Raw genomic sequence first — 173208 nt, forward strand, 5'->3', positions numbered from 1 at the left:
GAATGCAATTGTATCACGAAGGTTCGTACGGCCTGCAAGCAACATAACAAGACGGTCTAAACCTAATGCGATACCACCGTGTGGTGGAGTACCGTATTCGAATGCTTCTAATAAGAATCCGAATTGCTCTTGTGCTTCTTCTTGTGAGAATCCAAGTGCTTTGAACATTTTTTCTTGTACGTCACGCTCGTAAATACGAAGTGATCCACCGCCAAGCTCATAACCATTTAATACAAGGTCATATGCTTGTGCACGTGCTTTTTCTGGTGCCGTTTCTAATAACTCAACATCTTCACGGAATGGCATTGTGAATGGGTGGTGAGCTGCGAAGTAACGATCTGCATCTTCATCGTACTCAAGAAGTGGCCAATCCGTTACCCATAGGAAGTTAAATTTACTTTCGTCAATTAACTCAAGCTCTTTACCTAGACGTAAACGAAGTGCACCTAAGCTATCTGCAACAACACTCTTCTTATCTGCTACGAATAGTAATAAGTCGCCAGCAGTAGCTTCTAATGTAGCCATTAACGCGTTTGCTTCTTCTTCACCGAAGAATTTCGCAATCGGTCCTTTTAAGCCGTCCTCTTCCACTTTAAGCCAAGCTAGACCTTTTGCACCGTATACTTTTACGAATTCAGTTAATGCATCGATATCTTTACGAGAGTATTTGCTCGCAGCACCTTTTGCATTAATTGCTTTTACTTGTCCGCCGCTTTCTACAGCACTTGTAAATACTTTAAAACCACAACCTACTGCAAATTCAGATAAGTCTGTTAGTTCCATTTCAAAGCGTGTATCTGGCTTATCAGAACCGTAACGAGCCATTGCATCAGCATATTTCATACGAGGGAATGGTGCACTCACTTCTACACCTTTTGCATCCTTCATAACTTTCGTCATCATGCGCTCCATCATATCTAAAATTTCATCTTGTGTTAAGAATGAAGCTTCGATATCGATTTGCGTGAATTCTGGTTGACGGTCTGCACGTAAATCTTCGTCACGGAAACAACGTGCTACTTGATAGTAACGCTCAAATCCGCCGACCATAAGAAGCTGTTTAAATAATTGTGGAGACTGTGGTAACGCATAGAATTCACCATCATGTACACGACTTGGTACTAAATAGTCACGAGCTCCTTCTGGTGTACTCTTCGTTAAAATTGGTGTTTCCACTTCTAAGAACTCTTCTGTGTCTAAGAAGTTACGAATTGTTTTCGTTACGTCGTGACGCATTTTGAATGTGTTAAACATTGCAGGACGACGTAAGTCTAAATAACGATATTTTAAACGCACATCTTCTGATGCATCTGTATCATCAGCAATAATGATTGGCGTTGTTTTTGCTGCATTTAATACGTTTACTTTCGTTGCTTGTACTTCAATACGACCCGTTGCCATATTGTCATTAATTGCGCCTTCACCACGCTCAACAACTGTACCTTCTACGTGCAATACGTATTCACTACGAATAGTTTCTGCTATTTCTAACGCTTCTTTTGATGTTTCTGGGTTAAATACAACTTGCACGATACCTGTACGGTCACGTAAGTCGATAAAGATTAATCCACCTAAATCACGGCGTTTTTGTACCCAACCTTTTAATTGAACTGTTTGTCCAACTGCTTCTACTGTTACTTTTCCACATGCATGTGTTCTTTCAGCCACTGTAAGTTCCCCCTATATTAATTTCTCTGCTACGTATGAAGCAAATACATCTAATGCTACTTCTTCTTGTTCGCCTGTCGCCATATCTTTTAAGTTAATGATGCCTTTATCTAGCTCATCTTCTCCTAATACAGCTACAAATTTCGCCTTTAGACGATCTGCTGATTTAAATTGTGCTTTCATTTTACGGTCTAAATAATCTTTTTCAACTGATAATCCAGCTTTACGAAGATCAAACGCAATTTTCGCAGCATGGTCTTTCGCTTTTTCACCAAGCGCTACAACATAACAATCAATACTATGTTCAATTGGTAATTCTATGTTTTCAGCTTTTAGCGCCATAATTAAACGTTCGATACTCATCGCAAAACCGATACCTGGCATTTCTGGCCCACCGATTTCTTGTACAAGCCCGTTATAACGGCCACCGCCGCTTAATGTAGTGATAGCACCGAAACCTTCTGCCTCACTCATAATTTCAAAAACAGTGTGTTGGTAGTAGTCTAAACCACGTACTAAGTTCGGATCTTTTTCAAATGGAACATCCATCATCGTTAATAGTTCTTGAACTTTGTCGTAGTATACTGCTGAATCTTCGTTTAAGTATTCTGTAATAGATGGTGCTGTTCCCATTAATTCATGGTTACGGTCCTTCTTACAATCTAAAATACGAAGAGGATTCTTTTCTAAACGAGATTGGCAGTCAGAACAGAACTCACCGATACGTGGCTCGAAGTGTGCGATTAACGCATCACGGTGCGCTTGACGGCTCGCCGCATCACCTAAGCTGTTTAATACAACTTTAATATTTTTTAAGCCCATGCCGCGGTAAAACTCTACAGCAAGTGCAATTACTTCTGCATCAATCGCAGGATCGTTACTACCGATTGCTTCAATACCGAATTGTACGAATTGACGATAGCGACCTGCTTGTGGTCTTTCGTAACGGAACATTTGACCAATATAGTATAATTTCGTTGGTTGTGTTGCATCACCGAACATTTTGTTTTCAACGTAAGAACGTACAACAGGTGCAGTACCTTCTGGACGTAATGTTAAACTGCGCTCTCCACGATCTTGGAATGAGTACATTTCTTTTTGTACGATATCTGTCGTATCACCAACACCACGTAAAAATAGCTCAGTGTGTTCAAAAATTGGTGTACGAATTTCTTTATAGTTGTAACGACGGCAAATTTCGCGTGCTTGCCCTTCGATATACTGCCATAACTCAACGCTACCTGGAAGAATATCTTGCGTTCCGCGTGGGATTTGAATAGACATATTCAGTTCCTCCTCAAATTGTTTTAATCTTAATAAAAATAAAAAAACTCCCGCCTCTACTGTTTGAACAGTAGGGACGAGAGTATTATACCCGTGGTGCCACCCTAATTGAAGCACGTATGCTTCCACTTTTTTAATAACGCTTAAATGTGCGTTCATCCCTACTAAGCATATATGCCGTTCAAGTTGAAACCTCTAGAGTGTCATTCAATCAGTCATCATGCAGAAATGTTTTCAGCCTAAGACATTTCTTCTCTTTCCATGTGTGTCTCATTTACTCTTCTCTATCAACGGTTATATTCATATGTAAATATAAAATTACTATACGTTTGTTGAGTAGGATTGTCAAGTACTCTAAGAGCGTTCAATCTGCTTCTTTAGACGCTTTACATCTTGAAGAGAAATCCCAAACTCAGAAGCAAGTTCCATTGAAGTATTGTTTTGCTCTTTTGAAATAAAATCATGAAAATTTACGTTAAACAGTTGATTTGCACTATTTGTAACAGAATGCCCTTTTTCATTCATACGCATACGTATATCCCTCACATTCAATATAGATGTTTTACTTTTTATTGTTCCATATTGATGAAAGAGTTATACATAACTGAAACAGCTATTGATTCCAAATAAAGTAAAACTTTAATGAATAAGGGTTTTGTCCATCGCCACTCATTATTAACCCTCACTAATCAGGCTTCGACGGGCAGTGGATCTCCCACAAATAGCGAGATAAATGAACAAAACATACAACAATGTATAAAAAAGAGGGGATTATGTAATCCCCTCTTTTTTAAGCAACACTATTTACTATCCACAATTAAGGTCACCGGACCATCATTGATTAAAGAAACATCCATCATTGCTCCGAACTTCCCTGTTTCTACATGCAATCCTTGCTTACGAACTTCCTCATTAAAGAAATCATATAAACGCTCTGCATAATCAGGTTTGGCAGCATCCATAAAGTTGGGACGTCTTCCCTTGCGGCAATCTCCGTATAATGTGAATTGCGAAATTGATAGAACTTGTCCTTCTACATCAAGTACAGAATGGTTCATCTTTCCACTCTCATCTTCAAAAATACGTAAGTTCGCAATTTTTTCTGCAATGTAAGTTGCATCTTTTTCTGTATCTTCATGCGTAATGCCAACTAGTAATGTTAAACCGAACGGAATTTGTCCTACGATCTCACCGTCTACTGTGACAGACGCTTCTTTTGATCGTTGTAAAACAACTCTCATCTTTTCTACACTCCCTATTAATGCATCATGCGTCGTACTGCATAAATTTCTGGAACACGTTTAATGCGTTCTACTACTTTTTTCAAGTGCTGTAAGTTACGAATAGAGATTGACATATTAATTGTCGCCATCTTATTACGGTCACTTCTACCAGAAACTGCCGAAATATACGTTTTCGTCTCTGTAACAGCTTGTAATACTTCATTTAATAAGCCACGGCGATCGTAACCTGAAATTTCAATATCAACGTTATACTCAATTTCTTTTTCAGGACTACCTTCCCACTCTACTTCCAATAAACGTTCTATAGCTTCTTCTGTATGAACATTTACACAATCACGGCGGTGAATCGATACACCTCGGCCTTTCGTAATATACCCAACGATATCATCACCTGGTACTGGGTTACAGCATTTTGATAAACGAATTAATAAATTATCCGCACCACTTACTTTAACGCCAGAATCCCATTTTCGAATTTTCATCGGTTTACGAACTTCTTTAACTTCAACGATTTCTTCTTCTTCACGTTGCTTACGGAATTTGTCCGTTAGTCGCGTAACAATTTGCGACGCTGTAATCCCGCTATATCCAACTGCTGCAAACATATCTTCTTCATTTGCAAAGTTGAATTTTTCAGCAACACGTTTTAAATTGTCAGGAGCTAACACTTCTTTCATCTCATACTCTAGGCTACGCACTTCTTTCTCAACAAGTTCACGGCCTTTTTCAATATTTTCATCTCTACGTTGCTTCTTAAAGAATTGACGTATTTTGTTTTTTGCATGAGATGTTTGAGCAAGTTTCACCCAGTCTTGACTTGGCCCATACGAATGTTTCGATGTTAAAATTTCAATGATGTCACCAGTTTTTAATTTATAATCAAGCGTCACCATTTTCCCGTTTACTTTTGCACCAATTGTTTTATTTCCAATCTCTGAATGTACGCGATACGAAAAGTCAATCGGAACAGATCCAAGTGGCAATTCCATTACGTCGCCTTTCGGTGTAAAGACGAATACCATGTCAGAGAATAAATCAATTTTTAATGACTCCATAAACTCTTCTGCATTAGAAGCTTCATTTTGCCATTCTAATATTTGACGGAACCATGTAAGTTTCTTCTCTAATGTACCTGTTGTTTCTGCTGTTTTTCCTTCTTTATACGCCCAGTGCGCCGCGATCCCGAATTCTGCAATCTCATGCATTTCTTTCGTACGAATTTGCACTTCAAGCGGATCACCTTTCGGCCCAATTACAGTCGTATGAAGAGATTGATATAGATTTGCTTTCGGCATTGCAATATAATCTTTAAAACGACCTGGCATTGGCTTCCAGCACGTATGAATAATTCCAAGCACCGCATAACAATCTTTAATACTATTTACTACGACACGTACAGCTAGTAAATCGTAAATTTCATTGAACTGTTTATTTTGCAGTGCCATTTTACGATAAATACTGTAAATATGTTTTGGTCTTCCAGAAATCTCAGGTTGAATTGAAACCTCTTTTAATTTCTCACGAATACCAGTCATTACTTCATCTAAATACTCTTCACGCTCTGCACGTTTACGCTTCATTAAATTTACAATACGATAATATTGTTGCGGATTTAAATAGCGAAGTGACGTATCCTCTAACTCCCATTTAATAGTACTAATTCCGAGTCTATGTGCTAAAGGTGCAAAGATTTCTAACGTTTCATTCGCAATGCGACGCTGCTTCTCTTGAGGCAAATGTTTCAATGTACGCATGTTATGAAGACGATCAGCTAGTTTAATTAAAATAACTCGAATATCTTGAGCCATTGCGATAAACATTTTACGATGGTTTTCTGCTTGTTGTTGCTCATGAGATTTATATTTAATCTTTCCGAGCTTTGTTACACCATCGACAAGCATAGCAATTTCTTTATTAAATTCCCGTTCGATATCTTCTAATGTAATCTCTGTATCTTCCACTACATCATGTAAGAAACCTGCTGATACTGTAGCTGGATCCATGTGTAAATCAACTAAAATACCTGCAACTTGAATTGGATGAATAATGTACGGTTCACCCGATTTTCTGTATTGTTCGCTATGCGCATCACGTGCATATTCATAGGCACGTGCCACTAGCTCAATATCTTCATCTGCTAAATATTGACTTGCTTTCTCGAGTACCTGTTCAGCTGTTAGTACCTGCTCATTTGCCATCGAATCACCTTTTATTGAAAATTGACTTTATCTTAATTAAGTAGAATAAATTATATTCTATCATTATAACCTAATGATTGTGAATTGTGAAAAGGAAAAGATTTTACTGACATTTCACCTTATTTTTTTGTGCAATTATACAAAAGTACCCGCTCCTCTCCAAGAGATTCACGGGTACTTTTTATCACCGTAGTTTTACCTATATAGTGATTAGTATTTTTCTAATACTAATACATCGTAACCATCTAACATTTTACGACCATCTAAGTAAGTAAGCTCTACTAAGAATGCAATTCCTGCTACAACTCCGCCAAGTTCTTCAACTAGCTTAATTGTCGCTTCAATTGTTCCACCTGTAGCTAATAGATCATCTGTAATTAATACACGTTGACCTGGCTTAATTGCATCTTTATGGATTGTTAAAACATCTTTACCATATTCTTTACCGTAGTCAACTGTAATTACTTCACGTGGTAATTTTCCTAATTTACGAACTGGTGCAAAACCTACTTCTAACGCATAAGAAACTGGGCAACCGATAATAAAGCCACGTGCTTCTGGACCTACTACAACGTCAATGTCTCTTTTCTTTGCATACTCAACGATTGCATCTGTTGCTGCTTTGTATGCTTTACCGTCGTTCATTAACGGTGTAATGTCTTTAAATACAATACCTTCTTTTGGATAATCCGGTACAATTGCGATATGTTGCTTGAAATCCATATTTCTGAATCCTCCTCAGATCTAAAAGGTTTGTAAATACAAATCCTTTACCCTAACTGTTCTACTTCTTTATGATTACGAATCGTTTCAAACCATGTATATAGTTGCTGATATGTGCTATAAACCAATTCTTTTTCTAATTGTAAGTGGTTCATTTTCTCACGATATGTGTTCGATTCAATTAAATCACGCTTTTGTTTTTTGTCTGCCATAAAAATGACGCCATCTTTTATTGTAACAAATTCTAACTCAAAAAACACCTGTGTCATGAAATTTACTGTATCTTTTGACCAACCTTTATGTCGACATAGTTGTTCTCCATATTGTCTTAAAGAAAATGGTGCTTTTTGGCTCAAGAACGAATAGTACCATTTAAAATGTTCCCTCGTTGGAACAGTACTAAATAAATGATTATTCTCTTGATAAAATAGCGTATAAATTCGCGACGGGAACCCAACTTTAAATAAATCTCTTAATTCATCTGTTCCTTTTGGCAAATCAAGTAACACGATGTATTGATCGTCTAAATGAGTTACTTCTGATGCATGCATCATATGCTCTTTATAGTCTTCTAAAGAAAATTTATTCAATACCTCTTCAGAAAAATACACCATCGTTATTTTTTCTTTCGGAAGTTCTGCTACATTTGCTTCTACGTTACGCATACTACGCCAATCAAATAATTGCCACGCCTCTACAGCAATATCTTGTACCATTAATTGCGGCTTCTTAAAATTATTCCATTCATTAATAGATGCTTCCCCTATTACAGATACCTTTGCAACTGGAGAAATTTCTTTCACATACGCACCAAAACCAAATCCGATTGTATCCAGTGTCGCTTGTCCATCGCGAAGAGCCATTTTCAAATGAGAGCCATCTGATCCGATTGCACGAATACTTTCTAACTCTGCATCCTTCACTGCAATACGCGGTTTTGGATTTCCAACACCAAATGGCGCTAACTTTTGCATGTCTTCAATTGCTGCCAGTGTTACATCCTCCACTTTACAAAAGACATCAACAGCTGTAATTGGAATAAAATCTTCTTCTGTTAAAATTACCTCTGCTTGTTCATTTAAGCGGCGGCGTAATTCATCTACATCATTCATATGTAGCGTCATTCCCGCTGCCATCGGATGCCCTCCGAAGTGTGGCAATAACTCTCTACAATCTGACAAATTTGCAAACAAATCAAATCCTGCAATACTACGTGCTGAACCTTTTGCTGTTTCTTTTACAGGATCAATGCATAGTACAATCGTTGGACGATAAAAACGTTCAACTAATTTAGATGCGACAATTCCAATTACACCTGGATTCCAGCCTTCTTTTGCCAGTACTAGTACTTTATTGTCTTCTGGCGGGAAATTATTTTCCACTTCAGCGATAGCTTCTTCTGTAATTTGCTTTACAATATCTTTTCGCAGTTTGTTCAGCTCATCAATTTCTTCAGCTAGCTCTTTCGCTTCTTCTGGATCATCTGATAATAAAAGATGTACAGCCGGCGTAGCATCTTCTAAACGTCCAACTGCATTAATACGCGGTGCGAGTGAGAAGCCAATACTCTCTTCTGTAATTTCACTTTGCGAAACGTTAGCAACTTTAAATAGCGCCTTTAGTCCGATATTTTTCGTCATGCGCATATGCTTTAAACCGCGCTTCACTAGCAATCTATTTTCACCATGAAGTGACACTAAATCGGCTACTGTACCAATTACTGCAATTTCTAATAAATGTTCTGGTACACGGCCTAGTAGTGCATGTGCAACTTTAAACGCAACACCTACACCAGCTAAATAGTGAAACGGATATACACCGCCATCTAATTTCGGATGAATAATCGCAAGTGCTTCTGGCAATTCTGGTGGTGGCTCATGATGATCTGTAATAATAAGATCTATTCCAAGCTCCTTCGCTACCTTCGCTTCATGCACTGCTGCGATACCAGTATCGACAGTAATAATTAGTGAGAATCCTGCGCTATGTGCCCAACGAAACGCTTCTTCGTTTGGTCCATATCCTTCTGTAAAACGGTTTGGAATATAAAATTCTACGTCTGCACCTAATTCTTGCAAGGCAAGATATAACACAGTCGTACTACTTACTCCGTCCGCATCGTAGTCACCAAATATTAATATTTGCTCTCCATTTTGAATCGCCTTATTTACACGTTCTACCGTTCTATCCATTCCTTCTAATAAAAATGGATCATGAAATTCTTGATTTTCTGTATTTAAAAAATCTAAAATCTTATCTTCTGTATCTAGTCCTCTACCGAGGAATAACGAAACGACAAGTGGTGATAATTGTAATTTATTTGCTAATTCACTCACTCGCTCATTATTATATTCTTTTTCTTTCCAACGCGTCTTCGGTTGTAACACGAAATCACCCCTTAACCTGTTCATTATACAAGACAGATTAAGGGGTGACAATATAATGCAAACTACGATGCAATATCTATATACTAAAATGTTAATGATATTTAATTTGGGGAATACGGATTTATATGTACAAACACATTTTGTACGTTATCTTGTTCCATAAGCGTTTCTTTCACATGCTTTCCAATGCGGTGCCCTTCTTCTACAGTAATGTATGGATCTACAGAAACTTTAATATCAACAATAACGTAATGACCATGCTCCCTTGCATATAAAGAACCGATTTTTTTCACACCATCTATTTGAAGTACTGCTTCTCTAAGCGGAACAACATCTTCCTCATGAAGAACATGATCAAGCGTTGCATGAATTGCTTCTGCCCCAATACTCCACGCCATTTTTGCAACAAGAAGTGAAACAAATAATCCTGCAATTGGATCGGCATATACAAGCCAATCTAATCCGAACTTACCTCCCATAATCGCTGCACAAATACCGATTAAAGCTGCAATTGAAGAAAACACATCCGAACGATGTTCATATGCATTTGCAATAATTGCATCACTATTTACCCTCTTCCCTAATCGGAATTTATATTGAAACATTCCTTCTTTCACGATAATTGAAAGAACAACAGCAAAAATCGTAATTCCTTTCGGTGGTTCTAGTTCCTGCGAAAAAGCTTTTATAGACGAAATCGCTATCTCGATTCCCACAATAAATAATAATACTGCAACAATAATTGCTGAAATCGATTCCGCTTTACCATGACCATACGGATGATCTTCATCAGGCGGTTGCTTTGCTGCTCGCAATCCAAAAAGTACAGCGAGCGAACCAATTACATCTGATGCAGAATGCACGGCATCTGCTAATAGTGCTTTACTGTTCCCAATATAACCAATTACCGCCTTTACAATCGCTAATATAATATTACCAACGATTCCGACAATAGCACCAAACTCGGCCTGTTTAAAACGTTCATCTTTTTCCATAATTAAAATCCCTTCTTTTCTTAACCTATCTTTTTATTGTAGCAAAAACAGCGATAATACCACCACTTTCTTCCATATCCCATACTCCTTCTGTTAAAAAGTTGCTATCTTATTGTATCCACAAACGAAAAAAGAGATGCCTCATAAAGAGACATCATCTTTTTTATACTTGTGGTTCAGATTCTACTTTCTCAACCTTTTTCTTGTTTTTGCCCTTTTTCAAACGACGGTTTTCAAGCATTAACCAAATTTGAGAAGCAACGAAAACAGAAGAGTACGTACCTACAACTAATCCAACAAGTAACGCAAACGAGAAGTTACGTAATGACTCACTACCGAAGATAAGTAATGTAATTACCGGGAATAACACTGTTAATACGGTGTTAATTGAACGACCAAGCGTTTGGCGAATACTTGCATTTACGATTTCTTCTAAGTCTTTTATATCGCGAACTCGTTTTTTCTGTTTGTATAATTCACGGTTTCTATCAAATGTAACAATTGAGTCATTAATAGAATAACCGATGATTGTTAACACTGCAGCGATAAATGTTAAGTCTACCTCTAATTGGAAAATACTAAATATAACAACCATAACGAATGCATCATGTAATAATGCAAGTACTGCAGATAATGCGTACGTAAATCTGAATCGAATACTTACGTATAAAATGATAACCGCAGAAGCAATTAATACTGCGATAAATGCATTTCGTGCAATTTCTTTACCAATTGTCGGTGAAACTGTACTTACATTTGGATCTGTACCATATTTATCGTGGAAGAATGTTTTTGTTTTTGCAATTTCATCTTTTGATAGAACACCTAATGTACGAACTGCGAATCCTTTATTGTCATCTCCAGTCGGTACAATATTTTCTTCCTTCACGTCAATTTTCAATTCTTTAAAATCTTTATGAACATCAGACACAGTAAGTGCTTGTTTTGATTGCAAGTCGATACGTGTACCACTCGCAAAATCAATACCAAGATTCAATTTGAAAATCGGTAGTATAATTGCACCTGCAATTACAACTACAATCGAGAAAACAAGGAATTTATGACCGATATTTACGAAGTTAATACGATCAAATCTTGTCGGTGGGTGTACTACACCTTTTGTTAATGGAATAATATCCTTTTGTTTCACACCAAAGTATCCTGGCTTTTTATCGAAGTAACGGCTCTTTACAAGTAAACCTAGTAAGAAACGAGTACCGAATACGTTCGTAACGAAACCAACTAAAATACTTACGATTAAACTTGTTGCGAATCCTTTTACAGAGCTATTACCATAAACAAATAATACACCAGCCGCTGCAAGAGTCGTAACGTTTGCATCTAAAATTGTTGCTAATGAACGATGATTACCAGCACGGAATGCTGACATCATTGACTTACCAATTTTCAACTCTTCTTTCAGTCTCTCGTACGTAATAATATTCGCATCAACTGCGATACCTACCCCGAGCACTAATGCCGCAATACCTGGTAATGTCAGAACCGCATGCATCCAGTTAAATACGAGTAGCGTAACAAAAATGTATAGACCTAACATAATAACCGCTACAATTCCTGGTAAACGGTAGTATACAAGCATAAATAAGAAAATAAGAGCGATACCAATCGCACTAGCGAAAATCGTTTGCTCTAACGCTTGTTGACCAAATTTCGCTCCAACTGATGTTGAATACATTTCTTTTAAATCAACAGGAAGTGCACCTGCATTTAATAAAGATGACAGTTGTTTCGCACTTTCAACTGTGAAGTTTCCACCTACGATAGATACTTCAGCTTGATTAAACACTTGGCTTACTGTTGCTGCTGATAAGAACTTCGGATTCGGTTTTGCAGACTCTGCTTTATACGAATCTTTTCCTTCTTCAAAGTCAAGCCAAATTACCATTAAATTCGTTGGTGGTGGCATTTTTGAAATTTTTTCAGTTACTTCACGGAATCTATCAGCGCTTTTTAGTGTAAGACCTACGCTCGCACGGCCTTGCTCATCAAATGTTTGTTTCGCTCCGCCGCCTTTTAAATCCGTTCCATCCATAAGAAGGTTGTCATCTACATCACGGAATGTTAATTTCGCTTGTGTTGATAACATTTCACGTGCTTTTTGCTGATCTTGTACACCAGCAAGCTGTACGCGAATTCGATCTTGTCCTTCAATTTGAATATTCGGCTCACTTACACCGAGAACATTGACACGATTTTCAAGAGCACCTACTGTACTTACAAGTGCCTCTCGGTCGATTTTATCACCTTTTTTGGCTGGTTTTACTTCATACAGAATTTCAAAACCACCGCGAAGGTCTAGTCCTAGACTAATTCCTTTTGCTATGTCTTTTCCTGCCGCACCAATTACTCCACCGATTAATAAAACGATGAGGAAAAAGGCGGCAATTCTCGTACCACGCTTTGCCATATGTACCCTCTTTCTGCTACTAACACTTTAAATAAATCTCTTACGATTTACTTTTACACGTGTGCATACGCCTAGTTAGTAGACTTCCTTTCTATAATTTTGCTAGTTCATCACTAGCTGTGTCGGTAAGTTTTTCACAATACCTACACTTTCATTATTTATTTTTTCTCTTCACTACCCCCTTTATATATAATCTTAGACATAATTATTTCCTCATTATCAATACCTATCATTATACTGCAAAAGGAAGAACAAACCAATTGCAGTCGGTTATTTATTTTCATATTCATCAAATGACCAAAGTGGTGCTTGATATGCTTCAACAGTTAAATAATTCATATATTCATTAGTACTTACTCTTAATACATCATTTACTAATTCATATAATCTAACATCACCGTTTATTTTTTTCCACTTCTTCACTTTAAGAAACTTCCAAATATCATTATCTGTTACTCGGTCATAACCGAACATGTGAAACTCTTCTACTTTGCTTTCTAAAACGACTTGTAACTGTCCGCGGTATGATTCTACCAAAGCCTCTTTTTCTAACATACATAAACATCTCCTTCTTATTTCAGCACGAAAAGTCGCTTTTAATCCCGCTCTAATGGACAGCAATAACTACTTTCAAGAGCACTCTCATACTTCACTCTCTTAAATGCTTGTCATTCTTGTCTCATACGTGCATATAAATTATTGTAAATCATTCCACTGATTTTGAGAAGGTAGGAGAAGACCATGACGAGACAAAGCTTTTTAAAAGGCGCATTTATTTTAATGATAGCCGGCTTTATTACCAAAATCCTTGGATTTATTAACCGGATTGTAATGGCACGTATTTTAGGGGAAGAAGGTGTTGGCCTTTATATGATGGCCGTTCCTACATTCATTCTAGCAATTACATTAACACAAATCGGCCTTCCTGTCGCAATCGCAAAATTTGTAGCAGAAGCGGAAGCTGTGAACGATAAACAAAGAGTTAAAAAAATATTAACAGTATCATTAGCTGTTACATCCGTTATTAGTATCATTTTAACAATCGGAATTATGCTCCTCACACCTATTTTAGCAAAAACATTATTAACTGATGAACGAACGTACTATCCATTAATGGCCATTTTACCTGTCGTTCCTGTTATTGCTGTTTCTTCTGTTTTACGCGGTTATTTCCAAGGGAAACAAAATATGAAACCTAGCTCTTATGCTCAAGTTATAGAACAAGTTGTCCGCATTACAATTATCGCTATATGCATTCAGTTATTTTTACCTTACGGTGTAGAATATGCTGCAGCTGGCGCTATGTTATCAGCCGTTCTCGGTGAAGTTGCATCGTTATTATTTTTACTCACTTTATTCCAGCGCGAAAAACATTTATCTATACGCTCTGGATTTTTCACTACTGTAAAGGAGAGCAAGGGTACATTTTATTCTCTTATGGATATTGCCCTTCCAACTACAGGAAGTCGTTTAATCGGTTCCGTTTCATATTTTTTTGAACCTATCGTTGTTATGCAAAGCTTAGCGATTGCCGGAGTTGCTGCCTCTGTCGCAACCCAGCAATACGGTATATTAAACGGTTATGCATTCCCACTTCTATCACTGCCAGCCTTTATTACATACGCTCTTTCTACAGCACTCGTTCCATCTATTAGTGAAGCAATGGCTAAAAGACAGCATAAATTAGTGGAACACCGCCTCCAACAAGCTCTTCGGATCTCATTAATTACTGGTGGGTGGTCAGTCGTTATATTATACGTATTCGCTTCTCCTATTTTAACTCTTATGTATGGATCGGATAGTGCAACAGCATTTATCCAGCTTCTTGCACCTTGCTTTTTATTTCATTACTTTCAGAGTCCACTTACCTCTGTTTTACAAGCTTTAAACTTAGCAAGAGCTGCAATGATGAATACATTTATTGGCGCCATCGTGAAATTAATCGTTATTTTTGTACTAGCTTCAAGGCCAGATTTTCAAATGATGGGGGTTGCCCTTGCAATTGCAGCAAATATAGTGACGGTAACATTCCTTCATTACGCTACTGTTTTAAAGAAAATTACATTTACCATTTACGCAAAAGACTACATTTTTGGCGGACTTGCTATCGGCATTGCGGGCTCTTTCGGTTTTTACCTTCATAAATATATAATTTTCTCTCATTCACTCGGCGTACAAACATTATGGGAAATCACTTTAACAACAATCGTTTATATCATCCTCCTCTTCACTTTCAAAATCATTCGAAAAGAAGAGTTAAGTCGACTTCCAATCATTCGAAAACTTTCATTTTTGAAGTAATCGGGCTTACTATTTCATATAGTAAGCTTCTAGTTTTCTTTCAAATCAACAAAAAATTGTCCGTTTTGAAAGCTGCAGTATAAAATTTGTGTGATATCGTTATAACCTAAGTTTTTTAATTTTCCAATGAGCCATTCGTCTGTATGTTCAATCATTTGTAAATGATTCAATTGAATTTCTCCATCAATAATAAGAGGAAGAGTAAACTGCAATGTATCCTGTTTACCTTTTTGTTTTTGAAAGACAGATAACTTCCCAGATGGTTCTAAAATAGCGTATTCTACATCTCGGATATCTCCAACTCCTTGCTCCCTTAATTGCATCAATAAATCATCTATATTATAACGCTGCTTTCTCATCTTCTTTTCATCAATTTTCCCCGCATTTATAATAATCGCCGGTTCACCTTCTATTAAATGCCGAAATCGCTGAAACTTTAGTGAAATGACTGACAAAATGATTTGTATGCACATCAGAAAAGTCATCGGAACTAATTGGTGCCAAAGTGATTTATCGGTATTTTCAATTGCGACTACAGCCATTTCGCCAAGCATAATGAACACGACTAAATCTAATACACTTAGCTCTCCAATTTCACGTTTACCCATAAGACGAAAAATAATTAATATGATGATATACAAAAGCATCGTCCGGCCAATGATTGATACCCATTCCATTTCTACATCTCCTTTTTTACGTATAGACTCCCCTATCAAAAAGAAACTAGTCTAACTTAGGCAAAAGGAAAATATGCTTGTATTAAAAAGGGGGAATGTATAAATGGGTGGAACGAAAAAATTATCAACTGCAATCGGCTTTGGTATTATTACCTTATTAATTCTTGCATCAATTATTAGCATGGTTATGGCTCTTTTATTAAAGTTTACAGATATGAATGAAGGAACATTAGCTATTGCTATTTTTATACTAGCTCTTTTATCTATGCTTATATCCGGATTTTCTGCCGGCAAAAAAGCACAAGGGAAAGGTTGGCTAGTAGGATTCACAACGGGACTTACATTCACCATACTTGTTTTTCTAGTTAACTATTTGGGCTTCTCTCAAACTTTATCGAACTCCCAGTTACTTTATCAATTAGCATTAATGGGTGCGAGTACACTCGGTGGTATTTTCGGGGTAAATATGTCAAAACAAAATAACTAAAAAAGGCCCTGCACATTTCATGCAGGGCCTTCCTCATTAGTTTTTCACAACTTCACGAATCGCATTGCGATCGAAAGTTAAGTGTGAACCACCAGATTTAATAACGATTTTCGTCTCATCTACTGATTCGATTGTACCGTGTAAACCACCGATTGTTACGATAGCATCACCTTTTGCTAACTCATTTTGCATTTGAGCAACTGCTTTTTGACGCTTTTGTTGCGGGCGAATTAATAAGAAATAGAAAATCGCAAACATCGCAACGATCATAACGATATTCATCATACCTGGATTCATCTTTTGTTCCTCCTTTTAAATTATGTATTAGAAGTTTTTAGCATTCGGTTTATTAAAGCCATACTGTTCAAAGAACTCTTCGCGGAAATCGCCAAGACGGTCTTCACGAATAGCTTGTCTCACCTGCTCCATTAAGTTTAACAGAAAATGAAGGTTGTGATAAGACGTTAAACGAATTCCAAACGTTTCATCACATTTCATTAAGTGACGAATGTACGCACGAGAGTAATTTTTACATGTATAGCAATCACAATTTGGATCAAGCGGACCGAAGTCTCTTGCGAATTTCGCATTCTTTACAACAAGGCGACCTTCACTTGTCATACATGTACCATTTCGAGCGATACGAGTTGGAAGTACGCAGTCAAACATATCAACTCCGCGAATTGCACCATCAATTAATGAGTCAGGAGAACCCACTCCCATTAAGTAACGTGGCTTATTATCTGGAAGAAGTGGTGTTGTAAACTCAAGTACACGGTTCATAATATCTTTCGGTTCCCCAACAGATAAACCACCTATAGCATAACCAGGGAAGTCCATTGAAACAAGGTCTTTCGCACTTTGACGACGAAGCTCTTCGAACTCTCCACCCTGTACGATACCGAATAAACCTTGATCTTGTGGACGTTCATGTGCTTTTAAGCAACGTTCTGCCCAGCGGCTTGTACGTTCTACAGATTTCTTCATATATTCAAAAGTAGCTGGGAATGGTGGACACTCATCAAATGCCATCATAATATCTGAACCTAATGCATTTTGAATTTCCATCGCTTTTTCTGGTGATAAGAATAATTTATCTCCATTTAAGTGATTACGGAAGTGAACGCCTTCCTCTTCAATGCGACGGAAGTCACTTAAACTAAATACTTGGAAACCACCAGAATCAGTTAAAATCGCACGGTCCCAGTTCATAAATTTATGCAAACCACCTGCTTCACGAACAATTTCGTGACCTGGACGTAGCCATAAATGATACGTATTACTTAAAATAATACCAGAATCCATTGCTTTTAATTCTTCTGGTGACATTGTCTTAACTGTTGCAAGTGTACCAACTGGCATAAATGTTGGTGTATCAAATGAACCGTGCGGCGTATGTACACGTCCTAAACGGGCACCCGTTTGTTTACAAGTTTTAATAAATTCATAACGAATTGCTGTCATAATTTACTCCTTTTATTTGTTTCCCATTTTAGCGTGAGATGCAACGAACATTGCATCACCGAAGCTAAAGAAACGATATTTTTCTTTTACTGCTTCATTATAAGCATGAAGTACATTATCCCTATTTGCAAATGCACTTACAAGCATAATTAATGTTGATTTCGGTAAATGGAAGTTTGTAATTAAACCATCAATTGCTTTAAATTCATAACCTGGGTACATAAAAATATCTGTCCAGCCAGAAGCAGCACAAAGCTTGCCGTCATGATCTGTCGCAATTGTTTCTAACGTACGAGTTGATGTCGTACCTACAGTAATAATACGTCCACCATTCTCTTTTACACGGTTTAATAATGCCGCTGTCTCTTCAGACATATGGTAATATTCTGCGTGCATATGGTGTTCTTCAATCGTATCGGCAGAAACTGGTCTAAATGTTCCAAGTCCTACATGTAGGGTAATGAACGCTAATTGAACACCTTTTTGTTTTAACTTCTCAAGTAACTCTTCTGTAAAGTGAAGTCCTGCAGTCGGTGCTGCTGCTGAGCCAATTTCTTTCGCATATACCGTTTGATAGCGATCGCGATCTTCTAGCGTCTCTTTAATATATGGAGGAAGTGGCATTTCCCCAAGTTCATCTAAAATTTCATAGAAGATGCCGTCATATGAAAATTCAAGATGACGTCCACCTTGATCTGCAGTTCCTGTGCAAGTTGCTTTTAATTTCCCTTCGCCAAAAGAGATAACAGTTCCTTCTTTTACACGTTTCGCTGGCTTAACAAGTGTTTCCCACTTATCGCCTTCTTCTTGCTTTAGAAGAAGTACTTCAATGTGTGCGCCTGTATCTTCTTTCACACCGTGCAAACGAGCAGGCATTACTTTGGTTTCATTTAAAACTAAGCAATCTCCCTCATGTAAGTAAGAAAGAATGTCCGTAAAATGTTTATGCTCAATATCACCTGTTTCACGGTCTAACACCATTAATCTTGATGTTTCACGATCTTCTAATGGGACTTGTGCAATAAGTTCTTCTGGTAAATGAAAATCAAACAGATTTATATCCATAACTATATCCACCTATTTCTTATTTAAATCGATTTATTATATACATAATAAAAGATAATACAATACTTAACACAATACATGTGATGATAGGAAAATAAAAGGTAACGTTTCCTTTTTTCACAAAAATATCGCCTGGAAGTCTTCCTATGAACTTCCAAGCTAATCCAACAACGATAAGTAAGATACCTGCTGTAATAAGCAATTTTGGCATCTCCGTCATACTTTTGGTATCTCCATTCCGAAATGCTCATAAGCAAGTGGTGTTACAATTCGACCCCTTGGCGTTCGTTGTAAAAAGCCAATTTGTAGTAAATACGGCTCATATACATCTTCAATCGTATGGGATTCTTCTCCAATCGTTGCCGAAACCGTTTCTAACCCGACTGGGCCACCACGGAATTTCTCAATAATACCAAGCAATAATTTATGATCGATATGATCTAGACCTAATTTATCTACTTGCAGTAGTTCTAACGCCATTTGTGTAATTTCCATCGTAACCGTTCCGTTACCACGAACTTGTGCGAAATCTCGTACACGTCGTAATAAACGATTCGCAATACGAGGTGTACCACGAGCACGTCTTGCAATTTCTAGTGCGGCTAACGAATCAATTTCAACTTCGAATACTTCTGCTGTACGTTCAACAATCTCAGAAAGCTGATCTACTGTGTAATACTCTAATCTTGAAAGTACACCGAAACGGTCACGAAGCGGCGCTGATAATGCCCCCGCACGTGTCGTTGCTCCAACTAGTGTAAACGGCGGCAAATCTAGACGTACAGACCGTGCTGACGGTCCTTTTCCAATTACGATATCAAGGCAAAAATCTTCCATCGCAGGATATAATACTTCTTCAATTGATCTATGCAAACGATGAATTTCATCAATAAATAATACATCCCCCGGCTGAAGCGCTGTTAATACAGCTGCTAAATCTCCCGGCCTTTCAATTGCTGGGCCTGAAGTTGTTCTAACATTTACGCCCATTTCATTAGCAATAATATTGGCAAGCGTCGTTTTACCAAGTCCTGGTGGTCCATATAGAAGCACGTGATCTAACGTTTCTTGACGCATTTTCGCTGCTTCAATAAACACCTCTAAATTATGTTTCGCTTTATCTTGGCCAATATACTGACGGAGCGTCTGTGGCCGTAATGAATATTCTAAATCCGAATCTTCATATGCAGATTCCCCTGAAAGGAGACGTTCGTCCATTATACTCACCTCTTACCATTTAGTAAAAGACTAAGTGCCTTTTTAATATACTGATCCGTCGTTAATGATTCTTTTAATAACTCTGGTACAACGCGAGAAACTTCTCGTTCTGCGTATCCAAGTGCGCGCAGAGCTTCCAGCGCCTCATCAAGCTCAGCTGATGAACCTTTCTTCTCATCAAAACGTTCTGTGTCTGAGAATAAATCAACAAATGCATCTGGCACGACATCAGCTAGTTTTCCTTTTAAATCTAAAATCATTTGGCGTGCTGTTTTCTTTCCGACGCCCGGGAACTTCACTAAAAACTTCTCGTCTTCGTGTTCAATCGCTTGAACGACCTGTCCTGTTTGACCAGAAGCTAAAATTGCAAGTGCACCTTTTGGTCCAATGCCAGACACACCTAACAACTTTGTAAATAATAAACGCTCTTCACGTGTTTTAAACCCGTAAAGTGCCATAATATCTTCTCTCACATAATGATATGTATAGACACGGATTTCTTGCTTACTTCTTTGAAATACATACGGATTTGGCGTGAAAATTTGATAACCAATTCCATTATGGTCAATTACGACATATTCCGGTCCTACATACTCCACGTAACCTGTAACATATTCAAACAAAATACGATCTCTCCCTCTTAAATCATGTATTCCATTTTAACATATTTAATGATAGAAAAGCGAGACTACCCCAACAAATGTTCTCCATTTGAAACTTCTGTTATTTTCCATTGACAGAAAGTATGAAGCACCTTAATATACAGAAGTCGATAATGATTATCAATACTAATTAAAGGGGTTACATCAGGATGAAACAGAAGCTATTTATTTTATTTACTATTATGCTAGTTGTTCTTTCTATCGTTGGCTGTTCTTCTCAAAAAGAAGAATCAAAAGCGAAAGAACAACCGAAAACAAAAGTTGTAAAACACGCTAAGGGGGAAGCTACAATTCCAGTAAATCCAAAGAGAATTGTTGACCTATCTGGATCAACAGAAGAATTATTACTTCTTGGACACAAACCTGTTGGTACAGCAAACACATATAAAGATAAAATCCAAAATCATTTAACAGAAAAATTAGACGGAGTAAAAGCAGTAGGGTGGTACTGGGCACCTAAAGTTGATCTAGAAGCTGTTACTGCATTAAAACCAGACTTAATTATTTTAAATAATCGTCAATTGAAGATCTATGATCAATTAGAAAAGGTTGCACCAACAGTTGTTTTAGAAACAAACTTAGAAGACTGGCGCGGTAAGTTTAAAGAAGTAGGTAAACTATTTGACGAAGAAAAGAAAGCAGACAAATGGATTGCAGACTACGATAAAAAAGCAGACTCTTTATCTAAAAAAATTAAAGAAAAAACAAAAGATGAGAACTTTATGTTCGTCGCAGTTACACCACAAAACTTCCGTGTATACGGTAGCTTCGGATACGGTGACATCATCTTTAATGACTTAAAACTTCCAGCAACAAAAGGTACAGATTTAAAACAAACGATGGCACAAGTATCGCTAGAAGGTCTTGTTGCATTCCAGCCTGACCAAATGTTTATTGTAAACTTTGGCGGCGAAGCTGATAAAGTTTACGAAGACTATAAAAACAGTGCCGTTTGGAAGGACAATAAAGCAGTTAAAAACAATCACGTATATGAAGTATCGAATGAAATCTTCAATACAAAAGCTTTCAATCCAATCGGAAAAGATATGTTAATCGATGAAATCGCAAAACAAATTTTAGATAAAAACAAGTAAGAAAAAAAGCAGCTCACCACGAGCTGCTTTTTTTCTTACTTTGCACTGCGTATTGCTTCATTTTTTCAATCGTCTTCACAAAACCTTCTTTTGATTTAATGCGAATACCACGCTTCAATTTCGCACGCTCATAACTCTCAAGCTTTTTCATATCAATTTGAAAGAAGGAATGAATCGCATTATCACTTTTCGGTACACCTTTGAAAATTTGTAATATCCCTTCCTCTGAAACACCGAAATAACCGCTCGTCTTTAATAATGGAGAAATATCATCAACTTTCTTTTGTAATACGATTTGCACATCATCACGATCAACGAGCTGCCATTCTTTATATTGCTGTAAAAACTTTTCTAAGTCCGCTACTTTTTCTGTAAAGATTTCCTCACTTACTTCTCCATCAACATACATTCGCTCTAATAAAATTGTAACTTCAGGCTCTTTTTCTGTTACTTCTGGTACTGGCCCTTCCGCCTTCACATTCGTTTCATAAACGAAACAAAACATCATAACGAAAGCTTGCATCGCAATCAGTATCCATTTCATTTCCGTTCACCTCTTTTAGGCAAGATCAAACTTTCATTAGTAGTTTTTCCGGAAATGGGGGTTTTATCCATATAAATGACCGTATTACATTTCTCTCGAAAATAAAAAAATACAGATAAAGTTTTATCTTTATCTGCATTAGCATTTGTTTTTATATAAAATGAAAGACGCCTGCAAAGCAGGCGTCTTGATGCGTTTACGGCGAGAGACCAGGCGACCACATTCGCGTGTTTAGCACTTAAGCATATCTCTCGTCTTACGTAAATTAGCTCATCGCTTTGCTAATATAACATTAATAAAGTATAAGTGCAACATGTTTATAAAAATATTTTATTTCCTCTTTTACCCAAACGGAATTTATGTAAATTATAAATTGATAAATGCAATATATATGTTACAATTAATATAACAGCGAAATCATAATAAACAGGAGATGGATATTGTGAAAAAAATAAAGGATGAACGTCTCATTCTGAAAACATTAAAAAACGTACGTATTGCCTTTCTTTTTCAATCGCTTGGTATAATTGGCATTTTAAGCTATATCGGATTCACTGAAGGAATGGATCAAATTACGAAATCTCCATTATGGCTATTATTTATGCTTACAAGTATTTTACTTGCTTATTTACAGTTAAGTGTTTCAATCGATGTAGAAGAAGGTGAAAAGGAAATAAACTTAACTCCTTATTACAAGCTTGTCTTACGTTCTCTTATTGTTGGAATTATTATAGCTATTATTTATATCCTTTTCAGTCCAGAGAGACCTTTTTTCCAAGCTATTTTAACAGGTAGTATTTTCTTCATATGCTTTTTAATTTCTTATTCCATTAGTTATTTCATTAAAAAACGTCGTTTACAAGACAACGATGAATAAAGAGGAAGGGCTACCCCTTCCTCTTTTGTTTTGCTATCGCATAGTACCAGTTAAACCGTAACGAATGTCTCGGAACATATTCCCTATATCACGATTAAAATCGTTTGTAACTGTACCATTACGTAGGCGTGTACTCATTGCATCGACACGAGTAAACATGTCATTTCTTACAGAAACATATACATTTCTGTTTCCAACTTCATTTGCAACGGCTTGACGAACTTCGTTTGCAAGTGCCGTTTCATTCGATACTGGATTACGCGGTTTTACCGCAATCGCCACATCGTTTCCATATACAACTGTAGACACGCGGTCTACGTTATTCATACGCTTTACACGATTTGTTATTTTTTCTGCTGTTTTACCATCATTGTTAATGTATGAATTGTTCATTGTAATATTACGTGTTGGATGCGGGTTAGCAATTTGACCGTTGTAATTTACATCGCGGTAATAATTGTTATACCCTGTATCGTTACGACCATTTCTATATGTTACATAATCTGTATAACGATCGTTACGCGTTACATTATCACGGTACTGGTGTGTATCATTATAAGATGTACGCTCGTAATTGTAGTTACGTCCATCCATTGCATTGTTATCTTTTGGTGTACCACATGCAGCTAATGCACTGGTAACTAACAAAGAAGCAGCAATCACTTTTACTTTCGTATTCAATACAAAAACCCCCTCTGTTAGAATGAACTTCTCTTCTGAAAAGCTCCCTCTTATGATGAGTAACAGAGAAGGTTTTTACACTGTTAATATTTCACTGGGGATTTTCTAACATTTGATGTAAATCTTCCATTTTCAGAACGACTCTACATACAAAAAAGGCGGGAATAATCCCGCCTTTTTAAACTTCCTCTTCGTCCTCTTCTTCTGAAACTGGCTCCCCAAATACATTTGGTGGATCTGGTTGATAATACATCGTTCCTGGCTGTGGCGCATATGCCGATTGAGTTGGTTGATAATATAAAGGATTCGCGTATTGTGGCCCTCCAGGTTGCGGACTATATAGCCTACTCTCTCCTCCGCATCCACAATCTTCCTCTCCTTGCACGAGCGGTGGCATATTATTATCCATTGGCATCATATTTGGATTTGGCATAGACGTATATTGCGGTCCAAACGGTGCTCCTTGCTGATATGGCATTTGATATGGATTTTGTTGTTGATAATACGGATTAGGCGGCATCATAGGCTGTTGGTATGGCATTTGATATGGCATCATATTAGGCGGTTGATTATTATCCATTATCGGCATCATATTTGGCATTTGATTATTATCCATTATCGGCATCATATTTGGCATTTGATTATTATCCATGATTGGCATCATATTTGGCATTTGATTGTTATCCATTATTGGCATCATATTTGGTAGTTGATTATTATCCATCATTGGCATGATCTTTGGTATTTGTTTATTATCCATGATTGGCATCATATTTGGTGGTTGATTATTATCCAACATTGGCATGATATTTGGTGGCTGATTGTTATCCAACATTGGCATGATGTTTGGTACTTGAATATTTGGCGGTATTACTTGCGGAATGACTACATTCTCTTTCGATACATTTGGTGACACTATATTTCCTACATTTTCTTTCTTTACTTGTGGTGATACTATGTTTCCTACATTTTCTTTCTTTACTTGTGGTGATACTATGTTTCCTACATTCTCTTTCTTTACTTGCGGTGATATTATATTTCCTATATTTTCTTTCTTCACTTGCGGTGATACTATATTTCCTACGTTCTCTTTCTTCACTTGTGGTGACACTATGTTATCTTTTTTCGTTTGCGGAGAAATGATGTTATTAGGTTTCATTTTAGTAATTTGAGGAGCAATTAACTCGCTTCCTTTTTTAATTACATCTGAAATTTTATATTCTTTTTTTGCTTTTATTGGTGGTTGCGGCGGCTGTGGTAATACATTTACCGAAAACTTTGTGTTTTCTTTTTCTGCTGGTTTTTGTTTTTCTATAACAGTTGGTTTTTGAATAACAGACGGTTTTTCAACTGGTTTTTCCATTTGAATTGGCTTTTCTTTTTGTACTTCTTTTTGCGGTTTCACTTGCATTTCCTTCTGTGGTTTTACCTGTACTTCTTTTTGTGGTTTCACTTGCATTTCCTTCTGCGGTTTTACCTGTACTTCTTTTTGTGGTTTCACTTGCATTTCCTTCTGTGGTTTTACTTGCACTTCTTTTTGTGTTTGTTGCATAGCAGGTTGCTGTGTAATTGGCGCTGATTGATACGTAACTTCTTCCTCATCCTCTATTCCAAGCGGAGTTGGCGTTGCTGCAAATTCTTTTTGTTGTACTTCTTTTACGTATTGTTTTGGAGGTGATGAACCTGCTCCAGCATGTTGTTTCACGTGAACGCTGTTTGATGGTACTTTAATTTTCATACCTGGCATGATTAAATCTGGATTACTAAGTTGTGTATTTGTATTTTTCAACGTATCAAAATCTACTCCGTACTTTTTCGCAATTTTCCAAAGGGTATCCCCTTTTTGCACGATATGAATTTTCAAATTTTCCCCCTCCTGTATAACTTATCTATAAGTAACAAATCTCATGAAGTAACCCTTTCTAAATAACGCTAACTTCTTTTCACTTGTATCACTTCTTCGATTTTCAATATCATTAGAAGTGGAATAAGCATAAGAAAATCGCAATGATTTCTTCAAAACAATGTATGCCCATTTTGTTCTCGTTATGATTATATGCATGAAAAAAAGCAACAGAAATACCGTTGCTTTACACACGCTCTAACATACGATTTAATGCAAGAACCGCTTCTTCAGTCACTTGTTTATCTACGCTAATAACGTTAATTTCTTCTCCTCTTTCTACCGTTTCAAGCACCCATAATAAGTGCGGCAGATCAATTCGGTTCATCGTTAAACACGGACACATAAATGGATTAAGTGAAACAATCTCTTTATCTGGATGTTGCTGAATAATTCGGTTCACTAAATTCATCTCTGTACCAATTGCCCATTTACTTCCAGGTAGCGCTGCCTCAATCATATCAATAATATATTTCGTTGATCCTGCGTAATCCGAAGCATCAACAACCTCATAACAACATTCTGGATGTACAATAATATTCATATCCGGATGATTCTTCCGTACATTCTCAATGTTTTTCACTGTAAAGTTTTGATGAACCGAACAATGCCCTTTCCATAAAATCACTTGAATTCCTTCTATATCTCCATCGTACTCTAATGAATCTGTATGTGGGTCCCATACTGCCATTTTATCTAATGGGATACCTAAATCGTATGCTGTATTTCTTCCTAAATGTTGATCCGGTAAAAAGACAAGACGCTCTTTTTGTGTAAACGCCCAAGACACCATTTGTTTTGCATTAGAAGAAGTTACTGTTGCTCCGCCATTACGACCACAAAACGCTTTAATTGCAGCTGTAGAGTTAACATATGTTAACGGAATCATCGTATCTCCAAATAATTTTGCGAGCTCTTTCCATGCCCTTTCTGTTTGTTCAATATCTGCCATATCTGCCATCGAACAACCTGCACGCATATCTGGCAAAATAACGATTTGATCATCTGTCGTTAACATATCTGCTGTTTCTGCCATAAAGTGTACACCGCAAAATACAATATATTTCGCTTCTTTATTGCTCGCTGCAACTTGTGCAAGCTGAAGTGAATCTCCTGCTGCATCAGAAAATTGTACCACTTCATCTTTTTGGTAATGATGTCCTGGAATAAATAGTGTTTTCCCCATTTTTGCTTTAATTTCACGAACACGCTTTTCCATTTCTTCTGTTGTCATCGTGTAATAACGCTCTGGTAACATCGTTTCAATCGGTTGCACTTTTTCTAAAATACTCATATTCCTTTCTCCCCCCTCTAAGCCACTTTCCTTACGCCTCAATATTGAAACTAATATCAAGTGCTTTCACTGAATGTGTTAACGCTCCAAGTGAAATATAATCGACCCCTGTTTTTCCATATTTCGATAAATCTTCAATTGTAATGCCTCCTGATGCTTCCGTAACGATGGCACTTGGTACAATCTTTGAAAACTCCCGGATCTCATCTGGCGTACGGTTATCAAACATAATAATATCTGCACCAGCAGCTACAGCCTCTCTCACTTGCTCCTCCGTTTCTGTTTCCACTTCTACTTTCACCATATGTCCTAATTTTTCTTTCACCGATGTAACAGCTTTCGTAATAGAACCAGCAAAAGCAATATGATTGTCTTTAATCATGACACCGTCATATAAACCGAAACGGTGATTAAATCCACCTCCGCACACGACTGCATACTTATCAAACATGCGTAGCCCTGGCATCGTTTTTCGCGTATCGCAAATACGTGTATGGCCGCTATCTAAAGCAAGAACAGCTTTATGTGTCATCGTAGCTATCCCGCTCATACGCTGGATAACGTTTAATATAACGCGCTCTGCCGTCAATAACGAAGCAATTGGTCCTTGCGCAGTTGCTATTATTTCGCCCTTTTCTACAAAATCTCCATCTTTTTTATGAAGCTCCACTTCAATTCTTTCATCAATTAATTTAAATCCTTCTTCAATTACTAAACGCCCCGCAAAGACACCTGTATCCTTCGCAAGAAACGTTCCTTTTGAAAGTACATTGTCTGGAAAAATAAGCTGAGATGTTACATCTCTTTCTCCTATATCTTCTAGAAAAAATCGATTTAATGCTTCTTTCACTTTTATCGTGTTCATAGAGCCCCTCTTCCCTTCATCACACAAGTTGTAGTTTTCTTTTCACTCGAACGATCTCTTTTTTTACGCTATTTCTATCTGGATAGTCACTTCGATAATGGCCACCAATACTTTCTTCCCTTTGCAAAGCTGACACGACTATAAGCTCACAGGCTGTTAACATATTAATAAGCGTTATCTCTTCATTTGTAAGAACATCATGTTGTAATATCATATTTCGAACACCGTACTTACTAAGCCATCTCTTTGCATAAGATAAACTTTTCTCTGTTCGCACAATCCCAACATATTTCATCATGCATTCTTGTATTTCTTCTTTCGCCGGCAAATGATTCAGAACGATAAACTTCTTTTCCTTCCCAGCCACGTTGTTCCAGCTTTCTTTTGTCGCTTTCGTTAAAATATGTTGTCCTATTCTTTTTCCAAACACAAGACCTTCTAATAATGAATTACTTGCTAATCTATTTGCTCCATGAACACCATTACAAGCTACTTCACCAACCGCATATAAATTTGGAATGGACGTCTCCCCATCACAGTTCGTTTTCACGCCGCCCATATGAAAATGAGCACCGGGTACGACTGGAATGCGTTTTTCATTTATATCGACACCATTCTTTTCACACAATGATGATACAGTCGGAAAACGTCCTTCGAAATTTTGAATAGACTCGATATTTACATACACTTGTTCACCCGCCAAAAGCTGCTCATGAATCGCTCTTGCTACTACATCACGTGGTGCGAGATCGTGATCAGGGTGTATATTCATCATAAAACGCTGCCCTTTTCCATTCATAAGGACAGCTCCTTCACCACGGACAGCTTCAGAGACGAGGCCGCAGCATCGCCCGTTCGCGTATAACATTGTTGGATGAAACTGTACAAACTCTAAATCTACGAGCTCCCCGCCTGCGCGGTACACCATCGCAAGTCCATCACCCGTAATTGTCTTATCGTTAGAAGTAAAGGCGTATAAACCGCCAATCCCACCTGTTGCTAACACCGTATACTCTGCAACGTAACGCTTCAACTTCCCTTCACTAGTTCTTGTTAAAACTCCAACACATTTATCATTTTCTATAATAAAATCGAGCACCATTTCCTGTTCCACTACCGTAACGTGCGGAGCTACTTCTTGAATGAAATGCTCTAATAAATTCTTTCCTGTTGCATCGCCACCTGCATGTAAAATACGACGCTTTCGATGTGCGCCTTCTTTTCCAAGATGAGGACCCGTTTCATCTCCATCAAATTTCATTCCATTTTCAATGAGATTATTCATTTCTTTCGGTCCTTCCTCGACTAAATAACGGACCACATCTTCATTGTTATAATGACATCCTGCTACTAACGTATCTTCAAAATGATCATTTGGATTGTCATATGTAGCAACCGCTGCGGCAATTCCACCTTGCGCTAAATATGTATTATTATTACGATTTTTTTCCTTTGTGATAATAATCACATTCTTTTCGTGACAAATCTCTTTCGCAACACGAAGTGCCGCAACGCCACTTCCAATAATTAAGACATCTGCACTTGGCATAATTGTTGCCTCCTACTTTACACTTTTCAACTGTCTTGACACCTATATTTACATAGTTTTAAAATAATGACAAGAGTTTTTTTATAATTCTTATTTTCACTACCATTTAAAAAATACAAGAAATGTAACTCTTACTAGGGAGAGGAACTTACATGATGATATATCTTGACTATGCAGCTACTACACCTATGAGTGAAGAAGCATTACACACATATATGAAAGCAGCATCGCAATACTTCGGAAATGAACAAAGTTTACATGATATTGGAGGAACAGCCTCTTCTTTATTACAAGTTTGCCGAAAAACATTTGCTGAAATGATTGGTGGAAAGGAACAAGGGGCATTCTTCACAAGCGGTGGCTCGGAATCCAACTACCTTGCGATTCAATCCCTTCTCAATGCTCGAAATAAGAAGCACATTATTACGACACCTATGGAACACGCATCCATTCGAAATTATTTTCAATCATTACAATCAGAAGGGTATACCATTACTGAAATACCTGTTGATGAAGACGGGCTAATTCATTTAGAAGATTTAGAAACAGCTATTACAGAAAATACTGTTCTAGCAAGCATACAGCATGGAAACTCTGAAATCGGAACCGTTCAAAACATCACAGAGATCGGGGCACTTTTAAAAAAATATAACGTTTTATTTCATTCAGATTGTGTACAAACATTTGGTAAACTTCCTATCAATGTTTTTGAGATGGGAATTGATAGTCTCTCTGTTTCAGCACATAAAATATACGGACCAAAGGGTGTTGGCGCTTGCTATATAAATCCCCAAGTTCGCTGGGCACAAATATTTCCGGGAACTTCTCATGAAAAAGGATTTCGCCCAGGTACGGTAAACGTTCCTGGCATCGCATCTTTTTTAACAGCTGCTGAGAATATATTAAAAAATCAACAAGAAGAGAGCTTACGTTTTAAAGAGTTACGATCCTACTTTTTAAGACATTTACAAGCGCTTCCTCTAGAAATTCAAGTAGAAGGTCATTCTACTTCTTGTTTACCACATATTGTTGGGGTTACAATAAAAGGAATAGAAGGTCAATATACAATGCTAGAATGTAATCGCCATGGTATTGCCATTTCCACTGGAAGTGCTTGCCAAGTCGGTAAACAAGAACCTTCGAAAACAATGCTTGCAATTGGAAAAACGTATGAAGAGGCAAAACAATATGTTCGCTTCTCTTTCGGACAACAAACAACGAAAGATCAAATTGATACTACTATTCATGCACTACACACAATTGGAAATCAATTTTATAGAGGTGTTAAATCATAATGAAACAAAATGAACAAAAAAAGATTTTAGGTGAAGAAAGACGACAACTTATCCTTCAGTGGCTTCTCGCTGCAAATGAACCGTTATCTGGGAATGAACTATCGAAAAAGACAAATGTAAGTAGACAAGTTATCGTGCAAGATATTTCCTTGCTTAAAGCACGAAACGAACCAATTATTGCGACTGCTCAAGGGTATTTATATTTAAAACCACAAGAGAAACAACAAGCTTTCGAACGCGTAATTGTATGCCAACATAAACCAGCGGAAGTACGTCAAGAACTTACAATGCTTGTTGACCACGGCGTTACGATTAAAGATGTAAAAGTTGAGCATCCTGTATACGGTGACTTAACAGCGTCCATCATGGTAAGCAATCGCTTTGATGTAGAGCAATATTTACAAAAAATTGAAAATACGAATGCTTCCTATCTTTCGCAACTAACAGATGGTATTCACTTACATACAATTGAGGCAGATTCAAAAGAAAAGTTAGATGCTGCTTGCGAGGCACTAGATAAAGCAGGATTTCTCGTTTATTAATTCATGTAAAGCACAGAGTTTTTATCATTCTCTGTGCTTTTTTAGTGATATAATATTGTAATCAATTGTAAAGGGGCTCAAACATGGGAATTGAACTCGTTCACTTTAGCATTGGCAAACCAAAACAAATGAAATATAGCGAAGATAAAGAAATGATTACTGGTATATGTAAAGAACTTGCAGAAGAAGCTTTTCTCTCAAAAGATGGATTTCGTGGTGATGATGTAGCGGATTTAAAACACCATGGGGGACCTGACCGCGCAGTTTGTGTGTACCCACACGAACATTACGCACTATGGGAAGAAGAATTTCAAACTACGCTTCCAGCTTCCACATTTGGCGAAAACATTACCGTAACAAATATGTTAGAGCGTGATGTTTGCATCGGAGATACATATCAACTAGGTGAAGCAATCATTCAAGTGACACAAGCGAGAGTACCTTGTAGCACAATTTCAAAACGCCTTGGTATTCCTGGCATACTGCCGCGCATTGTAGCAACTGGATTTACTGGCTACCTATGCCGTGTTCTTCAAGAAGGTAACGTACGTAAAGATTCAAAAATTACATTACTAGAACGTCAACCGAGCAATGTTTCTGTCTTGTTCTCTAACGAAATTTATTTTCATAATAGAAAAAATAAAGATGGCATCGAAAAGATTCTTGCCGTTCCAGAACTAGCCGATATTTGGCGTGGGCAGTTAGAGGATCGTCTTGCGAAGTTAAAATAAATAGAATCCCACCATTTATAGGTGGGATTCTATTTATCTATCACAAAATGTATTATCCGATGAAATTATACCAGCAATTAGAAGGGAAATGTCGACAGTTCATCCACCTCTCTTACAACCAATAAGAAGAATAACTCCCCAGCACAGTAACAGAAAAACCGAGCGCTTCAAGTTCCATCGTTACGCCTGGCAATAATACATCATCGTATGCTTTATCGACATCAATTAAGAAAAAGTAATTTCCTAGTCCTGTTTTCATCGGACGCGATTCGATTTTTGATAGATTTAATTTTCTCCATGCGAAAGCTGATAACACTTGATATAGTGCCCCTGCATAATCAGCAGGTAACGTTATCATAAGCGTCGTTTTCTCTCCGCGGTTTTCTCCGTTATTTGGGAGTATGGTTTTCTTTTTCTTATGGAGCACTAGGAAGCGTGTATGATTGTTTTTGTGCGTATGAATATCACGCCTTACAATTGTTAAACCGTATTTTTCTGCGGCCGCTTCATTTGCAATGGCAGCGATTTTTTCTTCAGGATGTTCTTTCACATATTGCGCAGCAGCACTTGTTGATGTCATATCTCGAACAGTTACTCCTTTTAATTCTTCATTTAAAAACTTGTGGCACTGTGCAATGGCATGCGGATGAGAATGCACCGCATATACTTCATCCCACACTTCTGCATACTGCGGATGTACAAGTAAATGCTGCTGAATTGGTACTGTAATTTCTCCTACAATGGAGAGCGGCTGCTCATGTACAAGATAATCAACCGTTATATTCACTGAACCTTCTATGGCATTTTCTAACGGTACAACTGCGAAGTCTACATTTCCATTTGCAGCTGCATCAATACAGTCTGGAATCGTGCGATACGGTACATGCTCTGCTTCCGGAAAAAAACGACTCACCGCCATATTTGTAAATGTTGCTTCCGGTCCTAAATATCCTACTCGAATCATCGTCTTTTCCCCTCTTTTTCGTTTTCTTACTGTTATACCATACTTTTTTATATTCTTCTATTTAAATTTCGAATATTTAAAAAAGACTAGCGTTTGCTAGTCTAAATGTTTCCTATATTCTCTTTGAGCGAAAAAGAAATAAACGATGCATGCAGCGATATAACACAGAATAAACAAGCCTACTTTTCTTAATGAACCATCCATAAAGATCGTATTATGAAACGTATATAGCGCAACTGCACTATGCATACTTCCTACTATAATTGGCGCAAAAAATAGCATACACAATTGCCAACGGGAAATTTTCCACACTTCTTCTTTCGTCATTCCAAGCTTAGAGAGCACCCCGTACCCTTTACGATCCGATGAAATGTTATGAAACCATTTAAAATATACGATGCTACATGAAGTAAGAAAGAATAATATACTAATAAATGAGCCTAAAAATAGAGTAATATCGCCGCCTTCTTTCATATTTACATATAACTCCATATTGCTTCGAAATGCATTATTATCTTGTTTCATATGTTTCCGTAAATCTTCATTTAATTTCTTCGTCTTTTCGATATTTGGTAATGTGTAGCCTCTATATATCATTTTTTCAGAATCAGGAACCTGATTTGCTATACTGTCAAAATCTTCATCATTCATAACGAAGAACAGACCATTAATGTACGAAGGATGATGGTTAAATTGAACCCCTTCTTTCTGACCGTTAAATACGAATTGATATGGTTGATTCATTACTTGCAATTGAATCTCTTTTTGATCATACATATACGGATGATTGTATTTACTATAATAAACGAGTGTAACTGTTCCTTTTTTAGGATGATACGTTTTCTGTTTTTGTTTTCTTGCCTCTTGATTGTATTCACTTTCTTTAATGAGCGGCGCTACTTCTGTTTCTCCCTTATTGGACTGAAAAGATGCATACACTCCAACAAAACTCATAGTTTGAAAATCATTATACCCATATTGATGCAATAATTGTTCAACCGCACCTTCCGCAAAGACTTCATGAGAAGAAGTACCTTTTTCTATGTAAGAAAATGAGTGTACTCCCCCGCCCCGCCACATATCTTGCATACCAGAAAAATATAAAAATACCGTACCTGTTGCCGTAACTACAAACGTCGTTGCCATTGACATTAGAAAGAAAAAACGACCATTTTCCTTCATTCGATGTGACAATTGATTCACTATAAATAAATACGGGTATGTATACATAATCTTTTTATTTCGTTTTATCATTTCTAATATTTGAGCAGTGCCGTGTGTAAAAGAAAAATACGTTCCGAAAAAGACAAGTATAGACACAGGGAAAAAATAGAATGCTATCGTTGTCACCGTCGCTTGTAACGCTAACGCATATCCTATCCCTAAACAAATAAAGCCGAATATACAAAGCCACATTGATGTTTTCTTCTCTTTTTTATCTGCTCGAAATTCTTTCAATAACCGAATGATTTTTATATTCCATATTCGTAAAGCACTTATAAAAGATAAAACAACAAATACGAACATATACGTAATAAACGTTCCCCCAATTGCTCTCACATCAAATATGACAGGGAGTTCTTTCGGAAGCCCCAGTAACATACTAAACACCATGAAAAAGAGCTTTAAAAAGATTATACCAAGCCCAATACCGAAAATATTAGCAAATACCCCGATCAATATTTGCTCGGTCATAATCACTCCTATTACGTTAGATTTCGTTGCTCCCATTAACATATATAATCCTAATTCTTTCTTACGTGCCTCTATGAAAATAGAAGTAGCGTACAAAATAAATATGACGAAAAAAGAAATAATTATAACATTACATATGATAAGTCCCCAGCGTACGTTTTGATACCACATCGTCTCTTGCATATACGGATGTACAATGACAGACATGTATGCAAAAGACGCAAATATCGCAAAACAACTACTTAAGAAAAACACTTTATAATTACGCCAATTTCCTTTTATATTTTGCAGCGCTAGTTGCCGAATGTTCATCTATCGTCCCCCTATAACTTACTACATAGGCAAAAAGCTAGAGGTTTCTCTAGCTTTGCACGTGTTTCAAATATCCCCTTTGCGCGATCATAAAGTAAATCGCAGAAGCTACAATGTATGCTCCAATTACAATCGCACCTGATTTCCATAAATCAATATAAAGCATTTTCCCTAACGTATGAAGAGCAAATCCACTATGAATTGCACCGATCAAAATTGGGATAAAGAAGATAACGCCCATTTGTCGAATCGCAATTTTACGAATTTCTTTATCTGTCATACCGATTCTCTTTAACGATTTAAATTGAATACGATCTTGTTCTTTATCGTTAAACCATTTAAAGTATGTCATACTACAAGCGAAGAAGAAGAACAGTACAGCTACGAAGAAACCGATAAACATCGTAATTGCTCCTGATTCCCTTATATTTTTATAGGCGAGCACCGAGTTATTTAATTCCCCTTGCTTATCTGGTGCAATTTCCTTTTTCAAATCTAACACAAGGTCTTCCGTACTTTTCCAGTCTTCTATATAATAACCGTAATATTTCGTCTTTTCTTCATCTGGTACGAGCTTTGCGTATTTCTCAAAATCTTGATCATTCACAATGAGATATTCACTATCATTAAAAACAGAAAATGGAGTTGGCTCATTTAATTGAACAGACTGCGTTTGTCCGTTAATTTTAATTTCATACGGTTTCGTACGATCTATCTTCATCATATCGTTCGCCATATCCATTACGACCATCGTTGCACTACCTGGTGCATTATGAACTTCTCTAACTTGTTCTCTCTTTTGTTTACGTACTTCAGCATTATATTCTTTTTCTGAAACAATCGCCATCGGTACTTCATGTTCACTGTTAAACATCGTGATTTTTTGAGTTCCAGGAAGTTTTACGTACATTACTTCTCGCGCTTCTTCAAATCCGTGTTTTTTTATTAATTCTTTTGCCTTTCCTTCTTTGATGACATTATGCGTATTTATTCCCTTTTCCTCATACGAAATAGCATGCGGGGTACTAGTTACTGCCTTATAACTCATATCCTCAAAAAATACGTACAGTGTACCAACTGCTGAAGATACAACGGCCGTAATGATAGAAATTACAAATAGAAAACGAGCATTATCTTTCATTTTATAAATAAGATTGCTAAGTACGAACATATTTGGATATGTATAAAAAGATCTTTTTCTTTTTTGCAATGCTTTTAATACGACTGTACTACCTTGTGTAAACAGTAAATAAGTTCCGCCTATCGTCAGCCCTACAATCGGTAAAAACAGTATGATAAAATTCATAAATGTCACTTGGAAGCTAAGTACATATGCAACAATAATACATCCTATACCAACTACACATAACGATGTAAATGCAAAAGGTTCTACTTTTTGTTTTCTTGCTTCTCTTAATAAATCAATAATTTGCAAGCGCCCTACTGTCCAAACACTAAACAATGATAGGATTAAAAATAGAATAAAGTATATACCTGCTGTAATAAGAATTGCTTTACTATTCCATACGAGTGGAAGTGTTTTATCTATTTTCAATATTACGCTTAATGCTTGGAAAAATAATTTTGAACAAAGCATGCCAAGCCCAATACCTACTACAATTGCAATGCTACCTAACATAAGCTGTTCTAATATAATCATTCGGCCAAGTTGAGATTTTGTTCCGCCTATTAATGTTAATAGACCAAACTCTTTTTTTCTTGCTCGTAAAAATGTTGAATTTGCATATAAAATAAAGAGTGCTGAGAAGATGACTACAATATAATTCATCGATTCTAGCCCTTTTAAGATCATCTCTCTCATACTAATATTACCACTTACGACATCTGGATGATAAATAAAGGAAGCATACATGAAAAATACGACAATCGATAAACAGCTACTAATAAGGAAAGCTTTATAATTACGCCAATTTCCTTTTACGTTATTAAGCGCGAGCTGGCGAAAGTTCATGATATTCCCCTCCTAGCATCGCAAGTACGTCCAGAATTTCTTGGAAAAAGGCTTGTTTCGTTCTTCCTTTATGTATTTCTGAAAAAATTTCTCCGTCGCGAATGAAAAGAATACGTTCGCAATAACTCGCCGCTACTGGATCATGCGTTACCATTGCAATTGTCACTTTCTTTTGTTCATGTAAATCTTGCAACGCGCTCATTAATGATTTTGCTGACTTTGAATCTAAGTTTCCAGTTGGCTCATCCGCTAAAATTAACGTCGGTTCATGAATGATTGCTCTCGCAGCTGCTGCACGTTGTTGCTGTCCGCCTGATACTTCATATACTTTTTTATTTAATATTTCTTCGATATTTAAGAACTTTGCAATCTCAAGCACTTTTGCATCGATTTCATTTACAGATTTCTTCGCCATTACAAGTGGTAAAATGATATTCTCTTTAATCGATAACGTATCAAGTAAGTTAAAATCTTGGAAAATGAACCCTAAATGTGTACGGCGAAACTCTGCTAATTTTGCAGCACGCATTTGATTAATTTCTTCGCCATTTACAAGCACATGACCTGAAGTTTGCTTATCAATTGTTGCTAATAAATTTAAAAGCGTTGTTTTCCCGCTTCCTGAAGGACCCATAATCCCTACAAATTCGCCTTCTTCTATTTTAAAATTTATATCATTTAAAGCAGTCGTCGCTACTGAACCTTTTGATTGGTACACCTTTGTTAATCCTTTTACTTCAAGAACACTCATTTCTAATCCCCCTATGTGTTTTCTTCTTACATTTACTATAAGAAAAATAAGAAAAAGAAACGAGTGATTTCCCTTACAAAACGTTTTGTTATCTTACAGTTTTGTCATTTTTCTCATTAATGTATGATATTCTTCATCTTTTGCAAATTGGAACGTGAATGTTGTCCCTTCCCCTTCAGCCGATTGCACATACATTCCATGATGTAAATTATCGCAAATTTCCTTCGTAATATATAAACCCATTCCAGTCGCTTCTCTCGTTTTACGGCCATTTATTCCCGTAAAGAATGGATCAAATATACGCTTTACATCTTGCTTTGGAATACCAATTCCATTGTCCTTAATATGTAGTAACACCTTTTGATCTTTCTCTTCAATTTGAAATTGAATTTCCTTTTTCTCTGCTTCTGAAATTTTCGTATACTTAATTGCATTTACAACAATTTGCCCTATAGCAATACTGAGCCATTTTCTATCAGATGCAACCATACAAGTATCTTCATCAAACATTACTTTCGGAAATACCGACGATTGAATGAAAGATTTTCGATTTTCATTAATAATACCCCTGATGATATCTATCACATTTACTACTTCTACTTTATAATCTTTCGCAAATTGCTCTAACCTTGCCATATGTAACGCTAAATCTAAACCATTCAGTATACGATTATTTTCTTCGCGAATACTTTCAACTGTTGCTCTTGCTTCACGATGCTCTTTACCAAACTTTTGTAATAGCAATTCTATAACCGATACTGGTGTTTTCATTTGATGAATCCATTGGTTCATAAATATCATTTGCTGTTGTTCTTTCGCATGTTGTTTATGAACTTCATTCATATATTGCTGTCTTAATAGCGTAAACGATTCAACAACCATCTCTTGCTCTGACGTATAAGAAGTATCAATAAGTAAAGAGTCGTGTAATGTATTTCCGCTAGCAACATATTTTTCGATTCTTTTTAAAAATATACTTCGTTTTCGATAATCGTAAATGAGGTATACAATAAATACAACTGTCCCTAATAAAAGCCCATATAACCACGTACTCCAATCAATGGATCTTTTTTCTAAAAAACTTTGCAACTGCAAAACGAGCCCAAATAAACAAAGGCTACTAATATAAGAAAGAAGTAAAGAAAAACGGTCCATGAAGTAATTTTTAACCTTCATACCCTTCGCCCCACTCTGTAAGAAGCGCATAACCATATCCGCGTTTCGTTACAATTGCATTTTGAATGCCTAGCTCCTCTAGTTTCTTCCTTACGCGTTTTACATTTACGGTTAATGTATTATCATCAACAAAAGCTACCTCATCCCACAGGGCTTCTAACAGTTCTTCACGCGTTACATATTGATTTGCTTGTTTCATTAAACATTCTAATAAGTAAAATTCATTTTTTGTCAGCTCCGTTTGTTGCCCCTGCCACTCAACAATGTGCTGGGACGGAAATAACAACAGTCCATTTACACCTAAACAATCACTCTCAGCAACAGAGGCATACTCACCATAGCCACGACGAAGTGCACTTTTCACCTTAGCCATTACAATATCTAAATGGAATGGCTTCGTAATGTAATCATCTCCACCATTCTCGATCGCCATTACTTGATCCATTTCCCCTGTTCTTGCGGAAACAAAAATAATCGGCGCATTCGATACAGTACGAATTTGACGACACCAATAAAAACCATCAAAATATGGTAAATTAATATCCAGTAATACGAGATGAGGATTTATTTTTACGAACTCATCTTTTATATGACGTAAATCACTTGCTCTAAACGATTGATAGCCATACCTTTCTAAATGCTCCTCTAATATTCCCGCTATTTTTTCATCATCTTCTACAATTAATATTTTATACATGTTCGTTTTCTCCCCATAAAAAATTCTTCCAAAGCCACTCCTTGTTCTATTATAAATTGAAAATTAAATTAGTGGGTATTTTTTCCTATACGAATCAGACATTTACAATAAAAAAAGACTGCCATATTTCGGCAGTCTTAATCGATAAATTCAAATTGATATTCAAGAATTTTTACAATATCTCCGTCTACTGCACCACGTGCACGAAGGGCTTCATCAATACCCATTCCACGCATTTGACGAGCAAATCGGCGTACAGATTCATCACGTGAGAAGTCTGTCATTTTGAATGTTTTCTCAATATCATAACCAGAAATAACAAATGTGCCATCACTTTCGCGTGTAATTTCAAAATTAGATTCAGATTCAAATTTGTACATTACACTTGCTTCAGATTCTTCTACATCATCGTACATTGGGAATTCTGGTGTTGTTTCTAATAAGTTCGCTACTTCAAATAGTAAGTCACGAACACCTTGTTTCGTTATAGCTGAGATTGGGAAAATTTTCACTTCGTCTCCCAATTTTTCTTTAAATGCTTGTAAGTTTTCTTCTGCACCTGGCATATCCATTTTGTTTGCAACAACAACTTGTGGACGCTCAGTTAAACGCATATTGTATTCTTTTAGTTCACTATTGATTGTTACATAATCTTCATATGGCTCACGGCCTTCTAAACCAGACATATCGATAACGTGCACGATTACACGTGTACGCTCAATATGACGTAAGAATTGGTGTCCAAGTCCGACGCCGGCATGTGCGCCTTCAATTAGTCCAGGAAGGTCAGCCATAACGAAGCTGCGGTTATCACCAGTTTCAACAACACCAAGATTTGGAACGATTGTTGTAAAGTGATACTCTGCAATTTTCGGACGCGCTGATGATACAACAGATAATAATGTAGATTTACCTACACTTGGGAATCCAACAAGTCCAACATCTGCTAGCACTTTAAGTTCTAACGTGACATCACGTTCTTGACCTGGTTCACCGTTCTCAGCGATTTCTGGCGCTGGGTTCGTCGGTGTTGCGAAACGTGAGTTACCACGACCACCGCGGCCACCCTTTGCGATTACAGCTGTTTGTTCATGCGTTACTAAATCGGCAAGAATTTCACCTGTTTTTTCATCTTTTACTATTGTTCCCGGTGGAACCTTTACGATTAAATCTTCAGATTTACGACCGTGCTGACCTTTACTCATTCCATGCTGACCACGATCAGCTTTGAAATGACGTTGGTAGCGGAAGTCCATTAATGTACGTAACCCTTCCTCAACAACAAAAACAACATCTGCACCTTTACCACCGTCGCCACCTGCTGGGCCACCTTTAGGTACATACTTCTCACGACGATACGCAACCATTCCGTTACCACCGTCGCCGCCTTTTACATATATCTTGACCTGATCTACAAACATTATTTCACCACACTTTTTTCGATTGGTTGTAATATAACTGAGACTTCTTCGTCTCGTACTGTATAAGAAATGGAATACCATTTATTGTTTTGGTTCGCAAGCCAATTCTGTAGTTCTTCTACACTCGTTAGCTTACCACGAAAATCAAAAAAGAAACGAGCATTCTCCGCGTCACATTCAATTGTGATACAAACATAATTTTCAACATATACGTCTAAACTATGCTGAAGTATTGAGAAAAATTGATTCGTCCATATACATACAGTCTCATCTAAGTGAGATAAGTTATGTAATTTCCCTAATACTTCGTACTCCAATAAGCACGGCTGCTGTTTCCAATTATATGTTAAAATCCACTCTGAAAATAAAGGCATTGATAGCCCTATCAGATTGGATTCTTGTCTCGCTTCTTGGACAAAACGATCGATGAGACTATGAATCTCTTCCACTTTTCCAAGGGAAAGGTTTCCTTTCACCATCTGCATACGATTGAGCCAATCATGTCTTGAATGACGCAATGCATCTATAATTGTCCATTTTTCATTCATTTAGATACCCCTTAATATAGAAAAACTCTAACCTGCACTCAGGTTAGAGTTTTCCGTGAGTTCTTATGCTTCTTGAGCAACAGGATATACGCTCACTTGTTTGCGGTCACGGCCAAGACGCTCAAAGCGTACTACGCCGTCAACTTTCGCGTATAAAGTGTCATCGCCACCACGACCAACGTTAACACCTGGATAAATTTTTGTACCGCGTTGACGGTAAAGAATTGAACCACCTGAAACCGTTTGACCATCTGCGCGTTTAGCACCAAGACGTTTTGACTGAGAGTCACGACCGTTCTTTGTACTACCTACACCTTTCTTAGATGCGAAAAACTGAAGATCTAATCTTAACATACGTTACACCTCCTGCACTTTTTCTATTAAACGGATATACTTTCCGTAATCAAGTTCGATCGTCTTAAGCGAAACAACCAATCCTTCTAAAAGCGTTTGTGCTTTTTCTGCTGCATGAACGTCTAAATCATTAGGCAATTCATACGTTAAGAATCCGCCATCACTTCCGAGTTCAATAGTTGCCTGCACATTACAAAGTTCTTCCACTGCATTTATAGAACCAAACACAACCGCTGTAGTTGCTGCACAGACAAGGTCTTGTCCATGTGGCGCATAATTGGCATGTCCAGTCATTTTAAATGATTGGATACTTCCTAATTTCGTGCGACTTATCGTAATTTTAATCATGTTAACCTGGATTAAGCGTTGATAGCTTCAACAACTAGCTTAGTGTAAGGTTGACGATGACCTTGTTTCTTACGATTGTTCTTTTTCGCTTTGTATTTGAAAACGATGATTTTCTTAGCGCGACCTTGTTTTTCAACTTTCGCAGTAACTGTTGCACCTTCTACAACTGGGCTACCAACTTTAACGTTTTCGCCACCAACGAAAAGAACTTTGTCAAAAGTAACAGTTTCACCAGCTTCAACATCTAATTTTTCAATGTAGATTGCTTGACCAGCTTCAACTTTAATTTGTTTTCCACCTGTTTCGATAATTGCGTACATACTTGCACCTCCTCTTAATTACTAAGACTCGCCAAAAACGAGGTAGACATAAATGTCTTTAGGGAACCTGTCTTGTGCGGTTGTAGCATATAGCCGTTTAGGTGCTATAAACTATAACATAAAGATGTTATCATGAATCATAGACGGTTGTCAATAAATGTTCTGCTAACTATTTTTTCCGTTCTACAATTTCTGTTTTACTTCCAAAACGAATAATAGCATACTTTTCGATCATATCATCTTTGAAATAAATTTCAAATGGAATATTTTTGTGTAATTCTTTTTGCAAGAATTGTTTTTGTAATTCTTTAGGTGCCGCGATTAATACTGCCTCATCCTCTATATTGCCATATGTAATTAGCTCTCTCTCTAACTCATACGCAATTGTTTCATATGACATCACATACCCCGTCGCTTTGCACGGTACACACTCTTCTAGTAATACGTCGCGTAAAGAATGTTTCTTACGTTTACGTGTCATCTCCAAAATCCCTAACTCTGTAAAACCGAGCACCCTTGTATATGTGCGATCATTTTGCATAGCAGCCATCAGACATTCTCTTACCTTTTCTTTATCTTCTCTTCTTTTCATATTAATAAAATCAATTAATATCATACCACCGATATCACGCAGTCTTAATTGACGTGCAATCTCTTCAGCTGCCACTTCATTTGTACGAAGGACTGTATCTTGTAAATTCTGTTTTCCAGTAAACTTACCCGTATTCACATCAATTACAGTCATCGTCTCCATTTGTTCCACAATTAAATAAGCACCATTCGGGAGCCACACAATTTTTTGAAGTGCTTTCTCGATCTCACGCTCTATTCCAAAATGGTTAAACATTGAAGATTTTTCATTATAAAAAGTTACTTTTTCTTTTCCGATCTTTTCTTCTAATTCTTTTACTATACTTCTTGTATCTACAACTACTTTTTCAATCGTTTCAATCGGATTCTCTTGGAATACACGATCTAAAAAGGTCGCTGGTCGATGAAGTAGTAACGGTGCCTTTCCTTGGCCCTCTTTTCTTTTTAGCTCTTCATATAACTGCTGTAATCTTTGCATTTCAGCTTGTATTTCTTCAATTTCTCCTTTTTCAGAAGCAGAGCGGAAAATATAACCTCCTGTCCCTTCTACCTCAATTTGGAGTAGCTGTTGCCTTCTTTTATTGTTTTTTATTTTCCGAGAAACCGCACGCATTTCATCATATGGCATATAAACGACATATTTCCCGGTAAATTCTATGTTCGCCGTCAATTTCGGTCCTTTCGTATCAATTGCCTCTTTCACAACTTGCACAAGTACTGCTTGCCCTTCATGTATACGATAAGAAGATGGTACATCATCGTATGAAAGGTACGCATGTTTTTCTAAACCGATGTTTACAAAAGCTGCGTTCATTCCAGCAATCGTTCTTACGATACGTCCAACATAAATATGCCCAACAATCTCTTGTTCTTCATTTCGTTTCCATAAAAACTCAACAATTTTTTTCTTCTCTTCAATTGCAACGCGTTTTTCCGATCCTGCATAGTTCATATATAACGTTTTCAAAATTCTTTCCTCACTTTATAATCTTCTTTGCTTTTACAATAATAAAAGGTTAGTGCTATCGTCAACACTAACCGATCAATTCTTCAACAGATGAAGTTGTTCGTTTTTCAGTAAAATACGCATAGAGTAATTCATTTTCATCCAATGTGTAATGTTCTTTATATTTTCCATGGACGATAATAGAGTGCTTATACCCTCTACGAAATTTTGTGAATATCTTATATAAATGATCTTCGGATTGTACTTCAATAGGTGCAATCTTTTCAATTCCTCTTTTGTTCCCATAATAACGTTCTAATAAAAAACGCATAAAGGCATACTGTCTTTGTTTCCACTCTTGATATAACGACACCGCTAAAAATATGAGTAATACCCACATCATAATATTGTTACTATTCCAAAGTAACTGCCACACTAGTATTACACTAAAAAAAACACATGATAATTTCATCATCTTTTCATGTGCTTGTAAATAAGGAAAACGATATGATAATACGTTAAACAATACTTTTCCACCATCAAGCGGCCAAATAGGTAGTAAATTAAATGCTAAAATAATTATATTATTCCATATAAAGAAATAATATAAATCTGCACCCAGCCAACCAGCTTCAAACACTATATAACCTACCACCATCATCCAAATATGTTGTATAGGCCCTGCAATTACAACAACAAGTTCCTCTTTCAATGACTTATTCCCATGTTCTTCAAGCTCAGCCACACCACCAAACGGTAAAAGTTGAATCTTTTTAATACGCCAATTGTAGTGTGCCGCCGCGAAGGCATGCCCAAGTTCATGGATAAGAACGATACAAAATAACAGTAGTAACTCTTTAAAACGTGCCGTAAAAATACCAATGACAATAATAACCCAAAATAACGGATGCACTGAAATCTTCGTTAAAACTTCTCTATATTTAATCAAATGAAATCACCTGGATCGGGTCAATAAATTTTTCATTCTTTTTTATCGCGAAATAAAACTTACCATTTTTATTATTCGCATCATTATTCACCGTTCCAATTTTTTGTTTCTTTGAAACGTAATCATATAATTTCACTGTCATGTCATTTAAATTCGCATACCACGATTCTGTTCCATCTGCATGCTGAATTTGAACCGTATTACCAAGTTCTTCTTTCTTACCTGCAAAAACAACTAGCCCTTCATTCACTGACTCAACAGTTGCATTTGTAGCTGTTTGAACAAATACACCTTGGCCATTTTTTTGAAACCCTTGCATCACCTTTCCAGAAGCAGGGATAGCATAATCTTTTTGCTGAATAGTTCCTTCTTTTTTCTCAGTAGGTGAATAAAATACGAGCGGTTTTCCAAACTGCTTTTCGTACCATTTCGCTACAGTAGCAAACTGAAATTCTTCTTTCATCACTTTTTCTGTAACAGCTTTAGCACCGTCGAAAGAAGGGGGGGCATTCTTATATAAAATAGCGACAGAAAGAACTAATATTGCTGATAACAAAACTTTGAAGAAAAATACTTCTTTTCGAAATAAAGGATGAATTTCCTTTTCTCCTTCTTCAATAAATACTGTTTCACTATCAAAATTCCCTCCAGCAAAATACTGCTCTTCCTCCATCCTTTCTTGCTCTGCCTTCCTTTTCGCAATCCGTTTTTTAATTTCTTCTACACGTCTATTTTTCATACTGTCTCCTTTCTTTCGTTAAGCTAATTTAAATAGAAACAGTTGTATACAGTTTGTACATATGTATGAGCTAAGAAAGGAAGATATTCGTGTCAAGAAAAAAGAAAGCACTTCGCATATATGCGAAGTGCTTTTAACGGATTCCAAAGAAGTTTTTCATCTTTGTAAATACCGATACCTTTTCTTGTCCAAATGCTTGCAATGGTACATTCTCACCCAACAAGCGTCTTGCAATATTACGATAAGCTAACGCTGCTTTTCCGCTCGGTTGCAACGCTACAGGTTCACCTGTATTTGTAGCACGAATAACTTCATCATCATCCTCGACAACACCAAGAAGCTCGATTGACAATGTACGTACGATTTCATCAACATCTAACATATCCTGCTCATGAAGCATATGACTACGCACACGATTAATAACAAGTTTTGGTGGTTCAATATCCTCTTTTTCTAAAAGCCCGATAATACGATCCGCATCGCGCATTGAGGATACTTCTGGCGTCGTAACAACGATTGCTTTATCCGCACCAGCTACCGCATTTTTAAATCCCTGCTCAATCCCCGCAGGACAATCAATTAATATGTAATCATAATCTTGACGTAATACTTGTATTAATTCATCCATTTGTTCAGGTGTTACCGCTGATTTATCACTCGTTTGCGCTGCAGGTAATAAATAAAGATCATCAAAACGCTTATCTTTAATAAGCGCCTGAGGTAAACGGCAACGCCCTTCAACGACATCAACAAGATCAAATACAATACGATTTTCCAGCCCCATTACTACGTCTAAGTTTCGAAGACCGATATCTGTGTCAATTAAGCACACTTTCTTTCCAGATAACGCCAGGGCTGTACCAATGTTCGCAGACGTTGTAGTTTTACCTACTCCGCCTTTTCCAGATGTAATTACTATTGCCTCTCCCACAGCTATACAATTCCCCTTTCTAACTTTGTTAAATTAGGTCTAAGATGAGTGAGAAGTTGCAGTCGATCGACAACAATGTGATTGTTCTCATTAATATACGCACATTCTGCCGCCTCCGCTCCGTCTTCTTTCTCTTCCGGAGCCCGCATTGCCACATCACTAATTCGAAGTTGCATCGGGTTCATATCAGATGCAGCGATTACAGCATCCGAATCCCCATAATACCCAGCATGCGCAATTCCTCTTAATGATCCTACGACAAAAATATTCCCCCCAGCGATAACCGTTCCGCCTGGATTAACATCTCCAATTAACAATAAATTTCCTTTTACATGTAAAACTTGTCCAGAGCGAACAATTTTGGAAATAGGGACAATTTCTGTTTCTTCTTTCCAAGCTATTGCTTCTGCTTTCGTTATAACATCACTTTCAATTGAATCCACAACAAGATTCTTTTTATTACGAATTAACGTACGAATCTCTTCTTGTTGGACTTCTGTTAAATAACGATTTCCCACTTTCACATGCACTTCAATTAAAGAGCGCCCATCACCATCATAGTAATGTGTAGAAAGCTTTTCATCCAATTCCTCCAGTAATTCAGAGAATGAACAACAATCATCTAAATGAAGCGTTATTCCGTCTTTTGTCCCTTTTATTGTTACATTTTGTTGCTTTTTTTCTTCCACTAAAGTTCACCCCACCGATTCAATTCGACATAAAATTAGAAAATCCTTTTTTCTTTTTCTTCCATCGCTTTTGAAAGACGCACTAAATATCGTCTCAGTGGGAAACAAACTATCAATAAGAAAATTGCATTTAGCAATAAAGTAGACAGGAGACGATCTGTGAAAAAGACATACGCTGACATATGAGTACGTCCTAACAAAGTTAAAAATCCATACACATAATACTCTAGTGCTACAATGCTAGCTAGTACAATAGAAGCAACAATAAATAAATTCAATTGTAGTATCTTCATCACACTATAAACTAAATAAGCTAAAATCGGATACGCAAATATATATATACCGACAAGTTCTGTGTATACGGTATCAAATAAGAAACCAAATAAGAGTCCGTAATAAATCCCTTGGACCGGACTATAGTACACAGTAATAAAACATAACACAATTATAAAGAAATGAGGTGCTGCTATACTGTCTTTCCAAAAAACCTCTGTTGGAACAATAGTAGCAAACATATTTTCAAATAGAAAAACAAAAAGGAGCAAAAGAGGAAGAGCTGCTCTTTTTAAAATCTTCATCATCTCTTCTCCCCCTCCTATTCTAATGGCGCTGAAGGCGTTGCACGTTTAGCAACCATAATATGCTCTACGTCATTCAAGTCAGCGGCCGGTTTTACATAAGCTGTTTTTGTTAAGCCGTATGGATCTGGCTGAACATCAACGATTGTTCCAATTACAAGACCTTTCGGGAAAATATCACCAAGTCCAGATGTTACAACTAATTGATCTTTCGCTACCTGAGCATCAGAGCCAATCTTTGTGAAAAGAAGTAAGTGCTTTTCTTTGTCGTAACCTTCAATCAATCCGAAGATTTTCTCATCACCTTGTACGATAGCAGAAACACGATTTGTTCGGCTCATAGAGCTTAGCAATTCTACTGATGATGTAAACTGGGATACACTTTTCACTCGTCCAACTAGACCTTGTGAAGTTACTACAGCCATATCTTTTTTAATTCCTTGCTGTGCTCCTTTATCAATTCCGATTAAATCGTACCATTTATCTGGATTACGAGAAACAACAGTAGATGGAATTTCAGTATATTGGCTATTTAACTCTTTTTTACCCGTTAACTCTTGTAACTTCTTGTTATCATCTTCTAATTGTTTTACTTTCCCTGATAGACCTGCATAATTATCTAATTTTGCTTTTAATTCTTTATTCTCTTCATACGTGCGCTTTACATCCTCTACATTTTCGAAGAATCCAGCTACGTATTTCGCTGGCTTTTGGAATACACGTTCTACAACACCGACAGTGTCTTTAACAAACTGCTCTGGCCATGTTAAACTGTTCCGTTCTTTCAATGAGATTCCAATCAATGCCACGAGAAGAATAATACTAACTAACAAAACAATTAATCTTTTGTTTAAGAAAAACTGTGGCACGTTCACACCCTCTTAATTTCATTGATTTTTATTTTGCAATATTATCGAGCAGCAGTTTTGAAAAGATCGATATTGTCTAATGCTTTACCCGTTCCAATTGCTACGCAATCTAATGGGTCTTCTGCAACAAGAACTGGCATATTTGTTTCTTCACTAATCACTTTATCTAAGTTACGTAGTAATGCTCCGCCACCTGTTAATACGATACCACGGTCCATAATGTCTGCCGCTAATTCAGGTGGAGTTTTCTCTAACGTATTTTTAACAGACTCTACAATTGCATCTACTGTATCTTTTAATGCATCTGCAATTTCTTCTGGCTGAATTAGTACTGTTTTTGGTAAACCACTTACTAAATCACGACCGCGAATTTCCATAGGCTCGATACCTTCTGGCTCGCCTGCAGAACCGATTTCTAATTTTAATGCTTCAGCCGTTCTTTCACCAATCATTAAGTTATAGCTTTTCTTGATGTACTGAATGATTGAATCGTCCATATCATCACCCGCAACACGAACTGATTGACTTGTTACAATACCACCTAAAGAAATGATTGCAACTTCTGTTGTACCGCCACCGATATCAACAACCATACTACCAGTTGGTTCCCAAACAGGTAAGTTCGCACCAATTGCTGCTGCAAATGGTTCTTCGATTGGATAAGCATCACGAGCACCCGCTTGACGAGTCGCATCGATTACTGCACGTCTTTCTACAGCTGTAATACCAGACGGTACACATACCATTACGTAAGGCTTACGTGAGAAGAATCCATTTGATTTTTGAGCTTGTTGAATGTAATATTTCATCATTGTTGCTGTCGTTTCGTAATCAGCAATTACACCGTCTTTCATCGGGCGAAGTGCCACAACGTTTCCTGGTGTACGACCAATCATTTGTTTTGCATCGCTACCTACAGCAACGATTTGTTTCGTATCAGTTTGTAACGCTACTACTGAAGGTTCACGTAAAACTACACCTTTTCCTTTTACATATACAAGCGTGTTCGCAGTTCCTAAATCTATTCCAAGATCGCGAGTAAAGCCACCAAATCCAAACATATTATTTATCTTCCTTTCTTGTTTTCACGGACTCATTTTTTCTTACTTTATATTATAAAAACAGTACGTTTTTTATATCTTTATCCTTCTTGTAGATAAATTTCTACAAAAAACTCATAAATCACATTATAAAACAAAATAAGTAAAAAGCATAGTCTTAAATATGACCTTTTTCCTTTAAACTCACGAATTTATGGTCACCTATTATAATATGGTCAAGCACTTCAATTCCTATAATCTGGCCGCATTCTACTAAGCGTTTCGTTACTTCAATATCCTCTCGGCTCGGCGTGGGGTCTCCTGAAGGGTGGTTATGAAGACATATGATAGAGGCTGCTGCGCGGCGGAACGCTTCTTTAAAAACTTCTCTTGGATGTACAATTGATGTGTTTAAACTTCCAATAAAAATCGTTTGCCTATGTATAACTTGATTTTTTGTGTTCAAATATAAACATACAAAATGCTCCTGCTGCAGGAAGCGCATTTCTTCCATCATATATCTCGCACAATCTTCTGGGCTTCGAATGCTGTATCTATTTTGATATTCTAAACGTACCATTCTTCTACCAAGTTCAAAAGCAGCTATAAGCTGGGCTGCCTTTGCAATCCCAACACCATGTATACTGACAAGCTCTTCTAACGTTGCATCTTTCAACATACGTAAACCATCAAAGTGATGTAAAATTTTATCTGATAACTTTAAAACTGTTTCTTCTTTAGAACCTGTTCTAAGTAACACAGCAAGAAGCTCCCGATTCGATAAACTTCCAGCTCCTTCTAACAATAAACGCTCCCGTGGCTGTTCTTCTTTGACAACATCACGAATACCGTTCATTTCTCCACCCCTTTTATTTGTTCTCTCAAAGAAAATCCCATGCAATTTTACGCATGGGTTACATCAATAGTGAACTACTCACCACTTAACGTCCTTACGGACTGTTTGAAGTGGGAGCTTCTTGGGAAGTAGATACTTTTATTAGCTATCTATATTTACCAAGCTATAAGGGTAGTACCTACCCCTAAAGAAAATACCAATTACATGGCTAATTTTAGTAAGTTTATACTAGCGTTTACATCTCTATCATGATGGCTATTGCATTCAGGGCAAGTCCACTCTCTAAGGCTTAGATTCTTGACTTCCTTATTTTTATAACCACAGCAAGAACACAATTGACTACTTGCATAATTCTTAGGTGCGATTATCAAATCGCGACCTTTCCATATTGCTTTATAGTCAAGGTGCTCTCTGAATTTAGCTCAAGATACTTCACTGATTGCTTTTGCTAATTTGTGATTCTTTTGCATGTTCTTCACTTTCAAGTCCTCAATCACAATTACTTGGTTTTCGTTTGTGATTTCATTGCTTATCTTGTGAAGAAAATCATTGCGTTGATTCGCAATCTTCTCATGAAGTCTTGCAACTTGTAACCTAGCCTTGTTTCTATTGTTTGAACCTTTCTTTTTACGCGACAAAGAGCGCTGCAGAAGAGCTAATCTTCTTTCGGCTTTTCTCAACCATTTAGGGTTCTCATATTTCTTGCCATTAGACAATATTGCAAAGTCTTTTAGCCCAACATCAATACCAACTTTTGTATCAACTTTAGGAAACAATTGCTCATTTTCTTCTACTAAAATCGATACAAAGTATTTACCAGTAGGTGTTTGAGACACTGTAGTAGACTTAATTAATCCAAAGAATTGTCTGTGTTGTTTAATCTTTACCAAGGTCTTTAGTTTTGGCAGCTTGATATAACCACTCTCAATGTAAACCGTGCCTTTTTGGTTATTTGTTGTATAACTACGATGGTTATCTTTCTTACTTTTGAATTTCGGGAATCCAACAGATTTATCACGGAAAAAGTTAGCGTATGCTTTATTCAAATTCATTTGAGCATTCGCCAACGCAAGACTATCCACTTCCTTTAGGAATGGAAATTCAGCCTTATATTGTGCAGGCGTAGGATATTTAACAGATTTATCAAGTTTATCCTGTGATTCTTGATAAGATTTGATTCTATCTGCAAGCATCTTGTTGTATACAAATCGAACACATCCAAATGTTTTTGAGAAAAACATTTGTTGTTCTTTATTTGGATAGACACGATATTTGTATGATTTAACATTTCCTACACCTCACTTTTTCCTTGATTTTCAATATATTTCTTTACTACATCTTTCGGTGAACCACCCGTAGTAATCAAGCAAAAGCTTCTTGACCAAAACATTTCTTTCCAAAGTTTCTTTCTCACATGGGGAAAGTCTCTCTTGATTAGTCGAGAACTTGCACTTTTATAAGCATTAATGAACTTTGTCATTTCTGTATTCGGATGTGCCTTGAATAAGATATGTACATAGTCTACATCATGATTCCATTCAACTAATGTGATGTTATAGTTTTCAGATAATCGGACAAACATGTCTTTTGCATAGTCCGACATATCATCATCAAATACATTTCTTCTGTATTTCACGACCAATACAAGGTGATAATACAACAAGAACACTGAATGATTATTGCCATCTAACTTCATTGATATACCAACCTTTACCCTTTATAAGACTGATTATATCGGAGGTGAAAATAACAGGCAAATCCTTTTGGCTACGCCAAACCGAAATTCATCTCCCACCTATCGTTGGGCTACGCCCTTTACACGCTTGAGGAAGGAGAATTCTTTCGGGGGAATTCGTTAAATTGTTTTAATTCCCGAACAAGACGTGAAATTGGCAACCCGACTACACTATAGTAGTCCCCTTGAATATGTTGAACAAAAATAGATCCTTTACCTTGAATTCCATAACTTCCTGCTTTATCAAGAGGTTCTTTTGATGCAACATATACGTCAATTTCCTCTTCTGTTAATTCCCAAAACGTAACTTCTGTACGCTCGTAAAAAGTGACTGTTTTGTCTTTTGCTATAATTGCAACACCAGTATACACTTCATGTGTTTTCCCTGATAATAATTGCAACATTTCTTTCGCCTCAGCCTCATTAGAAGGCTTTCCAAGAATACGCGATTCATATGTAACAATTGTGTCTGCACCTAACACAATGTAATCACTATTCGTTTCTGCTACCGCAGATGCTTTTTGCAGGGCGAGGGACATAACGATATCAGAAGGTGATGAGTACGCACCAATCGTCTCTTCTACTTCACTTACAATGATTTCAAATGGTACATCCGCTAACTCAAGCAGTTCCTTCCTGCGAGGTGACCCTGATGCTAAAATAATTTTTCTCATATTTTCTCCTTCCTTTCTCACATGAAGCAGAATCATTTACATCAATCGTATCAAAGGAATAGTTTGTCCACAAATGAAAGAAATATTATTTTCTCTAAATAAAATAATACTTTTTACTAAAATACGATTATATTCCTGCCTTAGAGAAAGCACTTTGCTCTAAATTCAAAAGAAAAGAAAGAAGTACCTATACTTCTTTCTTCGTCATTTCATTATCCTATTATTTCACCTTTTGGGAAACAATTTTTTCATATGAAAGTATACCATCAATAATAACTCGATTTAATTTCGTCAAAGATTCCTTATCACCTTTTCCATCCTTCACTGTTTGCACAGCTACTGACGTATACATATACAATTTCTTTGCTTCTTCCTGCTTCATACTTTTTCCTTCTTTTTCAATTGCTCTCCACTCTTTTTCAATCGCACCTATATCTTTTGCATTACTTTTTCCACTAGCTTGTACGCTGGAAGCATATTTTGCTAAATGAGTATATAATGGCTGTACTTTTGTTAAAAATGCCCCAACTTCTTTATCATCTTTAAGTAACGCTTTATCTGTTATATCCCAGTTCTTTTTCAATACGGAGACATTATCATTTTTATACTGCGTCATTAATTGATTTATACCTTGTTCATCGCTAGCAATACCAACAACTAATGCATACTTATCACCGCTCGGTTTTAAAGCTGCAACGCCCCCATTACCTTTCCACTCTTCAAGAGCGGCCTGTCCCTTTTCTTCGGAAGAATAAATCCCTCCTTGCACAAAAAATAATTTCATTGGATCTAATGACGTTCCTGTCTGTGCTTTTTGTTTTTCCTCTTTTGGTGCCGGTGTTTGTTCTGCCGTTCCACCCACCTTTGATTCTTCATTTCGCATCTGCTTCGAAGCTGTTACTTCGCTTCCGCCTGTCGCACCTTGTCCTTTAAGTAACTGTAGCATTCCCATCCCAAACGCCGTACCAATAACAATCGCAGTTGCAACGATTGCAATTAACGTATTGCTCCACTTCTTTCGTTTTTTTTCCTTAGACACCAATTTCGCTTTTTGAAACGGAACAACGTTTTTCGGTCTTTCACTTTCTACTACCATCCATTCAAATTCATCTTTCTTCTTCTCCTCATACTTCGCTTCTGTTCCATTCACTTTCACTGAGATCGTTCGTGATTGCTTGTCCATACACTCACACCTCACCTCTTATCGTTGTCCGCATCATATCATATTCATTTCACAAAAAAACGAGATATTTGTCAGAGGAATTCGCCAAATAACCCTATATATTTATCTTATATGTATGCATTTGACTTCATTTGTAGAACAGAAAAACTAGATAGCAAAGACTATCTAGTTTTTCTCGCGAATATATTTTCGAACTTCCGAAATGAAATAAAGAGAACCTGTTATGATAAAAACATCATTTTCTCCAATCATTTCAACCTTCGTATCAATTGCCTCTTTCCAATTTTCAAAAACTAGTTTTGACTCTTTCTTTGCATACGATGCAAGCTTGTCAGCAGAAATAGCACGATCAAAGGCGAATGTTGTAAAAATAATTTCATCGGCAATGGTTTCTAATTGATCTACCATATTATGCAATTGTTTATCACCTAGGGCAGTAAATAAAACTATTACATTTTTATTTTTGTAATGTGATTCTACTGTTTTCACAAGACTTTCGATACCTTCTGGGTTATGGGCACCATCTATAATAATATCTGGATTGTTTTGCAGTTTTTCAAATCGCCCAATCCAATACGCTTCCTGTAATCCAGTTTTTATTTCTTCTTCCTCAATTAAAAATGATAAGTATGTTTTGACATACATGACTGCCATAAGTGCAAGTGCTGCGTTTCCTACTTGGTGAACACCTTTCATTGAGATTCGCACATCTTCAAAGGTGGCGAAAGGACAAGTGAAATCGAACTGTTCTCCATCTTCGCCAGACTGTTTAGGTAACGCTGTAAAATGCTTGCCCATCTCGTATAAGTTTGCATGATTTTCCTTTGCAACTTTTTGAATGACTTGCAATGCTTCCTCATCTCGTACACCAGTAATAACTGGAACACCAGACTTAATAATCCCCGCCTTTTCATATGCAATTTCTCCTAGTGTGTTCCCTAAAATATGCATATGATCGTGGCCAATATTTGTAATAATCGTAAGAACAGGATGAATAACATTCGTAGAATCAAAGCGCCCTCCAAGCCCTGTTTCAAATAAAACAACATCACAGAAATTAACTTTACCGAAATAACAAATTGCCATAACAGTAATAATTTCAAACTCAGTCGCTTCCCCTAAATCCGTCTCATCTAGTTTTTCAACGACTGGCTTTACCATCTTTACAAGTTCAGTAATCTCTTCATCTGCAATTGGTGTCCCGTTCACACTAATACGTTCGTTAAATGTTTCAATATAAGGAGAGGTAAATGTTCCTACCTTATATTTTGCATCTTCTAACATGTAGCGCATATATGTTAACGTTGAACCTTTTCCATTTGTACCAGCAAGATGAACACATTTTATGTGACGCTCTGGATTTCCGAGCTCTTCTAGCATCCATCTCATTCTTTCTAATCCTGGTTTAATACCAAACTTCAATCGGCTATGAATCCACCCTATCGCTTCTTCGTATGTATGTATCACGTATGCTTTCCCCTTTCAAAAGACAACCTTCATACTCCTATTATACGCAAAGAAAAGAGACTCACCAATATAGTGAGCCTCTAAAAAACATTTTACTTTTCAAGATCTGCTAGACGTTGGCGAACTGCTTCACGTTTTTCTAGGTAGTCTTGCTCTTTCGCACGCTCTCCGTCAATAACTGCTGCAGGAGCTTTCGCTACGAAACCTTGGTTTGAAAGTTTCTTCTGTACACGTTCTACTTCTTTGTCGAACTTCTCAAATTCTTTCTCAAGACGTGCTCTCTCTTCATCAAGATTGATAAGATCAGCTAACGGTAAGAATAACTCTGCACCTGATACGATTGCAGTCATTGCTTTTTCTGGTGCTTGTAAATCCGTTTGAATTATTAATTCGCTTGGGTTACAGAAACGCTCAATGTAAGAGCTGTTTTTTGTAAGTTGAGCAAGTACAGCCTCATCTTTTGCTTTAATTTGCATTTGAACTTTTTTGCTCATCGGCGTATTAACTTCTGCACGGATGTTACGAACAGAGCGAATGATATCAACTAGAAGGTGCATTTCTGCCGCAGCTTCTGTATCTTGTAAATCTTCGCGAACTGTTGGCCACGCTGCTACTGTAATAGATTCGCCTTCATGCGGTAAATGTTGCCAAATCTTCTCTGTTACGAATGGCATGAATGGGTGTAATAGACGCATTGTTTGGTCTAATACGTAAGCTAAAATAGAACGAGTTGTTTTCTTAGCTGCTTCATCTTCACCGTATAGTGGAAGTTTCGCCATTTCAATGTACCAGTCACAGAAATCGTCCCAAATGAAGTTGTATAATGAACGACCAGCTTCACCGAACTCATATTTATCCATGTTACGCGTTACGCTTTCGATTGTTTCGTTTAAGCGAGTTAAAATCCACTTATCCGCAACTGATTTTTCACCAGTTAAATCGATTTCTTCATACTTCATATCATCCATGTTCATTAATACGAAACGTGATGCGTTCCAAATTTTATTAATGAAGTTCCAAGTAGACTCTACTTTTTCCATACTGAAACGTAAATCTTGACCTGGTGCACTTCCTGTTGATAAGAAATAGCGCATTGCATCTGCACCGTACTTCTCGATAACATCCATTGGATCAATACCGTTACCAAGAGATTTACTCATTTTACGTCCTTGCTCATCACGAACTAAACCGTGAATTAATACATCTTTAAATGGACGCTCACCAGTAAACTCTAAACCTTGGAAAATCATACGAGATACCCAGAAGAAGATGATGTCATAACCCGTTACTAATGCATCTGTTGAATAATAACGTTTAAAGTCTGCTGAATCTTCATCCGGCCAGCCAAGTGTTGAGAACGGCCATAACGCTGAACTGAACCATGTATCAAGTACGTCGTTATCTTGATTCCAGTTTTCAATATCTGCTGGTGCATCTGTACCTACGTATACTTCACCAGTTTCTTTATGATACCAAGCTGGAATACGGTGTCCCCACCATAATTGACGAGAAATACACCAGTCGTGAACGTTTTCCATCCAGCGTAAGTATGTGTTTTCAAAACGTTCTGGTACGAACGTTACTTTCTCTTCTTCTTTTTGTTGAAGCTCTACTGCCTTCTCAGCAAGTGGAGCCATTTTTACGAACCATTGTGTTGATAAGTAAGGCTCAACAACTGCACCACTACGCTCACTATGACCTACTGAATGCATATGAGGCTCGATTTCTACTAATACGCCCGCTTCTTGTAAGTCCTTCACTAACGCTTTACGGCATTCGAAACGATCCATACCGTTATACTTACCAGCTTTTTCGTTCATTGATCCATCTTCGTTCATTACTAAGATACGTGGTAAGTCATGACGGTTACCTACTTCAAAGTCATTCGGGTCATGAGCTGGTGTAATTTTTACAACGCCTGTTCCGAAATCTTTTTCTACGTACTCATCAGCAATAATTGGAATCTCACGGCCTACGATTGGAAGTGTAACTGTTTTCCCGATTAAATGCTTGTAACGATCGTCTTCTGGATGAACTGCTACTGCTGTATCACCAAGCATCGTTTCTGGACGAGTAGTCGCAAGACGAATATGACCAGAGCCATCTGTTAACGGATAGTTCATATGGTAGAATGCACCTTGAACTTCTTTATGAATTACTTCAATATCAGAAAGAGCTGTGCGTGTTGCTGGGTCCCAGTTGATAATATATTCACCGCGGTAAATCAAGCCTTTTTCGTATAATTGAACGAATACTTTATTAACCGCATCAGATAAACCTTCGTCTAATGTGAAACGTTCACGAGAATAGTCTAGTCCTAAACCAACTTTCCCCCATTGTTGACGAATGTGAGACGCGTATTCCTCTTTCCATTCCCAAGCTTTTTCAAGGAATTTCTCACGGCCAAGATCGTAACGTGAAATACCTTCTTCACGAAGTTTCCCTTCTACTTTCGCTTGTGTTGCGATACCTGCATGGTCCATTCCTGGAAGCCATAATACATCGTAACCTTGCATACGCTTCGTACGAGTTAAAATATCTTGAAGAGTTGTATCCCAAGCATGACCTAAGTGTAACTTACCAGTTACGTTCGGAGGTGGAATTACAATTGTGTACGGTTGTTTCTTCTCATCTCCTGTTGCTTCGAAATATTTGCCTTCAAGCCACCATTGATAAAGGCCTTCTTCAACGGACATATGATCATATTTAGTTGGTAAATTCTTTTCCGTGTTTGACATTATTTTCCCTCCTTAAAATAAAAAATGCCCCTCATCCAAAAAGGACGAGGGACATCGCGGTACCACCTTTATTTACAAACAAATTCAGAAATTTGCTTATACTCTTAATTTGATAACGGACAAATCCGTCTTTTCCTAATGAGAACTATTCCGTTCAGAAAAGATGCTCCAGGGCTACCTTCTAACATAACTATCTAGAGAATCTCCCAGCTAATGATTCTCCTCTCTGAAGACGTTTCTTGTTATACTCTTCCCCTTCAAGGCATTTATATGATTGTTAATTATTATATACAATAGTGTAAAAAACGAAACCCTATTCGTCAAGATAAATTTAATACTACGGCTTTTTGGGCAAAAAAAGAAGATAAGTAGCATCCTCTACTTATCTTCTTTATCCCGCTATTTGCGGGCAGTAAGATCCCCCACTAATTAAAGTTTCACTTTATCCGTTCCCTTGCTGGGCAGCTTGTAATTGCGAAAGGAAATATTCTATATTGCTAACGAGCCAATGCGATTGTTGTAAGCTCTTTACTCCGAGAAGTTCATTTTCCTCATTGCGACTCTCTCTTCTTTTCTTATAAGACTGGATTTGCCGAATAAATTGCGATGGATACGTCATATACGCAAACATGAGTAGTTGCTCTTCTTTCGTAAAAGGGAAATTTTTTTGGTACATTTGATACCATTCAAACCGATCACTTCGCGCAATTGGATACGTGTTTAAAGACCGAGAATAAAAACCAACTATATCTTGCACTGGTGTTGCAAACTTCGATTTTTCTAAACTAATAAAATAGCCATTCCGTTCATAATCAAATAAGAAATGATTAAGCGATACGTTACCATGCACAAAAGTAATACGTGTTTTTTCTTTTTCCTTCATCGCATCGTTCCACTCAGTTAATTGCTTCGTTGCAAACTCACGAGCCCTCATTACATGATGATAGTACGTACAATATTGCAATTCAAACGGAGACATATACCACTTCGCTTCAGATTCTATGAGAAACTCTTCTAACATCTCACCATCATTCTCCCAGCGATCGGATATATTTGTATAATGTTTTTCTAAATCTTCTTCTGTATACGTTTCTTCTTTCATCGTTTTTTGATGTAACGTCCCGAGAGTTTGAAACATTTTATGGTATTGATCATTATCCTCGCCGTTGCCTTCCGCACGTTCTAACCAAGGCATTAAATAATAATTATACTTCCCGTCACTTAAAATATAACTTCCATCCGTCGCATGGTATATAGGTACATAATTTGAAAAACCGTTCTCCTTCAAATATTGAATATGGTGCAAAAAGTTATTCCGCTCTAACTTCCCGTCTTCTATTTTCTTGAGCGCATACGGACCTTGATTCGTGTAAATTTTCGTTACACTTCCGTGCTCTTCCATATGCTGTGTATCCAATCTGTATTGCCTTACAATGGGTTCATAGCGATTTCGTAATTCAATATCCATACGAATAACCCTTTCTATTCAAAACATAGCCTTTAGGAAAATAAGCGAGTGAAAACACTCACTTATTTCGCTTTTGCCCTTGAAACAGGAATATAAATAATTTGTCCCGCAGTTAAATATATATCTTCTGTTTGATTGACACGATATAAGTTTTGTACAGACGTTTCATAACGGTCTGCAACAGATTCGATTGTATCCCCTTCTTGCACGAAATACATTCTTAATTTTGTAAATTCTTCTTCCGGTTCTTTCGTAAATATTTTCGTTAAATAAAGTGCGTTTTCATCTCGCTGTGAATACGTTTCTTCTTCTTGCTCTTCTTGTTTTTTCGCTTTTTCTTTCTTGAAATCTTTTCGTCCGAACAATTCAAATTGTGGCGTTGATTCTTTCTCCTCTTCACGCTCTACAAATTCATGTTCTTCTATTTCCTCTTCCTCTACTTCCTGCTCTTTTCTTTCCTCTAGTTGGAACGGTTCAAATGCGTAATCTTCCCACTCATCTGATTCCTTATAGACTGGTTCTTCTACGTGCGGCGCAGGTCTATTTTCATCCTCTTGTGCTGAATCAGCCTCTAACTCAGCATACGCTGTTTCTTCCTCTTCATCCTCGATTCTTTCTTCATCACATAAACCAGTGATAGATATATCCGCTAATAATTGTAAGCAACCATTTTCCTTTAATTCATAATCAAATTCCTCAATAGATACATATAGTTCTTCAATTACTTTCACACGGTTTCTCGGAATTGATATTTCAAGCGGAAAGGAATGAACAAGTTCATTAACCCCATCTTCCCTTGTTTCTACATAATCAATTGACTTCGCTGGCGATAGATCTCTTAATGAATAAGCCGAATCATCTTGCCGCGCAACATACTCTCCCGTTAAATCTAATTGCCCTCTCACGATAACTTCATGATCAAGCTCTTCTATCTCAACGTCTGGATCTAACGAAATTGACAAAAGTTCTTCGACTTCCTGTCCTTTTTGGAACCAAACAGATTCTTTTAATGAAAAACGTAATGAATGATCTGTTGCCACTTCTTTTCCCCCTCCCAAACTATATGTCATTACAGATTTATGTATGGAAAGCTGACTTTATGAATAAAAAAAATCACTCCCCTTATGGAGAGCGATTTTCTTTCAACAATTAAGCTTTTAATTTTGACATTGCAATTTCAGCCGCTGCAATCGTCGCTTCAATATCTGCATCACTATGTGCTGTCGATAAGAATAGACCTTCGAATTGAGATGGTGGCAAGAATACACCTTGTTCTACCATTTCACGATAGTAAGCCGCAAAGAATTCTAAGTTTGAAGATTTTGCTGCATCGTAATTAACAACTTGTTCATCTGTAAAGAAGATACCAATCATAGAACCCGCACGGTTAATATGATGCGGAATGCCATGTTTTTCAGCCGCTTTACGTAATCCAGCTTCTAACATTTCAGCTTTACGCTCAAATTCTACATACGATTCTGGCGTTAACTGTACTAACGTTTCATAACCTGCTGCCATTGCAAGTGGGTTACCTGATAAAGTACCTGCTTGGTAAATCGGTCCGCTCGGTGCAACTTGGCGCATAATTTCTGCTTTACCACCGTATGCTCCTACTGGTAAGCCACCACCGATTACTTTACCTAAACAAGTTAAATCAGGTGTTACACCGTAATAACCTTGTCCGCAATTATAAGCAACTCGGAATCCTGTCATGACTTCATCAAAAATAAGCAATGCACCATTTTGCTCTGTTACTTCACGAAGACCTTCTAAAAATCCTGGTTGCGGAGGAACAACACCCATATTTCCTGCTACTGGTTCTACAATTATACAAGCAATATCATCACCAAATTGTTCGAAAGCGTATTTCACACTATCTAAATCGTTATACGCTACGGTAATCGTATTTTTCGCTACACCTTCTGGTACACCAGGGCTATCTGGTAAACCTAGCGTCGCCACACCAGAACCCGCTTTAATTAATAACGAATCACCATGACCGTGGTAACAACCGATGAATTTCAAAATTTTGTTACGGCCTGTATAACCACGAGCTAAACGTAGCGCACTCATTGTCGCTTCTGTTCCAGAGTTAACCATACGTACAATCTCAATTGATGGTACGCGCTCAATAACAAGTTTCGCTAATTTATTCTCAATTTCCGTTGGGGCACCGAAGCTTGTTCCTCTTTCAGCAACAGACTTTAAAGCTTCAACAACACGATCGTTCGCATGACCATGAATTAAAGGACCCCATGATAATACGTAATCGATGTATTCATTTCCATCGATATCATATACTTTAGAACCTTTTCCGCGCTCCATAAACAACGGATTCATACCGACAGACTTAAAAGCACGAACGGGGCTATTTACGCCACCAGGCATTAAATCTTGTGCCTCTTCAAACGCCGCAATCGACTTATCAAACTTTTTCATTATTTAGCGCCTCCTTCTTGTAACCATCTTGCTGCATCTTTTGCATGATACGTAATAATTAAATCTGCTCCTGCACGTTTCATGCTAATTAATTTTTCAAGTACAACTTCTTTTTCATTAATCCAACCATTTTGCGCTGCTGCTTTAATCATCGAATATTCACCACTTACGTTATATGCAACGACTGGTAAATTAAAGTTATTTTTCACATCACGAACGATATCTAAGTAAGAAAGAGCTGGCTTTACAATTAAGAAATCTGCCCCTTCCATTACATCTGATTCTGCTTCACGGAATGCTTCCATACGGTTCGCTGGATCCATTTGATATGTTTTACGATCACCAAATTGCGGGGCACCGTGCGCCGCATCACGGAATGGTCCGTAAAATGCTGATGAATATTTCACAGCGTACGACATTACTGGTACGTGTCCAAAACCATTTTCATCTAATGCATGGCGAATTGCTGTTACGAATCCGTCCATCATGTTTGATGGCGCAATAATGTCCGCTCCTGCTTTCGCTTGGCTTACAGCTGTTTTCGCAAGAACTGCAAGAGACTCGTCATTTAAAATAATACCATCTTCAATTACACCGCAATGACCATGGCTTGTGAATTGACATAAACATGTATCTGCAACTACTACTAGCTCAGGGAATTCACCTTTAATTTGCTTAATTGCACGTTGCACAATTCCATGATCACAATATGCTGATGATCCAACTTCATCTTTTTCAGCAGGTAAACCAAATACAATAACAGAACGAATACCTAAATCAACAACCTCTTGCATTTCAGCTTGCAATAAATCTAAAGACATTTGATATACGCCTGGCATAGAAGGCACTTCATTACGAACATTTTCTCCTTCTAATACAAAAATAGGGTAAATAAAATCTTCCGTATGTAAAAACGTTTCACGCACAAGCGCACGCATATTACCGCTTTGTCTTAAGCGACGATGACGATTAAATTGTAAAGAGTTCATAGATTTCTATCCCCATTCTTTTATTTTATAGATTCACAAATGCATTGTAGTAATGCTTCTACAGTGTACTCTTTCGGCATAATAACATGTGGAAAATAAAGGATCGCCTCTTTTTCCGTAATAGGCCCTATACAAGCAATTGTACAGTTTTTTGTCCATTCTCTCCAGTTTGTACCCTCAAGTAAACGAACAAAACTAGTAACAGTTGAAGGGCTTGTAAATGTAATAATGTCTACTTTCCCTACTTCTAACGCTACTATAAGCTCTTGCCTTTTCTCTACATTCTCTTTCGTACCATATACGATTAGCTCATCTAGAGAAACACCAATTTCGCGAAGTGCAACTGGAATTACATCTCTTGCTAAATTCCCTTTCGGAAATAAAATGCACTCGTTTCCACTTAGTCTTTTTACAAACTCTTCTGCAAATACTTCTGCAACAAATGAAGTTGGAACGAAGTCCACTTGATAGCCCCGCTTTTCTAACTCTAACCTTGTTTTCACGCCTACTGCAGCAATTTTAGTCTTTGCGGGTAGCTTCTTTCTCAAGCTATCTAGAAAAAAAGCTACCCCATTTTTACTCGTAAAAATAACCCAGTCATACGAATGCAGCTGCCCTGCTATATGTTGAATTTGCCTATGAGACATACCTTCCATACGCAAAAGCGGAATTTCCAATGGAATTCCGCTCTTTTCTTTCACCGCTACACTCATTTGTTTCGCTTGATGCTGGGCACGTGTAATTAATACCGTTTTGCCAGCGAGAGCGTTCATATTTATTGTTGCCCCTTATTTGCAGCAAGAATGAGTTCTTTGGCGCCTTGTTTAATTAAACGGTCCGCAGCCTCTAATCCTACTTCCTCTGGATTAGTTCCTACTACTGTCTCTTTCAATAAAATAGAACCGTCCATAGAACCGACAAGAGCTGTTAATTCGATTGCATCATTTTCTGTAAGAGTTGCATATCCAGCGATTGGAACTTGGCAGCCACCTTCAAGTTTATGAAGAAATACTCGTTCTGCCGCCACTGTTCTTTCTGTTACTGCATCATTCATATGCGCTAACAACTGTAGTAAATCCTTATCATCCTCACGACATTCAATCGCTAATGCACCTTGTCCTACAGCAGGTACACATAACGTCTCATCTAAATGTTCTGTAATAACTTCATTATCCCAGCCCATTCTTTGTAATCCAGCTGTTGCTAAAATGATTGCATCGTAATCTTCTTCTTGTAATTTACGTAAACGTGTATCGATATTTCCTCGAATCCACTTCACTTGTAAATCTGGTCTCGCAGCTAATAATTGTGCACTGCGTCTTAAACTACTCGTACCTAAAATAGCGCCTTCTGCTAACTCTTTAAACGATGCTCCGCTTTTTGAGATAAAAGCATCACGAGGGTCAACACGCTTCGGTGTACAACCAATCATTAATCCTTCTGGAAGTACGGCCGGCATATCTTTCATACTATGTACAGCCATATCAATTTCTTTCGTCAGTAACGCATGTTCAATCTCTTTAACAAACAAGCCTTTTCCGCCTACTTTTGAAAGAGTAACATCTAAAATAACATCACCTTTTGTGACGATTTCTTTCACTTCAAATTCATATGGTAAACCTAGTGCTTTTAACTGATTAATAAACCAGTTTGTTTGCGTTAATGCTAATTTACTCTTTCGTGACCCTACAATAATTTTGCGCATAATTCTCTCTCCTCATTATAAATACCAAAAGTGGAAGTTGGATAAACTGCTTAATAGAAAAATATTGATTAGCATTACGAGAAATGCTCCGATGTTCCACTGCACGATTTTCTTCCCTTGCAACACATCTGCCACTCGTAAATATAGGCCAGCACAATATACAAATAGAACGACAAAAGACCCGATCACTTTCGTATCATACCAATGGAAATTGTCCAATTTCGTATATCCCCATATGCATCCTAATAAAATAGCTAGTAAGAAAAATGGAACAGAAAATAAATTTAATCCGTAAGACATCGATTCTAACTTCGGCAAATTCCCTAACCTTCTTAATCTCGCATTCCATTTTTTCTTTTTTAATAGGCGATATTGCAATAAATACATAATAGAAAAAATGAACGATACAGTGAAAGTTGCATAAGAAATAATAGCCATACCGACATGTACATATACAAGTTCTGAAACTAATTGCTCTGCCAGTACCGGCGACATCTTTCCGAGCGGTGTAAAAATAGAAAAAGCGCTTACGCCAAATGCGACAACATTTGTAAAAAAGACTAAAAAGTCAATTCTCATAAACCGATTAATGACTAACGACATCGTAATCAATAGCCAAACATAAAAATAAATCCCTGATAATAAAGTTAATATAGGGTTCGTTTCTGAATCTGTAGCCCTGAGTAACATAAAGATAGACTGCAGAACCCATACAATTGAAAGTAACCAAAAAGCAAATCGGTTCGCCTTTCGGTTACTTTGGAAATAATCTATAAAATATAAACTAATGCTACAAGCATATAAAATAATTGCAATATGATAAATAATACTGTTATTTAAAAAACTCATCCGATCATCCTTCCAAATTATAAAGATGGAACGGATGGTGTCCACGCTCTTTTATGTTCTACTTCTTCCGCACAACTCTCTACATCTTCCATTTCTAAGTCAAAAATCTTTGCAAATAACGCTAATTTTTCGTCTGCTCCCTCTTCAGCAGCTATTTCTTTAGCTACTAAAATTGGGTCTTTCAATAATTGATTAATAATACTTTTCGTATGCTTACTAATTACTTTTCTCTCACGATCACTAAGATTCGGTATTTTTCGTTCCAAGCTTTCCATCGTTTCACTTTGGATAGCAAGTGCCTTATCACGAAGAGCTGCTATTAACGGAACAACACCAAGTGTACTTAACCACGTTTTAAATAAAACAATTTCCTCTTCAATCATAAATTGAATTTTCTCTGCTTCTTTCAAACGCTCAGCACGATTTGCTTCCACTACTCCTTGCAAATCATCAATGTCATATAAGAAAGAACCTTCTAGTTCATCAATCGCTGGATCAATATCACGTGGCACTGCAATATCCACCATAAATAACGGACGACCAGAGCGCATTTTCTCTACCTTTGTCATCATCTCTTTCGTAATGACATATTCAGATGCACCAGTTGAACTAATTAAAATATCTGCTTCTAATAATGCACATTGCAATTCACTTAAAGGCTTTGCATGTCCCATATATTTCTCAGCCATTACTTCCGCTTTCGTAAACGTCCTATTCATGACTGTTACTTTTCGAGCACCACTTCCATATAAGTTTTGCAGTGCCAGTTCACCCATCTTACCAGCACCAAGAATAAGCACATGACAATCTGTTAACTCACCAAATATTTTCTTTCCAAGCTCAACAGCAGCATAGCTAACAGACATCGCACTTTCGCCAATCGTCGTTTCTGAGTGCGCACGTTTCGCTAACGTAACCACCTGCTTAAACAACTCATTAAAAATTGTGCCTGTCGCTTTTACTTGTTGCGCTTCTAAAAAGCTATCTTTTATTTGGCCTAAAATCTGTGTTTCTCCAACTACCATAGAATCTAAACCGCACGTCACGCGGAATAAATGATCTATTGCACCGTCTTGTTCAAAAATAGTTAAATATGGTGCGACTTCTTCTATTTCAAGCTGAAACCAATCAGCTAAAAACTTCTTAATATAATACCGTCCCGTGTGTAATTGATCGACAACAGCGTAAATCTCAGTGCGATTACAAGTTGATACAATGACATTCTCTAACACGCTCTTTTGATTTTGTAATGTAGCCATTGCTTGCTCTAGCTCTGCTGCCTGAAATGTGAGTTTCTCACGAAATTCTACAGGGGCTGTTCGATAATTTACACTAACAACAAGAATATGCACGCAGCATGTCCCCCTTCACCCGTTTTATCACTTTATCTACTATCATAATACAACTTTCCTCTTATGAATCTGACAATCGTGTGAACAACCGATTATTTTTTATTTATTCTCCGTATGTAATAAAGGAGATTCAGTAAAACTAATAAAGACTTCCTACTTTATAATGATTATAAATTAATAACTCTATTTGTACGTTACCAAAAAAAGCCCTCATAATCAAGTGATGGAAACTATTCCATATGAATTATAACATCATCTTTCCTATCTTCTTTCATCATGAAGGAAAATATGTATGATTGTTCCAAATTGTAGCACAAACTTTCTCAATACAATGTATTTGACATTGTATTTCTTTTTCGTTATATTGGTTTTACAAAATTAAATTGTGCACAACTTAATTAGAAAGGAGTTATGTATGACAGAGAATTCTTTACATCTAGATAACCAACTTTGTTTTTCTATTTACGCCTGTTCTAAAGAAGTTACCCGCTTTTATCGACCATATTTAGAAGAGATGGGTATTACGTATCCCCAGTACATTACTTTACTCGTACTATGGGAGCAAGATGGACTAACAGTAAAAGAAATTGGAGAACGTCTATTTTTAGATTCCGGTACGTTAACACCTATGTTAAAACGAATGGAATCATTAACACTTGTAAAACGCGTTCGTTCCAAAGAAGATGAGCGCAAAGTTTGTATTAAATTAACAGAACAAGGTAAAGATTTAAAAGAAAAGGCTTGTTCATTGCCGACAACAATGGCAACAAATTTAGGAATTACAGAACAAGAATATCGTTCTTTATTAATTCAATTAAATAAACTAATTGAAACAATGAAAACAATTAATGATAGAAAAGGGGAATAAACATGGATAAATTATATACTGCTTCAGTAACTGCTACAGGTGGAAGAAACGGAAAAGTAATTTCAGATGATGGCATATTAAATCTTGCTGTAAAAATGCCGAAAGCACTAGGTGGTGCAGGCGGAGAGGCAACGAATCCAGAACAACTATTTGCTGCTGGTTATGCCGCTTGTTTTGATAGTGCATTACAGCTTGTCATTCGTACAAAACGTGTGAAAGTAGAAAGTACAGAAGTAACTGCTCACGTTTCTATCGGAAAAGATACAGATGGTGGTTTCGGCCTATCTGCTGTACTTGATGTACATGTTGCTGGCGTCTCTCATGACGAAGCACAAGAACTTGTAGAAGCCGCTCACGGTGTATGTCCTTATTCGAAAGCAACAAGAGGTAATATTGAGGTTATATTACACGTACGATAAAAAAATTTAGTAAATAAAAAAAACGCGCGACATTCGTCACGCGTTTTTTGTTTTTGTCATTCTATGAATTGCCTTCCACGCTTCTTCTTTTCCAAGTCCTGTTTCAGAAGAGAATAGAACGATTTCATCGCCAATTTCAACAGCAAGCGTTTCTTTTACAACTTTTAAATGCTTTTGCCATTTCCCTTTCGGAATTTTATCAGCTTTCGTCGCAATAATAATTGTTGGGATTTCATAATGCTTTAAGAAATCATACATCATCACGTCATCATTTGTTGGTTGGTGACGTAAATCAACTACTAATACAGCTGCGTCTAATTGCTCACGTGTTGTAAAGTAAGTCTCAATCATCTTGCCCCATGCTGCGCGCTCTGTTTTAGATACTTTCGCATATCCATAACCTGGAACGTCAACAAAATGCATCATCTCATTGATTAAGAAAAAGTTCAACGTTTGCGTTTTCCCTGGTTTAGAAGAAATACGTACTAACTTTTTACGATTTAAAATTTTATTAATAAAGGAAGACTTCCCGACATTTGAACGACCTGCTAATGCAATTTCTGGTAAATCACTGTCTGGATATTGTTCTGGTTTAACAGCACTAATTACAATATCTGCTTTTGTTACTTTCATTGTTTCACTCCTACTAATGCGTGCTCCAATACTTCATCTAAATGAGATGCAAGCACAAACGTAAGGTTTTCTTTTACGCTTTCTGGAATATCATCTAAATCTTTCTCGTTTTCTGCTGGCAAAATAATTTTTGTTAAGCCTGCGCGGTGAGCACTTAATGTTTTTTCTTTTAAACCACCAATTGGTAATACACGACCACGAAGTGTAATTTCACCTGTCATCCCCACTTCTTTACTTACAGGAATACCTGTTAGTGCAGAAATAAGTGCCGTTGCCATCGTAATACCTGCTGACGGTCCATCTTTTGGAACTGCTCCTTCTGGAACATGAATATGAATATCATTTTTCTCATGGAAATTCGGATCAATCTGAAGCTCTTCTGCACGAGAACGAATATAGCTAAACGCTGCTTGTGCGGATTCTTTCATAACATCCCCAAGTTTACCCGTTAAAATTAATTTCCCTTTACCTGGCGCTACAGACACTTCAATCGCAAGTGTATCACCGCCCGCTGCTGTATACGCTAACCCTGTTGCCATACCAACTTGGTCTGTTTTTTCGGCTTGCCCATAACGGAATATGTGCTTACCAAGTAAATCAACAATGTTTTTCTCTGTTACTACAATACGCTTGCGTTCTGCTGTAACGATAATTTTTGCTGCTTTACGACAAACTTTTGCGATTTGACGCTCTAGTGTACGAACACCAGCCTCACGTGTATAATAACGAATAATTTCAAGAAGTGCTTCATCACGTACTTGTAAATTACCTTTTCGTAAGCCATGCTCTTTTAATTGTTTCGGCAATAAATGTTCACGGGCAATGTGAACTTTTTCAAGTTCTGTATAGCCAGCAATCGAAATAATTTCCATACGGTCAAGCAACGGACCTGGAACACTTGAAAGTGTATTCGCAGTTGCTACAAACATAACTTTCGATAGATCATACGGTTCTTCAATGTAATGATCACTGAAGTTATGGTTTTGTTCTGGGTCTAACACTTCAAGTAATGCCGCTGATGGATCTCCACGGAAGTCGTTAGACATTTTATCAATCTCGTCTAATAAAAAGACTGGATTAACTGTTTTCGCCTTTTTCATACCTTGAATAATGCGTCCTGGCATCGCTCCAACGTACGTACGACGGTGACCACGGATTTCCGATTCATCGCGTACACCACCAAGGGATACACGGACAAAATTACGATTTAATGATGTTGCAATCGAACGCGCTAACGAAGTTTTCCCGACCCCAGGAGGTCCTACTAAGCAAAGGATAGGTCCTTTTAATGAATTCGTTAACTTCTGTACAGCTAAATATTCGAGTACGCGCTCTTTCACTTTCTCAAGACCGTAATGATCTTTGTTCAAAATCTCTTCAGAATGAGCAAGATCAATCATATCTTCTGTCGCTTCTGTCCATGGAAGTGCTAATAACCAATCCATATAATTACGAATAACACCGCTCTCCGCAGAACTTGCTGGTAACTTTTCATAACGGTCTAATTCTTTCAGTGCAGCCTTCATTGTTTCTTCAGGCATTCCTGATTGTTCAATTTTCTCACGAAGTTCTTCAACTTCCCCGCCCTTACCTTCTTTATCACCAAGTTCAGTTTGAATCGCCTTCATTTGCTCACGTAAGAAATATTCTTTTTGCGTGCGCTCCATTGAACGTTTCACTTTTTGTCCAATTTTCTTTTCTAAACTAAGTAACTCTTGTTCATCTTGAATAATTGAAATAAGTGTATGTAATCGTTCCTTCACAGATACAATCTCTAAGATTTCTTGTTTCTGCTTCGTTTTAATCGGCAAGTGAGAAGCAATTAAATCAGCTAATCTTCCTGGCTCTTCCACATCAGCTACCGTTGCAAATGTTTCATTTGAAACTTTTTTCGAAACTTTAATATATTGTTCGAAATGCTCCAGTAATGTACGCATAAGAGCTTTCTCTTCTAGATCATCTTCCACTTCTTCAGTTACCGTTTTGATAGAAACCTGCACTACATTCTCTTCTTCGATAAACTCTACTACTTCAGCTCTATGTAAACCCTCTACAAGGACACGAAGCGTACCGTTCGGCAATTTTAACATTTGCTTCACTTTCGCCACTGTACCTACACTATATATGTCATCTTCTTTCGGATCATCGATATTCATTTCTTTTTGCATCGCTAAAAAGATGATATTTTCATCCATTGCCGCCTGCTCTAGTGCTTGTATCGATTTATCACGTCCTACATCAAGATGCAGAACCATCGTTGGATATACGAGAACGCCTCTTAATGGTAGGAGGGGTACGATTCTTTCATTCGTATTCATACTAGACATAGCACCTCCATAATAAATTAAACTCCTGTTCAACTATTTTATATTACAATACATCTAGATGCAATTGCAGAGATTTTCCACAATTGTAAATCCCTCGTTTTTTCTCCCTTTTAAAAAGGAAAAAAGACTCCGCTTAAGCATACAAACTTAAACGAAGTCTGGCAAATTTTATTATCGTTCATTCTCACATTGATTGTGCATCTGTTTCGTCTACAGTAGTATGTATATCAAGGTCTCGATGCATATTTTCCTGCATAAATGTTAGCTCAAATACTTCTTTTAACTTACGAACAGGAATGATTTCAATTCCTTTTATTGTATACAAAAACGGTTGCATGTTTTCAGCAGGAATGATGACTTTCTTAGCACCTGCTTTTTTCGCGGCTTTTATTTTTGCGTACACACCACCAATAGGTTTCACTTCCCCGTGTATACTTATCTCACCGGTCATCGCTACTTCATTACTCACATACGTACGATGCACTGCTGAATATACACCTGTTGCCATAGCAATACCTGCCGAAGGCCCATCAATTGGGATACCACCTGGAAAATTAATATGTATATCGTAACCTTCTGGCAACACATCTAGAGAACGAAGTACTGTTAATACATTATCTACAGAACCTTTCGCCATACTTTTACGGCGAATGGATTTCGTTTGACTACCAATACTTTCCTCTTCCACAATCCCGGTAACATTTACCGATCCTTTATCTTTCGCCTTGATTGCTGTTACTTCAATTTCTAATAACGCGCCTGTATTTGGTCCGTATACAGCAAGTCCATTTACAAGACCGATTCTCGGAATAGGATAAATACGTTTTTCATATTTCGGTGTAAGTTGACTAGAGTGAACAACCCACTCTATATCTTCATCTTTAATGAAAGAACGTTCTTCATTTATTGCCATACCAGCAGAAATTTGTACAAGGTTAATCGCTTCTCGTCCATTTCTTGCATACATCCCGATCATTTCAACACCATTTTTACCTATTTGCATTTCCACTTTATCAGCTGCATTCTTCGCTACTTTTTGAATCTCTTCTGTATCTAACTCACGGAAAAACACTTCTAAACAGCGTGACCGAATAGCAGGAGAAATCTCCTCTGGCGAACGTGTCGTCGCCCCAACTAAGCGAAAATCGGCTGGCAAACCTTTTTGAAAAATATCATGTATATACGTTGGAATCATCGAATTTTCTTCACTATAGTACGCACTTTCCAAAAATACTTTCCGATCTTCTAACACCTTTAACATTTTGTTCATTTGAATTGGATGTAATTCACCAATCTCATCAATGAACAAAATACCACCATGCGCATCTGTTACAGCCCCTTTTTTCGGCTGTGGGATACCCGCTTGCCCCATTGCACCTGCCCCTTGATAAATCGGATCATGGACTGAACCAATTAATGGGTCTGCAATACCACGTTCATCAAATCTTGCTGTCGTCGCATCAAGTTCGATAAATGTTGCATTCGTACGAAATGGAGATTTCGGATTGCGTTTCGCTTCTTCCAATACGAGACGTGCTGCCGCTGTCTTCCCGACACCTGGCGGACCATATATAATTACATGTTGCGGATTCGGACCACAAAGAGCCGCTTTTAACGACTTAATCCCGTCCTCTTGCCCTACAATATCTAAAAAGGATGTAGGACGTACCTTCTCCGCAAGCGGCTCTGTTAAAGAAATCTCACGCATTTTACGAAGCTGTTCTAATTCTTTTTTCGATTCTCGATCAATTGAAACTTTTTGTGTTCGCTGATTTCGAAGTAAATGCCAAAAATACAATCCGACAATTACACCAAAAACAAGTTGAACAAGTAAAAATATATTTGTCCAGCTCATAATTTATTTCCTCCCGCAATGTTTTATCATTTAGTATTTCCGCGGAGGAACATAGCTAAACATAAAGAAAAACAGCAATTATAAAAATTGCTGTTTCTTCTTCGCACTATGCAGATGTTTTTGTATCAAGTACAGTACCGTCTTGTAACACCAATTTCGGCGGTTCATTATCAGCTACTGTTTCTTTCGTCAGAATACACTTCTCGATATCTTTGCGAGATGGAAGTTCGAACATTACATCAAGCATTAAGCCTTCAATAATAGAACGAAGTCCACGAGCACCTGTTTTACGTTCAATTGCTTTTTTCGCAATCTCAACTAGTGCACCTTCTTCAAACTCTAACTCAACATCGTCAAGCTCCAATAATTTTTGGAATTGCTTAACAAGTGCATTTTTCGGTTTCGTTAAAATATCTACAAGAGCATCTTCATCAAGCGGCTCTAGGTTCGCAATAACTGGAAGACGACCGATAAACTCCGGAATTAAACCGAATCTTAAAAGATCCTCTGGTAAAACGTGAGATAAAACATGCTTCTCATTTACATCAGCATTTTTCTTCTCAGCACCAAATCCAATTACTTTCTCACCAAGGCGACGTTTAATAATTGGCTCAATGCCATCAAACGCTCCACCACAAATGAATAGGATGTTCGTTGTATCAATTTGAATGAACTCTTGATGCGGATGCTTACGACCACCTTGAGGTGGAACGCTCGCTACAGTACCTTCTAAAATTTTCAGAAGTGCCTGCTGTACACCTTCACCAGATACATCACGTGTAATTGATGGATTTTCGGACTTACGTGCCACTTTATCAATCTCATCAATATAAATGATTCCTTTTTCCGCTTTCTCTACATCATAATCAGCTGCTTGGATTAATTTTAGTAAGATGTTTTCTACATCTTCCCCTACATATCCAGCTTCTGTTAAAGATGTTGCGTCCGCGATTGCAAATGGAACATTTAAAATACGCGCTAATGTTTGTGCCAATAATGTTTTACCACTACCAGTTGGCCCAATAAGTGAAATATTACTCTTCGCTAATTCTACATCATCAATTTTACTGTTAGAATTAATGCGTTTGTAATGGTTATATACCGCTACCGCTAGTGCTTTTTTCGCGTTATCTTGTCCGATGACATACTCATCTAAGATTTCACGAATTTCTACCGGTTTCGGTACATCTTTGAATTCTACTTCTTCGTCCTTCGCAAGCTCCTCTTGTACAATTTCAGTACAAAGTTCGATACACTCGTCACAAATGTAAACACCTGGACCTGCAACTAACTTTCGAACTTGCGTTTGTGTTTTACCACAGAAAGAACATTTTAATTGACCTTTTTCATCATTAAATTTAAACATATTTTCACACCCCTTACAAAGTGCTAACCTCTTGCCTTCGTATGTACACGATAAATGTATCGTATGTAAATACATATTATGTCACTACGTGGCGAGAAATACAAATAATATGACTAGTTATGTACAAATAAAAAAATTTTAAAACTTTTGAAATATGTATATTCGACTTGTAAAGGAAGTTTTCCTTCTTCATCGAAAAGTTTTATAAATATATTTCTATATTTATAAAACAAGGCACGATTAAAATCGCGCCTTGTTATTTTATTATGCAGCGTTGTCTACTAAGAAGTCTACAGCTTTACGCACTTTAAGGTCTTCAGATAAAGCGTCTACGCTTCCAAGAGCTTGCTTGATAGCGTCTACTGGCATACCGTACATTTCAGCCATTTTTTCAACTTCTGCAGTTACTTCTTCTTCAGTAACTTCGATGTTTTCAGCTTCAATGATAGCTTCAAGAACAAGATTGATTCTTACGCGTTTTTGAGCGTCTTCTTTCATTTGCTCTTTTAACTTGTCAGCGTCAGTACCTGTGAATTGGTAGTAAAGCTCAAGGTTCATACCTTGTTGGCTTAAACGTTGCTCGAATTCACGAACCATACGATCTAACTCAGTGTCGATCATAGCTTCTGGAATCTCGATTTCAGCGTTAGCAGCAGCTAATTCTACTACTTCGTCACGCACTTTGTGCTCAGCTTCGTGCTTTTTGCCTTCTTCTAAGTTTGTACGAAGTTTTGTTTTTAATTCATCAAGAGTTGCAACTTCTTCGTCAGCTTCTTTAGCGAACTCGTCGTTTAACTCAGGAAGTTCTTTTGTTTTGATTTCGTGAATTGTTACTTTGAATGTAGCTGGTTTACCAGCTAATTCAGCAGCGTGGTACTCTTCTGGGAATGATACTTCAACTTCTTTAGAATCACCAGATTTAAGACCAATTACTTGCTCTTCGAAACCAGGGATGAAAGTACCAGAACCGATTGCAAGAGAATAGTTTTCGCCTTTTCCACCTTCAAATGCTTCGCCATCAACGAAACCTTCGAAGTCGATTACAGCTGTATCACCGTTTTCAACAGTTCCTTCTTCTTTAACAACTAGTTCAGCTTGACGCTCTTGTAAAGATTTTAATTCGTTCTCTACATCTTCGTCAGTTACAGTTGTTTCAACTTTTTCTACTGCTAAACCTTTGTACTCACCTAATTTAACTTCAGGCTTCACTGTAACTTTTGCAGTGAAGATAAGGTTAGCATTTTTTTCGAACTTCTCGATGTTGATTTCAGGATGATCAACTGGGAAGATACCAGCTTCATCGATCGCTTCACCGTATGCTTTTGGTAAGATGATATCTAAAGCATCTTGGTATAAAGATTCGATACCAAAGCGTTGTTCGAATAACGGACGAGGCATTTTCCCTTTACGGAAACCTGGTACGTTAATTGTTTGTACTACTTTTTTGAACGCAGCGTCGATAGAGTTGTTTACTTCTTTAGCATCAACTTCGATTGTTAAAACGCCTACGTTACCTTCTAATTTTTCCCATTTTGCAGCCATTTATTCTTTCCCTCCAACTATAATAATGTATGCACATACCTCTATAGATTAAAATCTTCATTATCTCTTTTTTGAAATAACAAAAGTACAAATAATCCTCTAGCAAAAGCTTTCAGATATAATGTTCCAATCTACTAATTGTCTAAAAGACAACTACGGTATATTTTGTTCGAGAATAATATGAAACATATTAAGTAAGAGAATTACACTTCTCTTCTCTTACAAACAGGCAGATTTCTGCCTTTTGCAACCCTTACATTATAACATAGAATATGCTCGTTTCAAGAACCGAACGATTCTTTTTCATAATTATACGGGCAAATATCCTTCTCTTTCAACACGTAATAACCATTGATAGGCAATATGAAACTCTTCTAATTCAATATTATACGCTGTCATAAGCTCTTCTTCATCAATAGTCAATCCGAAACGCTTTCTTCCAATTCTCTCTAAAACAGCAGCCCAAATCTCCACTTTATCCATTAATAGAGCGAATGGGAAAACGCTAATTCGCAATTCTTTCCAATATGTAACCATAGCATCAAATATATCGGGATAATTTTGCTCTAATCGGCTTGATAATGTATGTATAATGTTATCGGATTGCTCCTCATTATGACCTGTAAATGCTGGAATCACCTTGATCGTATTCCCAAACTTTTCTACCTCTATCTCTTCTTCTATTTGATTTTCTATCATTTTATATAAAATAGAAGTTTTCAAATAAGGGTGCTGTTTTTCGTCTATTAAAAATTTCTTTAAAATAGGTAATGCAAGATCCAAGTCTTTTAACGAAAGTTGCTGAATCGCTCTTAGCTTTTGTCCAAAGTTTTCTCCAAACATTTCATTAGTAAACTCATCCAATTCAAAATTCGAATCGACTAGTGACGTATCTACTTCACTTAACATACCTTCTGCAAATAAAGCGAGCTGTGCTAATTTTTCCTTTTGCTCAGGCATTACATCTTTCGTTTGCAAAACCTTTTCAACGATTTCAATGACACCTTCATAATCATTTGTTTGAACTAAAATCGTCACATATGTTTCAAGAATATCACCAAATAATACAGCTCCTGTTTCAAGTAACTGTTCACATTTGTCTTTCGCTTCTTCCATATGTTTTAATTCTAACAAACAAATAACAGAAGCGAGTTCCGTTTGTTCCGTTTCTGCATTATACTGACGTAATATTTCAAAGCAGCGCAATGCATCTTCGAATTTCCGCTCTTTCAGTGCTAAAAAACCTTCATCAATATATCGCTCTGATAGTTGTGGAAACAATACGACCGTATTTTCTTTTTTATCCATACGTCCGCCTCTTTTTCTAGATTTTAATTATCTTTAAAGTAAATATATCAAATGAGTAATAAGAACACAACATCCCAAAACCATTTGTTTGAAATATAGAAATATTTAATTTTTATATTTCAATATAAACAAATCCTTACTAAAAATTAAAAATGTACAAATAAAAATCCTCAGCAATTAAAGCAGAGGATTCATCATTAATGGAAAGCTTTTATAATAGTGGGGTATATAACAAGGGTAATAATTTGGAGAACAATAATTGCCATAACAATCATGCTAAAATAGAAGATTGGTTTACTTCGCTTCATTAAAAACATAATAATAAGCATCGTACAAGCAAACAAACTTAAGAAGAACAAACTCGTTGTCGAACTAAGTATACCACTCGGGACAAAGAACAATAACACTACACTACAAGTACCTATAATTCCAAATAACCATTCCATTCATTCACTCATTCCCTTTCCCTCTCATGGCAGTTTTTTTACTAAGCGATTAAATGTTTTACAACATCAACTACATATGTTAATTTCTCATACGCTACAAATCCAAAAGCAACTGTTAAACCCGTTACGATTAATCCTTTCATCATTTCTTCCTCCTCGTTTTATCGTTGTTACCTTCATTATAGAGGATTAGCAATTTGTTACCATCGAACTTCCTTACAGTTACCTTACAGAATTGTAAGATTTCAAAATGGATAGAAAAAAACCTCATATTACTTGAGAGGTTTTCATGGAATTTCTCTATAATTACTTGCAAAATTAACTTTTTTCTCTTGATTATTTTTCGGAGAATCCACTCTTAAACTAATAGATTTACTAAATAACTTAGGGTTGAAATAATTATTCGTTACTTTTCTTAACTTACCTTCAAATGTTTTTAATTATATGAAAACACTTTATTGAAATCGTGTTAATATATTTTTATACAATTAAGAATTTAATTTACAAGGGGGATTCTATATGTTTAAGAAAATGGCTGCAGATGTATTAGGACTAAGCGATGTAGGTTCTGTCATCACACCGAAAGATTATGATAAAGTTGATGCTGATGATTACGTGATGCATGAAGATGGGGAGAAAATTTATTTTCTAATTAAATCAAAATCAGATGAATATTGTTTCACAAACAAAGGATTAATCCACCTAGATGGTACAAGTGCAACAAGTAAAAAACGTACACTACGCCGCTTTAGCTATAGTAAATATCAAATTAAAAATGTAGCACTTGAAACTGCGGGAACAATTGATTTAGATGTAGAAATTAAGTTTCAAATGGGAGATGAGCATTATTCAATTGATGTTCATAAAAAACATATTGAAGAATTAAAAGATTTATATAAGGCTTTACTTAAAATAGAAGAAATTTCATACGACAATGATATTACATTGCAGTATGCACATAAAAGTCTAGATATGGCATCTAACGCTTTCAGCCGTATTTCAAACGCACAAGTAAATTTAGCAGAACAATTTAAAGAAATGAACGAGATCGCCTTTAACTGGCTCGTTGATACGAAGAAACAATATAACGTGAAAGATTATGGTTTTGTATTTGAGAAGTTTATTAATAACTAAACAAGAAACCCTTGTTATCAAAAGATAACAAGGGTTTCTTAGCATCCCAGGAGAGATTTGAACTCCCACTCCGCCCATTTCCGTACTATTTTATATATTTTGATCGCAGTCTTAATATATCTTCTCCTTCACGAATGCCTGCCGATCCCTTCCTCACATTTTTTACGACAGTCCAATCTGGGTTAGTTTCATCACCGATGTTCTGTACTGTAAAGTTGCCATCACCATATTTCCGGTGACCTTCTGCCAATTTCTCCGTTAAATCATTCTCATTTGATCTCGCCATCTTTGCGCCATCTCCCTTTTTTATACAACCTTCTTAAACTGTCCAACCAATCACACGTCCAGTCAATTGGAGATTCTCGTTTTCCGCTTCTATTAATTGTAACACACTGTCGGGGATAAGTTCCGATAACGGTGCTCAATCTTACTAGAATGGTAAAAAGTTTTATAACATTCTAAGTGAACAATTGGGATAATACAGATGTAGATTTAAGTTCCATCATAAGCCTATTGATTCTTTAAATTAAACAAGAGAAATAGGGCGCATAAATGGCGCTCTTTTCTTAATGCACTTTAATCTGTTGTATATAATAATTATCATATGTTACTTTATATTTTTTACACTTCTTGCACATACATCAATTTTTAAACAAACAAAAAAACTTGTTATCAAAAGATAACAAGTTTTTTTTAGCGTCCCAGGAGAGATTCGAACTCCCGACCCGTCTTTAACCTAAATATATAAACACTAGTATAATCCATTTGTTGAATCGTTCATTGTTTCGGTCAACTGACCATTTGTTAAAATTCTACCTTATTATATACCTTATCGTCAAGATTATGCTTTTTCAATTAATTGACCTATTCCCTACCCCATATAATCAATTTCTAATTGAATTATAGTACAGTTTCTCGACGCAATCTTTTTCATAAGCAGTCAAAAAAATTATAAAACACATGCTTTTTCCTGTTATAATGTCTCTATTTCTAAATCTACTTCTAATTCTAGAGCTTCGTTACATGCCTTAAATAACATTTCAAACATGTCTTTACCACCACTTGTGTAAAAGTAATTAGATAAGTCTGTTATATCTGTTGAAATATTATCTCCCCATGGTGGTTGCTTAGATAAATCTTCAATATCCCATACTACTTCTGATGGTGAGAATAATTTCAATTTTTCACGAGCTTCTTTCGCTTCCTCAATCGCCTTTGGGATATTTTGAAGTGTTAACCTTCCATTATATAGTTCTTTCATTAAGTGTGGATATTTTGTTCCCCAACCTTCTTTTTCTAAATGAAAACTAATAGTTGAGAAAAATGAATGTACAAAATCCGATGTACCTAATCTATACCATAGAAAGTCTGCTTTAAATCCTGTTGCCATAAATACATCTCCTTTTCTATCTAGTCTCTTTCGATAGTCACCTTTAATTTACCGAATGTTCTCTGCGATAACTCTTCTTTAATCTCTTTCAAAGTTTGAACTGATACATTCTGACCTCTCGCATCAATAAAAGCTATCTGCTCTGCATCTTCAGGCAGGTTCTTTAATCTGTATTCAAACTGTTTCAGTAAAACATTAATTAACGAACGCTTCCCTCTTTCGGTAGTAAGGTTATAGTTCTTAACTTCCAAGCTGCTATTTAAGTCATGGTCAAAACCATCGGGTCTAGTGCTACCTTTGCTCGCATATGGTACTTCTTCTCTATCTTTAAATGATACTTGGTCTTTATAATTAGGGTATTTCTCGTATGCATGTTTCTCGGATTCACGCCAATGTGGTCTAGCAAACATGAGGTAACTGCTTAAATAATTACCCCAATTTCCCGACGAAGGTAGTGTACTAAGTATAGCTTCACCAGTTAAACCAACACCTGCAAGGGCAGGTTGTAAACGTGGTGGAGTAATCTGAGTTATTTTAGAGAATCTAGCTCCTCTAGCAAGTGTAGAAACTTTATCCAACCCTTTACCTCCAAGGAATCCTAACCCGGCTGATGTTACAAGGTAAGAACCCCAACGAAAACCACTTTCAACATCACCATGCCAAACATCATCCATAAAAGAATCTGAAAAGGCATTCCACATTGCAGGGAGAGTTTCCTCATAGTTAACAACTGCATCCCACATATTTGACCATGTTTCACCGTCACCTAACGCTTTAAATCCTTCCCAAGCATCTCCAACACCTTTTCCTGCACCATCATAAAGACCATCCCAAGCTTTCTCTAAATCAGATTTTGGTTTGCCACACATTGCACCTTCTTCAATTGAATTATCAGCCTGACGATTCCTATCTTCTGCAATCGCTTGAATAGAAGCCACCCACTCCATATTTAATTCTTTCGTACTAAATGTACCACTTGCAGGACTAAATCCTTTTCCACTTTGTACTTCTGCAAGACCTGTTGCAATACTAGCGGCTAGTTGAAGTGCTGTTGCGTAATTATTACTAGACGTTCGATTAAATTCATATAGATGTTCTAATTTTTCCTGAATTTTACGCCGCATCTCAATAAAAAGATTTACCATAGCGTCCATGCCCGAGATTGGCATAGCTTGATTGAGTGCTTCTGTACTTGCTATCATTCGGTCAATCTCTCGAATTTGTTCTAACAATCCTTGTTCAACTACATCTGTGGAAGCGACTTGTGATTGAAATTGATTTGGAAAGGCATCATTCTGACGTATTAATTCTTCACATAAATAAATGATTCCTTGTGCTAAAGGACGAAAAGTTTCTGCGAAGAATGCTTTTGCACTATCGTAAGTTTGCCCTTGTAGAACAGTATCGCTTGTAAAAGCATCAATCGACTGAATGGCTTGTTCCATACCTTGAATGGTAGCGGCACATACAGCGTTCATGCTATGAGTTTGGCTTTGTACTTCTCCCAAATACATATTTAAACTCATGCATTGCCCCTCCTTCTTTATAAAGTATTTTACAAGAAAATTATACTATGTCTGGTTATTTCACTGTGCCAAATATTTGAAATTACTAATAGGGAGAATGAATGCAATTAGTTACATAATTGAAAATAAAATTGTTACACAATTGTTGAGAAATATTGAAATTCAATTTCCATCAAATTATATTCTTGCTATTATTATTTATAAGAATATTCAAAAAGGGAGGGGATTTCATGGACGTTCTAATAAAGGGGAATGGACAAATTTCAAAACTACTTAACGAATGGTATCAAGAAATACGTTCACGTAATATAGATAATGCCCATTGTTTAAAAGAAGAAATTAATTCTATCATTCACACTAACGAAGCAGACCCAAAATTGTTACTCTACTATTACCTTTTAGATTTCGGTTATAAATATTTAGTGGATAATTTAAGCATTTCAAAAAATAGCTTTGATAAAATTGAATCTTTTAATATTCCCACAGATAACTTTTTATCTTACTACTACCATTTTTATAAGGCTATTCATTCTAACGCAATCGGTAATTATAGCCTTGCTAAAGAACATTATGATAAAGCAGCAATTTTACTTAAACACATTCCTGATGAACTTGAAAAAGCAGAATTTCATTATAACTTAGCAACATATCATTATCATATTTATCAAGCACTTTTAGCCATTAAGCATGGTACAAAAGCTAGGGACATATTTTCTAAACATGAAAGCTATGAATTAAAAACAGCCTATTGCGATAATTTATTAGGATTAGCTTGTACGCATTTAAGAGAATTTGAACTAGCTGAAGAATACTTTGTTACTGCAATGAACACATTCCAAAAGCAAAAAAATGAGAAAGCAATCTTACTAGTTCGTCATAATTTAGGCTTAATGTATGCGAGTCAAAATCTCTCTATTTCGGCAATTCGATACCTTTCAGAAGTTGTTGAAAAGAAACCTCATAATTATAAAGCTATTTTTGTTAAAGCCAAGGAACACGTCAAGCTAGGTGAAGAAGAAATTGCATCTCAACTCATTGAAAAAGGTTTAACTATCTGCAATGAATTAGGAAATCAAGAATATCAATACCGCTTTACAATTCTAAGAAAAATAAATAAAAAAGTTACTGCCGAAAAATTAGAACAAGCTGTGCTAGCAGGAATGAACTACTTTAAAAACGAAAGATTATGGGAGTATGTTCAAGAATACACGGAAGCAGTAGCAGTCCAATTTCATAACGAAGGAAACTTTGAACAAGGAAGTAAATATTTCTATTTAAGTTATGAAGCTAAAAAAGAAATTTTTAAAAAGGAGGCGTTAAAGTGAAGAAAGTATTATTAGGAATGCTATTGATTACAATTGTAACGATAGGCACACATACTTCAGTTAACACTCAAACAGCTATTAATATTATACAAGGTTTAGCTGATGGTGATACAGGTTGATTTATTAAAAACATAGGACGCTTACCTATTCTTAGGACAGCGTTCTTTTTTATCTAACTTTAACTTTGAAAGGATTGAACAACGAAAATGTTTGACGGACTAACAATAGAGACAACAGGCAAATTTACACCTGCATTGACTACAATTATAGCCACCTTACTTATACCAGCTGTATTATATAGTGTTAATCAACTTGTAATAGCGGCAACAACTAAGGAAGTTGGTAAATATGATTAACGTTTAATTCTTCTAAGTATTGCGTATCTGTTACGTGTAAATAGTAGTCATTTATCGTGCGCTCACGTAAGCCTGTCGCCTTCATTTGACGCACAACTATTTCGAGTGCTTTGTCGATTGTTAAATTAAATGTATAACGACCCTCTGCGTTCTCTTTCTTTCGTTGATCGTTTTTCAATCTGTCGCTAAAAATATTCGATAAGTCTTCGCTAATCGTTAAAGAATTGCGTCTTTTTGACATAAAAAAATAAGCCCCCTAACTCGTTAGCGACCGCACATTGTACGATTCAACTGACGAATTAGAGAGCTTATATATAGCGGATCTTGACGTCACCGCAATGGTTTTTTTAGCGTCCCAGGAGAGATTCGAACTCCCGACCGTACGCTTAGAAGGCGTATGCTCTATCCGGCTGAGCTACTGGGACATGGAGCGGGTGAAGAGAATCGAACTCTCGACCAGAGCTTGGAAGGCTCTTGTTTTACCACTAAACTACACCCGCATATGTTATTTTATTTTTCTTCGTTAGCGCCGTTGCCCTATCGACAATATTTATTATATGTATAACCATACATAAAGTCAACACCTTTTTTAAAAGAGGATAATTTTTCTTATCCTCTTTTAAAAACTGCTTGTTCAACTAGTTGTCCGTCTAATGTTTCAAAACGAACTTCCATTTGATTTTCATCCATTTCTAATAAAGCAAATGTCTTTTCTACACGCTGACGCGGTAATAAAATGCTGCCTGGATTAATAAATAAAACGCCGTCGATTAATTCTGCACCTAATACGTGAGAGTGTCCGAAGCATGCAACTTGCGCCCCTACCTCTTCTGCGTGGTACGCTAATGTTTGTAATGTCATTTTCACGTTATGACGATGTCCGTGCACAACTACGAAACGAATGCCATCTACATCAGTTACAATTTCGTCTTGAAAGTTAGCATAATCACAGTTCCCTTTTACAACATGGAAACCTTGCAGCTCTTCATGGGCAGGCGTTAGCTCTGAATCACCGCAATGAATCATGACATCTACTTTTCCTTCATATTTCTCTTTCAACTGCTGTAATTCCTTCACAGAGCTATGACTATCGCTTACGATTAAAGCTTTCATCAATCTCTCTCCCTTATTCTCCTAAAAACCATTCAGGGATTTTTTCTTCTAGCTTACGAAGAGCACGTCCACGGTGGCTAATGGCATTTTTCTCATCTGAACTTAGTTCCGCCATCGCTCTTTTATATTCTTCCACATAAAAAATCGGATCATATCCAAAGCCGTTTTCCCCGCGGCGCTGCTCTAAAATATACCCTTCGCACGTCCCGTTTACAATGACAGGCTTTTTATCCCCTTCAGGGAAAGCCACTGCTAATGCACAGTAGAAACGAGCTTTACGCTTTTCAAACGCTATTTCATTTAATTCTTGTAACACTTTATCAATATTCGCTTGATCATCTTTCGGCTCTCCAGCAAAACGAGCTGAATACACGCCTGGTTTTCCATTTAAAGCATCTACAATAAGACCTGAATCATCCGCGATTACGATCGCATTCAGCTGTCTACTCAGACTATCCGCTTTTAAGATCGCATTTTCTTCAAATGTTTCACCAGTTTCTTCGACTTCTTCAATATGAGGAAAATCGTGCAATGATTTTACTTCTAAATCAAATCGCTCAAATAACTCAGCAAATTCACGTACTTTCCCCATATTTTTTGTCGCTACAACAACTTGTTTCATACTTTCCACCTCTACTCTATATGAGATACGATGTCACCTAACGCTTCTTTTTGCATGTCAATCAGTTGGAAGATGCCTTGTTCCGCAGCATCAAGCAATTCATTTAACTGCGCTCTGCTAAACGTCGCTTCTTCTCCTGTTCCTTGCACTTCAACAAACTGGCCTTTTCCAGTCATAATCACGTTCATATCAACGTCTGCTTTAGAATCTTCTACATAGTTTAAATCTAAAACAACACCTTGCTCTTCAACAATTCCTACTGACGTTGCTGCTAAATAATCTTTTACTGGAATTTTAGATACTTTTTCTGCTTGTAATAACTTCTCGAACGCTAATACCATTGCTACATATGCACCTGTAATAGAAGCAGTTCTCGTTCCACCATCCGCTTGAATAACATCACAATCGATCCAAACTGTTCTTTCACCAAGTGCTTCTAGGTCAACTACCGCACGTAAAGCTCGTCCAATTAAGCGCTGGATTTCCATTGTACGTCCTGTTACTTTCCCTTTACTTGATTCCCTAATTGTACGTTGTTCTGTTGCACGTGGAATCATCGCATATTCAGCTGTTACCCAGCCCTTTCCTTCTCCACGCATAAATGGTGGGACACGCTCTTCAATTGTCGCTGAGCAAATTACCTTTGTATCCCCAACTTCAATTAATACTGACCCTTCTGGATTTTTTAAATAATTCGTATGAATATGTATATGGCGTAATTCTGTTTTCTCTCTACCATCTACTCGCATAAAAATAACCTCCTCATAACTACTTGTTAGTATAGCCAAATTTAAATGTATGATATGTATACAATAAAAGAAGGGGAACCAAAAAAGCAATTCCCCTTTCTTACTTAAGTATATCAAATTATTGAAGATTAAAAACTACCTGTATTCACGTTTTCTGGACGATCGACAGGTTTTATTAACTTTCCGCCCTTTTCATCTATAAGATTCGCCTTACCATTTACTTCAATAGAAACACTTTTCACGCCTTTCTTTTCTGTTAAAGATAAAACTAACGACTTCAATACGTAATTTGAAACCATATTTTTATCTGGGTTTATAAATATATTTTCATTAAAGTTTAATGTAAGATTTCCATCTTGTAACTTCGGATTCGTAATCAACTTAACTCCTGGATTAAAATCATTCAGAAGCGATTGATGAATCGGTCCTTTTACAAGTTCATCTATAATTGCTGCATAATCATTTTCTTTTCCTTCTACAACGCGGCGTGTTACTGGTACGTAGTATTGCTGCTTATTATTATTTTGTGCCATAAAATAAAGTGTAACAGGTTTTGTATTTGTTACATCCGCTACTTGTTCATCATCGAAGTTGATACCATTAGCACGGCTCACCCCTTCACCAAGTGGTGTACCACCAACAGGCATCTTCGCCAATTTCTCACCATTTATTTGGAACTGCACTTGTTTTATTTCTTTAAATTGCGTCAACGTCCAGGCTATTGACTCAACCATCTGACGCTCTTCCTCTTTTGCATAGTTTTTCATTTCTTTAGAGAAATCAATGACTGCCGTCCCATCTTTTTTCAAATCTAGTGTCATCGATGTATTCGCTGGAATGACTGCACGGAACCCATTCGGTAATAGATTCGTTACCGGTCCATCTTTCACAAGGTACTCTAACGTTTGCTGAATGACCTCATTTGCTTTCGGAGTAGGTATAGCTAACGTTTGCGGTACAACATAGCCATTTTTATCAACAAGGTATAGTTCTCTATTTACCGTTTGTCCTTGCTTATCTTTCTTAGCTACTTCTTTCTTTCCACCCTCTGTATACGTAACTTGTTTTGGCGGATCAATTTGTTCCGTTGCTTTCTCCTGATTTATAAAGCCACACCCTGTTAGTAAAACAGCGCTCACAGTAGCACCAACAACCCATTTAAAAGTGGATTTAGGCATGCCATTCCCCCCTAAAATCTAAGTTTGTACTATTATGTATACGAGCTGTTTCACTTTTTAGAACAAGCTGTGCTTCCTATAAACAAAAAAACTCCTGATTTCTCAGGAGCTCACTTATATGGATTCTACTATTATTCTTTTTCTAAATGAATATGTTTCACATTTTCAATCGGTTGACCGAACCATTTTGATGCAATTTCTTTAAATAGGCCTATTTTTCCTGTCGTTAAGAAGAGATGATCACTTTGTTCCTCTCCCTCATTCAACATTTTACTATGGTATAAAATTGTACTTACTTCGCGCGCTGTTTCATCACCTGAACTAATTAGTTGTACTTTATCTCCCATTACTTTTTTAATAACAGGACCTAAAATTGGATAATGTGTACAACCTAAAATAAGTGTATCAATATCAGTATTTTTCAGCGGTTGCAACGTTTCTCGTACAACTTCATACGCCATTTCACTTTCGAAATTTCCACTCTCTACAAGCTCAACGAAAGGCGGACACGCTAAACTTTCTACCATAACACGGTTATTAATAGACTTTAGCGCTTCTTCGTATGCACCACTTTTCACCGTTCCAATCGTTCCAATAATCCCAACATGATACGTGTTTGTCACTTTTAAAGCTGTACGTGATCCTGGGTGAATAACCCCTACCACTGGAATTGGTAATTGTTTCTGCATCTCTTCTAATACAACCGCAGTTGCTGTATTACACGCAATAACTAACATTTTGATATTTAAATCTAGTAAATGCTCCGTCATTTCCCACGTAAATTGACGCACTTCTTCTCGAGAACGTGGACCATAAGGGCAACGTGCCGTATCCCCTAAATATATAATACGCTCTTTCGGCAACTGACGAATTAATTCCTTCGCTACTGTTAAACCGCCAACTCCTGAATCGATAACACCGATTGCTCTATTCAACTTCATCACCCGTTTTCTCATTCATCATCTTTTTTTATCATTATATTTTACACACTTTAAGTTCGCTAACTTAAACTGCTTCTGTATGAAAATTTTCATTTGTACCTATATAGACTAGGACCTTTTTTATTTTGCTCCTTTTTTTCATAATTTGCAAGACAGAAAAATAACCGACCTTCTATATGAAAGTCGGTTTCTTCTATATAAAATGCGTATTTACCACGTTATTTGCCGGGTAGTAAGACCCCCACCTCAAAATTCAGCGAAAGCAAAGAAGTTAGGTGGGGATCGGGCTGCCCGTAAAAGCCCGATTGGTTTAACTAATAATTAGTGGGGGATGCCCCCACTAATTAAAGTTTCACTTTATTGCTCCATCTTTTTTTGGAAAGACGACATTCCTATTAATAAGAAGAAATGAGCAGAGATTAAAATGACGATTAAAATAAAATTCAAACGATAACTATTTGTAGATTCCATAATTTTGCTCGCTACAGCTGGTCCAAATGCCATACCGAAAAAATTAATTAAATTATATAAACCAAGACCGACTCCAACTTTAGCCGGATGTAATGTTTTCGGTATAAATGTATTTAATGATACTTGAATGGCTGAATAACTCATAAACGTTAAAATAATCGCCACTACAATAACGACTATGTTCCCATTCGGAATAAACCCCAAAATTAAAAAGCCAACGATCATAATGACAGACGCTACATAAATCATATTCACATTTCCAAACGAAGGGACAATCTTTCCAGTAATAAAACTAGATACAATACCAAAAAGTGATGCAACAAACAAAACAATTCCGATAACAAATGAAGACAATCCGTGCTCTCTGCCTAAAAGCAATGGTAATAATAATAAACTAGCACATAGCGCCACATTCATTATAAATCCGACCGCTATTAAACGAAAAAATGGTTTATTTGTAAACAACTCAATATCAATAAATGGATGCTCCGCGTTCTTCATACGAACCGTGAATAAAAATAAGAAAGCTACCGATAACATAAATAGCCAACTATTAATATTTACACCTAATAAAACAGTCGTAATGAACGCAAATAATAACACCGCTCCAATGTAATCAAAATGAAACGCTTCATCCGTATGCTGCGCTTCTTCTGGCATAAATTTTATAAGCAAGAAAATCCCAACTACTGAAATAACCATAAATAAAAATAAATATGGCCACCCCAATGTATTTGTAATAGCCCCGCCAACTAAAGGACCAATACCTATCGCTAATACAATAGAAGAACTAATCATCGCTAATGCACCTGGCTTCTTATCAGGAACAACTAATTTTGCCACTGCAATCATACTAAGCGCAATAAACGCCGCGCCCCCACTCGCCTGCACTAATCTTGCAAGAATGGTAATCGCATAAGATTGATTCATAAATCCAATAATAGAACCCGCTACAAATATGATAATTGAAATAATTAATAGTTTTTTTACACTATAACGATCAGCCAACTTCCCGTAGATCATCGAACCAATACCGACAACTAAGGAATACCCTACTACAACCCAACTTACTTTCGATTGACTAATGGATAAATCGTTCGCCATATCCTCTAACGCTACATTAAATAAAACCGCATTCATCGGTCCTAATAAAACGATAAAACATAATGTGAAAACAAACCATTTTGAATGGTTAATTATATCTCTCCCCATGTGTAACACCTCTCCTGATTGTAGTAACTGTAAATGAAAAATAAAGTGAAACTTTAATTAACAGGGGCTTCATCCACCGCTGATTATTAGCCTTCACCAATCGGGATCTTACTGCCCGGCAAATAGCGGGGTAAAGTTGTTTAGCTCCGCTATCACAACTAAACAACTTCATCAAATGTATAAATTTATCGCGCGACAAACTGAATTCGAAACGAAGCATGTATATTGTTCGATATTCATGGAACTATCATAGTTTCAGCATTACAGTTTGTCAACAAAAAGTATACAAAGTAAACTAATTAAGTATTTTTGGTTTACTTTGTTCAAAGATTGTTATACACTAATTTCGAATCCGATATAAGGAGGACTGACATGGATATTCAAATTTGCAATTTCTAACTTAATAAAATTAAGTAAATAAAGAACTTTTATATAGAAGAAACATTATAGGAGGATTATGATGAAGAAAAAAATGTTAGTTGTATTAACGAGCGTAGAAAAATATCCAAATTTAAATAGAGCGACGGGGCTTTGGCTTGGTGAAGCTGTCCATTTCGTTAAAAAAGTTGAAGAAGCTGGTTACACAGTAGATTATGTCAGCCCACAAGGTGGCTATACACCGATTGATCCTCATAGTTTAGCAATGGCGGAGAGCGTCGATTGGGAATGGTATCAAAAGAAAGAATTTATGAATCGTCTCGGTTCTACAATGAAACCGAGTGAAGTGAATCCAGCAGACTACGCTGCGATTTATTACGCAGGCGGTCACGGTGTAATTTGGGACTTCCCAGAAAATAAAGAACTTCAAATGATTAGCCGCAACATTTATGAAAATGGCGGAATCGTCTCCTCTGTTTGTCACGGAGCTGCTGGTTTATTTCATATCACATTAAATAATGGGGAACGCTTAATTAGTGGTAAAAAAGTAACAGGATTCTCAAATGAAGAAGAAAAACTAGTTGAATTGGATCAATTCGTTCCATTTTTAACAGAAGATGAACTCATTAAAAATGGAGGGCTTTACGAAAAAGCCGCGCAACCTTGGGAAGCTTACGCTGTAGAAGATAATCGTGTTATAACTGGTCAAAACCCAGCTTCAGGTGGTCCAGTAGCTGAATTAGTATTACAACACATAAAAAATAACATGTAATAAAAAAAGCAGGTTTTCCATTACTATAGGAAAACCTGCTTTTTTACGAAATCATTTGCAAAATAGCAATAACTTCTTTTTCAATTTCCGAATCATCAATTGCTTCTATATACTCTGGTTTAAAAAGTTGGTACTTCTTTAGTTGATAAAAATCAAGTATCGCTTTCTTTAACGTAATATCGTACTGAATACAAAAAGAATGATCTATAATACGTCTTAACATCACATCATCTTGCACCATAAATAATTGTGCGTTCATTTTATTAAAGTAGCCTTGTTCCATACCAGCTTCAAAAAACATTTGCAAATTATGATTACGATTTTGTTGTGCAGCAACTAACCGATCAGATAAGTGCGGATATGCCTCTTTCAAATCTTGTAAAAAGACATCAGAAATATATGTCACACATTTCAAAGAGTGAATAAACGTCTTTTGGAAACGTTCTGCAAAAGACATACTTTCATCTTGATTATCCGCATCTCCTTCAAGAAGGTAGTTCATAAAATCTTCTACCACCGCTTCAATAATCTCATCTTTTGAAGAAAAACGTTTATATAAAGTAGCTTTACTAATATCCATATATTTCGCAATTTCATCTATTTTCAATTGGCTAAAACTCGTTTTTCTAATAATGGGCTTTATTTTATTAATATAAGTATTTGCACACGCAACTTTTCTCATTAAAAGAGCCTCCCCTTTTGTCCATACAAAATAGTATAGCAAATTCACGATTAATTATAAATGAAGTCACTATACTCAATACATCTTTTTAGTTTAAGGGGGCATTTATACTATAGAAAAAGTGCCCGCTATCTTTATGAGTAGCGAGCACTTTTTCTATAATTTATTGACAGCTCTTCTTATAGCTTTCCCTATTTCCATACTAGACTGCGGATTTTGCCCTGTAATTAAACGCCCATCTACTACGACATGCGGCGTGAAATTTGGAGCAACATAAAACAAAGCTCCTTCTTCTTTCAATTTACTTTCTAATAAAAACGGCACTCGCTTTTCTAAATGTACAGCTTTTTCCTCATCATTCGTATAACCTGTTATACGCTTACCGGCAACAAAAAACGAGCCATCTTTATTTTTCACACCGACTAAAGAACTTACTCCGTGACAAACAGCCGCTACAATTCTGTTATTGTTGTACATATTCTCAATCAAATTTGCAACATATGGATTACCTGGAAAATCTACAATCGCTCCGTGCCCACCACCAAATAAAACTGCATCATAATCCGAAAAACTAACATTTGAGATTGGCTTCGTATTTTGCAATAAAGAAGCGACATACTTAAATTCACGAGGTATGCCATTTGGAATAGACACTCTATCAATAGGTACTTTACCGCCCTTTATCGACACAATATCAACATCGAACTTAGCCTTTTTAAACACATTATAAGGAGCTGCGAGCTCTTCCAACCACAAACCAGTCGGGTGTCCATTCATATTATGAGCGCTTGTTGAAACTAACAATATCCTTTTCAACATATCCCCTCCTTACTACCTATTTATGTATGAAATGTTCTTATCATTCATATAGCAAGCGGAAAAAACGATAACAACAAGCTGAACTTTTGTATAAAAGTCAACTTGTTGTTATCGTTTGAATTCTTTCGTACGAAGATTTTCACAACCTTATAACTTTTATCTCCAACGCCACGCAATCGTTTTATCCTCCATATGAATAGCAGGTATATCAATCCCTAAATACTGCTGATTATCCTCATCAAAAACAGACCAATTTCCTTCATATAAAAATTCAGGATCTATGCTTTCAAAATCAAATCCACTATCTTCGTCTACCATCTCACGAAAATATTTTTGGAACGGTTTACTATTTTCAGATAGACGAATTGTTCCATACATCCATGGCATGTCTCCAAAAACATCTTTAATTTCACCTATCTCCATATCCTTAAAATACAACTTCATATTTGCACCTTCTTATTCATAAATGACAAAGATACCTACCCTGAATGCCTCATCATGTTATAAAGTAGTTATTTTTAACGTTTCTTTCTTAAACATATCTTCCTTCTCAAAGTCTGAGATACCTTTTTAAGTTCAAAATATAAACAGAAAAATAGCCGACTCTTCATATAAAAGTCGGCTTTCTTTTTATAGTTCGAGCTCTCCCATGCGAAGAAGCTCAACAACTGCTTGTGAACGTCCTTTAACTCCTAGCTTTTGCATTGCGTTTGAGATGTGGTTGCGTACTGTTTTTTCACTGATAAAAAGTTCACCTGCAATTTCCTTCGTTGTTTTATCTTGAACCAGTAATTCAAATACTTCTCTCTCTCTCTTTGTGAGTAACGGTTTAGATTGATACGCTTTTTCCTTCAACTGGTATAAACCTCCTTGCTTAAGCCAGAGCCGTGTATGTGTAAGTTGGGTGTTTATTTAGTCAAGATATTGTATGAACGAAATGTGCGGGTGGTGAATGAAAATAGGCTTTATTTCACATGTTATTTTAGACTTTTATACAGTGCAGACACTCTTTGTATCCCACTCACTTTTCATTACGCCATATTTGTTCTAGTAATATGCTGACAACTGTACCTACGAACAAACCATTTCCGAATATATATTGCATAACAGACGGCAGTGATTGGAGTGCTCCAGACGGTAAAAACATAACACCGCTTCCAAATAATACAGAAACTCCTAAAACCGTTACATTCCTTTCGCTCATTGGCACTTGTTTTATATTATGAAACCCAATTCCAATTAACTGTACGAACGAAGCCATTAAAACCGCAGATGCGACAGCGGGTGGTAACGATGCTAAGTAACGAATAATATTTGGAAACAACGACATTACGACTAGTAACAAACATGCTAGTAAGAACGATCGTATATATTTTTGTTTCGTTAAACGTATAAATCCTGCCGTTGCTGGTAACGGCACGACACCTACAGTTGAAAATACAGAAGAAATGATATGCGAAATCCCTCCAACCCACGTACCACCCTTCAACTGTTTTTGTTCAATAGTCCCCTTTTGAATGGTAGCTTGATTAATTGCTATAATAGCTGCCACTGTATTTGAAACTAAAATACATACCATAACGAAACTGGATACAGCCATACCTGTATTCCACTTTGGAAGTCCCCAAGCAAATACATGTGGAAGTTGCACAAAATGAGTTACTTGAGATGGAATCGTCATTTTTCCTGCAATGAGAAAAAGAATCCACCCACTAATTAATCCTATTAAAACCGCATAACTTTTGACAAAACCTTTTCCGAAGTTAGATAGTATAATAACGAAAAGAAATATGCTAAACGCAATTATCGCTGTAAATCCATCGATTTGAGAAACAGTAGCAGTAATTCCTAGCATTCCTTTTAGAAATACACCGCTTAATTGTAAACATAATAAAAGTAAAAACGTCCCTGTCACAAGCGGCGTGAATAAAAATAAAATACGTCCGATAAAACCAGTGACTCCTAATCCTATTAAAATAACACCGGAAATTATCATTCCTAATTCTAAAATTTGCAACGTACTATGTAATTGATCTTGCCCGGCCGTTGCATAAGCAAGTACGGTAAATACTCCAACCCACGATCCAGCTGGTCCATCCGCAATTGGCAGTCTATGTCCAAGCCACCCTTGTAAAAAAGAAGATATACCAACTACAAAAAACGTACGCTGCATTAAATAAAATATTTCTTCCGTCGTAAGATGAAATAATCCGCCAACGACAATTGGTAGTGCAATTGAATTCGCTAATAAAAATATAAACCATTGCAAAGTTCCCATAATATGATTTTGGTTATGTTGATTGTCCAAATTTTTCATCCTTTCTAGCTTCCCTATAAGAAATATATTGCAAGCATAACAAAGAAGGGTTCTACACTCACAATTAGAACCCTCCTCAAAACATTCACACGATTCTTTTACACAAGATTATTTAATTCCACCTCATTTAAACTTCCAACAACAATATTTCCTTTATGCACAACTAAACGCTTCTCTGTTTGACGCGCTACCGCTTCAGCAGTACATGTTGCATTCGTCAAAACAAAACTCGCTTCATCTCCTACATTCGGCCATGCTCGCTTCCCTTCATTGTTTAACGTTTCTTTTCCACCCGTAATAAAGCGAAGGGCTTTTCCTAAAGACCTTTCGTCACTCCACCCAAAACGCTCTGCTAATCGATTTGCCTTTTGCAGCATATCACCTGTGCCAAACGGTGACCAATGATCAGTAATACTATCATTTCCTAATGAAACTTTCACACCTTTTTTATCTAATAACGGAATTGGGATTACTTGTTTCCCAATTGGCACCGTTGAAGTAATATCAATATTTAAAGCAGCTAGTCTTTCCGCCACTTCTTCAACTTCTTTATCCGTAACACCACCAAGTCCAAGTGCATGACTAATTGTTACGCGACCTTGCCATCCCGCTTCTTCTGTTAAACTTGCCAATCGCTTCATCGTAAACGTCCCAAGATTATTCGCATCATGCAGATGAATATCAACATCTGCATTAAATTCTACTGCGATATCCATAATGGTATGTAATGATTTTTCAATATCATTATCCACTGTAGCTGGATCCACTCCACCGACTAGATGCGCACCCATACGCATCGCATCTTTCACAAGTTGCACAGAATTGCTGCGCAATAATCCGTGTTGCGGAAAAGCAACAATTCTACCAGAAACCTGATTTTTATATGTTTCCAACGCCGCTAACGTCGCCTCCAAATTACCAAGTCCAATAATCGGATCAACATTACAATGCGTTCTAATATTCGTTGCACCATTTCGAAGCAATAACGCTAACATATTTTCCGCCCTATCTTGAGCAGTTGCTAATTGCTTCGGCAGAATTTTTTCTTCTTCATGAAAACGCGTAAAAATATTCTCTGCTGGCATACAAGCTTTCCAAGGACCACTATAATACGTCTTATCAATATGAATATGCATCTCTTCAAAAGCTGGCAAAATTAATAAACGCTTAGCATCAAGAATTAATACTCCTTCCTCTTGAACAGCCCCTGCTATCATTTTTTTAATTCGTCCATCTTCAATGAGTAAACTACATAACTCTGTTTCTGTTTGGGAAATTCTCCCCTCTTCATATGTATACCCTGATTCAAGCATTACGTTAGTCAGCCAATATACTGTCATCTCTATTTCCCCCACCCTTTATTAAAAGTTACCTCTTACTATAATTTTAATATCAACTGAAAATTAAGACAATTAATACGACTGTTTCCTAAAAAAAATGTCATACAACCTCATAGTCTTCTCATAAATTTCCATATAGAATAGAAGTATATAGCTTGGTATAAAGTGAAACTTTGATCAGTGGGGGGGTTGTTCATCCCCCCACTGATCATTAGTTAAACCAATCGGGCTTTAACGGGCAGTTAATCCCCACCTAACTTCTTTGCTTTCGCTGAATTTTTAGGTGGAGGTCTTACTGCCCGTTAAAGCGGGATAAAAAGGAGTGGATTGGAAGATGTCAAAAAGATTATGTAAATCCGAAACTGATAAAATGCTATTTGGTATATGCGGTGGTTTAGGGGAATATTTTGATATTAGCTCTACTCTCATTCGCATACTTTGGGTCATTGCTATTTTATGTTTTGGGACGGGGTTTTTAGTTTATTTTATTTGTTTATTACTTATGCCACGCTCTTACTAATAACATTCTTTCATCTATTTGAGCATAGCGTATAAAAAATCCCCTATAGATTTTTCTATAGGGGATTTTTTCATGAAGAATATTTCATCGTTAAATGTAATACTGCTACTTCATCTTCTTCATTTCTATAACTATGTTTTTTATTCGCTTCAAATTGAATAGAGTCAAACTCATTTAATTCGTATACATCGCTTTCTACTTGAATCGATACTTTCCCTTTCATTACTGTTACAAGCTCAATAGCACCTTCATGATGAGCTTCTGGTTCATATATACTATTCGATCTTAAACAAGCACGATGCATTTCCATCCCCGTTTCTTTCGTATAGCGGAACATCGTTTCTAAATGCCATGCTTGTCCTACATCTACTGCAAATCCTTCTCCGCAGCGCGCCACAGCTACAGGTTCTCCAACAACCATCAATCGCGATAAAGGAATCGATAACCCTTTCGTTATTTTCCAAATGACAGCTAACGTCGGATTCGTTTCGCCTCTTTCAATCTTTCCTAATGTTAATTTACTAACCCCAGTTTTTTGGGCTAATTCTTCTAAACTTAATTTTTGTTCATTTCGAATTTGTCTTAACAGCTGACCTACTTGCTGAATGACTTCTTTCGTTTGCATATCTTCATGTTCTTTCATCTATAAAACCACCTTAAAGTATAAAATAGTTTACTTTTATTATTTTTAAGTATATTATACTATACGTAATCATCAAATTCCGAAAGGAGTGCTATGCTTCATGCGCGCAATTTTATTAGGCCTTTTATCATCAGCCTTTTTTTCCGCAACCTTTATTATTAATCGAGCGATGAATGTATCTGGAACGAGCTGGGCCTGGACAGCTTCCTTCCGTTTTTTATTTGCTCTCCCTATTTTATTCCTTATCGTTTTATTTCGCAAAAACTTAAAGGGTTTATGGGAAGAATTAAAGAAACATCCATTAGCGTGGATCGGATGGGGGTCCGTTGCTGGTATTGGTTTCTATTCTTTATTAAGTTTCGCAGCTGTCTTTTCTCCAGCTTGGCTCGTTGCTGGAACTTGGCAAGTTACTATATTAGCAGGGCTACTTTTATCACCGTTATTCTTCGTTAAAATAGAAACGAAATTAGGCACAAAACTTGTACGCGGAAAAATTCCACTTCGTAGTTTATATGTCGCATTATTTATTTTACTTGGTGTAATTTGTATGCAAGCGACTGCAGCAGGTCATATTACAATGACTCAGTTCATTTCAGGTTTTTTACCTGTCGTAGTAGCAGCCTTCTTATATCCATTCGGCAACCGAAAAATGATGGAGCTTGTTGGCGGACGTCTTGATACGTTCCAACGTGTATTAGGAATGGCAATAGGAAGTCTACCTATAACAATTTTACTTGGTATATATGGATTTTCTACTACCGGTATTCCAACATCCAGCCAAATGTTGCAAGGATTTTTGTTAGCCTTATGTTCTGGCGTGATTGCGACGATGACATTTTTCTTTGCTACTGACTTAGCCAAAGATAACCTCTCTCTACTTGGAGCTGTTGAAGCAACGCAAGCTGGAACGATGGTCTTTACCGTGCTTGGCGAAATTGTTTTCTTGAATGGTTCATTTCCTGGTGGTCTTTCCCTACTTGGAATGATTATTATTATGTTAGGAATGGTTGCAAATAGCGTTTTAAACCGTTCTGCCCCAGTCGTTAAGCAGAAAAAAACTGCATAAAAAAGAGTATAGTTCTCTAACAAAGAACTATACTCTTTTTTTATTGTCCCCCTATTTCGCCTTATCAGAATAGTATTTCATTAGCTGTTTATACTAAAACCTATGTTATAATACGTTTCATGCGCAATATTAGGAGGTAAATTATGTTAAAAAAAGCAATCGCTGAATTTATTGGTACATTTGTACTTGTATTATTCGGAACTGGAGTAGCTGTCATTGGCGGCGGAATTGAAGGAATTGGAACATTAGGAATCGCTATGGCTTTCGGTCTATCTATTGTGGCTATGGCATATAGCATCGGAACAATTTCTGGATGTCACATTAACCCAGCAGTATCAGTAGCTATGTTCATCAACAAAAGAATGAACGCTATGGAACTTTGTTATTATGTATTAGCTCAAATTTTAGGTGGTTTATTAGGAACTGCAACGTTAGTAACGATTTTACGCTCTGCTAAAACACCTTTAGATAATTTAGGTCAAAATGGTTTTGGAACTCTTGGTTTATCTGGAGCATTTCTAGTTGAATTTATTTTAACTTTCGTATTCATTTTAGTTATCGTTGCTGTAACAGGTAAAAAAGGAAGTTCTTCTCTAGCAGGATTAGTAATTGGTTTCACATTAGTTTTAGTTCACTTATTAGGAATTCCGTTAACTGGAACTTCTGTTAACCCAGCTCGTAGTATCGCACCAGCTCTATTCGCTGGCGGAGAAGCACTTTCTCAACTATGGGTATTCATCGTAGCACCAATTCTTGGTGGTATCGTAGCAGCTATTGTTGGTAAATTCATTTTAAATACTGAAAAATAGAATTTTCAATATTTCTGAATAAAAAAAGGCGAGCCCTCATTATGAGGTTGCTCGCTTTTTTACTCTTTCATTTTAGACTTTAAGTTTGTAACTAATTGATCTACCGTTACATTTGCAAGTACGTTTTCCATCGCTTCTTGCGCTTGCATTAAAATAATTTCTAATACTGATTGAATATTAGCTCCTACTGGACATTCAATGTTGGGATTTTCATGGAAGGAAAATAGTTGTCCTTCTTCTACAACTTCCACTGCTTTATATACATCAAGTAATGTAATTTCTTCTAAATCACGAGCAAGTGTCGTACCACCTTTACCAGCTTGTACATCCACAAGTCCTGCTCTCTTCAACATTCCTGTAATGCGACGAATCACAACTGGATTTGTATTCACACTACCAGCAATCCATTCAGAGGTACAGCGAGAGTTTCGATCTATCGCAAGTAACGTTAACATATGAACACCTACTGTAAAACGACTACTAATCCCCATCTGCACACCCTCCTTTGTATTCATTCTATTAAAAGACGACTCTTATTATTATATACTATTTTTAATTTATACATAAAGAAAAAGCATGATTCCAATAGGAAATCATACTTTTCTCTCATTATTGACGCTTTATAAACTTCGCTAAATCTTTAAATTTCACTTTGTCTGAGTAATTCATTACGCCATTTACGTAAATGCGACTTGTAACAGCACTTAAAATACCGATTGTCGCTAAAAGCCCCGCCAATGTTATCATAATTTCTAACATACCAGTTTCACCAGCTACAAAGCGTGAGAATGTAACCATCGGGGTAAAGAACGGAACATAAGAGCTTATAACAACGATAGTACTATTTGGGTCACCTAACGATTTAAGACTTATAAAGAATGCTGCAATTATTAAAATTGAAATCGGTAGCATTACACCTTGCAAATCCTCCGTCTTAGAAACAACCGCACCAGCAGCTGCATACATCATCGCATACAGGAAATATCCTGTAACAAAATAAATTAGGAACATACCGATTATTTTTGCATCTAACTTTGTAACATCAATTACGCCAAATAAGGAACCATTTTCTAAATCTACCCACCCTAGTAAATAAGGAACTAAATAACCACATGCCAATATGACAAGTTGTAATAACGCCGTTGAAACAACCGCTAAAATTTTTGCATACATCATCGTAAGAGGTTTTACTTTCGGAATCATAACTTCCATAACGCGAGAAGCTTTTTCAGAAGCAATATTCATCGCAATTGTGCTTCCGAACGCAACAATAAACATATATAAAGCGAATATGAAGAAATATGCAATTCCGGCAGAGGCAGAACGATCTTTTATTGCTTCTTGTTTCACAGAAATTTCGGTTTGCAATTGTTGTGCAATTTCTGGTGAAACATTATGTTTAGCAACTGTTACCGCCATATATTTTCCCTTTAAATAACTAGCTATAATTGTAGAATTTGTTTCACTAGCGAACCCATTAAACATATACGTGACTTCTGGAACTCCATTCTTTTCAGTTACACGAAACAAACCGTCTAACTCGCCTTCTTCTACTTGTTTATGCAGTTTATTGAAATCTTCTTTTGAACCAATTGTTAATTTAGCTGATGGTAATAACTTAGTTAACTCTTCTTTTTGTATTTTATATGTAGAACTCTCTGTCACAACTGCAATTTTATCTTTATCCTTATTTTTATCATTACTTGAAGTAAAATGATTGAACGCAAAAATCCCAAAAACAATTAAAAATAAAATCGCGCTCATGATTAATGATTTTTTAGATAAAAATGCTTCCCTGAAATAAAATGAAAATACGTGAGAAAATTTACGCATCGTTATTTCGCCCTCTCTACAAAGATTTCGTTTAACGTCGGCTCTAACATTTTAAATTGTCGTAAGGTAACACCTTGTTCTTGCAATTGTTGTAAAATCTTTAGAGCTTCTGCATCATCTTGTACTTGCACATAAAGAAGGCCTTGTTGTTTTTCATAGGATACATGAATAGCTTCTAATCCCTTCGCATTTTCTTCTGTATCTTCAATCGTCAAATTACGGAAACCATACTCTTTTTTAATATCACTTAACTGGCCTTTTACGACTGCTTCGCCTTTTTTCAAAATACATACATGTTGGCAAAAAGCCTCTACTTGTTCCATACGATGACTAGATAAAATAATGGTCTTTCCGCTCTGTACTTGTTCTTCAATAATGCTAGCTAACATCCCAGCATTAACTGGATCTAGTCCGCTAAATGGTTCATCTAAAATGAGAAGTTCAGGATTATGAAGAAGGGCAGCAATTAATTGGATTTTTTGCTGGTTCCCTTTTGAAAGCTCTCCTGCCGTTTTAAATTTATATTCCGGTATCGCTAATCGCTCTAACCAGTGATCAATAGCCAGATCTACTTCTTTTTTCGACATTCCTTCTAATCTACCAAAATATCGCAACTGGTCTATTACTCTACTTTTTGTATATAAACCTCTTTCTTCTGGTAAATACCCAATCGTTACCCCACTAGTCCCAAATGATTTTCCATCCCATGTAATAGAGCCTTCATTAGGCGTTAATAATCCGAGAAGCATTTTGATTGTCGTTGTTTTCCCTGCACCATTTCGTCCAAGTAATCCTAGCACTTCACCTTTTGGTAACGAAATTTGCAAGCCATTAACTGCTTTTGATTCCCCAAATTGCTTCGTTAAGTTTTGAATTTGTAAACTCAAAGTATAAAGCCTCCCCTTTAATATCATTCATACTCTCTTTCAAAGACTATGTTTATTCAAGATAAAATATAGCACTACACTTCATCCTCTTAGTATGTAACATCTCCTTAATCCATCATTTGTTCTATTTAGTTAAAATTGTAAATAACATCATGTTATTTGTCAATTATAATTGTCATTTCGACAACTATAATTGACAAAATGATTTCCAACATTTTTCTCATCTTTCTAATATAGGACATACTACTATATATACAAAAGACAATATGCAAATGTTCATAAAAAAATTTTTATATTTTAATATATAATATAAGATGATTTTCTAACATCAAGGAGGATACATATGAAGATGAAGAGGGGTATTACCACTTTATTATCTGTAGCGGTTCTATCTACATCGCTTGTAGCATGTTCAGGAACACCAGAGAAAACAGTGGCAAAAGAAGAAAAAGTAAAATTAACAGAACAGCAATTAATGGCTGATTTATGGTATCAAACAGCCGGTGAAACGAAAGCACTTTACTACCAAGGATACAATATCGGTCAATTGAAGCTTGATGCAGCTCTTGCAAAAGGGACAGAGAAAAAGCCTGCTATCGTACTTGATTTAGATGAAACGGTTTTAGACAACAGTCCTCATCAAGCAATGAGCGTAAAAACAGGAAAAGGCTATCCGTATAAATGGGATGACTGGATTAATAAGGCTGAAGCTGAAGCCCTTCCAGGCGCAATTGATTTCTTAAAATATACAGAATCTAAAGGTGTAGATATTTACTACATCTCAAATCGTAAAACGGACCAACTAGATACAACAATTAAAAATCTTGAGCGTGTAGGTGCTCCTCAAGCAACGAAAGAACATATATTACTACAAGATCCGAAAGAAAAAGGAAAAGAAAAACGACGTGAACTCGTTTCACAAACACATGATATCGTCTTATTCTTCGGTGATAACTTATCTGATTTCACTGGTTTTGATGGAAAGTCTGTAAAAGACCGCAATCAAGCAGTATCAGATTCGAAAGCACAATTTGGTGAGAAATTTATTATTTTCCCGAATCCAATGTATGGTGATTGGGAAGGCGCTTTATATGATTATGATTTCAAAAAATCAGATGCAGAAAAAGATAAAATCCGTCGCGACAACTTAAAATCATTTGATGCAAAATAAAGAGGATGGCATTCGCCATCCTCTTTATTTTCCCTTCTCTGTTAAAGGCAAGATAAACACTTCCACACGCCTATTCTTTGCCTTTCCTTCTTGTGTATCGTTTGGAGCAATTGAACGGTATTCTCCGTAACCAATCGCACTAAATTTTTCTGGTTGTAATTCTTTATTTTGGAGTAATACTTGCATAAAATTAACTGCACGCTGCGTACTTAATTCCCAGTTCGATGCAAACTGCGCATTGGCAATAGGGACATTATCCGTATGACCAGATACTGTAATCTCACGAGGTGACGCTGAAACAAGTAAGCTAGACATCTCTTTTGCAATCCCTAGTGATTCTAACTTCACATCTGCTTTCCCCGAATCAAACAGCACATTCTCTAATATTGTCACCATTAATCCCTTTTCAGTTAATTTAGTTTGAAAAGAAGAGGATAATTGTTTCTCATTAATATATTGATCAATCTTTTTTTGTAATGCTTTCAATTCATCCATTTCTTTTTTTTCTTTTTCTCTAGCTTCTTCTTGTTTTTTTGCTTGTTCTGCCTCAAGGCTACTTGCTGATAATTCCTTTTCATCATTTGGCTTCTGATCACTTAAAAACTCTTTATTTCCTGTTCCACCTGCTAATTCGCTTCGAAATGCTACTGCCATCTGTTTGAACTTCGCAGCATCTATACTACTCATCGCAAATAAAACGATGAACAATGCAAATAACAACGTTAACATATCAGAATAAGGGATTAACCAAGTTTCATCGATATGTTCTTCGTGTTTTTTCTTTTTGCCTCTTCTATTTTTTTTACTCCGCATTTTTTTCTGCTCCTTTTTCTAGCTTTTTACGCTCAGTTGCAGAAAGTGCACCTAAAATGCGGTTCTTCATAATAAACGGATATGTACCCTCTTGTAACATTAATAAACAATCAATAATTAAACGTTTTTTCTCTAATTCAGCTGCAGATTTTTGCTTTAGTTTATTTGCAAATGGATGCCATAATACATAGCCTGAAAAAATACCAAAAATCGTTGCAATAAAAGCACCCGAAATAGCGTGACCTAACTTTTCAATATCAGTTAAATTGCCAAGTGCAGCTACAAGACCAATAACAGCACCTAAAACCCCTAATGTCGGTGCATATGTACCAGCTTGAGAAAAAATTGCCGCTCCTTTTGCATGCCTTTCTTCAATCGCTTCTAATTCAGCTTCTAAAATTTGCTCTAAATCTTCTGCGGATACGCCATCAATCACAAATTTCATACCACGCAAAAGAAATTCATCTTGAATTTTGTCTAATTGTTGCTCTAAAGACAAAATACCGTATTTTCTACTTTCTGATGTCCAATGAACAAATAATTCTAGCAACTGTTCATAACTTAAATCCTTTTTATTTGAACCAAAAAGAACTTTAAATAATTTTGGAACCCTTTTTAGTTGATTCATCGGAAATGCGATACATACTGCAGCAAATGTACCGATAAAAATAATTAATGCTGCGGCAGGATTCAATAAGGAATTTACGTCAGCGCCCTTGACGACCATCCCTACTACCACTGCTACAAACCCTAAAATAAGTCCAATAATTGTTGCAAAATCCATTCCCATTCACTCCTAGTCTATACAAGAAGTTCTTTATTCTCGATAATCGCTACATCTTCTTATGTATATATATTACATAAAAAATTCATTTCATGAAAGATAAGAAATGAATTAAATAAAAAAATACTACAATTTCACACATTTTCTGACATTTTCTTTGCATTTCTATTACGTTACGACTCTTATATTTCTTTTTCAACAAACTAGACTTATAATAAAAACAATACATATTTTATTAAGAAAGGACTGTGATTACAAGGCATCATGAAAAAGATAATCATTATTTCTGCCACTACTATTGTAATCGGTATCACTTCTTTCGCTTACTTTGGTTCTAAATCACCACTACAAAATGGGGCAAAAGCTGTCGAAAGTCAACAGCATAGTAATCACCAAAAAGAAGAGATTCCTGCTTTTCCGAAAGCTGATCATAATGCAAAGAAGCTAGACAATGATTTTTCCGTTGTAACAAATCCAGAGTCTAATCTTGTCTTAGTGAATAAACATCGAAAACTACCAGACGGATACATACCTGAAGATTTAACAAGACCAAACGTACCATTTACTAGTCCAAAAGATAAAGAAAAAACGCTACTGCGCAAAGATGCTGCAGATGCGCTTGAAAATATGTTTGTAGCGGCAAAGAAAGAAGGACTTGAACTTACAGCTGTATCTGGTTATCGTTCATACAAACGCCAAAAATCATTACATGATACATACGTTAGACGTCAAGGAAAAGCTGAAGCTGATTCAGTAAGTGCCATTCCTGGTACGAGTGAACATCAAACTGGTTTAGCAATGGATATTAGTTCAAAATCTGCTAAATTCCAATTAGAGCCTATTTTTGGAGAGACAGCCGAAGGAAAATGGGTTGCAAAACACGCCCATGAATTTGGCTTTGTCATTCGTTATTTAGAAGATAAAACAGAAACAACAGAATATTCATATGAACCGTGGCATTTGCGCTACGTTGGAAACCCGTATGCTACATACATATATAAACATCATTTAACATTAGAAGAAGCGATGGAAGACAAAAAATAAGAGAGCAAATTGCTCTCTTATTTTTCTTTCATTCTATCATTGTAGTAATTTTTTCTTCCATTCTTCAGGCCACGGTTCGCCTCTTCCCGTTTTTTTCGATGCTTGAACCATCATTCCACGACCAACTAAACAAACTTCTCCTGCCGTATTCTTCACCATGTAATGCAAATCTAAAGAAGAATTCCCAACCGATCCCGCTTTTACATACACCTTCAACTGTTCATCAAAATATATTTGCTTAATAAAATTACATTGTAAATCTGCAACAACGATCATCGTTTCTGAAGATTCATGCGTCCATTCTTGCATAAACCCAAGTTCTTTAAACAATGCGATACGTGCTTCTTCAAAATAGGTAAAGGCAACGACATTATTTACATGCCCAAACATATCTACTTCACCAAAACGAACTTTTACAGGATTGTAAAATGAAAAACCACTTTCCCATCGCTCAAAGTCTTCAATATAAGAAATCCTCTTCATTGTTTCCTCTCCTTTTCGCCTTTAAAATAAACAGAATAAACAGAAAAATAAAGTTATAAATATTGCCTCTTCAACATGAAGAGGCAATATTTATTAATAGTTATTGTCGCTACCAAAGAAATCTTTAAACGATTGAATTGTTGTATCACGGTTTAATGCCGCAATTGAAGTTGTTAATGGAATACCCTTTGGACATGATTGCACACAGTTTTGAGAGTTACCACAGTTTGCAAGTCCTCCATCTCCCATAATTGCACGTAAGCGATCTGCTTTATGCATTTCACCCGTCGGATGTGAGTTGAATAAACGAGCTTGTGATAACGGTGCTGGTCCAATAAAGTCAGATTTACTATTTACATTTGGACATGATTCTAAGCAAACACCACATGTCATACATTTTGAAAGCTCATAAGCCCATTGACGTTTCTTCTCAGGCATTCTTGGTCCTGGTCCTAAGTCATACGTACCATCAATTGGAATCCAAGCTTTAACGCGTTTTAGAGCGTTAAACATGCGACTACGGTCAACTTGTAAGTCACGTACAACTGGGAATGTCTTCATTGGTTTTAAGCGAATTGGTTGTTCTAACTGATCAATAAGAGCTGTACATGATTGACGTGGTTTTCCGTTAATCACCATCGAACATGCGCCACATACTTCCTCTAAACAGTTCATATCCCATGCAATCGGAGTCGTTTGGTTTCCTTTTGAATCAACAGGATTACGACGAATTTCCATCAGTGCCGAAATAATGTTCATATTTGGACGATATGGAATTTCAAACTCTTGGTCAAACTCTTGTGCATCTGGTCCATCTTGTCTCGTAATGATGAGGCGGATTGTTTTCTCAGACATGTTGCTTATCCCCCTTCTCTTCACCCTTAGCAGCTACATCATGTTTTGAAGAATAGTCACGTTTACGTGGTTTAATTAATGAAACATCCACTTCTTCGTAATGGAATGCTGGTGCATTTCCTTCTCCTTCAAATTTCGCCATCGTAGTTTTTAAGAAGTTTGCATCATCACGATTTGGGAATTCAGGTTTGTAATGCGCCCCGCGGCTCTCATTACGGTTATATGCGCCAATTGTAATGACACGTGCTAACTCAAACATATTTGCAAGTTGGCGTGTAAATGAAGCACCTTGGTTACTCCATCTCGCTGTATCGTTAATGTTAATGCGTTTGTAACGCGCCATTAACTCTTCAATTTTCGCATCAGTTTCTAGTAGCTTTTTATTTTCACGAACTACTGTAACGTTATCTGTCATCCATTCTCCAAGCTCTTTATGAAGAACATATGCATTTTCGTTACCATCAAGCGTTAAAATATTGTTAAATTTCTCTGTTTCGATTAATTCATTTTGCTCATATACAGTAGATGAAACAGCATCAGACGATTTAGAAAGACCTTTCATATACTCAATCGCGTTCGGTCCTGCTACCATACCACCGTAAATTGCTGATAATAGTGAGTTCGCACCAAGGCGGTTTCCACCGTGCATAGAATAATCACACTCACCTGCTGCAAATAAACCTGGAATACTTGTCATCTGCTTATAATCAACCCATAGTCCGCCCATTGAATAGTGAACTGCTGGGAAGATTTTCATTGGTAGTTTACGAGGATCATCACCTGTAAACTTCTCATAGATTTCAATAATTCCACCAAGTTTAATATCTAGTTCTTTCGGATCTTTATGAGAAAGATCTAAGTACACCATGTTTTCACCGTTAATACCTAGTTTTTGCTCTACGCAAACGTCAAAGATTTCACGCGTTGCAATATCACGAGGTACAAGGTTTCCGTAAGCCGGATATTTTTCTTCTAGGAAGTACCATGGTTTACCATCTTTATATGTCCAAACACGGCCACCTTCACCACGTGCCGATTCACTCATAAGACGTAATTTATCGTCTCCAGGAATTGCCGTTGGATGAATTTGAATGAACTCGCCGTTTGCATAATATGCGCCTTGTTGATATACAGCAGAAGCTGCTGTACCTGTATTAATAATAGAGTTAGTTGATTTTCCAAAGATGATACCAGGGCCCCCTGTTGCCATAATCACGGCATCAGCTTGGAAACTTTTAATCTCCATTGTTTGTAAGTCTTGTGCAACGATTCCTCGGCACACACCTTCGTCATCAACAACAGCTCGTAAGAAATCCCAACCTTCATATTTCGTTACAAGTCCTGCTACTTCGTGACGACGTACTTGCTCATCTAATGCGTATAGTAATTGCTGTCCAGTTGTTGCACCAGCAAATGCTGTACGGTGATGTTGTGTTCCACCAAAACGACGAAAATCAAGAAGTCCTTCTTCCGTACGGTTGAACATAACACCCATACGATCCATTAAATGAATAATACCAGGTGCTGCTTCACACATTGCTTTAACTGGTGGTTGGTTCGCTAAGAAGTCCCCACCATAAATTGTATCGTCAAAGTGGATCCATGGAGAATCCCCTTCACCTTTCGTATTTACGGCACCGTTAATTCCACCTTGGGCACATACAGAATGCGAACGTTTTACTGGTACTAAAGAAAACAGTTCAACATTTACTCCTGCTTCCGCCGCTTTAATCGTTGCCATTAAGCCAGCCAAGCCACCGCCGACTACTATAAGTTTCCCTTTCATGCTCTCCCACTCCTTACTGGTTTGCTAGCTGTGGATCGATGAACGCTAATAATGCACTCACACCTACATAAGATAGACCTAAGAATATAGCTAATGTTACATAAGTAGAGATTCTTTGTGAACGTGGAGATACTGTAATTCCCCAGCTGATGCAGAATGTCCATAGTCCATTTGCAAAGTGGAAAATTGTTGAAACAACACCGACCAAGTAAAATGCAAACATAGCTGGATTGTTTAAAATATCTGCCATCATATCATAGTTTACCTCTTTACCTAGCATTGCTTGAATACGAGTTTCCCAGACGTGCCAAGAAATGAAAATCAGTGTAACGATACCTGAAATTCTTTGGAAGACGAACATCCAGTTACGGAAATAACCGTAAGAAACCGCATTGTTCTTAGCTGTAAATGCAATATATAAGCCATATATAGCATGGTACAGTATCGGTAAAAAGATGATGAAAATCTCTAGCGCGTACCGGAATGGAAGGAGCTCCATAAAGCCTGCAGCTTTGTTAAAAGCCTCTGCTCCTCGTGTTGCAAAGTTGTTTACAATTAAATGTTGCGTCAAAAAGACACCAACCGGGATGACCCCCATTAATGAGTGCCACTTACGAAACGTATACTCGCGGCCTTTCATGTCCCCATTACCCCCCTTGAATGTTTGACTGCTGTTTTCAGATTAGTTTACAACAATAATGTTTTTTCACTATTGGCATAAGAAAAACTGAAAAAATTATTCGAAATATTTCAGCATAATTTGATACCAAGTTCATTTTACTCCTATTTTTGTCGAAGCGTCAAGAAAACGTATACATAATTTGCATATAATTTGCCAATTCTTTTTTTCTTCTTATATATTCAGATTTCCCCAAAGAAAAATCTGTTTTTATAAATGAGAAATGTTATATAATAATCCCTATAGAAAGAGGGGAATATTGTGAGTAAAAATACAATCGATACAACATCTTTAGAAGATGTTTCATTGAACGCCTTCGCTTATGAATTGCTACGTGAAGAATTACTACCTGATTTAATCGGTAACGATTTAGATGGTATTTTATACTGGTCTGGTAGAAACCTTGCAAGAAAATATCCACTAGAAACAATTGAAGAAGTCATTCAGTTCTTTGAAAAAGCTGGCTGGGGCACTTTAAGTATTATTGAACATAAGCGTCGTGAAATGCAGTTCCAACTTAAAGGCACACTCATCGCTGAACGTCAAAAACAAAACAGACATTCTTCTTATCAATTAGAAGCTGGATTCATCGCTGAACAAATTCAAAAGCAACGAAACGTCGTTGCAGAGTCCTATGAAGAAAAGAAAAAACGTTCAGACTCTATTACATTTCTTGTGAAATGGGATATAAAAGATCTCATTGAAGTGTAGCATTACCTACAGTCAACTAGACATATAAGTTTAGTTGACTTTTTTGTATTTTCATTCAGTTAGGTTTATTTTAAATCTTCAGAAATTATACCAGAAAATAGAAGACGTTGTAAACTACAACGTCTTCTTATCTGTTAAATAAGTATAAATCGTCTCTGCGACATTTTTCGGCATACCCGCTTCGACAAATTCAGCTAAAGAAGCTTCTTTCATCTTCTTTAATGAACCAAAATGTTTCAACAATATCTTTTTTCGTTTATCTCCAATTCCAGGAATATCATCCAGTGCTGATTGAATGACAGATTTCCCGTGTAATTGACGATGGAATGTAATCGCAAATCGATGCACTTCATCTTGAATGCGCTGCAATAAATAAAATTCTTGGCTATTTCGCTCAAGCATCACAGGTTCAGGTGGATCTCCAATAATTAAATGGGAGGTTTTATGTTTGTCATCTTTTACAAGCCCTGCCATCGGAATATATAAACCGAGTTCGTTTTCTAGAACATCACTTACAGCTGCCAGATGCCCTTTTCCACCATCAATAATGATTAAATCTGGTAAAGGCAAACTCTCTTTCAGTGCCCTTGTATAACGGCGTCTCACAACTTCTCTCATAGACTCATAATCATCTGGTCCTTGAACCGTTTTAATTTTATATTTCCTATATTCTTTCTTAGCTGGTTTCCCATCGATAAAAGCAATCATTGCAGAAACAGGATTTGTCCCTTGAATATTTGAGTTATCAAACGCCTCAATACGATAAGGTGTTTCAATCCCGAGCTGCTTCCCTAAATGATCTACCGCCTTAATCGTTCGCTCTTCATCACGTTCAATTAAGTAGAATTTCTCTTCAAGAGCAATCTTCGCATTTTTATTTGCTAATTCTACAAGATCTTTTTTCTTACCACGTTTCGGCTGTGTCGCTTCAACTTCTAAAAAGCGCTCTACTAACTCTGAGTCTATACTTCCTGGAACGACAATTTCCTTAGGCTTAAAATGACTGCTGTTCTCATAAAATTGACCGATAAACGTTAAAAATCCCTCTTCTGGTTCATCGTAGATTGGAAACATAGAAACATCACGTTCAATTAGCTTTCCTTTTCGAACGAAGAAAACTTGAACACACATCCATCCTTTATCAACTGCATACCCAAACACATCACGATCCACTAAGTCACTCATAATCATCTTTTGTTTTTCCATAATCGCATCGATATGAGCAATTTGATCCCGCAACTCTTTTGCACGTTCAAATTCTAGTTTCTCTGAAGCTTCATACATCTTTGTTTCTAATTCTGAACGAACTTCTTTATGCCCACCATTTAGAAACTTAATAATTTCATCTACAATTTCTTTGTTTTGTTCTTCCGTCACTTCTTTCACACAAGGCGCTAAACATTGACCCATATGATAATATAAACAAACTTTATCTGGCATATTTGAGCACTTACGAAGCGGATACATACGATCTAGCAGCTTTTTCGTTTCATGAGCTGATTGTGCATTCGGATAAGGACCAAAATACTTCCCCTTATCCTTTTTTACATTTCGCGTAATAAGTAATCGCGGCTGTTTCTCAGCTGTAATTTTAATAAAAGGATATGTTTTATCATCTTTTAATTGAATATTATATTTTGGATCATGTTTTTTTATTAAGTTTAACTCTAAAATGAGAGCCTCTAGATTTGAGGAGGTTACAATATATTCAAAATCTACAATTTCTCCTACAAGCCGTAGTGTTTTTCCATCATGTGAACCAGTAAAGTACGAGCGCACACGATTTTTAAGCACTTTTGCCTTTCCGACATATATAACCGTTCCTTGCTTATCTTTCATTAAATAACAACCAGGTTGATCTGGTAAAATAGCCAATTTTTCTTTTAAATGTTCGTGCACTCGTTACCCTCCATTTCTACATGCTTAGCATCTTTATTTTCACATGAAAACATACTATGCCAAAACACCCAACATACGTTCTTTTATTGTAACGGAAAGGTGTAAAAAAGGAAAATAAAAAAGGCTACCAAATGGTAGCCCTTTATTTTAGAAGTGTTTAGAAACTAATTCTACTAACGCTTCTTTCGGTTTGTAACCTAACGTTTGATCAACTACTTTACCGTCTTTTAATACGAAAAGAGCTGGAATGCTCATTACTTCGAATTGACGAGCAGTTTCTTGGTTTTCATCCACGTCTACTTTTACTACTTTTACTTTTTCGCCTAATTCTGCATCAATTTCCTCTAATACAGGAGCGATCATTTTACAAGGTCCACACCAAGGTGCCCAGAAATCTAATAATACAACACCTTCGCTAGTTTCAGCTGCGAAGCTTTGGTCATTTGCATTTACAATTGCCATTTTATTTCCTCCTTCAAGTATATTCTACCAAGAGTATATCATTAACTTATATACGTGGCGAATAATATGTATCGTTATGTATTGTAACAAAAAAGTGTTCCTTTATACTATATAAAAATACGGATTAAATACTAAAAAGATGAGAGACAGGGGATCTCTCACCTTTTCTATATATAGGGGTACTTCACTTGGAACTCAAGGGTACTCAAATCATGAATGTACTTTTAACTTTTTAAACTCTTCTGTTAAAAGAGGTAAGACTTCAAATAGATCGCCAACAATACCATAGTCAGCTACTTTGAAGATACTTGCTTCTGGGTCTTTATTAATCGCAACGATTATTTTTGAGTTAGACATACCAGCTAAATGCTGAATCGCACCAGAAATACCGCATGCAATGTATAAGTCTGGCGTAACAACTTTACCAGTTTGACCAATTTGTAATGAGTAATCGCAATACTCAGCGTCACAAGCACCACGAGATGCTCCAACAGCGCCGCCTAATACGTCAGCTAACTCTTTTAATGGCTTGAATCCTTCTTCACTCTTCACACCGCGTCCACCAGCGATAATAACTTTCGCTTCAGAAAGGTCAACACCTTCTGCCGTCTTACGGACGACATCTTGAATAATTGTACGTAAATCTTTCACATCTACTGTAATAGAAGACACGTCACCACTGCGAGACTCATCTTTTTCAAGCGTCGCAATGTTATTTGGACGCACTGTCGCAAATAAGATACCGTCTGTTACAATCTTCTTCTCAAACGCTTTACCAGAGTAAATTGGACGAGTAAAGATAACATTTCCACCTTCAACATCTAAAGCAGTTACGTCAGAAACTAGACCAGCTTCAAGCTTCGCTGCTAATTTTGGTGATAAATCTTTACCAAGTGCTGTATGTCCAAATACAATACCTTCTGGCTTTTCTTCAGCATATACAGCTGAAAATGCTTGTGCATAACCATCAGATGTATATGATTTTAATTTATCATTTTCAACTGTCACAACGCGATCTGCACCGTAATGAATCAATTCATTTGCAAAAGAGGCAACGCTGTCTCCAACTAGAAGACCTACTACTTCACCGCCTTCTGCAATTGTTTTTGCTGCTGCTACCGCTTCAAACGAAACGTTACGTAGCGATCCATCACGAACCTCACCCATTACTAATACTTTACGAGCCATAGATTTTCCCTCCTGCATATATAATTTCGTATTTTATTAGATTACTTTCGCTTCTGTATGGAGCAACGATACAAGTTCTTTTACTTGATCTTGCAGCTCGCCTTGTAACACTTTTCCTGCATCTTTCTTAGGAGGCAAATAGATTTCAATTGTTTTTGTCTTTGCTTCCACATCATCTTCTTCTAAATCTAAATCATCTAATTCTACTTCTTCTAGTGGCTTTTTCTTCGCTTTCATAATACCTGGAAGCGATGGATAGCGAGGTTCATTTAAACCTTGTTGTGCTGTTACTAAAACTGGTAATGAAGTTTCAATCACTTCCGTATCGCCTTCAACATCACGCTCAATCTTCACGTTTGTACCGTCAATTTCAAGTTTTGTAATTGTCGTTACGTACGGAATATTTAACGCTTCTGCTACGCGTGGACCAACTTGTCCAGATGCACCATCAATTGCAACGTTCCCGCCTAAAATTAAATCTACATCTTTATCTTTTAAATATTCAGCAAGTACTTTTGCTGTCGTGAACTGGTCACCATTTTCCACATCATCTTCAATATTAATTAATACAGCTTTATCGCAGCCCATCGCTAATGCCGTACGAAGTTCTTTCTCACTATCTTCGCCACCGACTGTTACAACAGTAACTTCGCCACCTTGTGCGTCTCTTACTTGAATTGCTTCTTCAATCGCATATTCGTCGTAAGGGTTGATGATGAATTCCGCTTCGCCATCGTAAATTGCACCGTTTTTAATTACGATTTTTTCTTCTGTATCAAATGTTCGTTTCATGAGTACGTAGATGTTCATTCCATTTACCCCCTTGTTTTTCAGAAAGATTCTATCAATTTTAATTTTCTGTTAATTTATATTAAAAAAATAATTGAACTACCTGCCACTAAATGAAGGCTTACGTTTTTCTAAAAACGCCGCTACACCTTCTCTTCCATCTTCACCCGTAAATACTTCACCAAAGATTTGAGCTTCGCGTTGTACACCTTCATAATAATGAGACGATTTCATCGTTTGCAATAACTCTAGTACAGCACGAGTCGTCGCTGGGCTTTTTCCAGCAATCTGTTTTGCAACTTTAAGCGTATCATCTAAAAATGTTTCTTCAGCAAAAACTCCGTTAACAAGTCCCCATTTTAATGCTTCTGCACCAGTAATCGGTGTACTTGTTAACATCATTTCACAAGCTTTCGCTTTCCCAACATAACGTGGTAATCGCTGTGTACCTGCAAATCCAGGAATTAATCCAAGTGTTAATTCAGGTAAACCAAGTTTTGCACTTTCAGTTGCAAAGCGCATGTGGCAAGACATAGCAAACTCAAGGCCGCCGCCAAGTGCCGCTCCATGAATTGCCGCGATAACTGGTTTTGAACATTTTTCAACACGCTCAAACGTAACTTGTCCAAGCTGCGCTAATTCTGTCGCTTGCTTCGCTTCAGTAACAGATGTAAATTCTTTAATATCTGCTCCCGCCGAGAAGAAGCGCCCTTCACCGTGAATAACAACAACACGAATGTTATCATCCTTCTCCACTTGATCAATTAATTCAGTAACGTCATGCATAACTTGTGAAGACATCGCGTTTGCCGGCGCATGATTTAACGTCGCCACCGCGATATGATCTTCAACTCTTACAGATAGGAATTTCAACATGATCCCTCCCATTATTGACGATAACCACAAGCTGCAATAAGTAGCCCATGTACCGTTTTTGAAAGTGCGACCAGATCATACTTATGATCGCTCATTACCCAATTGGTCACAACTTCATCTACTGTTCCAAAGATCATTTGTCTTGCCACGCGAACATTTAAATCCGCTTGGAATTCACCTTGCTTTATACCTGTCTCTAAAATCTCATCCATAACTTGTAAGTAGCCTTTTAATACTTCATTTATTTTCAGGCGTAAGTCTTGATTGGACTGTCTTAGCTCTAATTGCGTAACGATAGCAAGAGGATCATTTTGTGATAACAGCAAGAAGTGCGTTTCTACCAACATGAATAACTTCGATACAGCGCTTTCAATTCCTGCTGTTTTTTGACGAATTGTTTCGACAAAATCTCCCATCTTCTCTTGGAATAAGGATATTAATATATCTTCTTTATTTTTAAAATATAAATAAATCGTGCCATCAGCTACCCCAGCTTGCTTTGCTATTTTAGAAACTTGCGCTTGGTGGTACCCATTCTCCGCAATCACAATGACTGCCGCATCAATAATTTGATTGTATTTCGGTCTATTTTTCTTCACTTTACTGTCCCCTTCAAGAAGATGACTGAATGAATAGTCATTCATATTCTTATAATACTGACTATTTAGAAAAGTGTCAATCCTATTTTTTCAAAAAGAAAGGGCCTTAGCCCGTTTGCTCATCCTCATTTTTTCTTTTCTCTTCATCTATTAGGACACGGCGTAAAATTTTTCCGACTGTCGTTTTCGGCAGTTCATCTCTAAACTCATATACTTTCGGCACTTTATAAGCCGCTAAATATTTACGCGCAAACTGGTTTAATTCTTCCTCAGAACACTCCGCACCTTCTTTTAACACAACAAATGCTTTAACTGTCTCTCCCCGGTACGGATCGGGAACTCCAATCGTCACTACTTCTTGCACTTTTTCATGCTCATATAATACTTCTTCTACTTCGCGAGGATACACATTAAATCCACTCGCAACAATCATATCTTTCTTACGGTCTTTCACATAGAAAAATCCATCTTCATCCATGTAACCAACATCCCCTGTATGAAGCCATCCGTCTTGTAATACAGCTGCTGTTTCTTCTGGCTTATTCCAATACCCTTTCATAATTTGAGGACCCTTTACAACAATTTCACCAATTTCACCCGGAGGTAAAGCCTCTCCAGTTTCAAGTGACATAATGTTTGCCTCTGTATCTGGCCACGGCACACCAATACTTCCTGGCACGCGTTTTTCCCACAAAAAATTCCCATGTGTAACTGGCGACGACTCCGTTAATCCATAACCTTCTACCAATTTCCCACCTGTAACTCTCTCAAACTCTTCCTGTACTTCTACAGGAAGCGGGGCAGATCCACTAATACAAGCTTGAATAGAAGAAATATCATATTCTTTTAAGAGGGGACTATTTAATAGAGCAATATAAATGGTCGGTGCCCCTGGAAATAGTGTGACTTTATGTTTTTTTATCGCTTCAAAAACCATTTTCATATCAAACTTCGGAATCAGCACCATTTTATATCCTTGCATAATACTTAAATTCATTACAGCTGTCATCCCATACACATGAAAGAACGGAAGGACACCAAGAATTACTTCTTCCCCTTCTTTACAATTATATAGCCAATGAGCTCCCATTAAAGTGTTCGAAACAAGGTTTTTATGCGTCAACATAACGCCTTTCGGAAATCCAGTTGTTCCTCCAGTGTACTGTAAAAGAGCTAGATCATTTTCAGGATCACAAGGCACTTCAACATTAACATTATTTTCTCGTTCTACTGATTTCCATAGATGAATCGTTTCGCTTTCCGACACATTCACAACAAGATTTGCCTGCTTTTTTTGTACAAATGGATAAAGTAAATTTTTAGGGAAGGGTAAAAAGTCCGCAATCCGAGTTACGATAATATGTTCAATTTTTGTAGCAGATTGAACATTCGTTACTCTTGGAAACACTAAATCGAGACAAAGAATTACTTTTGCTCCCGAGTCATGAAGCTGGTATTCTAATTCTCTTTCTGTATATAGTGGATTTGTTTGTACTACGATACCTCCCGCAAGTAATGTACCATAATAACCAATTACAGATTGCGGACAGTTCGGCAACATAATAGCAACTCGATCACCCTTTTCCACACCGAGTTTTTGAAGATAATTTGCAAACCTCTTCACCTTATCGTGGAAGTCTGAAAATGTAATATCCTTCCCTAAAAAGTGAAGCGCTTTCTTTTCTGGATAACGGGAAGCCACCTGTTCCACATATCCATGAAGCGGCTGAATATCATAAGAAATCGTACTTGGAATTTCTTCTGGATAACTTTTCAACCATGGTTTTTCCACCTTCATTCCCCCTTCAAATACATAAAAATAAATGAATGTTCATTCATGATGGTTGGTTTCATTATATTATAGTCGCCATAACGTTACAATCATAATATTCTGACTTTTGTATAACTATGCTTCACTCCATTAACTTCTTATTATATGTATAAACTCTCCTAATCTTAAAAGAATAAGAGAGTTATTATTTAGCTTAATCTTATTATCGTTAACACAGCTCCTGGTGTAGTTGTTGATAATGTTGCAACAGCTAACAAACCAAATAGTTGCAAACTAATGGCACTTCCAGCCGCAAGAGTCGTAATAATTGTTGCACTAAATGATGTAGTTGCTAACGCAGGAGAATTGATTGTTCCAGCAAGAGGTGCACCATTAATTGTAATCCGCGAACTGACTAATAATGAAGCCGTTATATTAATCGTATATGAAATATAATAATTCCCCGCATTTGCAGCCGTAAATACTGTATTCCCCCCAGAAACAGTAATACCTGGACCAATATTTTGATTATTCGGAAGCGGGACATTCGTTCCACCAAGAAGTACCGATATCGCTGTTCCCGATGTATTATTTGCAAAAGCGTATGTTGCAGTTATACTTGTGCCAGTTGCCCCCGTGTCTCCTGTTACTCCCGTTGAACCTGTTGCTCCCGTCGCTCCTGTTGCCCCTGTTGCTCCCGTTGGACCTGTTGAACCTGTTATTCCTGTTGCTCCTGTTGGACCTGTTGAACCTGTTATTCCCGTTGCTCCCGTTGGACCTGTTGAACCTGTTATTCCCGTCGCTCCCGTTGGACCTGTTGAACCTGTTATTCCCGTCGCTCCCGTTGGACCTGTTGAACCTGTTGGGCCCGTTGCTCCCGTTGGGCCTGTGTCACCTGTTGGGCCCGTCGGACCTGTTGGACCCAGCTTAGGAACTGTCCCATCACAACTAAAACAGCATGAATCAACATGTACACCATTTTGATTATTACACCCACAATATCCATTTATATTATTGCTCCATGAAGACATGTTGATCACTTCCTTTACGTTCGATCTTTTAAGTAAAATCACCAAGTTAGAAAACACCTATCTAAATAACAAAAAAACACTTTACCTAGTGGGGATAAACACAGATTTATTCCATACATTCTAGTAATTATTACATGCGATTTGCTCTCTTTTTGCTTGTACTTTCGCCTTCTTGCTCAAACGAAATTCTTTTTCTCTATTCTGCATATACATATAAACTTCAATCCAATTGGTGTATTCATCGGCGGACTACTTGCAGTTAAAATTGTCCTTTTTTCATGGAAATTAGGATTTAGCTCAACAACCCTTGCTTTAATAGAAATCGGTATTTCAGCTCTCAGCTCAACAATTATTCAACTCTTTATCGTTAGCGCAAATTTGAATGTTGCTGTACTTGGAGCACCTTATTTCTTATGGTTGGTGAGGAAGAGTTGGAAGAAAGTTAAAAAGGAGCTTCTTGGAAGTCTCCTTTTTTATTCATTCTTATAAGGTCAAAAGGAAACTATCTTTTTTTCACGAATTTAACCTATGAACATAACGAGGAGGGATAACATGTACCAAACTATTGAAGGCTTCTTGCAATCATGGACATACGAGGCTGAGTCTACTCAAAAAATGCTCAATGCATTAACAGATGAATCTTTGTCACAAGAAATTGCACCTGGACACTGGACGTTAGGCAGAGTTGCTTGGCATATCGTGACGGCAATTCCAGTTATACTATCTGGCACAGGGCTTAAGTTTGAAGGAGAAACGAAAGATTACCCTGTACCAACTTCTGCAACAACAATTGCTGATCAATACCGTAAAGTGAGTGCAGATTTTGTTGAAGCTCTTCAAGGCGAATGGACGGATAAAGACTTAGCTACTATTAATGACTTCTTTGATCGTCCTATGCCGAATTCTATATTTTTAATGACACTTATTAATCATCAAAATCACCATCGCGGACAAATGACGGTTTTAATGCGACAAGCCGGCTTAACAGTCCCTGGCGTATATGGTCCTGCAAAAGAAGAATGGGCTGCAGCTGGAATGGAAGCTCCTAAAATGTAACTACAGAAAAAGACAAGGTGTTTACACATCTTGTCTTTTTCTGTAACTTGTTTCATGTGAAACTATTTTTACCAAATGGTTGTTTTATGGAAAAATACGTTAAAATGAATACATATTATGAAGAGGAGCAACCAAATTGAATACAAAAAATAAAAAAATAGTTATGGGAACTATTTTACTAACTTCTATTATTGGAGTTATCAGCGCATCTCTTTATTTCACAAGTTATGGTACCCCTTGGGGAAAACAAACAGCAGTTACGGAATCAAAAGAATATATTACAAAATACTTTGATCTAGATGCGGAAGTCAAAAATACTTCTTACGACGCTAAAATGAATAGCTATGCAATCTCCTTTGAGACAAGTAGAGACGGAGAGTTTACTATCGAATATAAAAGTCCTAATAACTTTAATATTTCTCCAGGAGTGCAAGAGTATTTAAGCAAACACTCCAAATTCACAGAGTAGTAACAAAGCATACATATAAGAAAAAGAGTTGGTGTAACGCCAACTCTTTTTCTTATTCTTGTCATACAATTACATCTTCCTTCTCTATATTTTTAATTCCGTAATATGCAATCGCAACTCCAATTACAGCAAGTGCTAGTTGAAGTGGAAGAAAAGTTGCTGTAGAAAACATAGGAGTATTATTAATTGCAATTGATACAACAATCAGAGATGAAACGATTGTAGTTGGCACCGAACGTTTACGCATTCCGAAATATAGAGGGATTAAACTTATTCCCGCAGTTGCAATGGCTAAAGGAACAAGGTTTATCCCTTCTTGCTTCAATTGATCTATTGTGAATGAATTAGGAAGAATTGAAAAATAGCTATCTATCCCAAAGAAAACTCCTACTACTAAAATGTTAGATACAATAACTGTTATAAATGTTACTATCGCTATAATGGCCAACTTACTACTCATCATTTTCCTCCGATTAATTGGATAAGAAAACATAAGTAGTATTGTTTTATTTTTATATTCACTAATTATTAACCTTGCGATTAACACACTACCAAAAATAATAAATGTTGCTCTTACTAATGTACTAGCCGCTAACAAAATCATCTGCGGATCTCTTATTTCTGGATCTCCTTCTATTTGAGAAACGATACTCATAGAGATCAATAATGCCAGTATAGCGATATTTGCAATAATCACTCCCCTTACATACCATCCAAGCTTAAACTTCTTCAGTTCTAGCTTCATTAAACGTAGCATGATAGTGTCCTCCTTTCTCATAAGACTTAATCAATATAAATGACTCCTGTTTCACTTAAAATCTTCGCTTCGTTTTTTGCATCACCAATAGTTCCTTCTTTTATCTTTTCTGTATTTTTATCTTTCTTAAGTCCTTTTAAATCTATCATTACGTCAGTCGAATTACTTTTAGCCGTAAGTTTCAATGATGCCGGAACACCTTTATACTGTACGCCAATATCTCCTGATTTTGTTTCTATAAATAATGATTTTCCTTCTGTCATATCTTTTAGTAATACTTCCCCAGATATTGAAGTAATGTTCATATTTTCGTTTTTTACATTTTTTACATAATTATCGCCAGTAGTAGAAGTTATATTTACTTCTTGTAATGAACTATCTTTTAACATTAAATCTCCACTTTCGGATATGAACTCACTCTTCTCTGCCGATAATCCTGTAATCATTTCATCTCCAGACTTGCCTTTTGTCACGATATTTTTTACTACTATATCTCTTATTTTCACATCACCCGATTTATTATTTAATACAATTTTATCTATTTCTTTCTTCGGAATAGCTATAGATATACTATTTTTCTTCCTAAACGTAAAACCATTAAAAACACTGGTCACCTTTTGTTTTTGCTTAATCACAATTTTATTTTCGTCATTTTCTATTTTGACGGGATCTATCTCTTTATCTACTTGTTGACCTTGGACGGAAATTACTATTTTATTAGAGTCTGTACTTTTAAATTCAATATCCCAGTTTTCATTGTCTACTTCTATTTCTTTTATATGATTTATCTCAAAAGACTTTTCTTTCTTAAAATCTTTCCCCTGAAATACCTTAAAACCAAAAACCACACTAGCAATTGTAATGAATAATATTGCAATTACTATTATTTTTTTCACCATTCATACCCCAGTTCGTTGTTGTTTTAAGCTTGCTTCACGCCACATCGATCTTGTCGATTTTACGAAACGATAGATAACTAATGAAAATTCCTAATAAACAGAGCACGATTGGGATAGCTATAAAATCATACATACTTACTTGACCGTTTCCAGGACCAACGTTACCGTTCACCATCATCCCAATTATTACTGCAGAAGTAATCGTTGTCGGTGTTGATTTCTTTCTCATCCCAAAAAATAAAGGAATTAAACTAATACCAGATATCATAAATGCACTTATAAAAGTAGCTGGAACGATAGCTATTATTTCCCCCATCGTAACAGGCGTTTCAAGTATTCCCATTATTGGATTCATACAGAATATGAGCAAACTAATAATAAATGTTGCGATTATCGTGCTCACAAAGCAAAAACTAAAAACAATTGCTAATTTCGCTCTCATTAGCATTTTCCTTTGCAGTGGGTACATAAATAGTAGCTGTATTGTTTTGTTCTTGTATTCATCAATCACTAAACGTGATAAAATAACCGATGCAAAAATAATAAATGTAATTCTAATAAAAATATTTGCTAAAGACATGTATTCCATATAGCTAGAGAACATTAAATCATCTTCTACTTTAGACCCCCATGCCATAAGACTTACTGCAGCAAAAATTGCTATAATACAAATCGCTACTCCTTTAAAATAACTAGATAATTTATGTTTTTTCCATTCGAGTTTCATTAATTGAAACATATAAACCACGCCTCCATTCTTTATATAACTCTCTCTACGCTGTTAACATTCTAATTCCAGCAGTAATTACGCTTAACATTCCTATCACTAGTAGAATTAACAACCATTTCCACTCTGGTTTCCTATAATATAAAATCCCACTTATGAACATTACGATCAATCCACTTACTAGATTCACTAACAATCCATTAAGCATGAATGCCCTCTCCATCCATTACATTTAAGAAATATTCTTCTAAGGAACTATGTTTCTTATTAATACTTTCAATTTCTACATCGTTCATAATAAGTGCTTTTGAAATGTTTTGCTGCGACGCCTTCAATTCATACACACGAATCATGTTTCCACTCATTATTTTATAATTTTTTATACCAAGTTTATCTTCTAAAATATAAGCTGCACGCTTCACATCAGGAACAGTAATTTCAATGTACTCTGTTTGTTTTCCGTTAATACTCTTTATTGAAACTTCTTTTATTAGTTTTCCATTTTGAATTACACCAATTGTATCCGCCATTTGTTCCATCTCGCCTAAAATATGACTAGAGACTAATAACGTAATACCATATTCTTTGCAGAGCATTTTAAATAAGTCTCTTAATTCTTTAATACCAATTGGATCTAAACCGTTAATTGGTTCATCTAAAATGAGTAATTCTGGCTTTGTCATGATCGCCCTTGCAATACCAAGTCGTTGCTTCATCCCTAATGAAAAATCTTTTACTTTTTTATCATCTATACCGTGCAATTTCACTAAATGTAAAGCATGATCGATTGCATTCTTGTCGTAATACCCCATATATTCACAATGTAATTCTAGGTTTTCCTTCGCCGTTAATTTATCATAAAAGATTGGATATTCGATAATTGTCCCCATGCGCTTTAACAATTCATAAGATGTATCCGTTAACTTCTCACCAAAAATTTCAATATCACCGCTCGTCGGTTTTATTAAATTTGTGATCATTTTCATAATCGTTGTTTTACCTGCACCATTCGGTCCTAAGAAACCGTATATCTCTCCCTTTTTCACATGCATGTTAACGCTAGAAATAACTTCTTTCCCTTTAAACACTTTCGTTAACTGATTCGTTTTTAATATATATGTCATGTCACTGTCTCCTTTCGCACTACCTTATACTTCTATAATAGACAACGGAAATCTCTTTTTTCTTACCCGTTCCTTACAAATTCCTTACGCTGAAAAAAAGCTTGTAGAATCTACTTCTCTACAAGCTAAAACAGCATCTTTTTTAATACAACTGTAAAAATTGTTTTTTCATACGGCTTACTAGAAAGATGTATTTTTCCATCCATCGCTTCCACAAGCCTTTTCGTAATTGTTAACCCTAAACCGCTCCCTTGGTACAATCTATTTCTTGAATCTTCAAGTGTATACATTCGCTCAAACACTTTATCAATATGAGATTCGTCAATTCCCTTTCCTGTATCCCATACATCTATATACACACTCGTTTCATCATCTCTTAACGTCATACCGAGTGTCTTTCCATCTTCTCCATATGTAATCGCATTTGATATTAAATTATTCAACACTCTACCTAATACTTCTACATTTCCAAGTGCATATATATTTCTTTCTGGTATATCAATATGAACTTGAAACCCTTTCGTCGTCACTAAATCATAAAAAGATAAAATTTTCTCGCGACAAACTTCATTCATATTTACTTTTGTCATTTCGATTGCTTTGTCACCAGATTCTAATTTTGCTAAATCAAAAAACTTATGGATCAGTTCCATTACTTCTAGTGTTTTTACATGCACCTTTTCAAGTAATATTTGCTCTTCTTCTTTATTTATCGTTTTATCCTTATTTAACATTTCTGTATATCCAAGAATAACTGTTAGTGGCGTCTTTAAATCATGTGAAATATTTGAAAGCATTTTTCTCATCGAAATTTCTACTTTTGCATGATCTGCATTCGTTTTCTGCTTTGCATCTAATAATTGATTAATTGCCACTAATAACTTTTGCAATTCTAGATCATCTGTCATAACGAGTAACTTCTCGCCTGTTTGTTCATTCACAATGCTTTCTAACTTTTCATATGTGTATCGTAAATTTTTACTACTATTTTTTCTCATTTTATATTGTATATAAATGATACATAACAATATAAAAATAATGCATATTAACAGATTGACCATATTACATCACTTCCAACTTATAGCCGATGCCCCATAACGTTTTAATATATTCTGGATTAGATGGATCACTTTCGATTTTCTCACGCAATCTTCTCATATGAACGTTAATAACGTTATCATCACCGTAATACTCTTCGCTCCAAACTAACGTATAGATTTGTGCTTTTGTAAATACACGATTTTGATTTTTTACGAATAGCTTTAAAATCTCAAATTCTTTTAAAGTAAGTTTGAGGGGCTTTCCGTTTTTTTCAACTGTAAAATTAATTGGATCAATTGTTAAATCACCAATTTGAATCATCTTTTCTGTTGTTTCTGTAGCCGAATATTTCGTAGACCTCCGAATACCCGCTTTTACACGTGCAGCCAATTCAATCATAGAAAATGGCTTACAAATGTAATCATCTGCTCCAAGTCCTAATCCAACAGCTTTATCAACATCTGTATCTTTTGCCGACATCATTAAAATCGGAACAGCACTTTTTTCTCGAATAATTCGCACGACCTCTAAGCCATCTAGCTTTGGCATCATAATGTCGAGAATAACTAAATCAAAGGATGATTTAAAAAATGCTTGCACCCCTTCTTCTCCGTCAGACGCGATTGTAACTTGAAAACCTTCCTTTATTAAATACTTTTCCACCATCTCTTGAATTGAGATATCATCTTCAACTAATAAAATATGATGTGACATATGTCTATCCCCTTTTTCACAAACATTAACATTTCAATTGTATCGTAACGAATGAATACTGGAAAGAATTATATGAATTTTCAAACCAACTTCCCTTCCTTCCCTAACAATGATATGATAAAATTCACTACTATTGTTCATAATTAACTTTATATAAAGGAGACTTATCATGTCAGAAAACAAAAAAGTAAGCTTAGCTGATTTAATGCGTGAACAACTTGCAAAGAAAAAGCAAGGAAATGGAAATGGTTCAAATAATACAAATCAAAGCCAAGAAACGAAAAAATTACAAAACCAACAAACGAAGAAAACAAACAACCAACGTAGACGTACAGGTGTATAAATGAACGGACAAAAACGTACTAATATCGCACCCGGTCTTGAAGTTGACATTGTCTTAAAACAAGATCAACGCACCGGTAAATTAACACGTGGAATTGTAAAAGATATTTTAACTAACTCCCCTTCTCATCCGCATGGCATTAAAGTGCGATTGCAGGATGGGCAAGTCGGTAGAGTACAAAATATCGTTCAATAAGAAAAGGAGCTCAAGTAAACTCGAGCTCCTTTTTCTTTATTAACCTTTAATTTTCTCAATGAAAACTACTTTTAAATAGTCTCCTTCTTTAAATTGATCAATGGTACGAAAATCTTCTGGTAAAGAATGTTCTTCTAATATTTTGTATTTGCCATTCATTTCTTTAAATGCTGTATCGATAAAGCCTTTAAACTTTTTCATATCGAATGCACTACAATTTGTAGAAGCAACGATAATCCCATTATTTTCTGTAATCGCAATTGTTTCTTTTAGTAAGTTTTTATAATCTTTCGCTGCACTAAATGTATATTTTTTTGAGCGTGCAAAGCTTGGCGGATCAAGTACAACCATATCAAATTTCATCTTTTTCTTAGCTGCATATTTGAAGTAAAGAAATACATCTTCTACAATAATATCTTGCGCTTCATAATCAACTTCATTTACACTAAATTGCTCAATCGTTTTACTTAAACTACGATTTGCAAGGTCGACACTCGTCGTTTTACTCGCTCCGCCAAGCGCTGCAAATACAGAGAAAGCACCCGTATAAGAGAACATATTTAATACTGTTCTCCCCTTTGCATATTTATCACGAATTTGTTTTCGAACGTTACGCTGATCTAAAAATACACCAACCATCGCTCCGTCATTTAAATAAACAGCAAAGTTCACACCGTTCTCTTTTACGATAAGCGGGAACTCACCGCGTACTCCTGCTACGAAATCATCGCCTTCAATGTATTTCCCTTTCGTATCAAAACGCTTTTTCTCATAAATCCCTTTAAAGTTTGCTACTTTTTGAAGAGCTGCTATAATCTCATCTCTGAAAGTATAAATCCCTTCACTATACCAACTGACTACATAATAGCCGTCATAATAATCGATAATTAAGCCTCCAAGACCATCACCTTCACCATTTAGGGCACGGAATGCTGTCGTATCACTTGATTTGTAAAATTGCTTTCGTTTATGTAAGGCAGATTTTATTTTACTTTCAAAGAAAGATTGATTAATTTGTTCACTCTCTTTTCTCGTTAAAATCCAGCCGTATCCTTTATTTTGTTTTCCATAATAACCTTTTCCGACAAAATTGTTCTTCTCATCTACTACTTTAATGATTGTTCCTTCTTCCTGAACATCATTTAAATTTTGAATCGCATCTTTTAAAATAAGCGGATATCCACTTTTAATTTCTTTTATAAATTTCGGTTTTATTTTTACAGTTACTTCTGATCGCATATAATAACTTCCTTTCCATTTGCATGCTTTCTCTATAGGAAGCATTTAAAAAACGAGCCTGAAAAAACAGCCTCGTTTCACTATACCATATTATTGCTTTTCTAGTACAACTCGCTCATTCTCTCACTTAACCGCCACATATTTACTACATTTTGAAATGGAAATCTTACTGGCCAAAATAATAAAAGAACTTATTTATTTCACATTTACCATTGACAATGATAATGATTTTCATTATCATTTAATGTATATGAGTTCTCGAAAATAAAGGCTACATTTATAGGAGGAATAAAACATGATTATTGTTACAAATACAGCTAAAATTACAAAGGGAAATGGGCATAAATTAATTGAGCGTTTTAATAAAGTAGGTCAAGTCGAAACGATGCCAGGCTTTTTAGGATTAGAAGTTCTTTTAACGCAAAATACAGTTGATCATGATGAAGTAACAATTAGCACACGCTGGAATGCAAAAGAAGATTTCCAAGGTTGGACGAAGAGCTCAGCATTTAAAGATGCTCACTCACATCAAGGCGGGATGCCAGAATATATTCTTGATAATAAAATCACTTACTACAATGTTGAAGTTGTACGTATGCCAATGGCTGCAGCACAGTAAACATATTTCTTTTTTTAAGTATAGAATATGAGAAGCGTTACCACTTCTCATATTCTATACTTTTTTTACTGTCTCTTTACTAGTTTCGCATGCACGACTAACCTTCCTGCTTCCGGATCAAGTGCATAGTCACACGTCGAAAGTGTTACGATTTGATCATTTGCTGTCAATTTTGTATCCGTTTTGTACAGCGACTTTTCTTGAATTTTCTCCAAAAATGATGTGTATTCCGTATCATTGCTAAAATCCGTTTCAATGTAATAAAAATCAGTTGTTGTTGTATACACCGAGAATACTTCAAGATCATATCCTTCAAATAATGTATCGTAATATAATTTACGATGCGACATAAAGAACTCTTCATCTAACATTTTCTTTAAACTTCCAAACATAGAACCATCTTTCATACGGTGACCATATAAAATAGTATTTCGATTTTGAGATTTCACATCATTACGATAGTCCATAAAAATGCTGCCTGCTCTCATATCTTCACCTTTATAATTACGAAATAAATAGTAATCATTGTCTTTCGCCTGAACGATTGGATAATTAATTTGTGTATCGTCCATCGTAATCCATCCAACTATTTCTTGGTTAATTTGCTGCAGAGCTTTGAACTGTTTACGTACTTCCCCGTCTTGTGATTGCTCTTCCATCGGACTCTTTTCATAAATGTTTTGTGCTTCGGCCATTACTTTACGATTTTCATAGTAATCCATGAAAATATCACCTAATTCATATACTGAATAGAAAAAGGTACCTAAAAAAACAACTGTAAGTATTCGTTGAAAAAAAGAATTCTTCTTCCGTTCTTTTTTACTACTCAAATTATCACCTCAAAACGGATTGTTCGCATATTTAAATACCCATTGGGACCATATACAACCCTGTATCTTCATCTTGCTTTACAACGACATCTACACCGTATATCGTCTTTATCATACTTTCTGTCACAACATCATTCGGCTTACCTTTCGTAACAATTTCGCCGTCTTTCATAACGATGATATGATCACTATAGCGAATCGCCTGATTGATATCATGTAATACCATAACGATCGTCAATCCATGTACTTCATTTAACTCTTTTACTAGCTCTAATATTTCAAGTTGATAATAAATATCTAAATATGTTGTCGGTTCATCTAAAAAGAGCATTGGTGTTTTCTGAGCTAACGTCATGGCAATCCAAACACGTTGTCTTTCTCCACCAGATAAGGCGTGAATCTCTTTATCACGTTTACTTAGCAAATTCGTACATGCTAAAGCCCTTTCGATTGCTTCTCTATCTTCATCAGTTTGCGAGGAAAAAATATTTTTATGAGGCATACGACCATAACTTGTTAATTTCTCTACCGTCATGTCTGCCGGTGCTTCATTTTGTTGATGGACAACGGCTAACTTTCTAGCAAACTCTTTCGGTTTATATTGACTAATCGCCTTCCCATCGAGTATTATCTCTCCGCTACGAGGGTCGTGATTTCTTGACATCACACCAAGTAATGTCGATTTCCCGCAACCGTTTGGACCAATAATTGTTGTAATTTTACCAATTTCTATTTCACTACTAACCGACTTTAATCGATCCGTTACATTATCATACGAAAAGGTTACATTTTTAATTTCCATGAACTTTATCACTCTTTCTAAGCAAGAATATTAAGAATGGTCCACCAATCACTGCCATAATCGTCGCTGCTGGAATTTCGTTAGGTGGCACAATTAACCTTCCAATCGTATCCGCCGTCAAAATTAATAACGCTCCTGCAAGAGCAGAAAATGGAATTAATACTTTATGATCCGAACCGACTAGTTGTCTTGAAATGTGCGGAACGAGTAATCCTACGAAAGCAATTACACCTGCAATTGCTGTTGATACTGCTGCTAAAAGTACTGCAATAGCAGAAATAATAAGACGAACTCTCGTCACGTGCAAACCTAAGTTTTTCGCAGTCTTATCTTGTAGCGATAATAAGTTACACCAAGCTCCTACAAACAGAGCAAGAATAAGACCAATTGTTCCATATGTAACCATTATTTCTACATCGCCCCACGTCTTCATCGTTATGTTAGAAGTCGTCGTTTGCTTAATACTCTTAATGAAGTATCCGCAAATCGTAATGAACGATTCATTTAATCCAGTGAACATTGCATTAATAGCTATACCAACTAAAATAATGCGAAGCGGACTTAACCCTGACTTCCATGAAAATGCATAAACGAGATAACATGCAAACGCACCACCTAAAAAGGCGAATACTGGTGTCCAGAAAAAGAATTGCGGGAATAACGTAATAATAACAAGTGTCATAAAACTTGCTCCAGAAGATATCCCGATTACCCCAGCATCAGCAAGTGGATTTTTCATAACAGCTTGAAAAAGCACACCTGAAACGGCCAGAGCTGCTCCAGTAAATAGTGCAATAATAATACGTGGGAAACGTAAATCTTTAATCACTTCAACATCTTCATTCCCCCCTGTAAATATCCCTTGCACAAGCTCAACAATACCTATTTCTAAACTCCCTTTCATCGCTGACAATGATGTCATAACAATAAGCAATGCAGTAACAATGAGGAAACTCCAAGTTTTTTTATTCATTCCACTCTTCCTTTATATTAAAATGCATCACGGATACATCATTTTTTTCAATTCATCTAACGCTTCAATTGCTGCTAAATTACCTGTCGTCCCAAATAAGCGCTCTTCTAAATCGTAAACACGGTTATTTTTAACTGCAGCGAAATGTTTCCAAATATCATTTGTTTTAAATTCTTTATCAAACATTTTCACAACTTCATCAGGCATACCATGAGCTGCTCGTAAAATAATATCTGGATCAGCTTTTTTTAAATACTCTGTATTAGAAGCTAAATACTCTACTTGTTCACCTTGCACAATATTTTTACCACCTAGTTGTTTCACTAAATCTCCAATATAAGAATGCTCTGTTGCTACTAAATAACTCCCTGGTACACCTAATAAAATAAGCACTGTCGGTTCTTTCTTTCCCTTTACTGCTTTTTTAATCTCTGCAACCTTGTTATCTAACTTCGTTACAACTGCTTCAGCCTGCTTTTCACGTCCATATTGCTTACCTAAATCGCTAATGGAATTTTGCATATTTTTCAAGCTTGTTAAATCTAAAAAGTTTGCTTTCATGCCCACACCATCAAAAACTGGCTTTAATTCATATTCAAGTGTTGTCACGGATAATACTTCTGACGGCTTTAACGATTTTACCTTTTCCATATCAGGACTCATCGGATTCCCGACTTCAGGTAAACCTTTATATCTCTTTGGTAAATCTTTCGTACTTGTTGGAACACCAACTAAATCTACTTCTAATGCATCCATAATTTCAGTAACAGCAACTGTCGTTGCAACAATTCTTTCTTTACTCTCACTCTTGACCTGTTTTGCTGCTTCTTTTTTGGGTGCCGAGCATCCAGCTATACTCACTAATAGAATGATAGCCATTAGTACACTAGCAATTTTCTTCACTCTCAATCACCACTCCTTTCCAAACAATATGAAACAAGTCTTGATGCATGCGAACATGCATCAAGACTCCAAAAATTACAATCTTCCTGCTCTATATTTACGAACTAGTAAAGCAAGTGACCCAAGCAATAGCACCATGTATAAACCTAGTTGTGCTGTATCTGCCGTTTTTGAGTTTTTCTCTTTTTTTGAATCATTTTTTTGATCTTCTTTTTTCTTCTTATCATCTGCATTTCGGTTAAAATCAGGATTATCTACTTTTTTCACATTATCTACTTTCGGTGTAATCACTGGATTGTCCGGATCATTTTTCGGATCTTTTTTTGGATCCTCTTTAATCGTGCCTAACGCACCAATATTATTTGTATCAAATTGAATTTGGACATCGTAGAAATGATGGTAGTTCATTTCATTGATATCAACTTTTACTTTTGCATTTAATTTTGCAAATAAATCACTTACTTCAAATTGCACTACTCTCGTATTTGCATTTTTATCTTCGCTTACTACTTTCGCATCAGCAAAAAGACTGTTATTTTCCGTTTGGAATTTTGTAATCCATGCACTATTTTTCAACGTCATCTCAATGTACTTTTTACCATCTTTAACGATTAATTTTGCTGGGTGTACAGTATAGTCATGCATCTTTGAAAGCTCATTTGTTTTATCTTTTAACACTTTAAATGGAATATCATATTGACCATCCACTAAATTTTCCGGATCAACTATTACTTTTGGTTGATTATTTCCGCCTTGGTTATCGTTTCCACCTTGGTTGTCGTTTCCGCCTTGGTTGTCGTTTCCACCTTGGTTATCGTTTCCGCCTTGGTTGTCATTTCCACCTTGGTTGTCATTTCCACCTTGGTTGTCGTTTCCGCCTTGATTACCTAAAACTTTTATACTACCTTGATCAAATACAAATTGAACATCGTAGAAATGGTGATAATTCATCGCATCAATATCTACTTTTACTTTTGCGTTTAATTTTTTAGATAAATCATCTACTTCTAACTCTACTACTTTTGTATTTTGCTCTTTATTCTCACTTAACACTTTTGCGTTAACAAAAGAACCATTCTTTTCAAACTCAAATTTTGTAATCCATGTACTGTTCGTTAATGTAAACGATACATACTTCTTACCATCTTTCACTTTTAGTACAGCTGGACTTTTTGTATATGTGTTCATCATTGAGATTTCTTCTGTTTTATCTTTTAGAACTTTAAAGACAATGCTGTATTCACCATCTTTAAGGGCTTTTGGATCAATGGTTGTGTTATTACCTTGGTTGTTGTTTCCACCTTGGTTATTGTTCCCACCTTGGTTATTGTTCCCACCTTGGTTATTGTTCCCGCCTTGGTTATCGTTTCCGCCTTGGTTGTCGTTTCCGCCTTGGTTGTCTTTTCCGCCTTGGTTATTGTTTCCACCTTGGTTGTCGTTTCCACGTTGGTTGTGGTGTGCGGCTTCGTTGTCGTTTGCGGGTTGGGTTTCGTTTGCGGCTGCTTTTTCGTTTCCGCCTTGATTGTCTAACGGTTTAACGCTATCTTTATCAAATGCGAATTGAATGTCGTAGAAATGATGATAATTCATTGAATCGATATCTACTTTTACTTTTGCATTTAACTTTTTAGATAAATCATCTACTTCTACTTCCACTACGCGTGTATCAGCTTTTTTATCTTCACTTAATACACTCGCATCAACGAACGAACCATTTTTCTCAAATTCAAACTTTGTAATCCATGCACTATTCGTTAATGTAAATGATACATATTTTTTACCATCTTTCACCTTTAATACGCCCGGACTCTTCGTATACGTGTTCATCATTGAAATTTCTTCTGTTTGATCTTTTAAGGCTTTGAAATTGATGCTGTATTCACCGTCTTTAATTGTTTCAACATTCGGCTTCTCTACCTCTGGTTTCTCTACCTCTGGCTTTTTATCACCGTCTGGTTGCTTTTCTTCGTTCTTAATTGACTCAAGTTTATCTTGTTCAAATAAAAGTTGTACATCATGTGTTTGCTTATAGTTTCTTGATGCCATTTCGATAAATACTTTTGTATTTAATTTTTTTGATAAATCGTCCACTTCAAACTCTACTACTCTTGTATCTTTTTCTTTATCTTCACTCACTACTTTTGCATCAACAAATGCGCCATCTTTTTCCGTTTGAAAATTTTTAATTAATGAGCTACTTGTTAGTGTTACAATTGCCTTTTTCTTACCGTTTTCTACTTTTAATACTCCTGGATTTACCATGTAAGTATTCATCTTAGATTCTTCATCTGTTTGATCTTTTAACACTTTAAATGGAATACTATAATTCCCATCGTTAATTGTGTTAGAATTGGGTTGTTGATCTGGGTCAGGCTTTTGGTCGGGCTTCTGACTTGGATCCGGTTTTTCATTTGGATCTGGCTTATTTGCTGGATCCTCTTTTTCATTTGGTTTTTCTACATGAATCGGTGTAATACTATTTTGATCAAATGCAATACGCACATCATAGTCATGATGATAATTTAAAAAGTCTATGTCCACTTTTACTTTCGCATTTAATACTTTCTCTACATCGTCCACTTCAAATTCTACTACTCGTGTATCTTTTTCTTTATCTTCACTAATTACATTTGTCGCAACAAACTGGCCATTTTTTTCTGTTTCAAACTTCGTAATCCATGAACTATGTTCTAACGTAAAGGATACCTTCTTCTTCCCATCCTTCACTTTTAAAGTTCCTGGACTTACAGAGTATTGATTCATCATAGATTCTTCATCTGATGTATCCTTAAGAACTTTGAAACCGATTGAATATTCACCGTCAGCTAGTTGGCTTGCTGCTTGAACTGCAAGCGGTTGTAATGTTGATACGAATGTAAATGCCATTAAAAACATAGCAACAATAATTTTTACATACCTGTTCAATGGAACGACTCTCCCTTTTGGAAATTTTTTAATTATTTAATACTGTTCCCATCAAATACAAAACGAATATCATATGAAGCATTATAATTAATAATTGGGATATTAATTTTCACCTTGCCATTTAGTTTTTTTGACAAGTCAGCAACTTCAAATTCTACAACTCTAGTATTATCTTTTTTGTTTTCACTTAACACGATTGTTTCTACAAATTGACCATCTTTTTCTACTTGTAAACTTTTAATAGAAGCACTATCTTTCACTTTAAATGAAACATATTGTTTTCCATTTTTTACTGTTAATGTTGCTGGGCTTTCAAAATAACTATTCATTCTAGATGATTCATCTTTATCGCCTTTCCATACAGTAAAAGCAATATTATATTTTCCATCAGCTAGTTTTGTAGCAGCCTCTGCATCTTGTAAACCTAGTGTTGCGATAAACGTAAATAAAACAGCAAATACACCAATAATTATTTTTAATTGTTTAAACATATATTCATCGCCCTTCAAAAGATTTATTTACTTAACTTCACTTTACGAATTAAGAAAACACCTGAAATAAGAATTAACGCTGCAAATAATCCGATGCGTGCTTCATCGCCTGTTTTTGGATTATCTGTTTTTTCAGCTTTACCGCTTTCATTTGTTCCTTTGCTTGCCTCTATATTTGCTTCTTTACTCTCTTCTTTCTTCACTTCTTCTTTTACTTGTGTATCTGTTTTTGTTTGATCATTATTCTTTGTTACAGTAGTTGCTTTATTTTCTCCACCTACCGCTTTTACATTTGCATCAAACGCAAAGCGAATTGTGTAGTTATGGTCATAATTTACGTTCGGTACAACAACATGAATTTTTGCAGCTGCTGGCTTAGATAAATCGTCTATTTTAAACTCTACAGTTCTTTTATCTGCTGATTCATCTTTACTAACAACTTTTGCATCAACAAAATTCCCGTTTTCAGGTGCTTTAAATTCTGTAATCCAAGCACTATGATTCATCGGAATTTGTACTCTCATCTCACCATTTTTTACAACTAACTTAGCTGGTTTTTCAAAATAATCATTTGCCATTGAAGCTGAATCATTTTCCGCTTTTTGAATGACATAGTTAATATCATAAGTACCGTCAGCTAGTTGTGCTGAAACTTTCCCATATGGCATGACAAGAAAAGCTAGCATACATACGAACGTTATAATAAAAGCGGGTAATACAGAAATCTTTCTCATTTGGCTTACTTCCTCCTTGTTTATCTTTCATCCATACTTTTTTGAAAATGATAATTATTCTCAATTTATAAGAAAAAAATAATAATCCTCTATCATTATTTAATTGTAATTTATTTATGTAATGTAGATACTATTGATTATCATTCTCACTACGTGTTAAAAATAATATCCCTCCCTATTCCTTATAAAGAGCGATTTACATTTTAACATAAGTCCCTATTTCTTTTGATGATTATCATTCTCAATGAAGGTCAAAAAAAATAAAACCACCATTCTCCTACTCTATCACCTCTATCTACAAAATGATATCGTTATAGAAAACCTTATACCTTTCACTCCTCACTTTCCTTCAAATATTTCCACAACTAAGTCAATCTTAGCCTAATGCTAATTTTTTTGTCAACTATATTACGTATAAAATTTTTAATATCTAAATTTCCCTATATGCAATTTTATCTACAAAAAAAGAGACTTTCTTTCATAGAAAGCCTCTTTTCACTATTTTTCTACAGCAACTTCTTGCTTTTGAAATAAAGAAACTACATATCCAATTACAATTCCAATGATACCCGGAACTAGCCAACCAATCCCTACACTATATAGTGGAATTTTATCTAAGATAGGAGCAAGGGCCGCTACTTGAAGATTTGCATTATGCAATCCATCAAAGAAGCTAATTGCAAATGAACCTACAATACCGCCTACATACATAGCTAATGGAAGACGAATATAGTTTTCAACAAGTGATAATACAATCAGTACGATACCAATTGGGTAAATTGCAATTAAAATCGGTAATGCTAATGCGTTTAACTGAGTTAACCCAAGGTTTGCTACCATAAATGCTAATACACAGAAGATGAAAACAATCTTTTGATAAGAAAACTTTGGTAATAAGGAAGAAAAATATTCCCCACAAGCTGCAACAATACCTACAGAAGTTGTTAAACATGCCGCTGTAATTGCGATCCCTAATAATAAAGTTCCGTAACTACCAAATAAATGATTTACAACGTTTGTTAAAATAATCCCTCCGTTTGCTCCCATTCCAAGAGACACACTAGAAGCTCCCAGATAAGCAAGTGCTAAATAAACAAGTAGTAAACCGAGCGCTGCAATAAATCCTGCAAAGATTGTTACTTTTGCAATGCTGTTCTTATTTGTAACGCCTTTTGCTTTTAAGGCATTAATAACAACATTTCCGAAAACAAGTGCTGCAAGTCCATCTAAAGTTAAATATCCATCAATAAAACCTTTAAAGAGCGGAGCATTATACGCTTCTGTCGGTGCACCAAATTCTCCAATTGGTGTAATAATTGCTTTACCTACGATAATTGCTATAACAGCTAACAAAATCGGAGTTAATACTTTACCGATGCGGCCCACTAATTTCGATGGGTTTAAAGCTAAATAGAAAGTTACTGCAAAGAAAATGAATGTAAAGATAACAAGTGGATACGATTGACCAGCTATCTCACTTGGTAAAAATGGTGCAACACTCATTTCATAAGCAACTGTTCCTGTACGTGGAACACTTACGAATACGCCTAAACATAAATAAATTGCAGTGATAAAAACAAGTGCGAATACAGGGTGTACACGTCCCGCTAGCTCATTAATATCTCCCTTTAGAGCTATAACAATTACCCCTAATAAAGGTAATCCAACACCTGTTACGATAAAGCCAAATAACGCGATCCATACGTCTGTTCCAGCACCTTGCCCTAAAGCCGGCGGGAAAATCATATTACCTGCACCGAAAAATAGTGCAAACAACATTAAACTTATTGCAAACATCTCAGAAAACTTTAAAGATGATTTCATTTCTACTAACCTCCTACATATTTTTATATTGACAAAATATTCTGAATTAAAGGCCGTCACATATCCTCTTTCAAGCATACTTCCCCGTAAAAGAACGCAAAAAACACCCGTCCCTAACAAAGGGACGAGTGTTGAAATCGTGGTTCCACCCTTATTCTAATAAAATGAATTTATAACAAAATAAGCTCATTTTATAGCTCGTGTAAATTGATAACGGTTTTATCCGCCAAGAATTACAATGCATCATGCAGTTCACTCTTGAAGTTTAGAGGTGGTAAGTTTGTCTTTCCGTATTAGGAAGCTCACAGCCTAGGCTTCCCTCTCTGAGAATCGTCAAAAACAACTCATGTCCTCATCATTACTTTTATAAAATATCTTGTCGAAACTTGTTGTTTTTTATTATATGGGCTATTTTTTAAAAAATCAATAGTTTTATTTTTTCTGACAAAAAAATATAGGGAGAAAATTTTTCCTCCCTATAACTGATTTATTAAAATGTCTAATTCCTCAGATGTAACGCTCCGCCATTTTCCCACTTCAAGATCGTCTAGCTCTATATTCAGAATACGAACCCGCTTTAGCTTTGTTACAGTAAACCCGAAAGCACGGCTCATTCTACGAATTTGTCTGTTCATTCCTTGCGTTAAAACGATGCGAAATGTAGATTGATCCATTCTTGTCACTTTACAAGGCTTCGTCATTCCATCTTTAATCTTTACACCGCTGGACATCTCATCAATAAACCAATCTGTAAACGGCTTATCAACCGTAACGATGTATTCTTTCTCGTGCTCATGATCACCGTGTAAAATTTGATTTGCAATCCCACCGTCATTCGTTAATAAGATTAGTCCTTCCGACGCTTTATCTAATCGCCCAACAGGAAAGATACGCTCTGGGTAATTGATATAATCGATAATATTATCTTCAATATGCTCGGCTGCTGTACAAGTAATACCAACTGGTTTATGAAAGGCAATATACACCTTTTCCTTCTCTTCTTTTGCAATAACCTGTCCATCAATCGTTACCACATCACCATCGCTCACGAGTGCACCGTGCGTACATATTTCGCCGTTAATAGCCACGCGTCCTGCTTTAATGAGACGGTCTGTTTCGCGTCTTGAGCAAGATTTTGCTTCGCTTATATATTGGTTGATTTTCATAGCTTATTCCTTTTCCTATATATTAAAAGCGTCAATCTATGGCAATATCACTCTGCCACGATTGACGCTCGTTTACTTCGCAAAAACAACTAAATAAATAACCCCAATCACCAAAAATATTCCGCAACAAGCTAACAATACTTTTGCAAGTTTGTCCATAAACATATAATGGTTCCCCTTTGTTTCGTTGTTTGCTATTTTAATTCGACAACTGTTACGCCTAGGCCTCCCTCGCCCATGTCACCGTAGCGGTAGTTTTTCACACCGCGATGCTTCTTCAAGTAATCTTGTACACCTTGTCGAAGCGCTCCTGTTCCTTTACCGTGAATAATTGATACGCGCGGATAGCTTGCAAGCTGTGCATCATCTAAATATTTTTCAACGCGCATCATTGCATCTTCATAACGTTCACCGCGAAGATCAAGCTCTAACGAAACGTGATAATCTCTCCCCTTCACACTTGCGACCGCTTTTTTCTCAGTTTGCTTCGGTGTATTAATGTATTCCATATTGGATTCTTTCACTTTCATCTTCAGAATACCAATTTGTACGCTCCACTCTGTATCACTTACCTTTTCAAGTAATTGACCTTTTTGACCAAACGTTAACACTTTTACTTCATCACCTGCACGTAATTGTTGTTTTGGCGCTGTGTTTTTCACGTTTACTTTTTGTTTCTTCACAAGCTCTGGCGCCGTACCTTCTAGACGGCTCTTCGCTTCAATAAGCTCATGGTCTTTCACGTTTATAAGCTGTGCTTTACGCAATTGACGAAGTTCTCGAATAATGCCTTCTGCTTCTTTCTTTGCAGCTTCGACTTTTTCTTCCCCTTCTTTTTGCGCTTTAAATAATTTTTCATCGCGCTCATCATTAAATTCAATAATTTGACGCTGTAATTCGCGATGCAGTTTTTCAGATTGCTTGCGAAGTGCTTCTGCTTCGTTCCAGTCACGCTCTGCATTCTTTTGACTTTCTTCTAACTTCGCAATCATATTTTCAATTTTGTTTGTATCTGTACTAATGTGGTTACGAGCTTGATCAATCACGCGATCAGATAATCCAAGGCGCTTCGAAATTTCAAAGGCATTACTACGTCCTGGTACACCGATTAATAATTTATACGTTGGGCTTAATGTATTCACGTCGAACTCAACGCTCGCATTAATAACTTTCTCACGGTTATATCCGTATGCTTTTAATTCTGGGTAATGCGTCGTAGCAACAACGCGAGCACCACGATTACATACTTCATCTAAAATTGAAATTGCTAATGCAGCCCCTTCTTGCGGGTCTGTTCCAGCACCTAATTCATCGAATAGAACTAAGCTTTCAAAATCAGCTTTTTCTAAAATATCAACAATGTTCACCATATGTGAGGAGAACGTACTTAAACTTTGTTCAATCGATTGCTCATCACCGATATCGGCAAAGATATTTTTAAATACACAAATCTCTGACTCATCCATTACTGGAATGTGAAGGCCAGATTGCGCCATTAATACACAAATACCAACTGTTTTCAGCGTAACTGTTTTACCACCTGTATTCGGTCCTGTAATAACAATTGTCGTGAAATCTTTACCTAACATAATGTTATTTGGCACGATAATTTCTGGATCAATAAGCGGATGACGTGCTTGTCTTAAATCCATATAGCGCTCGTTATTTACAATTGGCTTCGTTGCTTTAATTCGCTTCGCATAAAAAGCTTTCGCAAAGATGAAGTCAAGATTCGCAACTATTTCTACGTTAGATAAAACGATATCCGCTTCTACTGCCACTTCTTCTGTTAACATCAATAAGATGCGTTCGATTTCTTGTTTTTCTTTCACTCGTGCTTCTTGAAGCGCGTTATTTAACTCTACAATGACTTGTGGTTCAATAAATAACGTTTGCCCAGAAGCTGATTGATCGTGGACAATACCGCCATATACACCGCGGTATTCTTGTTTTACTGGGATTACGTAACGTTCGTTACGAATCGTTACAATCGCGTCAGACAACATCTTTTGCGCGTTGGAAGAACGCGTCATGTTTTCTAACTTTTCACGAATACGACTTTCCGCAGTACGAATTTGAGTACGAATACCACGCAGTTTATCACTTGCGCTATCGACTACTTCACCGCCATCACCGATACAATTTGTAATTTTCTTTTCTAAATCATATAAAGATACAATTTGAGCGACATGAGTTTCTAAAATTGGAAGCTCCACACCATTATCAACCATATCTTCGATGAAACGTTTCATATTACGACTACCGTACATTGTATTTGCAATATCAAGTAGTTCATTTGGACTTAACATACTCCCAATCTTTGCACGCTTCACATTTGAGCGAATATCCGTAATACCACCTAATGGTGCACTACCTTTTAAACGAATGACTTTCGCTGCTTCATCCGTTGTATCTTGCATTTCTACAATTTCTTCAAAATCAGTGCTTGGCACTAAATGCTTCACTTTGTCACGGCCAAGTGAAGAGGCTGTATGTTCAAGTAATTGTTCTTTTACTTTATTGTATTCTAATACACGCAACGTTCTTTCTAACATGTTGCAGGTCCCCCTTGTGTTACTTATTACGTTTAATATAGTCTAATAAACGTTCGATATCCCACGTGTTAATCACGTTATCTTTTTGAATCCAACCTTTACGTGCTGCCGCTACACCTGTTTCCATATCTTCTAACATTTCAAGCGTATGAGCATCCGTATTAATCGCTACTTTTACACCAGCATCTTGTGCTTGTTTTAATAATTTCGCGCTTAAATCTAGACGATTTGGATTCGCATTTAATTCTAAAACTGTATTTGTCTCTTTTGCGAGTTCAATTAATAAATCTGTATCTACATCGTAACCCTCACGACGCCCAAGAAGGCGTCCTGTCGGATGGGCAATCATTGTGACATGCTTATTCTCCAGCGCAGCACGAAGACGTTTCATAATCGTTTCACGGTCTTGTGAGAAGCTAGAGTGAATCGCTCCAATGACATAATCTAATTCTGCTAATACTTCATCATCAAAATCAAGTGTTGCATCTGGTAAAATGTCCATTTCAATTCCGCGTAAAATTGTAATGTCTGGATACTTTTCGTTCATACGTTCAATTTCTTTCGCTTGTTCACAAAGGCGCTCTTTCGTTAAACCATTCGCTACTTTTAAGTATTGTGAATGGTCGGTAATTGCCATAAATTTATAACCACGAGCACGACATGCCTGTACCATTTCCTCAATCGAAAAGGCACCGTCACTCCACGTTGTATGCATATGTAAATCACCTTGTATATCAGAGAATTGAATTAAGTTCGGATACTCTTTAATTAATTCAATTTCTTTTCCATCTTCACGCACTTCTGGTGGAATGAATGGAAGACCGAAATGAGAGAAGAACTCCTCTTCTGTTTCAAATGTTCTCACTTCACCTGTTTCTAAGTTTTCTACACCGTACTCACTAATTTTCTCGCCTCTATCTTTCGCGATTTGGCGCATTTTTACGTTATGGTCTTTTGATCCTGTGAAATGATGAAGAGTTGTAATAAATTCTTCAGGTTTTACTAAACGGAAATCGATTGAAATATCATATTCATATTGAAGACGAACAGAAACTTTCGTATCTCCACTTGCGATTACTTCAATCATATTATCGAATTGCAGTAAATGCTCACGTACTGTAGCTGGTTCTGACGTTGCAATGATAAAGTCTAAATCTTTCACTGTTTCACGAACTCGGCGCAAACTACCAGCGCGAGAGAAACGAATTACTTCAGCAATATTCGACAATTTCTCCTCTATTTCCCCGGCAATAGGCAATACCATTGCGATTGGTAAACGCTCTGGACGAGATCCTACTTGATCGATTGCTTCTAATATTTTCTCTTCTGTCTTCTTACCGAAACCTGCTAAAGCTTGTACTTTATTTTCCTCACAAACCGCTTTTAGCGATTCCATATCAACAACACCAAGTTCTTTATATAACTTAGCCACCTTTTTACCACCAAGTCCTGGCAATTTTAATAACGGTAATAAGCTACTTGGCACTTCTTTCTCAAGCTCTTGTAATACTTCAGATGTTCCCGATTCTATATATTCTTGAATAACTGCCGCTGTTCCTTTTCCAATGCCCGGAATCTTCGTGAAATCTTCAATTTCAGAAAGACTGCGATCATCACTTTCTAACGCTGCCGCCGCCTTACGAAATGCAGATATTTTAAATGGATTCGCGCCCTTTAGTTCCATAAACAGACCGATTGTCTCTAATAATTTAATAACTTGTTTTTTATTTACCTTCATCATTGCCCCGCCTTTCTTTCATAGAAAAAAACTCCTCTTTCCGAAAAAAGAGAAGTTATACTCTGCTACCTGTCTGCCATAGTTCCTTCACCTTTTCAGAAAGAATCGGTGTATCGTCTACAATTATTTTGCTAATTGATGATTTTTGTAATGGTGTTTGTATTTGTTCAATTGGAAGAATGTTTCCAACGATAATTAAAACAAACAAAATAATATATACTTCTAAAAATCCGAGGATTGCCCCCGCAAACGCATTGACTTGCTTTAAAACCGGTATTTCTGCAAACATATTTAACAAATTACCAAGTAATGAAAGTGCAATTTTTGTAATAATAAACAATATGATAAACGCAAGCGCTTGATAAAATACTGTCTCAATATTATTTGCATCAATCCATTCTGGAACAGATACGTTTTTATCAAATGGATACGGAATAAATTTCGCAAGTGCTGGCGCTAAATCTTTACAGTACCAGTATGCAACAAGGTATGCGATAATAAAGCTTGTTAACTTTACAAGTTGCAGAATAAACCCTCTGCGTAAGCCGAGGAAAAATCCCATAACAAGCAGTAAAATGATAATAATATCAATCATGTTATTCCATTCCTTTTTTTGTCATACTTTCTTTCAATTTCTCATGTTCTTCTTTTAATTTTATGTAATCGTGTATGACGTTTACCGCCGTCAATACCGCTAGTCTACTCGTGTCAAGCGAAGGATTCTTGGCATTGAGTTCGCGCATTTTATCATCCACAATCGCTGCTACCATGCGGATATGACTTGTACTTTCATCGCCAACAACTGAATATTGTTGACCATAGATTTCTACATTAATTCGACTTTTCTTTCCCTTTTGTTGTGACAACTCACCGGCCTCCAATCACGTACAGAATCCTAAAGTTTATCATACCATGAACCATCATATTATGGAAACAGAAAGAACAATCCGATATGATAAAAATAACAATATAAAAAAAGGGGCGACCACTATGTCAAATTCTATCGTAATTCAAACAAATTCTACAGTAATTGAAGACATGAAACAACAATACAAACAGGCACTTAGCCCAAAAACCCCACAAGGCGGAATCTTCATGGCAAAGGTGCCGTCTTGCACGATTACAGCTTATAAATCTGGAAAAGTAATGTTCCAAGGTGGCCGTGCTGAAGCAGAAGCTTCTCGTTGGCAAACTGTCTCTCAAACACCGAAAACAGCTGTAAAAAAATCTGCCGATTCACACCGTTATGCACCCCCTACTTCCATCGGTACAATGTCTATCGTAGGGTCAGATGAAGTTGGTACTGGTGATTTCTTCGGACCGATGACAGTAGTTGCTGTATATGTGGATGCTAAGCAAATCCCACTGTTAAAAGAACTTGGTGTAAAAGACTCTAAAAACTTAAATGACGATCAAATTACTGCCATTGCAAAACAACTTCTACACGTTGTTCCTTACAGCTCTCTTGTCCTTCATAATGAAAAATATAACGAGCTATTTGATAAAGGAAACAACCAAGGTAAGTTAAAAGCTTTACTGCATAATAAAGCTATTACAAACTTATTAGCTAAAATTGCACCTACAAAACCTGAAGGCGTCTTAATCGATCAATTCACACAACCTGATACATACTACAAATATTTAGTAAAGCAAAAGCAGGTACAGCGTGAAAATGTTTACTTCGCGACGAAAGGCGAAAGCGTCCATTTAGCAGTAGCCGCTGCTTCTATTTTAGCTCGTTACTCATTCGTAAAACAGTTTAACGAACTAAGCAAAAAAGCTGGCATGCCACTTCCAAAAGGTGCTGGTAAACAAGTCGATATCGCCGCTGCTAAATTAATTCAAAAGCTTGGTAAAGAACGATTACCTGAGTTTGTAAAAATGCATTTTGCTAATAGGGAGAAGGCGTTTCGCTTATTAAAATAGTATCGACAAAAACAGGAGCTTACAAACTCCTGTTTTTTGTTACAATTAAAATATACAGATTATTCTAACACAGGAGGAGATTCCCATTGCTACTTCTACAAATGATTCTAAATATTTTACTAGGCGATCCACACGAAAGACAGTTTGAAATTAGAGAAAACATTCAGCTACTAAGTGAGCAACGAGAGTTCAACGATTTAATAGAGCGTTACGGCCGTTCTTTCTTATTAAACTTTCGGATTCGAAGATTTATCGGGAAACACGATGCCCGCTTGTTAATACACAATCCAACAAAACTACAACACTTCTGTGAGGAACTTGAATCTATGATTAGAAAAAGGAGGTTTTTCATATGAACGCTGTAAAAGTTAAAAAGTTATTATATGTTTTCGTACACCTCGTAGGCCCGCTTTCTTACTTCATTATTTCTACCATTTGGGGAGTTTTGTTCACTACTAAATCCACATTCGAAAACATATCTGATAACCTTGGCGTTATGGCCATCTATTACGTGTTCATGAGCTTACTGTGGTATTTCTATTTAGATCGATTAGACAAAGATGTAGATAAAATTACAAAAGAAATTAATGATAATAAGGTGTAATGCATATAAAAAAAGGAGAGCCGCCAAGACTCTCCTTTTTTATGTTAGCTTCTTTTCTGCTTCTTATTTGATGAAGATACTTTATGAGAACCTGTTTCATGTGTCGTCGTTCCTTGTCCTTCTACTTCTGGAGAACCTAGGCTTGATCTTGAATGATCTTTTTTTACTTTTTTACTCATTTATATTCACCCCTTCGCGTTACTTTTTGCTACGAGGTAATAAACTATGCAACAATTCATCTCCACCTGAATTGTTGGATTTCACCCGTAACACAAATCAGATGGAGTCTTCTTGCCGAAAAGGAAAAAAGCGAGAGGAAACCCTCTCGCTTTTTCATATCTTAAAACTCAGAAGAACCTGGAGTTCTTGGGAATGGAATTACGTCACGGATGTTAGCCATGCCAGTGATGTACATTAAGAAGCGCTCAAAACCTAGACCGAATCCAGCGTGTTTTGTACCGCCGTATTTTCTAAGTTCTAAGTACCACCAGTAGTCCTCTTCGTTCATACCTAATTCTTTAATTCTGTCTACTAAAACGTCCATTCTTTCTTCACGTTGGCTTCCGCCGATTAATTCGCCGATGCCAGGAACTAGAAGGTCAGTAGCAGCTACTGTTTTTCCATCTTCATTCATACGCATGTAGAACGCTTTAATGTCTTTTGGATAGTCAGTTACGAATACAGGGCGTTTGAAAATTTCTTCTGATAAGTATCTTTCGTGCTCTGTTTGTAAGTCAATACCCCATTCTACTGGATATTTGAAGTCAGCACCTGACTCTTGAAGCACTTTAATTGCTTCTGTATATGTGATACGACCGAAGTCAGAGTTGATTACGTTGTTCATGCGCTCAAGAACTGTTTTATCAACGAAGCTGTTGAAGAATTCCATTTCTTCTGGTGCATGCTCTAGTACGTATTTCATTGCATATTTCAGCATATCTTCTGTAAGATCCATTACGTCGCCTAATTCAGCGAATGCAATCTCCGGCTCAACCATCCAGAACTCAGCTGCGTGGCGAGTTGTGTTTGAGTTTTCTGCACGGAATGTAGGTCCGAATGTGTATACGTCACGGAATGCTAATGCATAAGCTTCAGCGTTCAGCTGTCCACTTACTGTTAAGTTTGTTTCTTTGCCGAAGAAGTCTTTTGATTCATCAACTTGTCCGTCTTCACCTTTTGGTACGTTGTTTAAATCTTGCGTTGTTACGCGGAACATTTCGCCTGCACCTTCTGTATCACTACCAGTGATGATTGGTGTGTGAACATGTACGAATCCACGCTCTTGGAAGAACTGGTGAATCGCAAATGCTGCGACAGAACGTACACGGAACGTTGCAGAGAATGCATTTGTTCTTGGACGTAAGTGAGCAATTGTACGTAAGTATTCAAACGTGTGACGTTTCTTTTGAAGTGGGTAATCAGAATCTGATAAGCCCTCGATATCAATTTTTTCTGCTTTAATTTCAAATGGTTGCTTCGCTCCAGGCGTTGCAATTACTGTACCTTCTACTTTAACTGAAGAGCTAAGTGGAAGTTTTGCAATTTCTTTGAAGTTCTCTAACTCTGTATCGAAAACGATTTGAACGCTTTTGAAAAAGCTACCGTCGTTTAATTCGATGAAACCAAATGCTTTTGAATCACGTAAGTTACGAATCCACCCTGATACTTGTACTGTTTGACCTGCGTATTTATCTGTATCTCTATACAGACTTTTTACTAATGTGTTTTCCATAGTGAAATTCTCCTTTGCACATATATTTAAATACAAAAAAACCTTTCATCCATAAAGGGACGAAAGGTTAAACTTCGCGGTACCACCCAATTTGTCATAAAGACCAACTTTAACTCGTATGTAATACATACTTCCCGGTTTGTAACAGGCCGGATTCCCGTCTAAGTCTACTCTTGAATACAAGATTCAATTTCGGTTAGCAACTCCAAGGTGTTCTTCACATATACCGCCTCATCAGGCTCTCACCGTCCCCGACTCGCTTTGGATTATAGTATATACTACTTTTCCTTATCATCGTCTTTCATTTTGTTAAACTAAAATTAATGTACTACATTCGAGAGAAAGATGCAAGATACCAAAAAATATATCAGCGATTTTCGCAATATATCGATCGTAACTCCAAATATATCAGCGATTTTTGTAATATATCGATTTTCCGACAATCGTGCCATAAAAAAAATTGCCGGACTTAATCCGGCAATCTTTTATTACTTACGTAACTCCGCACCAAATTTCTCTTCTACCGTTGTTAATACACGGTTATGTGCTTCTGTTACTTCTTCGTCTGTTAACGTACGTTCTGCATCGAAGTAGGTCATAGAGAATGCAAGTGACTTCTTGCCTTCTTCCATTTTTTCACCTTCGTATAAGTCGAATAACGTTACGTCTTTCAGAAGTTCTCCGCCAGCTTCAGCAATGACTTGCTTCATTTCGCCAGCTTTTGTTTCTTTTGTTACGACAACAGCCATATCACGTGTCATAGATGGGAAACGTGGAATTGCTGCGTAGTAAGTTTCTTCTGCGTCTGCACCAAATACTTTTACAAGAGATAATTCGAATACGAATGTATTTTTCACATCTAATTGTTTTTCTGCTTCTGGGTGCAATTGACCGATGAAACCAATTACTTCGCCATCTAATACGATGTCAGCTGTACGACCTGGGTGCATACCTTCACGTTTTGCTGGTGCATAAGTGATTTGGTTTGCAACGCCAAGTACGTCGAATAATCCTTCTAGTACACCTTTCACAACGAAGAAGTCTACTACTTTCTTCTCACCTTGCCATGCATGGTGAAGAGCAAGTCCTGTCATAACACCTGCAAGATGTTGTTCTTCTTTCGGAAGTTCTCCTGCTTCTGTTGGTAAGAAGACAGAACCTACTTCGTATAAAGCAACACTATCGTTTTTACGTGCCAAATTATATGAAACAGCTTCTAGTAATTGCGGTACTAAACTTAAACGAAGTTGGCTACGCTCTTCACTCATTGGAAGTGCAAGGTTTACAGGAGCTTTTTCATTTGGCTCAACCATATATTGCTTCGCTTTATCAGCGCTTGTTAATGAATATGTGATAGCTTCATATAAACCAGCACCCTCTAGGAATCGACGTACTTTACGACGTTTCGTTTGTGCTGATGTTAATTTACCACGAGTCATTGTTCCAGAAGGTAATGTAACTGGAATGTGGTCATAACCGTATAGACGACCCACTTCTTCTACTAAGTCTTCTGAAATTGTAATATCAGGACGACGTGCTGGTACATTCACATGGAATGTTCCTTCTACTTCTGTGAATGGGAATTTCAAGTTTGTGAACATTGTACCCATTTCACTTGCAGAAATATTTGTACCTAATACACGGTTTACTTTTTCAGCAGTAACAGATACTGTACGCTCTTGTACTTGTAAGTTGTCAGCTTCTACTACACCTTCAAGTGCTTCTCCGCCAGCGTATTTCGCCATTAAAGCAGCTGCGTGTTGAATTGCTTCAAATGTACGTGTTGGATCGATTCCTTTTTCAAAACGTGCACTTGATTCACTACGAAGACCTAAGTCTTTTGATGTACGGCGTACTGTTTGACCTGCAAAGTATGCAGACTCAATTAAAACGTTTACTGTCTCGTTTGTAACTTCAGAATCCGCTCCGCCCATTACACCAGCAACAGCTAAAGCTTTTGTTCCGTTTGTAATTACAAGATGGTGATCTTGTAACGTACGCTCTTGATCATCTAACGTTTCAATTTTTTCGCCTTCTTTTGCAAGACGAACAACGATTTCTTTTGAACCTAATTTATCGTAATCGAATGCATGTAACGGTTGACCGTATTCCATTAAAATGTAGTTTGTAATATCAACTACGTTGCTAATTGGACGAATGCCAGCTGCCATAAGGCGCGTTTGCATCCACATTGGTGATGGACCAATCTTTACGTTCTTTACCATTTTCGCAATATATAACGGATTTTCTTCTTTCGCTTCTACACTTACAGAAATGTAATCAGCAGTTTTTTCTGCTGTTTCTTGTAAGTTGATAGCTGGAAGTTTTACTTCACGGCCGTAAATAGCAGCGACTTCATATGCAACACCTAACATGTTTAAGCAATCTGCACGGTTTGGTGTTAAACCAAGCTCAAGTACTTCATCATGTAAGTTTAAAATTTCAAGTGCATCTGCACCAACTTCAGCATCACTTGGGAAGATGAAGATACCGTCTGCGTATTCTTTCGCAACTAGTTTCCCATCAATACCAAGCTCTTGAAGAGCACAAACCATACCGTGAGAAGCTTCACCACGTAGTTTTGCTTTTTTAATTTTGAAGTTGCCAGGAAGTACAGCTCCAACTTTTGCAACTGGTACTTTTAAACCTTTTGCAATGTTAGCAGCTCCACAAATAATTTGAACTGGCTCTTCTTCACCGATATCGATTAAGCATTTGCTTAATTTATCAGCTTCTGGGTGTTTTTCACATTCTAATACGTGACCAACTACAACACCTTTTACACCTTTATTTAATACTTCAACACCTTCTACTTCAATACCACTTTTCGTGATTTTGTCTGCTAGTTCTTGTGCTGTTACATCTTTAATATCTACATACTCTTGTAACCAACGATATGATACGAACATACTTATCCTCTCCTTCCCTTACGCTCGTTTGAATTGTTGTAAGAAACGTACATCATTTGTATAGAAATGACGAATGTCATCTACGCCGTATTTCAACATTGCGATACGCTCTGCGCCCATACCGAATGCGAAACCTTGATATTCTTTTGAATCATAACCAGCCATTTCAAGTACGTTCGGGTGAACCATACCTGCGCCTAAAATTTCGATCCAGCCAGTTCCTTTACAAGTGCCGCAACCTTTGCCGTGACACATCATACAAGAAATATCCATCTCTACAGATGGCTCTGTGAATGGGAAGAAACTTGGACGAAGACGGATTTCACGATCTTCACCGAACATCTTTTTCACGAATACTTGCAGTGTACCTTTTAAGTCACTCATGCGAATGTTTTTATCAATTACAAGACCTTCAATTTGCATGAACTGGTGTGAATGCGTCGCATCATCGTCATCACGGCGATATACTTTACCAGGACAAATAATTTTAATTGGGCCTTTTTCTTTATTATTTTCCATCGTACGTGCTTGCACAGAAGATGTATGTGTACGTAGTAACGTTTCTTCTGTAATGTAGAATGTATCTTGCATATCACGCGCTGGGTGATCTTTCGGTAAGTTTAATGCTTCGAAGTTGTAGTAGTCTTTTTCTACTTCTGTTCCTTCAGCTACTTCATAACCCATACCGATGAATACATCTTCAATTTGTTCAACAACAGCTGTTAACGGATGGTGACAACCTGTTTCAACAGGACGACCTGGTAGTGTAACATCAATTGTTTCAGTAGCTAATTTTGCTTCAATTACTGCTTTTTCTAAGTTACCAATTTTGTCGTCTAGACGCGTTTGAATCGCTTCACGTACTTCATTTACTAATGCTCCCATACGTGGACGCTCTTCTGCTGATAATTTTCCCATGCCGCGTAATACTTCTGTAATTGGACCTTTTTTCCCTAAATACGCTACGCGTACGTCGTTTAAGCCCTTTAGCTCTTTCGCTTCTTCAATAAGCTCTAACGCTTTTTGCTTTAGCTCTTTTAAACGTGCTTCCATTTGGAACCCTCCTAATTTTAAAAATAAAAAAACCTCGCTCCCAAAAAGGGACGAGGTAAATTCGCGGTACCACCCTAAATTGACAGACCAGGTCTGCCCACTCATTAGTTATAACGATCAATTCTGACCGGAACGCCTTTACATATATATGGTCCTGGCGTCAACTCCAGAGGTGAATTCACTTCCGTCTACCATAAGAATACTTTCAGTCTAAGGCATTCTCTCCCTTTATGGCGATTTTGTAAGTTACTCTTCTCTATCAACGTTTTTCGTTATTTAACTTTTAATATAATATACTTCAACTTATTATAAGAAGTTTTTTATTTGTTCGCAACTGGGCTTTGCAAATAATACGTTAAAATCCCTGCTGCAACCGCAACATTTAATGATTCTGCCCCGCCGTAAATCGGAATATACAAGTTTTGATCACTTTTTGCAAGAATTTCTTCGCTTACGCCACTTCCTTCATTTCCTACAATTAATGCAAAACTACCAGCTGGTGTTACTTCACCATATGGAACTCCATTTTCAAGAGCGGTTCCATATACAGGAACGTTATTTTCTTTTAACTTGTCTACCCACTCTTCTAAGTTCCCTTTTACAACTGGTAAATGGAAAATAGAACCTTGTGTAGAACGAAGCACTTTACTATTATATGCATCAACGCATCCTTCTCCAAGCACAACAGCATGAATACCAGCTGCATCAGCTGTACGAATAATTGTCCCTAAGTTACCTGGGTCTTGAAGGCCATCTAATAAAAGAAACTTCCCATCAGCAAGAGCTACTTCACTCTCGTGTTTCTCACAAACAGCAAATACGCCTTGCGTCGTTTCTGTTTCACGAAGTACTTTTACGATTGCTTCAGGTACGATATACATTTCCACATCATTAACTGTCCAATCTTTCGGAAGATCTGTCTGATCAGAAACGATAAGTTCTGTTACAACTCCTGCTTTTAAAGCTTCTTCCACTAAGTGGAATCCTTCTACAAAAAATAAACCTTTTTTATCGCGCTCTTTTTTCGTCTGCAGCTTTTTCCACTGCTTCACACGCGGATTTTGCACTGAATCAATGTTTTTCATAATATGTATTTCCCTCTCTTCTTGTCTTATCATTATAGCCTATTTTTCATACATATTTACATAAAAAAGAACAAAAACTAACGTCAGTTTCAATTCTGAAGAAGAGGTGAAAGCAATGAGTTTTAATTTACGCGGTGCTGTACTAGCGAATGTATCTGGAAATTCACAAGATCAATTACAAGAAACGATTGTCGATGCAATTCAAAGCGGTGAAGAAAAAATGCTTCCAGGTCTTGGCGTTTTATTCGAAGTCATTTGGAAAAATGCTGATGAAAATGAAAAACACGAAATGTTAGGAACACTGGAGCAAGGATTAAAAAAATAAACAATAAAAGGTCACCTTAGAAAAAAACTAAGGTGACCTTTTATGTCTATAAAATTTTTCTTCTCCTAAACATTTCTACTTTACTAACGCTACACAGATGGAGTACAATATTCAAAATACATTTAAACCGATCGATTTTCTTTATAGACACCATTAGATAAAAAGGAGTGAATGTTTTATGCACCGTATTACGCTTGAACAAATTTTCAAACACCATATTACACAAAAATACGTAAATCGTTCTGGGATGGTCCACGCGATTGCTGTCGCTTACCATGCGTTTCACTTAGCTAAAAAGCATCACGCCTCAGTCGATGCTGCAACAAAAGCTGGTTTCCTTCATGATATCGGACATCACACATGGTACAGTGAGGGAGAATGGGATTATGACTTGTATAAAAAGAATGATATACATGCAATTAAAGGAGCAGAAAGAGCTCATAAATTACTTATTAGATTAGGAGAACATCCGAAACTAGCAAAAGAAATTTCTATCGCGATTCTTCTTCATACAGATTCTTTCTTAGTACAGCAAGAAATTGAAAGGACATCTCTTCAAAACATTATTAAATGGGCAGATGAAGCAGATGAAGAACCGGGCGGAGCGCACCATTATAGAACGATTTCTTATGAAAAAGCACTTAAAGCTATTCAGCAGTTAGACCGATTGGTAGAACGTGAATTACAAATAGAGCAATCAAAATCGAATAACAAGGCAGAACATAGTTATCAATAAGAAAGAGGCATCACTATAGGGTGATACCTCTTTTATTATTTTATGGAAAATACACCTTTGTATGTAATATTTAAACATTACACCCGAAAACGAAATGTTTTATAATTAAATATACAAATATAAAGAGGTGATTTTATAAATGCAACCCGCTACACAACTTTCTAATGAACAGAAATACTCTATGTCATGGGGACAATTTATTAGCTCCGTTTTATTCGCTTTTTTCGGAACCGGACTTATTACTGTGTTCCTCGCAATGCCCTTAACAATTTATACAGCAGGTCTTACAGATAAAAAACAAATTGCCCTGTATGAATCTATCGTAAATACCGCAAGTACCGTATTACAACTAGCCGTGTTGTTATTCTTCATTTTTAAATTCGAACCCGCAAAAAAATTACTACTAAAATCATTTAACTTTAAAGCACTGAAAGAATGGCGTACATACGTATACTTACTTCTTTTCTTCGCTATAAACATTTTACTCAATTACATCTTATTAAATTATATGTTCCAAGACGCAACAAAGCAGCAATCTTCCGCACTAAACTTAGACGTTTTTAAGCAGTATCAAATATTATTACTTCTCGGTTTCGCTATACTTACACCAATTTTTGAAGAACTTATTTTCCGTGGCTTTATACTTCGCTTCTTCTCAGAGCGCTTTCCATTTTGGATTGCAGCGATCTTAACAAGCTTCTTCTTCGGTATCGCTCATACATACTCACTTGGAGTAATGGTCATTACTTTCTTCATGGGATTATTAATGGCGATTTTATGTAAAAAAACAAAATCCATTATTCCAGCTATGTTATTTCATATTATGAATAATATGTTGGCATTCTTAAGTTAGAAAGAGGTATCATCGCGATACCTCTTTTCACTCTTTTATCACAACTTCAAACTCTTCTTCCGTTAACACTTTTCGATAATTCGTTTTCTTTTCTCTCTCTTCACCAGAAGTTAGAACAGGCGTCAGAACAATTTTCGTTACACGATCTTCTAGTTTTTCAAATCGCCAATAACTATTTTTCGATAGTGTAAGGCCTGAATGTGGTATTAACTCTTTTCCATCTTGATCTTTCGCGATAAATTTCACCTCTAATTTTGTTCCATTCAACATCTTATAGTTCAACTTCGCAGATATAGGAGAAACTTTTAAATCTTCCACTTCTATTTTTTGACCATTTTCTAATTTAAAATGCTTATGGATTGGGATTGTTTTCGTTTCAGCTTTTATTTTGTCTCCAGACGCTTTGAAGGAAAAGCCCCATTCTCCTTTCCATGTTGAATTGCCCTCTTTTAAAGAAATATCCCTATATACAACTTGTACATCACATTCTCCACGAATTTCTAGAGGATTCATTTCATCATCTTTTAAATCTATATTTGAAAAAAATGTATACGTGTACTCATTTATTTTCTTGTCTCCACCACTACCACTGCCATTTAACTGTTTTCCATTTATATAAATATCAGGACTAGGATAAGAACCCTCTAAATTGATTCGACTAGACTTAAACGTACTATTAACAATAATCTGCCCTTCATCTATCATCACTTCATCTAACCGTACTTCTACACCGTTATCATAAACTGTTTGTCCTATTGTCGTTTTATATTCTTTTAAAGGTTCGCCTCTACTGTTTACGTAGTCTTCCATTTTACTTCCGATTAACGGTATATCTGCAATCATTCTTCTCATATCTACAGTCATCATTATGATAAATAATGCCGCAGCAGATGTTATAATCGCTACATTCCGTTTCGTATGAGCTTTGTTCTTGTTTATTTTTTTACGAACTCGCTTTTTTATTTTCTGTTTCTCTATATGAGTTAAGTTAATCTCTTCATATTCATTCTCATCCATTTTTATATCATTTAACATTTCATATGGGTCTTTCATTACCTTCACCTCTTCTCTTATTTATTTCATCCGGTTATGTAAAAATAATGCCCTTAACTTCTTTCGACCTCTTGATAGACGATTGTATATAAAAGAAGTTTTCACTCCCATTTTCTCCGCAATATCTTCTACACTATCTTCTTCCACGTAATGCTTCATAAAGATTTCTTTATCGTTCTTCTTTAAATGATTTAATATATGTTCCATATCATTACTAATTTCTCTTTTAGTCGTATCGGTATGTACCGCTATTTCATCTATGTGATCTATCCCATTTTCATTTACTGCCTTCGCATATTTTCTCGCATAATCGATAGATTTATATTTTGTAATAGCCGCAATCCAATTTTTTAAAGTATTTTTCTCTTCATCATACTTTTCAATATGATTCCAAATCGCCAATAACACATCATCCATACATTCCTCTTGCACATCTTCGAACGAAGCTAAATGCTTCTGAATAATACTTTTTATAAGTCCGCCGTACTGGTCGATAATAAAATATAATGCTTTTTCGTTCCTTTTCCTTAGCTGATTCACAACGTTCTCTTCTGTAATTTTCACGAGCCCCCTCCTCTCTAACTTACTCTACATCTATTAATTCGTATCGGTACTACTCATTTCTATCAATTTATACATATTCATTAATAATATCCAAAATAAACCTTATGCAGTAAAATATAACTCATTAACTACAGGGAGATTATATATGCACGTTTTGAGCTTACTTTGGATTTTCTATGTACCACTTCTTACTCTATGTGGGCTTTTTGGCGGTATTTTTTTAATTATTGCAGGAATTAAACATCGCAAATTGCTCATTTGTTTAACAGGGATACTCAGCCTATCCTTTACCTTGCTACCTTATGTTTTTTGGAGCATGGGGATTAATGGTGATACAATCCTTCCTATTCCAACTTCTCTATACTGGATCCTTTTTTCTTTAACTGGATTATTAGCGGGATTCATTGGGTTAAAAGCAAAAATTAAAAGTATACGCAATATGGGATTCATTATTTTTATTGCAGGAATATTAGGGGTTATTTTTTGGGGACTCATGTCTGCAGGGGATTCATTCTATATTTAGTTGAATTCCTTTTATAAAAAGCACAAAAAAAGCAGGGAAATTAATTCCCTGCTTTTCTATTTGATTTATTGCCTGACGGTAAGAAGAACGATAACACCCAAGCAATCCCTGCGAGTATCGTTGCAATTAAGAAGGCATCGTTAATACCGTTAATTGCAGATAGCTTTGAAATTTGTCCAAATAATAGTTGCGTGCTCATCGCATCTCCTGCTTGCGCTGATCCAGCAATAGCTGCTAAACTTTGCCCCATGCCGTGTACTTTATCAACTAAAATTGGGTTTGACGTTGTTAACATGTTGCCGTAATCTGCTACGTGAGCAGTCGTTTGTTGCGTCATAAGTGTAATTAATATCGCTGTTCCAATTGAACCAGCTACTTGTCTTGACGTATTTTGCGTTGCTGTACCGTGAGAAATTAATTTCATCGGCAGTGCGTTCATACCTGCTGTCATAATTGGCATCATAATGAATGACATACCAATCGAACGTATAATATAATCCGTCATAATAACGCTATACGGTGTATCCATCGATAACGTTGTGAATTCATATGTCGCAAACGTTGTAATGGCTAAACCGACAATTGCTAACGGACGAATACCATACTTATCAAATAGTTTACCTGCAATAGGTCCCATGATCCCCATAATTAATGATCCTGGCAGTAGTAATAAACCTGATTCTATCGGTGTGAAACCACGAATGTTTTGCAGATATACCGGAAGTAATAACATACCTCCGAATAATGCCATCGTAACAATTGCATTAATTACTAAAGTAAAAGTAAATACTGGGTATTTAAACACTTGTAAATCAAGCATTTTATTGTCCGTTGTTAGCTCTCTCCAAATAAATACCGCAATACCTACTACACCAATGATAAGTGAAATAACAACCTCTGCACTAGTCCAACTATTATTTCCTGCTTCACTAAATCCGTACAATAAGCTACCTAGTCCAATACTTGAACTAACAACACCGAATACATCTAACTTCGTTTTAGATACTGGCTGAGCTAGTGTAAAGAATTTTAAAGATAGGAATGTAATAATTAAACCGATGATAAACATCGCATAGAACATTAAGTTCCAGCTATAGTTTTCAATCACCCAGCCCGTTACAGTTGGTCCGATAGCTGGTGCTAAAATCATTGCTACACCTAGTAATCCCATCGCTGCTCCGCGCTTATGAGGCGGGAATAATGTCATGAAAATATTCATACCAACCGGCATTAAAATACCTGCACCCACCGCCTGAATAACGCGGCCCGTCATCATCATTGTAAAGTTTCCTGAAATAGCACAAATGATAGATCCTACCGTGAAGAATAACATTGCCGCTACGAATAATTTACGATACGTAAATCGTGAAACTAAAAAGGCACTAATCGGTACTAAAATACCATTTACAAGCATGAAGCCTGTAATTAACCATTGTGCTGTTGAAGTTGATACGTTAAATTCGTTCATTAACGGAGGCAATGCAACGTTAATAATTGTTTGGTTTAAAATAGAAACGAACATGCCGAGAATTAATACAGCTACAACTGCTTTTACGTTCACATTTTCTACAGGCGTAGACATTTGTTTTTTCCGCACTTCTTTTTCTTGTTTTACTTCTTCTTGCTTTCCTGTTTCTAACTCAACTACATTAGAAATTTCTGCTTCTTGCTTTCGTTCAATTTCTTTCTCTTCTGTTTCTACCTTACTTACTTCTATTTTATTTACGGCTGGGACTTGTTCTTCTCCCACGTTCGTTTTTTTCTTTCGTAAAAGACGATTTACAAGGAAGAAGACGATTATACAAAATAGTGCATATCCTGCAATTGCAATTGAGGACATCTCATCTCCCCCTTACTTATGAATACGAACTGACACATTCATTCCAGGAACAATATTTACTGATTTACTATGATCTAAAGAAATTTTAACTGGTACTACTTGTGTTACTTTCGTATAGTTCGCTGTTGCGTTGCTTGATGGTAACATAGAGAATGTATTCGCTGTTGTTAATCCAACTTGCTCTACTTTTCCTGATAACGTTGTATCTGGGTATGCATCTACATACACATCTACATCTTGACCTTTTTGTACATCGTCAACATCTGTTTCTTCAATGTTTGCTGTTACCCATAAGTTGTTCATATCAAATGCATAAGCAATTGGGCTACCTGCTCCAACGAAAGCATTTGTCGTTGCATTTGATTGTACAATTGTTGCATTTTGTGGAATTGTTACATCTACTGTTTGTTCTCCATTTGCTGCCGCTACAGTAACAGCACCTAATTTATCATTTTCATTGTAATTCTTTCCTACTTCAGCTTTCCAGTCAGTTAATTTACCTGCTACTGGTGATGCAATCGGAATTACCTTTCCATCAATTTTTGCATTTTCTGTTTTTAAATAATTTTCCGCTTGATTGTAATAGTAATAACCGCCAATACCGCCGCCAACTAGTACAATTAATGTGATAATGTTGATAATCACCATTCTTCGAAACTGATTCATTGCATTCCTCTCCTTATATCGCATATAATTTTTTTCTAAACTATTTACGTCCTTATTGTTTAGATTGTTTAATTGTTAATTATATTAACTTTTAAACAAAAAAATCACACCATCTGCGGTGTAAATTGAAATTTATCTACCTGCGAGCGGTGCTGATTTCTGAAGGACTATCGTTTATAATTATAAATAATTATTTTGAATCTACAACCAACAATTTACGCATGAAATGTCGCTTAAACAACAATATAATACCTATATGTTGTTTAAGTATAGAAAATTAAACGAAGGGAAGTAAAAATGTCTATTAAAAATACAAATGATCCACGTGTAAAGCGGACGAGACAACTCATACAGGATGCTTTTGTCGCTTTAGTAGGCGAAAAAGGATTTGATGATGTAACTGTTCAACATATTGCAGAACGTGCTCCTGTAAATCGCGCTACGTTTTATAGCCATTACCATGATAAATATGACCTATTAGACAAAAGCATTGAAGAAATGTTAGAGAAGTTAACAGAAGTTATTAAGCCGAAAAATAGAAATAAAGAAGAGTTTCAACTTACATTTGATTCACCACATCCGACATTTTTGGCTTTGTTCGAACATATCGCAGAAAATGTGAACTTCTATAACGTTATGCTTGGTGATAAAGCCGCTGGAAACTACTCTTATAAAATGATGAAAACAATACAAACACATTTAACATTAAGCTTGTCTATTTCACAGCCAGATGATAAAGATCTTATGGTTCCTCGTGATATTTTAATTAGTTATGTGACAGGAGCTCATATCGGGATGATTATGTCATGGTTAAAAAGAGGGATGATTTATACCCCGCATTTTATGGCCATGCAATTAACTCGTTTAATTATTTTAGGAGCTCATACTGCTGCAGGATTAGAACGACCTTTTTAAAACATAAAAAAGCGAAGGAAAATCTCCTTCGCTTTTTCTATTAATTAAATGTAATGTTATGTACAGCCTCTTTATCAAGACGTTTAATAACTTCTACAATTAACTTCACTGCATTTTCATAGTCATCACGGTGTAACATTGCCGCATGAGAATGAATGTAGCGCGTTGCAATCGTAATTGCCATAGACGGAATACCATTTACAGCAATATGAATGGCACCTGCATCCGTTCCTCCGCCCGCTACTGAATCATATTGATACGGAATTTCTAATTCGTCAGCAACATCAACTACAAAGTCACGTAAACCAGTATGACCAATAACAGACGCATCATATAAAATAATCTGTGGTCCATCGCCCATTTTACTTTGCGCTTCTTTTGCCGTTACACCTGGCGTATCTCCAGCGATGCCAACATCTACTGCGAACGCGATATCTGGTTTAATATAATTCGCAGATGTTTTCGCGCCACGAAGGCCAACTTCTTCTTGTACAGTCCCTACGCCGTATACAACGTTTGGATGCTTTTCATCTTTTAACTGCTTTAATACGTCAATTGCAATTGCACAACCAATTCGGTTATCCCATGCTTTTGCAAGTAACATTTTTTCATTTTTCATCACTTGGAATTCAAAGTAAGGTACAACTTGATCTCCTGGTCGTACGCCCCACTCCATTGCCTCTTCTTGGCTAGAAGCACCAATATCGATGAACATGTCTTTAATTTCAACTGGCTTTTTACGCGCTTCTGGAGGTAAGATGTGCGGTGGTTTTGAACCAATTACACCTGTTACATCTCCTTTACGCGTTACAATTGTCACGCGCTGCGCAAGCATAACTTGTGACCACCAGCCACCAACCGTTTGGAAACGAAGGAAACCTTTGTCATCAATTTGCGTGATCATAAAGCCGACTTCATCTAAATGACCTGCAACCATAATTTTCGGGCCGTTTTCTTCCCCTACTTTTTTCGCAACTAAGCTTCCTAAATTATCAGTAGAAAGTTCGTCCGCAAACGGCTCAATATATTTCTTCATTACTTCGCGTGGTTCACGCTCGTTACCCGCAATACCACGTGCATCTGTTAATTCTTTTAGCATTGTCAATGTCGCGTCTAATTTTGTCATTGCCAACACCCTCCTTTTTCTTCAGTCACTTCATTATACAAAAGGAAATTGAAATATTCAAAAATTAAATCAGTATCCTTGTGTTTGACGCTGATGATTTACTTCATTTTTATCTAAATATGCCTTTTCAATCTCTTCTTGCTCAAACTCTAGCGCTTGTCCAAGTCGAAGATAGCTTGTAAATAATTCAATATAGTTCGTAATAGATGGTTGATCTGTAAAACGAATTACTTTGGCATATGTGTCTAAGAAAATTTCTACTTGTGTTTTATTCGTTTGTGCACATTTATAGAATAGGAAGTTTTTATCAATACCTAAATCAATTCCGATTGATAAAATAAAATGCAAGCCATCTACGTATTCTTCTAATATTACTTCACGTTCTGATGCTGGTTTGTTGCTCCAATATTTAAAACAACGTGTTTCATTTGCAAGTTCTCCAATTTCTACAAGAAGAGCTAACATTTTTTCTTTTAACAACTTTTTCGGTTGTAAATCATGCTCTTTCACAATACGGTCATCTAATTCTTTTTGTAATTTAAATAGTTGTAGTAAGTCCATTCTATTGTCCTCCTCCAACATCGCATTTTACGCAACAATGTTGTTTCATCTCAAAGTTCATTATTATTTTTCGTTTCTTATTAATAAGTCAGCCATTTATCTCTTTACAAAATAGCTTGTCCTTAATTTACAAATACGTTTCAATCATCACTATTAGATTGTTCACTCCGATTGGTGATAGTTAATCATTATCCGGGGATTGTCCACTGATAAAAAATTTATTTTATCTGATGAAAGTTCCATATCATCTTTCCATTATAGCAGTGTCGTTTCAGGTAGGAAAGATACTCTTCTTTCCAAAGGGGGATAATTGAAAAAAGCCAGGAGAATTCTCCTGGCTTCATATATATATTCTTCTATATCACTATAGCTTTTATATTGATTTTGTCATATCGATAACGACATACTTCTCTTTGCATACAAATAAAAAAACCTTAGAAGAAAAATCTTCTAAGGTTTCAACTAATTAATTAGTTAATGTTGTTTTTTGCAACTGTTGCTAATTCAGCGAAAGCTTTTTCGTCATGAACAGCTAAGTCAGCAAGCATCTTGCGGTTAACTTCGATGCCAGCATTTTTAAGACCGTGCATTAAGCGGCTGTAAGAAAGACCATTCATACGAGCTGCTGCGTTGATACGTGTAATCCATAATTTACGGAAGTCACGTTTCTTTTGACGACGGTCACGGAATGCATACATTAGAGATTTCATAACCTGTTGGTTAGCAACCTTGAATAATGTACTCTTAGAACCGTAGTAACCTTTTGCTAATTTTATAACTTTTTTACGACGTTGACGAGTAACTGTACCACCTTTTACTCTTGGCATAATATTACCTCCTAATTGTTCTATATATCAGCCGAACTTATTTTAAGTTGTCAAGCATTTGACGAATGCGTTTGAAGTCACCAGCGCTTACTACACCAGCTTTACGTAGTTTACGTTTAGCTTTTGTAGATTTGTTAGCGAATAAATGGCTTGTGTAAGCGTGAGAACGTTTCAGTTTACCTGATCCAGTCTTTTTGAAACGCTTTGCAGAGCCGCGATGAGTTTTTTGTTTAGGCATAGGTATTTCCTCCTCTATCTATTACTTATCGTTTTTCGGTGCTAAAACTAAGAACATACTACGTCCTTCCATTTTAGGCTTAGATTCAATTGTACTAACTTCAGCACAAGCTTCTGAGAAGCGATCTAAAACACGTTGACCGATTTCTTTATGAGTAATGGCACGTCCTTTAAAGCGAATTGACGCTTTAACCTTGTCGCCTTTCTCTAAAAACTTGATAGCATTACGAAGTTTTGTGTTAAAGTCGTGTTCATCAATTGTTGGACTTAAACGAACTTCTTTCATGCTAATTACTTTTTGATTTTTGCGCTGTTCTTTTTCTTTCTTCTGTTGCTCAAAGCGGAATTTACCGTAGTCCATAATGCGGCATACTGGCGGTTTCGCATTTGGAGCAACTAATACTAAATCAAGATTAAGATTTGCAGCTAAGTCTAAAGCGTCATTACGAGACTTGATTCCAAGTTGATCGCCATTTGCACCAACTAAACGTACTTCACGTGCACGAATTTGCTCGTTAATCATCATATCCTTGCTAATAGTAAGCCACCTCCAAGGTTTTTTCAGAACATCTTTTGTAGTCATAGAACCCGACAAAAAAAGTGCGGGCATACGACACCCACACTTGTAAATTCTTAAGTAAGAAATACATTTACCTGTAAACTGCGAATGCGTCCATCAGGTGAGAAGCGGGTGCTTCTACTTGTTCCACAAAACAATATTCTATTATCCTTGATGAGTTTATCATAGGACATGACGTCTGTCAAGAAGACGCGATGTGTTTTACTAACAACAAGAAATATTGTAACAAACAACTAACATACTTGCAATACTTTTTTATGATAAGTATTGTTTGGTTATTTTTTCTAGTTTTTCTTTTTTCTAATACATAAGAAAGCCGCGGTATACCGCGGCTCTGTCTTATCGTTTTCCTTCTACTTTAATCATATCAACAAAAGCATCTAATGCAATTGTTTCTGATTTTTGTTCACCATATTTACGTACGTTTACGCCGTTTTCAGTTACTTCATTGTCACCTACTACAAGCATGTACGGAATTTTTTGCATTTGTGCTTCACGGATTTTGTAACCAATTTTCTCTTCACGAGTATCTAATTCAACACGGATACCAGCACGACGTAATTCATCTTGTACTTTCTTCGCATAGTCTAAATGTACTTGCGGAGAAACTGGAATTACTTGCGCTTGAACTGGAGCTAACCAAGTTGGGAATGCACCTTTGTATTCTTCAATTAAGAAGGCTACGAAACGTTCCATAGTTGATACAACACCACGGTGAATTACAACTGGACGATGTTGTTTACCGTCTTCACCAACGTAAGATAATTCAAAGCGTTCTGGAAGTAAGAAGTCTAATTGTACAGTTGAAAGTGTTTCGTCTTTTCCAAGAGCAGTACGAACTTGAACGTCAAGTTTTGGACCGTAGAATGCCGCTTCACCTTCAGCTTCATAGTAATCAAGACCCATTTCATCCATAGCTTCTTTTAACATACCTTGTGCTTTTTCCCACATCTCATCATCAGCATAGTACTTTTTAGTATCAGCTGGGTCACGATAAGATAGACGGAATGAATAGTTCTCTAAACCGAAATCTTTGTACACTTCTAGAGTTAAGTTTACAACACGTTTTAACTCTTCTTTAATTTGATCTGGGCGAACGAAAATGTGCGCATCGTTTAAAGTCATTCCGCGTACACGTTGTAATCCAGATAATGCTCCAGACATTTCATAGCGGTGCATTGTTCCAAGTTCCGCAATACGGATTGGTAATTCACGGTAGCTGTGAATATCATTTTTATAAACCATCATGTGGTGAGGGCAGTTCATCGGACGAAGAACTAACTCTTCATTATCCATTTCCATTGATGGGAACATACCATCACGGTAGTGATTCCAGTGACCAGAAGTTTCATAAAGCTCTCTGCTTCCTAGTACTGGAGTGTATACGTGATCATAGCCTAAGCTTGCTTCTTTATCAACGATGTAACGCTCGATAATGCGGCGGATAGTTGCACCTTTTGGTAACCAAAGTGGTAAACCTTGTCCTACTTTTTGGCTATTAGTAAATAGTTTTAATTCTTTACCTAATTTACGGTGATCACGCTCTTTCGCTTCTTCAAGCATACGTAAGTGCTCATCTAATTCTGCTTTCTTAACGAATGCAGTACCGTAAATACGTTGTAGCATTTTATTATTGCTATCGCCGCGCCAGTAAGCACCTGCAACGCTTAATAATTTAAATACTTTAATTTTCCCTGTAGATGGAAGGTGAACACCACGGCAAAGGTCGAAGAATTCGCCTTGCTCATAGATTGAAATAACTGCATCTTCTGGAAGATCGTTAATTAAATCTAATTTTAACTCATCGCCGATTTCTTCAAAGCGACGAAGTGCTTCTGCACGTGGCACTTCATGACGAACGATTTCTAAGTTCTCGTTCACAATTTTTTGCATTTCTTTTTCGATTTTCTTGAAGTCTTCAACTGTAATTGCTTCTTCCATATCAATATCATAGTAGAAGCCATTTTCAATTACTGGACCAATGCCAAGCTCAAGCTTAGCATCTTTATATAAACGTTTTAACGCTTGTGCTAATAGGTGGGCTGTTGAATGGCGTAAAATGTATAAGCCATCTTCAGAATCTAATGTAATAATAGAAACTGCACCATCTTCTTCGATTGGTGTAACAAGATCGATCATCTCATCGTTTAATTTTCCAGCCACAGCTTTTTTCTTTAAGCCTGGGCTAATAGAAGCTGCGATTTCTTCAGTTGTTACGCCTTTTGGAAACTCCTTCACAGCTCCATCAGGGAAAGTAATTTTAACTACATCTGCCATCACTGGTCACTCCTCTTTTTTTCAAAATAAAAAACACTCATCCCGTAAAAAGGGACGAGTGTTGAATTCGTGGTTCCACCCTTGTTCCAATTAACATTATTGTTAATTGCTCAAGTTCAACATAACGGTGTTGTCCGTTAGCAATTACTAGAAAAAACCGTTCACTGCTAAAGTTTAGAGGTGGTAAGTAATAATCCCGTATTAGGAAGCTCACACCCTAAGGCTTCCCTCTCTGAAAATCGTAGAAAACTACTCATGTCCTCATCATGACATTTCAATATATTTCATTTATGTAGGTAATTATATGCTCAAAAACTTAGAAAATCAAGGGCGTTACCTTTATTTTTTAAATTTTTCACATTGCGCTCAAACTCATGTAATCCATGTAATTGAACCCGTTCTTGAAATACATTTCGCAAAGTAATAATCATATTATGGTCTTGTTCTTTCGTATATAAATAAATTTTTTTCGGCGAAATAGAAAGAAGTGGTGCAATTACTTTCGTATCAATATATACATCCTTTTGCTTCAATAATTCCTCATCTATATATTGGACCAATTTCTCCTGTTTTAAACGTCTACCTTTATCATCATAGAAAATAAAGCTTTCATCAAAAACAAGATGCACACAGGACAAACGTGATTTTCGGCTACGCACTTGTTGCCTTAGCGTCTCAATAAACATTTGATATTCTTGTTCCAACTTATACTCATCAATCGACACTTCAGCAAGCTTAGCTACCATTTCCCTATATGTACGAAGGCGAAAACGAACATATGATGAAAACGAGAACGAAAGCGGATCACAAAGCCAGTTATTTAAAGAGGATTTAATATACGATTCAAATGTGTGACGTGTTAATTCTCGAGCAATCTCTTTTCTTCTTCCCTTTAAAATCTCTTGTGCCATATGCAATATTTGATGACACTCTTCCTCTTCTTCATAAAAAAACTTCTCTTTTAAGATTGTATAAATCCACTCATTTTGCTTTACATTCACAATGAAATATACCATTACCGGCAATAAAATCTTTTCAATATAATTCGATTCACATACTGGTATATGAATCACCACTTTTTGTTCCTGTAAATACACACTCGTTTCCTTATATAACAGTTCCGCTCTTTTCAATAGTTGTCTATATACATGCATAGCATCATTTTTTTCTTCGAAGCAAATTTCAATCACTTTTGTCCCCCCTTTTATCCCTGCTCTAAAGGATTGTATCTATACGTTACAAATCCTATAAGAGTCCGTCCCGTGGAAGTTCACTCTTAGTAGAATTACATTTCCTATCGTTAGAAAATCCACTCAATATGGCTTGCTAATTTTATATATATTAAGGGAGGGAGAAAAAAATGATACAAGCTACAATGAATTTTCTATAAGAAGTTTTTCGTTTTACAATTCACCTATTCTAAAAAGTGTTCAAAACGAAAAAAGAGCAAGCTTTTCAGCTTACTCTTTACTTATGACGTCGGTTTTTCCCGCCAATCGGAATTGGCTTCGCTAAATATTTAATTCGTTCCATAATACGTGCTGCTTTCATTTGTTCTGCTTCACCACGTTGTGTATACGTTAAATGATGTTCCAATTCCTTGAAATCAAAGTTAGACGTAAAGAACGTCGGTAAGTTTTCTAACATACGGAATTGCAAAATTGCGCCAAGTACATCGTCACGCACAAAGCTTGACATCGCTTCTGCTCCGATATCATCTAGCATTAAAACTTGTACGCGTTTCACCGCATCAATCTTTTCCCCAATCGAATTATCTTGAATCGAACTTTTAATTTCACGTAGAAATTCAGGGAAGTATACGAGCATCGAACTTATTTTCTTTTGAGCAAGCTCATTCGCCATTGCTCCTAACAAATACGTTTTCCCTACACCAAATTTACCGTACAAATATAAACCTTGTACTTTTTTACCAGGTTCATATGCACTTAAAAATTCATTGGCAGCACCAATTGCATCAATACGCGCATCTAAATCTGAAGGATCTAAGTTTTCCATCGTTGCCTGTAAAATGTCAGTTGGCATATATACACTTTGAACGAGTTTTTCATATTTCTTTCTCTCGTCATATGCTACTTTTCTAACGCAACGATCGTATTGAATATCAATCATCTTCCCTTGGATAACGAGCTTTGGCTCATATCCTTGCAGCATGTTTTTACACGAACCTAAATCCGGACAATCTACGCAACCTACACTTTGTCCAATATATTCGTATAACTTCACAAGGCTGCGCTCAATCATAGAAGTTGTTACTTCACCTTGATGTTCGTCTATAAATTCTTTCACACGCGGATGTGCCATTACTTCCGCCTTTAATACTTCATATCTATTTTTAAAATTTTTATTTTCCATTAACTTTGCAAATGAATTTTGAATATGCTCCATTTTCTCACCTCAAAGAGCGTTCATTCTCTTCTATTAATCACGCTTATATTTTTTTAACACTTCTTCTAGTCGTTTTCGTTCATCATCTAACGTACTTGCATCTTTTTTCTTACTTACATCTTTCTTCACTGTTTCTTTCTCTTGTTCTTTCGGCTCTTCTTTCAGCCAATCTGGTACCATTTCTTTTCTTATCGTTTTCTTCGACGTACGGCCTTTTTTCTTCGTCTCAGCCCATTCTTGATATTGACGATTTTCTTCTTTCGCTAACGCCATTGCTTCAGCTACTGTACCGACCTTTTTACGTGCCCAATGCCCAGCAATTTTCTCCACATACGTTTTCGCAAGCTTCATATCTGAGCGTAGCATAACGTAATAAATAAGTACATTCACAACACCTGGCGTTAATTTTTGATTGATCATTACATCTTCAACGATCTGCAAGTCAGCCTTTGTCGCCTCTGCACCACCAGAGATTTCTTTTAATAGTTGTTTTGGTGAGATTTCCTCTAACTGTTTTATTAACATCTCTTCTTGCGTAGAAGGCTCTTTCCCTTCCATCATACGTGCAGCGTGAGGTTGTACTCTTTCACTTAATACAGGTAACGCTTGACCATTTTCGAACTGATACCAATCACGTGCTCCTTTTCTAAGCCTTTCAATATCAATTGTCTGCATCTCTGTCACCGTACCAAGAACGATATTTTGCATCGATAACACATCTACATCGTACACGTAAGCAAGTGTAATGACACATTCTCGCACTTGATCTGTAATCGCCTTTTTAGGGACAAGAGCGGACAAGCCATCTACAAATAAGGAGAAATCAAAGAAATCATTCCAAACTTTTGGAGAGTCTCCCTTCTCGTTACTTGGCATAGCTGTCGTTTTTGGAATACGAAGATCTTCTTGCGCATGCTCAAGCTGTCCTGGATTAAACGAACCAAACACATCATTGAAAGAACGCGTAACATTTTCATAAGAAGCAAAATCAAATTCTTCTTCTAAGAAATATTGCTTTACTTGATTATATTTTGTCCGACTCAATCGATTGTATAAAAAGATGCTTAACACAATATCATCAAAAAACTGCTTCGGAGATAAAGGTGGTTGCAATTCGTATATAAACATTCGAATATCTTTTTCTTTCTTAATATATACCTTCAAAAGCCCAATTGCTTCTAACTTTACTCGTTCTTCATATATTTCGGGAAGCTGCATTTGCATGGTCACCATAAGGGAATGATGTGTATTCTCTTTTCCAAACACACGATCTTGCTCTAACTCTCCCCATAGTGTCATGTACAAGCTAAAAGCTCTACTACCTATTAACGGCTGATACAACATCGTTAACACTTTTCGGTCGTAATTATGCAGTAACCCTTTCGCACTTACTTTATAACGATCAATTGGCAATAGCTCCATCCATGACTGTTTTTCCATTCTTGCTTTTCCTTTCTCTCATCCAATCTATCCTCTACTTCATTCGTTCTATCTTCATTATATAATTGCTTAGCGAAAAAGAGCTATTAGCTTTCGCTTCTAGCTCTCTTATCTCATTACTTACGGTATGTAAAGAGAATAAAATACAACTTCTACTCTCTTTCTTTTTGCAGTATATCTTTTAATTCTTCAATAAATACATTTAAATCTTTAAATTGGCGATATACAGAAGCAAAACGCACGTAAGCAACATCATCAATATCACGCAGTTCTTCCATAACAATTTCACCAATCATATCACTTTTCACTTCTGATATACCTAAATTACGAAGTTCACGTTCCACACTTTGAGTTACTTCTTCTAATTGTCTTAAAGATACTGGTCTTTTTTCGCACGCTTTAATTAAGCCGCGCAAAATCTTTTCTTTATTAAACTCTTCTCGTGTGCCTTCTTTTTTTACAACGATAAGAGGTGACTCTTCTACTCTTTCAAATGTCGTAAAGCGACTTAAACAACTTTCACACTCTCTCCTTCTTCGAATAGAGCGCCCCTCGTCTACCGGACGCGAATCTAACACTCTTGTACCATTATGCGAACAGGATGGACAACGCAATATATTCACTCCTTTACACTATACTCTTTATTTTTTCTCTACTTACTTCATCTGACAATATATATACAATATTATATAACTCATTCTAACTCTCTTACCACTTTAAGTTTAAACACATTATTTTATCATCTCGTTTTCAAAAATAAGATGGTAGATGGGGTGCTAACTTATTCGTAAGAGCTCAATTTATCTCACTAACGAGTACGTTATATTTTCCCTTTTTTATAAACTAAAAAAGAGGTGCATTATACACCTCTTTACATTTTAAATCAATTATGTTCTTTTTTAAAGAGCTTTTGTTTCTCTCTGCTTAATTTCGAAGCTACCAGTGCCTCGAGGAAGCTCGATGCTCTCACGCGTTTTCGCGTTTAAACCTTCTGCAATATATTCTGCAGCAACATTTGGATCAATACGATCCCCACAAGTATAAACATCAATACTTGCGTAACCGTGCTCCGGAAAGCTATGAATTGTTAAATGTGATTCCGAGATAATTACTACTCCACTTACACCTTGTGGTGCAAATTTATGGAAAGCAACCTCACGCACTTCAGCACCAGCTCTCAGTGCTGCATCCACAAATAATTGTTCAATATACGGCATGTCATTAAGCTTGTCGAAATCGCAATCCCAAAGTTCAGCGATTACGTGACGACCCATCGTATCCATAGTATCCATTCTACAGTTCCCCCTTGTAAATTTATTCTAACTGTTCGAATTGAAAACTAATTTGCAATTTGGCTTGCTCCACTACCACGGGGGAAAGTTAGTCCAGAGAGGTCCTAACCCTTTAAGTAGTGACTACGTACCTCAGCTCTTAAGTTTACGAGTGTTAGTATACTTTGTTTATTTTCATTTTGCAACAACAGTTTTTTCGATTTTCTGTCATATTTTCCTCTTTACTTTTCCCTAAAAAAAATAAACGATTCACAAATACAGTAATCACAACGTTTCGTGGTATGTCCACTTTCAAAAATATACTTATATAATTTTTTTCCTTTTCAGAAAAAAATAAAAAAAGAGGGCAAATATTCACTTGCCCTCTCCCTTATTCACTTAAATATGTTGCACATTTTTTTGTTTCGCTAATTCGTCAACAACTAACGTTACAAGATCTACAACACGACGAGAGTAACCCCACTCGTTATCATACCAAGCAAGTACTTTCACTTTACGATCACCCATTACCATTGTAGATAAACCATCAATAATAGCTGAGTGTGTATTTGTATTAAAGTCAATAGATACTAAAGGCTCTTCGCTGAATTCTACAATGCCTTTTAACGCACCGTTTGCAACAGTTTTGAATGCTTCATTAATAGCTTCAACTGTCACATCACGCTTTACATCTACTACTAAGTCAACAAGAGACACGTTTGGTGTTGGTACACGAAGTGCCATACCATGAAGTTTTCCGTTTAAGTGCGGAAGAACTTTTGCAAGCGCTTTCGCGGCACCTGTCGTTGTCGGAATGATTGATTGTCCGCAAGCACGTGCTCTTCTTAAATCTTTATGTGGGTTATCAATATTTTTTTGGTCATTTGTATAAGCGTGAACAGTTGTCATTAAACCGTTTTCAATTCCAAACTGCTCATCTAACACCTTAACAACAGGCGCTAAACAGTTTGTTGTGCAAGATGCATTTGAAATAACAGTATGTTTTGTAATATCTAATTGGTCTTCGTTCACACCAACTACAATTGTTACATCTTCATTTTTACCAGGCGCTGTTAAAATAACTTTTTTCGCTCCAGCTTCAACATGTAGAATTGCTTTTTCTTTTGAATTAAATTTACCAGTTGCTTCAATTACAACTTCAACACCTAGATCTGTCCAAGGCAATTCCTTTGGATCGCGGTTGTTTAAAAGGCGAATCATTTTCCCATCAACTAATAAGTGATCTTCAAATGCTTCTACTGTTCCGTCAAACTTGCCGTGAACTGTATCATATTTAATTAAATGTGCTAACGTTTCAGATGGATAGCTTGCATTGATTGCTACAATTTCGAATGCGCTTTCTTTTATTGCCTGACGAAATACCATTCTCCCAATACGTCCAAATCCATTAATTGCCACACGAGTCATAATATGTTATCCCCCTTGAATGCGTTATACTATTTATCTCCAATCCCAATAATAGTATAACACAAAAAGGGGATATGTCACTAAGCATTTTCATTAATTTCACAATTTTTTAGTCAATAATGTTCCAATTCTTTAAAATTACCTGTAATTGTGTTTTCGTTCCCATAATTGTGCCATCATTATTTATCACTTCATCTGCATTCTTCACTTTTTCTTCTAACGGCATTTGAGATTGAATGCGAGCTCTTGCTTCTTCTTCTGAAAAATTATTTCGTTTCATTAAACGTTCTAATTGTATTTTCGGTGTAACTGCTACAACTAAAACACGATCAACGAGACTTGTTAATTTACTCTCAAACAAAAGAGGGATATCTAACACAACCGCTTGCGCCCCTTCTTTTATGTACATTTCCTTTTGCGTATTCATTTCCTCACGCACTGCAGGATGAACAATTTTATTTAACTGCAATCGTTTTTCTTCATTATAGAAAACGACACTTCCTAATTTCGGCCGATCCAGTTCTCCATCTTCTTGTAATACTTCCGTTCCAAACACTTCTACAATTTTGTTATATGCTGGTTTTCCTCGCTCTACAACTTCTCTTGCAATAATATCTGCATCAATAACTGGTATACTCAGTTCACGAAACATTTGAGACACTGTACTTTTTCCGCTTGCAATGCCTCCCGTTAATCCAATTACTACTGTCATCATAATCCGTTGCCATAAACTTATAAAAATCTATAAATTTTGTTTATTCCCCTGTTCTACGTGTCCGATTTCACAGAAGCTACTTTCGTTTGATGTAACACTCCGAGGGCGTAAATTCGGATACAA

General features: G+C 36.5%; 171 protein-coding genes, 2 tRNA genes, 2 pseudogenes and 8 other annotated features (1 of these 183 cut by a window edge). Of the genes and pseudogenes, 32 read left to right on the forward strand and 143 right to left on the reverse strand.

The annotated features are described in order from the left end of the window. From aspS to JDS82_RS12570, 10 genes are all read right to left on the reverse strand, one after another. A protein-coding gene (gene aspS, locus JDS82_RS12525; RefSeq protein WP_000840881.1) for an aspartate--tRNA ligase crosses the window boundary here: on the reverse strand, positions 1-1668 show its 5' portion. 108 nt of this gene lie to the left of the window's left edge; 1668 of the gene's 1776 nt are visible here — the first part of the coding sequence; it begins with the start codon at positions 1666-1668; its stop codon lies off the left edge, out of view. 12 nt (positions 1669-1680) lie between these two features. Then, positions 1681-2952, reverse strand: coding sequence for a histidine--tRNA ligase (hisS, locus tag JDS82_RS12530; protein WP_033658806.1), 1272 nt, complete (start codon positions 2950-2952; stop codon positions 1681-1683). 69 nt (positions 2953-3021) lie between these two features. Continuing rightward, positions 3022-3252: a binding site (T-box leader), on the reverse strand. A gap of 54 nt (positions 3253-3306) precedes the next feature. Further along, on the reverse strand, positions 3307-3483 hold the full coding sequence (locus JDS82_RS12535; protein ID WP_199713408.1) for a hypothetical protein: 177 nt from the start codon (positions 3481-3483) through the stop codon (positions 3307-3309). A 269-nt stretch (positions 3484-3752) separates the two neighbouring features. Beyond that, entirely contained in the window at positions 3753-4193 is a 441-nt protein-coding gene (locus JDS82_RS12540; protein WP_001266955.1) for a D-tyrosyl-tRNA(Tyr) deacylase, read from the reverse strand. A gap of 17 nt (positions 4194-4210) precedes the next feature. Continuing rightward, on the reverse strand, positions 4211-6394 hold the full coding sequence (gene relA, locus JDS82_RS12545; protein ID WP_001262801.1) for a GTP diphosphokinase: 2184 nt from the start codon (positions 6392-6394) through the stop codon (positions 4211-4213). A gap of 210 nt (positions 6395-6604) precedes the next feature. Further along, positions 6605-7117 (reverse strand): adenine phosphoribosyltransferase, encoded by a 513-nt coding sequence (locus tag JDS82_RS12550; protein ID WP_000346221.1) that lies wholly within the window; start codon positions 7115-7117, stop codon positions 6605-6607. Positions 7118-7164: 47 nt separating this feature from the next. Beyond that, complete coding sequence (recJ, locus tag JDS82_RS12555) at positions 7165-9504, reverse strand: single-stranded-DNA-specific exonuclease RecJ (RefSeq protein ID WP_199713409.1); 2340 nt, start codon at positions 9502-9504, stop codon at positions 7165-7167. Between the two features lie 101 nt (positions 9505-9605). Continuing rightward, positions 9606-10499, reverse strand: coding sequence for a cation diffusion facilitator family transporter (locus JDS82_RS12560; protein ID WP_000409734.1), 894 nt, complete (start codon positions 10497-10499; stop codon positions 9606-9608). Positions 10500-10662: 163 nt separating this feature from the next. Further along, complete coding sequence (secDF, locus tag JDS82_RS12565) at positions 10663-12927, reverse strand: protein translocase subunit SecDF (protein ID WP_048562232.1); 2265 nt, start codon at positions 12925-12927, stop codon at positions 10663-10665. Between the two features lie 270 nt (positions 12928-13197). After that, positions 13198-13482: a post-transcriptional regulator gene (locus tag JDS82_RS12570; protein WP_048562231.1), complete on the reverse strand. Its 285-nt coding sequence runs from the start codon at positions 13480-13482 to the stop codon at positions 13198-13200. A gap of 186 nt (positions 13483-13668) precedes the next feature. Here JDS82_RS12570 and spoVB point away from each other — a divergent pair, with 186 nt between their 5' ends. After that, positions 13669-15228 carry a stage V sporulation protein B gene (gene spoVB / locus JDS82_RS12575; protein WP_199713410.1) on the forward strand — a complete coding sequence of 520 codons (1560 nt, stop codon included), beginning with the start codon at positions 13669-13671 and terminating at the stop codon, positions 15226-15228. Between the two features lie 29 nt (positions 15229-15257). Here the strand turns inward: spoVB and JDS82_RS12580 are convergent, their stop codons facing one another. Continuing rightward, positions 15258-15905 carry a DUF421 domain-containing protein gene (locus tag JDS82_RS12580; protein WP_199713411.1) on the reverse strand — a complete coding sequence of 216 codons (648 nt, stop codon included), beginning with the start codon at positions 15903-15905 and terminating at the stop codon, positions 15258-15260. A gap of 103 nt (positions 15906-16008) precedes the next feature. Here JDS82_RS12580 and JDS82_RS12585 point away from each other — a divergent pair, with 103 nt between their 5' ends. Next, positions 16009-16392, forward strand: a complete 384-nt coding sequence (locus JDS82_RS12585) for a TIGR04086 family membrane protein (protein ID WP_199713412.1) — start codon at positions 16009-16011, stop codon at positions 16390-16392. A 36-nt stretch (positions 16393-16428) separates the two neighbouring features. On the opposite strand, the gene yajC is transcribed toward JDS82_RS12585, so the two are convergent. Genes yajC through ruvA form a run of 6 tightly spaced genes read right to left on the reverse strand, consistent with a single transcriptional unit; the run spans position 16429 to position 20762 of the window. Beyond that, entirely contained in the window at positions 16429-16689 is a 261-nt protein-coding gene (gene yajC, locus JDS82_RS12590; protein WP_001068064.1) for a preprotein translocase subunit YajC, read from the reverse strand. A 27-nt stretch (positions 16690-16716) separates the two neighbouring features. Further along, entirely contained in the window at positions 16717-17856 is a 1140-nt protein-coding gene (tgt, locus tag JDS82_RS12595; RefSeq protein ID WP_000125371.1) for a tRNA guanosine(34) transglycosylase Tgt, read from the reverse strand. Between the two features lie 12 nt (positions 17857-17868). After that, a complete protein-coding gene (queA, locus tag JDS82_RS12600; protein ID WP_048565737.1) occupies positions 17869-18921 on the reverse strand; it encodes a tRNA preQ1(34) S-adenosylmethionine ribosyltransferase-isomerase QueA in 1053 nt (350 codons plus the stop codon). A 19-nt stretch (positions 18922-18940) separates the two neighbouring features. Further along, positions 18941-19141 (reverse strand): DUF2905 domain-containing protein, encoded by a 201-nt coding sequence (locus JDS82_RS12605; protein ID WP_000138162.1) that lies wholly within the window; start codon positions 19139-19141, stop codon positions 18941-18943. Beyond that, a complete protein-coding gene (gene ruvB, locus JDS82_RS12610) occupies positions 19138-20139 on the reverse strand; it encodes a Holliday junction branch migration DNA helicase RuvB (protein ID WP_199713413.1) in 1002 nt (333 codons plus the stop codon). The genes JDS82_RS12605 and ruvB overlap by 4 nt, the downstream gene beginning before the upstream one ends. Before the next feature lie 5 nt (positions 20140-20144). Continuing rightward, positions 20145-20762 (reverse strand): Holliday junction DNA helicase RuvA, encoded by a 618-nt coding sequence (gene ruvA, locus JDS82_RS12615; protein WP_000464511.1) that lies wholly within the window; start codon positions 20760-20762, stop codon positions 20145-20147. 188 nt (positions 20763-20950) lie between these two features. On the opposite strand from ruvA, the gene JDS82_RS12620 reads away from it, so the two are divergent. Then, positions 20951-21895, forward strand: coding sequence for an iron-hydroxamate ABC transporter substrate-binding protein (locus tag JDS82_RS12620; RefSeq protein WP_000810672.1), 945 nt, complete (start codon positions 20951-20953; stop codon positions 21893-21895). A gap of 13 nt (positions 21896-21908) precedes the next feature. Here the strand turns inward: JDS82_RS12620 and JDS82_RS12625 are convergent, their stop codons facing one another. Continuing rightward, a complete protein-coding gene (locus tag JDS82_RS12625) occupies positions 21909-22439 on the reverse strand; it encodes a BofC C-terminal domain-containing protein (RefSeq protein ID WP_046956297.1) in 531 nt (176 codons plus the stop codon). 433 nt (positions 22440-22872) lie between these two features. On the opposite strand from JDS82_RS12625, the gene JDS82_RS12630 reads away from it, so the two are divergent. Continuing rightward, positions 22873-23316 (forward strand): branched-chain amino acid ABC transporter substrate-binding protein, encoded by a 444-nt coding sequence (locus JDS82_RS12630; protein ID WP_074651162.1) that lies wholly within the window; start codon positions 22873-22875, stop codon positions 23314-23316. 33 nt (positions 23317-23349) lie between these two features. Here JDS82_RS12630 and JDS82_RS12635 read toward each other — a convergent pair whose 3' ends face one another. The 5 genes from JDS82_RS12635 to nadB all read right to left on the reverse strand — a co-directional run bounded on the left by JDS82_RS12635 (position 23350) and on the right by nadB (position 29608). After that, positions 23350-23997 carry a YhcN/YlaJ family sporulation lipoprotein gene (locus tag JDS82_RS12635; RefSeq protein WP_048565738.1) on the reverse strand — a complete coding sequence of 216 codons (648 nt, stop codon included), beginning with the start codon at positions 23995-23997 and terminating at the stop codon, positions 23350-23352. Positions 23998-24175: 178 nt separating this feature from the next. Further along, on the reverse strand, positions 24176-25861 hold the full coding sequence (safA, locus tag JDS82_RS12640) for a SafA/ExsA family spore coat assembly protein (protein ID WP_199713414.1): 1686 nt from the start codon (positions 25859-25861) through the stop codon (positions 24176-24178). A 226-nt stretch (positions 25862-26087) separates the two neighbouring features. Beyond that, positions 26088-27194 carry a quinolinate synthase NadA gene (nadA, locus tag JDS82_RS12645; protein ID WP_061672410.1) on the reverse strand — a complete coding sequence of 369 codons (1107 nt, stop codon included), beginning with the start codon at positions 27192-27194 and terminating at the stop codon, positions 26088-26090. Positions 27195-27225: 31 nt separating this feature from the next. Further along, positions 27226-28059, reverse strand: a complete 834-nt coding sequence (gene nadC, locus JDS82_RS12650; RefSeq protein WP_199713415.1) for a carboxylating nicotinate-nucleotide diphosphorylase — start codon at positions 28057-28059, stop codon at positions 27226-27228. A gap of 19 nt (positions 28060-28078) precedes the next feature. Next, positions 28079-29608: an L-aspartate oxidase gene (gene nadB / locus JDS82_RS12655; RefSeq protein ID WP_001138521.1), complete on the reverse strand. Its 1530-nt coding sequence runs from the start codon at positions 29606-29608 to the stop codon at positions 28079-28081. 152 nt (positions 29609-29760) lie between these two features. On the opposite strand from nadB, the gene JDS82_RS12660 reads away from it, so the two are divergent. The 3 genes from JDS82_RS12660 (at position 29761) to JDS82_RS12670 (ending at position 32176) form a co-directional block, all read left to right on the forward strand. Further along, positions 29761-30903, forward strand: a complete 1143-nt coding sequence (locus JDS82_RS12660) for an IscS subfamily cysteine desulfurase (RefSeq protein ID WP_061672412.1) — start codon at positions 29761-29763, stop codon at positions 30901-30903. Further along, on the forward strand, positions 30903-31445 hold the full coding sequence (locus tag JDS82_RS12665) for a transcription repressor NadR (RefSeq protein ID WP_000812272.1): 543 nt from the start codon (positions 30903-30905) through the stop codon (positions 31443-31445). The genes JDS82_RS12660 and JDS82_RS12665 overlap by 1 nt, the downstream gene beginning before the upstream one ends. Before the next feature lie 83 nt (positions 31446-31528). Then, a complete protein-coding gene (locus JDS82_RS12670) occupies positions 31529-32176 on the forward strand; it encodes an MOSC domain-containing protein (protein ID WP_061672413.1) in 648 nt (215 codons plus the stop codon). A gap of 112 nt (positions 32177-32288) precedes the next feature. On the opposite strand, the gene pheA is transcribed toward JDS82_RS12670, so the two are convergent. The 34 genes and pseudogenes from pheA to hemA all read right to left on the reverse strand — a co-directional run bounded on the left by pheA (position 32289) and on the right by hemA (position 67521). Then, on the reverse strand, positions 32289-33140 hold the full coding sequence (gene pheA / locus JDS82_RS12675) for a prephenate dehydratase (RefSeq protein WP_000621715.1): 852 nt from the start codon (positions 33138-33140) through the stop codon (positions 32289-32291). A gap of 96 nt (positions 33141-33236) precedes the next feature. After that, positions 33237-35147 (reverse strand): ABC transporter permease, encoded by a 1911-nt coding sequence (locus tag JDS82_RS12680; protein ID WP_199713416.1) that lies wholly within the window; start codon positions 35145-35147, stop codon positions 33237-33239. A gap of 49 nt (positions 35148-35196) precedes the next feature. Beyond that, positions 35197-37119, reverse strand: coding sequence for an ABC transporter permease (locus tag JDS82_RS12685; protein WP_199713417.1), 1923 nt, complete (start codon positions 37117-37119; stop codon positions 35197-35199). Next, positions 37094-37870 carry an ABC transporter ATP-binding protein gene (locus JDS82_RS12690; RefSeq protein ID WP_000114530.1) on the reverse strand — a complete coding sequence of 259 codons (777 nt, stop codon included), beginning with the start codon at positions 37868-37870 and terminating at the stop codon, positions 37094-37096. Before JDS82_RS12690 ends, JDS82_RS12685 begins: the two co-directional genes overlap by 26 nt. A gap of 93 nt (positions 37871-37963) precedes the next feature. Further along, positions 37964-39046 (reverse strand): HAMP domain-containing histidine kinase, encoded by a 1083-nt coding sequence (locus JDS82_RS12695; protein WP_000865389.1) that lies wholly within the window; start codon positions 39044-39046, stop codon positions 37964-37966. Then, a complete protein-coding gene (locus JDS82_RS12700) occupies positions 39036-39743 on the reverse strand; it encodes a response regulator transcription factor (RefSeq protein ID WP_098630328.1) in 708 nt (235 codons plus the stop codon). Before JDS82_RS12700 ends, JDS82_RS12695 begins: the two co-directional genes overlap by 11 nt. A gap of 137 nt (positions 39744-39880) precedes the next feature. Beyond that, the gene (gene obgE, locus JDS82_RS12705; RefSeq protein WP_000497116.1) at positions 39881-41164 is read right to left on the reverse strand and encodes a GTPase ObgE; all 1284 of its coding nucleotides are present in this window, start codon (positions 41162-41164) and stop codon (positions 39881-39883) included. Next, entirely contained in the window at positions 41164-41712 is a 549-nt protein-coding gene (locus JDS82_RS12710; RefSeq protein WP_001003578.1) for a sporulation initiation phosphotransferase B, read from the reverse strand. The genes obgE and JDS82_RS12710 overlap by 1 nt, the downstream gene beginning before the upstream one ends. Before the next feature lie 63 nt (positions 41713-41775). After that, positions 41776-42066 (reverse strand): 50S ribosomal protein L27, encoded by a 291-nt coding sequence (gene rpmA / locus JDS82_RS12715; protein ID WP_000944957.1) that lies wholly within the window; start codon positions 42064-42066, stop codon positions 41776-41778. Between the two features lie 3 nt (positions 42067-42069). Next, a complete protein-coding gene (locus tag JDS82_RS12720) occupies positions 42070-42414 on the reverse strand; it encodes a ribosomal-processing cysteine protease Prp (RefSeq protein WP_048565744.1) in 345 nt (114 codons plus the stop codon). Between the two features lie 11 nt (positions 42415-42425). Continuing rightward, a complete protein-coding gene (gene rplU, locus JDS82_RS12725; RefSeq protein ID WP_000270907.1) occupies positions 42426-42734 on the reverse strand; it encodes a 50S ribosomal protein L21 in 309 nt (102 codons plus the stop codon). A 14-nt stretch (positions 42735-42748) separates the two neighbouring features. Further along, positions 42749-42826, reverse strand: a sequence feature (ribosomal protein L21 leader region). Between the two features lie 77 nt (positions 42827-42903). Beyond that, complete coding sequence (locus tag JDS82_RS12730; RefSeq protein ID WP_000855439.1) at positions 42904-44292, reverse strand: Rne/Rng family ribonuclease; 1389 nt, start codon at positions 44290-44292, stop codon at positions 42904-42906. A 67-nt stretch (positions 44293-44359) separates the two neighbouring features. Continuing rightward, the gene (gene spoIVFB / locus JDS82_RS12735) at positions 44360-45220 is read right to left on the reverse strand and encodes a stage IV sporulation intramembrane metalloprotease SpoIVFB (RefSeq protein WP_000599080.1); all 861 of its coding nucleotides are present in this window, start codon (positions 45218-45220) and stop codon (positions 44360-44362) included. Then, positions 45213-45959, reverse strand: coding sequence for a stage IV sporulation protein SpoIVFA (spoIVFA, locus tag JDS82_RS12740; protein WP_000797469.1), 747 nt, complete (start codon positions 45957-45959; stop codon positions 45213-45215). Before spoIVFA ends, spoIVFB begins: the two co-directional genes overlap by 8 nt. 133 nt (positions 45960-46092) lie before the next feature. Beyond that, positions 46093-46890, reverse strand: coding sequence for a septum site-determining protein MinD (minD, locus tag JDS82_RS12745; RefSeq protein ID WP_000503312.1), 798 nt, complete (start codon positions 46888-46890; stop codon positions 46093-46095). Between the two features lie 2 nt (positions 46891-46892). Beyond that, complete coding sequence (gene minC / locus JDS82_RS12750; protein WP_000391511.1) at positions 46893-47579, reverse strand: septum site-determining protein MinC; 687 nt, start codon at positions 47577-47579, stop codon at positions 46893-46895. A gap of 35 nt (positions 47580-47614) precedes the next feature. Further along, the gene (gene mreD / locus JDS82_RS12755; RefSeq protein ID WP_000975757.1) at positions 47615-48160 is read right to left on the reverse strand and encodes a rod shape-determining protein MreD; all 546 of its coding nucleotides are present in this window, start codon (positions 48158-48160) and stop codon (positions 47615-47617) included. A gap of 14 nt (positions 48161-48174) precedes the next feature. Further along, positions 48175-49026 (reverse strand): rod shape-determining protein MreC, encoded by an 852-nt coding sequence (gene mreC / locus JDS82_RS12760; protein WP_001135496.1) that lies wholly within the window; start codon positions 49024-49026, stop codon positions 48175-48177. A 41-nt stretch (positions 49027-49067) separates the two neighbouring features. Then, complete coding sequence (gene mreB / locus JDS82_RS12765) at positions 49068-50087, reverse strand: cell shape-determining protein MreB (protein ID WP_000466737.1); 1020 nt, start codon at positions 50085-50087, stop codon at positions 49068-49070. 157 nt (positions 50088-50244) lie between these two features. Continuing rightward, complete coding sequence (radC, locus tag JDS82_RS12770) at positions 50245-50922, reverse strand: DNA repair protein RadC (protein ID WP_001013378.1); 678 nt, start codon at positions 50920-50922, stop codon at positions 50245-50247. A gap of 200 nt (positions 50923-51122) precedes the next feature. After that, a pseudogene (gene tnpB / locus JDS82_RS12775) lies at positions 51123-52205 on the reverse strand (IS200/IS605 family element RNA-guided endonuclease TnpB); the annotation flags it as partial. Between the two features lie 8 nt (positions 52206-52213). Then, positions 52214-52618 (reverse strand): IS200/IS605 family transposase, encoded by a 405-nt coding sequence (gene tnpA, locus JDS82_RS12780; protein WP_048562210.1) that lies wholly within the window; start codon positions 52616-52618, stop codon positions 52214-52216. A 119-nt stretch (positions 52619-52737) separates the two neighbouring features. Then, positions 52738-53331, reverse strand: coding sequence for a Maf family protein (locus tag JDS82_RS12785; protein WP_088059778.1), 594 nt, complete (start codon positions 53329-53331; stop codon positions 52738-52740). A gap of 220 nt (positions 53332-53551) precedes the next feature. Further along, a complete protein-coding gene (locus JDS82_RS12790) occupies positions 53552-54514 on the reverse strand; it encodes a stage II sporulation protein B (protein ID WP_199713418.1) in 963 nt (320 codons plus the stop codon). A gap of 165 nt (positions 54515-54679) precedes the next feature. Beyond that, a complete protein-coding gene (locus tag JDS82_RS12795; RefSeq protein WP_087985326.1) occupies positions 54680-55981 on the reverse strand; it encodes a bifunctional folylpolyglutamate synthase/dihydrofolate synthase in 1302 nt (433 codons plus the stop codon). Between the two features lie 92 nt (positions 55982-56073). Then, positions 56074-58719, reverse strand: a complete 2646-nt coding sequence (locus JDS82_RS12800) for a valine--tRNA ligase (RefSeq protein WP_199713419.1) — start codon at positions 58717-58719, stop codon at positions 56074-56076. Between the two features lie 37 nt (positions 58720-58756). Continuing rightward, positions 58757-58989, reverse strand: a binding site (T-box leader). A gap of 172 nt (positions 58990-59161) precedes the next feature. Next, a complete protein-coding gene (gene ysxE / locus JDS82_RS12805) occupies positions 59162-60187 on the reverse strand; it encodes a spore coat protein YsxE (protein ID WP_199713420.1) in 1026 nt (341 codons plus the stop codon). 62 nt (positions 60188-60249) lie between these two features. After that, a complete protein-coding gene (spoVID, locus tag JDS82_RS12810) occupies positions 60250-61227 on the reverse strand; it encodes a stage VI sporulation protein D (protein WP_000179735.1) in 978 nt (325 codons plus the stop codon). 109 nt (positions 61228-61336) lie between these two features. Further along, positions 61337-62626 carry a glutamate-1-semialdehyde 2,1-aminomutase gene (gene hemL, locus JDS82_RS12815; RefSeq protein ID WP_000712935.1) on the reverse strand — a complete coding sequence of 430 codons (1290 nt, stop codon included), beginning with the start codon at positions 62624-62626 and terminating at the stop codon, positions 61337-61339. Beyond that, entirely contained in the window at positions 62626-63615 is a 990-nt protein-coding gene (gene hemB, locus JDS82_RS12820; RefSeq protein ID WP_001087076.1) for a porphobilinogen synthase, read from the reverse strand. The genes hemL and hemB overlap by 1 nt, the downstream gene beginning before the upstream one ends. A gap of 20 nt (positions 63616-63635) precedes the next feature. Continuing rightward, on the reverse strand, positions 63636-64388 hold the full coding sequence (gene hemD / locus JDS82_RS12825) for a uroporphyrinogen-III synthase (protein WP_000992333.1): 753 nt from the start codon (positions 64386-64388) through the stop codon (positions 63636-63638). A 2-nt stretch (positions 64389-64390) separates the two neighbouring features. Beyond that, positions 64391-65320, reverse strand: a complete 930-nt coding sequence (gene hemC / locus JDS82_RS12830) for a hydroxymethylbilane synthase (RefSeq protein ID WP_199713421.1) — start codon at positions 65318-65320, stop codon at positions 64391-64393. A 15-nt stretch (positions 65321-65335) separates the two neighbouring features. Continuing rightward, complete coding sequence (locus tag JDS82_RS12835; protein ID WP_000008998.1) at positions 65336-66169, reverse strand: cytochrome c biogenesis protein; 834 nt, start codon at positions 66167-66169, stop codon at positions 65336-65338. A 17-nt stretch (positions 66170-66186) separates the two neighbouring features. After that, complete coding sequence (gene hemA, locus JDS82_RS12840) at positions 66187-67521, reverse strand: glutamyl-tRNA reductase (RefSeq protein WP_075312516.1); 1335 nt, start codon at positions 67519-67521, stop codon at positions 66187-66189. A 415-nt stretch (positions 67522-67936) separates the two neighbouring features. Between hemA and JDS82_RS12845 the strand changes: the two genes are divergently transcribed. Further along, a complete protein-coding gene (locus JDS82_RS12845) occupies positions 67937-68389 on the forward strand; it encodes a MarR family winged helix-turn-helix transcriptional regulator (protein WP_000138545.1) in 453 nt (150 codons plus the stop codon). A gap of 2 nt (positions 68390-68391) precedes the next feature. Then, on the forward strand, positions 68392-68808 hold the full coding sequence (locus JDS82_RS12850; RefSeq protein WP_199713422.1) for an organic hydroperoxide resistance protein: 417 nt from the start codon (positions 68392-68394) through the stop codon (positions 68806-68808). 36 nt (positions 68809-68844) lie between these two features. Here JDS82_RS12850 and ysxC read toward each other — a convergent pair whose 3' ends face one another. The 7 genes from ysxC to JDS82_RS12885 all read right to left on the reverse strand — a co-directional run bounded on the left by ysxC (position 68845) and on the right by JDS82_RS12885 (position 78285). After that, entirely contained in the window at positions 68845-69441 is a 597-nt protein-coding gene (gene ysxC, locus JDS82_RS12855; RefSeq protein WP_000869124.1) for a ribosome biogenesis GTP-binding protein YsxC, read from the reverse strand. Further along, positions 69438-71768 carry an endopeptidase La gene (gene lon, locus JDS82_RS12860; RefSeq protein ID WP_000097312.1) on the reverse strand — a complete coding sequence of 777 codons (2331 nt, stop codon included), beginning with the start codon at positions 71766-71768 and terminating at the stop codon, positions 69438-69440. Before lon ends, ysxC begins: the two co-directional genes overlap by 4 nt. A gap of 184 nt (positions 71769-71952) precedes the next feature. Further along, complete coding sequence (lonB, locus tag JDS82_RS12865) at positions 71953-73623, reverse strand: ATP-dependent protease LonB (RefSeq protein WP_199713423.1); 1671 nt, start codon at positions 73621-73623, stop codon at positions 71953-71955. Positions 73624-73729: 106 nt separating this feature from the next. Beyond that, the gene (gene clpX / locus JDS82_RS12870) at positions 73730-74989 is read right to left on the reverse strand and encodes an ATP-dependent protease ATP-binding subunit ClpX (RefSeq protein ID WP_000472285.1); all 1260 of its coding nucleotides are present in this window, start codon (positions 74987-74989) and stop codon (positions 73730-73732) included. Positions 74990-75253: 264 nt separating this feature from the next. Continuing rightward, positions 75254-76531, reverse strand: coding sequence for a trigger factor (tig, locus tag JDS82_RS12875; protein ID WP_000729261.1), 1278 nt, complete (start codon positions 76529-76531; stop codon positions 75254-75256). A 309-nt stretch (positions 76532-76840) separates the two neighbouring features. After that, complete coding sequence (locus JDS82_RS12880; RefSeq protein WP_000358261.1) at positions 76841-77839, reverse strand: hypothetical protein; 999 nt, start codon at positions 77837-77839, stop codon at positions 76841-76843. A 197-nt stretch (positions 77840-78036) separates the two neighbouring features. After that, complete coding sequence (locus tag JDS82_RS12885; protein ID WP_001983650.1) at positions 78037-78285, reverse strand: hypothetical protein; 249 nt, start codon at positions 78283-78285, stop codon at positions 78037-78039. 519 nt (positions 78286-78804) lie between these two features. Between JDS82_RS12885 and JDS82_RS12890 the strand changes: the two genes are divergently transcribed. Continuing rightward, positions 78805-79419, forward strand: coding sequence for a PH domain-containing protein (locus tag JDS82_RS12890; RefSeq protein ID WP_000473869.1), 615 nt, complete (start codon positions 78805-78807; stop codon positions 79417-79419). An 85-nt stretch (positions 79420-79504) separates the two neighbouring features. Here the strand turns inward: JDS82_RS12890 and JDS82_RS12895 are convergent, their stop codons facing one another. From JDS82_RS12895 to JDS82_RS12905, 3 genes are all read right to left on the reverse strand, one after another. Beyond that, positions 79505-79705 carry a hypothetical protein gene (locus JDS82_RS12895; protein ID WP_000124458.1) on the reverse strand — a complete coding sequence of 67 codons (201 nt, stop codon included), beginning with the start codon at positions 79703-79705 and terminating at the stop codon, positions 79505-79507. Positions 79706-80392: 687 nt separating this feature from the next. Further along, a complete protein-coding gene (locus JDS82_RS12900) occupies positions 80393-80809 on the reverse strand; it encodes an immunity 70 family protein (protein WP_075312506.1) in 417 nt (138 codons plus the stop codon). Positions 80810-80829: 20 nt separating this feature from the next. Then, positions 80830-82335 carry a T7SS effector LXG polymorphic toxin gene (locus tag JDS82_RS12905; protein WP_199713424.1) on the reverse strand — a complete coding sequence of 502 codons (1506 nt, stop codon included), beginning with the start codon at positions 82333-82335 and terminating at the stop codon, positions 80830-80832. A gap of 230 nt (positions 82336-82565) precedes the next feature. Here JDS82_RS12905 and JDS82_RS12910 point away from each other — a divergent pair, with 230 nt between their 5' ends. Then, positions 82566-83660, forward strand: coding sequence for a response regulator aspartate phosphatase (locus JDS82_RS12910; RefSeq protein ID WP_075312502.1), 1095 nt, complete (start codon positions 82566-82568; stop codon positions 83658-83660). Continuing rightward, complete coding sequence (locus tag JDS82_RS30065) at positions 83657-83779, forward strand: hypothetical protein (protein ID WP_000756801.1); 123 nt, start codon at positions 83657-83659, stop codon at positions 83777-83779. Before JDS82_RS12910 ends, JDS82_RS30065 begins: the two co-directional genes overlap by 4 nt. A 220-nt stretch (positions 83780-83999) precedes the next feature. Here JDS82_RS30065 and JDS82_RS12915 read toward each other — a convergent pair. The 9 genes and pseudogenes from JDS82_RS12915 to JDS82_RS12955 all read right to left on the reverse strand — a co-directional run. Further along, positions 84000-84257, reverse strand: a pseudogene (locus tag JDS82_RS12915) (tyrosine-type recombinase/integrase); the annotation flags it as partial. A gap of 110 nt (positions 84258-84367) precedes the next feature. Then, positions 84368-84441: transfer RNA gene (locus JDS82_RS12920), tRNA-Arg, on the reverse strand. A 1-nt stretch (position 84442) separates the two neighbouring features. Then, positions 84443-84516: transfer RNA gene (locus JDS82_RS12925), tRNA-Gly, on the reverse strand. Positions 84517-84625: 109 nt separating this feature from the next. Next, positions 84626-85129, reverse strand: a complete 504-nt coding sequence (locus JDS82_RS12930; protein ID WP_000645515.1) for a metallophosphoesterase — start codon at positions 85127-85129, stop codon at positions 84626-84628. Between the two features lie 13 nt (positions 85130-85142). Further along, positions 85143-85751 (reverse strand): XTP/dITP diphosphatase, encoded by a 609-nt coding sequence (locus tag JDS82_RS12935; protein ID WP_000815937.1) that lies wholly within the window; start codon positions 85749-85751, stop codon positions 85143-85145. Between the two features lie 11 nt (positions 85752-85762). Continuing rightward, positions 85763-86500 (reverse strand): ribonuclease PH, encoded by a 738-nt coding sequence (gene rph / locus JDS82_RS12940; protein ID WP_001261774.1) that lies wholly within the window; start codon positions 86498-86500, stop codon positions 85763-85765. 128 nt (positions 86501-86628) lie between these two features. Further along, positions 86629-87678 (reverse strand): spore germination protein GerM, encoded by a 1050-nt coding sequence (gene gerM, locus JDS82_RS12945; protein WP_001126754.1) that lies wholly within the window; start codon positions 87676-87678, stop codon positions 86629-86631. 131 nt (positions 87679-87809) lie between these two features. Next, entirely contained in the window at positions 87810-88619 is an 810-nt protein-coding gene (gene racE, locus JDS82_RS12950; RefSeq protein WP_000774000.1) for a glutamate racemase, read from the reverse strand. A gap of 357 nt (positions 88620-88976) precedes the next feature. After that, complete coding sequence (locus JDS82_RS12955) at positions 88977-90302, reverse strand: MFS transporter (RefSeq protein WP_199713425.1); 1326 nt, start codon at positions 90300-90302, stop codon at positions 88977-88979. Positions 90303-90762: 460 nt separating this feature from the next. On the opposite strand from JDS82_RS12955, the gene JDS82_RS12960 reads away from it, so the two are divergent. Next, positions 90763-91452: a type 1 glutamine amidotransferase domain-containing protein gene (locus JDS82_RS12960; protein ID WP_064469310.1), complete on the forward strand. Its 690-nt coding sequence runs from the start codon at positions 90763-90765 to the stop codon at positions 91450-91452. 43 nt (positions 91453-91495) lie between these two features. Here the strand turns inward: JDS82_RS12960 and JDS82_RS12965 are convergent, their stop codons facing one another. The 6 genes from JDS82_RS12965 to JDS82_RS12990 form a co-directional block, all read right to left on the reverse strand. Further along, positions 91496-92134 (reverse strand): TetR/AcrR family transcriptional regulator, encoded by a 639-nt coding sequence (locus tag JDS82_RS12965; protein WP_001233004.1) that lies wholly within the window; start codon positions 92132-92134, stop codon positions 91496-91498. Positions 92135-92290: 156 nt separating this feature from the next. Continuing rightward, positions 92291-92953, reverse strand: coding sequence for a type 1 glutamine amidotransferase domain-containing protein (locus tag JDS82_RS12970; protein WP_199713426.1), 663 nt, complete (start codon positions 92951-92953; stop codon positions 92291-92293). A gap of 156 nt (positions 92954-93109) precedes the next feature. Further along, positions 93110-93397, reverse strand: a complete 288-nt coding sequence (locus tag JDS82_RS12975) for a hypothetical protein (protein WP_000780756.1) — start codon at positions 93395-93397, stop codon at positions 93110-93112. A 186-nt stretch (positions 93398-93583) separates the two neighbouring features. Beyond that, entirely contained in the window at positions 93584-93808 is a 225-nt protein-coding gene (gene gerE / locus JDS82_RS12980) for a spore germination transcription factor GerE (RefSeq protein ID WP_000659484.1), read from the reverse strand. Between the two features lie 166 nt (positions 93809-93974). After that, positions 93975-95270, reverse strand: a complete 1296-nt coding sequence (locus JDS82_RS12985; RefSeq protein WP_000792694.1) for a purine/pyrimidine permease — start codon at positions 95268-95270, stop codon at positions 93975-93977. Positions 95271-95368: 98 nt separating this feature from the next. After that, entirely contained in the window at positions 95369-96610 is a 1242-nt protein-coding gene (locus tag JDS82_RS12990) for an amidohydrolase family protein (RefSeq protein WP_064056506.1), read from the reverse strand. Between the two features lie 334 nt (positions 96611-96944). Between JDS82_RS12990 and JDS82_RS12995 the strand changes: the two genes are divergently transcribed. Beyond that, positions 96945-97130 carry a PspC domain-containing protein gene (locus JDS82_RS12995; RefSeq protein WP_000044335.1) on the forward strand — a complete coding sequence of 62 codons (186 nt, stop codon included), beginning with the start codon at positions 96945-96947 and terminating at the stop codon, positions 97128-97130. A gap of 70 nt (positions 97131-97200) precedes the next feature. On the opposite strand, the gene JDS82_RS13000 is transcribed toward JDS82_RS12995, so the two are convergent. Further along, complete coding sequence (locus tag JDS82_RS13000; RefSeq protein ID WP_000658052.1) at positions 97201-97773, reverse strand: helix-turn-helix domain-containing protein; 573 nt, start codon at positions 97771-97773, stop codon at positions 97201-97203. A gap of 100 nt (positions 97774-97873) precedes the next feature. Here JDS82_RS13000 and JDS82_RS13005 point away from each other — a divergent pair, with 100 nt between their 5' ends. Both JDS82_RS13005 and JDS82_RS13010 read left to right on the forward strand, forming a co-directional pair. Then, positions 97874-98839 carry a DMT family transporter gene (locus JDS82_RS13005; RefSeq protein ID WP_061672422.1) on the forward strand — a complete coding sequence of 322 codons (966 nt, stop codon included), beginning with the start codon at positions 97874-97876 and terminating at the stop codon, positions 98837-98839. A 143-nt stretch (positions 98840-98982) separates the two neighbouring features. Further along, positions 98983-99648 (forward strand): MIP/aquaporin family protein, encoded by a 666-nt coding sequence (locus tag JDS82_RS13010; RefSeq protein WP_000913204.1) that lies wholly within the window; start codon positions 98983-98985, stop codon positions 99646-99648. 59 nt (positions 99649-99707) lie between these two features. On the opposite strand, the gene JDS82_RS13015 is transcribed toward JDS82_RS13010, so the two are convergent. The 3 genes from JDS82_RS13015 to JDS82_RS13025 all read right to left on the reverse strand — a co-directional run bounded on the left by JDS82_RS13015 (position 99708) and on the right by JDS82_RS13025 (position 102368). Continuing rightward, positions 99708-100139 (reverse strand): Rrf2 family transcriptional regulator, encoded by a 432-nt coding sequence (locus tag JDS82_RS13015; RefSeq protein ID WP_000512998.1) that lies wholly within the window; start codon positions 100137-100139, stop codon positions 99708-99710. Positions 100140-100257: 118 nt separating this feature from the next. Continuing rightward, positions 100258-101481 (reverse strand): ABC transporter permease, encoded by a 1224-nt coding sequence (locus tag JDS82_RS13020; RefSeq protein WP_001224961.1) that lies wholly within the window; start codon positions 101479-101481, stop codon positions 100258-100260. Positions 101482-101483: 2 nt separating this feature from the next. After that, on the reverse strand, positions 101484-102368 hold the full coding sequence (locus JDS82_RS13025; RefSeq protein WP_000058125.1) for an ABC transporter ATP-binding protein: 885 nt from the start codon (positions 102366-102368) through the stop codon (positions 101484-101486). A gap of 343 nt (positions 102369-102711) precedes the next feature. On the opposite strand from JDS82_RS13025, the gene JDS82_RS13030 reads away from it, so the two are divergent. Beyond that, entirely contained in the window at positions 102712-103539 is an 828-nt protein-coding gene (locus JDS82_RS13030) for a 5'-nucleotidase, lipoprotein e(P4) family (RefSeq protein ID WP_199713427.1), read from the forward strand. A 24-nt stretch (positions 103540-103563) separates the two neighbouring features. Here JDS82_RS13030 and motB read toward each other — a convergent pair whose 3' ends face one another. Both motB and motA read right to left on the reverse strand, forming a co-directional pair. Beyond that, entirely contained in the window at positions 103564-104352 is a 789-nt protein-coding gene (gene motB / locus JDS82_RS13035) for a flagellar motor protein MotB (RefSeq protein WP_001256743.1), read from the reverse strand. Further along, a complete protein-coding gene (gene motA, locus JDS82_RS13040) occupies positions 104342-105136 on the reverse strand; it encodes a flagellar motor stator protein MotA (protein WP_000344855.1) in 795 nt (264 codons plus the stop codon). Before motA ends, motB begins: the two co-directional genes overlap by 11 nt. Positions 105137-105400: 264 nt before the next feature. Here motA and JDS82_RS13045 point away from each other — a divergent pair, with 264 nt between their 5' ends. After that, the gene (locus tag JDS82_RS13045) at positions 105401-106180 is read left to right on the forward strand and encodes a M15 family metallopeptidase (protein ID WP_000720198.1); all 780 of its coding nucleotides are present in this window, start codon (positions 105401-105403) and stop codon (positions 106178-106180) included. A gap of 36 nt (positions 106181-106216) precedes the next feature. Here JDS82_RS13045 and JDS82_RS13050 read toward each other — a convergent pair whose 3' ends face one another. From JDS82_RS13050 to sdhC, 4 genes are all read right to left on the reverse strand, one after another. Next, on the reverse strand, positions 106217-106663 hold the full coding sequence (locus JDS82_RS13050; RefSeq protein WP_000822751.1) for an acyl-CoA thioesterase: 447 nt from the start codon (positions 106661-106663) through the stop codon (positions 106217-106219). A 93-nt stretch (positions 106664-106756) separates the two neighbouring features. Further along, complete coding sequence (sdhB, locus tag JDS82_RS13055) at positions 106757-107518, reverse strand: succinate dehydrogenase iron-sulfur subunit (protein WP_001291830.1); 762 nt, start codon at positions 107516-107518, stop codon at positions 106757-106759. Then, complete coding sequence (sdhA, locus tag JDS82_RS13060; protein ID WP_000676749.1) at positions 107511-109304, reverse strand: succinate dehydrogenase flavoprotein subunit; 1794 nt, start codon at positions 109302-109304, stop codon at positions 107511-107513. Before sdhA ends, sdhB begins: the two co-directional genes overlap by 8 nt. Positions 109305-109317: 13 nt before the next feature. Continuing rightward, positions 109318-109944 carry a succinate dehydrogenase cytochrome B558 gene (gene sdhC, locus JDS82_RS13065; protein WP_000678354.1) on the reverse strand — a complete coding sequence of 209 codons (627 nt, stop codon included), beginning with the start codon at positions 109942-109944 and terminating at the stop codon, positions 109318-109320. A 300-nt stretch (positions 109945-110244) separates the two neighbouring features. Between sdhC and JDS82_RS13070 the strand changes: the two genes are divergently transcribed. After that, the gene (locus tag JDS82_RS13070; RefSeq protein ID WP_000042225.1) at positions 110245-110694 is read left to right on the forward strand and encodes a YslB family protein; all 450 of its coding nucleotides are present in this window, start codon (positions 110245-110247) and stop codon (positions 110692-110694) included. A 114-nt stretch (positions 110695-110808) separates the two neighbouring features. On the opposite strand, the gene uvrC is transcribed toward JDS82_RS13070, so the two are convergent. From uvrC to JDS82_RS13110, 8 genes are all read right to left on the reverse strand, one after another. Then, the gene (uvrC, locus tag JDS82_RS13075; protein WP_000544268.1) at positions 110809-112593 is read right to left on the reverse strand and encodes an excinuclease ABC subunit C; all 1785 of its coding nucleotides are present in this window, start codon (positions 112591-112593) and stop codon (positions 110809-110811) included. A gap of 147 nt (positions 112594-112740) precedes the next feature. Next, entirely contained in the window at positions 112741-113055 is a 315-nt protein-coding gene (trxA, locus tag JDS82_RS13080; RefSeq protein ID WP_001018944.1) for a thioredoxin, read from the reverse strand. 210 nt (positions 113056-113265) lie between these two features. Further along, positions 113266-114243: an electron transfer flavoprotein subunit alpha gene (etfA, locus tag JDS82_RS13085; protein ID WP_000101967.1), complete on the reverse strand. Its 978-nt coding sequence runs from the start codon at positions 114241-114243 to the stop codon at positions 113266-113268. A 36-nt stretch (positions 114244-114279) separates the two neighbouring features. Continuing rightward, positions 114280-115053 (reverse strand): electron transfer flavoprotein subunit beta, encoded by a 774-nt coding sequence (gene etfB / locus JDS82_RS13090; RefSeq protein ID WP_001029035.1) that lies wholly within the window; start codon positions 115051-115053, stop codon positions 114280-114282. A 78-nt stretch (positions 115054-115131) separates the two neighbouring features. Then, positions 115132-115908, reverse strand: a complete 777-nt coding sequence (locus JDS82_RS13095) for an enoyl-CoA hydratase (RefSeq protein WP_199713428.1) — start codon at positions 115906-115908, stop codon at positions 115132-115134. Positions 115909-115919: 11 nt separating this feature from the next. Continuing rightward, complete coding sequence (locus JDS82_RS13100; RefSeq protein ID WP_000742213.1) at positions 115920-116507, reverse strand: TetR/AcrR family transcriptional regulator; 588 nt, start codon at positions 116505-116507, stop codon at positions 115920-115922. A 106-nt stretch (positions 116508-116613) separates the two neighbouring features. After that, on the reverse strand, positions 116614-118299 hold the full coding sequence (locus JDS82_RS13105; protein WP_000414730.1) for a long-chain-fatty-acid--CoA ligase: 1686 nt from the start codon (positions 118297-118299) through the stop codon (positions 116614-116616). Positions 118300-118487: 188 nt separating this feature from the next. Then, the gene (locus JDS82_RS13110; RefSeq protein WP_199713429.1) at positions 118488-119309 is read right to left on the reverse strand and encodes a BclA C-terminal domain-containing protein; all 822 of its coding nucleotides are present in this window, start codon (positions 119307-119309) and stop codon (positions 118488-118490) included. A gap of 552 nt (positions 119310-119861) precedes the next feature. Here JDS82_RS13110 and JDS82_RS13115 point away from each other — a divergent pair. Both JDS82_RS13115 and JDS82_RS13120 read left to right on the forward strand, forming a co-directional pair. After that, positions 119862-120365 carry a DinB family protein gene (locus tag JDS82_RS13115; protein WP_199713430.1) on the forward strand — a complete coding sequence of 168 codons (504 nt, stop codon included), beginning with the start codon at positions 119862-119864 and terminating at the stop codon, positions 120363-120365. A 136-nt stretch (positions 120366-120501) separates the two neighbouring features. Further along, a complete protein-coding gene (locus tag JDS82_RS13120; protein WP_199713431.1) occupies positions 120502-120834 on the forward strand; it encodes a YfjL-like protein in 333 nt (110 codons plus the stop codon). A gap of 61 nt (positions 120835-120895) precedes the next feature. Here the strand turns inward: JDS82_RS13120 and JDS82_RS13125 are convergent, their stop codons facing one another. The 7 genes from JDS82_RS13125 to JDS82_RS13155 all read right to left on the reverse strand — a co-directional run bounded on the left by JDS82_RS13125 (position 120896) and on the right by JDS82_RS13155 (position 126096). Further along, positions 120896-121591 (reverse strand): ABC transporter permease, encoded by a 696-nt coding sequence (locus JDS82_RS13125; RefSeq protein ID WP_048562173.1) that lies wholly within the window; start codon positions 121589-121591, stop codon positions 120896-120898. A 26-nt stretch (positions 121592-121617) separates the two neighbouring features. Then, positions 121618-122490, reverse strand: coding sequence for a DUF4097 family beta strand repeat-containing protein (locus JDS82_RS13130; RefSeq protein ID WP_048562172.1), 873 nt, complete (start codon positions 122488-122490; stop codon positions 121618-121620). Between the two features lie 34 nt (positions 122491-122524). Next, entirely contained in the window at positions 122525-123229 is a 705-nt protein-coding gene (locus JDS82_RS13135; protein WP_048562171.1) for an ABC transporter permease, read from the reverse strand. Between the two features lie 34 nt (positions 123230-123263). Beyond that, on the reverse strand, positions 123264-123425 hold the full coding sequence (locus JDS82_RS13140; protein ID WP_048562170.1) for a hypothetical protein: 162 nt from the start codon (positions 123423-123425) through the stop codon (positions 123264-123266). Beyond that, the gene (locus tag JDS82_RS13145) at positions 123418-124341 is read right to left on the reverse strand and encodes an ABC transporter ATP-binding protein (protein WP_199713432.1); all 924 of its coding nucleotides are present in this window, start codon (positions 124339-124341) and stop codon (positions 123418-123420) included. The genes JDS82_RS13140 and JDS82_RS13145 overlap by 8 nt, the downstream gene beginning before the upstream one ends. Positions 124342-124466: 125 nt before the next feature. Beyond that, positions 124467-125402: a HAMP domain-containing histidine kinase gene (locus tag JDS82_RS13150; protein ID WP_048562168.1), complete on the reverse strand. Its 936-nt coding sequence runs from the start codon at positions 125400-125402 to the stop codon at positions 124467-124469. Position 125403: 1 nt separating this feature from the next. Then, on the reverse strand, positions 125404-126096 hold the full coding sequence (locus JDS82_RS13155; RefSeq protein WP_199713433.1) for a response regulator transcription factor: 693 nt from the start codon (positions 126094-126096) through the stop codon (positions 125404-125406). A 169-nt stretch (positions 126097-126265) separates the two neighbouring features. Here JDS82_RS13155 and JDS82_RS13160 point away from each other — a divergent pair, with 169 nt between their 5' ends. Together JDS82_RS13160 and JDS82_RS13165 are read left to right on the forward strand one after the other, a co-directional pair. Beyond that, positions 126266-126439: a hypothetical protein gene (locus tag JDS82_RS13160; RefSeq protein ID WP_001293585.1), complete on the forward strand. Its 174-nt coding sequence runs from the start codon at positions 126266-126268 to the stop codon at positions 126437-126439. Further along, entirely contained in the window at positions 126440-126634 is a 195-nt protein-coding gene (locus tag JDS82_RS13165; protein WP_001014319.1) for a YwbE family protein, read from the forward strand. Positions 126635-126673: 39 nt separating this feature from the next. Here JDS82_RS13165 and JDS82_RS13170 read toward each other — a convergent pair whose 3' ends face one another. Next, a complete protein-coding gene (locus JDS82_RS13170) occupies positions 126674-127873 on the reverse strand; it encodes a class I SAM-dependent rRNA methyltransferase (protein ID WP_048565759.1) in 1200 nt (399 codons plus the stop codon). A 295-nt stretch (positions 127874-128168) separates the two neighbouring features. On the opposite strand from JDS82_RS13170, the gene isdG reads away from it, so the two are divergent. Beyond that, the gene (gene isdG, locus JDS82_RS13175) at positions 128169-128492 is read left to right on the forward strand and encodes a heme oxygenase (RefSeq protein WP_000587823.1); all 324 of its coding nucleotides are present in this window, start codon (positions 128169-128171) and stop codon (positions 128490-128492) included. A gap of 65 nt (positions 128493-128557) precedes the next feature. On the opposite strand, the gene srtB is transcribed toward isdG, so the two are convergent. The 13 genes from srtB to zapA form a co-directional block, all read right to left on the reverse strand. After that, positions 128558-129322: a class B sortase gene (gene srtB, locus JDS82_RS13180; protein WP_064469304.1), complete on the reverse strand. Its 765-nt coding sequence runs from the start codon at positions 129320-129322 to the stop codon at positions 128558-128560. A 31-nt stretch (positions 129323-129353) separates the two neighbouring features. Further along, on the reverse strand, positions 129354-130124 hold the full coding sequence (locus JDS82_RS13185; RefSeq protein ID WP_000403736.1) for an ABC transporter ATP-binding protein: 771 nt from the start codon (positions 130122-130124) through the stop codon (positions 129354-129356). Next, positions 130114-131097, reverse strand: coding sequence for a FecCD family ABC transporter permease (locus JDS82_RS13190; protein WP_001036828.1), 984 nt, complete (start codon positions 131095-131097; stop codon positions 130114-130116). The genes JDS82_RS13185 and JDS82_RS13190 overlap by 11 nt, the downstream gene beginning before the upstream one ends. 27 nt (positions 131098-131124) lie before the next feature. Continuing rightward, entirely contained in the window at positions 131125-132006 is an 882-nt protein-coding gene (isdE, locus tag JDS82_RS13195; protein WP_033656220.1) for a heme ABC transporter substrate-binding protein IsdE, read from the reverse strand. A 69-nt stretch (positions 132007-132075) separates the two neighbouring features. Further along, a complete protein-coding gene (locus JDS82_RS13200) occupies positions 132076-134925 on the reverse strand; it encodes an NEAT domain-containing protein (protein WP_199713434.1) in 2850 nt (949 codons plus the stop codon). Between the two features lie 32 nt (positions 134926-134957). Beyond that, positions 134958-135416, reverse strand: a complete 459-nt coding sequence (locus JDS82_RS13205) for an NEAT domain-containing protein (protein ID WP_149237432.1) — start codon at positions 135414-135416, stop codon at positions 134958-134960. A gap of 23 nt (positions 135417-135439) precedes the next feature. After that, the gene (gene isdC / locus JDS82_RS13210) at positions 135440-136150 is read right to left on the reverse strand and encodes a heme uptake protein IsdC (protein WP_149237433.1); all 711 of its coding nucleotides are present in this window, start codon (positions 136148-136150) and stop codon (positions 135440-135442) included. Between the two features lie 498 nt (positions 136151-136648). Beyond that, positions 136649-137974: a branched-chain amino acid transport system II carrier protein BrnQ6 gene (gene brnQ6, locus JDS82_RS13215; protein ID WP_149237434.1), complete on the reverse strand. Its 1326-nt coding sequence runs from the start codon at positions 137972-137974 to the stop codon at positions 136649-136651. A 117-nt stretch (positions 137975-138091) separates the two neighbouring features. Next, positions 138092-138342, reverse strand: a binding site (T-box leader). A 108-nt stretch (positions 138343-138450) separates the two neighbouring features. Continuing rightward, positions 138451-139140 (reverse strand): 23S rRNA pseudouridine(2604) synthase RluF, encoded by a 690-nt coding sequence (locus JDS82_RS13220; protein ID WP_000700742.1) that lies wholly within the window; start codon positions 139138-139140, stop codon positions 138451-138453. A 194-nt stretch (positions 139141-139334) separates the two neighbouring features. Beyond that, positions 139335-141695: an endonuclease MutS2 gene (locus JDS82_RS13225; RefSeq protein ID WP_199713435.1), complete on the reverse strand. Its 2361-nt coding sequence runs from the start codon at positions 141693-141695 to the stop codon at positions 139335-139337. Positions 141696-141714: 19 nt separating this feature from the next. Continuing rightward, positions 141715-143433 carry a DNA polymerase/3'-5' exonuclease PolX gene (gene polX / locus JDS82_RS13230; protein WP_000867527.1) on the reverse strand — a complete coding sequence of 573 codons (1719 nt, stop codon included), beginning with the start codon at positions 143431-143433 and terminating at the stop codon, positions 141715-141717. Positions 143434-143488: 55 nt separating this feature from the next. Then, positions 143489-144028, reverse strand: coding sequence for a CvpA family protein (locus JDS82_RS13235; RefSeq protein ID WP_000565411.1), 540 nt, complete (start codon positions 144026-144028; stop codon positions 143489-143491). A 1-nt stretch (position 144029) separates the two neighbouring features. Beyond that, positions 144030-144299: a cell division protein ZapA gene (gene zapA / locus JDS82_RS13240; RefSeq protein ID WP_000082701.1), complete on the reverse strand. Its 270-nt coding sequence runs from the start codon at positions 144297-144299 to the stop codon at positions 144030-144032. A 124-nt stretch (positions 144300-144423) separates the two neighbouring features. On the opposite strand from zapA, the gene rnhC reads away from it, so the two are divergent. The 3 genes from rnhC (at position 144424) to JDS82_RS13255 (ending at position 145963) form a co-directional block, all read left to right on the forward strand. Next, entirely contained in the window at positions 144424-145359 is a 936-nt protein-coding gene (rnhC, locus tag JDS82_RS13245) for a ribonuclease HIII (RefSeq protein WP_000071603.1), read from the forward strand. Positions 145360-145445: 86 nt separating this feature from the next. Beyond that, positions 145446-145715, forward strand: a complete 270-nt coding sequence (locus tag JDS82_RS13250) for a hypothetical protein (protein ID WP_000925543.1) — start codon at positions 145446-145448, stop codon at positions 145713-145715. Next, positions 145712-145963, forward strand: coding sequence for a hypothetical protein (locus JDS82_RS13255; RefSeq protein WP_000994750.1), 252 nt, complete (start codon positions 145712-145714; stop codon positions 145961-145963). The genes JDS82_RS13250 and JDS82_RS13255 overlap by 4 nt, the downstream gene beginning before the upstream one ends. A 44-nt stretch (positions 145964-146007) precedes the next feature. Here JDS82_RS13255 and JDS82_RS13260 read toward each other — a convergent pair whose 3' ends face one another. From JDS82_RS13260 to JDS82_RS13280, 5 genes are all read right to left on the reverse strand, one after another. Then, complete coding sequence (locus JDS82_RS13260) at positions 146008-146142, reverse strand: YuzL family protein (protein WP_000039594.1); 135 nt, start codon at positions 146140-146142, stop codon at positions 146008-146010. Between the two features lie 161 nt (positions 146143-146303). Next, on the reverse strand, positions 146304-147695 hold the full coding sequence (asnS, locus tag JDS82_RS13265) for an asparagine--tRNA ligase (RefSeq protein ID WP_000432172.1): 1392 nt from the start codon (positions 147693-147695) through the stop codon (positions 146304-146306). Between the two features lie 52 nt (positions 147696-147747). Continuing rightward, positions 147748-147999: a binding site (T-box leader), on the reverse strand. A gap of 184 nt (positions 148000-148183) precedes the next feature. After that, complete coding sequence (gene pheT / locus JDS82_RS13270; RefSeq protein WP_199713436.1) at positions 148184-150604, reverse strand: phenylalanine--tRNA ligase subunit beta; 2421 nt, start codon at positions 150602-150604, stop codon at positions 148184-148186. A gap of 18 nt (positions 150605-150622) precedes the next feature. After that, positions 150623-151657, reverse strand: a complete 1035-nt coding sequence (pheS, locus tag JDS82_RS13275; RefSeq protein WP_000388217.1) for a phenylalanine--tRNA ligase subunit alpha — start codon at positions 151655-151657, stop codon at positions 150623-150625. A gap of 43 nt (positions 151658-151700) precedes the next feature. Further along, positions 151701-151929: a binding site (T-box leader), on the reverse strand. Positions 151930-151977: 48 nt separating this feature from the next. Further along, positions 151978-152775 carry a TrmH family RNA methyltransferase gene (locus tag JDS82_RS13280; RefSeq protein ID WP_002096285.1) on the reverse strand — a complete coding sequence of 266 codons (798 nt, stop codon included), beginning with the start codon at positions 152773-152775 and terminating at the stop codon, positions 151978-151980. 82 nt (positions 152776-152857) lie between these two features. Here JDS82_RS13280 and sspI point away from each other — a divergent pair, with 82 nt between their 5' ends. The 3 genes from sspI to JDS82_RS13295 all read left to right on the forward strand — a co-directional run bounded on the left by sspI (position 152858) and on the right by JDS82_RS13295 (position 154656). Beyond that, entirely contained in the window at positions 152858-153067 is a 210-nt protein-coding gene (sspI, locus tag JDS82_RS13285; RefSeq protein ID WP_000009511.1) for a small acid-soluble spore protein SspI, read from the forward strand. Positions 153068-153245: 178 nt separating this feature from the next. Then, a complete protein-coding gene (locus JDS82_RS13290) occupies positions 153246-153803 on the forward strand; it encodes an HD domain-containing protein (protein WP_000554785.1) in 558 nt (185 codons plus the stop codon). A 139-nt stretch (positions 153804-153942) separates the two neighbouring features. Further along, positions 153943-154656 (forward strand): CPBP family intramembrane glutamic endopeptidase, encoded by a 714-nt coding sequence (locus JDS82_RS13295; RefSeq protein ID WP_061673009.1) that lies wholly within the window; start codon positions 153943-153945, stop codon positions 154654-154656. A 27-nt stretch (positions 154657-154683) separates the two neighbouring features. Here the strand turns inward: JDS82_RS13295 and JDS82_RS13300 are convergent, their stop codons facing one another. Next, positions 154684-155709 carry a DUF4179 domain-containing protein gene (locus tag JDS82_RS13300; protein WP_000654752.1) on the reverse strand — a complete coding sequence of 342 codons (1026 nt, stop codon included), beginning with the start codon at positions 155707-155709 and terminating at the stop codon, positions 154684-154686. A 21-nt stretch (positions 155710-155730) separates the two neighbouring features. Beyond that, entirely contained in the window at positions 155731-156273 is a 543-nt protein-coding gene (locus JDS82_RS13305; protein WP_064470235.1) for a sigma-70 family RNA polymerase sigma factor, read from the reverse strand. 145 nt (positions 156274-156418) lie between these two features. On the opposite strand from JDS82_RS13305, the gene JDS82_RS13310 reads away from it, so the two are divergent. Continuing rightward, positions 156419-156796 (forward strand): hypothetical protein, encoded by a 378-nt coding sequence (locus tag JDS82_RS13310; protein WP_000558271.1) that lies wholly within the window; start codon positions 156419-156421, stop codon positions 156794-156796. Between the two features lie 40 nt (positions 156797-156836). Here the strand turns inward: JDS82_RS13310 and JDS82_RS13315 are convergent, their stop codons facing one another. Beyond that, a complete protein-coding gene (locus JDS82_RS13315; RefSeq protein WP_000094768.1) occupies positions 156837-158636 on the reverse strand; it encodes a DHA2 family efflux MFS transporter permease subunit in 1800 nt (599 codons plus the stop codon). Between the two features lie 12 nt (positions 158637-158648). Then, complete coding sequence (locus tag JDS82_RS13320) at positions 158649-159302, reverse strand: HlyD family secretion protein (protein ID WP_001071411.1); 654 nt, start codon at positions 159300-159302, stop codon at positions 158649-158651. 297 nt (positions 159303-159599) lie between these two features. Between JDS82_RS13320 and JDS82_RS13325 the strand changes: the two genes are divergently transcribed. After that, positions 159600-160217, forward strand: coding sequence for a TetR/AcrR family transcriptional regulator (locus JDS82_RS13325; RefSeq protein WP_000023655.1), 618 nt, complete (start codon positions 159600-159602; stop codon positions 160215-160217). A gap of 40 nt (positions 160218-160257) precedes the next feature. Here the strand turns inward: JDS82_RS13325 and JDS82_RS13330 are convergent, their stop codons facing one another. From JDS82_RS13330 to coaE, 13 genes are all read right to left on the reverse strand, one after another. Next, positions 160258-161343, reverse strand: coding sequence for a M42 family metallopeptidase (locus JDS82_RS13330; protein WP_000163550.1), 1086 nt, complete (start codon positions 161341-161343; stop codon positions 160258-160260). A 69-nt stretch (positions 161344-161412) separates the two neighbouring features. Further along, a complete protein-coding gene (locus JDS82_RS13335) occupies positions 161413-161904 on the reverse strand; it encodes a dUTP diphosphatase (protein WP_000365057.1) in 492 nt (163 codons plus the stop codon). A 470-nt stretch (positions 161905-162374) separates the two neighbouring features. After that, the gene (gene rplT / locus JDS82_RS13340) at positions 162375-162731 is read right to left on the reverse strand and encodes a 50S ribosomal protein L20 (protein ID WP_001138364.1); all 357 of its coding nucleotides are present in this window, start codon (positions 162729-162731) and stop codon (positions 162375-162377) included. Between the two features lie 37 nt (positions 162732-162768). Next, entirely contained in the window at positions 162769-162969 is a 201-nt protein-coding gene (gene rpmI / locus JDS82_RS13345) for a 50S ribosomal protein L35 (RefSeq protein ID WP_001125946.1), read from the reverse strand. A 21-nt stretch (positions 162970-162990) separates the two neighbouring features. Next, positions 162991-163494: a translation initiation factor IF-3 gene (gene infC / locus JDS82_RS13350; protein ID WP_000973214.1), complete on the reverse strand. Its 504-nt coding sequence runs from the start codon at positions 163492-163494 to the stop codon at positions 162991-162993. Positions 163495-163556: 62 nt separating this feature from the next. After that, positions 163557-163677, reverse strand: a sequence feature (ribosomal protein L20 leader region). Positions 163678-163887: 210 nt separating this feature from the next. Next, on the reverse strand, positions 163888-165825 hold the full coding sequence (gene thrS / locus JDS82_RS13355; protein ID WP_000786074.1) for a threonine--tRNA ligase: 1938 nt from the start codon (positions 165823-165825) through the stop codon (positions 163888-163890). A 47-nt stretch (positions 165826-165872) separates the two neighbouring features. Next, positions 165873-166102: a binding site (T-box leader), on the reverse strand. A 31-nt stretch (positions 166103-166133) separates the two neighbouring features. Beyond that, positions 166134-167015: a putative sporulation protein YtxC gene (ytxC, locus tag JDS82_RS13360; RefSeq protein ID WP_000569617.1), complete on the reverse strand. Its 882-nt coding sequence runs from the start codon at positions 167013-167015 to the stop codon at positions 166134-166136. 277 nt (positions 167016-167292) lie between these two features. Continuing rightward, a complete protein-coding gene (dnaI, locus tag JDS82_RS13365; protein ID WP_000400115.1) occupies positions 167293-168231 on the reverse strand; it encodes a primosomal protein DnaI in 939 nt (312 codons plus the stop codon). Between the two features lie 33 nt (positions 168232-168264). Beyond that, positions 168265-169671 (reverse strand): replication initiation and membrane attachment family protein, encoded by a 1407-nt coding sequence (locus JDS82_RS13370; protein WP_064474615.1) that lies wholly within the window; start codon positions 169669-169671, stop codon positions 168265-168267. 152 nt (positions 169672-169823) lie between these two features. Next, positions 169824-170285: a transcriptional regulator NrdR gene (gene nrdR / locus JDS82_RS13375; protein WP_001203687.1), complete on the reverse strand. Its 462-nt coding sequence runs from the start codon at positions 170283-170285 to the stop codon at positions 169824-169826. Between the two features lie 285 nt (positions 170286-170570). Then, positions 170571-170954: an adenosylmethionine decarboxylase gene (gene speD, locus JDS82_RS13380; protein ID WP_002003660.1), complete on the reverse strand. Its 384-nt coding sequence runs from the start codon at positions 170952-170954 to the stop codon at positions 170571-170573. A gap of 387 nt (positions 170955-171341) precedes the next feature. Beyond that, a complete protein-coding gene (locus tag JDS82_RS13385; protein WP_000198978.1) occupies positions 171342-172370 on the reverse strand; it encodes a glyceraldehyde-3-phosphate dehydrogenase in 1029 nt (342 codons plus the stop codon). Between the two features lie 109 nt (positions 172371-172479). After that, a complete protein-coding gene (gene coaE / locus JDS82_RS13390) occupies positions 172480-173082 on the reverse strand; it encodes a dephospho-CoA kinase (RefSeq protein WP_075313676.1) in 603 nt (200 codons plus the stop codon). Positions 173083-173208: the final 126 nt, after the last annotated feature.

It is taken from the genome of Bacillus cereus group sp. N14 (assembly GCF_016483555.1).
Classification (GTDB): Bacteria; Bacillota; Bacilli; order Bacillales; family Bacillaceae_G; genus Bacillus_A; species Bacillus_A wiedmannii.

What these genes read in the sequence shown, in the direction of transcription:
- isdC (WP_149237433.1), bottom strand. Translation starts at nt 136,150, where the DNA reads ATGAGAAAGATTTCTGTATTACCCGCTTTTATTATAACGTTCGTATGT.
- motB (WP_001256743.1), bottom strand. Translation starts at nt 104,352, where the DNA reads ATGCGGAGTAAAAAAAATAGAAGAGGCAAAAAGAAAAAACACGAAGAA.
- JDS82_RS12905 (WP_199713424.1), bottom strand. Translation starts at nt 82,335, where the DNA reads ATGAGTTTAAATATGTATTTGGGAGAAGTACAAAGCCAAACTCATAGC.
- brnQ6 (WP_149237434.1), bottom strand. Translation starts at nt 137,974, where the DNA reads ATGAAATCATCTTTAAAGTTTTCTGAGATGTTTGCAATAAGTTTAATG.
- motA (WP_000344855.1), bottom strand. Translation starts at nt 105,136, where the DNA reads ATGGATTTTGCAACAATTATTGGACTTATTTTAGGGTTTGTAGCAGTG.
- JDS82_RS13385 (WP_000198978.1), bottom strand. Translation starts at nt 172,370, where the DNA reads ATGACTCGTGTGGCAATTAATGGATTTGGACGTATTGGGAGAATGGTA.
- rplT (WP_001138364.1), bottom strand. Translation starts at nt 162,731, where the DNA reads ATGCCAAGAGTAAAAGGTGGTACAGTTACTCGTCAACGTCGTAAAAAA.
- JDS82_RS13165 (WP_001014319.1), top strand. Translation starts at nt 126,440, where the DNA reads ATGAACGGACAAAAACGTACTAATATCGCACCCGGTCTTGAAGTTGAC.
- polX (WP_000867527.1), bottom strand. Translation starts at nt 143,433, where the DNA reads ATGAAGGTAAATAAAAAACAAGTTATTAAATTATTAGAGACAATCGGT.
- JDS82_RS13140 (WP_048562170.1), bottom strand. Translation starts at nt 123,425, where the DNA reads ATGCTTAATGGATTGTTAGTGAATCTAGTAAGTGGATTGATCGTAATG.
- JDS82_RS12620 (WP_000810672.1), top strand. Translation starts at nt 20,951, where the DNA reads ATGAAACAGAAGCTATTTATTTTATTTACTATTATGCTAGTTGTTCTT.
- JDS82_RS12895 (WP_000124458.1), bottom strand. Translation starts at nt 79,705, where the DNA reads ATGGCGAGATCAAATGAGAATGATTTAACGGAGAAATTGGCAGAAGGT.
- JDS82_RS13015 (WP_000512998.1), bottom strand. Translation starts at nt 100,139, where the DNA reads ATGGGGATTAGTAGTCGTTTTACAGTAGGTGTTCATATGTTAACGTTA.
- JDS82_RS12910 (WP_075312502.1), top strand. Translation starts at nt 82,566, where the DNA reads ATGGACGTTCTAATAAAGGGGAATGGACAAATTTCAAAACTACTTAAC.
- JDS82_RS13190 (WP_001036828.1), bottom strand. Translation starts at nt 131,097, where the DNA reads ATGAATAAAAAAACTTGGAGTTTCCTCATTGTTACTGCATTGCTTATT.
- mreB (WP_000466737.1), bottom strand. Translation starts at nt 50,087, where the DNA reads ATGTTTGGATTTGGTGGCTTTACTCGCGATCTTGGAATAGATTTAGGA.
- JDS82_RS13370 (WP_064474615.1), bottom strand. Translation starts at nt 169,671, where the DNA reads ATGGAAAAACAGTCATGGATGGAGCTATTGCCAATTGATCGTTATAAA.
- JDS82_RS12710 (WP_001003578.1), bottom strand. Translation starts at nt 41,712, where the DNA reads ATGAATGAAAAATGGACAATTATAGATGCATTGCGTCATTCAAGACAT.
- JDS82_RS12990 (WP_064056506.1), bottom strand. Translation starts at nt 96,610, where the DNA reads ATGACAGTATATTGGCTGACTAACGTAATGCTTGAATCAGGGTATACA.
- JDS82_RS12935 (WP_000815937.1), bottom strand. Translation starts at nt 85,751, where the DNA reads ATGAAACAAGTTGTTGTAGCGACAAAAAATATGGGGAAAGTACGTGAA.
- JDS82_RS12900 (WP_075312506.1), bottom strand. Translation starts at nt 80,809, where the DNA reads ATGGCAACAGGATTTAAAGCAGACTTTCTATGGTATAGATTAGGTACA.
- JDS82_RS12625 (WP_046956297.1), bottom strand. Translation starts at nt 22,439, where the DNA reads ATGAAATGGATACTGATTGCGATGCAAGCTTTCGTTATGATGTTTTGT.
- JDS82_RS13260 (WP_000039594.1), bottom strand. Translation starts at nt 146,142, where the DNA reads ATGAGTAAAAAAGTAAAAAAAGATCATTCAAGATCAAGCCTAGGTTCT.
- tnpA (WP_048562210.1), bottom strand. Translation starts at nt 52,618, where the DNA reads ATGAAGTTAGATGGCAATAATCATTCAGTGTTCTTGTTGTATTATCAC.
- hemC (WP_199713421.1), bottom strand. Translation starts at nt 65,320, where the DNA reads ATGCGCAAAATTATTGTAGGGTCACGAAAGAGTAAATTAGCATTAACG.
- JDS82_RS13045 (WP_000720198.1), top strand. Translation starts at nt 105,401, where the DNA reads ATGAAAAAGATAATCATTATTTCTGCCACTACTATTGTAATCGGTATC.
- hisS (WP_033658806.1), bottom strand. Translation starts at nt 2,952, where the DNA reads ATGTCTATTCAAATCCCACGCGGAACGCAAGATATTCTTCCAGGTAGC.
- mreD (WP_000975757.1), bottom strand. Translation starts at nt 48,160, where the DNA reads ATGATGAAGATTTTAAAAAGAGCAGCTCTTCCTCTTTTGCTCCTTTTT.
- secDF (WP_048562232.1), bottom strand. Translation starts at nt 12,927, where the DNA reads ATGGCAAAGCGTGGTACGAGAATTGCCGCCTTTTTCCTCATCGTTTTA.
- JDS82_RS13135 (WP_048562171.1), bottom strand. Translation starts at nt 123,229, where the DNA reads ATGTTTCAATTAATGAAACTCGAATGGAAAAAACATAAATTATCTAGT.
- speD (WP_002003660.1), bottom strand. Translation starts at nt 170,954, where the DNA reads ATGGATACGATGGGTCGTCACGTAATCGCTGAACTTTGGGATTGCGAT.
- JDS82_RS13325 (WP_000023655.1), top strand. Translation starts at nt 159,600, where the DNA reads ATGTCTATTAAAAATACAAATGATCCACGTGTAAAGCGGACGAGACAA.
- JDS82_RS13150 (WP_048562168.1), bottom strand. Translation starts at nt 125,402, where the DNA reads ATGGTCAATCTGTTAATATGCATTATTTTTATATTGTTATGTATCATT.
- JDS82_RS12570 (WP_048562231.1), bottom strand. Translation starts at nt 13,482, where the DNA reads ATGTTAGAAAAAGAGGCTTTGGTAGAATCATACCGCGGACAGTTACAA.
- JDS82_RS13280 (WP_002096285.1), bottom strand. Translation starts at nt 152,775, where the DNA reads ATGATAAGACAAGAAGAGAGGGAAATACATATTATGAAAAACATTGAT.
- JDS82_RS13255 (WP_000994750.1), top strand. Translation starts at nt 145,712, where the DNA reads ATGAACGCTGTAAAAGTTAAAAAGTTATTATATGTTTTCGTACACCTC.
- JDS82_RS13315 (WP_000094768.1), bottom strand. Translation starts at nt 158,636, where the DNA reads ATGTCCTCAATTGCAATTGCAGGATATGCACTATTTTGTATAATCGTC.
- sdhC (WP_000678354.1), bottom strand. Translation starts at nt 109,944, where the DNA reads ATGAAAGGCCGCGAGTATACGTTTCGTAAGTGGCACTCATTAATGGGG.
- JDS82_RS13020 (WP_001224961.1), bottom strand. Translation starts at nt 101,481, where the DNA reads ATGCGTAAATTTTCTCACGTATTTTCATTTTATTTCAGGGAAGCATTT.
- JDS82_RS12685 (WP_199713417.1), bottom strand. Translation starts at nt 37,119, where the DNA reads ATGAACTTTCGCCAGCTCGCGCTTAATAACGTAAAAGGAAATTGGCGT.
- pheT (WP_199713436.1), bottom strand. Translation starts at nt 150,604, where the DNA reads ATGTTCGTATCATATCGTTGGTTACAAGAGTATGTAGATATTAAAGAT.
- lonB (WP_199713423.1), bottom strand. Translation starts at nt 73,623, where the DNA reads ATGAGCTGGACAAATATATTTTTACTTGTTCAACTTGTTTTTGGTGTA.
- JDS82_RS12970 (WP_199713426.1), bottom strand. Translation starts at nt 92,953, where the DNA reads ATGTTGAAAAGGATATTGTTAGTTTCAACAAGCGCTCATAATATGAAT.
- nadC (WP_199713415.1), bottom strand. Translation starts at nt 28,059, where the DNA reads ATGAACACGATAAAAGTGAAAGAAGCATTAAATCGATTTTTTCTAGAA.
- spoVB (WP_199713410.1), top strand. Translation starts at nt 13,669, where the DNA reads ATGACGAGACAAAGCTTTTTAAAAGGCGCATTTATTTTAATGATAGCC.
- JDS82_RS12540 (WP_001266955.1), bottom strand. Translation starts at nt 4,193, where the DNA reads ATGAGAGTTGTTTTACAACGATCAAAAGAAGCGTCTGTCACAGTAGAC.
- nadA (WP_061672410.1), bottom strand. Translation starts at nt 27,194, where the DNA reads ATGAGTATTTTAGAAAAAGTGCAACCGATTGAAACGATGTTACCAGAG.
- JDS82_RS12690 (WP_000114530.1), bottom strand. Translation starts at nt 37,870, where the DNA reads ATGAGTGTTCTTGAAGTAAAAGGATTAACAAAGGTGTACCAATCAAAA.
- sdhB (WP_001291830.1), bottom strand. Translation starts at nt 107,518, where the DNA reads ATGTCTGAGAAAACAATCCGCCTCATCATTACGAGACAAGATGGACCA.
- JDS82_RS13335 (WP_000365057.1), bottom strand. Translation starts at nt 161,904, where the DNA reads ATGGACTTACTACAACTATTTAAATTACAAAAAGAATTAGATGACCGT.
- rplU (WP_000270907.1), bottom strand. Translation starts at nt 42,734, where the DNA reads ATGTACGCAATTATCGAAACAGGTGGAAAACAAATTAAAGTTGAAGCT.
- JDS82_RS13290 (WP_000554785.1), top strand. Translation starts at nt 153,246, where the DNA reads ATGCACCGTATTACGCTTGAACAAATTTTCAAACACCATATTACACAA.
- JDS82_RS13300 (WP_000654752.1), bottom strand. Translation starts at nt 155,709, where the DNA reads ATGAAAGACCCATATGAAATGTTAAATGATATAAAAATGGATGAGAAT.
- pheS (WP_000388217.1), bottom strand. Translation starts at nt 151,657, where the DNA reads ATGGAAGCACGTTTAAAAGAGCTAAAGCAAAAAGCGTTAGAGCTTATT.
- radC (WP_001013378.1), bottom strand. Translation starts at nt 50,922, where the DNA reads ATGAACGGTATTCGTGATGTTGTCAAAGAAGAACAGCCACGGGAGCGT.
- JDS82_RS13220 (WP_000700742.1), bottom strand. Translation starts at nt 139,140, where the DNA reads ATGAAAATCAACCAATATATAAGCGAAGCAAAATCTTGCTCAAGACGC.
- JDS82_RS12975 (WP_000780756.1), bottom strand. Translation starts at nt 93,397, where the DNA reads ATGAAGTTGTATTTTAAGGATATGGAGATAGGTGAAATTAAAGATGTT.
- JDS82_RS13030 (WP_199713427.1), top strand. Translation starts at nt 102,712, where the DNA reads ATGAAGATGAAGAGGGGTATTACCACTTTATTATCTGTAGCGGTTCTA.
- JDS82_RS13185 (WP_000403736.1), bottom strand. Translation starts at nt 130,124, where the DNA reads ATGGAAATTAAAAATGTAACCTTTTCGTATGATAATGTAACGGATCGA.
- JDS82_RS13005 (WP_061672422.1), top strand. Translation starts at nt 97,874, where the DNA reads ATGCGCGCAATTTTATTAGGCCTTTTATCATCAGCCTTTTTTTCCGCA.
- yajC (WP_001068064.1), bottom strand. Translation starts at nt 16,689, where the DNA reads ATGAATCCAGGTATGATGAATATCGTTATGATCGTTGCGATGTTTGCG.
- JDS82_RS13155 (WP_199713433.1), bottom strand. Translation starts at nt 126,096, where the DNA reads ATGTCACATCATATTTTATTAGTTGAAGATGATATCTCAATTCAAGAG.
- coaE (WP_075313676.1), bottom strand. Translation starts at nt 173,082, where the DNA reads ATGACAGTAGTAATTGGATTAACGGGAGGCATTGCAAGCGGAAAAAGT.
- JDS82_RS12680 (WP_199713416.1), bottom strand. Translation starts at nt 35,147, where the DNA reads ATGAACATTCGGCAACTAGCGCTGCAAAATATAAAAGGAAATTGGCGT.
- JDS82_RS12665 (WP_000812272.1), top strand. Translation starts at nt 30,903, where the DNA reads ATGAAACAAAATGAACAAAAAAAGATTTTAGGTGAAGAAAGACGACAA.
- JDS82_RS12695 (WP_000865389.1), bottom strand. Translation starts at nt 39,046, where the DNA reads ATGAAGGTTAAAAATTACTTCATGGACCGTTTTTCTTTACTTCTTTCT.
- JDS82_RS12720 (WP_048565744.1), bottom strand. Translation starts at nt 42,414, where the DNA reads ATGATTAAAATTACGATAAGTCGCACGAAATTAGGAAGTATCCAATCA.
- JDS82_RS13010 (WP_000913204.1), top strand. Translation starts at nt 98,983, where the DNA reads ATGTTAAAAAAAGCAATCGCTGAATTTATTGGTACATTTGTACTTGTA.
- etfA (WP_000101967.1), bottom strand. Translation starts at nt 114,243, where the DNA reads ATGGCTCGTAAAGTATTAGTAATGGGTGAGGTTCGTGATGGATCGCTA.
- JDS82_RS13330 (WP_000163550.1), bottom strand. Translation starts at nt 161,343, where the DNA reads ATGACAAAATTAGACGCGACATTGACAATGCTAAAAGAATTAACAGAT.
- JDS82_RS12800 (WP_199713419.1), bottom strand. Translation starts at nt 58,719, where the DNA reads ATGTCAAACACGGAAAAGAATTTACCAACTAAATATGATCATATGTCC.
- spoIVFA (WP_000797469.1), bottom strand. Translation starts at nt 45,959, where the DNA reads ATGAAAAATAGACGTGTAGAAGAAATTAAAAAACGGATTGCGAAAAGG.
- JDS82_RS13110 (WP_199713429.1), bottom strand. Translation starts at nt 119,309, where the DNA reads ATGTCTTCATGGAGCAATAATATAAATGGATATTGTGGGTGTAATAAT.
- JDS82_RS12890 (WP_000473869.1), top strand. Translation starts at nt 78,805, where the DNA reads ATGTTTAAGAAAATGGCTGCAGATGTATTAGGACTAAGCGATGTAGGT.
- JDS82_RS12845 (WP_000138545.1), top strand. Translation starts at nt 67,937, where the DNA reads ATGACAGAGAATTCTTTACATCTAGATAACCAACTTTGTTTTTCTATT.
- queA (WP_048565737.1), bottom strand. Translation starts at nt 18,921, where the DNA reads ATGGATATAAATCTGTTTGATTTTCATTTACCAGAAGAACTTATTGCA.
- JDS82_RS12835 (WP_000008998.1), bottom strand. Translation starts at nt 66,169, where the DNA reads ATGAGTTTTTTAAATAACAGTATTATTTATCATATTGCAATTATTTTA.
- JDS82_RS12660 (WP_061672412.1), top strand. Translation starts at nt 29,761, where the DNA reads ATGATGATATATCTTGACTATGCAGCTACTACACCTATGAGTGAAGAA.
- JDS82_RS12985 (WP_000792694.1), bottom strand. Translation starts at nt 95,270, where the DNA reads ATGAAAAATTTGGACAATCAACATAACCAAAATCATATTATGGGAACT.
- sspI (WP_000009511.1), top strand. Translation starts at nt 152,858, where the DNA reads ATGAGTTTTAATTTACGCGGTGCTGTACTAGCGAATGTATCTGGAAAT.
- JDS82_RS13205 (WP_149237432.1), bottom strand. Translation starts at nt 135,416, where the DNA reads ATGTTTAAACAATTAAAAATAATTATTGGTGTATTTGCTGTTTTATTT.
- JDS82_RS13050 (WP_000822751.1), bottom strand. Translation starts at nt 106,663, where the DNA reads ATGAAGAGGATTTCTTATATTGAAGACTTTGAGCGATGGGAAAGTGGT.
- ysxE (WP_199713420.1), bottom strand. Translation starts at nt 60,187, where the DNA reads ATGGATATTGAATTACGAAATCGCTATGAACCCATTGTAAGGCAATAC.
- pheA (WP_000621715.1), bottom strand. Translation starts at nt 33,140, where the DNA reads ATGATTCGAGTAGGATATTTAGGACCGGAAGCAACATTTACAAATATG.
- hemL (WP_000712935.1), bottom strand. Translation starts at nt 62,626, where the DNA reads ATGAAAAAGTTTGATAAGTCGATTGCGGCGTTTGAAGAGGCACAAGAT.
- nadB (WP_001138521.1), bottom strand. Translation starts at nt 29,608, where the DNA reads ATGCCAAGTGCAGATGTCTTAATTATTGGAAGTGGCGTTGCGGCACTT.
- JDS82_RS12550 (WP_000346221.1), bottom strand. Translation starts at nt 7,117, where the DNA reads ATGGATTTCAAGCAACATATCGCAATTGTACCGGATTATCCAAAAGAA.
- JDS82_RS12930 (WP_000645515.1), bottom strand. Translation starts at nt 85,129, where the DNA reads ATGAAAGCTTTAATCGTAAGCGATAGTCATAGCTCTGTGAAGGAATTA.
- lon (WP_000097312.1), bottom strand. Translation starts at nt 71,768, where the DNA reads ATGTCTAGTATGAATACGAATGAAAGAATCGTACCCCTCCTACCATTA.
- JDS82_RS13000 (WP_000658052.1), bottom strand. Translation starts at nt 97,773, where the DNA reads ATGAAAGAACATGAAGATATGCAAACGAAAGAAGTCATTCAGCAAGTA.
- isdG (WP_000587823.1), top strand. Translation starts at nt 128,169, where the DNA reads ATGATTATTGTTACAAATACAGCTAAAATTACAAAGGGAAATGGGCAT.
- JDS82_RS12560 (WP_000409734.1), bottom strand. Translation starts at nt 10,499, where the DNA reads ATGGAAAAAGATGAACGTTTTAAACAGGCCGAGTTTGGTGCTATTGTC.
- rpmA (WP_000944957.1), bottom strand. Translation starts at nt 42,066, where the DNA reads ATGTTAAGATTAGATCTTCAGTTTTTCGCATCTAAGAAAGGTGTAGGT.
- JDS82_RS13130 (WP_048562172.1), bottom strand. Translation starts at nt 122,490, where the DNA reads ATGGTGAAAAAAATAATAGTAATTGCAATATTATTCATTACAATTGCT.
- sdhA (WP_000676749.1), bottom strand. Translation starts at nt 109,304, where the DNA reads ATGAAAGGGAAACTTATAGTAGTCGGCGGTGGCTTGGCTGGCTTAATG.
- racE (WP_000774000.1), bottom strand. Translation starts at nt 88,619, where the DNA reads ATGAAGTTGAATAGAGCAATCGGTGTTATCGATTCAGGAGTTGGCGGT.
- JDS82_RS12880 (WP_000358261.1), bottom strand. Translation starts at nt 77,839, where the DNA reads ATGGATAAAAAAGAAAATACGGTCGTATTGTTTCCACAACTATCAGAG.
- JDS82_RS12995 (WP_000044335.1), top strand. Translation starts at nt 96,945, where the DNA reads ATGTCAAAAAGATTATGTAAATCCGAAACTGATAAAATGCTATTTGGT.
- JDS82_RS12535 (WP_199713408.1), bottom strand. Translation starts at nt 3,483, where the DNA reads ATGCGTATGAATGAAAAAGGGCATTCTGTTACAAATAGTGCAAATCAA.
- JDS82_RS12580 (WP_199713411.1), bottom strand. Translation starts at nt 15,905, where the DNA reads ATGGAATGGGTATCAATCATTGGCCGGACGATGCTTTTGTATATCATC.
- JDS82_RS12960 (WP_064469310.1), top strand. Translation starts at nt 90,763, where the DNA reads ATGAAGAAAAAAATGTTAGTTGTATTAACGAGCGTAGAAAAATATCCA.
- JDS82_RS12790 (WP_199713418.1), bottom strand. Translation starts at nt 54,514, where the DNA reads ATGGACAAGCAATCACGAACGATCTCAGTGAAAGTGAATGGAACAGAA.
- JDS82_RS12885 (WP_001983650.1), bottom strand. Translation starts at nt 78,285, where the DNA reads ATGGAATGGTTATTTGGAATTATAGGTACTTGTAGTGTAGTGTTATTG.
- ruvB (WP_199713413.1), bottom strand. Translation starts at nt 20,139, where the DNA reads ATGGACGAACGTCTCCTTTCAGGGGAATCTGCATATGAAGATTCGGAT.
- JDS82_RS12670 (WP_061672413.1), top strand. Translation starts at nt 31,529, where the DNA reads ATGGGAATTGAACTCGTTCACTTTAGCATTGGCAAACCAAAACAAATG.
- JDS82_RS13310 (WP_000558271.1), top strand. Translation starts at nt 156,419, where the DNA reads ATGCACGTTTTGAGCTTACTTTGGATTTTCTATGTACCACTTCTTACT.
- JDS82_RS12630 (WP_074651162.1), top strand. Translation starts at nt 22,873, where the DNA reads ATGGATATTGTGAAAAAAATAAAGGATGAACGTCTCATTCTGAAAACA.
- relA (WP_001262801.1), bottom strand. Translation starts at nt 6,394, where the DNA reads ATGGCAAATGAGCAGGTACTAACAGCTGAACAGGTACTCGAGAAAGCA.
- rnhC (WP_000071603.1), top strand. Translation starts at nt 144,424, where the DNA reads ATGTCAAATTCTATCGTAATTCAAACAAATTCTACAGTAATTGAAGAC.
- JDS82_RS12785 (WP_088059778.1), bottom strand. Translation starts at nt 53,331, where the DNA reads ATGAGAAAAATTATTTTAGCATCAGGGTCACCTCGCAGGAAGGAACTG.
- trxA (WP_001018944.1), bottom strand. Translation starts at nt 113,055, where the DNA reads ATGGCAATTGTAAATGCAAATGACCAAAGCTTCGCAGCTGAAACTAGC.
- gerM (WP_001126754.1), bottom strand. Translation starts at nt 87,678, where the DNA reads ATGCCTAAATCCACTTTTAAATGGGTTGTTGGTGCTACTGTGAGCGCT.
- JDS82_RS12850 (WP_199713422.1), top strand. Translation starts at nt 68,392, where the DNA reads ATGGATAAATTATATACTGCTTCAGTAACTGCTACAGGTGGAAGAAAC.
- JDS82_RS13125 (WP_048562173.1), bottom strand. Translation starts at nt 121,591, where the DNA reads ATGCTACGTTTAATGAAGCTAGAACTGAAGAAGTTTAAGCTTGGATGG.
- asnS (WP_000432172.1), bottom strand. Translation starts at nt 147,695, where the DNA reads ATGGAAAACACATTAGTAAAAAGTCTGTATAGAGATACAGATAAATAC.
- rph (WP_001261774.1), bottom strand. Translation starts at nt 86,500, where the DNA reads ATGCGAGTAGATGGTAGAGAGAAAACAGAATTACGCCATATACATATT.
- ysxC (WP_000869124.1), bottom strand. Translation starts at nt 69,441, where the DNA reads ATGAAAGTAACAAAAGCAGATATTGTAATTAGTGCTGTTAAACCAGAA.
- thrS (WP_000786074.1), bottom strand. Translation starts at nt 165,825, where the DNA reads ATGGCAGATGTAGTTAAAATTACTTTCCCTGATGGAGCTGTGAAGGAG.
- JDS82_RS13295 (WP_061673009.1), top strand. Translation starts at nt 153,943, where the DNA reads ATGCAACCCGCTACACAACTTTCTAATGAACAGAAATACTCTATGTCA.
- JDS82_RS13145 (WP_199713432.1), bottom strand. Translation starts at nt 124,341, where the DNA reads ATGACATATATATTAAAAACGAATCAGTTAACGAAAGTGTTTAAAGGG.
- JDS82_RS12585 (WP_199713412.1), top strand. Translation starts at nt 16,009, where the DNA reads ATGGGTGGAACGAAAAAATTATCAACTGCAATCGGCTTTGGTATTATT.
- JDS82_RS12605 (WP_000138162.1), bottom strand. Translation starts at nt 19,141, where the DNA reads ATGACGGAGATGCCAAAATTGCTTATTACAGCAGGTATCTTACTTATC.
- hemB (WP_001087076.1), bottom strand. Translation starts at nt 63,615, where the DNA reads ATGAACTCTTTACAATTTAATCGTCATCGTCGCTTAAGACAAAGCGGT.
- rpmI (WP_001125946.1), bottom strand. Translation starts at nt 162,969, where the DNA reads ATGCCTAAACAAAAAACTCATCGCGGCTCTGCAAAGCGTTTCAAAAAG.
- JDS82_RS13320 (WP_001071411.1), bottom strand. Translation starts at nt 159,302, where the DNA reads ATGAATCAGTTTCGAAGAATGGTGATTATCAACATTATCACATTAATT.
- JDS82_RS13095 (WP_199713428.1), bottom strand. Translation starts at nt 115,908, where the DNA reads ATGTTGAAATTCCTATCTGTAAGAGTTGAAGATCATATCGCGGTGGCG.
- JDS82_RS13170 (WP_048565759.1), bottom strand. Translation starts at nt 127,873, where the DNA reads ATGCGATCAGAAGTAACTGTAAAAATAAAACCGAAATTTATAAAAGAA.
- JDS82_RS13160 (WP_001293585.1), top strand. Translation starts at nt 126,266, where the DNA reads ATGTCAGAAAACAAAAAAGTAAGCTTAGCTGATTTAATGCGTGAACAA.
- JDS82_RS12700 (WP_098630328.1), bottom strand. Translation starts at nt 39,743, where the DNA reads ATGTATAAAATATTAATTGTAGAAGATGATGAAAAAATAGCGGGAATA.
- infC (WP_000973214.1), bottom strand. Translation starts at nt 163,494, where the DNA reads ATGATGATTAACGAGCAAATTCGTGCACGTGAAGTACGTTTAGTTGGT.
- obgE (WP_000497116.1), bottom strand. Translation starts at nt 41,164, where the DNA reads ATGTTTGTAGATCAGGTCAAGATATATGTAAAAGGCGGCGACGGTGGT.
- JDS82_RS13235 (WP_000565411.1), bottom strand. Translation starts at nt 144,028, where the DNA reads ATGATTGATATTATTATCATTTTACTGCTTGTTATGGGATTTTTCCTC.
- tig (WP_000729261.1), bottom strand. Translation starts at nt 76,531, where the DNA reads ATGGCTGCAAAATGGGAAAAATTAGAAGGTAACGTAGGCGTTTTAACA.
- JDS82_RS12965 (WP_001233004.1), bottom strand. Translation starts at nt 92,134, where the DNA reads ATGAGAAAAGTTGCGTGTGCAAATACTTATATTAATAAAATAAAGCCC.
- dnaI (WP_000400115.1), bottom strand. Translation starts at nt 168,231, where the DNA reads ATGGAGCATATTCAAAATTCATTTGCAAAGTTAATGGAAAATAAAAAT.
- clpX (WP_000472285.1), bottom strand. Translation starts at nt 74,989, where the DNA reads ATGTTTAAATTTAATGATGAAAAAGGTCAATTAAAATGTTCTTTCTGT.
- JDS82_RS13115 (WP_199713430.1), top strand. Translation starts at nt 119,862, where the DNA reads ATGTACCAAACTATTGAAGGCTTCTTGCAATCATGGACATACGAGGCT.
- hemD (WP_000992333.1), bottom strand. Translation starts at nt 64,388, where the DNA reads ATGAACGCTCTCGCTGGCAAAACGGTATTAATTACACGTGCCCAGCAT.
- tgt (WP_000125371.1), bottom strand. Translation starts at nt 17,856, where the DNA reads ATGACAGCAATTCGTTATGAATTTATTAAAACTTGTAAACAAACGGGT.
- JDS82_RS13225 (WP_199713435.1), bottom strand. Translation starts at nt 141,695, where the DNA reads ATGTTAGAAAGAACGTTGCGTGTATTAGAATACAATAAAGTAAAAGAA.
- etfB (WP_001029035.1), bottom strand. Translation starts at nt 115,053, where the DNA reads ATGAACATCTACGTACTCATGAAACGAACATTTGATACAGAAGAAAAA.
- JDS82_RS12955 (WP_199713425.1), bottom strand. Translation starts at nt 90,302, where the DNA reads ATGGGGAGAGATATAATTAACCATTCAAAATGGTTTGTTTTCACATTA.